This window comes from Candidatus Poriferisodalis sp. (genome assembly GCF_965215815.1).
Classification (GTDB): Bacteria; Actinomycetota; Acidimicrobiia; order Acidimicrobiales; family Poriferisodalaceae; genus Poriferisodalis.
The window spans coordinates 688,315-919,000 of sequence record NZ_CBDCEO010000013.1 but is presented as its reverse complement, the minus strand read 5'-3'; the positions used below and the strand labels follow the sequence as shown (position 1 = coordinate 919,000).

Below are 230,686 nucleotides of genomic sequence, written 5' to 3'. Positions count from 1 at the left end.
CGACACCGGCAAGCTCGTGCTTCGCGACTACATCAATGCGACGATTGGCTTCTCAGAACTCGGCGAACTGACACACAAGCAGCCCAAGAGCCTCATGCGCATGTTGAACCCGAGCGGCAACCCCCACGCCCGCAACTTGTTTGAGATCATCGGCTGCATCCAACGACACGAGGGCCTCCAGCTCGAAGTGAAGACAGTCCGATAAATCGGTCCTGCGCGTCCATGCTGGGACGGTTGTTGTCACGCTGATGCGGCTTGCCGATGAGGCCGTCGAGGCTTCTCTGGAACCGTGCAGCCACCGGTCCCAATGTGTGAGAAGTGCTTCGGAGACGCCGTGGGACGGAGCCGAAGCAGTGTCGTCGAGTAGGGCATGCTGGCTCTGCGGCGGGGTTGTGGGCAATCTGGACTCTTGTCTCAGTCGATCCCGAAGTGAGCGCCAGCGTCAGTCAACTCGTCGGCTTCGCCCCGCGCCAACTTGCCGAACAGCAGCACAATGCCGACACCGGTCACAAAGCGTGCCGGTCAACGTATTGCCACCCTCACCGCGGTGCGGGTTGCCGCAGGATCCCGAGCCGACCGGGAACCAGAGGAGAGCGCATCGCACATTGCGTCACCTCATCACACGAATTCATGCACGCTTCGAATGAGGCGCCTCTAGTCTGATCCCATGTCGACAGCACATCGCGATAACTGAGGATTATCGGCATGGTGGACACGCACGACGACCAAGGGCGCGCCCATCCAGACCAAGGGGCGCACACAGCGACGAGCGACGATCGTGGGTTCGAACTCGCGTTTGTGGGCCGAGCCAGGGAACTGGAATCTGCCGATCAGTGGTTGTCGACGCGTGCGTCGGAGGCCAGGCTGTTACTCGTCTCAGGCGACACCGGCTCGGGCAAGACGTCTTTCGTTCGCCAACTGCTGACCAGGCTTCACGCCAAAGCGCCGCATTCGCTCGTCCTTTACGTCGACATCGCAAATGACGACTACCAGAGTTCTCGAGTCCTGTCATCGCTCTTCAACCTGGCGTTTGTTCCTGGGCCGATGTTCGGGAAGTCTGTCGTTTCGGTTCCAGCGGAACTCTCGCTCGAAACGTTCCTGCACAAGCGCCGCAGGAGATCCCTCGTAGGACGGATACTCAAGTCGTTGGCAAAGGGACTCGCCGCAATCTTCCGCCTCGGTGCGGCGGCCGATTCGATGTTCGACAAGCAACGTGCTGATGACGCCACGTCTGTGGAGCACGAACTTGCCGCATACCTCGCGTGGGCGTCTCGCCGCGGGCGAGTATTCGTGGCCATTGACAACATCCAATTCCTGAATCTGGACGACCGCTTGATGGTCGAATCCGTAATCCAACGAGTTGGAGGTGACCTCTCGCCGATTCTCGTCGATCGGACCGTTGAAGGAGTGAGCGAGCTGAGCCAGCCTGTTCGCTGCTTTGCAAACGGGCAGCTGCCCATCGTGATTGAGAGGTTCACCGAGCAAGAGACGCGCGAGGTTGTCGAGACGGCCATGTCTTCTGAAGGCGAGGTCAGTCAACAACTCGTGACGGATGTGTACCTCAAGACAGGCGGACTTGCGCAGGACATCGAATACTGCCTCGCCAGTTACCGGCTTGAGGTCAGCAAGGGCTCGGAGTCCGAAGCAGTTCGGGGACTGCTTGTGACAATTCATCGACTGCCTCTGATCCACCGTCAGTTCCTCATTGTGGCGTCGCTCTTAGACGGTGGTGTGGACGCCGCTATCGCTCGAGGCACCGTGGAGCGTTTGACTGCCGCGGACGACTCGGCAGAACTCGAGAATGTCGTCTGCGAACTCCTCGCCAGCGCATATCTTCGGTTGAATGGTCCGGAGGGCGACATGTTGCGCCCCGGCCATGAGCGCATCGTTGTCGCGATTCGGGAATCGACCGATGAGGATCTCAAGGAAGAGGTACGGCAGTCGCTACTTGTCGAACTGGGCGCCGCGCTTGACGAGCGAAGCGACGCCGGTACCGAGACATACCTCCTTCACTGTCTGGTTGGCTTGCAGACAGCGCATGAACTCACCCACAACATCGGTCAGATCACCCGTCTGATCCAGAGCCAGCATCGACAGGACCAGTTCTCATATCTCGCGTCACTGGCGGATGATCTGCTCGATGTGCTTTCGTTGCTGCCGGCACACGTGCTGGAGCTCCTCTTTGATTCTTTCCAGAAGAGCTCCGGATTCGAGAAAGGCCTCCAAGTCCTGCATCGGCTCGAAATGTCAGGGGTGCCTTCGAACCGTGCGCGTGATGCCTATCGAGTTCGCTATCTGACACAGGCGTACCGATACCGGGAAGCTCTGGAGCTGTCACGCGAGTTCGAGGATGACGAATGGGTCAGGCTGAACACCATCAACACCCTGATGGCGCTCGGACTCGACGACGAGGCCTACCGGCGTACGGAGGAACTGCTGGCGCCGGACTGCTCAACTGAAGTCCAAGCGGTGCTTCGAAGGAACACGATCCATCTCTACGACTCCGAAACGGCATTGCGGCACCTCGACGAGTCGTACCGACACTTCGACCGCGGTGCGAGCGTATTTCGCCTGGCGACGATAGAGACCAATCGCAGTCTCGTGTATCTCAATATGGGTGCTCGGGGAGATGCGGCCCGATCTCTTGAGCGCGCACTCGTCGCGATGCGGGACATACGGTCGCGTGAGATATACCAAGCCCAGATCAATGAGGCAATCCGGATCGCACTGTCCGGTGACTGGGCGCGATCCCGTCCCCTGCTCGACGAGGCGGCGGTCCATGTGCCTCGGGCGCTGGTCTTCGACCAAGTCAAGATCGACGTGATTGCTGCAGTGATCGACCGGGTTTCTGGGCAACACTCGCAAGACCAGTGCTCCGAGGCACTCGAAGACTGCCTGGAGCGACTCCGCGGCATCGAGAGTCCCTACTTGGACGCAACCATCGAGCACAACTTGGCCGCCAATCGAGCCAGCTCTGCGATGGCGAGGAGAGACCCCGATGACCGGGTGCGCCTGGGTGTCGAACTCCCTGTGGGTGACCTGGTCTGGGACCTTCCTATGTCCGTTCACTGGCGCTACTGACGAGTGCACGGTGATGCCTGAGCAACAGGTCGTCTACCTCCGCTCGAGACCTGGGGTCGCCTTGGAGTCCGTGAACGATCGCAGTGCCTAGTTGGCGAACATCGTCATCGGAATAGCCGAGAATCACCGGCACTGTGCTGCTGAGCCGGATGCCTGACGCCTCCCAAGAAGACAACGGGTCTTCGGGAATCTGATTGCGGTTCACCAGAATCCGCGCGCGTTCGAGAAACTCTTCGGCTTCGCGTCCTGTCACTTGGCTTTCTGAGATGTCGAGCAGCAGCAGGTGGCTCTCGGTCTGGCCGAAGACGGGGCTGCCGACGGCGGGCTCAAGGCCGTTCGACAGCAGTCTGGCGGCGCCCACCAGTCGCCGGGCGTACTCAGCGAGTTCGTCGTTGGTCCACGAGAGCAGACACGCCGCTTTGGTCATTAGCCCGTGCTGGTTCGGCGAGCTCTGTTGAATTGGAAATATGGCGCGCCTCATCGCTCGCTCGACATTGCGCCGGAAGACGAGAATGCCACCTCCTGCGCCCCTCATGTTCTTGCTCAGGTCGATGGTTGCAGAGTCGACGTGCGGGAATGCCGGCGGATGCAGACCGCTTGCGACAAAGGGCGCCATATGGGCAAGGTCGGCATGTAGATGCGCTCCGACCTCAGCAGACATCTCGGCAAAGCGCCGGTAGTCGATGCCTCGCGTCAGCGAGGTCGATCCCAGGATGATGAGACTGGGCTGCGCCTTGACGATGGTTTCGCGCAGCTTCGAATAGTCGGGATCGGGTGCAAGCAGGTCGAGTGGGACGAACTCGTGCGGTCTGGGGATGCCGAAGTGATGAGAGATGTGGCCACCATCCGTCGACCGCAAAGCCGCGACGCGCTGGACCCGGTCCTCGCTGAGAACGCACCTGATCGCAGCGTGGTTGGCCTGCGTTGCGGAATGGGGTTGGCCGCTCACGCCGTAGGTGTCGTCGATGCCGAAGAGCCGTCTCGTCTCCTGCTCGATCAGCGCTTCGGTGAGGTCGAACGGTTCAGTTCCAGGGAAGTAGCGCTGCCCCAGGTGGCCCTCGACACGCACTGAAGTCAACGGAAGCGACCCGGCATCGCCAACGACGGGAAACGGCAGCGTCGCGCTGCCGATCAGATTGATGTAGCCGGTGAGATGTCCGCTGAGGCTGTCGACGATGGCCTCGAGCCGGTCGTAGCGGGCTCCGGCGAATCTCTTGAGGATGAACATGGCAGCTAGATCACCGATAATCCTCAGTTATCGCGGGCTCAGGATGCTCCCAATGACATCGGCGCGACATACCGCGCGGCGAAGGGATGTGTCAGTTACGTGGGTGTAGATCTCGGTGGTAGAGATGCTTGCGTGGCCGAGTAGCCGCTGGACAATCCGGATGTCGGCTCCTGCGTCGAGCAGGTGGGTCGCGCAGGTGTGCCGCAGCATGTGGGGCGTGACCCGGCGCTCGATTCCGGCTTGCCGCGCTGCTCGGCTGATTCGGTCCCGTAGCGCGGCAGTTGTGAGGCTGCGGCCGAAGCGGTTGACGACCAGTGGATCGCTCATCTTGGCTGAGCGTTGGGTCACGTAGCTGTCGAGACTTGACAAGAGCTGTCCAGGGGGCACGTACACCACGCGCTCACGCCGGCCCTTGCCCATTACGTGGATCGACCCGCCGTTGATGTCGACGTCACCGACGGTCAGTGCTGCCAATTCGCCGACGCGCATACCCGTAGCGACCATCAGGGCCGCGGCCAGGTAGGTCGACGTGGCCGGTGCGCGCCACCATCCTGCCGTCTGGCACGCGGCTTCGCTGCTGGACTTCAGGTGGATCAACAGCCGTGCGGCGTCTTGCGTCGATAGGGCCTTGGGCAAGGTGCGTTCCCGAGCCGGCTTGACCCTGCATCGGACAGCCGGGTTTGAGTCGAGCCAACCGTTCGACGAGAGCCAGGAACAGAGCTTGCGGACCCCAGCGATGCGTCGCCTCGCCGAGCTGCGCTTGAGGCCCGAAGCGAGCAAGTGCTCCGCGAAGCACTCGATGTCCGCAGGGCCGAGTTCGGCCACGGCGCTAGCGCTTCCTACGAATTGCTCAAGGGCCCGGGCGTCCGCGACGTAGGCACGGATGGTGTTGGATGACAGATCTTCCTCGTCTGCCATCGCTTCAACGAAGCTCGGGAGTACATCACGAATGCGCATTGGGACCTCCTGTGGATTGTTCGAAGACCGCACGGCCCCAGATGAGGTCGGACACGGCCGACGGGAATCCGAAAGGAAACCGGTACTGCACTGGGCTCGAGGTGAGGGGCTGAAGCCCGCGCCATTTGGTCAGACAGCAGTACGCCGACCGCTGCCACGCCAATGATCTTCGTCGCTAGTGCTGTGTCCGCAAACGTTCGTCGGGTTGGTGTGCGCGTGGCGGGGTGTGGTTTGTGGTTTGGTCGGGGGTATGAGTGAGCGTGTTCGGGTCCGTCGGTTGGCCCATGAGGAAGGCCAGGCGTTGCAGCGGATCGTGCGTCGCGGCGCCGGCAAGTCGCCGGGGTCTCATGTGCGATGGCGGCGGGCGGTGGTGGTCCATGCGTCGGCGGGCGGGAACTCGGTGCCGGTGATCGCGCAGCTGGCGGCGACGTCGCCTGATCGGGTGCGCGAGATGATCCACAGGTTCAACGAGTCGCCGATGGCGTCGTCGGGTCCCTCAGTGGGCGGGTGGCCGTCCCCGGCGGATCACGACTGACGATGATGCGTTCATCGTCGAGACGGCCCGCACCCGCCCGCGCAAGCTGGCCCAGCCGTTCACGCGGTGGAGCGTCCGCAAGCTCGCGGCGTATCTGGGCGACAACCCGACCCGGGTGGTGCTCGTCGGCCGGCAGCGGCTGGGCGAGATCCTCACCGAGTCAGGCATCACGTTCGGGCGCACCAGGACCTGGAAGGAGTCCAACGACCCGCAGCGGGACGCGAAGCTGGACCGCATCGAGCATGTGACCGACAAGGCCCCGGACCGGGTGTTCGCGTTCGAGGGGTTCGGGCCGCTGGCCATTCGCCCGACCGGCGGGGCGTGCTGGGCGCCGCGGTCGCGTCCCCAGCGGCTGCGCGCGAATTACAACAAGCTTCACGGGGTGCGCCAGTTCCACGGCTGCTACAGCGTCGGCGACGACGAGCTGTGGGGCGTCGTGCGGCGCCGCAAGTCCGCGGCCAACACCCTCGCAGCGCTCAAGACCATCCGCGCCCGGCGCCCTGACGGCGAGCGGGTCTATGTGATCTTGGACAACCTGTCCGCCCACAACCGCACCGACATCGCCAGATGGGCCAAGCGCAACAAAGTCGAGCTGTGCTTCACCCCGACCTACAGCTCATGGGCGAACCCCATCGAGGCGCACTTCGGGCTGCTGCGCGAGTTCGTGCTCAACAACTCCGACCACCCCAACCACACCGTGCTCACCCGCCGTCTTCACGCCTACCTGCGCTGGCGCAACGCCAACAAACGCTCACCCGAACTGCTCGCAGCCCAACGACGCGAACGAGCCAGAACCCGAGCCGAGAAACAACACCGCTGGGGCAGACCCACCAAAGCAGCCGCATGACCAAAGCACGCAAACGTTTGCGGACACAGCACTAGTGTCCTGTTTGGGGAATTCGTTGGATATATGAGGCGAGGTTGTCGAGTATCTCGTCGGCGGTCTTGCGCCATACGAAGGGTTTGGGGTCGTTGTTCCAGTTGTCGACCCAGGCGTTGATGGAGTCTTTGAGGTGTTTGACGCTGGTGTGGGTGCCGCGTCGGAGCCATTTGGTGGTGAGCTCGGAGAACCAGCGCTCGACGAGGTTCATCCAGGAGCTGTAGGTGGGTGTGAAGTGGAGCTTGAAGCGGGGGTGCGCGACGAGCCAGCGCTTGACCGCAGGGGTCTTGTGGGTGGAGACGTTGTCGAGCACGACGTGGATGTCGAGGTGCTCGGGGACCTCTTTGTCGATGAGGTTCAAGAACTTCCGGAACTCTTCTGAGCGGTGCCGTTGTGTCATCGACGTGATGACGTTGCCCGAGGCGGTGTCGAGCGCTGCGAACAGATTGGTGGTGCCGTGGCGGCGGTAGTCGTGGGTGCGCCGCTGGGGCGTGCCGGGCATCAGCGGCAGGATCGGCGCGGTGCGGTCCAGGGCCTGGATGCCGGTCTTTTCGTCCACGCAGAGCACCACCGCGGCCTCTGGGGGGTTCAGGTACAGCCCCACGACATCGCGGACCTTGTCGACGGACTGCGGGTCCGGCGACAGCTTGAACTCCTCGGCGAGGTGGGGCTTGAGCCCGAACGCCCCCCAGATGGCGTGCACCGACGACGGCGAGATGCCCACCGCTTTGGCCATCGAACGCGTCGACCAGTGCGTCGCGTCGACCGGCGCAGACTCCAAGGTGAGCACGATCACCTCCTCGACGGTGGCGTCGTCGATGGTGCGCGGCGGACCCGGCCGCGGATCGTCGCAGAGCCCGTCGAGACGCCGCACGGCGAAACGGCGGCGCCACTTCGACACCGTCGCAGGATGGCACCCCAGCTCCGCGGCGATCTCGTTGTTGCTGCGGCCCTGCGCAGCTGCGAGCACGATGCGGCACCGCAGCGCCAGCGCCTGAGACGACTTCGGGCGGCGCGCCCACCGCTCGAGCGTGGCGCGCTCCTCGCCGTCCAGCACGATCGCGACCGTCGGCCGTCCCCGCCGTGCACCCATATCCGCCTCCGTTCATCGCCTGCCACGGCCACGCTGCCGCCCCACCATGATAACGCGATGAACTAACCACACAGGACACTAGTCCGGGCCAACGATCAGCCACTCGTCGCCGAAGCGCACCGCCTTTGGGTCGGGGCGCCCTGATCCGCCGATGCTGCCGTCAGGGGCGACGAACCGGTGAGCGACAGCGACCCGTCGTCCGCGGTCGAAATACACGACGCGTTCGCTGCGGGTGCCAAGTGGCTGTCCCGAGTTCGGGTGAGCAGCGCTGCTGGCCCGGATCAATTGGGAGAACTCGCCGCTCTGGACTCGAGGCAGGACGTAGGTGTTGAAAACGGCCCGGACTTCTTCAGATGAGGTGTACGTGATTCTTGACATGCCGGGGAGTATGAGAAGGACTGCGACCTGCAGGTCAGAATTGTCGCCGGGTGCTCGCGAGCGCCCTCGAGACAGCCTGTCGGAGCCGTGACGGTTGGCGAAACGAATTTTCTGCGATCATCAATGCGCGGGAGCACTACCGTTGGGGAAATGGCCGACACTGCTCAGCAGCTGCAGCACGATGCGAATGTGCCCGAGGGACACGTTCGCGAGGTTGTCGAGGCGTGGCTACAGGCCGGCGGGACCGGACCCCGCGCGCTGCAGGCGGATTTGACGGCGATGTTCATTGACGGCGATGAGTCGCAATTGGGTTTCGAGGCGTGGCGACTGGTCGCTGAAGCCGTCGAGACTGGCTGGGCTGACGAGCGATTGGCCGACGCGCTGTCGAGTGCACTGTCGCAGGACGCCGAACGCCAGTTGGCGGGAGCACTGGATGCTAAGGCTGCTACTCCGACGGAATGAAATATAGGCACGCGCCGTCAGCAGTCCACGGCGAGGCGGAGCGCGGCGCAGACGGGCTTCAATCATGCGTTCTGCTGTCTCGAACAGATCGAAGACAGTGACGCTGCGGACTGGCTCGCCCTCCACAACTTCACGCCAACGGACCCCGTTGCGGCGGTAGCGCGACAAGACGTTCACGTCGGCCAGTGCCGAGCGCGCCCATCGACCCGTCGGCGATGCGACGTCTCGCCGATCTGCGCTCGTGGCCCGAAACCGGCGAGTGTTCAGCGAAGCGCTCGAACTCGGCCGGGCTGAACTCGGACAGCTGCGCCGAGAACCAGGAATGCGGCGCAGATTTCGCCGAACGCATGAACCCAGTTCTGGAGCAGCTTCAGTGCGCCGATGATCGCAAGCTCGACAAGCATTGATTGGAAGTTGGTGAGGGCAACCCTGCAAGGCGGGGATTCTCGTTGGAGGTCTCAGCGATGCCTGCCAGCGCCGACGGCTGTGACACGAACCCGAGATAAATAGTCCAGGGGATCGAGCCTGCGCGGGTCGTACGAAGAGGCTGGGCGGATCGACTCGTTCGCATAGGCGGACGATGCCATGGCTGACATCTACATCGGCAAGGCAGTCGAATACGACCAGAACACGGGAACACCGCCGCAGCGCGATGGCGAGCTGGCGCGGACCGGGTGCGGATTGCTGCTCCGATGGAATGAAATCAAGTCCTTAGAATTCATCCCAGAGCCCACCGACGAGTCCGAGACCGGAGCCAGCGATGAGCAAGAGCGCAAACGACGGTGGTCGTGGGCGCGCAAAGGAGCAATGGCGCCGTCAGCATGACCTCGGCTATCAGCCCGCGGGGCGGGTTGCCCCTGACCGCGCCAAGTCAGCATTCCAACCGCCCCCAGAGCCGAGGGAACCCGCCGGGTCAGCCGGTGAGGTAGACGACACATAGCGGGCCGTCACAGTTGACCGAGCATCGCTGTTAGCCCTGATTATTCATGAGAATTCTGTTGGTCGTATTTTCGGTGTGCTTTGCGCCCGGTTTGGTGGTGTGGGGCTGTTGGGGCGTCGGCGGGAGCGTCGCAGGGGAGCCGATGGCCCCGGTTGTGGCGCTCAGGCGGCGCTGGGCGGCGCTGGGGGCGTGGCGGGGCTGTCCCCCCGGGGGCAGGCGTCGCGCGGGACCGGTTGGCTGGGGGGTCAGCGGGGGTGGGCGATGGCGAGGAGCGCTTTGGCGCCGGGGTGCTGTTCGGGCAGGCGCAAAAGGACGCGTCTGGCGGTGCGGCACACGAGCGCGGGGAGGTGCCACAGCTCCCAGCGGAGCCGTTTGGGGGCCGCGCGGCGCAGCGCCCCGGTGAGGCAGGCGTTCTGGAACCAGCCGACGAGCGCGAGGCCGATCATGCACATGGCGGCCCAGGCGCTGTTCGCGTGCCAGTCGGTGAACGGCATGCGCGTCAGGCCGCTGTCTTTGAGCCGGCACACGGCGTTCTCGACGTCGGCGTGGCTGCGCATCAGCCGATCCAGTTGCACGGCGCTGCCGGGCTGGTCGGTGAGGAATCCCCAGTATCGGAAGTTCTCGCTGGGGAACAGGCTGCGCTGCGCTCCGGGGTGGCGCGGCTCGCGGCGCACGATCAGCCGGGTGCGGTCGGGCCAGCCCGACAGGTCCGCGAGGTCGGTGAGGTCGGTGACCTGAGCACCGCGCCGCTTGCGCTGGCCGGGCCGCTTTGGGGCGTTGTGCCAGCGGTCCGGGTCGCCCAGGCCGCCGCGGATCGCTGCTTGGACGCCCGGAGCCGACCGAGCTGACACCGCATAGCCGATGTTGCGGTCCCGCAGTGCCGCGGCGAGTCTGGGCGAGCAGCCCGCGGCGTCGATGCGCACCACCAGCGGGCGTTCCACGAGGCTGTCGTCGTCGCCTTCGCGGTGGCCCACGGCGTCGGGCTCGGGCAACGTCGCCACAGCGGCGTCGATCACCTCGAGGTGATCGGCGATGTCGTTCGCGGCGGCGTTGCCGGGCCGCTGGGTGATCCACAGAGGCTCCCCGTCCGCAGTGGAGCACACCATCGGATGGAACCCGAACCCGCCCTTGTAATGCGGCGCAGCTCCCGCCTTGTTCTCCGAGTGGACCTCCACCAGCGTCGAGTCGACATCGACCACCAGCGGCGCGCTGCGGTCACGGTCGGCCCACAACAGCTCGCGCACCGCTGCGGCCGCGCCCAAAAGCGCCGCGGCGCCGCCCTCGCCCAGGCCCGTGAGGGTGCGGTACAGCGTCGAGTCCGACGCCACGTCGCCGAACAGCTCCCGCTGAGCACGCAGATGCTCGATGTCGGTGCACGCCTCCCCGCCGCCGGCCAGCATCAACAACGCATGGACCAGCACCCCGCCCCGGTCATGAACCGGGGCCCGCTCGCCGCGTGGGGGCACCGCGGCCGACAGCGCCTCGGTCAGCCCGACCCGGTCCGCGAACCCGCCCAAAGCGAACAGCCCCGCACCCCACACCACACGATCCCCGCCGCCTGCCAGACGCGCGTTTGTGACACTGCTAAGTTTCACCTCGGAGATGCCCCCCTGAACTCGCGGATGCGTTCATTGCAGACACGCATCGTCGCAGGTCAGAGGGGCCTTTCCGCGGACCCAGACAAACCAGTCCGCCCGACTCGTGAATAATCAGGGTTAGTGCTGTCGAGAACCTGACGGACATCACCCTGGATTCATCCTGCCTGAAGGAGGCGCTCGGTGTTTCTTGTTCATCGACTCATCAAGCGAATGGTGTTGGACTGCGGGTCTCGGCGCCGATGGTCCTGGATCCTGACTCCGCTGTATGCGCTTGTCGCGGCCGCGGTCGTCACTGGGGTGGCCACGCTCACCGGCGTCAACGCGCTGTACGAATTGACCGCCGCCGTTGAGCGGGCTCAAGACGTGACGCTTGTTGTGAGCGCCGCAGCACTCGCAGCAGCCCTGGTCGGCATTTCCGTTGCTCTGCCGCAGGCGCTCAAGGTCAAAGCCCTCGACAGTGAACGAGCGGAGGAATTTGCGCTCGCAGTGCTCGGGCTGGTGTTCTTGGCGTGGGCATCGACCCTTGTCCTGTTGTTCCAGTGGTTGCTTGCAGCACTTTCGTCTAGCCCGGAAGCAATCAGGCTCGTTCCTGCACTGAGCGTCGTCATGGGGTTGATCCTCATGCTGGACGGTCTCGTCGGGCTGCCGTTCTCGATGATTGACGCACTTCAAGCGCTGAAGGCCAACAGCGAGGAGGCAGCGACTGACGAGCGGCCACCAACCTGACCTGGGCTGAGGAACAGGTCCGAAGATCCCCGCCGGGCGTTCCAGTTGTCCGCAGGCCCGGTCGACATATACAAGTTGCGGGCGGGAGGCGAAGAAACCGGCGCTTCGTCGAATTGCGCTTGAGGCCCGAAGCCAGCAAGTGCTCCGCGAAGCGCTCAATGTCGGCAGGGCCGAACTCGGCTACCGGGCTGGCCCCACCCAAGAATCGTTCAAGGGTTCGAGCGTCGGCGATGTAGGCACGGATCGTGTTGGGGGACAGGTCCTCCTCGTCCGCCATGGCCTCGATGACGTTCGGAAGTACGTCACAAATGCGCATCGGGATCTCCTGCGGATTGCTCGGGGACCGCCCTGCCCTAGATGATTAGTTCCAAGGTTTTAGTGGTCGTAGGCGGTGAGTGAGCGGCTGGGGCGTGTTCGGTGGTAGGTCTCGTTGTGCCAGATGGCGGCGGTGAGGGCGAGGAGCCGGGCGCCGATGCGCACGGCGACGCCGGCTTTGGTGCGGCCTTTGTGGCGTTCGAGGCTGAGTTGGCCTTTGAGGGTCTGGTTGATCGATTCGATGATCTGGCGCAGGGGCCGCAGGAACTTTGCGCCGGGACGTGGGGCCTCGGATCGGGTGGCGGGGCGCAGCAGGGTGATGCCGACGTCGTTGAGGTCGGCTTCGAACGCTGTGGAGCGGTAGCCCTTGTCGGCGATGAGGGTCTGGCCCGGCCGGGCGATCCGGGCCGCGGCGATCATGTCCGCGCAGACCTCGCGTTCGTCGGCTTTCGCGCCGGCGACCGCGAACGCGATCGGCAGCCCCGCCGGGGTGGCGACAAGGTGCAGCCGCAGACCCCAGAAGTACCGCGAATGCGACGCGCACCAGCCGTATTGGGCCCATCCCGCGAGGTCAGAGCGCTTTTGGGTCTCGCGGCTTCGGCCGCACTCGACCGGGGTGGAGTCCACCAGCCACACGTCGTCGTGCCAGGACTCGCACTCGCGTGCGAGGCACCCTATGACACCGGCGATCATCGCGGCGCTGCGCCGCAGCCGCTTGTTGTACCCGTCGCGGTTGGGCAGATACGGGAACCACGGCCGAAGATGCGCGTGGGCGTAGCGCATGAACTGCGACTCGTTGTCGAACCCCAACAGCGCCGAGATCACCGCCAAGGTGACCAGCTCCGCGTCCGACAGCTTCGGGGCGAACCCCACCGCAGGCCGCTCGGGAGCCAACTCAGGGTTCTGTGCCAACAGGTCATCGATCCTCACATACAGTGCGGTCGCGAGGGTGTCCAAGTCCGGGCCCATGCTGAGAACCTCCAAGATCGAAGCGTGAATACACACCCCGAGCTTGGACACCCTCACCCCACCACAGGTGGACCCCACCCCTTGGAACTAATCATCTAGACGATCTCCTCGGTGCCGAAGTCGATGTTGTGCCGCGGTCATGCCTGCGGGACCGCTATCGCACCATGCTCGCTGACGCAATCCCGCTGTGAGCCGCAGCGATGCCGAGCGTGGCGCAGGCATTCGCGCTTCATGCAGTCGGCTGGCCAAGATTGTCGAGCGACGACACCTGACCGGATCACCTGGATCCCTCCGCAGATCCAATGTTGAACGAGCAGCCCTGCCGTAACGCTGAGAGCGCCTGCGAGGCAGCAGAGAAACGTTCTGGGCTGAGACCGCCTAGTGTCTTGTTTGGCTAGTTCGGCGCGTTATCATGGTGGGGCGGCAGCGTGGCTGCGGCAGGCGATGACCGGAGGCGGACATGGGTGCACGGCGGGGACGGCCGACGGTCGCGATCGTGCTGGACGGCGAGGAACGCGAGACGCTCGAGCGGTGGGCGCGGCGGCCCAAGTCGTCCCAGGCGCTGGCGCTGCGGTGCCGCATCGTGCTGGGCGCGGCCGAGGGCCGCCCCAACAACGAGATCGCTGCGGGGCTGGGGTGCCATCCCGCGACGGTGTCCAAGTGGCGCCGCCGGTTCGCCGAGCGCCGCCTCGACGGGCTCTGCGACGACCCGCGGCCGGGCCCGCCGCGCACCATCGACGACGCCGCCGTCGAGAGGGTGATCGTGCTCACCCTGGAGAGCACGCCGACGGACGCGACGCACTGGTCGGTGCGGTCGATGGCCAAAGCGGCGGGCATCTCGCCGTCGTCGGTGCATGCCATCTGGCAGGCGTTCGGTCTCAAGCCCCACCTCGCCGAGGAGTTCAAGCTGTCCCCGGACCCGCAGTTCATCGACAAGGTCCGCGACGTGGCCGGGCTGTACCTGAACCCCCCCGAGGCAGCGGTGGTGCTGTGCGTGGACGAAAAGACCCAGATACAGGCACTGGACCGCACCGCCCCGATCCTGCCGCTGATGCCCGGCACACCCCAGAGGCGCACCCACGACTACCGCCGCCACGGCACCACCGACCTGTTCGCGGCCCTCGACACCGCCTCGGGCAAGGTCATCACCTCGATGACGCCGCGGCACCGCGCCGAGGAGTTCCGCAAGTTCTTGAACCTCATCGACAAAGAGATCCCGCAGCACCTCGACGTGCACATCGTGCTCGACAACGTCTCCACCCACAAAACGCCCTCCATCAAGCGCTGGCTGCTGCGCCACCCCCGCTTCAAGCTCCACTTCACCCCCACCTACAGCTCCTGGATGAACCTCGTCGAGCGCTGGTTCTCCGAGCTGACCACCAAATGGCTCCGCCGCGGCACCCACACCAGCGTCACAGACCTCAAAGACTCCATCAACGCCTGGGTCGACAACTGGAACAACGACCCCAAACCCTTCATATGGCGCAAGACCGCCGACGAGATACTCGACAGCCTCGCCACATATATCCAACGAATTCCCCAAACAGGACACTAGCCGATGATGGCCGCGAGGCGGGCGATGACCTCGTCGACGATATGGGTGGGTGCGCTTTCGAGGAATCTCCCATTGCGTGCTTGCAGGTCGAGCACGCGGGGCTGGTCGCAACGCACGATGCCGTGGGTGCGCGTGTCGGCATCGTCGAGGGAGACTGCGAATCCGCGTCTGCGCGCAAACTGCCCGGCCGTGGTGATCGGCACCACGATCGGCGTGTCGGTCAGATCGTTGAGCTCAGCGGGCGACACCACCATGACGGGTCGGGTGCCCCGCTGCTCGTGCCCGGCCGTGGGGTTGAGATCGACCAGCCAGATATCTCCCCGCTGGGTCACAGCTCTTCGCGGCCGACGGGTGCTCCGTCAATCCATGCCCGTTCGTCATCGGGCGCTGCGGGGTCGCTCTGGGCGATCAGCTCGTCGAGCGTGTACCTCGGGCGACGACGGGGCGCGACGATGAGACGCCCATCGTCAATGTCGAGGTCGACCGTGGAACCGGCGCGCACGCCGATCACGTCGAGAAGCGCCGGCGGCACTGCCAGCATGACCGAGCCGCCGACCTGTCGCATCGTCGTCGAGTACATGTTCACCTCTGAAAGTTATATGCGAGTATAACTTCTGCGGGCTCACAGCGTTTCAAGGTCAGATCTGAAGTCGCGGACAGCGATCAAGTAGAGGCCGTCTGGGTAACGCTGGGCTGCCGCTTGCCACCGTCCCGAGATACAAGGCAGCATTTGCGCGCCGGAACCGGCAGATCCCGAGTGCTGATCTTGAAGATCTCCTCGGTGTCGAAGTCGATGTGGTGCCGCGGTCATGCCTGCGGGACCGCTGTCGCACCATGCTCGCTGACGCGATCCCGCAGTGAGCCGCAGCGATGCCGAGCGTGTCGCAGACATTCTCGCTGCATGCAGCCGGCTGGCACCGAGTGTCGCCAGTTCGATAAGCACCGAGTGGAGCCCAGTGACGCCGACGCGGTGCGGATTCTCGTTGGAGGTCTCGACAAGGACTCCCAGGATCGACGGCAGCCACACGGACTCGAAGCGAATAAGGCCGGGATTCGAGGCTGCTTGGCAGTACAGAATCCGTGGGGACTCATCGGAGGTGTGACCGTGCTGCCCGAGTTTGAGACGATCGCACGAAGCGCTGCGGTGGCACCCTTGATGAGCCGCAGCACGGCTCAGCAGATCAGCCACAGGGCAAGCATCGGCAAGGAGTTCGAGCTGTCGCCCGACGTTTCGTCTCGGGCCGTCGAGCAGGTGCTCGCCTGCGAGTCCGACTATGACAGTCTCGACACCCGCGAGCAGGCGATCGTGCGGGCCGAGTGGGCTGAGCTGACCGAGCAGCGGCGGCGCTCGGTCGATCTTGTCGCGGAGTTCGAAGCTGCCGGGATGTCCTATGTCGAACAAGACGCCGAGGGCGCGATCATCCGGCACCAGCCATAGAGACGCCCGGGCGCTCATGAGACTGGTGCTTGGTGATGTCCACGCCGGTTCTGCATGTCATCGCTGGGCCGAACGGCGCGGGCAAGAGCACCTTCCAACGCAGCGTTTTGGCCCCATCGACGCTTGAGTTCGTCAACGCCGACCGCATTGCTGCTCGGCTGTGGCCCGGAACCGAACCAGCGCATGCATACGACGCAGCGAGGCTCGCCGAACAGCGACGCGACGAACTGCTCAGCGAGCGGACAGCGTTCGTGGCCGGGACGGTGTTCTCTCACGAGTCGAAAGTCGACTTTGTTCGCAGAGCTTCTCGGGCCGGTTACGTCGTAGTGCTTCACATCGTCGCCGTCTCAGTGGAACTGGCCGTTGAACGCGTCAGGCATCGTGTGGCCCACGGCGGGCATTCGGTTCCCGAGAACAAGGCCCGATCTCGCCACCGACGGCTCTGGAGCCATATCGCGCAGGCAGCCCGCATCGTCGACGAGACAATCGTCTACGACAACTCGTCGGCGCAGAGCCCGTACAGGATTGTCGCCACGTACCGTGCTGGCACCGTCGTGGGCCTGCCGACTTGGCCGGCTTGGGCGCCCGACGAGCTCGTGAACCTCTGAGTCGGGTGAGTCGGAAACGAAGCACTCGGCCTGCGAGCACGGGATCAGTGACGGTGCGGTGCTGGCTTCGTTCGGGCTGTTGCGATTGCTCGAGCAGACGTGCTGTGGCCGAACCTGTTCTCCCATCACATGGGCGTATCCGCCCAGAGCGTGCTAGACAGAACCAGCATGCATTCAGCTCATGGTCTTGCGGCATCGGCCGCCGATCGTCTCTGGAACCGGAGCTGAAATGGCGGCTGAGGCCCGCATTTGGTCACGAGACTCGCGTGTAGTTCATGTGCGCCAAGCACGTCTGGCTCGGTATCCTGCGGTCGACGCGGCGGTCTCGCAGGCCCCCGTCGCCACCGGCGTAGGTGAGTCAACGGGAACTTGATGAGGCTTTCAACTCTCAAGCGCGCGTGCAGCGCGACCAAACTGCACCCCAAGTGACGAAAGCACGGGGTGGGAATGTCGGATTCGGGAAATGCTGACACATCGGCAAACGGACAACGGTCGGACGGACTGATTCGCCGGCTCTTTCGTCACAAGGCGGTGACAGTTGCGACTGTCTATGGCGCTGTTGCAGTCGTTGTCTTGGTGGTGTGGGTTGTAGGTCGAGGGGGTTTCACAGACGGCTTTGCCAGGGATCTGTCGGACCTCATGCTCGCGCTCTTGGGTCCCGGAGCATTGGCCTTAGCGCTGTGGCGTAGTATTTCGGCGGACAATCAGGCGACTGCGACGACGGCTCAGGTTGAAGCCTTCAATCAGCAAGCAGATGCCGCGCAGGCGCAGGTGGCTGCTGCCGTCGCTCAGGCGGACGCCGCGCAGCAGCAGATCACTGTTTCAAAGAGACAGACCAAACTTGCTGAGGAGCAGCTTCGCTTGGCAGAGCGGACCTCTGACGAGCAGATTCAAGTTGCGCAGAAGCAGCTCGAGTCGTCTGAGCGAGTCGTCGAGGCTCGTCTATCGGCCGCGCACAAGGAGGCCGAGGCAGCCGAGGAGCAGGCGAAGTCGTTGGAGTTACAGGGCAGGACAGCGGAGCAAAGTCTTCTCGACGGCCGTTACTACCGCGGTGCCGAAGCACTCGGGCACGACAACATGTCGGTCCGGCTCGGCGGCGTTTACACGCTGTCGAAGCTCAAGTCAGAATTTCACACCAGGTACGCCAATCAGGTGATTCAGCTACTCTGCGCCTTCGTACGCAATCCTCCCTCTCTTCGCGATGAGTCGAACAAGGCCACAAGACTGCGGGAGGACGTTCAAGCGGCGGTGCAGTCGTTGGGCGACGTGCCAAATGACACGGCCGTAGTACCGGGATTGGTGGATCTTCGCGGTGCAGAACTGCGCTACCTCGTACTGCGCGGTGGGAACCTGAACAGGGCGACACTCGATGCCGCTGATTTGTCGGACGCAGTCCTGCACGGGGTGGAGTTGAACCGCGCGAGCCTTGTTGGGGCTCGGCTGACTGAGGCCAAGTTGGAGAAGGTCAATCTGAACGATGCCAAGCTCAGCAATGTGAACCTGACTGGCGCCAAGCTGAAGGATGTCAATTTCACTGATGCAGTGACGAACAACGCTCGCACTGGCGGTGTGACCCACACGGACTGCACCGGTGGGGAGTTCCTGGAAGCGTGATGTCGAAACACAGCGAAAGGCCAGCAGACTGCGACACTCGTGAGTTCTCCGCCCGGAGACTTGGCGGTTGGGGCCGCATCGGCTTCTTCGGACGTTGGAAATCCTCAATGTTCGCAGTGATGGTAGCCATGCTGGTAGCAGCTGGATCGTTGTCGCCGGTGGCTCCAGCAGGAGCACAGACCGACGGAGCGGCGGTGTTGCCGCCGGTGAGCTATACGGCTTCGGACTGTGCGGGCAAGGTGCCGATCGTGGTTGGGTCGGATGCGGCGGCGCAGTCGGATCTGTACAGCGCGGTGACGCTCGCTGGTGTGATCGAGACGGATTGCATCGTGCTCGCCGGTGCGCGCGACGAGTCCATGCCGGCAGACCAGCGAGCACGTCTCGATGCTGCGGCGGCAGGCGGCTTCATTGTCGGCGGAACGGTTGCGGTGCCTGATGCGAAGGTGGCCGGTCGAGACTTGTCCCGACTGGCTGGCACGGATCGCTGGCGCACAGCACGTCTGGTGGGCAACCAGGCGCGCAACCTCGCCGGTGATGACAGCAGCGCAGCCGACGCTTCGGCTGGGGCTGAGGACCCAACCACCGACTGCACCGGCGACGTGCCGATTGTCGCCGCTTCGGACGATGCGGCGCAGTCTGATCTGTACAGCGCCGTGACCCTTGCTGGTGTGATCGGCACAGACTGCATTGTGCTCGCAGGCGACCGCGACGAGCCGATGCCAGCCGCGCAGCGGTCGCGTCTGAGTTCAGCCGCAGCGGGCGGTTATGTCCTGGGCGGGCTCGCGGCCGTGCCCGACACGAAGATCACCGGTCGCGACATGACACGCCTCGCAGGTACCGACCGCTGGAGCACCGCCCAACTCGTCGGCAACCAAGCCCGGGCTTTCGTTTCTGGCGATGGCAATGACGGTGGCGTGACCAACGGTCTCGACGAGGGCTTCACCAGCGTGAGCGTCGGCTCGGGTTTCTCGTGTGGTTTGCGTACCGAGGGAACCATCGACTGCTGGGGCTCGGACTGGCATGGTCAGATCAGCAGTGTGCCCGAGGGCAAGTTCACACAATTGGACGCAGGCATAACGCACGCGTGTGCACTGCGTACAAATGGCACCATCGCCTGCTGGGGCTCTGACCTCGGCGGGAATTTCGGCCTCACTCCGAGGAACGGACAGGTCAGCGATGCTCCTGCGGGAGTATTCACCGCTATCTCGGCAGGCGGCCTGGGCGCTTGTGCGCTGCGCGTCGATGGCTCAATCGCATGTTGGGGCGACGACGAACTGCATGATGCTCGCACTCCCAAGTATCACTGTCGCCCCTCATCATGCAATGCAGTGAACGTCCACGGAATGGACGGTCCTAGCGGCCTTGGTGTCCCGAGTGGAACCTTCAGTGAGGTGTCGGTCGGCGTGAGCTATGCGTGTGCGATTCGCACGGCTGGCACCATCGAGTGCTGGGGTAAACGTTCGGCTATGCCGGGTGGGGGTATAGCCTTTCCTCCGCCCGCGGGCGAGTTCGTATCCGTCTCGGCGGGGTTTAGGTTTGCTTGTGGCCTTCGTTCTGGTCGCGCTGTCGTCTGCTGGCCCGGATTTGTTGAGCGAAACGATCAGTCTCAGGGCCCGATCGGAGAATTCGAAAATATCTCCACAATTTCTGATGATGTGGCGTGTGGCATACGCACAGATGGAACTCTTACGTGCTGGGCGCACCCGTGGGCATTCAGCAATGGGGTCTGGCACACGGTCGGAAGTGACAGTCGAGCAGTTGTCATCGACTCTTCGGTGCCGTCCGGTCGGTATTCTCAGGTTTCAGTGGCTAGTTCACCACATGTGTGTGCGCTGAATATTGACGGAGTGATCGAGTGCTGGGGTGCCAACGATGCATATCAGGCGAGTCCGGCAACTCGGATTGATCCGGCTAGCGGTTTCGTGTCCGTTGGAGGGAATTGCGGGCTTCGCGGTGATGGATCTAGTGCATGCTGGGCTGTTCCGAACCACCATAGGCAATTCGGCTGGCGTTACTTCGGGAGATCGGCCCCGGGGTCAGGATTCGTTGACTTGGCGTCCTGGTGTGGGCTAAGGAACGATGGTGTCATTCATTGCGGCTACGATACAGTCCTCGATGGCCGATATCAGGCGATCGATGGCGAATCTAGCTATCTTAACGATCTTTGCGCGATCGAGGAGAGCGGGGAGATTGTATGTTGGAACCACGATTGGGAAGATTTGGAGATAAGTGAACGTTGGTTGGGGAAGTTCATCACAATTGGAGGTGATTGCGGGTTGAGGAAGGACCGCACCATTGCGTGCAGTCCAACTGCTGAAGTTGATCATCCTGATCACGACCGTTATTGGTATTGGGACACATCCGACATTCCGTCCGGAAAATTCAACGACGTAGACGCCCATGTCAAGTTTGGATGCGGGATTCGCACCAGCGGCGTGCTTGCATGCTGGGGCTACTTCGAATCCAATCCCACTAACGTAAAGAACCGGCCTCCCACGGGAACTTTCATGCAAGTCGAGGTAGGCGACGGTCAAGTATGTGGTTTGCGGACGGACGGACGCCCAGTCTGTTGGGACAGAGAAGGAATCATCCAATCGCCTTCGGGAGATTTCACGGCTATCGATGAGGGCGGCGACTCGTGTGCCGTTCGGTCGGATACCACCGTCGTGTGCTGGGGGCATTCTGGCGCACTTCCACCTTATGAATTCTCACCCCGCTTGCGGGACATCGGCGAGAGTATCGATCGGTAGCGCCAGGCGAGAGTTCGCGGCTTGCGTATGCTCCAAACCGGTGGCACGCTTCAGTAGGCATCGTTGGCTCGCAACTTCCGCAGCGCCGCTACGAGATCACGGTCGCATTGAAGGCCTACATTCTGCTCCAAGTCCCTCGACCACAAGCTCACGGCGCTATCAACTACGCCAACTTTGAGTCCCGCGACAGCCTCGTGAGATCACCAACCCGCCGAGGCTCGCAGCCCAGATCCCACAAGAGCGCGAAGGCCCAACTTCTCTCTGAACTTGCAGGATGCAGGCCAGCACATGACCGGCGCCGTTGATGCTCGTCTTTGCGAGACAGGCAAGACGCGTGTGCAGAGGGCAGAAAACAGCTTTGCTCGTTGACGCGGTCCGTCTACGTTGCGCTGTCACTTCGATCGCTGCGGAGGGAGCCTCGTGTCTGAACAGGATCGTGTTCGGCTCTATCGTTGGCTGTGTGAGCAGGCCGACGAACAGATGGCTGAGTATCTGATGTCGTGCCTGTCTCCTATTGCCGCTGATGATGTGGTCACCAAGGAGTTCTTGCGTGCGGAGCTGTCTCGGTTCGCCACCAAGGACGAGCTCAACGCACGATTCGATGCAATGCGCACCGAGCACGCGGCTCAACGAGACGCCGACCGTTCTGAGCACGCTGCTCATCGTGCCGCCGATCGCTCCGAGTACGGAGCCCAGTTCAGCAGCGTCCGGGCTGAGTCGAAGAGCCAGTTCCGTTGGCTCGTCGGCATCATGGTGACGATGTTCGGCTTGCTGATGGCAGCCATGTTCGGCCTCGCCGCCGTTTCCTGACGTACACCGCCGCACTCGGCGGCTTGGCGTAGCGCACGCAGGTGAACACGCCCGTCCTTGGCGCCGCATCCCGCTGACATCTGAGGGTTGGGGAGATGGGGGACCCTCGGTAGGCTGCTTCATTCGCGGTGTGGGAGTTCCTGCGCCGAACCGACGTCCGGCCAGGCCGGGTGCCCAAAGCCAAATGGTGGCGGGCACACGGAACCGTTCGGCACAACCGGAGAATCGCTCCGCCGGCAGCGCCGTGCGGAGCGTTTACGTGCCGCCCGGCAGGGCGGACCGGCAAGCAGAGTGCCGCCCGGCAGGGCGGACCGGCACCCACGAAGGCACGAGAGAGACGCTGACATGGCGAACAAGGCGCTCGTCGCGACGAAAGTCGGTATGACGCAGCTTTGGGATGACGAGAACCGGGTCGTCCCGGTCACCGTGCTGCGCGTGGATACATGCCGGGTCACCCAAGTCCGCACCACCGAGCAGGACGGCTACACCGCGGTGCAGGTCACCTACGGCCACCGCGAAGCCCGCAAGCTCAACCGCCCCACGGTGGGTCACTACGAGCGTGCTGGGGTCGACCCCGGCGTAGGCCTCGTAGAGCTGCGGCTCGACGATGTGAGCGAAGTGACGGTCGGTGCCGAATTGGGCGCCGACCTTTTCAGTCCTGGGGAACTCGTCGATGTGACGGCTACGTCCAAGGGCAAGGGCTTTGCCGGCGTCATGAAGCGGCACAATTTCTCGGGCCAGCGAGCCAGCCACGGCGCCCACCGCGTGCATCGCGCTCCCGGAGCCATCGGTGCCTGCGCCACGCCCTCGCGTGTGTTCAAGGGGACCCGCATGGCGGGCCGCATGGGCAGCGACAAGGTCACCACGCTCAACCTCGCTGTCGTCGAGGCCGACGCGGAGCGCGGCCTGCTGTTGGTGCGCGGTTCGGTCCCCGGACCCAAGGGCGGCACGGTCATCGTCCGCAACGCTGTCAAAGCGCCACTGGGCGCGTCGGCAAACACAGCGCCGGCAGAGGTCTGAGGGGGCTGCGATGACGCTTACGCTCGACGTCCGCACCTCCGACGGCGGCACTGCCGGCACCGTCGAACTCGACGAGGCCATATTCGGCATCGAACCGAACATGGCGGCCCTGCACCAAGCCGTGACCGCACAGCTCGCAGCTCGCCGCAGCGGCACTCACAGCACCCGCACGCGCGCCGAGGTGCGCGGCGGCGGTGCCAAGCCCTGGCGGCAGAAGGGCACCGGTCGGGCTCGCGCGGGTTCGATCCGCGCGCCCCAGTTCACTGGCGGCGGTGTGGCGCACGGTCCCAAGCCGCGCGACTACCGCCAGAAAGTGAACCGCAAGATGGTGCGGCTCGCCCTCCGGTCCGCCCTGAGCGACCGGGCTCGCAGCGAGCGCGTCATGGTCATCGCCGAGTGGTGCTTCGCCCAGCCCCGCACGAAGGAAGCCATTGCCGTGCTGGAGAACCTGTCCCTCGACGGACAGGTTCTGCTCGTTCTGGACGACAGCTCCGCACACAAGACCGCCGACCGCAGCTTCCGCAATCTCCCCTCAGTGCGTTCTGTCCGCACGGCCGAGCTGAACGCCTACGACATCCTGCGCTCGGACTGGCTGGTCTTCACCCGCGACACCTTGCCGATCAGCAGTGCGCCGATCAGCAGTGGGCCGATCAGCAGTGGGCCAACCAGCAACGGCTCACAGAGCGGGGAAGCAGACCAGTGAAGGACCCCCGCGACGTTCTGATCGCCCCCGTCATCTCGGAGAAGTCCTACGACTTCCTCGAAGAGGGCGTGTACGTGTTCCGCGTCCATCCTTCGGCCAGCAAGCCGGAGATTCGCCAAGCGGTCGAGACGGTCTTCGACGTCAAGGTCGCCAAGGTCAACACGCTGAACCGCAAGGGCAAAGCCCGCCGCAACCGGCGCAACGGCTCAATCGGCAAGCGGCCCGACACCAAGCGGGCGATCGTCACCCTCGTCGAGGGCGACTCGATCCAGATCTTCAATTCCTGAGGCACAGCGTCATGGGCATTCGAGTACGCAAACCGACAAGTCCAGGCCGGAGGTTCCAGACCGTCTCGGACTTTGCTGACATCACCGCAACCAAGCCCGAACGCTCGCTCATCGCCAAGCAGCACTCCACCGGCGGTCGAAACAGCTACGGCCGCAAGACCTCCCGCCACCGTGGCGGCGGTCACAAGCAGCGATACCGGGTGATCGACTTCCGCCGCAACAAGGACGGTGTGCCCGCCACGGTCGCCACCATCGAGTACGACCCCAACCGCAACGCACGCATCGCGTTGCTGCACTACCACGACGGCGAAAAGCGCTACATCCTGGCGGCAGCGGGACTGGAAGTCGGCGACAAGCTGGCCAACGGACCACAAGCAGAAGTGCGCGTCGGCAACGCCATGCCGCTGCGGTACGTGCCGGTCGGCACCACCGTTCACAACGTGGAGCTCAAGCCCGGCGGGGGCGGTCGCATGGCGCGTTCGGCAGGTTCCAGCGTGCAGCTCGTGGCCAAGGAAGGCGTGTACGCCACCTTGCGCCTGCCGTCCACCGAAATGCGCCGTGTGCCGATCGACTGCCGTGCCACGATCGGCTCGGTCGGAAACTCCGAGGCCGACCTCATCAAGATCGGCAAGGCGGGCCGGAACCGCTACAAGGGCGTCCGCCCACAGACCCGCGGCGTGGCCATGAACCCCGTCGACCACCCCCTCGGCGGCGGCGAGGGCAAGTCCTCGGGCGGCCGCCACCCGGTGTCGCCGTGGGGCAAGCCCGAAGGCCGCACCCGCCCCAAGAACCGCAAGTCCAACGACCTCATCGTCCGCCGCCGCCGGACGCGCGGGTCCCGGAGGTAGAACGATGCCGCGCAGTCTCAAGAAGGGCCCGTTCGTCGACGATCACCTGCTTTCCAAGGTGGACGCACTCAACGAGAGCGGCGAGCGCAAGGTCATCAGGACGTGGAGCCGGCGTTCCACGATCATCCCCGAAATGATCGGCCACACCATCGCCGTGCACGACGGGCGAAAGCACCTGCCGGTGTACGTGACCGAGTCGATGGTGGGCCACAAGCTCGGCGAATTCGCGCCGACGCGGACATTCAAGTTCCACGCCGGCCAGGAGCGGGGCGGTCGTCGGCGATGAGCGGCTTGATCGATCTGAACGTCATCGCTGGGGCAAGGGCGACGCACAAGTACGCGCGGCTGTCGGCATCGAAGGCTCGCGTCGTGCTCAACCTGGTCCGCGACGAGGACCTGGGACTGGCCCGCGACCGCCTGCGGTTCTGCGAGCGCGGTGCCGCCGAGGTCGTGTCCAAGGTGGTCGAGAGCGCGGTGGCCAACGCCACCAACAACGAGCAGCTCGACGCCGACGAGCTGTACGTGGCCGAGTGCTGGGCCGACGAGGGTCCCGTGCTGAAGCGGTGGCGCCCGCGGGCGAGGGGCCGCGCCACGCGTATTCACAAGCAGACCTGTCACATCACGGTGATCGTGGCGCAGCTCAGCTCTGAGGAATTGGAGTTGCGCGAGGCCCGCCTCGCGGCCTCGGGTGCTCAGACGCCCACCGCTGCCCGCGCTGCTCGCGTTGCCGCCAGCCGTGTTGCAGAAGATACCGATGAGGGCCAAGACGCTGAGCTCGAGGGCGCTGAGCTCGAAGACATCGTCGACGCGGCCGAAGCAGTCGCCGAGACCGAGGACGCCGCCGCCGAGACCGACGAAGTCTCCGCTGTTGCGACGGGCGATGTCAGCCCAGCCGATGAGATCGACCCCTCGACACAGACTGAAGCCGCCACCGACGACGCCACCGACCGCAAAGAAGGCAGCTAGCCATGGGTCAGAAGGTCAACCCGTACGGCTTCCGCTTGGGAATCACCACCGACTGGAAGTCGCGCTGGTACGCCGACAAGGAGTATCAGGACTATCTCATCGAGGATTGGAAGATCCGCGACTTCCTGCGGACCGAGCTGCCGCATGCTGCGATCAGCCGCATTGAGGTGGAGCGAACCCGCGACCGCCTACGCGTCGACGTGCACACAGCCCGACCGGGCATCGTCATTGGTCGCCGGGGGAGCGAGGCCGATCGCCTGCGCACCCAGCTCGGGAAGATCTCTGGCAATCCCAAGGTCCAGCTGAACATTCAGGAGATCAAGCAGCCCGAGCTTGAGGCGGCGCTCATCGCCCAGGGCATTGCCGATCAGCTGGCCGGCCGGGTCGCATTCCGGCGAGCCATGAAGCGTGCCGTGCAGAACGCCCAGAAGGCGGGCGCACTCGGGATCAGGGTGCAGTGCTCAGGCCGTCTGGGCGGTTCGGAGATGGCCCGCACCGAGTGGTACCGCGAGGGTCGTGTGCCACTGCACACACTGCGCGCCGATATCGACTATGGCTTCCGCGAAGCGCGCACTACAGCGGGACGCATCGGTGTGAAGGTGTGGCTCTACAAGGGCGACATCCTCCCCTACAAGGTCTCCTCTGATGAGCGCATCCACCGTGAGGCGGCCATGGCAACAGGGCAGACCTCAGGCGACGGTGCTCCTCCCGGAGGGGCGGTGTCATCGGCCGGCCGCCGGGGAGACGCCGAAGACCATCCGGAGGAGCCCCCCGCACCGCTGCTGCGCGAAGCCGATCCGGAGTTTGAGCGCCTGCTGGAAGAGGAAGAGCAGATCGAGCGGGCAACGCGCGACCAGTCCCAGACGCCCAACTTCAGGCCGGGAGACGACTGATGCTGATGCCCCGCAAGGTGAAGTATCGCAAGGCGCATCGCGGTCGTATGAAGGGCCGCACCAAGGGCGGCACGGCCGTGCACTTCGGCGACTTCGGCATTCAGGCACTCGAACCCGGCTGGATCACTGCCCGCCAGATCGAAGCGGCCCGTATCGCCATGACTCGTCATGTCAAGCGCGGCGGCAAGGTCTGGATCAACATCTTCCCTGACAAACCCGTCACGGCGAAGCCCGCGGAGACCCGCATGGGCTCGGGCAAGGGCAACCCCGAGAAGTGGGTGGCCGTGGTGAAGCCCGGTCGGGTGATGTTCGAGCTGGGCGGAGTGAACGCCGAGCTGGCTCACGGCGCCATGGAGCGCGCCATTCAGAAGCTGCCGGTGCGTGCACGGGTGATCTCCCGAGAGGAGGCCATCTGATGGCAAAGGCCGCGACGCTTCGCACGCTCTCGGACGATCAGCTGCTCGACGAACTCGACAGCGCAAAGCAAGAACTGTTCAACCTGCGCTTTGCGTTCGCCACCGGGCAGCTCGACAACTCCGCGCAGATGGCCGCGACCAAGCGCGACATCGCTCGCATTCACACCGTGCTGCGCGAACGCGAGATCGCCGCCGCCGACGTGCTGGCTGGCGCTTCGCAGGGCTCAGCCGCTGTGCTGGCTGGCGCTTCGCAGGGCTCAGCGGCGCAAGACGCAGCTTCGACAGGAGACCCCTCATGAGTACCGATACCTCTGAATCTGTCGAGCGCAACCGGCGCAAGGTGCGTGAGGGGATTGTCACTTCGACCAAGATGGACAGTACGGCGGTCGTGTCGGTGACCGAGCGCGTGCGGCACCCCCGCTACTTCAAGACTGTCCAGCGCACCAAGAAGCTGTACGTCCACGACCCCGCTGGAGACACACGTCCGGGTGACCGGGTGCGCGTCATGGAAACCCGACCGATCTCGAAGACCAAGCGCTGGCGCTTGGTGGAGATCGTCGAACGGGCTCGCTGAGCCCGCGGCGCCACAAGCACAGGGAATGCCATGATCCAGCAAGAGTCCAGACTCAAGATCGCCGACAATTCCGGCGCACGCGAGGTGCTGTGCATTCGCGTGCTCGGCGGCACGGGTCGGCGCTACGCCTCGATCGGCGATGTGTTCATTGCCACCGTGAAGGACGCCATTCCCGGCGCAGCGGTTCGCAAGGGCGACGTGGTGCGCTGCGTCGTCGTGCGCACTCGCAAGGAGCGCAGGCGCCCCGACGGCAGCTACATCCGCTTCGACGAGAACGCCGCGGTGCTCGTCGACGACAACCGCCAGCCACGCGGCACTCGTATCTTCGGTCCCGTCGGCCGCGAGCTGCGCGACAAGCGCTTCATGCGCATCGTGTCGCTCGCCCCTGAAGTTCTGTGATTGGGGTGACGTGATGCCGAGACAGCGAAACCAGCTGCCCCGCCTGCACGTCCGCAAGGGCGACACGGTGCGCGTGATTTCCGGCCCCGACAAGAGCCGGGAAGGCGAAGTCGTGTCAGTGGATGTGCAGCGACGCCGCATCACGGTCGAAGGCGTGAACGTCGGGCGCAAGCACCAGCGACCCTCCCAGCAGAACCAGGACGGCCAGATCATCGACTACCTGCTTCCGATCGACGCGTCGAACGTGGCAGTGGTGTGCCCGCGCACGGGCCAGCCGGGCCGTGTCGGCTTCCGCTTCGAAGGCGGGCGCAAGGTGCGTTACCACCGGGTTTCCGGGGAGGAACTGCCATGAGCGTGACCGAGGTCCAATCCGATCCCCAGTCCCTCGAAGGTGGCCCCGTGCGGCCCGAGCCCCGCATGAAGGTGCTCTACCGCGACACCCTGCGCGTCCAGTTGCAGACCGAACTCAGGCTTCCCAACATCATGCAGGTTCCCAAGCTGACGAAGATCAGCGTGAACATGGGCGTGGGCGCAGCGCTGACGAACCGGGCGCTGCTTGAAGGCGCCATCGACGACCTCAGCCGCATCAGCGGTCAGCGGCCGGCGATCACTCGGGCGAGGCGTTCCATCGCCGGATTCAAGCTACGCGAGGGCAACGCGATCGGGGCCCGGGTCACGATGCGCCGGGATCGGATGTGGGAGTTCTATGACCGTCTCGTGTCGCTGGCGATCCCGCGCATCCGGGACTTCCGCGGCCTGTCGCCGCGCAGCTTCGACGGGCACGGCAACTACACGTTCGGCATCACCGAACAGCTGGTCTTTCCAGAAATCGATTACGACAGCGTCAACCAAGTCCGGGGCATGGACATCACCCTCGTTACGTCGGCCGTCGACGACGAGGGCGGACGTGCCCTGCTGGTTGCACTCGGCTTCCCATTCCGACAGGGGCAGAACTGATGGCCAAGAAGGCACTCGTCAACAAGCAGCAGCGCACTCCCAAGTTCAAGGTGCGCGCGTACACGCGCTGCCGCGTGTGCGGTCGACCGCGGTCGGTATACCGCAAGTTCGGGCTGTGTCGAGTGTGCCTACGACGGATGGTCCATGCCGGCGAGGTGCCCGGCGTGACGAAGGCCAGCTGGTGAGGGAGGAGCGCACATGTCGATGACCGACCCCATTGCGGACATGCTCACTCGCATCCGCAACGCCAACATGGTGTTCAAGGACGAGGTAGCCATGCCGTCCTCGAAGCAGAAGGAGCGCCTCGCGGCGATCCTCAAGAGCGAGGGCTACGTAAGCGATTTCACGGTGGAAGATGCCGCCGACAGCCGCGCCCGTAAGCTCACGATCAACCTGAAGTACACCGGTGACCGGGATCGCACGATCTCGGGACTGCAGCGGATCTCCAAGCCCGGGCTACGGGTGTACACCAAGTCCGACAAGGTTCCCCGCGTGCTCGGCGGTCTCGGCATTGCCGTGCTGTCGACGAGCCGGGGCCTGATGACCGACCGCGAAGCCCGCCGCAACCGCATGGGCGGCGAAATCCTCTGTTACGTCTGGTAGGAGGCGACAATGTCACGTGTGGGCAAAACGCCCATCTCGATTCCCGACGGGGTGACGATCACGGCTCAGTCGGCCGCGGATGTCGCCGGCTCGGCGCCAGGCGAAGTGGTGACCGTCAGCGGACCGGGGGGCGAGCTGAGCCGGGAGCTGGCTACGGGCATCACGGTGCGCCTCGACAACGGCGAAGCAACCGTCGAACGTGCCGACGACAGCCGCTCGCAGCGGTCGCTGCATGGGCTCTGCCGGGCGCTGGTCGCCAACATGGTGCTTGGTGTGTCGCAGGGCTTTTCCAAGGAACTGCAGATCGTCGGCGTGGGTTACCGGGCAGCTGCCAAGGGGCCATCGTCGCTCGAGCTGTTGCTGGGATTCAGTCACACGGTGCCGGTGACCGCACCCGACGGCATCAGCTTCGAGGTTCCGAACCAGACATCGATCATCGTGAAGGGCATCGACAAGCAGCTCGTCGGGCAGGTCGCGGCCAACATCCGCGCGCTGCGCAAGCCCGAGCCCTACAAGGGCAAGGGCATCCGCTATGTCAACGAGCGCGTGCTGCGCAAAGCAGGGAAGGCGGCCAAGTGAGCGTTCCCACGAGGGCGGCTCGGCGCGATCGGCGCCGCTACCGCGTCCGCAAGAAGGTGGTGGGCACTGCGGAGCGTCCGCGCCTCTCCGTGTTCAGATCCAATCGGCACATCAGCGCCCAACTCATCGACGACGAAGCGTCGAACACGCTGGCCGCCGCGTCTACCCGCGAGCCTGGGCTGGCGGCGGCTGGCGGCGGCAATATCGCAGCCGCCGGCGAAATCGGTCGGCTCATCGCCGAGCGGGCCCGGGCGGCCGGCACCACCACGGTCACCTTCGACCGGGGCGGCAACCGTTACCACGGCCGCGTCGCGGCCCTTGCAGATGCTGCCCGCGAGGGCGGCCTGGAGTTCTGAGGGAGGACTTGTGACAGACGCACCAACCTCAGCGACACGACCGGAGCGAGAGCGCAGCGGCCACCGTCGCCCGCGCGACCGTCAGTTCGAAAATCCGCGCAACAGCGGCGATGACGGCTTACGCGAGTCGCGGGTCATCGACATCAACCGTGTGGCCAAGGTGGTCAAGGGTGGCCGCCGCTTCTCGTTCTCTGCGCTCGTCGTGATCGGCGACGGCGCAGGCCGGGTCGGGCTGGGCTACGGCAAGGCCAAGGAAGTGCCGCTGGCCATCCAGAAGGGCACCGAGGAGGCCCGCAAGAGCCTCTTCCAGGTGCCGCTCGCCGGGTCGACCATCATTCATCCCGTGCTGGGCGTCATGGGCGCCGGCAAAGTGCTGTTGCAGCCGGCGGCACCCGGTACAGGGGTCATCGCCGGCGGCGCGGCCCGGGCAATCCTGGAGGAGGCGGGCATCAGCGATGTGCTGGCCAAGTCCCTTGGATCGTCCAATCACATCAACGTGGCCCGCGCCACCATCGCGGGCTTGGCGGCGCTGAAGCGGCCCGACGAGGTGGCAAAGCTGCGCGGGCTGTCGCCCGAGGAGTGCATCCCCGCCGGTCTGCTGGAGGCGTACCGGGAGACCGAGCGCACTCTCAAGCTGAGCCAGGCCTCCAGAGGAGCCCGATCATGAATCCGCCCCCCATGAGCGACAGCAGCACGAAACAGATCGTGGTGACCCAGGTACGGTCAGGCATCGGAGCCAAGCCCAAGGCGCGCGGCGCCCTGCGGGCACTGGGGCTGGGCAAGATTGGCCGTAGCCATACCCTTCCGGATCGGCCCGAGATTCGCGGCATGCTTCGCAAGGTCAACCACTTGATCACAGTGCAAGAAGTGGCAGGGCAAGAGTTGACAGGACAGGAAGTGGCAGGGGAGGTCAGCGATGCTGAGACTGCATGACCTGGCCCCGCCGCCAGGAGCGAAGCGCAAGCGCAAGCGGGTGGCGCGCGGCACCAGTGGCAAGGGCGGCAAGACCGCAGGCCGCGGCACCAAGGGAACCCGCGCTCGCGGGACCGTGCCCATCTGGTACGAGGGCGGCCAGCTGCCGCTGCAAGTCCGCATTCCCAAGCAGAAGGGTTTCAAGAACCCGTTCCGCGTCGAGTACCAGCCGATCAATCTCGACACGCTCGAAGATTGCGGCCTCGACGAGGTGACGCCATCAGAACTGCTGGCCCGCGGCTTGGTGTCCAAGGGCGCCATGGTCAAGGTGCTTGGCCGCGGCGAGATCACCCGGTCCGTCTCGGTGAAGGCCCACGCGGTGTCCGGCTCGGCCCGCGAGGCCATCGAGGGCGCGGGCGGCAGCATCGAAATCCTGCCGCCCAACTTCGGCGGCCCTCGGCCACCCGCCCAGGGCAATCAGCACACCAATCGCTAGGGATTCATCGTGCTCGGCCACATGCGCAACATCTTCCGGATCGCCGATCTGCGCGGGAAGATCATGTTCACGCTGTTCATCATTGCGGCGTACAGGCTGGGCTCCCAGGTGCCGGTGCCGGGTATCGACTTCGATGCCATTGTGTCGCTGCGCGAGCAAGCCAGCTCCACCGGCGGCGTGCTGGCGCTGCTGAATCTGTTCTCGGGCGGTGCGCTCACCAACTTCGCGATCTTCGCGTTGGGGATCATGCCGTATATCACGGCGTCGATCATCATCCAGATCCTCACCGTGGCCATCCCGCGTTTCGAGCAGCTCCAGCAGCAGGGGGCAGTGGGCCAGCGGAAGCTGACCCAGTACACGCGTTACCTGACGCTGGGCATCGCCTTCGTGCAGGCCACGGGCATCACGTTCATCTTCGGCCGGGGCCAGGGGACGGCGCTCGGCAACACGGCGGGCGTCATCGTCATCCCCGACTTCACGTTCAACCGGGTGGCGTTGGTGATCCTGTCGCTGACGGCAGGCACGGCGCTGCTCATGTGGATGGGCGAGCTGATCAGCCAGCGGGGCGTCGGCAACGGCATGTCGCTGCTGATTTTCGCCTCGGTCGTGTCCACCATCCCCTTCGACGGGGCCCGCTTGCTGGCAGTGCAAGGCACGGTGTACCTCGCTGCGGCGGTCATCGTTGCCACGGGAATGATGGTGGCAATCATCTTCATCGAGCAGGGCCAGCGGCGCATCCCGGTGCAGTTCTCCCGTCGGCAGGTGGGACGTCGGCTCTATGGCGGGCAGAACACCTACATCCCGCTGAAGGTCAACCAGTCGGGCGTGATCCCGGTCATCTTCGCCAGCTCGATCCTGTTCCTGCCAGTGCTGCTGTCGAACGTGGCGAATTGGGGCTGGCTGCAGGTCGCGGTCGACGACTACCTCACCCAGCCCGACAATATCGCCTACATCCTGTTCTTCGGCGGGCTGATCGTCGGCTTCGCCTACTTCTATACGGCTATCTCGTTCGATCCGGTGCGCCAGGCCGACAACATCCGCAAGCAGGGCGGCTTCATTCCCGGCATCCGGCCCGGGCCACAGACCGAGCGCTACCTGTCCAAGGTGCTGAACCGCATCACACTGCCGGGTGCGCTGTTCATCGCCTTGGTGGCGCTGCTGCCCAGCGTGCTGTTGTCGCTCACAAGCGACCTCGATGCGTTGGGCTCCGGCGGGGCCGGTGCAGCTATCGGCTTCGGCGGGGTGTCGATCCTGATCGCCTCGGGCGTGGCGCTCGAGACCATGAAGCAGGTCGACAGCCAGTTGCTGATGCGCAACTATGAAGGGTTCCTGGCCTGATGTCCGACACCATCACCAGGCGCCTCGTCATTCTGGGCAAGCAAGGCGCCGGCAAGGGCACCCAGTGCAAGCTGCTCGTCGAGCGCTACGGCGTGGCGCACATCTCAACGGGCGACATACTGCGAACTGCGGCGGCTGCTGGCACCGAGCTGGGACGCCAGGCGAAAGAACTCATGGATGCGGGTGAGCTCGTCGGCGACGAGTTGATCCTGGGCATCGTGGCCCAACGGCTCACCGAGCCTGACACCACTGCTGGCATCTTGCTCGACGGCTTTCCTCGCACCGAGGCCCAGGCCGACGGTCTGTTCGCGCTGCTCGCGCCGCACTCCGTCGAACGGGCCATCGATCTCGACGTGCCTGATGAAGTGGTGACCCAGCGCATGCTGGATCGGGGCCGAGCCGACGACACACCGGAGGCAATTGCCCGCCGGTTGGAGCTGTACGAGGCGGAAACGTCACCATTGCGAAAGCTGTTTGCCGACCGGGGCGTGCTCGTCACGGTTGACGGCCTCGGCACTCCCGCACAGGTCCATGGCCGCATCGTGGCCGCGATTGAGGGGGCACCGTGAGCTTGCGTGGCGGCTATACAAGCCGCATTATCCGCATCGTTGATGCCATCGAGGCCCCTATACTTGCTCGCTCGCCTAAAGCGCAGGTCACCCGATGAAAGTCCGTCCGAGCGTCAAAAAGATCTGCGACAAGTGCCGCATAATTCGCCGTCACGGGCGGATTCGGGTGATCTGCCCGAACCCGCGGCACAAACAGCGACAAGGCTGAGACAGGAGTCCCGTATCGATGGCCCGAATCGCTGGCGTCGACATACCGCGTGAGAAGCGTGTCGAGATCGCTCTCACCTACATCTATGGCGTTGGCCGCTCGGCCAGCCAGAAGATCTGCGAAGACTTGAACATCGCTGAGCGCACCCGCGTGCGCGACCTGACCGACGCCGAGGTGGCCCGCATCCGCAACCACATCGACGCCAACCTCACGGTCGAAGGCGACCTGCGGCGCGACGTGGCCCAGGACGTCAAGCGGAAGATCGAGATCGGCTGCTACCAGGGTGTCCGACACCGCCGCGGACTGCCGGTGCGGGGTCAGCGGACACACACGAACGCACGCACTCGCAAGGGTCCGCGCAAGACGGTGGCGGGCAAGAAGAAGGTGCGCAAGTGAATCAGCAGCCCCGGCGCGGACGGCGCAAGGAGCGCAAGAACGTCGGCGACGGCGTGGCGCACATCAAGAGCTCGTTCAACAACACGATCATCACCTTCACGGACCTGCAAGGAAACGTGGTGTCGTGGGCGTCGGCAGGCAATGCCGGCTTCAAGGGCTCTCGCAAGTCCACGCCGTTCGCTGCGCAGCAGGCCGCAGAGCAAGCCGCCGAGCGTGCCATGGAGCACGGGGTGCGGCGGGTGCACGTACACGTGAAGGGTCCCGGCTCGGGCCGCGAGACCGCTATCCGCTCCATCCAGAATTCCGGCATAGAGATCAAGGGCATCCGCGACATGACGCCGGTGCCTCACAACGGCTGCCGTCCTCCGAAGCGTCGGAGGGTCTGAGATGTCTCGCTATACGGGTCCCAAGGCGCGCGTCTCGCGGCGTCTCAACACCAATATCTGGGGTACCGCGGGCGAGACGAAGGCGCTTGACCGCCGGCCGTATCCGCCTGGCGAGCACGGTCGTGGCAGGCGCCGCAGCCAGAACTCAGAGTTCCTCATGCAGCTGCAGGAGAAGCAGAAATGCCGCTTCACCTATGGGATGACGGAGCGGCAGTTCCGTAACGCCTACGAAGAAGCAGCCCGCCAACGAGGGGTCACTGGCGAGAACCTGCTGCGCCTCCTCGAGCTGCGCCTCGACAACATCGTGTACCGAGCCGGCTGGGCAGCGACTCGCCCGCAGGCCCGTCAATTCGTCAGCCACGGCCATATCGATGTCAACGGACGCCGGGTGAATATTCCCAGCTTCCGGGCTCGCAAGGGCGACGTGATCGAGCTGCGGTCGAAGGCCCGTGAGATCGTCACCGTCCGCTGGAATCTCGACGTACTGGACCGCACTCCGCCCGTCTGGCTGGAGGCGAGCGACGGAGACCAGCGTGTCACCGTGCGCGAGCTGCCGATCCGGGAACAGATCGAGATCCCGGTGCGCGAGCAGCTCATCGTCGAGCTCTACAGCAAATAGCCACCAACCGCCCACGAAGGGGTCAACGTGTCCATTTCCGACACCTTGGTCATGCACCGACCGACCATCGACATTCTCGGCGAACCCGAGGGCAATCGCCAGCGTTTTGCCATCGGCCCGCTGGAGCCCGGCTTCGGGCACACGCTGGGCAACTCGTTGCGACGCACGCTGTTGTCGTCGATTCCCGGCGCAGCCGTCACGCAGGTCCGTTTCGATGAAGCGCTGCACGAGTTCACGACCATCGAGGGCGTCGTTGAAGACGTCACCGACATGATCCTGAATCTCAAGGACGTGGTTCTGCGCTGCCACAGCGACGAGCCTGTGGCAGTACGCCTCGACGAGCGTGGCGTGGGCCCTGTGCTGGCAGGACACGTCGACTGGGGCGTCGACGTCGAGTGCCTGACGCCGGACCTGCACATCGCGACGCTCGGCGAAGGTGCCCGCTTGGCGATGGACCTCACCGTCGAGCGCGGATGGGGCTACGCGGCGCCCGAGAGCGACCGTGCCGGTGCCACGATCGGCGTCATCCTCATGGACGCCCTGTTCAGCCCGGTGCGGCGCGTGGCGGTCGAAGTCGAACCGGTGCGCGTGGAGCAGTCCACCGATTTCGACCGGCTCGTGCTCGACATCGAGACCGATGGCGCGATGAGCCCTCGTGAGGCGCTTGCGTCGGCCGGCGACACCCTGTGCCGGTTGATGCTCATGATCGCGGAGCTGTCACCCGAGCGCTTGGGACTCGAAATCGCCGATGTGATCGTCGGCGACGGTCGGGCCAGCGATCTGGAACGACCCATTGAGGACTTGGGCCTGTCCGAGCGTGCCCGTAACTGCCTCAAGCGTGCGCAGTTCAACACGATCGGCGAGCTGCTCGATCAGTCCGTCGATGAGCTCATGACCGTCCCGAACTTCGGCCAGAAGTCCCTTGACGAGGTCATCGAGAAGCTCGACGAACGCGGCTTGGCGCTTCGGGGCATGCGCCCGTCAGCTGAGGTCACCCAAGAGCAGGCCGAGCCTGCGGCGGTCAGCTGACCGTGCCGGCACCCACGAAGGGTCGACGCCTCGGCGGCAGCGCCGGCCACCAGCGCGCCATGCTTGCGAATCTGGCGGCGTCGCTCTTCGCGGCAGAGGCCATCGAGACCACCCAAGCCAAGGCCAAAGCGCTGCGGCCGTTTGCCGAGAAGCTCATCACCAAGGCCCGCAGGGGCGGCTTAGCGCGGCATCGCCAGATCATCGCCAGCCTTAACGGCGACCAGGAGATGGCGCAGAAGCTGATCGACGAGATCGGTCCGCGCTATGAAGGGCGCCCGGGCGGCTACACGCGAATCCTCAAGCTGGGCCCGCGCCGCGGTGACAACGCCCCTATGGCGCTCATCGAGCTGGTCTAGCCCGGTTCACGAGGCACCCGGTCATGGCCGCCGACCCGCTGAGCCCCGACGTTCTCGATGCCTTGCGGGCGCTTGACACTCCCACGGTCTGCAACGCGCTCGAGATTGCTGCGCCGCACCGCCGTGCCTATGGCTACACGACCTCGCCATTGGTGTGCCCGAACCCAGATGCACCGCCCATGGTCGGCTATGCCCGGACGGGCACGATCCGCGCGAACGCACCGTCGGGCCGCTCCGGCGATGAGGATCTGGCGGTCCGAGTCGGCTACTACCGCCACATGGCCGAGGGCCCCCAGCCCACCATCACGGTCGTCTCCGACATCGACGCATCCCCGGGCTATGGCGCGTGGTGGGGCGAGGTGAACAGCAGCATCCACGCCGGTCTGGGCTCGCTCGGCGTCATCACCAACGGCTCCATCCGAGACCTGGGGGACTGGGCACCCGGCTTCGGCGCTCTCGCCGGCTCCATCGGTCCCTCCCATGCGTGGGTTCACGTTGTTGAGTTCGCGGTGCCCGTGACCATCCACGGCATGTCGGTGCGACCGGGTGATCTCATCCACGCCGACCGGCACGGCGCTGTCGTGGTGCCACCGGAAGCCGCTGCCGGTGTGCCCGAGGCCGCCGCTCGCATTGCCGCTGCCGAGCGTGTTCTTATCGATGCCGCCCGAAACGACGGCTTCACCATCGACCAACTCACGAGCCTGCTCGACCCCAAGGGCGATCACTAGCCCTCAACCCTGCCGGGGGGCCGCACGGTGAGTCCGTTCAGGGCCGCCCACCGACGCCGAGCGCCCGTTCGAGGTTCAACAAGTACTCAGCGAACGCATGGCGCCCCACCGCTGTCGCTTGGACCCACGTGCGCGGCTTGACGCCGTGGAACTCCTTGGTGATCGCCACGTACTCCACGTCTTGGAGTTTTCGCAAGTGGGTCGTGAGGTTGCCCGGCGTCAATTCCAGATGCTTCTGCACGAATCCATACGCGAGGGGGTCCGTCGCGTCCACTGAGACAAGCAACGACATGATGCGCAGCCGGGTCGGCTGGTGGATGGTCTCGTTGAGGACGAATGCACCGTTATCGGGCACTTCGCCGGTGTTTACCATTCGCCGGTCCTGCGAACCCAGACGAACGTGGCAGCAAGCAACGCAAGCATCGCGATTCCGGAGATCGCTGGAGCGATGTCATCGAAGATGTAGTGCGGAACGTAGAACGACACGGCGTAGCCCAAGCCGAACACCGCAATCACAGGCCTGTGCAAGATGCCGAACAGCACGTATCCGAGTGCGATGACACCCACCAGGACGTACGGGATGGTTTCGGCACGGGTCTCGTTCCACAGTCCTGCCGCTCCCGGCAAGAGTCCCGCCGCCGTCACGACGGCCATCCAGTAGAGAAACACCCGGATTCCAGCGTTCTGCATGGCGGCGCCCGTCGACAGGGCTCGGCCGGCGCGGTAGCCGATGGTCATGCTCCCGACCATGCCCACCGCCGAGAAGCCGATCCACAACGGTCCCGGAAACCACGGCCAACGATCCGCGAAGTCCTCCGCGAACGTCGAGATGGCGTACTGGGCGAGGTACGCAGCCGAGATGATTCCGGCCCACATCAGCAGTATCGCCGTGCTCCCCGCGGTGTACATGGCCCCGCGGGCGTCGTGGATGGTGGCCTGAATGGTCTGCCACCCCTCCTCGGTGCTCAGCACGGCCGTGTCGTCGTTGTCTGACATCATCGGGCTCTCCTCTGCTGCGATGCAAACTAGTTTGTAGCACAAACTAGTTGAGAGCACGACCACACACAAGTGCAATCTCTCGGCACCCCAGTCCAACGATCAAGCCGGCCGCACTCTTGTTGCGTCGGCACCCTGGCGGAACGCAGCGGCCGCCTAACGCCGAGCGACAGGTGCGTCGAGAGCTATTGCAGCAGTGCCGTGTCTCGGCCCAGCGATCTCCGTGCTTCGGCGTAGCGCTCGCCGAGGCGCTGTCCCACCCGGCCGATCCGATCGATCAGCTTCATGAGCCGGTCGCGGGCCGCCTCGGCAATGCCGGACAGCTCCGTCAACCCCGGCAGATTCCAGTCCCGCAACACGACGGGCTGAAGGATCTGGTCATGATGAATCGACAGGTCGTAGATCCCGGCCTCGGCGATGATGCGCGCGTGGTTGTCGAAGTCGGTGATTCCCATCCCGGGCATGGCAAAGCCCTTCACCTGGTTGGCGATGGCGACCACCGCGCTGGAGGGATCCATCTCGACGGCGGCGCTCATCACATCCCGATAGAAGAGGAAGTGCAGATTCTCATCGAAGGCGACCCGGCGCATGATGGCCTTGCCAGCGGGGTCGTCGATGTGGCGCCCTGTGTTGAAGTGCGCAATTCGGGTTGCCAATTCCTGCAGTGTCACGTAGGCAAGGCCCTCCAGGATGCCGGGGGGTTCGGGCACCTGCCCGCACTGCACCATTGCCATGCGGGCCCGCTCCAATGCCACTGGATCCAGGGCGCGGGTGACAGACAGATAGTCGTAGATCACCCGGCCATGCCGCCCCTCTTCCGCGGTCCAGCGGCGCACCCACTCGCCCCAAGCGCCGTCTCGGCCGAACAGCCGCTCGCTGTCACGGAAGTAGTAGGGCAGGTTCTCCTCGGTGAGCACGTTCACGAACAGGGCGCTGCGAGCCTCTTGGGTGAGATTTGCCTCTTCGGGTGACCATTCGTAGTCAGGCCCAAAATCTTTGCCGCGGCTCCACGGCACTAGCGCGTGGGGATGCCACTCCTTGGTCTGCCGAAGGTGGCGCTCAAGCAGTTGCTCTACGGTCGGTTCAAGGTCGGCAAGCGACCGGACATCGGCTTCTACAGACATCGGGCATCGCCAATCAGTATTCGAAGCTCAGCCTAACGACCTGCGGCGCCGCTGCAGGACACGAGCCAGAGGAAATCTCGGCGTCAGTTCAACCTCGACCACCGGCGCTCATCTCCTCCAATGGCGGAAGGGAGCGGTTGAGCTAGGCGCGGGTGCGCAGGGCTGCGGCGTAGTTGGCCGATGCGAACTCCCAGCTGACCAGGTGCTCGACAAAGGCGTCCACATAGGCGGCACGGGCGTTCTGGTAGTCGAGGTAGTAGGCGTGCTCCCACACGTCGATGACCAGCAGCGGTGTCAGCCCGTCCGTCAAAGGCGTCTGTGCATCGTCGGACTGGACGATGCGCAGGGCGCTCGGCCCCGCACTCGTACCGTCGAACACCAGCCAGCCCCAGCCCGAAGCGAAGTTCCCGACCGTCCCGGCGGCGAATTCGTCCCGGAAGGCGTCCACGCTTCCGAAGCTCGCTGCCAGCGCCGCCGCTAGGTCGCTATCAGGCTCACCGCCACCGCCCGGGGACATCGACTGCCAGTAGAAGTCGTGATTCCACGCCTGCGCGGCAGCGTTGAACAGGCTGCCCGCTGGCAGCGAACGCACCAGTTCGGGGAGCGGTCGGCCTTCGTCAGGCGTGCCCGCAACCCCATCATTCACCGCCCGCACATAGGCGGCGTGGTGCTTGCCGTAGTGGAAGCTGATGGTGCGCTCGCTGATGTGCGGAGCCAGCGCATCGGGCGCGTATGGAAGGTCTGGAAGCTGAATCGTCATGTGAGAGTCACGTGATCACCGGCCCGGGTGAGTATGCCAGCGGTCACGGCAACTTCCCCCGGGTTAGCGTCCAAAGCACTGCCTAACGCGCCGGTATGGTGCGGCGTGCGCTTGGTCGGCATCTATGACGCAGACGGATCTCTGGCCGGTGAGCTCCGCTACGCATTCGACAAGCTCACGGGCCGCAGCAGTTGCGCCTTGTGTGACATCACGCACGGCTGGAATCCGATGGGTTCACGTCGGTGGAAGCAGGCCTGCGCGGCCTCGCCGGTCGACCTCGAACTCGTCCACCGCGACGATGCCGCCGCCGAACAGCTTGCAGCAGCCTCGGCGCTGCCGAGCATCGTTGCCCACGATGGCGAGGGCTGGAGCGAAGCCCTCACTACCGCTGACATCGCTGGTTACAAGGACTCACCCGAGGCCTTGCTCGCTCGGCTTGAGCAGCTGTGAAGAACGGTCACTTGCACGCCAGTGCGCCCTATAGCCACGAGCGAGAAATGCCGATACCGTCCTGTGCCGCTCGTCTGCTGTGCTGCGGCTCCCTCGCCGCGCACGCAGCATTGCTCAACTCGTCCGAAAGGCGACTCAGCCAATGAACACCACCTCTTGGCGCAGGCTGTTCGTAGCCCTGCTTGTCTCCGTGTTGCTGGCGGCGGCCTGCGCACCCGACGCTCCCGACGCGGTCCCCGCTCCCGACGAGGCCGACGACGAAATGTCCGAAGTCCACGAGGAGGCTCCCGAGACCCCCGCTGAGCCCGAAGAGACCGACGAGCCCCCCCCGGCAGAGGAACCGGAGCCCGCCGACGAGCCGGAGCCCATCGGCGATCCGGTCGATCTGGGTGAGTTCAACAACTACGAACCCGCCGATCCGGATGCGGCGCTGTTGCCGGTCGACTCGAACGTTCTGATCGACGAGCTCCCGAACGGCCTCACCTACTACCTGCGGTCGAACGACTCGCCCGGCGAGGCCGTCGTCATGCACCTGGTCGTCGACGCAGGCGGGGTGCAGGATCCCGATGGGGCTGAGGGTGCCGCGCACTTCTTGGAGCACATGATGTTCAACGGGACGGAGCGGTTCTCCAAGAACGAGATCGATCAGGTGCTGCGCGACTTCGGTACCGACTTCGGCGCCGACCTGAACGCTTTCACCAGTCCGGACGAGACCGTCTACATCCTGGACTTCCAGCTTGACGATCCCGAGGCGCTCGACCTTGCGTTCACGGTGCTGTCGGAGTGGGCGTCGGCTGCCACGATTTACTCCGATGACGTCGAGGAAGAACGGGGCATCATCCTCGATGAGTACCGGCTGCGAGACGAGTCGGCATCGGGCCGGATCTCGAACTTCCTTGATGCGATCTACTACAAGGGCACCGTCTATGAGGGCATGCTGATCGGGGGCAGCGAGGAGTCCATCTCGTCGGTCACCGCCGCACAGCTCCGTGACTTCTACGAAATCTGGTACCGGCCCGACAACATGGCCGTGGTCGTAGTGGGCGACCTGCCGGTCACGCAAATGGAGCAGCTGGTTGTCGAGCACTTCGGAGACTGGGCCGCACGTACCGATGCTGCGCCGGCTCAGCCGGACCGAAACGCGTTCACCGTGGAATTCGTGACCGAGCCGGTTACCGGCGTCGTCACCCACCCTGACCATGGAGCCATCTATGTATCGCTGGATTGGCAGCTGCCGGCATGGCCTGCTGGCACCGTCGGCGGCGAGCGGCTGCGGCTCATGGAAACCCTCATCACACGGATGCTCGACATCCGCTTGGACGCCGCGCACCGAGCGGGTTTGATGTCCCAAGCGACCGAGCCACACATCGGTACGTTCGCGGCGGCCCGGGGACTGCGCCTGGTCGGCACCAACTACCAGGGCTCGGATCTGGTGCAGGCGACCACCGACTATCTCGCGGTCGTGGAAGGGGCGGCTCACTTCGGCTTTAGGCCCGATGAGCTTGACCAGGCCGTCAGCGCCATCCGCACGTCGCTTGGGTTCCAGCTTGAGAGCGAGGAGACCCGCCAGGACAACGAGTACGCGTTCGGCTACGTCGACCACTTCCTCTCGGGAGACGACATCTCGTCAACCGCGGACCGGGTCAAGCGCCTGGGGGCTCTCCTGGGCACCTACTCAGTCAACGAGCTGACTGCGCATCTGCGCTGGGTGCTGGACAAGGCGCCGCCGCTCGTCGTGTCGATCGGACCCGATCCATCCCAGGTGCCAACCGCGGAAGAGCTCCTCGCAGCGGTCGAAGCCGTGGTGCCGCTGGCGCCGCCGGCGGCTGAAGAGGCGGTTGACGTCCTGATGCAGGCGCCGGAACCGGTCGCTCCCTCGCGGCAAGCCGCGTTGGGCCTGTTCGAGGACGCGTACGAATGGGAGTTCCCCAACGGCGCCCGTGTCGTGTTCGCGCCATCGGACATCGCGGCTGGCGAGGTGAACGTCTTAGCGGAGGGCTTGGGCGGCTGGTCGACGTTGTCGCAGGGAGACTCGGCGCTAGTCCGACATGCGGTCGGAGCAGTTGCCTCCAGCGGCGTGGGGAATGCCTCCGCGACTCAGCTGGACGAGTACCTCGCCAACACGACGGCCAGGGTCAGCCCCTTCATCGGCGAGTTCTCCGAGGGATTCTCCGGCGCGACGGGATCTGATGACCTCGAGGCCCTGTTCACGCTGATGCACCTGTACATCACCGCGCCCCGCATCACCGACGTGGCGGTCAACGAGCAGGTCCAGGCCATGGCGACGCGGCTCGCGAATGCCGAGACGTTCCCGCAGTGGATCTCGGAGTTGGCGCTGCTCGACGCGCTCTATCAGGACAGCCCGTGGTACCAGTTCATTGCCACGCAAGCCCAGATCGACGCCACGACGACGACGTCTCTGCTCGGCCTGTATGAAGCGCGGTTGAGCGACGTGGACGATCTGGTTGTGGCAGTTGTCGGCGATATCGACCGTGCCACCGTGGCCGACTTGGCGGCGCGCTACATCGGAACCCTGCCGTCGGGCGACTCCGACACGTTCGAGAACCACCGTCCGGGCTTCCCATCCGGCGTCCGGCGCATCACGATCGCGGTCGACGCTGATGCCGGCGCGGCGGGCTTCGACCTCATGTTCGGCGCTGAAGCACCGATCACCACCGAGAGCTCGGTGATTGCCGACGTGACTGCTGCGGTCATCAACGACCTGCTCACCGTGCGGGTGCGCGAGGAGCTCGGCGACGCCTACGCCGTCGGGGCATCAGTGTCGCCGAACGACGCGGTGGGAACCTGGGAGGCACGCATCTACTCCACCGGTGCGTCGGAGGGCCTCGAGGCCGGTCGCGCTGAAGTCATCGAGCTCCTCACCGAGTTGATCGCCGACGGTCCCACAGAGCGCGATCTCGCCCAGGCGCTCGCAGTCGTCCGCGACAACTACGTGCTGGAATCCAATTTGCTGATCATCAACCCCCTCCTGCGGCGTCACCATCTCGACGACGCAGACGTGGGCACACCTGCTCAGCGACGCCAAGCGCTTAACGAGGTGACGGCGGACGACGTGCAGCAGTACGCCGCTGCGCTGTTCAACCTCGACAACCGCATCGAGGTGTTCCGTACCGCCGAGTGAGCCGGGGGACCAGCCTCGCCTAGAACTCCTCGTCGCGGTAACGCACCGCCACGAGGGTCAACCCGTGGGGCGGTGCGATCGGCGCGGCCGCGTCCCGGTGGCGCGCAGCCAGCACGGCGGGCACGTCGTCGGCTGAGCGATCGCCGCGGCCAACTGCGACGCACTGCCCCACGATGGCCCGCACCATCTGGTGACAGAAGGCGTTCGCTTCAATCTCGAACAGCAACTGTGCGCCTTCAGCCGACCAGAGCGCCTGCGTCACGGTCCGCACCAGCGACGCGTCGGGACGATCCTTCGGCCGGCGGCAGAACGATGTGAAGTCGTGCTCGCCGACAAGCTGGCGGGCCGCAGCGTTCATGCGGTCGACGTCGAGGCGCTGGGGCACATGCCATTCGAGGTCGGCGTAGCGCGGGTCGAGGCGGGCCGCATTGCAGATGCGGTACTCATAAGCCCGGGCCTCGGCTGAGTGACGCGCATCGAAGCTGTCTGGGGCCACCGCAGCAGCCGTCACGGCAATCTCAGGATTCAGCATCCGGTTCAGCGAAGCCGCGAGGCGATCCAGCCGATCTCCAGGCTGACTATCGCCGATTCGGCGCAGCCCCTCGCTCTCGATCTTGAACGACACCACCTGACCTGTCGCGTGAACTCCCGCGTCGGTGCGACCTGCAACGGCCACCGGGGGCGCCTCGCCGAGGACCCGCTCCAGCGCCGCGCTGAGATCGCCCGCAACCGTGCGCACGCCTTCATTGGCGGCGAAGCCACGAAACCCGGTGCCGCGGTAGGAGAGATCCAGCCGCACCGTGCATTCGAAGGTTTCGTCTGGACAACTCGTCGGCTCGATGCGATGCGTCGCCATCGGACGAACGGTAACTCCCGTCCGAGCGCAACCTTCTACCGGCCAAGAATTCGTCAACGACAGCACGCGGGATGGCCGTATGGTGGGCGACTGAAGGCCTTGAAACGGCGACGGCCAGTAGCAATGAGCGAGCCATGAGATCGATCACGCTTCGCAACTACCGCTGCTTCGGCGACGAGCCGCAGACGGCGCGACTGGCGCCTCTCACCCTCCTCGTCGGAGAGAACAGCAGCGGCAAGACCTCGCTCATGGCCATGGTCCGTGCCCTCTGGGATGTCGCCTACGACAACCGTGTGCCCGACTTCAAGCAAGAGCCGTACGACCTCGGAAGCTTCGATGAGATTGCGCACCACCGCGGCGCGCGCGGCGGTCGGGCACAGTCGTTCGAAGCGGGATTCGAGACGGATTTGACACGTGGTAAGCGGAACGGCGCCAGTGAGGGCCCGCTCCGCTTCCGAGCGACGTTTGAGGCGCAGTGGTCAGCGCCGACGGTGAGCAGCAGACTCTTGGAGCGCGGGGGCTACGCGCTACTTCACGACATCAGCGACGGCGAATCCGAATGCGTCGAAATCAGCACACCGCGCGGCAGGTGGCGATGTCGGACACAGACTTCGCGCCAGCCGGTACGAGCAGCCGCAGCATCGGAGGCACTGTCGCCTATTGAGAGTTTGCTCTTTCGATTTCAGTTCGCGTTGCACGAAGGAGTTCGCGACGACTGGAAGATCGAGCCGCTTGACGGCGCCCCTGAACTTTCTGACACCGACGTGACCGGACTCAATCAGGCTTTGTCTCTACCCGGTTCCCGTCATCGTGGAGTCCGACACGGCCGTGTCGAGCGTCCCTTCGCTAGCGCACCCGTTCGGTCGCAACCTAGGCGCACCTATGACCCTGTTCGTGTCTACTCAGATGCGTTCGGTGACAATGTTCCGACCTATCTGGCGCAACTCGCCTTACGAGAGCCCGCATCGTGGGCTGAATTGAAGGAGCGACTCGAAGCCTTCGGTCACGACGCAGAGCTCTTTGACGAAATCCGGGTTCGACGTCTAGGCCAGACCGATGTAGACCCATTCCAAGTCCAAGTGCGAAAGTTTGGCAAGGGTGTGAAGGGGCCGTACAGGAACCTGGTCGATGTTGGCTACGGCATCAGCCAGGTGCTTCCAGTGGTGACCGAGATGCTCAGAGTCGGCGGGTCGAACACCCTGCTGCTCCAGCAGCCCGAAGTGCATCTGCATCCGAGCGCCCAAGCTGCACTGGGAAGCCTGTTGTGTCAGATGGTTCTTGCAGGCAGGCAGCGCCAGACGAAGCAGCTGATCGTGGAGACCCACAGCGACTTCATCATCGACCGGGTGCGCATGGCGGTGGCCGACGAGCGGCACGACCTAAGTCCCGCCGATGTGTCGATCGTCTACTTCGAGCGACGCGGTCTAGATTCCCGCCTTCACTCCATTTCGGTGGATCACATCGGCAATATCGAGGGAGCGCCACCTGACTACCGACAGTTTTTCTTGAGAGAACTACAGCGTTCGTTGAGCTTCTGAGCGGTGTGCGCGATACTCGACGCAAACGTCGTCAGTGAGCTCTGGGAGGCAAGCGGCACGCCTGCTGGTCAAGGCTTCCGACTCGCTGTTGAAAGCGGTCGGGTTCGTCTCGTTGTGGCCGGCAGCCAGCTCAAGAGTGAACTCGATGCGGCCAGCAGGCGCATGGGTCCCTGGCTTCAGCAACTGCGTCTGAGCGGCAAGTTGTCCAAGCCCGATGATGCTCTCGACGGCCGAGTAGATAGCTGCACCGAAGAGGTGAGGGCACGACCACCGAATGGCGCCGACGCCTGCACGTCCGATGATCACCACATCATTGCGCTAGCGCAGCTGTCGGGGGCACGCCTGCTGTATACGAACGACCAGAAGCTCACGAGTGACTTCGGGAACAACCGACTCATCGATGCACCGCGAGGCAAGATCTATTCCACACGCGTCACGGCTGATTTCTCGCCCGCCCGTAAGCGGTTGCTTGCTCGTGCCGATCTCTGCCACTAGCCCTGATTATTCACGAGTCGGGCGGACTGGTTTGTCTGGGTCCGCGGAAAAGCCCCTCTGACCTGCGACGATACGTGTCTGCAATGAACGCATCCGCGAGTTCAGGGGGGCATCTCCGAGGTGAAACTTAGCAGTGTGACAAACGCGCGTCTGGCAGGCGGCGGGGACCGTGTCGTGTGGGGCGCGGGGTTGTTCGCTCTGGGCGGGTTCGCGGACCGTGTCGGGCTGACCGAGGCGCTGTCGGCCGCGGTTCCCCCACGCGGCGAGCGCGCCCCGGTTCATGACCGGGGCCGGGTGCTGGTCCATGCGTTGTTGATGCTGGCCGGCGGCGGTGAGGCGTGCACCGACATCGAGCATCTGCGTGCTCAGCGGGAGCTGTTCGGCGACGTCGCGTCGGACTCGACGCTGTACCGCACCCTCACGGGCCTGGGCGCGAGCGGCGCCGCGGCGCTTTTGGGCGCGGCCGCAGCGGTGCGCGAGCCGTTGTGGGCCTCCGCCGACCGCAGCAGGCCGCTGGTGGTCGACATCGACTCGACATTGGTGGAGGTCCACTCGGAGAACAAGGCCGGAGCTGCGCCGCATTACAAGGGCGGGTTCGGGTTCCATCCGATGATCTGCTCCACCGCGCAGGGGGAGCCGCTGTGGCTAAAGCAGCGGCCGGGCAACGCCGCCGCGAACCACATCGGCGATCATCTCGAAGTGCTCGACGCCGCGGTGGCGATGCTGCCCGCGCCTGACGCCGCAGGGCACCGCGAAGGCGACGACCCCGACCTCGTGGAGCGTCCGCTGGTGGTGCGCATCGACACCGGGGGATGCTCAGCGAAACTCGCCGAAGGGCTGCGGGACCGCAGCATCGGCTATGCGATCTCGGCGCGGTCCGCCCCAGCCATCCAAGCCGCGATCCGCGGCGCCTTGGGCGAGCCGGGCCGCTGGCACAACGCCCCAAAGCGCCCCGATCAGCGCAAACGGCGCGGCGCTCAGGTCGCGGAGCTCACCGATCTGGCGGACCTGTCGGGCTGGCCCGAGCGCACCCGGCTCGTGGTGCGCCGCGAGCCGCTGCACCCCGGAGCGCAGCGCAGCCTGTTCCCCAGCGAGAACTTCCGCTACTGGGGGTTCTACACCGACCAGACCGGCCACCCCGCACAGCTGGACAAGCTGATGCGCTCACACGCCGACATCGAGGACGCCGTGCGCCGGCTCAAAGACAGCGGCCTTGCGCGCATGCCGTTCACCGACTGGCACGCGAACAGCACCTGGGCCGTCATGTGCATGACCGGCCTCGCGCTCGTGGGATGGTTCCAAACAGCCTGCCTCACCGGCGCGCTCGCCAAAGCGGCCCCCAAACGGCTCCGCTGGCAGCTATGGCACCTTCCCGCCCTGGTGTGCCACAGCGCACGGCGCGTCCTATTGCGGCTGCCCGAACAGCACCCCGGCGCCCGAGCACTGCTCGCCATCGCCCACCCCCGCTGAACCCCCAGCCGACCAGTTCCGCGCCACGCCCGCCGCAGCGGGACAGCCCCGCCACGCCCGCACCCCCACCCGGTCCCGCCCGCGCACCAAAACCGAGCCCAACCGCTCCCCCCCGACGGCCCCGCCGACACCCAAACAGCCCCACACCGCCAAACAAGGCCCACAACACGCCAAAAAGACGACCAGCAGAATTCTCATGAATAATCAGGGCTAGTAGTTCATCGGCGATAGTCGAGGCGGCACGGTAACTTCGCCATCAGCTACGCGGGACCGGCTCATGGGGGCCATCCGCTAGGGGGACGGGGCAGATGCTCGATATCAGGATTGCGGGCGGCACTGTGGTGGACGGCACTGGCGCACCGCGCCAGCAGGCCGACATCGGCATTCGAGACGGCCGCATCGTGGCCATCGGCGACGAGGCGGTGCGCGCGGCGGGCACTGCTGAGCGAACCATCGACGCCGCCGGCATGGTCGTCGCACCCGGCTTCGTCGACATCCACACGCACTTCGATGCTCAGGTGTTCTGGGACACGACGCTGTCGCCCTCGCCGCTGCACGGCGTGACCACGGTCATCGGCGGCAACTGCGGCTTCACGATCGCTCCGCTCGAGCCACAGCACGGCGACTACCTCATGCGGATGCTCGCCCGAGTGGAGGGCATGCCGCTGGCGTCGTTGCAACAAGGCGTCCCCTGGGACTGGCGCACCTTCGGCGAGTACCTCGACGCCATCGACGGCACGCTGATGCCCAACGCCGGTTTCCTGGTGGGCCACAGTGCACTGAGGCGTGTGGTGATGGGGGAGCGCTCCGTGGGCCAGGCAGCCACGCCCGCCGACCTCGCTGCCATGAAGGCGATGCTGGCGCAGAGCATCGACGCCGGAGGCCTGGGCTTCAGTTCGTCATGGGCGAAGACCCATAACGACGCAGACGGGGAAGGCGTGCCGTCTCGTCACGCAAATCCCGCGGAGCTGATCGAGCTGTGCTCGGTGCTGCGCGACAGTCCCGCCGTAGCAATCGAGTTCATCCCGACTATCGAACGCTTCGACACCGACGTCTACCAGTTGCTCACCGACATGTCGGTGGCGGCGGACCGGCCGCTCAACTGGAACGTGATCTTCGCCAACGGCCGGCAACGAGACGCCATTGCGCAGAAGCTCGAAGCGGGCACCTTCGCGGCCCGCCAAGGCGGTCGTGTGGTGGCGCTCACCGCACCGATGCCCGCTGTCAGCCGTCTGTGCTTCGAGAGCGGATTCCTGCTGGACACTCTGCACGGCTGGACCGAGCCGATGGCGCTGTCGCCGTCGGAGAAGGCAGCATTGCTGGCTGATCCGCAGCGCCGCGCCGAGCTGAACGACCTGGCCCAGCAGCCGAGCGCCTTTCGGGGCCTGGCCCGCTGGGAACGTCTCACGGTCGGCGAGGTGTCCAAGCCCGAGCTTGCGCACTTTGAGGGTCGCACCATCGGCGACATCGCCGACGAGCAGGGCACGACGCCATGGGATGCGCTCTGCGAGCTGGTGGTGGCCGACGACCTCAAGACCGGCCTGTATCCCCGTGCCGCGGGTGACGACGACGACAGCTGGGCGCTGCGCCAAGAACTGTGGAACGACGACCGCTGCGTAATCGGTGCCTCCGACGCGGGAGCACACCTCGACTTTCTGGCGACGTTCAACTACTCGACGTTCCTGCTGGCCGCAGCTCGGGACCGCGAGATGCTCGAACTTGAGGACGCCATCCACAAGCTGACCGACATCCCGGCTCGCCTCTACGGCCTTGCGGGGCGGGGTCGAATCGAGAACGGCTGGCATGCCGATGTCGTTGTGTTCGATCCGGATTCGGTTGGTCCGAAGCCCATTGAGGTGCGCGAGGATCTGCCCGGCGGTGCGTGGCGCCTGTACGGCGAGGCTGACGGCATCAACACGGTCCTCATCAATGGCGAGGTGGCTGTCAGCGGCGGCGAGTTCACCGATGCCCGTCCCGGAACCTTGCTGCGGGCCGGCCGAGATACTGACCCGGTGACGGCAACTGGCTGAGCGCCGGTAGCCTCCTGAGGTCTCATCGGCGACCCCAAGCGGAGCTCCAGCGTGCGCACCTACGCCCCCAAAGCATCTGAGATCGAGCGCGCTTGGTTCGTCGTTGATGCCGAAGGCATGGTGCTCGGCCGGATGGCCACCGAGGTGGCCAGAATTCTGCGCGGCAAGCACAAGCCGACCTTCGCCCCGTACATCGACTGCGGCGACCACGTCGTGGTCGTGAACGCCGAAAAGGTCGTGCTGACCGGCGACAAGGCGACGCAGAAGCTCGTGCACCGCCATTCGGGTTACCCCGGCGGTCTGCACAGCGAGAAGTACGGTGACCTGCTGGCCCGCCGCCCAGCCGACGCCATCCGGCGCTCCATTCGCGGAATGCTGCCGCACAATCGTCTCGGCCGGGCCCAGCTGCGCAAGCTGAAGGTGTACGCCGGACCAGATCATCCCCACGCCGCCCAGCAGCCCGAACCGCTGCAATTGCCTGGCGCCTCCGCGCGCTGAGGCCCCAAACCAAACACGGAGAGTTCGTGCCCGTACCGCTGACGCAAACTACCGGCCGCCGCAAGCGCGCCGTCGCCCGGGTGAGGTTTCAATCCGGCGGCGGCAACATTCGCGTGAACGGTCGCCCGTTCGACGAGTACTTCACCTCGTCGGTGCACCGCATGAACATCACTGAGCCGCTGCGGCTCACCGAGACCAACGAGAGTTACGACGTCGACGCCACTGTCGACGGCGGCGGTGTGGCCGGCCAGGCGGGTGCGCTGCGGCTGGGTATTGCCCGCTCGTTGCTGGTGATGGATCCCGAGATGCGGCCGACCCTCAAGTCCGCCGGGATGCTCCAACGCGACGACCGCAAGAAGGAATCCAAGAAATACGGCCTCAAGAAGGCCCGCAAGGCGCCCCAATATTCCAAGCGATAGCAGCTAAGCCTGGCGTGATACCCACCTTCGGAACCGACGGCGTTCGAGGGCTGGCATTCGAAGAACTTGACGAAGTTGTCGCGCACGCCATCGGGCGTGCGGCCAGCCAGGCGCTCTCGGCGGGCGCGAGCGGCGTTCGTTGGGTCGTAGGCCGTGATACACGAGAGTCGGGGCCGGCACTGGTCGGCGCGCTGGCTGCCGGACTTCGTGCGACGCGTGCCGAGGTTGTCGATCTGGGCGTTGTGCCCACGCCGGTCGTGGCCTTCGCAGCCGGACAGCTGGGGACTGCCGGGGCGATGGTCTCCGCGTCGCACAATCCATGGACTGACAACGGCGTGAAGCTGTTCGCCCCGGGCGGCACAAAGCTCGGCGATGACGCTCAGTCAGCCGTGACGCACCACCTCGACCGCATGGGACTCACTCACGGCGACCGCCCATCAGCTTCCGATGTTGCCCGGCGGAGCAGTCTCGCCAGCGCAGAGGTCGGAGTTGCTCCGACCGGCGCGACGGGTCGGGTGCTTGCTGCGTACGAGATGTCGCTGCGCGAGGCCATCGAAGGGCGCACGCTCGACGGCCTCCGCCTTGTCGTGGACGGCGCCAACGGGGCCAGCGCCTCGCTCGCGCCTGCGGTCCTGCGACGGTTGGGGGCACAGGTCACGGCGCTGTTCTGTGAGCCCAGCGGTCGCAACATCAACGACGGCTGCGGCTCGGTGAATCCGGCTGCGCTCCAGGCGTCGGTGGCCGAGCAGGGAGCGGACCTCGGGTTGGCATTCGACGGCGACGGTGACCGGCTGATCGCCGTGGGCAGCGATGGACGCCTCATTGACGGCGATCGCCAGATGGTGCTGTTCGCGTTGGATATGGCCGAGCGCGGCCTGCTTGAGGGCAACACGCTCGTCGTCACCGTGATGTCCAACCTGGGGCTGCGCCGGGCCATGGCCTCCGCTGGCATCGAGGTGATCGAGACCGCAGTGGGGGACCGTGCTGTGCTTGAAGCGCTGGACTCCGGTGGCTACAGCCTTGGGGGCGAGCAGTCAGGCCACGTGGTCTTTCGTCACGAGGCCACGACCGGTGACGGGCTGCGCAGCGCAGTCCATCTGGCCGACCTCGTCATACGCCGCGGTATGGCCGGCTCACCTGTCCGTTCGAGCAGTGATCTTGGGGGCGCGGCGATGCAGAGCGCTCCGCAGGTGCTGCTCAATGTGCCAGCCAGCGCAGGGTCCTTGTCCGACGAGACCCTTCGCTCGATCGACGCGATTGCTGCGCAAGCGGGACCCGATGTACGGGTGCTGGTGCGCCCGAGCGGCACCGAGCCGGCTATTCGTGTCATGGTCGAAGCGCCGACCGAGACCGAGGCAGCCGAGCTTGCGGACCGCCTCGTCCAGTTGGTGCAAGCGACAAACTCTTGACAACGCCGTAGTTGCGGCGGCTGCTGCGCTGGATCAGGTGTAGACGTTCAGGAACGCCTCGTTGAGCCTGCGATCGACGTAGAACACGCCCTTGCCAAGCTGCGCGGCATCCCAGGTTCGCCTCGGGTTGTCGGGGAAGTAGATGTAGCCGCCCGAGAACACCTCGTTGCGGTTGCCCGACGGATCCCAGAAGTAGATCGTCTGGCCGCGGGTGATGCCGTGCCGGGTCGGGCCGATGTCAACGGGGACGTCGTACCGGCTCATGACATCGCCAGCGTGGGCGACGTCGTTCCAGCTCTCCAAATAGAACGACACGTGGTGGAAGATGCCCGGGTCGTCGTGGTGAACGAATGCCACGTCGTGGGCTTTGCTGGCGCACGTGAGGAACGGCGCTATGTAGGAGCCGTCAGGTGCGATCACCACTTCGGCAAGCTCGAAGCCGAGTACCTCGGTGAACAGTTCGACGGTCTCGGCGATGTTCGGCCCGTACAGCAGGCAGTGGTCCATGCGGGTGGCCCGCATGCCCCGGGGCTCGGAGTCCCACACGTCAGGGTTGTGCGTAGGCGGCGTCCGCTCCGCGATCGCCATCTCGGAATAGAGGTGGATGGTGTGCCCTGCCGGGATCGTGAAGCTGACGACGCGACCCAGTGCGGGTTGCGAGCCCGCCTCGAGGTGGTCGACCGCCACGCCGTGGCTGTAGAGCTTGTCGGTGAGCTCGGTCAGGTCGTCGTCGTTGCGCACCTTGAAGCCCATGAAGTCCAAGCCGGGCTCATCAGCGGGTCGCAGGATGACGCTGTGATGGTCGAACTCGTCGTATGCCTTCAGATAGACACGACCGTCCTCGCCGGTGTGCACCACGGACAAGCCGATTCGATCTCGGTAGTGAACGATGCTGGCATCCATGTCAGTGACGCGAACCTGCACGTACCCAGCTCGCATGACGCCCGTAATGGCCATGGCGAGACCCCCCTGTGAGTTGCTGCCGCCTATCTAATCACGCAACCCAAACCCCCGCCGCCGGCCGACCCGCACCGGGCGGGGCGGTGTCCGGGTGCTCGGTACCCTCGCTGGTGTGTGCGGGATTGTGGCCGTCATCGGGCGCCGTGACGACCGGGATGCGCTGGAAGCGTCAGCTGTCGTACCGCTGCTGGCTGACGCAGCGGCCCTGCTTGCTGCGGTAACAACTGACGACGCCTCGACCGCCGATTCTGACGGCCGCGACCTCGCCGAGCAGCTTGAAGCTGCCGCAGCCTTGCTGCGAGAGGCCGACGAGGCACTGCGATCGCTGCCGGGAGTCCGCCTGCTGATCGATGATGCCAAGTGTGTGCTCGACATCGAAGCCGCTCTGGCGACCGTGGATGCGTACATCGCCGAAATCGACGGGGCTGTCGATGCGGGAGCTGTACTGGCTGACGCTCAGGACGAGCAAGCGAGCGAGCTTGACGGCGCGGGCGCTCGCATCGAACGCATCAACGCCGCCTTGGGCGAACTGACCGACCACGCCTTCGCGTTACGACGCGATCGCCTGCGGATGGCCCGGGAGCTCTTCGGGCTGTGGGGTGGCACGCCGCCTTCGAACGCCGTCGGCGGGCTCTGGCCTGTCCAGGTGGCGCTGTCCGCCCTTGACCGGCTCGAGGTGCGAGGCCGGGATTCGGCCGGCTTGCAGGTGTTCGTGCGGGGGGCGAGCCTCGATGCGGATGCCGAGGGCGCCACTGCGGGCTCTCACGGAGTGCGACTGGAAGATCCGCTCTTCGGCGCCGACGCGGTGCGGAACACCCCCGATGGGCTCGCATTCGTCTACAAGACCGCCTCGGAAATCGGTGAGCTGGGTGACAACACCACGGCGCTGCGTTCGCAGATCCGCCAAGACAGCCTGCTGCGCTGGGCGTTGTGCGTCGACGGTGCCGAGGTGGTGGTGGTGAGCCACACCCGCTGGGCCAGCATCGGCATCGTCTCGGTCCCCAATACCCACCCGCTCGATGCCTGGACCGGATCGGGCGACCGCAGCCACGTGGCCGCTGTGCTCAACGGTGATGTCGACAACTACGCCGACCTGATCGCGCAGCGTCGCCTGTCGATTGCGCCTGAGATCACCACCGACGCCAAGGTCATTCCCGCGATGTTGCGCCAAGCGTTCGCGCCAAGAGGCGACTCCGCTGGGTCAGCGCAGCTTCGGCAAGCCTTCGCTGATGCCGCCAGCAGCTTCGAGGGTTCGGTCGCGATTGCGGCGCACACCTCAGAGGTGCCCGATGTTGTGGCGTTGGCATTGCGGGGCAGCGGGCAGGCGCTCTATGTCGGTGCGGCGGGGCAGTCGTACGTGGTTGCCAGCGAGCCGTACGGCCTGGTCGAGGAATGCCGCCAGTACATGCGCCTCGACGGCGAGACCCCATCCGATCCGGCAAACCCCGTCGGCAGCCGGGGCCAGATCATGCTGGTCGGCACGCCGCCTCCGACAGCGGCTGGCAAGCCCACAGCGGCTGAGTTCACTGCCCTACGACGTTTCTCCTATGACGGCACCGAATTGCCTGTCGAACCGGGCGACATCGTCACGGCCGAGGTGACCACCCGCGACATCGACCGGGGCGACAACCCGCACTTCCTGCTGAAGGAGATCCGCGAGGCGCCTAGGTCGCTTCGGGCCACATTGCGTGGCCGCATAGAGACAGCCACATTGCGTGGCCGCATAGAGACAGCCACATTGCGTGGCCGCATAGAGACAGCCAACGAGTTGCTGCATTCCCGTCTCGGTCCCGACGTGCTGCCGGCTGACGTGCGAGACCGTCTGCGTGACGGCTCTATCCGCCGGGTCGTTGCCATCGGCCAAGGAACTGCGGCCGTGGCCGCGGCGTCGCTGCCGCACTTTTGCGAGACGTTGCTCGAACCGTCGCGCCGCCAACCAAATCTCGAAACCGTGGCATCGCTCGCCACCGAGCTCAGCGGTTTCGGCCTGCGCTCGGACCTGTCGGACACGCTCGTCGTGGCAGTCAGCCAATCGGGCACCACCACCGATACGAATCGCACCGTCGACTTGGCGCGTTCGCGGGGAGCAACGGTTATTGCCATTGTGAACCGGCGCGGCAGCGACCTGACTGACCGATCCGACGGCGTGCTCTACACGTCGGACGGGCGCGACGTCGAGATGTCGGTGGCGTCCACCAAGACGTTCTACGCACAGGTTGCGGCCTGCGCGCTGCTCGCCGCCGCCATTGCCGCAGAGGTTCGCCCTGACGACGCCCAAACGGCGCGTGCCATCAGCGAACTGCTCGGTGCTCTGGGCGAGCTGCCGGCGGCGCTCGAGGTGGTGTTGGCGTCACACGACGAGATCGCTCGGATCGCCCGTCGCCACGTAGGCACCCACCGCCACTGGGCAGTGGTGGGTAACGGCCCCAACCGGATCGCATCGCGTGAGATCCGCATCAAGCTCTCCGAGGTCTGCTACCACGCCGTTGCCGAGGACAGCACCGAGGACAAGAAGCACATCGATCTCTCGTGTGAGCCGCTCATCTGGGTGTGCGCTACGGGGCTCAGCGGCTCGGTCGCCGCCGACGCTGCCAAGGAGGTGGCGATCTACCGAGCGCACCGGGCCACACCGATCGTCATCGCATCCGCTGGAACGGACCGCTTCGATGCGGCGGCAGAACTGCTGGAAGTTCCCGCGGTGCACCCCGCCTTGGATTTCGTCCTAGCGACGGCTGCAGGCCACCTGTACGGCTACGAGGCGGCGCTGACCATCGACGCTCTCGCTGATCCGCTGCACGAGATGCGCGCCGCGACCGAGTCGCTGCTTGCGGCCGGGGGCCGCGACGAATCGCTGCTCGCGGCCCGGGACGGCGACGAGACATTGCTCGCGGCCCCACGCACCGACGGGACTCTGCTGGGATCCCAAGGCCCCGACGACGATCTGCTCGGCTTGCTAACGGAGCGACTGCGTCCAGCGGCCAACCGCTTCCGCGACGGTGTGCGCGCCGGAAACTACGACGGCCACCTGCGGGCGGGCACTGCCGCTCGCCTCGGTGCGGTGTTGCGCTACGCAGCAGGGGTGGCACCGCTCGAGATGTACCAACTCGACATGGGCAAGGTAGGCAGACCCTCGGTCGTCATCGACGACCTCACCGATGCCCTGAACATCGCCATCGACGAGCTCACCCGGCCGATCGACACCATCAAGCACCAGGCCAAGACCGTTACGGTGGGCATCTCGCGAGCCGACGAGACACTGCTCGACTCGATGCTGGTGGCGGCGGCGCTTGAGGCTGGGGCCCCGCGGGATCGGCTGTCATACGCGACCCTGCGCACGCTGGCTGCCTTGGACCTCGCCGTTGCGGAGGTGACGGGTTGGTCGCGCTACCGCATCGAAGGCGACGTGGCTTCGGCCAGCAGTCCCGAGGTCACGATCTGGCTGACCGACCGCGGCGGCACCGCACTAGGCATCGAGTCGCGCACGGTGGCCAATCCGCAGCTGCGCGGCGGCAAGCACCGTGCCGCCTACGAGCGGGAAGTCACCGTGGCCCGCGGTAGCGATGGCCGCACGGTGCTCCACATTCCTGAGACCAAGGACGGCACAGCAACCGGGCTGACGCTGCTGCATTGCCGCTTCGTTCCGCGGCTGCGGGCGCCAGCGATGCGGGCAGTGCTGATGAGCTACCGGGGCCGCTACGGCGCGCTGGCCGACGCGGTCACCGAAACGCTGCCGTGGTTCCGTGACGACCTGCTCGGAACGCTCGACGTCTTCGATCTGCTGACCCGCCCGGTGTATGTGCTCGCGGAGCACTGGCTGGGCCAGCCGGCAACGTCCGCCGGAGGCGGAGCATCCGACACGTCCGCCGGAGGCGGAGCATCAAACACGTCCGCCGAAGGCGGAGCATCCGACACGTCTGCCGATGGCGAACCGGGTGACTAGGACCGTGATCGGGTGAGCACCGCAATCGGGCTCGACATGGTGGACGTACAGCGCTTCGCCGCTGTGCTCGAACGGCGCAGCGGCATGCGCACCCGTCTGTTCACCGAAGCGGAGCTCTCCTACGCCATGGGAACGGTGGATCCCGACACGCGCCTCGCCGCTCGGTTTGCTGCGAAGGAAGCAGTGATGAAGGTGCTGGGAATCGGCCTGGGCGCCTGCCGCTTCCGCGACATTGAAGTGGCACGCCACCCCGGAGGCCGCCCCGAACTGGTGCTGCGAGGACTTGCGGCCGAGCGGGCGGCAGCTGCAGGACTGTCTGACTGGCAGGTCACGCTCACTCACACCGACTCGGTGGCAGCGGCCATGGTGCTGGCGCAATGAGCGAGTGCTGGTGTGCGGGCGGCTGCGAGCCGGCAGGGAGCTGACGCCGTGATCCCGATCGTGACACCGGCCGAGATGGCCGAGATCGACGCGGCCGCGCCCGAGGGCACCGATGTGCTCGTCGCCCGCGCCGGCGCGGCCGTTGCCATCGAGGCCCGCCGGATGATGGGTGGCACCTACGGGCGCCGTGTGCTTGTGGCCGCCGGCAAGGGCAACAACGGGGCAGACGGTCGGGTGGCGGCAACGGCGCTGGAGCGATGGGGTGTTCGCTGTCGCATCGTGATGCCGACCGAGGCACTCGAACTTGTCGCAGCGGCCAATGCTGCCCCGGGAACCTCGGCGCCGTGGGACCTTGTGATCGATGCCGCGTACGGAACGGGCCTGCGCGGATCGTGGGGTGCGGATCGCCCGCCGCCTGTGCCCGTGCTGGCAGTCGACATCCCGTCGGGCATCGACGCGCTGACCGGTGAAGACCACGGCTGCTGGCCTGCGACGTCGACCATCACATTTGGAGCGTTCAAGCCAGGCTTGCTGCTGTATCCCGGTGCTGCAGCCGCCGGCGAGGTGCAGCTGGCTCCCATCGGCCTCGACACGAGCGGGGCAACGTCGTGGCTCGTCACTGATGCCGATGCCGACATGGCACTGCGGAGCCCGGAGCCGACAGCGCACAAGTGGCGCCGAGCCGTGCGGGTCATCGCGGGTTCGCCGCAAATGCGTGGCGCCGGCCATCTCGTGTGCGCAGCCGCCCAGCAGGCGGGAGCGGGCATGGTCGTCATCAGCTCGCCGGGCCTGCGCGCGGCCGACGTGGCACGGCCTGCCGAGGCGGTTGCTCGCGACCTTCGACCGGGCAACTGGACGGACGCCTCACTCGAGGGCATCGAACGCTTCGACGCAGCCGTCATCGGTCCTGGCATCGGCACCGACCCCACGGCGTCGGCCCAGATGGCTTGCTTCATCTCCGAGTGCCCGGTGCCGTTGGTTGTCGACGCCGACGCCCTGTCGGCTGTTGGGGACCGTCCCGAGTGCCTGAGTCCGCGAACAGCGCCCACTGTCCTCACACCGCACGACGGGGAATTCGCCCGGCTCGCTGGCGGTCCGCCCGCGGCTGACCGGTTCGATGTGGTGCGTCAAGCCGCTGCGGCGCTTGGCGTCATCGTGCTGCTGAAGGGGCCGACGACACTCGTGTCTGCGCCCCCGAGCGAATCCGGTTCGTCGACTGTGCTGGCTGTCGCGTCGGGCACCGAGCGTCTGGCGACCGCTGGCTCGGGCGACGTGCTCTCCGGCGTGATCGCCGCGGTGCTGGCGGGGGAGGCTCCGGGACGCGATCTCGACGATATTGCAACGAGCGTTGCCGCTGCGGCGCACTGGCACGGCCGAACAGCCAGCATCGCGACCGCGGGGGGAGTCACTGGCTCGACGCCGCTGCTTGCGAGCGCGCAGGCGGACCTGCTCGAAGCCGCCAGAGCCGAGTTGAGCGCCGCGCCGGCGGATCGCAGAGGCCCATGACCTTCGACGCGATGGCCGATGCCGCCGACTTGCAACTGCCTCCAACCGACTTGCGTCTGCCTCCAACCGACGCATCGGAGATGCGTCCGACCTGGTGCGACATCGATCTCGGCGCGCTCGAGCGAAACCTGGCCGCGATCCGTCGACATGTCGGCAGCTCGGAGGTGGTGCCCGTCGTCAAGGCCAACGCCTATGGCCATGGCATCGCGCCAATCGGGCTGGCGTTGCAGGGGGCCGGCGTGTCCTGTGTGGCCGTCGCATACGTCGAGGAAGCGCTGGCGCTGCGCGCCGCAGGCGTCACTATCGATATTCATGTCCTCGGCGGCGCCGTCAAGCGGCAGATCCCGCTGTTCGTCACCCATGACCTGATCCTCACGGCACCGTCGGTGGAGAAGCTGCGCCAGATCGACGAAGCAGCTGCTGCTGTGGGTGGCACCGCCCGGGCGCATCTCAAGATCGACACCGGCATGGAGCGCATCGGCATCCACCACTACAACGCCGACCGCCTGGTCGAGGCCTCGCTGCGCTGTGAGTCGGTGCGCATCGAAGGCGTGTTCAGCCACTTCGCCAACGCCGATGCCGCCGATCTCTCCGACGCCCGCACACAGCTGGATCGCTTCAGCGAAGCGGTGAGCTTCTACGAGCGCCGCTCGCTGCGGACCCCGATGCGCCACATGGCCGCCTCCGCAGCGATAGCTCGCTTGCCCGAAGCACATCTCGACCGCGTGCGCCCCGGCATCGCGCTGTACGGGGTCTCCCCGAAGCCCGAGATTGCGGCCGCCTTGCCGACCGAACCCGTGATGTCATGGCACAGCGAGGTCGTCTACTTCAAGGTTGTGCCAGCCGGAGCGTCTGTCGGCTACGGCAGCACCTGGACTGCGCCCCAACAGACCCGGGTGATCACCCTGCCGGTGGGATATGCCGACGGATACGCCCGCTCGCTCGGATCTGGATCGACAGGGGAGGGGGCAAGCGTGCTCGTCGACGGCGTCCCGCACCCCGTCGTCGGCCATGTCTGCATGGACCAGACGATGGTGAACATCGGCGATTCCAGCGCCTACAACGGCGACCGCGTCACCCTCGTGGGCACCCACGGCGACGAGCGCATCACCATCGCCGATCTTGCTCGATGGTCTGGCCGCAGCCCGTATGAAGTGCTCACGGGGATCTCATTGCGCGTCCCCCGCGTCTACCGCCGCACAGATGCCGCCCAATGCGGTCCCGTCACCGGCGAGGCGCGCTAGACAAGCTCCGTTATGCAGTTCCGGACGACGAGTGCCGAAGCGACACGGGAGGTCGCCGCAGCGCTTGAGCCGTTGCTGCGCCCTGGCGACGTGGTGCTGCTCTCAGGCGACCTCGGGGCTGGCAAGACCGTCTTCACCCAGGGGCTGGCGGCAGCCCTGGGAGTCATCGAGCAGGTCACCAGCCCCACCTTCACCTTGGCGCAGAGCTTCCAGGGACGGATCCGGCTGCATCACCTCGACGTCTACCGGCTTGACAGCCTTGGTGAGGTGCTCGACCTGGACCTGCCCGAGCTGCTCGACGACGACGCCGTGGTGTGCGTGGAATGGGGCGAGGTCATCATTCCTGAGTTGCCGCGAGATTTCCTGCGCGTACGGATCAGTCTCGCGAGTCCGGCAGAGCACCCCGACATCCGCATGTTCGACGTCGATACCGTCGGTCCCAGTTGGCAGGCACGCGCCGGCGCGCTCGCCGAGGCGTGGAACATGCACGGCCCTTCGGGAGACGAGACGTGTTAGTGCTCGGCATCGAGACTGCGACGCCCCAGGTCGGCGTGGCCATCGGCGGGCACGAGGGCATCATCGCCTCGTTCCACACCACCCGCGACCGGCGCCACGCAGAGACGCTCGTCCCGGCGATCCAGTTCCTGTGCGAACAGGCACAGATGAAGCTGTCCCAGCTGGGCCTCGTGGCGGTGGACATCGGCCCGGGCCTGTTCACCGGCCTGCGGGTGGGGCTGGCCACGGCGAAGGCCATAGCGCATGCCTGCCGGATCCCGATGATCGGCGTTTCCAGTCTCGACCTCACAGCGTTCCCGGCGCGGTTCAGCGATCGGCTGATCGTCTCGACGGTGGACGCCCGCCGGGGTGAGATCTTCTACGCCACCTACCGGCGCGCACCCGGCGGCATCCAGCTCCTGAGTCCCCCGGCGGTCGACCAGCCCGCCGACGTTGCAGGACAACTGATGGCACTCGGCCAGGAGACCCTGATCGTCGGCGATGGCGCCCAGCGCTACGCGGACGAGCTCGGGGCGGTGAGAGGCGCCGAGATCGGCCGGGAAGGACTGCGCCATCCCAATGCCGGCGCGCTGGTGGAGCTGGCGCACGCCCGGGCGCTGCGCGAGGAGTTCGTCAGCCCGTCGGAGATCGTGCCGCTGTACCTGCGTGCCCCTGACGCCCGCATCAACTGGCAGCAGCGGGAGCGGTCGTGAGCACCCCCTACGCGCCGAACGCTCCGGCGCCGGCCGCTGCGGGACCGGCCGCCACCCGACGAGTGCTCATCTGCCCGATGAGCCGCAAGCACTTGCGTGACATCAGGCGCATCGACCAGTTGGTGTACCCGCGACCGTGGTCGATGTCGCTCTATCTCGATGAGCTGCGCCACACCGGTGACCGGGTGTACCGCGTGGCCGCCGCGGTCGGACCGGGTGGTCGCTCTACCGGAGTCATCGGCTACGGCGGCTTCATGATCGTCGCCGGCGAGGGTCACATCACCTCGGTGGCCGTCCATCCCGAGTGCCAGGGCAGCGGCGTGGGTGCTCGGCTGCTGCTGGAACTGCATCAACAAGCCCGCCGCATCAACGGGCTGGAAGCGTTGACGCTGGAGGTGCGGGCGTCGAACGCTGCGGCGCAACGGCTGTACCGCTGGTTCGGCTATGCGCCCGTCGGAACGCGCTCGGACTACTACCGGGACGGACCCGACGGAAGGCGTGAGGATGCCCTAGTGATGTGGTGCCACGACATCGACAGCTCAGAGCACGGCAATCGCCTCGATGTCATCGCGGCCAGCTTGGGGGTTACGACGTCAGGGGTACAGCCGCAATGACGACCATCTTGGGCATCGAGACGTCCTGCGACGAGACGGCTGCAGCGGTCGTTGACAACGGTCATGAGGTGCGCTCAAGCATCGTCAGCAGTCAGGTGGACCTGCACGCCCGTTACGGCGGTGTCGTGCCCGAGATCGCGGGGCGCGCCCACGAGGCGCTCATCACCCCGGTGGTGGCCGAAGCGCTGGTGGAAGCCGGCGCGGCCGACAGCGACATCGACGCCGTGGCGGCCACCTGCGGCCCCGGCCTCATCGGCAGCCTGCTCGTGGGCGTAGCCGCCGCCAAGGCGCTGGCGCTCGTGTGGGATGTCCCCTATATCGGCATCAATCACCACGAGGCGCACCTGTACGCAGCATTGCTCGACGAACACGACGCCGAGGTTCAGTTCCCGCTCGTCACCTTGCTGGTCTCGGGCGGGCACACGATGCTGATCACGTTCGAAGGCCACGGGCGCTACCGCCTGCTGGGCGCCACCCGCGACGACGCTGCCGGGGAAGCCTTCGACAAAGTCGCCCGCTACCTCGGGCTGGGCTACCCGGGCGGTCCTGCCATCGACCGTTTGGCAAACGACGGAGACCCCACTGCGGTTCCGCTGACGAGAGCCATGCTGGACGACGGCTACGAGTTCTCGTTCTCGGGCATCAAGACCGCCGTCATCAACTGGGTGCGAGCGCACCCGGAGGTCGACACGGCCGACGTTGCGGCTTCGTTCCAGGCCTGCGTGGTCGACGTGCTCACCCACAAGGCTCGCCGGGCAGCTCGCGATGTCGGCGCAGCGGTCATCTGCCTGGCCGGCGGCGTGGCGGCCAACAGTGCGCTGCGTGAACGCACGCTCGACATCTGCATGGAAGACGGCATCAACGCCTACCTGCCCAGTCGTGCGATGTGCACCGACAACGCGGCGATGATCGCCGCGACCGCCTGGTATCGACTGGCCAGCCACGGCCCGTCAGCCCTTGACAGCGGCGCCGATCCCAACCTGCGCATCAACTTTCTCAACTGACTTCCGTGTCCTGAGCCGCCGCTCGGCAACCTGAGCCCCATCCCTCCCGGCGTCCCAGATCGGACTCGCAGCCGGCATCCCTGGAAAACTCATCGATCAGGCTCGCCCTTGCTGAGCCATCCCGGAGAGTGGCCGAGTTATGTAGGGATAGTGTCCTTCACCCCAATGCTTGGCAGCATTGCGCTATCGCGTCATAACTCTGCACAACTCCGCTCAGCGATACCTTCGTCGAGGGTCGGGAAGAGCGAGGCTATGAGGGGGTGTCGAGGCCGAACTCGGCCAAGACTCTGTCGATGGTGTTCTGATCAGTCAGCTTGCAGGCCGTGTTCCGGTAGGCACGCAGCCCCTGTTCCCAAAATGCGTCCCCGATGTCGCGGGGGGTGACGTTCCATTCGACCGGGACCACCATCTCGATCGTGTTTTCGTCGTCCGAGGCCGCGGCATCAACGAAGTACGAGGGGATGTCAGGCTGCTCGATCAGCTGCCCTTCTTCGCCGTTGACGGTCACGGTCGCGTCGCCGATCGGCCTCATTCGGCCGGTCACTTCCCCGACGCCGACATATCCGCATCCGGCCACATGGGCAAAGACGCGGTGACCAGGCTCAAGATGTTGTAGCGGCAGCCAATAGCGTTTGCCTCCGCCGCCGTTCAGAAAGCCGTAGCGGCGCGCCAACCACCAGCGTTTGCGGTCTTCGCGTCTCCCTAGCACGGCGTAGTAATCCCGACCGTTCCATTGACGGCTCTTGCTGCGTGCCTTCGACATGGCTGCCTCCCCGGCCGTGGCCCGGTCATCGTTGCCAGTGGCTAAGCCTAAGAGGCACTTCGGACTGGTGTGAGTGCTCGCCGGTAGTCGCGTTCTCATGCAGTTGGGCCGACGGACACCTCGGGCACCGACACCGCCGACATCGAGCCCGGCTCCCCCTGGGAGAACGGCTGGATCGAATCGTTCAACGGACGCCTGCGCGACGAATACCTCAACATCGAGGACTTCGCCAACCTGCTCGAAGCCCGAGTCGTCACCGAGGACTGGCGAAACGACTACAACCACCACCGGCCCCACCGATCACTCGGCGGGCTCACCCCCGCCGCCTACGCTGCTCTACACCAACCGACAACGACCACAAGCAAACACCCATAACAACCGGACCGACTAACGGGTCCCCGTCAAGGCCGCTAGACGGCTGAGACTGAACTGACCTTCGCAGGGGGATCAAGTGAAGCGAGCACTAGCTGTATTAGCGATCCTGTTGGCTGGATGCTCCGATGGCTACGAGCCGGGTTCCCCGGAGTGGGAGTGCGGTATGGCTGCTCAGGCATGGCTGGATGCCGGGTCTGCCAAGGGTTGGGCAGACAATCGCACCGGCGCGATCGTCGAGTTCCACCCCGCTTACGTCAACTACATCGAAGCGTGCAGAGATGTCACGGGCGTGGATTACACGGAGGTGGATTACACGGAGGCAGGCGGGCATCCACACTGCGACGGCTGGGCAAGCGTGTTGCAGTTGTCTCTCGTGGCAACTATGGCGTCTATTGACGAGGAAAGTCTCCCGCCACTCGCCCACGAGCTTGACGCCGACGCGCTCCAATGGACCAATGATCTCAATCGCATGGCGAACGACATGGTGATTGTTGCAATAGACCATCTAGAAGAGCTTGGATGCGAAGAGCCGAACGAGCCTGCGTCAAGCCCATAACTTGACATCCCCTTCCGGATTGAGCCAGCGTGGCGACAAAGCGTCGCTATAACTGGTCGCTGCCGGGCAGCACATAGTGCGAGCCACGCTTGGAGCCACGAAGTTCGAGCTGTCCGTGCGCCACCAAGTTTCGGAGCACAGCTACAGCCTCAGATCGTGAGAGACCCATGACTTCGCGTACGGCTGCGTTGGTGACGGGACCCGAGTTGGCCATGTCCAAGATTGCGGACTGCATGCCGACGCGGTCCAAGCCAACCCAAGCAGGGCGTCGAAGACCAGGCGCGATGTAGTACCGGGTGCCGCGACGCTCACCGTCTTGGACGAGGAAGCCGGCGTCACGTAGCCGCTGCAGGCTCTGGCGTGCCGTTGAACTATCGGCGTGGAGAAGCGACCGGACGCTGGCGTTAGAGAGTTCGACTCCTCGAGCCGCCTCGATCAGTACACGCCGGTCCTCCGGCTGCAAAACGGTCCGCTGTTCGAGTTCACGCGCCCACGCACGTTCTTCAGGTGAGACTGGGCTCTCCATCGGCAGCCGGACCGTGATGTGTCCGGCAGGATCTTCGGCGAACGTGGGCTCTACTCGAAGATCCTCAGCCATTTCCTCCAAGACCACCCGGATGCCGCGCCCTGCGTCTTCCGCGAGACCGAACGCACGCAGCGCCTGGATGATGCGCCGATTGCGTGCAGCATGTGCATGGCGCAGATTCTCGCTGGTCACCGGCGCGACGAATCCTCCAGGGGACTTCACTGTCACCTCGTGAGGTGTGACTCGAACTTCGACCGCAGATCCTGCTAGCTGGTAGTCGCGGTGAGCGACGGCATTGGCAATCACCTCCCTGAGCGCCCTGACCGGGAGGCGCCGAAGTTCGTGACGCTTGCGTCCGCGTACTACGAGATCGAAACCCAGCTCGTTGTCGATCCATGCAGTTGCCTCATCGACCTGCTGGGCAGGGGTGCCTGCAAACGACTTTCGAAGGTCGTGCTCTCCGTCAGGGTTCGGAAAGCGAAAGACCTCTATGAAGCATTTGCCGAACTCGTTCGAAGCCTCTGGCACCAAGAACAGCGCTCCGGCCTTGGTGAGCACCGGTTCGCCGGACCGACGCACGAGCATTCCTCGCTCTTCGAGCGCGTCAGCCAAACGGGAACCGTCGAGGCCTGAATCGACATCGAGAGCCTCGCAAAGCTGCCTGAGCAGGTCCGGGTCCGCCTTGGTGATCGACCATTCCGAAGGGCTGTTGTCGAAGCTGTCGTGTGTGCGCTCTGTCACCAACTCGACGAGAGCTGCACCTGTCAATGGAAGATTCTGCTTGCCTCGGCGAACCAGCGCAGCGCCATCCGATGTCTGCGCCAGACCTTGCATCCGCTGCCCGATCGAAAGGACGGTGATCAGCACGCTCCCGACGGTCAGTGAGCGGATCTTGATCGGGCCGGGCGATTCGATGTCGTTGATGGTCTCCCACAGCGTCTTCTCCAGACCTGCATCCAGCGGTTTGCCTGTCGGCTGGCCGCTGTCATCGACGCCGAGCAGCAGCACACCGCCGTCGGCGTTGGAGAATGCGACAATTGCCCGCTGGATCTCCTTGCGGCTGACACCTGCCTTCCATTCCACGTAGTTGTTCTCGTTCGGAAACTCTGTTCTGAACTGCTCGGCCGTCATCAACAGTTGCTGTGTTTGCCCGTTGGGGTGAAATGACGGATATGAACTGTTTGTCATTGAGATGAATTTATCCCATCAATCTTTCATAAGCAACATAATTTGCAGTTGTGTTTGCTGCGAGGTTGTCGCCGCCTACCGGTGCTCGTATCGTTAGCACTCGCCCGGTGAGAGTGCTAAGTGCCGCCGGGCAATCCCATGACACGGCCCCCAGACAGGGCACAGCGCCACAGGAGGCATATCCGACCATGAACCTGAAGCCACTCGAGGACCGAATCGTCGTGCGTCCCAGCGACGCAGAGGAAACCACCGCCAGCGGGCTTGTCATCCCCGACACCGCCAAGGAAAAGCCCCAGCAGGGCGAGGTACTTGCGGTCGGTCCCGGCAAGCGTTCCGACCATTCGGGCGAGATCATCCAGATGGACGTCGGCGTCGGCGACACCGTCGTCTACAGCAAGTACGGCGGCACCGAGATCACCGTGGCCGGCGAGGACCTGCTCATCCTGAGCGCTCGCGACGTCTTGGCCGTCGTCGCTTAACTCATTACGCGACGACAAGAAAGAGAACCGACACATGCCGAAGATTCTGAAGTTCAGCGAAGAGGCCCGCCGCGGCCTCGAAGCCGGCGTCAACAAGCTGGCTGACGCTGTCAAGGTGACGCTGGGTCCCAAGGGCCGCAACGTCGTGCTCGAGAAATCGTTCGGGGCGCCGACGATCACCAATGACGGCGTGAGCATCGCCCGTGAGATCGAGCTCAGCGACCCGTTCGAGAACATGGGTGCTCAGCTGGTGAAAGAGGTCGCCACCAAGACCAACGATGTCGCTGGCGACGGCACGACCACCGCGACGGTGCTGGCCCATGCAATGGTGCGCGAGGGCTTGCGCAACGTGGCAGCCGGCGCCAACCCGATGGAGCTCAAGCGGGGCATCGAGGCCGCTGTTGCAGCAGCCGTCGAGTCCATGGGCGCCATGGCCATCGACGTGTCCGATGACAAGGACAAGATCGCCAGCGTGGCTGGCATCTCGTCTGCGGACAGCACGATTGGCGAGACGCTCGCCGAGGCTTTCGACAGGGTCGGCAAGGACGGCGTCATCTCGGTCGAGGAATCCAACACGTTCGGCGTCGACCTCGAATTCACCGAGGGCATGCAGTTCGACAAGGGCTTCCTGTCGCCCTACTTCGTGACCGATCCCGACCGTCAGGAGGCCGTCTTCGACGATCCCTACCTGCTGTTCGTGAACGGCAAGATCGGCTCAGTGACCGAGCTGGTCCCCGTGCTCGAGAAGGTGATGCAATCAGGAAGGGGCCTTGTGATCATCGCCGAGGATGTCGAGGGCGAAGCGCTGGCAACTTTGGTGGTCAACAAGATCCGCGGCACGTTCTCATCGGCGGCGGTGAAGGCCCCCGGCTTCGGCGAGCGCCGCAAGGCGATGCTGGCCGACTTGGCCATCCTCACTGGCGGTCAGGTCATCTCTGAAGAGGTGGGCCTGAAGCTGGAGAACACCACCGTCGACCTGCTCGGCACCGCCCGCAAGGTGATCATCACCAAGGACGAGACCACCATCGTGGACGGCGGCGGCGAGTCCGGCGACGTCGAGGGTCGTGTGGTGCAGATCAAGCGCGAGATCGACGACACCGACTCCGACTGGGATCGCGAGAAGCTGCAGGAACGGCTGGCGAAACTGGCTGGCGGCGTGGCAGTGATCCAGGTCGGCGCGGCCACCGAGGTCGAGCTGAAGGAAAAGAAGCACCGCATCGAGGACGCCGTGTCGGCGACCCGTGCCGCCATTGAAGAGGGCATCGTGCCCGGTGGCGGCACAGCGCTGCTGCGGGCTCGTGCCGCTGTCGCAGCGCTGGACCTCGATGGCGACGAAGCCACCGGGGCCCGCCTGGTGCACCGGGCGCTCGAAGGCCCCAGCCGCCAGATTGCACACAATGCCGGCTATGAGGGCGCTGTGATCGTCCAGCAGATCGAGCAGGCCGAAGGCAACACGGGCTTCAATGCCGAAACCGGCAAGTTCGAGGACCTGGTTGCCGCTGGCGTGATCGATCCGGCGAAGGTGACCCGTGCGGCGCTGCAGAATGCAGCGTCAATCGCGGCCCTGCTGCTCACCACCGAGACACTGGTGACCGACAAGCCCGAAGAGGCTGACCCCGCAGCCGCTGCTGCTGCTGCTGCTGCCATGGGCGGCGGCATGGGCGGCATGGGTGGCATGGGCGGGATGATGTAGCTCCGGCTGCTTCTCTCTACAACTCACGCACAGGGTCGGCGAATTCGCCGGCCCTGTGTCATTCCTGGCCCACGGTGCCGTTGAGCGCGGATTTCCAAAGCGGGCTTGGGGGGCGGCGATAGCCTCGTTGTTTTCCCGAACTTGGCGCAGCTGCGGCGCCGGACCTATGCCCCCACACTCGCCGGCGGCCAGCTCGGCCGCCCACCCAACGGTCCTCGTGGTGGATTTCGGCGCGCAGTATGCGCAGCTGATTGCGCGGCGGGTGCGCGAGGCGCAGGTCTATTCCGAGATCGTCTCTCACACGTCAACCGCTGCTGAGCTGGCTGAGCGCTCGCCAGCGGCGATCATCTTCAGCGGCGGACCGGCTTCGGTGCACGTCGAAGGGGCACCTGGCATCGACCCTGACGTCTACGAGCTGGGCGTGCCGATCCTGGGCATCTGCTACGGATCGCAGCTGCTGGCTCGCGACCTCGGCGGGCGGGTGGACCGCAGCGGCCGGGGCGAGTACGGGCGCACGATGCTCGGCCGAACTGACGTGGCGTCGGAGCTGTTGGGTGGCTCGTCACGTGGAGCACCTTCGTCGGAATCAGTGTGGATGTCGCACTTTGATGCGGTGACGGAGCCGCCGGTGGGATTCGTGGTCACGGCATCGACGCCGGACAGTCCCGCCGCTGTGATCGAGGACTTCGAGCGTCGCTTCTACGGGGTGCAGTACCACCCGGAGGTTCACCACACGCCTGGCGGGCAGGCCCAGCTTGTGCGGTTCCTGCATGAGGTGTGCCAGATCAACTCCGAATGGACGATGTCGAATGTCATCGCCGACAGCGTCGAGGCCATCCGGGCTCAGGTCGGCTCGGCACGGGCCATTTGCGGTCTCTCGGGCGGGGTGGACAGCGCCGTGGCCGCTGCGCTGACCCAGCGGGCCATTGGCAGCCAGCTCACGTGCGTCTTCGTGGACACGGGGCTCATGCGAGCTGGCGAAGGCGACCAGGTCACCGAGACGTTCCGCCGTACGCAGGGCATCGAGCTGATCCACGAGCGCGCTGCCGACGAGTTCTTCGAGGCGCTGGCGGGAGTCACCGATCCCGAGGACAAGCGCAAGATCATCGGCGAGAAGTTCGTGCGCATCTTCGAGCGGGCTGCTGGAGGCATCACCGACGCTCGTTTCCTGGTGCAGGGGACGCTCTATCCCGATGTGATCGAGTCGGGCTCGTCTACTGCGGCGAAGATCAAGAGCCACCACAACGTCGGCGGGCTGCCCGAAGACATGACCTTCGAGCTGGTCGAGCCGCTGCGCAACCTCTTCAAGGACGAGGTGCGTGCCGTAGGCGCAGAGCTGGGTCTGCCGCCCGAGATCGTCCAGCGCCAACCGTTCCCGGGGCCGGGCCTCGGCGTGCGGATCGTGGGCGAGGTCACCCCCGAGGCTGTCGACACCGTGCGAGCCGCTGACGTCATCGTGCGCGAGGAAATTGCGAAAGCAGGTCTGGACGGCGAGGTGTGGCAGGCGTTCGCGGTGCTGGCCGACATCCGCAGCGTCGGCGTGATGGGCGACGAGCGCACCTATGCCAAGCCCATCATCGTGCGGGCGGTCACCAGCGAGGATGCGATGACCGCCGACTGGGCCCGCTTGCCTCACGATCTGCTCGAGACGATCTCGTCGCGCATTGTCAACGAGGTGGCTGGCGTGAACCGGGTCGTCTACGACATCACCTCAAAGCCGCCCGGCACGATTGAGTGGGAGTAGGCGAGTGGGACTAGGCGAGTGACGCAGACGGTTGCGAGCTTGACGGTCGAGACGCTCATTGCGAATGGCATCACCGACCTGTACTGCCTTCCCGGGGTGCAGAACGACCCGTTCTTCGATGCGCTCTACGACCGCAGCGACGCGCTGGCACCCGTCCATACCCGTCACGAGCAGGGTGCCGCCTACATGGCGCTGGGAGCCGCTCTCGCGACGGGCGAGCCGCAGGCGTTCTGCGTGGTGCCGGGACCGGGCTTGCTGAACACGGCAGCGGCGCTCTGCACGGCATACGCCACCAATGCGCCGGTGCTGGCACTGGTGAGCGAGATCCATTCGGCCGCAATCGGCAAGGGGCTTGGCGCTCTACACGAAATCCCGGATCAGTTGGGCGTGCTGGGGCGGCTCACCCGCCAGGCTGAGCGTGTCACCGATGGCGCGACCGCCCACGCTGTGCTGCAGAGCGCGTTCACGGCGCTGCGCTCGGGACGTCGAGGCCCGGTCGGCGTGGAAGTCCCGACCGACGTGTGGAACGCCACCGTCGAGTCGTCTCGCGGCGATCTTGTCGCTCCGGCCCGGCCAGGTCCTGCACCCGATCCGGCGGCCATTGCCGAGGCGGCAGAGCTCATCGCAGCGGCAGAGCGGCCGATGATCGTCGTCGGGGGCGGCGCCCAGCCATTCTCGTCTGAAATCTGCCAGTTGGCCGAGCAACTGTCGGCACCGGTCTTGGCCTTCCGCATGGGTCGAGGCGTGATGCCGTCGGACTGTCCCTTGAGCATCACCACGCCAACCGGGTACCAGCTCTGGCCGCACACCGACGTCGTCATCGGGTTGGGCACCCGGCTCGCCATGGCGCAGTCCACCTGGGGCGTCGACGACGACCTCACGATCATCCACATCGACATCGATGCCGACGAGATCGGCCGCGCCGGGCCGCCCGCAGTGGGCATTCATGCCGATCTCGCCGATGCGCTGCCCCTGCTCGCCGACGCACTGGGGGAGACATCGCTCGACCGCTCCGCATGGCGAAGCACTGTCGCCCAGACGCGAGCCGAAGCTGAAGCGGACTGCGCAGCCGCACTTGCGCCCCAGCACGGCTGGCTCGGTGCCATCAGAGCCGAGCTGCCGGCCGAGGGCATCTTCGTCGATGAGATGACGCAGTGCGGCTACGTGTCGTGGCTCGGGTTCGAGGTGTTCGGTCCGAGGACTTTCATCAGCGCCGGCTACCAGGGCACGCTGGGATACGGGTTCGCGACGGCGCTCGGTGCAGCACATGCGCGGCGCGACGTCCCGGTGGTGTCGATCGTCGGCGACGGGGGAGCACTGTTCACCATCAACGAGTTGGCGACCGCTGTACGCCACAACATTCCGCTCACGACGATCGTGTTCAACGACCACGCCTATGGCAACGTCCGCCGGATACAGCACGAGCGATATGGCGGCCGCGTCATCGCCAGCGACCTCACGAGTCCGGACTTCGTGAAGCTGGCAGATTCATTCGGTGTCCGAGCGCTGCGTGCCAGCACACCAGACGAGCTGCGCACTCGCCTGCGCGAAACGCTGGGCTCGGGCGAGCCGGCTGTGGTCGAGGTGCCGTTCGGCGAGGTTCCCTTCCCGTGGCCGCACATCGTCAAGCCACGAATCCGAGGCCTCCAGCCCAGCGAGTAAGACCCATGCCGTTCAACATCAACTTCTACCAAGACCAGATCCTTGCTGGTGGGGCCACTTCGACACCGCTGGGGCCGTTGCCGCGGCTGCTCTACGTGCGCGACGGCGAAGTGGCGGTCAACGGGCGCGACCTGCGAGCAGGGGAGTACGCGGCGGCCTCGGAGGGCTACGAGGTGGAAGGCACGGCCGAGTGGTCACAGGTCTGGCGCTGGGAGGTCGATCGACCCAACAGGCGCCACGCCCTGCTGGCGGGTGCCGACGTGCTCACGATCCACCGGATGAGTCGGCTCATCACGTCTCTGGACATGGCTCGGGGGAGCGAGTGGCTGTTCCGGCTCGACCAGATCACGTCGCGAGCGGGCCACATCTCGGATCCTCATCTCCATCCTGGACCGGGGATTCGCTGCCTGCTGCGGGGCACGTTCAACATCGAGCAGCACGGCGAGCGCTACCGCAGCGGCGTGCCCGGCGAGCCGTGGTGGGAATCGGGAGGCGACGAGGTCGTGTTCTGGGGTAGCGAGACCATGGGAGCCAGCTTCCTGCGGGGAATGGTGCTGCCGGTCGACCACGCCGGCTCGGCGACTGGGAATAGCCGGACGGCCGACCCGAACCGGCGGCGTGCCAACTGGACGCTGCATGTCGACGAGCTGTTCACGGTGCCCGACAGCGACCGCTGAACTTGCTCGCCGCTGCGGTTCGGTGAATTGCCGGAGGCTCCCGGCGCTGCCGCAACTACCTTGGCCCCACAGCCGCGGGCAGGCCGTGGAGAAGGTGCGACGAGGGTTCAACATGGTGTCTGGCGAGCTCGGGAATTCCGCCCCGGCGGGCGCGACGGTCGACTTGCCGGCTGGCTTTGCCTGCCACGTCGGCAACATGGGCATGAAAGACGACACCGACGATGTGATGGTCTTGGCGGCTGATGGGTTGGCCGCTGCGGCGGGTGTGTTCACCAAGAGCCTGTTTGCCGGTGCCAGCGTGCGCCTCAGCCAGGCCAACGTCGCCGACGGGCGGGTGCAGGCGGTCGTGGTGGTGTCGAAGAACTCCAACGTGGCAACCGGCGAGCAGGGCGAGCGAGATGCAGCGAATCTGGCGCGGCGCGTTGCCGAATTCGTGGGCTGCCAGCCCGACCAGGTGCTGGTGGGTTCCACCGGCCTCATCGGCGTGCACTACCCCGAAGGCAAGGTTGATGCCTACTTCGACCGTCTGGTTGCAGCGCGGGAGGGGGCACTGACGTCGCGGGACGCCACTGCGGCAGCCACGGCGATCATGACCACCGACACGCATCCCAAGACCGCCAGCGCATCGGCTGGTGGCGCCACCGTGGTCGGCATCGCCAAGGGCTCAGGCATGATCGAGCCCGACATGGCCACGATGATCTCGGTGATCACCACCGATGCCGAGATTGCTCCCGACCGGCTTGACGCCATGCTGCGCCGTGTGTGCGACGTGACGTTCAACGCGCTCAGCGTGGACACCGACACGTCCACCAGCGACATGGTGGTGATGCTGGCGAATGGTGCAGCCGGGCCGGTCGACGAGGCCGCACTGGAGTCGGCCCTCGGTGCTGTCAGCTTGGATCTGACCCGTCAGCTCGCCTTTGACGGCGAAGGCGCCGAGACACTCATCGTGGTGACCGTGAACGAAGCCCGTGACGACGCGCAGGCCAAGCGGGTCGCCAAGGCCATCGTGAACTCGCCGCTGGTGAAGACCGCTGTGCATGGCCGCGATCCCAACTGGGGCCGGGTCGCGATGGCGGTCGGCAAGTGCAGCGACGAGACCGACATCCACCAGGACAATGTGGTGATCCGCTTCGGCGATCAGGAGCTCTATCCCACGCCCGCGACACCCGAGGCGCTTGCTGAGCTCGAGGCCTACCTGGCGTCCGACGAAGTGCTGATCTCGGTGGACCTGGGCATCCAGACGTCGGAGGTGGGCGGGTCGTTCACGGTCTACGGCTGCGATCTCACCGACCAGTACGTCCGCATCAACGCCGACTACACAACGTGAAGCGGCAACGTGAAGCGTCCCGCATGACTCAACCTACGCCGGCCCCATTCCAAGGGCGCCACCCGAATCGCCGTTGCCAGCCATGAGCGCAGACGACGACCCGATCCTCGCGCCGCTGAATGCCGGTCAGCGAGCCGCCGTGCTGCACGGCGAGGGTCCGGCGCTGGTGGTGGCCGGGGCCGGGTCGGGAAAGACCCGGGTGCTCTCTCACCGCATCGCACACCTCATGCACCACCGCGGCACTCACCCGTTCGGACTTCTGGCGATCACGTTCACCAACAAGGCCGCGCAGGAGATGCGGAACCGCATCGGCAGTCTCATCGGCCCTGTTGCCGAGCGGATGTGGATCTCTACATTCCACAGCGCCTGCGCCCGCATCCTGCGCAGCCACGCCGACGTCCTGGGCTACCCCCGCACGTACAGCATCTACGACCAGGCCGATGCACGGCGCCTCACCCGCTATGTCGTGCGAGATCTCGATCTGGACCCCAAGCGCTTCGCCGACCGAGCTGTGCACGCGGCGATCTCGACCATGAAGAACCGCCTGATCTCGCCGGTGCAAGCTGCCGAGCTGGCCGAGACGCTCGACGGGGGCGGTCCCTACGCCAAAACGATCGGCCGCATCTACTCGGAGTATCAGAAACGGCTGCAACGAGCCGGCGCCATGGACTTCGACGACTTGCTGATGATTGGTGTCGAGCTGCTGCGGACGCATCCCGATGTGGCCGAGGAATACCAGCAGCGCTTCTCCCACATCCTCGTCGACGAGTACCAGGACACCAACCTGGCGCAGGTGCGCCTGGTCGGATTGCTCGCGGGTCCGCCGCGGAACGTATTCGTCGTCGGCGACTCGGACCAGTCCATCTACGCCTTCCGGGGCGCGGACATCACCAACATCCTTGAGTTCGGCAGCGAGTTCGCCAACGGCTCGACGTATGTGCTCGACCAGAACTACCGCTCCAGCCAGTCCATCCTCGATGCGGCCAACGCGGTAATCCGCAACAACATGGGCCGGCCGGCCAAGAACCTGTGGACCGATCGGGAGGGTGGGGCACGGCCCATTCGATACCGCGGCGCGGATGAGGTCGACGAAGCCCGATTCGTATGCGCAGAGATCCGGCGGATGCACGCCGACCGCAGCATCGGCTGGAGCGACGCTGCGGTCTTCTACCGGTCGAACGCGCAGTCGCGGGTGATTGAGGAAGAGCTGCTTGCCAACGATGTGCCGTACCAGATCATCGGCGGCACCCGCTTCTACGACCGGCGCGAGATCAAGGATGCGCTGGCGTTCTTGCGCGCGGCAGTGAACCCGGCCGACGAGGTGTCGCTCAAGCGTGTCGTGAACCTGCCGACTCGGGGCGTCGGCGACCGCAGCATCGCCAGGCTCGACGCGCTGGCTGCACGTGAGGGCGTGTCACTGGCCGAGGTGCTCGATCGCCTGGACGAAGCCGGCGTGCGAGGCGCGGCCCGCGGCGGACTGCTGCGCTTCCGTGAACTGCTGGATCGCGCCGCCGCATGTGTGCCCGACGGACCCGCAGCTGTGCTGGAGTCGGTGCTGGAAGGCTCGGGCTACCTACAGGAGTTGACGGACGAAGGGACCATCGAAGCCGAAGGCCGCCGGGAGAACCTCGAAGAGCTCCTCGGCAGCGCCGCCGATTTCGAATCGTGCGAAGAGTTCTTGGAGCAGGTGTCGCTGGTCAGCGACGTCGACGAGATGACCGACGCCTCCCAGGTAGCGCTCATGACCCTGCATGCCGCCAAAGGGCTCGAATTCGACGTGGTGTTCGTGACTGGCTTCGAGGACGGCGTGTTCCCGCACTCTCGATCGATGACCGAGCCGGACGATCTTGAAGAAGAGCGCCGGCTCGCCTACGTCGGGATCACCCGTGCCCGCAAGCGGCTCTACCTCACACACGCCTGGAGCAGGATGCTGCACGGTCAAACCAGCTACAACCCGCCCAGCCGGTTCCTCGGAGAGATCCCCGAGTCGTTGCTCGATGACCGCTCACCCGCCGTCGGGCGCCTCGGCAGCTCGTGGCGACCGGCGACGAGCGACTGGGGCGCCAATCGCCGTGCCAGCGAACCCGGCCAGTCCAGCGAACACAGCCAGCTCAGCGACGCCGAGATGTCCAGTCGAGGTGCGGCGCGGCATACAGCGACCCAGCCCGACAGCTCTGCTGCGAAAGGGCGCGAAGCTCGCCGCGAGCAGGCACGTCTCCGAGTGGCCGCTCGAATGTCGGAAACGGCGTCCGCGGACTCGCTTGGTTTCAGCATCGGCGACGACGTGGCGCATCCCACGTTCGGCGCCGGGGTTGTCCAGAGTCTGCGCCCCGACGCCGACGATTGGGAGGTCACCGTGCACTTCTCCAATCTCGGCACGAAGACCTTCGTCGCAAGCATCGCCAACCTCCGCCGCGTGAGAACCTGACCGGCAGCGTCGTAGCTGCGCCGCACATTTCGTCGATCAGGTGACAGCGCCGACAGTCAGCGGCACCCAGATCGTCAGCATGAAACCCGCCATGGTCAGCATGAGCGTGCGCGTCTGTTTGGCCAACGCCGTAGCGATGGTCGTGTCGACGTAGCTGCGAAGGCGTTCCTCGAGCGCGATGAGGTCGGCCTTGAGCGCGTAGATGTCGTCCTTGGTGGCGATTTGGTCTGCGCCGTCGGGGAGGATGCATTTCATGAGCGTGTTGGCGGGCTGTTCGCCCAGGGTGTTGATGAGCTGTTGCACCATGGCGGTGCGTTCGATCTCGTCGATCGCCATGCCGTTGTCCTTCACGATAGATGTTGCCCACAGGGCCCGATCGCAGGGAAGAACCGCCGCTCAGCAGTGACAGACGAGACTACGCGAGAGTGCCAAACCGCAAGCCTGAATTCCGCGGCAGCGCCAGGGCGGGCAGAAGGCCGGTTTCTCGTCGACTCCCCTCCTATGCTCCCCGCCGTGGATCTCTTCGAGTATCAGGGCAAGCAGTTCTTCAAGAGCTATGACATGCCGGTATCCGACGGCGAAGTTGCTTTCAGCGTCGACGAAGCAGTAGCCGCTGCGCAACGCCTGGGTACGCCGGTGATGGTCAAGGCGCAGGTGCACACCGGCGGTCGTGGCAAGGCGGGTGGCGTGAAGTTCGCCGCCACCGTCGACGACGCGCGCACGCACGCCGGCAACATCCTGGGGCTCGACATCAACGGCCACATCGTGCGGCGGCTGTGGATCGAAAAGGCGTCTGACATTGCCGAGGAGTACTACGCCAGCTTCACGCTGGATCGCTCGGCCAAGAAGCACCTCGGGATGCTGTCCGCCGAGGGCGGCGTGGAGATCGAAACCGTTGCGGCCGAGAACCCCGACGCCATCAGCAAGGTACTCGTGGACCCGGCCGAGGGACTCTCCGCGCAGGCCGCCCGGGCCTGGGTGGAGGGTGCCAACCTCAACCCCGTCGCCACCGATCAGGCCGTCGAGATCCTGCAAAAGCTCTATGTCGCCTACACCGAGGGTGACGCTGACCTCGTCGAGATCAACCCGCTCATCCTGACGCCCGACAACCAGGTCCACGTCCTCGACGCCAAGGTCACGCTGGATGCGAACGCGGTGTTCCGCCATCCCGACTATGCCCAGTACGACGAGACGCAGCCGCGTGACGAGCGCGAAGAGGCCGCACACGCCAAGGGCCTGCAGTACGTCGGCCTGGCGGGCAGCGTCGGCGTGATCGCCAACGGCGCCGGGCTGGCCATGAGCACCGTCGACGTCGTGAACCAGGTGGGCGGGCGCCCCGCCAACTTCTTGGACATCGGTGGTGGCGCCAATGCTCAGGTCATGGCCAACGCGCTCGAGGTGATCAACAACGACCCCGACGTGCGGGCCATCTTCATCAACATCTTCGGCGGCATCACCCGCGGTGAGGAAGTGGCCAACGGCATCATCGGGGCGCTCGAAGCCGTCGACATCGAGGCGCCGATCGTGCTTCGCCTCGACGGCACCAACGCCGCAGAGGGCCGCGAGATCCTCGCCCCCTATCTCAACGAGAAGCTGATGATGGAACCGACCATGCTCGACGCTGCCCGTCGAGCCGTCGCGCTGGCCGCGGCTGCGAGCTGAACGGGAGCTTGACGTGAGCATCTTCGTCGACAAAGACACCAAGGTCGTCTACCAAGGCCTTACCGGCTCCCAAGGGCGCTACTACGGCATGCTGAACCGCGACTACGGCACGAACGTCGTGGCCGGCACCAATCCTCGCAAAGCCGGCACCGACGTCGAAGGTGTGCCGGTGTTCGCCAACTGCACCGAAGCGGTCGCAGCGACCGGCGCTACTGCCTCGTGCATCTTCATTCCCGCGCCTCGCGTACTCGATGCCGTGCTCGATGCCGCCGAGGCAGGCATCACCTTCGTTGCCTGCATCACTGAGGGCGTTCCGGCACACGACGAGGCCCGCTTCTTCAACATGCTGCGGCGCGACTACCCCCACGTCCGGCTGCTGGGGCCGAACTGTCCCGGGATCATCACGCCCGGGGAGTGCAACATCGGCATCACCGCGGGGCATATCGCCAAGGCGGGAGGCCCAGTCGGGATCGTGAGCCGCTCGGGCACGCTGACCTACCAGGCGCTCTACGAGCTGCAGCAAAAGGACATCGGCGTCACCACCTGCGTGGGCATCGGCGGCGATCCCGTGCCGGGCACCTCGTTCATCGACTGCCTCGAAGCGTTCGAGGCCGATCCTGAAACCAAGGCCGTCATGATGATCGGCGAGATCGGCGGCTCGGCCGAGGAAGAAGCCGCCGAGTTCATCAAGCACAACATGACCAAGCCGGTGTCGAGCTACATCGCCGGTGTGGCTGCGCCTCCGGGCAAGAAGATGGGCCACGCTGGCGCCATCGTCTCTGGGGGCAAAGGGACTGCTGCGGCCAAGATGGATGCTTTGCGTGATGCTGGCGTTCGGGTTGGGCTCAATCCGACTGAGGCTGGCGAGCTCATGGCGGAGATTGTCGCCGCTTTGTAGGGCATCGATGGCGTTCACGTAAATCTGAGCCGACCTGAATGGCCAGCGTGTTACGGTGCCGGCATGGACCCGGCGGAGTACGTGCAGATCGCCTCGATCGTTCTCGGCGTGCTCGCAATCGTCTGGCATCAACAGCGCAGTCTTGACAAGGTGCGGACCGAGGTCGCGCAGCTTGGGCAGCGGCTGGCGCGCATAGAGGGCTTCCTCGGCGTCGGCGTTTCTGCCGAGGCATCTCAGCGGACTCCAGGGGCTGCCGCGCCGCAGGCCGACGCTTAACCCGCCGCTGCGGCAATCTCCTCGTAGATCCGCAGCAGGGTCGCTGCATGGGCTTGCGGGCCGAACGGCGCGAGCGCGGCCGTGCTGGCTGAAGCCGCGACGTCAAGGTTCGACTGCAGGGCGGTGCCGAGAGCATCAGCCAGGGCGTCGGCGTCGCCGGGCGGGACGAGGCGGCCGTTGTCACCGTCTGCGATGAGGTTGGGCGCGCCTCCGACTGCGGTTGCCACGACGGGGCGTCCTGCGGCGAGCGCTTCGGCGACCACCATGCCGAAGCCCTCGCGGCGGCTTGGCACGCACACCAGGCGGGCTCGCTGATACCACTGGCCGACCTCGCTGGGAGCCACCGCGCCGACGAACTGGACTGTCACACTGCGTCGCAGAGCCAACGCTTCAAGCAGAGTCCGGTCGGGGCCGTCACCGACAATGACCACTTCGGGTCGTTCCGCTGGAGGCATCAGCGCCGTGGCCTCGATGAGCACGTCGAAACCCTTCTCGGCCATCAGACGACCGATGGCGACTACGGGGCCGTCGGGGGGTGGCGGCGTGGGCGATCCGAGTCGCTCGGTCCTGACGGGCATGGATACGACGCGCAGCAGCGGCCCGGTCCTGCGGCCCCCTGATTCGGCACTGGGCGGTGGGTTTGGTCCGTAGGGCCGCTGCACTAGCGATTCTGCCCAGCTGCGCAGGCCTTCTGAGACGGTGACTACGGCGCTGGCCCGGCGCAGCACTCGGCGAGCCAGCCATCGGTGCACTGCGTTGGTGGTGACCGCGGCGTCGGAGCCGTGTACATGCACCACACTGACCGCCCGCCGACCAGCTGCGGTGGCAGCGACGGCAACGAGTCCGCAGGGGAACCACCAATGGCCGTGAATCACTGCGTCCCCGGCCTTCGAGCGACGGCGGGCTTGGCGCGCGGCGGCCAGGGTGAGGCTGGCGATCATCGGGATGACCCACAGCGCTGACAGGCCGGAGAACACGCGGTAGCTCTCGCCGAGCGCCACCCGGGCCTCGACTCGGCTGGGGGCGAAGCGGACCCGCTGCACCTCGATGCCGCCCACGTCGTGGCGATGTGGCGCATCGGGGTGAGCCGGGCACACCACCGTCACGTTGGCTCCCGCAGCGGCGAGTGCTCGTGCGTGATCCGCAAGAAACGGCTTGTGGTGATCATCAAGCGAGGTCGGAAACCCCGGCGCAACCAGCACCACACGCATGCGCCCAGTCTGGCAAGCGAACCGTTGCCGTCACGGATCAGCGGAGGGAGGCTGAGTTGTCCGAATTGCGGTACGCGCTTTTTTCGGCGGGTCGCCGACGCTCAACCACTCTCCCTCGAACAACACGAGTTTGGGGTCGGGAAGACCCGATGCGCCCGTCTCGCCGTCAGCCGAGACAAACTGGTGCGCGAAGGCGACCATCTCGCGTCCATTCATGTAGATGACCGTCTGACTCAATGTTCCGGACGGCTGACCCGATGAGGCTGCCGGTTCCGTTGGCGGCAACGGGAGCGCGAAGTACTCCCCGCTGTGCACTCGCGGCAAGACGTATGAGTTGAAGATGGCCCTCAGTTCGCGGGCCGATGTGGGGGTTGTGTACTGCATGCCACGGAGAAAGTGAATGTGCCCTCCGGCGTGACCTCAAAGATCGTTTGGTCATCATTCTGGGCTCCGACCACACCTGATACAAAGACATTAAAATATATTGAAACTGATTTACACAGCTTGCTATCTGGCTGCTAGATTGGTTGATCGGTGAGTGCAGACGGATCGATGGCACGTTCTCGACGGCCAATGTCGAAAGGTGATTCGCGCGCAATCTTGGAGTCGTGGCTGCCGACGGGACCCGCTGATGTGACAGGCCTCCTCGCTGACTTGACGATGTTGACGGTCAATGGTGACTGGTCGCCGCTGACACTCGAAGCGTCACGCCTCGTGAGCGAAGCCACGTCCGCAGGCTGGGCCGACGACAGGCTGGTCGAAGCCCTCGCTGATGTTCTGGCGGCCGACGCTCGGGGCGAACTTGACGAGCAACCGATTGAGATTCCCATCCCCCAAGAGAGTGTGATCGGTTCAAGCATTCGCTGAGACTCCTCGCTCGAGGACTCGTGAGCGCCTCAGTACGCTCGGCGGAATGCTGGCAGGGCGCCAGATGTGCCAGACACGCGAGATGCTCAGCATCACGGGCGTGCCGTCGTGACGGGATCGCACGGCAGCATCGGCGAACGGCAACGATCCGGTACGGCCGTGCGGTGGGCGCTCGGGTTAGCGACCGCGGCGATGATCGTCTGGCTCGCCTTCCGCTACTGGGACGATCTGCGCCAGATCGATCTCGGCGTCGAGGCTGGCTGGCTGATCGGGGCGATCGCAATGTCGTTCGCTGCGACGCTGCTGCTGGCTGCTGGCTGGCAGGAGCTCATCGGCGGCTACGGCACACCGATCGCGTGCCAGCCCGCGATGCGCATCTGGATGCTGTCCCAAGCCACCCGCTACCTGCCCACTGGCCTGGTGCCCATCGCAGCCCGTGCCTCCCTGGCCGCCCCGTTTGGTGTCAACCGGACTGCCGCGGGCGCCTCAGTTGTGGTCGAGACCGCCACACTCGTCGGCTGGGCCGCGGTGTTCGCAGCGCTCTGGGCTCCGGGCGACTGGCTGGGCACAGCCGGCGGCTGGCTTGTGCGCATCGTGATCGGTGCCGGCGCCGCGGTGGGCCTCATGACGCTGCCGTGGACGCTTGCCGGCGCCAGCAACTGGTGGCGGCGCGTCGACCGGTTCATGCGCCGTGTGGTGCTCCTGCGGTGGATCGCTGACCGCATCCCTCCCGATGCGCTCAGCGCGCAACGGTCAACGGTCTGGCGCGCGACATCGATCTACGGCTCCTCGGTCGCGCTGCGTCTCGTGGCAACCGTGCTGCTGGCCCTTGCCGTGGTCGGAGCTGGTACCGGCGATATCTGGCTGGTCGCCGGTGCAACGGCAGCCGGTGTGCTCGTTGGCATGGTCGGCATCACGCCGGCGGGTCTTGGCGTGCGGGAAGTCGTCGTGGCGGCCCTGCTGGCCGACCGTTTCGGCATTGGCGACGCGGCCGCGTTCGCCATCGCCGTGCGAGTGCTCGAATTCGCCCACGAACTCGTGCTGCTGCCTATCGCCGCCGCAGCAGGCCGAGCGAGTCCGACAGAAGCTCCTCGCTGAGCGATCCGGCGTGCGCACCGGCAGGCTGTAGCGGTGCCGCACCGGGACATGATCGTGATCGGGGCTGGTCCCGCCGGCGCGGCGGCGGCCATGCGTGCCGCGGGCGCCGGTATCAAGGTGACGGCGTTCGAGAAGGCGCCCCCGGGTCGCGACAAGGTCTGCGGCGACGGCTTGACGCCCCGTGCGGTCGCAGCGTTGGGCGAGCTCGGCGTTTCGCTCGACGAAGCGCATCGCATTGCGGGGCTTCGGATGATCGCCGGGCGACGCGTACGAGAACTCGACTGGCCCGCGAACGGGCAGTTCGGCCCCTACGGAGCGGTGTGGCCCCGGCGCCGTCTCGACAGCGCCCTGTGTGACGGAGCGGCTGCGGCGGGTGCCGAGCTGTGCTTCGGCACTGAGGCGCTGCCGATCGTCGAGGACGGCCGTGCGGTGGGGGTCACCGCAGGGGGAGAACGTTGGACCGCCGATCTCGTTGTGCTCGCCGCCGGTGCTCAAGGCCAGGCCGCCCGCATGCTCGGCGCGCTGCGTGACCCTGCAGAACCGTTCGGCCTCGCCATCCGCACCTACGCCGAAACACCCCGCCACGCCGATGAATACCTCGAAGCGTGCCTGACGCTGCGCGATGCCGATGGCACGGCGGTGCCTGGATACGGCTGGCTGTTCCCCGCCGGCGACGGCACAGTCAACATCGGCGTCGGTGCGCTCAACACCATGAAGGGCTTCGCGAAGCTCAACCTGAATCGGCTGTGTGACAGCTACCGCGACCTGGTGGCCGACAGCTGGGAGCTCGGCCCCTACCTGGAGCGCCCGCGTGCCTGGCGACTGCCGATGAGCGCCACGAAGCGCCACGGCCCCGGCTGGGTCGCCATCGGCGACGCGGCCGGGCTGATCAATCCGATGAACGGCGAGGGCATCGACTACGGCCTCGAGACCGGCATCCTCGCTGCCGACCTGTTCGCCTTCGACCCGGCAGCGGTGGCCGACACCTACGACCGCATCGTTGCCGAGAAGTTCGACGCCTTCCTGCGCACGGGCCGCCGGTTCTCGTTCCTCATCGGGCACCCGCGCATCCTGCGAACGGGCCTGCGCTTAGCGGTCGGCACCGATGCGATCGCCCGCCTCACCCTGGCTGTGATGGGCAACCTCATCGACAACGAGACCCCCGGCACCCCAGGCCGGGTACTGGCCGCCGCCGACCGGGCGCTCGCGGCAGCGTCGCCCGCGCTGCGTCGCCTCCACAAGCGCCGCACCGCCCGCACACGCACCACGACCAGCCAGAGCCCCAACGGACATCCAGAGCCGCGCTGAGCCACGTCCGGTCACAACTACTGTTCGGGCCGTGACAGCGGTGCTTCTGGACGGGCAGGCGCTGGCGGAGCAGATCAAGGACGACCTGCGCAGCCAGCTTGAGGGCAGCGGCTTGGAGCCGGGGCTCGGCACGATTCTCGTGGGCGATGATCCGGCGTCGCACAGCTACGTCGGGGCCAAGATCCGTGACTGCGCCGAGGTCGGCATTTCCTCGGTGCACGAGCAGTTGCCCGCCGACATCAGCCAAGCCGAACTGAACGCCGTGATCGACCGGTTCAACAACGACCCGGCGGTGCACGCCTACATCGTGCAGCTTCCGCTGCCGCGTCAGCTCAACGAGGAGTCGGCGCTGCTGGCCATCGACCCTGACAAGGACGCCGACGGCCTGCATCCGGTGAACCTGGGCCGGCTGGTGATGGGCGTCGACGGCCCACTGCCGTGCACGCCCCGTGGCATCCAGGTCATGCTCGAGCACTACGAGGTGCCGGTGGAAGGCCGTCACGTCGTGGTTGTGGGCCGCGGCCTCACCATCGGCCGCCCGATGGCGCTGCTGATGGCACTGAAGCGGCCTGTCGCCAATGCGGCCGTGACGGTGGTGCACACCGGTGTCGCCGACCTCGGCGCCTACACCCGCCAAGCCGACATCGTCATCGCCGCAGCCGGCGTCCCTGGTCTCATCACGCCCGACATGGTCAAGCCGGGAGCTGCAGTGGTCGGCGGCGGCATCAGCCGTGAAGGGCGCAAGATCCTCTCCGACGTCGACGAGTCCGTCGGCGAAGTTGCCGGCTGGGTCACTCCCCGCCTCGGCGGTGTGGGCCCGATGACCCGAGCGATGTTGCTCGCCAACACCGTCGACGCGGCCCGCGCTGCTGCTGGCTGAGCCGTTGGTTCGACACCGGGAGGACTCGGTATCGGGCCTCGACTCGCTCAGTCCTGCCTGGGGACTGCGTCGTGGTGCAGAACGCCATCCGCTCCGCTAGAAACGCTCGCGCCCAGGACGACGCAATCGTGCCCGCACGTGACCCATGGAGAACGCCGTGAACGGTCCAGCCAAGAAAGATCCAGTCCGAGTAGCCGTGACCGGAGCTGCGGGCCAGATCGGCTACAGCTTGCTGTTCCGGATCGCCTCGGGAGCCATGCTCGGCCCCGAGCAGCCGGTCGAGCTGGCGATGCTGGAGATCCCGCCCGCGATGGGCGCGCTCGACGGCGTGATGATGGAGCTTGACGACTGCGCCTTCCCGCTGCTGGCCGGGCGCAAGGGCACCTCAGACCCGAACGAGGCGTTCGAAGGCGCCGACTACGCGCTGCTGGTGGGTTCGATGCCTCGCAAGGCGGGCATGGAGCGCAGCGACCTGCTGGCGGCGAACGGCGGCATCTTCACCGTGCAGGGCAAGGCGCTCAGCGACTCGGCCAACTCCAGCGTGCGGGTACTGGTGGTCGGCAACCCGGCCAACACCAACTGCCTGATCGCCATGCGTAATGCGCCCAACATCGCCGATGGGCAGTTCACCGCCATGACCCGCCTCGACCACAACCGGGCCGTTGCGCAGCTGGCCGGCAAGGTCGGCATGTCGGTGAATTACGTGACCCGCATGACGATCTGGGGCAACCACTCGGCTACGCAGTATCCGGACATCTTCCATGCCGAGGTGGGCGGTCACAACGCTGCGGCGCTGGTGGACGACCAGGCATGGCTGGAGGACGACTTCATCCCGACCGTGCAGCAGCGCGGCGCGGCGATCATCAATGCCCGTGGGGCTTCGTCGGCAGCCTCGGCAGCGTCCGCTGCGGTGGATCACATGCGCGACTGGGCGTCGGACACGCCCGGCGGCGACTGGGTGTCGATGGCCATCCCGTCCACCGGCGACTACGGCGCTCCCGACGGGATCATCACGTCGTACCCGGTGACGGTGTCAGGCGGCCAGTACCACGTGGTGACCGGACTCGAGCTCGACACCTTCAGCCGTGCCCGCATCGAGGCCACTTGGGCCGAGCTGGTCGAAGAGCGCGACACCGTTGCCGGAATGGGCCTCCTCGGCTGACGTCTCAGCTCGAGCGCTGGTCAGACGCGTATGCGTGGGCGATCACCCACGCGTCGCCTGCTCATGTACCACCTCATGCCTACAGTTGCCGGGACGGGCAACTGAGGTTGCCCGGGAGGAGGTTCGATAGCTGTGTTGGCTGATGTGTTGACTGATCGCGCCCTCCTGACAGCGGTCTGTGAAGACCTCGTGCCATTCATGAATGGTGAGAAGATGTGCCGTCTCTCTCTCGTGCTTGACGAATTGGCGCTAGACCGAAGCGGCTCACTACTCGACGACGAGGACCGCACATGGTTCGAAGCGGCCGTCGAACGCGGACGGGAGCGCACCTCCTTCTGGGGTGAGGAACTTGAGCGACTCCGCAGGCAGGACATCCGGGTCATGGCCTGTACCGATTCGGACTATCCAGTCAATCTGACCCTCGTTCACGATGCTCCACCGGTCCTCTTCGTTCGCGGGGGCCTCAACGAGGATGACAGAAGGGCTGTCGCCGTAGTTGGGACTCGAAAGGCCTCGCCCGATGGGCTCAGCCGGGCATCCGCCATCTCGACAGATCTCGTTGCCCACCGATACACGGTCGTCTCAGGTCTTGCGAAGGGCATCGACACAGCGGCGCACTCGGCTGCCTTGAACGCAGGCGGCCGGACAGTCGCGGTCTTTGGAACTCCGGTTGAGACCATCTACCCCGCTGCGAATCGCGGATTGGCGAGACAAATCGTCCGTAACGGTGCATGCGTTTCGCAGTTCCTTCCTGGCGTGCGTACGGGCCGATGGTGTTTTCCCGCGCGGAATCTCACCGGGTCTGGTCTGTCGCTGGCGACAGTCGTTGTGGAGGCATCCGCGACGTCGGGTGCCCGACTCCAGGCAGAGGCCGCCTTAAGGCATGGCAAGCGTGTTTTTCTCGTCGAGTCGCTGGTGACCGCCCAGCCATGGGCCCAGCAAATGGATGCTGCTGCACACAATGCAACGGTTGTGAGAGATGCGGACCAAATCGTTACGGCGCTCGAAGCGGACTTAGCCGTCAGCAGCGATGCCGTATCCGCATGAGCGATCTAGACCCGCGCCCGAACCTTGATCTAGTTCGGCCGGGTCTAGTTCCCATCGCTCGTCCACAGGATGGCGTGTGTCGCACGTGTTGCAGTGGCGCGAACCTCGGCTGGGACGATTGCTACCAGTGCGCCCGCTTCGGTGTTGTCGAGGTGCTACCGATCTCGATGTCCGAGCGTGGTGGGCCCCTGCATCATCGTCTTCGCCTCTACAAGCGCGGCAATGAGCAGCAGCGCATCGATTACTCCCTGCAGCTTGGTGCACTCCTGGGGTGAATCACCGCGAGTGTCTTGCGTCTGGGCGGTTGGGGCTTTGCCCCCGGGGGTTCAGCGTGGGGGTGCTCGTGACGGGTCGTTGCTGCTGTTTGGCGGCTGGGTGGGTGGTTGGAGCCGGTAGCGGCTGCCTGCGGTGTCCCATTCGACGGTGAAGCCCTGTTGGTGGATCTTGTCGTTATGGCAGTTGGGGCAGACAGTGACGAGGTTGGTGTAGTCGGTGTGGCCGCCGTGCTGCCAGTGGTCGATGTGGTGGTGCTGGCAGCGCTCGGGGGAGATGCCGCACCCGACGCAGCCCTTGTCGCGCAATGCCAGGGCGGCGCGTTGGAGGTCGGTGGCGGTGCGGCGGGTGCGCCCCATGCGCAGGTCGCCGGTCGCGGCGTCGAAGATCGCCGGCAGCACTTCGGCGTCGACGGCGATCTTGGCGATCTCGCCGATCGGGATCGGTGTGCCATCCGCGAGGCGTCCGTTGGTGAGCTGGTGGTTCACCATGTCGTAATCGGCCACGACGATCAGCGACGCGCCTGCGGGGCGCTTGGTGTCGGGATCGCAAATGAGCTGGCTGATCGCGTCGGCCATCCGCTGCTGAGGTGTGCGCCGCGCAGCGGGATCCTCGTCTTTGAACAGACGCCGCTCGGCGGCGGCGATCACCGTGCCCAGCCGGGCGCCGGTGAGCGGGTCGACAACGAGGTTGAGCACCGTCATGCCGTCGCTGTTACGGGTCAGGATCTTGGCGCTGCGCGCCCGGCGCTGCCGCTCCAGCAGTGATGCGCCGTCGTCTCGGTTGACGTCGGCCACATGGCGGGCGACGGTACGACGGAACTCGTCATAGCCCTCGTGTCGTGCCCGCTCGGCCAGGAACTCGTCGTCGATCGGGGCGTCGCCGGCGGCACGGGCAATCAGCTGCGCGTGGCCCACCGGAACCGAACCCGCCGAAAGCCCCTCACGGGTCGCGTCCAGCCCGCCGAGCCTCACTGCGTCCCTGACCTCGCCGCGTGCCTTGCGGCCCGACACCGCCATAGCGTCCGTCGCAGCGTGCGCGGCGGCACCGTCGCCGTTGCGGCGGGCGATCTCGCCCAACGCGTCCGCCTTCATCGCCGCGAGCCGAGACTCGGCCCGAGCCAGCACACCCAGCCGAGCCCGCAAGCCCTCACCGCACAGCCCAGCAACATCCACCGCATCCACACGCACCCCACCCGATGCCAACGCGCCTGCCGCACTGCCCCCACAAGCCGAATCGCTGCCGTCCTTCATGAGAACAACCGTACGAAGGGGGTGTTACAGCCATGTCCAACCCAAAGGCACGAGAGACCTCGGATTCGGTACCGGGGCCTCCCCCGAGCACTACGACGGCGCGAACGCGCTCAAATGCTGCCGATCTCAGCATGTCGGGCACATCGCCAATGAACTGCATCTGTCGCTGTCGCAGTGATGGAGGCCCGACGTCTTCGTTCGAGCGCCGTCTGACCAAGAGGAAACGTCTCGGGTCATACGGGTCGAGTCGGGAAAAGTAGCTGTAACCGACTCTGGCGCCGAGTTCGCCAGCTGCAACGACTGAGGGAACTTGTTCGTCCGCAAGGCGGTATCCGAGAACCTCTGCGAAGCGGTCGAGTCGTTCGTTGCTTGCAGCGGTCGGATAGCTGCCGGAACCTGTCGATTCGGCGTCCCCAGGAGTGCGGGCGGAGCCGGACACAAAGAGCCGGGCCGGTCGCGTTCTGGCAACGAGCTTCTGCAGCATCGTCGTGATCTCGGAATAGTTGGCGATCTCGATGAGTGGATCGAAGTTCGTAGTCCAATTCTCTGCGATTCCGAGTTGCGCCAACAGAACGTGGTTCTCGAGCGGTTCCGGGACAACCGCACCGACTGACAGGCCAGCGCCGATCAGCACACTGGCTTGCCCAGCTTCGATAGCGCTGCCGTAGCCCTCGATGAACGTCTCAGGGTCCACGCGCCGCACTATCGCCGATTCGCGACTAGTTTAGCTGCGTATAAACTACTTGGCGATGGCGTCGGTCGCTGGAGGCCTCATATGAAGATCACCAACACGAGGAGTTCGGACGACTTTGAGGAGGTCGACGACGTCCTCGATGGATTCAACCTCACGCACGCCGAACGATCCCGGATCGAGGACAGAACTGCCGGCCTGCTCGCCTTGGACGCCTGTCTGAAAGGCCTCCGAGTCGCCGCAGGAGTCCGCCAGACAGATGTGGCACAAGCCATGGATGTCACCAAGTCTGCTGTTTCCCAGCTTGAAGCCCGCGGCATGCTCGATGCCAAGCTCAGCACGTTGACTCGGTACTTCGCCGGCCTCGGATATCAGATCGAAATCACCCTCACCCCCATCGACGCGTGACAGCAAAGCCATCTGAGGTTCGCAGCGCCGCCGGTGGACGACCAGGCATGGCTGGAAGATGACTTCATCCCCACCGTCCGGCAGCGCGGCGCAGCAATCATCAACGCACGCGGCGCGTCCTCGGCAGAGTCGCTCGACCACGCCGTCCATTTGCAGAACTCGAGCGCCTTCGGGCTGACCGGGGGCATCCAGACGCTCGACCCCTGCGAGCGTTGTGCCGGTACTGCCATGCAGATCGCGTGAGGATTCGATGTGCGCCTCTTTGAGCGTGTCGCCGAGCACCCCGCGATCAACCACAGCCTTGGAAGCACCAGCGTGAATGTCTCATAGTTTGATGTGAATGACACATAGAGTGGGCCGGCGACGAGGGGGGTATCTGCATGACGCTCGACAGACCGGTCCATCCAGCTGAGACGGGGGACGCAACGATGGTTCCGGTCATCGCTCCTGTGTCCGCGCTGCCCCCCCCCCGAATTTGGGGGTAGGTCATGACCGCCTTCCGGCGTCTTGTGACGCTCCCGCTGCTGGTCCTGGCGCTGGTCGCCGTGCTCCTCGTGCCCGTGCCGCCGCCGGCGGATGCGCAGACGGAGACCACCGTGCTGGTCAGCAACACGGGGCAGTCCAGCGGACTCTCTGTCACTCTGAGTAGTTCGACATCCAAGCGGGCCCAGCAGTTCACCACCGGCAGCAACGAAGCGGGCTACACGCTGGGCTCCATCGGCATCAATTTCACCAACATCGCCAACACCGTGTTCGTCGGCGGCCAGCTGACCGTCACGCTGAACGCGAACAGCAGTGGCAATCCCGGCGCCGCTCTCTGCACGCTGAGCAACCCGGGCACCTTCTCCGGCTCGGGCGTACAGACCTTCGTTGTGCCGGCGACGTGCCCCACCCTTGCGGCGAGTACGGCCTACTTCGTTGTCGCCGAACGGTCGGGCTTCGTTAACACCGTCGAATTGGGCGCAGCCAGCACGGGCAACGAAGACGCTGGCGGCGCGATGGGCTGGTCAATCGGGAATGCCCGCCATTCATATACCAACGGTTCGTGGGGAGGCTTTCCGCAGCCGCACCAGATCGAGATCAAGGGCTCCGCGTTCGTGCCGCCCCCGCCGAAGCGGGTGACCGGCTTTGACCTGGACAGCAACAACGGTTCCTCCTTCGGCATGTGGGGCAATGACGACACATTCTGGGTCGTCAACGACGGCGGTGCCATCAACAACAAGCTCTACGCCTACAACCGCTCCGACGGCTCCCGCGACAGCGCCAACGATTTCGACAACGTGCCCGGCGCCGGCAACCTCAGCCCCACCGGCATCTGCTCCGACGGCACGACCATGTTCGTCGCCGACCATGACGACGACAAGCTCTACGCCTACAAGATGTCCGACACCTCCAGAGACTCGACCAAGGACATCACCCTCGACTCGGCCAACACCGAGCCCAGGGGCATGTGGTGCGATGAGACGACCGTATACGTGGCCAACGACGGCGCCACCAGCGCCAACAAGGTCTTCGCCTACACCATTTCCAGCGGCGCCCACGACTCCTCCAAGGACTTCGAGCAGCTTTACGTCTCAACCAACACCGCCGCCCAGAACGCCGAGACACCGCGCGGCATCTGGTCGAACGGCACCACCATGTTCGTGGCGGACAGCGACGACGACAATGTCTTCGCCTACAAGCACTCGGACGAGTCCCAGGACTCGGCCAAGAACCTCGCCCTGACCAGCGCCAACGACAACCCCAAAGGAATGTGGTTCGACGGCCGGGTGCTCTGGGTGGTCGACGAAACCGACGACGCGATCTACCCCTACGACCTGCCCGACGCCCAGCCGGACAACACCCCCGCCGTCGGCGACCCGGCGATCACCAGCGCGTTCACTCAGGAGGTCTTCACGGCAACAGTGACGTCCGCTGCACTTTTCATTCCCAGCCCCGGCCTAGCCGGATACGCCGTTACGGGTGTTTTTACTGTCCCTGTCGGATCCATCTCCGAGTCACAGTTCACCGTGGAGGGAGTCACCTACACCGTTAGAGCCGTAGTCGACGGAGCCAGCAACTCCAACTCCGGTGATCTGATTGTTGAGCTGAACAAGGAACTGCCACGCAGTTTCACCTTCACCGCGGACGGCGTGACCTACTCGTCACACGACGCCACCGAGAGCGAACCGGGCACCGGCCGCTATCGGTACCAGTGGGCCGCCAACCTCTCCTGGGGCGGCAACCCAATCCCGGTGGTTCTGACCATCGCATCGCCGAAGGACGGCGTGGAGGTGAGCGCCAACGTCTCCGGCATCACGGACTCCACCGACGGCGTCGCGAGCGCCCACTTCGAGTACCAGTGGATCCGGGTGGACGGAGCGGACGAGGCCGACATCGACGGCGCGACCGGCTCCACATACACGCCGACCGCCGACGACGTGGACAAACACCTCAAGGTGCGGGTGGTCTTCGACGACGACGCGGGCTACCGGGAATACCCCCGCACCAGCCCCCAGTTCGGCCCGGTCGTCGGCCTGCCGCCGGAGATCACGTCGGTCGCCATCACCTCGGACCCGGGCGCCGACAAGACCTACGCCATCGGCGACGACATCGTCGTGACGTTCACCTTCGACAAGAACATCACGCTCACCGACGCCAGCCCACTTACACCGTACGCCTCCCTCTACTTGGGAATTGGCTTTGCAGATGAGAAGGAACCGGGATGCGTGCTCGGCACGGCGCCGACGAAGGTCTTGGCCTGCACCCACACCGTCGATGAAGACGACGAGGACACCGACGGCATCTTGGTGAGCGGCAACGACGTACAGCACTTCAATCGGATCGTCGGTCCTTTCGGGCAGATAGTGGACGCCAGTCATTCCGGGCTCGCCGCCGACTCGGACCACAAGGTCGACGGCGTGCGGCCGGAGCTCAACGGGGCCAGGCCCTCCGCCGACAAGTCGAAGATCACCCTCACCTTCAGCGAGGCCATCGGCAGCGTCGACCGCACGAAGATCACCTTCGACTCGGGCGGGACGACACTGACCACCACGGCGCACTCGACGAGCGGCTCCGAGGTCGAGATCACCCTCACCACGGCGCTCACCGCCACCGACACCAACGTGACCGTTGCGCTCGCCGCCGACGCGGTCGCCGACGCGGTCGGCAACGGCAACGCCGTCCTGGCGGCCACCCCCATCGTCGACGAGACCGCGCCCACGCTGTCGGAGACGTCCACCCCGTCCAACACGGAGGTGTTGCTGACCTACAACGAGCCTCTGGACCCGGACTCCATCCCGGAGACGTCGGCATTCACCGTGGGTACCAACGAGATATTGTCGGCGACACTCACGGTCCAGGACACAGGCTCCGGCTTTTTGGGTTGCAACGATAACCCCAGCCCACCCTTCGGAGACGAATGCAATATATCCAGCACCCTGACCGCCGTCGCATTCTCGTATGGCGGCACCGACTACGAGGTCGAAATCATAGAACTCAAGGCCGGGGAACTGGACTTCCAAGCAAACCGGTACTTGGAGCCAGTTACGGTACGCGACCTGACGCTCAAGGTCGGCGCCACCTCGTTCGCATTCGCGGACGCAACCCAGCAGGGGTCCGGACTCAGATGGACCAACACCGGCCTCACCTGGAGCCAGGGCGACACGATCGCCCTGAGCATCGGCGGCGGGACCGCCCATACCGTTTCCACCGCAGCGCTCAGCGGCACCTCGGGCATCGCGCTCACGCTCAGCCCGGCTTTCCGCCCCGGCGACGCGCTGACTGTCAGCTACACCGTGCCGGAGACCAATCCCATCCAGGACATCGCCGGCAACGACGCCGCGGCCCTGGCCGACCAGGCCGTCAGCAACACCCTCGATGCCACCGCTCCGGAGGCCGTGGCGTTTCTGTCCGCCGCGATTAACACCTCGACGACATTCGGCGAGGCGGACCTTCTGTGGGACGGCGACACCTGGGCCAACGGCAGCCCCATAACCAGGCACGAAGTGCGCTACGGGGACCAGACGCCCATATGGTCGGCAACGCTCACGGTCAAGCAGTTTGGCACCAACAACTTGCTGGGATGCGAAACCGTGAGAGCCAATTTCGGATGCGAGCCAGGCGAACTTCTGACCGACAATACGTTCTCCTATGACTCGGTGGACTACCGGATCGATGAGTTATACCTCACTACTGGCGGGCAGCTGTTCCTCGCAACCAACAAGAGCAGCATCACCGCGGCGGCGCTCGCCGACCTGACGCTCCACGTGGGCGGGCTCTCGTTCCCGTTCGCGGACGCAACCCCCAACTTGGGCAACCTCACCTGGACCGGCACCGGCCTCAGCTGGAGCGAGGACGATACGGTCGCACTGGCGATTCGCAGAGTCACCTCATGGACGGAGGTCCCTGACAGCGCCCCGGGTGAGGCCAACGAGACCAGCCACACGCTGGAGGGCCTGGACCCGGGCGGAGAATACACGTTCGAGGTCCGCGCCGTGAACGACGTCGGCGGCGGCGGTGAGGCCAGTGACACGCTGACGCTGCTCGCGCCGGTGTGGAGCTTCACGCTGCGCGACGGCGGCGGCGACGTGACCGGGCTGACCGAGGGCGGCACTTCGGCGGCGGCGAGGGTGACCATCACCAACGCCGGCCAGGCCACCTTCGGCGCCGACCAGACGATCACCCTGGAGTGGGGCGGCCGCACGCTGGTGGGCGGCCGGATCCAGGGCGCGGGCAACACCTCGACCATCACCATCCTGGCCGGAGCGTCGACCGGCCACCTCGACCTCAGCGCGCCCGACAACGATGCAAACCCAATCTATATCCCCGAGACTGGCGACCTCACCGCCACGTGGGAGGACGACGTCATCGGGACCATCATGGACCTCCGCCGCATCGAGGACGAGAGCGCGCCCGTGGCGCGGATCACCGACGCCCCGGAGTCAGTGAACGAGGGTGACACATTCGACATCGACATCGAGCTCTCCGTCCGCTACCCGAATCCCGGAGCGCTCAGGTTCACCATCACCGACGACGACAGCGCCCTCAGCGGGACGCTACCCGACCAGGCATCTCTGGTCGCGAACGAACTGACCGCCACCGTAACGCTGACCGCCGCCGAGAACACCACCCAGAACGACGGCGCACGCACGGTGACCTTCGCCCTCGAGACGAGCACGGATATCCCCTACACCCTGGGCACCCCCAAGACGGTGACGATCATCGTGCGGGACGACGACACGCCGCCGCTGGCGGTGGGGAACCTCCGCGCGCAGGCGGGCAACACCGAGGCGACCCTGAGATGGGATGCGCCGCCGGCGCCCACGCCGGACCACGGTCAGCCCATAACGCACTACGAGTACCGGGTGAAGGCAGGGACGGGCTCGTTCAGCTCGTGGGCGACCCTTCCGGGCAGCGACGGCACCACCACCAGCCACAAGTTCACGGGCCTGACCAACGAGACGGAGTACACCTACGAGCTGCGAGCCGAGAACGTCGCGGGCGACGGGGCCGAGGCCCAGGTGATGGTCACCCCCATCATCGGCGTTGCGGTCTCGTTCGGCTCGGCGTCGGCATCGATCACCGAAGGCGGCTCGGCCACCGTCACGCTGACGCTGGCCACGGCGCCGGCGGCGGGAACGACGGTGACGGTGCCGATCACCGCGACGCGGGGCACGGGTCTCGGCGCGACCGAGTATTCCGGGGTGCCCGCGAGCGTGACGTTCGCCGCGGGCGACACCTCGAAGAGCTTCACCGTGACGGCGGCAAACGACACGCTGGACGAACCGGACGAAGAGCTCACGCTGGAGCTGGGGACGCTGCCGGATGGCTACGTGGCGGGGACGAACTCCGAGGTCGCCATCACGGTGGTGGACGACGATGTGGCGCTGTTGGGGCTCACCCTTCGCGATTCGGGGCACAACGCCGTCACGCAGCTCGTCGAGGGCGGCGCCTCGGCGACGGCGACGGTGTGGATCACCAACAACGTGCGGTTCGAGACCGACCAGACGGTAACCCTCGAGTGGGGCGGCCAGGAGATCACCAGCGGGCTCATCCAGGGCGCGGGCGGGAGCGCGACCATCACCATCACCGCCGGGCAATCCAACGGCACGCTCGCCGTCAGCTCCCCGCAGCGCCCGGGCGACCTGTATCGCCCGCCGGAGACCGAGACACTGACCGCCACGCACGGCGGGGCCCAGATCGGCGGCGGCATCGAGCTCGCATACGTCGACGACGAGGACCCACCCGTGTTCACCATCAGCCTGAGGGACACCAGGGTCGTCGAGAACAGCTCAGTGTTCCTGGACGGAACGCTCTCGCGGGGATACGACATCTCGGGGCTTGCCCCGCTGTATGCCTTGGCCATGGGGGCAACGCCCAGGCTCCCCATACTCGCGCTGAACGCCCAAGACGGACAGCCGGCGGCACCCCTCAATTTCGAAGGAGGACAGACCACGAGCCTCTCGAGCACCATGACGCCCACCGGCAACTCGGCGGCGGGGGACCACGCCACGGTCACCTTCACCATCCCGTCGAACCCGGACTACTACACCATCGGCACTCCGTCGATGGCGACGCTGCTGATCCTCGACGACGACGCCGCGCCGGGCGCTCCCCGCAACATCACCGCAAGGCCGGGGGACACCGGGGCGACGCTGCGCTGGGACCACCCGGCGACCTACGACCAGATCTGGGTCAGCGACTACCAGTACCGCCAGCGCGCCGGGACCGGCCCCTGGACGAGCTGGGCCGCGATCGGGGGCAGCGACGGCGAGACCACCAGCCACCCGTTCACGGGCCTCACCAATGAGATCGAGTACACCTTCGAGATCCGGGCGCGCAACAGCAACCACAACGGCGCTGTGGCCCAGGTGCAGGTCACGCCGAGGGAAGGGGTGGCGGTGTCGTTCGGAGCGGGGTCGGCCTCGATCACCGAGGGCGGCTCGGTGACGGTGACGGTGACGCTGGACGAAGCGCCCGCGGCGGGCACGACGGTCACCGCGCCGATCACGGCCACGCGCGGCGCCGGGCTCAGCGCCACCGAGTACTCCGGCGTGCCGGCGAGCGTGGTGTTCAACGCGGGCCAGACCTCGAAGAGCTTCACGGTGACGACGGTGGACAACACCGACGACGAGCCGCACCGCACCTTGACGTTGGGCCTCGGGACGCTGCCGGAGGGCTACGTGGCGGGGACGCACCACGAGTTCGTGCTGACGCTGCTGGACGACGACGTGCCGGTGGTCTCGGCGACGTTCGACCCGGCGTCGGCGTCGGTGCCCGAGGGCGCCCAGGTGAGCGTCACGGTGCGGCTGAGCCAGGCACCCGAGCGCGAGGTGGCGCTGACGCTGTCGGCGGCGCGGGGCGCGAACCTGGACGCGGACGAGTTCTCGGGCGTGCCCCCCAGCGTGACCTTCGCGGCCGACGCCACCGAGGCGGCCTTCACGGTGACGTTCGGCGACGACACCGCGGTGGAGGGCAACGAGACCCTGACGCTCGGCTTTTCGACGCCGCTGCCGGGGCGGGTGACGACGGGCGCGAACCCGCAGCTCGTGCTGACGGTGACCGACGACGACGGCCCGGCACAGGCACCGGGGAGCTTGGCGGTGATCACCGGCCACGGCTACGCCGAGTTGTCGTGGGAGCTGGTTGTCAACGACAGCCCGGTGCTGCGCTACGAGGTGCGCTGGCGGGAGACCGACGGCGGGACGTTCAACGCCTGGCAGTCGGTGGGACCCGAGACGAGCTACCGGGTGGAGGGGCTGACCAACGGCGCGGCCCACACCTTCGAAGTGCAGGCGGTGAACGCCCACGGTTCGGCAAACGTGGCGTCGGTGGCGGGGACGCCGACGGAGCGGGTGACCGGGGTCCCGACAGCGCCGCAGGTGCTACAGGTCGAGGCGACCGACAGCGGCCGGGCGGAACTCAGCTGGGCCAGGCCCGCCAACGCGAGCAACTATGACTACAACACCCCAGCGCAGCAACATCTGGTGCTCCGGAACTCTGCCCTGCGGGGCTACAGCATCGAGGTGTGCCGGACAGCCTGCGACGACGAGGCGAACTGGTATGAGATGGCCTCGACGAGGGGAATCTTCAGCACAAGATATGTGCATCAGGTGCTGGCGCCGGGCGTGATCCGGGAGAACCGCTACCGGGTGCGGGCCATCAACATCAACGGCGTTCCGGGCCCGTGGTCGAACGTGGCAACGCTCGATGCGACCGAGGTGGAGGGTCTGCGGGCGGTGGCGCCGGACTCGGGGACGCTGCGGGTTTGGTTCCAATTGCGCAACCCGGACGGCAACCCGATCTACGTGCGCTACAGGCCGAACGACAATTCTGGGTCGACAACGTACGGCGATCCGCTGCGCCCGACGGCGAAGGGCGAGGTCCGCTTCGAGCTGACCGACAACGTGCAGGCGTCGACGTTCTACCGGGTGGACCTGGACTGGGTGAACACCTTCGACTCCGGCCGGGGGCAGTCGTACTGGCTGTGGACGCCGCGGGCGGGGGAGACGCCGCTCAAGAGCCCCTATGCCCGCGACCTTGTGGAGGCGCAGGTCTGGCAGAACGGTGCCTGGCGCGATGCCTCGACCACGGCGCTGACCATCCGGATGGGGGAGGTGGGCAAGTACCGGGTGGGGCTGAAGCCCTGCACCCGCATCTACAACGTGATCCCGCGGCGCATCGAGTCGCCGGCGGGACGGCTGCGGGCGAGCCCGGCACAGACCGCCCCGACGTTGTTCTCGAACCTGCGGTGCGAGAAGGAGGGCATCGGCTACAGGACCGACGAGAACGGCAACTACCTCACCATGAGCGATGTCTACGACATGACCAACTTCCCGGACCGGGCGAACGACCGCATCCCGATCTACGGGGGGAGCCCGAACGACTGGTACGAGGTGACGGTGACGGCGCGTGCGCTCGAGGACTACGCGGCGGACGTGCGGCCCGACGCGCTGCTGAGCGCGCCGTTTGCGGTGGTGTACAACCACGAGGTCTCGTACGGCTCGGACGATACGCGGTCGGGGCCGGTCTCGGATGGCTCGGGCCTGGTGCGGATCCTGGTGGACCGGCCCGCCGATGCGACGCTTCCGGTGCCGGGCGGCGTGACGGTCGGATCGGACCGCCACATAAGCTGGAACCCGGTGCCCGGCGCGTGGGGCTACCTGGTGGAGTGGCGCCACGGCCCGCGGTACGGCAACCGGGCGAACCAGAACCGGAGCCTGCAGGCGGCGACGAGCGTGACGCTGCCGCCGGGTGCGTCGGGCCGGGGCCCGGTCACGGCGCGGGTGCGGGCGTACAGCGGCAGCGGCGTGAGCGGGTGGTCGGCGGAGCAGACCTGGGACAGCCGCACGCCGACGCTCAACGTGTTCGACGCGGTGGTGAACGAGGCCGACGGCTCGGTCGGGTTCCTGGTGACGCTGGACCCGGCGGCGACCGGGACGGTGACGGTGCAATACACGACCGTGGACGCCACGGCGGTGGCGCCGGCGGACTACACGACCACAAGCGGGACGGTGACGTTTGCGCCGGGCGAGACGAGCAAGCAGACGGCGCTGGTACCGATCACCGACGACGGCGAAGAGGACAGCGGGGAGACGTTCCGGCTGGTGCTGAGCAACCCGACGGGGAGCGATGCGAACAACGGGGCGGCCGTGATCGGAGACGGCTCGGCGGTGGCGACGATCCTGAACAGCGAGCAGGAGGTGGCGTGGCTGACGGGGTTCACGCTGGTGGACGCGGGCACGAACGCGGACCTGATGGCGCTGGCGGACGGCTCGACGGTGCAGCTCGGCGAGCTGGCGGCGGCGAGCTACGGGATCCGGGCGGACATCAGCCCGGGCGCGCAGCCGGGGAGCGTGCGTTTCGCGCTCTCGGGCGCCAAGACGGTGACGAGCAGCGACGACGCGGCGCCGTACTCGCTCTACGGCGACGGGGCCGGCAGGGTGAACGGGCAGGCGCTGCCGGCGGGCTCCTACACGCTGCGGGCGACGGCGTATGCGGACTCCGCAGGCCAGGGCGATGAGCGGGGCTCGCTGGAGGTGTCGTTCACGGTGACCGCGGGCACCACGTCGGTTGCGACGCCCGACGCATCGGACACGGGCACCGGGGAGACGGCGAGTGGGTCGACCCCGGTCGGTGCGGACGACGGCGGCGGAGCTGCTGGCGGCGGTGCTGCCGGCGGCGGCTCTGGCGGCGGCGGTGGTGGTGATTTCGATGTCGGTGTTGCGACGTTTGTGGTGGCGAATGGGTGGAGTGCTGCCGATGTGGGCGTGGCGTCGGTGCTGGCTGCTCGTACCGACGGTGCAGTGGTGGTCTATACGGCGGGCGGTGAGCTGTCCTCGGAGACCAGGGCGCTGTTGAGAGAAGCACTGCCCGCTGAGGTGGTGATCGTGGGCGGCAATTCGGCGGTGTCGCGTGATGTGCGCAACCAGATCCGCGCTGCGTCGCCCGATTCGGGCATCTCGCGGGAGTCGGGGGTGGATCGCGCTGACACCGCGGCGGCGACGGCGCGACGCATTCTGGGCGCGCCCGCTGCGGCGGGTCGGGTCACACTGATTGTGGCCAACGGCTGGTCGCCGCCTGATATCGGCGCCGCGGCGGCGTTGGCTGCGCGCAGCGGCCGTGCCGCGGTGCTGTACACCGAGGCCGCCACGCTGTCTGAGGCGTCTGCTGCGCTGCTGCGCGACTACGAGGTGGCGCGGGTGATCCTGGTGGGGGGCACCGCCGCGATCGGCCCTGATGTGGCCGACGCGATCGCTGACGCGGCAGACGGAGCCAGCATTTCGCGGCTCACCGGCGATGACCGCATCGACACTGCCGCACAAGCAGCACGCCGCGTGCTGGGCAACCCCGCCGCGGCGTCTGACGGCGTCACCTTGGTGATCGCGAACGGCTGGTCCGCGCCCGACGTGGGCGTCGCCGCCGCGCTGGCCGCGGCGACCGACAACGCCGCGGTGGCCTACACCACGCAGGGCATGCTGCCCGAGGCGACAGCAGCGCTGATACGCGACTACCGGCCGACCCGGGTGATCATCGTGGGCGGGCGCACAGCAGTCGCCGAAGACGTGCGCACCACCGTCACCCAAACAGCACCCGACAGCGCCGACATCCGACGCATCACTGGCCAGACCCGCACCGACACCGCCGCACGAGCAGCCCGACGCATCCTCGCCAACCTCTGACTCCGACTCAGCAGCGAAGGCACCTGCTCAGATCTGCAGGCTGCGAATCGGTATTGCTTGGGTGCGAGCCGCGTCGATGAGCGGTTCGTTCTCGTTGGCCTGCGCGTAGCAGATCTCCGCATCCAGAAAGCGAGCAGCAGCCAGTGCTTCGAGCGAGAGCAGGTTGAGGCGGGCCCCGTCCCGCACGAGTTCGCCCATCGGCCAGCCGATCGCGCGAAGCGACACCAGCTCGATTGATGTCGGCAGCTCGAGGACAGCGGCAATGACCTCGGCTGCGACTTCGGGCGACACACCTCCGAGCCGGCGAGACATCGAGCCGACGACTGCTTGATCGGCGAGTGCACGGCAAAGACGGTGGTACCACAGCCCCGTCGTGGCGACGACGCCGTCTCGGGGCCGCAAGTCGCGCGGCTCTTCACCGAGCAGCATCCTCAACAGGATGTGGTCGTCCACGAGGACGACTTCGCTCATGGAAGATGCGGGCTCATGGGGCCTGCGGATTCATGCGAGATCAGGCTCGCTGGCAGCGACTCGGCGCGCGAGCGACCGATATCCGCCGGCATCCTCCAAGGCTTCGCTGAGCATCGACCGCAGTCCACCTCGGTTGGCCGGCACTACCACCACCGCAGCGCCAAGATCGGCAATCTCAACTGCTCCTCCAGCAGCGATTCCCCATCGGCGACGTGCTTCAGCCGGCAGTGCCATCTGACCCCGTTCCGAAACCCGATAGTGCGCAACAGCCACGACACCAGTGTACAAGGGAATCTTGCATATTTACAAGGTTGCATTGTGGAGCTGCTGGGTGCTGTCTGCCCGCTGCGTGTGCCGGTTCTGAGAACTTCATTTGGCGAGTGTGGCGCGTTCAACCGTCGCGATCGCGATGGTTTCCAGCGCGCGTGATTCGCTCTCCCGTGCCTGCCGGGTCGTGGTGAATGCTGCAGGGGCGTGGGCAGACGAGGTCGCCGAACTTGCCGGGGCAAAAGCCGTGGGCATGCAACCGCTACGCCGCACGATTTTCACTTTCTTGACCGGCTTCGACGCCGATGATTGGCCACTGGTGATCGGCGCCGACGAATCGTTCTATTTCAAGCCCGAAGGACCTGGACAGCTGCTGGGATCGCCCGCCGACGAGCACCTCGACAGCCCATGCGATGCCCGACCCCGTGAGATTGATGTCGCCATGGGTATCGAGGCCGTCAATGCGGCGACTCGGCTGGAAGTCCGATCTATTCGCTCGACCTGGGCCGGATTGCGGACGTTCGCGCCGGACCGCGTGCCGGTGGTCGGTTTCGATCCCTGGGCCGATGACTTCCTCTGGTGCGCGGGCCAAGGCGGCACCGGCATCCAAACCGTGCCGGCTGTGCCTGGCGCCACCGCCTGTCAGTGGCGGCACTGCCGCTCGCCGGGCTCAGCCAGCGGGGCCGTATGTGTAGCGGCCTATGGCATCGAGCGTGAGTTGGCGCAGCGTGTTGCAGCTTCCGGTTTGAATAATCAGCGGCTCGTTGGCGATCATGGCGAACGTGAGCACATCGCCGTTGTCGGCGGTGCTGACACCGGCAATGGCCGAGCTGTCGTTCAGCTGACCGCCCTTGGCGAAGATCGTGTTCGTGGAGCCCTGCCCGTTGGCGAGAGGCCGCGGGCCGCAGGTCTGCAGCGTCGGGGTTCGTCCTGCGATCGACATCGAGTCCACGAGGCGCGAATCGGCACCAGCCAACGCCAGCAACCGCACTGCCGCCTCGCAGCTCATGCGGTTGTGAACTGACAGGCCCGAGCCGTCCACCAGGACGATCTCGTCGGCTGCTGATCCCAAGATGTCGCTGAGCGCGGCGGTCGCTGCCGCCGCTGCGGCAACCCGTGACGAGTCACCGTGAAGCCGACCGATCTGCTTGAGCAGCATTTCCGCCGGGGTGTTCTCGGAGTATCGCAGTATCCGGATGAGCATTTCGGAGACCGATGGCGAGGTGATGCTGCCCAGATCGGTCGAGTCGTCCGCTGCCGGGGCGCTGCCCGAACGTGGTCGGTGACGAATCACCATGCCGCGTGCTTCGAGCAAGTCGTCGAAGTCCGACGCTGCGGCTTGGGCTGCGTCGGTGCTGCGGGTGTGGCTTCGCCGGTCAGTGGTGTACGGCGAGTAACCGTCGTTGATGATCAGGCCCGACAGCACACCCACAAGGTTCTGTGACAGGTACGACTGCTTCCAGATCGGCGGCGTGTCTGACGTCGCGTCAGGCGGATAATGCGAGGTATAGCTCTGCTCGCCATCGGCGAACCACGATCCGTCCCCGACAATCGCACCGTCGATGGTCTCGATGCCCAAGGCGCCGAGTGCCGTCATGACGGCGTCTGCCAGCTCGGTCACGTCGGTGTAGGGACGCGCTCCGGCAATGCGGTTGATGTACCCGGGCGTCGCCAACACTGGGTCGCCGCCGCCGATCAGATAGACGTCGCCTCGCAGTACGCCGTCGCTGACTGCAGCGAGCGCGCTGGCATCGGTAGCCACCCGAGTTGTGAATGTCGCCTCGGCGCCCAGTTCGCTCAGCGCCGCAGTGACGGTCGCCAGCTTGGTGAGTGATGCCGGCACCAACGGGGTGTTGGCCTTGTGCTCGAAAATCGGCACGCCGTTGCGATACAGCGACATGCACATGTCGTCAGTTGCTTCGCTGGACTGCAGTGCGGCCGAGAATTCGTCTGCCAGCCGTTGCTGCCAGACGGGCGTGCCGTCATCGGGCTGTGCATCCGTGTCGTTGGGCTCGTCGGGCTCGTCGGGGTCTTCGCCCGCTGCGAGCGCTGCTGCGACGGCACCCACCGCAGTGGCGGTCTCCCAGCGATCCGCGCCGTACACGCGGGTCATTTTGCGGCCCGACAGCTTGGCATTCGGCACCGCCGCGGGTCCGCCGACGACGTAGCCGCCAGCCGCCGCTGTGGCGAGTCGTTCGAGCTGGTCCTGCGGGAACGGGTCGTCGCGACCGCCGGCCAGCACGATGCAGGTGTTTGCCCCCAGCACGCCGACGAGCGTGACTGCGGAGTAGATGTCGGACTGCGCGGCGGCGTCGGACGCGACGATCACGGGCACAGCGTCGGAGCAGTCGCCGAGCAAGCTCGGCGGCGGGAGTACTGCCGCCGTTGTCGAGGAGGACGCCTGCGCGCCCGCTGAACGCGGAAGCGGCGCACCGAGTGTTGCCAACAACACGACTGCCGCTGCGACCGCTGTGGCGCGTCGCTTCATTCGTGGCGTCCTCACTTCCTGCTGCGCTCGCTGCTTGCCCTTGCTGCGAGTGCCGGCTGATTCTGGCGGTTTCGCACTTGACAGCGGCGCCGTGCCTGAATGCCGAATTCTCGACTCAATCGAAAGGACCTGCCATGAAGATCCACATTGTCGTTCCCATCACCTCGGACTCATTCAACGAGCTCATCGCCCAAGAGGCACGCAGCTTCCTGGGGCGCGACATCGAGATCGAGGTCTCGTGTCTGACAAGCGGCCCGGCCTCGATCGAATCGTTCTACGACGAGGTCCTGGCCGGCCCCGCCATCGTCGCTGAGACGAAGCGGGCAGCTGCGGCGGGAGCAGACGCCGTGTTCATCACGTGCTTCGGCGATCCTGCCGTTCCAGCGGCGAGAGAGATTGTGGACATCCCGGTCGTCGGCGGGTTCGAGCCTGCCGTTGCGACGGCGCTCAACCTGGGGGAGCGGTTCTCAGTCGTCACCGTTCTGGAGAACGTGGTGCCGATGATCTCGGGGCTAGCGACCCGCATGGGCATCCGGGATCGCATGGCGTCCGTTGAAGTCATCGACACACCGGTGCTGGAACTGCATGACGGCGATGCGCTGCTCGACAGCCTCATGGCGGCCTCGCATCGTGCTCTGGATTGCGGCGCCGATGTGCTGGTGCTTGGCTGCACCGGGATGCTGGGCGTGGCAGCGGCGCTGCAGTCTCGCCTGGAGGCGGAACGAGTGAGGGTGCCCGTCGTCGATCCGACTGGTGCCTCGCTTGGGCTCCTGCTCACGCTGCAGTCCATGGGGCTGAAGCCGAGTCGGCGCACCTACATGCCACCCCCCGACAAGGAACGCACCACCGCCGCGGGCGTATAGCCGGCAGGCAAGCTGCGCGAGACCTCGGATCATCGGTCCGTCAGCCGAGAGCGACGAGGGGATCGGTGTAAGGGACACCAATGGCGGCGGCCACGCGCGGCTCGGCGATTCGACTCCGTGCACCTTTTCCAGCGCCCATGCGCCTGCCTGCACAGCGCAAGAAGATTCGGGAGCACCGGTCGGGAGTCCGTTCAGGTCACCCGGTTGTGCGCGCCCGTCGAGCCCAGGCGTCAAGACCGACTGCCACGAGGATGACGACGCCTTGTATGACCCGCTGCCAGATCGGGTCGACCTGGTGGATGTTGAAGCCATTGACCATGAAAGCGATGAACAACGCCCCGAGCACCGTTCGCCACACGGCGCCCTCACCGCCTGCGATCGATGTTCCGCCTACGACGATGGCGGCAATGACGGCGAAGACGAAGCTGAAGTCGTCGGACGGCAACGCACTGCCTGACCGGGCTGCATTGAGCGTGCCCGCGAGCCCTGCTGCGGCACCCGACATGACGAATGTCGCCGAAGTGATGAGACGCGTATTGACGCCGGAAAGCAACGCTGCTTCGGCATTCCCGCCTGTCGCGTAGACGTAGCGACCGAACTTGGTCCGGCTGAGCACGAGCCACGCCAATCCGACTACGGCGATGCTGAACCACGTGGCAGCGGTGAGTCCGAAGATGCGCTCGCGTGCCAAGTCCGACCACGCTCGAGTCTCGGGACGCAATATGGAGCGGTCGCTGATCAGGAACCCGGCGCCGAACCAGATGAACGATGTGGCGAGCGTCGCGATGAACGAGCCGATTCGGGCGTAGGCCACCACCACGGCGTTGAACACGCCGGCCCCTACCCCGAAACCCACCCCTGCCAAGACGCCGATCAAGATGGAGTGGGACGCGTTCAGCGCTTGGATAGCGACGATGGCGGAAGTGACGAAGACTGCCGCCTGGGAGATATCGAAGCCGCCGCCGATGATGGTCAGGGTGGCGAAGGAGGCCGCTATCAGGATCAGTGACTGCTGGTCGAGGACGTTGCGGAGGTTCGCGCCCCGCAGGAATCCGTCCGTCGTCACTGCCAGGATCCCGAACAGAGCGATGGTCACCCACAGGATTCCGTAGCGAGTGAGCAGCACGCGCACCCGCCGGGTCCCGGCATCGAACATCGATACGGCCGCCAGTCGGGATGCAGAGACGTCTGTCATCGGGTCTCTCCGGCCGTAGTCGCGAAGGCGGCTCCGAGAATGCGGGTCTCGTCGAGTTCATCGCCTGCAAGTTCCAGCACGATCTGCTGATCTCGCACGACGAGGACACGGTGCGCAAGCCCCATCACCTCGTCGAGCTCGGACGAGACGAACAGCACCGCCAAGCCCGCCGAAGCGGCGTCGGTGATCAGGTTGTAGATGGCCCGCTTCGCGCCGACGTCGATACCCCGGGTCGGTTCGTCTGCGATGAGCACTGACCTCGAGTTGAGGAACCAGCGAGCGAACAGGCTCTTTTGCTGATTGCCCCCCGACAGTTCCATCACGGCCTGTTCGATCGACGACGACCGGATGTCCACCACCTCGGTCGCTTTGGTGACGGCTTGGTTCTCGGGCTGTCGTCGCATCCAGCCCAGTCGGCTCAGGATGTCGAGATGGGGCAGCGCCACGTTGTCTCGGATCGACCGTCCCAGAAGCAAACCCTGATCTTTGCGCGACTCGGGAATCAATCCCATGCCGGCGCGTATGGAGCTACGTGTTGATCGGCGCTTGACGGGTCTTCCGCACGCGGTGACCTCGCCTTCGGCGCGGCGATCCGCGCCGTAGATGGCCCGGGCGATCTCTGATCTTCCTGAACCCACCAGACCGGCAAGACCGACAATCTCCCCCGCTCGCACCGTCAAGTCGATCTCCGGCCCTGTTCCGCCGCATCGGAGCCCACGAACATCAAGCACGATCGGTGCATCGGGTGGCGGAATCGACTTGGGCGGAAAGCTGGTGTCGAGCGTCCTGCCGATCATCGCTTCGACAAGCGTCCGCTCTGTCTCGTCCCTCGCAGGCCTGCTGCTGACAAGTGCGCCGTCGCGCAGCACCGACACCACGTCAGCTGCCTCAAGAACTTGGTCGAGGAAGTGCGATACGAGTATCACCGTCGTGCCCTCTCGCGAAAGGCGGGCGACTATCGAGAGCAACGTCTGGGCCTCGTCAGTGGACAGCCGAGCAGTTGGCTCGTCCATGATGATCAGGTTCGCATTGCGCCCCAGAGCACGAAGGATCTCGACTTTCTGCTGCTCTGCCACTGCGAGATCCATGACGAGTGCGTCAAGCGGGACGCTGAATCCGACGCGCTCGATGATCGAATCGAAGCGTCGCCGTTGCTCACGCGTTCGCACAATGCCGGCTCGGGACGGCTCGTCGCCGAGGAAGACATTGTCCCGGACGCTGCGTGCGGGTACCAGCGACAACTCCTGGGCCACCATCGTGATGCCCTGTGCCAAGGCGTCGCGGGGAGAGCGGAATATCACACGCTGCCCGTCGACGAGGATGTTTCCTTCGTCGGGGCGGTGAACGCCGGCGATGATCTTGCCGACGGTGGACTTGCCCGCGCCGTTCTCGCCCACCAGAGCATGGACTGACCCGCGGTCGATCGAGAGCGACACGGCGTCGACCGCTGTCGTCGCCCCGAACAGCTTCGACACGGCGCGCAGCTCCACGTGCGCCTCCGACATCTTGCCGTGACTTGATGGAGGACGGACCGTCGAGTGCGACCCGCGCGGGCGGGATCGGGCAGGATGCGCGCGCTCCGGTGTCTCAAATGACCGCATCCCACCCGATCCGTTCAAGAGATCAACCGTCCCACTGTCCTGTGAACTGGTCCACATTCTCAGCGGTGACCAGACCGTTGTCGGTCACGTTCGCCAGGGGATTGATTCCTCCCGAGAACGTGCCTTCGGTCAGAGCCAAGATCATGGCGTTCATGGCATTGGCGCCTTCGGATCCCGGCGCTCCGAAGACCACGCCGAACCAGCGCCCTTCGGCCACGGCCTGCAGACCGGTGATCGACCCTCCGAGTCCGATGAGCTTCACGTCGTCCATGTCTTCGTCTCCGAGCACGATCTCGACGCCTTGGATCGACTGGTCGGCTCCCATGACCACGTCGAATGCGGGTTGTGCGATCAGAATGTCCTGGATCGCGTTGATGCCGCCTTCAGGTCCGAGGTACTGACCTTCGCCCTCCGCCACGATGTTCACGCTCGGGTTGCGAGCCAGGACGTTGTCGAAGCCCTCTTTCAGCGCCACATCGAGGGGGAATCCCTTGATGCCATAGAGGTACACGACCCGGCACGGGTCGATCCCCTCGCAGGCCTGCACGGTCAGCTCGCCCATGCGCTCGCCGTTCTCTACAGGCGGCGCGAGCGAAGACGCTGCTATCCCTTCGACTTGCGGGGCGCCCTCTGTGAGGTCATCACCCACGACTGTGTTCAGCACGACGACTTGAATGCCTTGGGCCAGAGCGTCCTCGATGTCGGGTATGAGGCCGGGGCCGTTGACGGCCGCCACGATCACCCCGTCGTACTCGCCTGAAGCGATCACGTCCTGGAGCTGAGCAGTCTGAGCCGCTGGGTCGAACGCGGCATCGAATTCGACCATCTCGATGCCGTTCTCATCTGCGATTCGCTGCATCTGTTCACGCGAGCTCGCATACCAGGTGTTCGCCGAGCTGCCTGACAAGTAGGCGATACGGAGGCCTTCGGTCGAGGTGACCTGCTCGCTCTCTTCGGCTGCCGGCTCGGGAGTGGGCTCATCGGGTCCCTCTTCGACTGCGGTCGTCTCAGCCGTGCTCTGGGCCTGTTGCGCAGTGGCGTCAGTGGATTCGACTTCGTCCTCGGCCGACGGCGTGTCGTCTCCGCCGCATGCAGCAACTGTCAACACGAACACACAAAGGAGTGCGCCTATTCGCGGCGACAGCCGCCTCGTTGTCCATCTCATTGCTGATTCCCCTTCCTCACACCTCTGGTGTGTTTGTCTCTTTATGGAGCGCCTCTCACACGGTCCGACGGCGAGACGGACCGACTCACTGCAGCGGTCCCGCAGCTTTGACTCGCAATCTCAAGACGTCGTCCTTCAGATAAGCCATCGTCAGTTCTTCCAGTGCCACGACTTCGGTCCGTTCGGGCTCGGCCCCCAAGGCGATGGCGGATCCGATGGCTGCGTCTCTGGCGCGCTTGATGACCTCGTCGCGACCGCCGGGGCCGAGGACCAACAGCTGGTCCACCTCGGCGCTGATGGGAGCGATCGCGGCGCCGATCGCATTCGCGACTTCGTAGTTTTCGGGCCGATGAACTTCGCTCACGCCGGCGAGCGAGTCCGGCAGCAACACACTGCCGCCGCCGACGGCGATGACCGGTTGCTCGGAACGAGTGAGCTTCATCCGGTCGATCGAGTCTTCGAACATTTGGTCGATGCGTCCGATGGCCTCGACGGCCCGCAGCCCACTGACCTCGTCGACCGGATGGTGTCCCATGGTCGCTCGGCCGGCCCGGACCGCCATGTCGCTGAGGGTGAGTACCGGGCCACCGAAGCACAACGCCTCAGATGTCAGCTGATACCCCACGCTGTCCGGGCCGATCACGAGATCGCCGCCGTCTGTACGCACTCGCGTCCCGCCACCGAGTGCGATCGACAGCAGGTCAGGCATGCGAGAGTTCGTCCGCACACCGCCGATCTCCACCGGGATTGCCGACTCCCGCGGGAACCCGTTCGCCAGCACGCCGACATCGGTCGACGTGCCGCCGACATCCACGACAATCGCCTCGCGCAGGCCCGTCAGGTACGCAGCCCCGCGCATGGAGTTGGCTGGGCCGCTGCCCACCGTCAACACCGGAAACTCCAGCACCCGCTCGAGCGCCATCAACGTCCCGTCGTTCTGGGCGAAGTACGGCGTGGCCTCGATGGCTTGGTCGCGGAGCGCTGCGCTGAGACCGTCGACGATCTGCCGTGCGACGCGTCGCAGGGCTGCATTCAGCACGCACGCGTTTTCTCGTTCCAGGATGCCGATGGATCCGATGTCGCAGCTCAACGAGATCGGCGTGTCCTCGCCGAGCACATCGGCCGCGACGGCGGCCGCGATGTGCTCATGTTCGGCGGAGACGGGCGAGAAGATGCTGGTGATCGCGCAGGCTTCCGGACGCTCGGGAAGTTCCTCGAGGAATCGCCTCAGCCCAGGTTCGTCGAAGGGGACGTGCTCGCGGCCGTCGAACTCGAAGCCGCCGTCCACGATGACCTCGCCGGCGGAGACGACGGTGCGGAGATCGGCCGGCCAGGTGGACAGCGGCGGCACCGACCGGGTAGCGGGACCGCCGATCCGGATGACCGTCACCGAAGCCAGGTCGCGACGCTGGAGAACGGCGTTCGTTGCGTGCGTAGTCCCGAGCATCACTCGGGAGATCGACGCCGGGATCACGCTGTTGGCCGACAGCACCATCTGGATCGCAGTGGCCAATCCCTCGTCAACGTCTTCGGTCGTCGGCGTCTTGACCTTGGCCACCAACTGCAACTCGTCGTCGAGCAGAACAGCGTCGGTATTGGTGCCGCCCACGTCGACCCCGATGCGATATTCACCGCGCATTGAGCTTCTCCAGTGGGCGGTAGTCGAACGCGTAGTCGAAGGCCCGAGGTCCGGCGACAGCGAGGGCTTCCGGCGTCCGCCAGAGCTCATTGATCGGCAAACCGACGACAGTGACCAGCTGGCCGTACCGCAGCAGCTCGGTGACGATGGGGCGAGCTGTGTGCAGGTCGACTGCGGTGATGATGTCGGGAACGCTGGCCAGCACCTTGCCGTCCTCGATGAGCACGGTGTTCTCGTTCTGGAACTCGAGCCGGGCCATTCGGCCGGTGCACGCTCCGACGCCCTCAATGGTTGCCGATCCGCGAGCGAATCCTTCGGTGGTACGACGGTCTACGTCGACGACTTTTCCCTCGATGAGCGCTAGGCCGCCGAGGTGTTCGCACAAGGCCCTGACCGGATCGTCGGATGCTTCCAGCATCACTCGGCCAGCCGAGATGGCCAGGGTGATCGAGTTCCTCACCGTGGCTTTCTTTGCCGTGCCGACGGTCATCGGGTAGAGGCAGATCGTCGCCTCGGCTCCCATCGCGGTGCACACCGAGCGCGCGAGGTCCTCGGCCCACTTCGCAGTCGTGGTCGACAACGTCACCACGTTGCCCCGTTCATCGGTCATCGCGGCCGGACTCACCGACACTCCCGCGAGCGCCGCCGTCGTCATCTGAAGCTCCGGGAAGGCTCGACCCATCAGATCGGCGTCGACAACTGGGAGCCCGGCCCAAGCAGCCCACGCGAAGGGGACAACGCCGTTGAGGCCTCCAAGCTCCAGGCAGCAGATGGCAGCGGCCTCGGTGCCGGTTCTTGTCTCGATGGCTTCCTGGAGTCTGAGCGCTTCGGATCCCGATCCAAACTTCTCGACCATCACCGTCGTCGCGCCCATCATGCAGATCGGCAGGATCAGCTGCTCTTCGGAGAGTTCGTCGAGGTCGAGCAGCTGAACTGGCCCTGTCCGGGCAATGGCCTGGGACGCCATGTGGAAGCCCAGCAGGGGATCCCCGCCGCCCCCGCTGCCGAACACGGCAGCACCCAGAGACAACCATTCGAGCTCGCGGGGACCAATTTCCAGCATCACCCCGACCGTAACTTCGATGCCTTGACGGTTTGCCCAATTCTTGGTGCATTAATGAAGAAATTTGCTATTACTTGTGCTAAGAGCACAGAACACATAGGTTCACGGACATGCGCCTCGGAGAGCTGGTGAACCACAATCCGTCGATCAGCGTCCTGCAGGCATCGGCGGCAGCGCTGGACCGAGACGTGGGATCTCTTCAGATGATCGACAGCTATGACGCCATAGGGGCGGCGAACGAGGGCGCGCTGTTGGTGCTGGCACCAGCGCTTTCCGCTGAGGCTTCCTCGTACCGGTTCGACCTGGGCTTGGGACAGGCCCCTGAGGGCGTCGCCGGCATTGCGCTATCGGGTCAGGCTGATGCGCCGTCGGCCACGGCGATGCGGGCTGCCGAACGACGGAATCTTGGGCTCGTCGCGCTTGCTCCGGATGCCGACGTGGCGGCGATCGCCGTGCACGTGCGAGACGTCAATGTCGGTGGGCACCGCGAAGCGGTCACTCGCTTGGAGAATCTCTGCCGAATCGTCGACTCCCACGATCCTGGCACCGAGGATCTCTCCCAGCTGCTTGGCCACTTGTCGGCGGCATTGGACTGCGACGTAACCCTCGAATTCGAGCGTCTCAACGTCACAGCCGTGCCCCTCGACACCGGCTCGGGGCGGCCCATCTTCCTCACGCTCCATACGAGAACAACAGACGTCATCGCCCGCGCCGCGTTGACCTATGCCGGCCGTGCCATCGAGGAGACCCTGCGACGGGACTTCGAACAAGCCAACTTTCCCGTGCGGTCCCGCGGGGAGCTCCTCAACGAATTCCTTCTGAGCGACGCCAGCACGAGCGCGGAAGCCCTTACGAGGCTTCGCCGGAGCGGCTTTGCGGTGGAGGGGCACCACCTCGGAGCCCATGTTGATCTCCACAATCTTGCTGTCGGCGGTCACGATGCAGCCGACAATTACCGGCGCCAGCTGCGTGCCGCCCGGGTGCTTATCGACAAGGTCATTGCCGGCGACGACTCGTGGACGTCCGCGGGGACGAATGCGTCAGTCCTGCTGATCCTGAGTGAGGACCGCCACAATCCCCGGCACGCTGAGATCTTCGATGACCGGCTGCGCTCGGGGCTCGCACAACTGGAAGAGGTCGAACCAAGTCTGGAATGGTCCGCCGGGGTCGGATCCGTGCAGGGCGGCGCCGCCGGGCTTCGCAACACAGCCGACGAGGCGTTCTCGGCGCTCCGGGCCGCGAAAGCGGGAGGCATCACCAACAAGCTCCATCACTTCGACCGGCTCGGTTTCGCCCGAGCACTTATCCGGTGGTACGAGGTCGACGACGTGCGGGCGACGATCGATGAGCTGCTTGCACCGCTGGCCGAACTAGGCGAAAACAAGATCGGCGAGGCGGTTCGCACGTTGCGGACGTACTTGGACTCGGGTCAGAACGTCAAGCTGACCGCTCATCGCCTGCAGGTGCATCGAAACACCGTCCGGTACCGCATCAATCGAATACTGGATGCCCTCGAGGTTGACCTCACCGATCCTGAGCAGAGGCTCCTCGTAGAACTCGGCACCCGCGCCATGCGGGTGAGCTAGGGCTCACACCGACTCATAGCGCAGCGACGCCGATGCGCTAGTGCCGACTGTGTCTGATGGTTCCGGCATCAATGCCGGAACTGCCTTTCCCCGGTGAAGAGCATGGCGAGGCCGAGCTCGTTGGCTCGGGTGATGACGTCGTCGTCTCGCAGGGCGCCGCCGGGTTGCACCACCACGCTCACGCCGGCTTCGGCGGCGGCCTCGACGCCGTCACCGAACGGGTAGAAGGCGTCGCTGGCACAGGCGCCGCCTGCGGCACGCCCGTCGGCCTTCGCTGCGGCGAGCCGGCCTGACTCCACCCGGTTCTGTTGGCCGGCGCCGATGCCCCACGCTGTGCGGTCACGCGCCAGCACGATGGCGTTCGAGGTGACATGCCCGCACACCCGCCAAGCGAATCGGGCATCGGCCATTTCCTGCTCGGTGGGCTGGCGTTGGGTCACCACCTGCCACTCCTCGGGCGCTGAGGCGAAGGTATGTGGCGACTGCGCCAGCCAGCCACCATTGATCTGCCGCAGCGAGATTCCAGCGGCGTCGGGCCGTGGTGCCTCCAGCACGCGGGTGTTGCGTCGCTTCGCCGCGATGCGTTCGATCACACCGTCCTCGTACCCGGGCGCGATCACCAAGTCGGCCTGTGCTGCGGCTTCCAGGCGTTCGACCGTGTCCAGGTCGACCACCCGGTTGAACGCCACGATGCCGCCGAATGCCGAACGGGCATCACAGTCGTACGCCCGCTGGTAGGTGTCGGCCAGGTCGTCGCCGGCGGCCGCGCCGCACGGGTTGGCGTGCTTCACAATGACCACAGTCGAGCAGTCCTCGGCGTCGCCCAGGTCGTGCACAATCCGCCAGGCCGCATCGGCGTCGAAGAAGTTCATGTAGCTCAGCGCCAGCCCGCGGTGCTGGAACGCGTGGTCCCACCAGGTCAGCTCGCCGACCGGGCGATACCGGGCCCCGAGGTGGTGCGGGTTCTCGCCGTAACGGCACCCCTCGACCCGCTCCAGCGCCAGATGCACGGTGGGCGGCAGGGGAGCGGCCCCCGTATCGGCAGTCCCGGATCCCGCGTCGTCGACCGGCTCGTCGAGCCAGCTGACAATCGCCGCGTCGTACGCGGCCGTGTGTGCAAAGGCGGCCCTCGCCAGCCGCCGCCGGGTCGCCGTACTCAAAGAACCCTGCTCCGCGAGCTCGGCCAGCACCGGCTCGTAATCGTCCGGGTCAACCACCACACCGACACCGCCGTCGTCGTCGCCGTGGTTCTTGGCGGCGGCCCGCACCATCGCGGGCCCGCCGATGTCGATCAGCTCCGGGCCCGGATCGGAACGGAACGGGTACAGGTTGCACACCACCAGGTCGATGGCCGCAATGCCGTGCTCATGCAAGGACGCCAGATGCGCCGGCTTCGACCGGTCCGCCAGGATCCCGCCGTGGATACGCGGGTGCAGCGTTTTCACCCGGCCGCCGAGCATCTCGGGGCTGCCGGTCACGTCCTCTACTGCCAGCACCGGTACGCCCGTATCGGCCAGCGCCGCAGCGGTCCCGCCGCTCGACACAATCTCCCAGCCAAGCCCCGACAGCCGGGTGGCGAAGTCCACCACGCCGGTCTTGTCCCACACCGAGATCAACGCCCTCATCGGGTCAGTCCCTCCTGAATCCTGTCCTGGCTGCTGGCCTGCCCGCCAGTCGAACCGCCCACCAGTGCAGCGACTTCATCGGTTTCGCAACGTTCCAAGAACGCCGCAATCGTTGCCGGGTAAAGCTCCCGCTCCACGGTTTTGATGCGCTCGTGCAGTGTGGCCTCATCGTCGCCCGACAGCACCGGCACTGCACGCTGGGCCAGGATCGGGCCCGCATCCACCTCGGGAATCGCCACATGCACGGTGCAGCCCGACTCGGTGACTCCCGCAGCGAGGGCGTCGCGTACCGCGTGCCAGCCCGGAAACGCCGGCAGCAGTGACGGGTGCGTGTTCAGCACCCGCCCCCGGTAGCGGTCGCCGCCCCACTCGAAGAACGATCCATCCAGCACAGTGCCGAAGCCGGCCATCGCCACTACGTCCACGTCTCGCCCAGCCAGTGCAGCCGCTAGCTCGCAGCTGTAGCCGTTGCGGTCGAACCGGCGCTTGCCGGTCCCGGCGGCCGCGCCGGCCCCGCCAACCATCCAATCCGCACGCTTCACCAGCACCGTTTCGATCCCGGCATCGGCTGCAATTGCCAGCCCACGGCACGCCCGATCGGCCGCCACCAGGCCCACCGGCAGCTTGCAACCCAGCATCGCTTCGAGGATCGAGCCGGTTCCCGAAACCAATACCGCCAGGTGCACTCCGCCGAACCTACGCGCCGCGCCCGTCGGCGGCGGGGTCCGCTGGCTGCGGGACCGACCCGCCCTTGTAGCCTCCCTGCCGTATGCGTCCCCCAGAGGACATGCCGCCTCCCGCGTCCGAGCAGCCCCAGCAGCCTCGGCGGGTGCCGCGCCGTCGCAACATCAACCGTTTCCGCCTGATCATCGGCGTCGTCGTCGGCGCCGGGCTGATCCTGCTGCTGTCCATTCGCGGCCTGGCCGGCTTCTACACCGACTACCTGTGGTTCGACAGCTTGGGCTTCGCCTCGGTGTGGTGGAAGGTGCTGTGGGCCAAGATCGGCCTCGGCCTGCTGTTCACAGCGATCTTCTTCGTCCTGCTGTGGGTGAACCTGTTCATCGCCGAGCGCATGGCCGCCAAATCGGCGCCCGCAGGCCCGCCCGAGGACATCGCCGCCCGCTGGCGCCAGATGAGCCGCCGCCGCCGCGGCCTCATCCGTCTCGCCGTCGCGCTGGTCTTGGCGTTCATGGTCGGCTCGGGTGTCTCGGGCCAGTGGGAAGCGTGGCTGTTCTTTATCAACAGCACCGAATTCGGCCTCGCTGACCCGCAGTTCGGCCGCGATGTCGGCTTCTACATCTTCCGCCTGCCGTTCTTCAATTTCCTGATCGGCTGGGCCTTCGCTGCCGTTCTGGTGACGTTCATCTTCACCACGATCTGGCACTACCTGAACGGGGCAATCCGGGTCCAGGCCCCCGCAGGCAGCCGGGTCATACCGCAGGTGAAGGCGCACCTGTCGTTGCTGCTGGGTCTGCTGGCGCTCATCAAGGCCGTCGGGTACTACTTCGACCAGTTCGAGCTGACGCTGTCGACGCGGGGTTTCGTGGACGGCGCCACTTACACCGACGTGAACGCGCAGCTGCCGGTCCTGCGGCTGCTCATGATCATCAGCATCTTCAGCTTCTTGCTGCTGGTCGTGAACATCTGGCGGCGCGGCTTCACCTACCCGGTGATCGCTGTGGCGCTGTGGGCGGTCGTTGCCGGCTTGGCGGGAGCGGCGTATCCGGCCATCGTTCAGCGCTTCCAGGTGGAGCCCTCGGAGTCCACCCGGGAGGCCCCCTATATCGAGCGCAACATCGAGATGACCCGCATTGCGCTCGGGCTCGACAACGTGACCTCAAATGAGTTCGAATTCACACCCGAGTTGACCGCCGACGACATCGCGAACAACTTCGACACGATCCGCAACGTGCGCCTGCTTGACCCCAACGTCATGCGGGACACCTTCCAGCAGACCCAGGGCATCAAGAGCTTCTACGACTTCCGCGACATCGACGTGGACCGGTACGAGATCGACGGCAAGGTCACTCAGATCGTGCTGGCGGCCCGTGAGCTGCGGCCCACCGAGCTGCCGACCGACACGTGGGAGACCGAGCACGTCGCCTATACCCACGGCTACGGCGTGGCGGCGGCGCCGGCCAATGCGGTGGACACCAACGGTCGGCCCGCGTACGCGCTGGGCGACATCCCGAACGTGATTTCTGAGGGTGCTGAGGCCCTGGAGCTGGACGAGCCCGGGCTGTATGTGGGCGAGGACCTTCCCGGTTACGCCATCGTGGGCGCCCAGCGGGCCGAGGTCGACTTCCAGGACGACGACGACCGCACCGAGACGACCCGGTATGACGGCGAAGACGGGGTGGGCATCGGCGGCTTCCTGCGGCGGCTGGCGTTCGCAGTGCGTTTCGCGGAGCCGAACCTGCTGGTCTCGGGCGAGATCACCGGTGACAGCCGGATTCTCTACAACCGTGACATCACCGACCGGGTGCAGCTGCTGGCGCCGTTCCTGTCCTACGACAACGACCCCTATCCGGTCGTCCTCGATGGGAAGGTGAAGTGGGTGCTCGACGCCTTCACGACCACGTCGCAGTTCCCGTATTCGCAGCGGACCAATTCCCGGGCGGCGACGCCGGGGAGCGACCTGCGTGAGCCGCTGAACTACGTGCGCAACTCGGTGAAGGCCGTGATCGACGCCCACGACGGGACGGTCACGTTCTATGTGGTGGACGACGACGATCCGATCGTGCAGTCCTACATCAAGCAGTTCCCTGCGCTGTTTGCCGATGGCCCGCCGCCGGCCGAGCTGCGTGATCACTTCCGGTACCCCGAAGACCTGTTCCGGGTGCAGACCGATGCGTGGGGCCGTTACCGCCTGAACAACCCGTCGGAGTTCTACGACGCGGCTGGGGCATGGGCGGTTGCCCAGGACCCGGGCGATTCGATCGGGCAGACCACGGTCGAGACGGTGCGTGACGAGACGACCGGGCAGGTGATCGCAACGGTCGAGGCTCGGATTTCGCCGCAGTACTTGCTGTTCCGATTGCCGGGGGACGACTCTGCCTCGTTTGTGATCTTCCGGCCGTTCGTGCCGTTCTCCGAGGACGACTCTCGTAAGAACCTTGAAGGCTTCATGGTGGTCCACAACGATCCGGACCGTTATGGCCAGATCGAGGTGTACGAGATCCGGTCTGATCAGCCGATCGACGGCCCGGCGCTGTTCAACTCGAACATCCAGACCGAAGAGGAGATCTCCGAGCGTCTGACGCTGCTGAACCAGAACGGCTCGGTGGTGCGGCCAGGCAACCTGCTGCTGATCCCGGTGGAGAACTCGCTGCTGTATGTGCGGCCGCTGTTCATTGCGGCGACCGGGCCGACGGCGGTGCCCGAGCTGCAGCTGGTGATTGCCGGCATCGGCTCCGATGTGGTGATCTCAGAAACCTTCGAGGGCGCACTCGAGAAGGCCCTCGGCGGTGTCGACATCGACATCATCAATGAGACGGTGCGGCCGTTGGGCGGGGCACCGGCCGTGACGCCTGATGATGCCCCCGACGAACCGGCTGCTGCCGCGCCTGCCGACGACGAGCCTGAGCCGGCCCTGGACACCGACACGGTGAGCAACCTGCTCGAGCGGGCCGCGAGGGCCTTCGACCGGGCCGACGCTGCGCTGCGTGAGGGCGACCTGGCGGCGTACCAGGAGGCCGTCGACGAGGCCGAGAGCCTGATCGCCAGGGCCGCCCGAATGCTCGAACAAGCCGCCACCGGCTAAACGGACGGCGGCCCGGCTCCAACTCATGAGTGCGTGTGTGGGCTGATGCCATCTGATCAAGCACGGTCAAGACTCCGTGAGTTGATACTTGACGGCGCCGCAGGGCCAGTCGCAGGGCGAGCCGACGAGCACTACTTCGCTGCAGTCCGGGATCGGGTCCGGTCAAAGGCCGAAGCGACGCAACCGGCGGTCGGCAAGCCTCCAAACGCCGAAACGCTCTAGCCGCTCGGCAGTCTTCGATCCTGAGCTAAGCGAGTGGCTCGCGTCCGGCTTTGCCGGTCTCGCTGGGCCGCTGGTAGCGTTGTCGCTCTCGCCGCGGGGTGGAGCAGTCTGGAAGCTCGTCGGGCTCATAACCCGAAGGTCGCAGGTTCAAATCCTGCCCCCGCCACCAACAGGATGTTGGCCAATATCCGGTGTGGATGTTGGCCAGAATCCAGGAAATCGGGCCGATCTGGCCCGATTTTGTGCGTTCAGGCGTGGGTTTGGGGCTTCGTTCGGCGCCACTGCGTCAATTCGTGGGGCACCCGTCGGGATTCGCTTGAGTGCGGGCATGACGAGGCAGACGGCTCGGCGGCCGTCTGCCTCATTTGTGACGTAAGGAGCGATTCTTAGGGAGGTGCGCGGGGTGCGCTGGCGTCGGACTCGCCGGTGTCGGTTTCGGGTGAAGTCGCGGGGTCGGGATCGTCGGGCTGTCGGGGTTCGTACGTCTTGGGTTGGGTCGCGTTGTGGGTGCGTCTGGATTTCTTGGCTGCTTGCTCGGCCTCTTGTGCTTCTTGCCGTTGCTTGCGGGTGAGGTTGAGGTTGGTGCGAACGATCCTCGCGATGACTGAGATCGCTCGGGCGCCGTCGTTGGCGGCGCGGCAGGTCTTGTTGGTGAGTCCGTTGTTCTCTTTGAGGATTGCGAACCCGTTCTCGCTCGGTAGGCGCCGCCCGTAGCTCTGATTCTGCGGCGGGGTGCCGAAGTGGGGCTGTTGGTAGTCGTCGAGCTCTTCCGCGGTCACCATGATGTAGGGCTTGAGGTGTGTCTGAGTCTTCCGCGGAGATCGGCTGAGAAATGAACCAAGTCATGCTGTGTTCTCGGGGTTGTTGGTGGTGGTCCGGCGGTTGTGGTCGAGCCGTCGTGTGCGGGCTCGTTGGAGGCCTTGCCGGCGGGCCTCGCGGATCGGTTCTCCTCGTTGGTGGTGTTCGTCGTCGGGGGTGACGTAGCCGATCGCTTCGTGCAGCCGGACTTCGTTGTAGTCGATCCGGATGCGTGCCAGCTCTGTGTCGAGCAACGCCGGGTCGGTGATCTCGTCGAGGTGGGGCCATTCGTGCTTGATGTGCCCGAAGAAGCTCTCGATCCAGGCTTGGTCGGTGGGGGTGCGGGGTCGGCCGTGGTGTTGGGCGATGGCCATCATCGCCATGTAGGCGCGGGTGTGGGGGCTGGTCATGGCCGGGCCGTTGTCGGACACGGCGAGCAGGATCGGCCGGTCGGGGTCGTCGATGTCGAGATCGAGGCGGTCGTCGGTGAGCAGCTCGTCGAGATCTTGGGCTAGCAGCGCCTGGTCGAAGATGACACGCACTTGGGTGGAGGTCTCCTCGGTCGAGACCAGGCTGGTGATCCAGTAGCGCGAGACCATGTCGACGATGGCGAACACGCAGCGCCGGGCCTGCCCGAAGTGGGTGACGTCCCAGATCCAGATCCTGTTCGGTTCGGTAGACCAGCCAGTGCGGCCACGGCGTGCGGGGCCGCCGTGGTGTCGGCGGCTGTTCGGGCAGCACAAGCCCGTGGGCAGCCAGAACGCGCCGGAACGTCGAGGGGGCCACCCACACCCGGCCCACATAGGAACCGCGGTGGGCGAGCTTGCGGTGCGACCGGTCGACCGGTCCCCACTCTTCAGCGACAGCGAGGACCTCCGCGACTTCGTCGGCCAGCAAGGCATGCACCGGCGCGCCGCCCGGGGCGAGGTCGCTGAGCGTGCCCAGCTCGCGTCGGCGGGCCCGCCAGCGGTGCACCCGGTCGTCGGAGACCTGCCACACACCGGTGGCCCATGTGTGCCAGAACCCGGCGGCAACGGCGTCGTCGACGGTGTTGAGGACCAGCTCTTTGGCCTCGGCGGGGACTCTCGCCGGGACCGGTCCGTTCAGTCCCAGCCGGATTTTCCCCGGACGATGGCCAACTCGATCGCTTGGACCTTGATCGCCTCGGTGAGCTGACCGATCTCTGCCCGGGCCGCTTCGAGCTCCCAGTTCCGTTCGGTGGCCGGGCGACCCGGCTTGCGGGCCAGCGCAGCCAGCGCCGCGTCCTTCACCGTCCGGCGGATGGAGATGATCGTCGACACATCGACCCCCCACTTCCGGGCCGCGTCGGCCTGGGTGATCTCTCCGCCCGTGACCTGCAAGTAGATCTCCCACTTCGTCTCCGCGGACAGCTTCTTCGGTCGACGCCGACCCTCGCTGACAGTCATCTGATGCTCCTTCACGCGTCAGCGAGAACACGATCAGACTTGGTTCATTCCACGGTGGACCCTCCGCGGCAAACTCAGACGCACAACAGGCTGGTGGAGGAGTTCTTTGGGGATGCCGGGGAACAGCGTGTCGAAGTCGTCGGGTTTGGGGTAGAGGGCTCGGCCGGTCGAGGCGGGGTTCTCGGCAGGGCCGATGGTGAAGTCGCCTCTGTGGATGGGCGACTCGAACTGCTTGTCACCGTTGGGGAAATGCCGGTTGACGGTGAGCGCGAATCTCTCTCGGTAGACGTAGAAGTTCTCCAGCTTTGCTTCGGTGAGGCCTTCGGGTGGGACTCTCCACTTCTTGGGTGTGCATGCGTGCAGGATGGTGCCGGCGTGGACGATTGCGGGGTATCCGCTGGGGCCGAGCTTGACCGGCCTCGCGGTCTTGAGCCAGTCCGACCTGTGGTCCATGGTGACGTGGGCGCCCATCTTGTGCAGTTCGCGGTTGAAGGTGTCCCGCAGCTGGGAGAAGCCGCGGTCGACAACAGCGTCGTCGGTGTGGGTGCAGAGCTTGCGTGCTCTGTTGAAGGTGCGGATGCCGGCGTCGGCTGGGTTGACGCCGGCGGGGCTGCTGTCGACCGCGACGATGTAGGGAGGCATTCTGGGCCCGAACTTGGCCTTCTTTTGGCTTCCGGTCACCTTCCTGTACTTGACCGCGACCGCGATTGTGACGTGGTTCCCGAAGAAGATGTCTTCGGCGTGGCCGCTGGCAGCGTTTCGATGACCCCAGCTAGCGCCCGGCGTCCGGCTGAGGATGATCCCTCCGTCGGAGCGGCGCTGGCCGATGAGGCCGTTCGTCCGCTTGAACCTGCGTCGTTTTGCGCCCCGGCGGAGCCGAATGGTCTTGTTGAGCTCGGCGATGTCACCTTCGGCGACGGCGGCCTCTACCACGCGCCGCGCATGGGGCGGCTGGGACCACGACGGGAAGTCGGTCGTGTCGATGGCGACCGACGCCGTCCGCCATGTGACCTCGTCGGGGACCGACGCTGCGATGAGCGAGTCGAATAACCATTGCAGGTCGCACACGGTGCCGTCGGTCTCGTCCACCCACCCCTCGCACAGGGCCTTTTCGATGAGGTCCGCTCGCTTGCGAACCGTGTTGTACGTGATGGGCTCCCGCAGACCGTCGAGAGGCTGGATGCCCCAATCGACGGCGTCTTGGGGCTTCAGGCCCGCGAAGAACCCGGTGAGTTCGGTCCGCAAGTAGCTGTTCCATTCACCGGCCACATACAGCGCTCCCATCAGCAGAGACTCGTCCGGCAGCTTCGAGGTGCTGCCGCCCTTGGGCTTGAAGCGGCGCCTGATGTACGGCAGGACTCCTGAGCGGATCAGCACCTCTTCGAGTTCGGCAATGTGCCCCGAGTCCGCCGCGTGCAGCTTGACGTTGTGGCGGCGCACATCGTGAGGCAGTTCGCTAGCGTCGAGCCTCCTGCCAACCTCTTCCGGGGCGAGCTGGTCAGGAGCCGGCGCCGACGAGTGTCTGAGCGCTGGTTGGCGGCGGCTCACGGCCCGAGTCCCCTGTTGGCAGCCTGGACGGGGTCGACCGGACCGGTGCAACGTGCGAGCATCTGATGGAGGTACGCACCGGTGATCGGGCCGGCGATCTCGTGCAGGACGTCGAGTGGTGTGCCTGCGTTGATGTGAGCGCATACGAACGTGGCCCGGGCGCGTTGGATCTGCAGCCGTCCGAGACCCTGGACGGTGAGCCGCGTTGCCAGGCTTGACGGCGCGGCGGGATTGTCGCCCTCAAAAAACCGATCTGAGCCGCACAGGTCGCGGGCCTCGACGACGAGAGCGGTGTATCTCTCGCGGATCGGGACGATCCGCTGCCGGTCGCGCTGCACCTTTATGCCCAGTCGACCTGCGTCGAGTTCCACCACGTCGCGGGGGCCGAGCCGGAATGCCTCGATGCCGCGAAGGCCCGCCCCCAGGGTCGCTGAGGTCAGCCACAGACGTTCGCATCGGAGCTTGCGGCCCGCCATCAAGGCTGCTTCGCGGAACAGGAAGTCGTCGACCGGCGAGTACGGCACCACAGCGTCGATGGCCCCGATCGGTCGGGGCCCCTCGGGCCACAGCTGGGGGCAGACCGCCCGGCCAACACGACGCAGCACGGTTCGCGCCTGGGCACGTCGCCCGTCGGACCATCCGCGCGCAGGGTCCATGGTGAACTCTTCGACGTTGCGGGGGTGCAGCACAAAGTCGGGGTCGGTGGTACCGAGCTCGCCGTCGGACCACAGCAGCGCATCGGTCACGATCCGCAGCCACGCGGTCGCCGCGGATCCCGACGGCGGACCGGTGTGGGTCACCCAGTCGCGCGCAATCCCCAACAAGGGAGCCGCAGCCCGCGACTGCTCGTCTCTGGGGCACCAAAGCTCGATGGTGAGCTCGATGTGCCCCGGGTCGTCGTCTCCGACACCCGCAGGGCGCCTGCGCTTACGCGACGTGTCCGCGAGTCCCGCCATCGCATTGTCGGACGGCAACTGCCCCGCGGCGATTGCGGCCCGCACGACACGACGTGCAGCCCAGCGGCGCTGCTTCTTCAACAGCAGAGACCGGCCCGGCCTCCGACCAGTCTCGGGGTCTGCCCAGTTCCCGTCGCACCAGGCATCGGTCATCTGCTGGGTCACGTTGACCCAGCGGTCCCCGGCAACGCGAACCAAGTACTCCAGCAGGCTCTTCGCGAGCCACAGCAGATTGCTCTTCGTCGCGGGACTAAGCCCCTCGATCTCGCGCAGCCTGGCGAGAATCAGTGGGATCGAGCCACGGATGCTCCCAGTGGCACCCGGGCGGTTGCGGACCGCCTCGGCCGACACAGCAGCCCTGTCCGTCCGGTCCGCGGCCCCTTGGCCTCGGTCGGCTGCGTTGCCCGTCACAGCAGGACCTCAGGGCCGCGCGCGGCCTCGTCATGGCACCTGGCGGTCTGCGGGACCGCATCGACGACGGGTCGGTAAGTTCTCATTTGCACGGGTTCAGCAGCCGCGGTGTCGCTTGCCGAAATGGCGACCGGCACTGCGGCTGCTACCTATGAGCCGTAGTCACGTGCCACGACATGGAACGACGCGATTGCAAGGTGCGAACCCGATTTCCCAGTCCCTATGCGGCTAAGCGGATGTTTCAGAAAAATAAACTCATGTGCAGGTCGCGCGCGCACTTCGGATCGGAGAACGAGGCTGCCGGCCGCACAGGGCAGAGAAGCTTGCGGTACCGCGAGCGCACCGAACACGTCGCCGTGAGACGCAACCGCAGTGTCGACTCGCCGAGTTCTCGGAAGGCGATTGGCCGAGCTGCGCCTCTGATCCGCGCGACGATGCGAGCCGAGGAATCAGACCCGTGGCCCGCATCGTCTCTCGAAGGCTCGTCGAAACGTGGACAGTCCAGGCGCTGTTCGCAGCGCTCGGTCCCACGACGTGGATCTGCTCGCACGAAGACGCCCAGAGCGTGACCCGCTGGCCCGGGACGCTCGACAAGTGGTTCATCATCAAGCCCACCACGCCCGAGCGGGTCGCCTCCGCCGGATCCCAATGGCGCGAGACCGGATCCATCGACTCCTACATCAGGATCGACCTAGGCACTGCCGCTGCGCATGACGCCGGCTTCCGTGATCTCAATCACCCCGACGTCATCTACGTGATGCCGGACCTGTCCCAGTGGTTGTCTGAGAGTTGGAGCACCCGATCACAAACCGGTGTCATCCCTCCCGCGGTCGAGCACTTCGTGAAGCACTCCGTCGCCATGGGCGCGAGCAGGCTGATGTCTCAGCTTCAGAACGGCAAGGGCAGCGACAGCGCCAGAGTCCAATTCCATCGAGGCCAGCTCATGTACCGGCCGCACGCCACCCAGGACGCCGTCGCGCTGGAAACCATGCCGCTCTGGCAACTGCTGAGCCAGCTGCTCGAATGCCAAGAACCCGCCGGGCTCGCCCTACGACGAACCACACGAGGACAGCCACGCCGCAACACCGACGAGACCGACACGGTCCACACCCGCGACATGACCATCGGCGCCAACAACATCGACCGAGCCATCAAAACGGTCAAGCACAGCCCCCCGGAGCTGATGCTGTACGTAGGACAAACGCTCACCAAGCCGCGCCCAGGAGCTGACGCGCGACCGTGAAGGCGTCGGCCACCGAATCGCCGTTGAGCACATGAAGAATTCCACCCGTCCGCGACGCAGGTCCGTCGGCACGCGCTGCTGGCTTGCTGCTCCTTGGTGCTGCGCGCCTCGGCAGGGCCCATGTCACGGCCAGCGCTTGGACCATCGATGGGAAATAGGCGCTGACGGGGACCCGCTAGCCCTGATTATTCATGAGAATTCTGCTGGTCGTCTTTTTGGCGTGTTGTGGGCCTTGTTTGGCGGTGTGGGGCTGTTTGGGTGTCGGCGGGGCCGTCGGGGGGGAGCGGTTGGGCTCGGTTTTGGTGCGCGGGCGGGACCGGGTGGGGGTGCGGGCGTGGCGGGGCTGTCCCGCTGCGGCGGGCGTGGCGCGGAACTGGTCGGCTGGGGGTTCAGCGGGGGTGGGCGATGGCGAGCAGTGCTCGGGCGCCGGGGTGCTGTTCGGGCAGCCGCAATAGGACGCGCCGTGCGCTGTGGCACACCAGGGCGGGAAGGTGCCATAGCTGCCAGCGGAGCCGTTTGGGGGCCGCTTTGGCGAGCGCGCCGGTGAGGCAGGCTGTTTGGAACCATCCCACGAGCGCGAGGCCGGTCATGCACATGGCGGCCCAGGTGCTGTTCGCGTGCCAGTCGGTGAAGGGCATGCGCGCAAGGCCGCTGTCTTTGAGCCGGCGCACGGCGTCCTCGATGTCGGCGTGTGAGCGCATCAGCTTGTCCAGCTGTGCGGGGTGGCCGGTCTGGTCGGTGTAGAACCCCCAGTAGCGGAAGTTCTCGCTGGGGAACAGGCTGCGCTGCGCTCCGGGGTGCAGCGGCTCGCGGCGCACCACGAGCCGGGTGCGCTCGGGCCAGCCCGACAGGTCCGCCAGATCGGTGAGCTCCGCGACCTGAGCGCCGCGCCGTTTGCGCTGATCGGGGCGCTTTGGGGCGTTGTGCCAGCGGCCCGGCTCGCCCAAGGCGCCGCGGATCGCGGCTTGGATGGCTGGGGCGGACCGCGCCGAGATCGCATAGCCGATGCTGCGGTCCCGCAGCCCTTCGGCGAGTTTCGCTGAGCATCCCCCGGTGTCGATGCGCACCACCAGCGGACGCTCCACGAGGTCGGGGTCGTCGCCTTCGCGGTGCCCTGCGGCGTCAGGCGCGGGCAGCATCGCCACCGCGGCGTCGAGCACTTCGAGATGATCGCCGATGTGGTTCGCGGCGGCGTTGCCCGGCCGCTGCTTTAGCCACAGCGGCTCCCCCTGCGCGGTGGAGCAGATCATCGGATGGAACCCGAACCCGCCCTTGTAATGCGGCGCAGCTCCGGCCTTGTTCTCCGAGTGGACCTCCACCAATGTCGAGTCGATGTCGACCACCAGCGGCCTGCTGCGGTCGGCGGAGGCCCACAACGGCTCGCGCACCGCTGCGGCCGCGCCCAAAAGCGCCGCGGCGCCGCTCGCGCCCAGGCCCGTGAGGGTGCGGTACAGCGTCGAGTCCGACGCGACGTCGCCGAACAGCTCCCGCTGAGCACGCAGATGCTCGATGTCGGTGCACGCCTCACCGCCGCCGGCCAGCATCAACAACGCATGGACCAGCACCCGGCCCCGGTCATGAACCGGGGCGCGCTCGCCGCGTGGGGGAACCGCGGCCGACAGCGCCTCGGTCAGCCCGACACGGTCCGCGAACCCGCCCAGAGCGAACAACCCCGCGCCCCACACGACACGGTCCCCGCCGCCTGCCAGACGCGCGTTTGTCACACTGCTAAGTTTCACCTCGGAGATGCCCCCCTGAACTCGCGGATGCGTTCATTGCAGACACGTATCGTCGCAGGTCAGAGGGGCTTTTCCGCGGACCCAGACAAACCAGTCCGCCCGACTCGTGAATAATCAGGGCTAGTTGGTCCAGTCGTTATGGGTGTTGGCTCGTTGTGGTCGTTGGTTGTGTGGGTCGGTGGCCTGCAGCGTAGGTTCCGTCGCAGCCATGGGGCGCGTCTCGGCGGGGCTAGGTGTTGCGTCAGTTCAGTTGGGTGCGGAGATGACTTCATCCTCGTTCGCCACAGGCAACCTCCACAGCGCGTTCGGTGGGTGAAGTGGAGATACTCATTCTCCTGGTACCGCGGTACTTCGCCCCGAGTGTCGTGGCCGGGGCGCGGTCGCACCCGTCCGGTGGGAGAGGGGGTCATCGCATTCAACCTGTTGCTCGGCTGGATTGCCTCGCTAGTCTGGTCGCTGTCCCGCACCGACTGACCCCGCTCAGCTGACTGCTCGCGCCGCTTGACAATATGCGCGAAACGAAGTACTCCATCCACCACGCGCACGCGCGCCCGTGGTACGTAATCTCACAACGCGAACTACGCACATGTGTTTTTGGTCCAAGGAGGAACTGCTATGGCATCGCACGACTTGACCCGTACACGTTGCGACCAGCAGGTCGCATGACCGCGACGGACTTCCCAACATTCGATAGCCCCCCCGTTGTAGAAGTCGGACTCATCGCACAGTTCGTGGAACCGCTGCCTTGGAAGCACGTAGACGCGTTCGCGGCAGCATGGCCCGATTACGAACGCCACTCGCGGCGAGTGCTCGCCAGAATGGACCTGGTTCCTGAAAGCGGGTCAGCAGCGGATGAGAAGGCAGCCGGAGAGCGGCTGTGGTTGGAGAACGCAGCCGGAAGCAGGGTTGTGCAAATTCAGCCGGACCGTCTCATGGTCAACTGGTCCGACGACGACCCCACCGAGGAATACCCACGCTACGAGAATATTCGAGAGTTCTTCAAGGAAGCATGGCGACACGTCGAGAGCGTCGCCGAGACAGCGTTGGAACCCGACATCTGCGAAGTGTTCTACCTGAACTACATCACCGCACGAAACGGCTGGACGGGTCCCGAAGACACCGCCTCGATCATTGCTCCGTGGAGCGGCGAAATGAGCAACGACTTTCTGTCGGAGCCCTACAGAGCGGCGACGTACCTACACTTTCACGTCCCCGAACCGTGCCAATGGCTCGACATAGAGATTGGCCCCCTCAGTGTCGAAGAAGAACGCTTGCTCGCAATCCATCTCGCCTCGCGCGGCTTCGCCCCGTCGCTCGGTCTCGACGGTGCGCTAGCGGTCCTGAACGCAGCCCATGAACAGATCGTCAAGGGTTTTGTGTCCCTTACAACTGAGCATGCCCACGCCATATGGGGGTTGGAGCGATGAGTAGCCAGTCCGGGTTCCGTATCAAGACACCTGGAATCGTGACAGCAAGGAGCAGCCCAGGCCGCATCGCACGATCATCAGGGCAGACGATCAGACTGTTGAGGACACGGGCACACGTACACGTCTCACCGTCCAGCGCAAGACGCGACACCAAACCGCGTCGAGAGCCCAGCCAACGAAATGACACATCGGCTGCTGTGCCACAGCCGTCCTCTCGGGTCGGCGCATCGCCGTTCGGGGGCAGCACACTTGCCGAAGCCCGCAAACGTGAAGAGGCATACCACCAAGATTGGGTGCAGCGAGGCTCACAACGCGAGAATGAAATGTCACTTGACGAACTCGCGGAAGCTCTGTCGCGCCGTCGAAGCGAACGGTGAGATCGCCTGACCGATGGAACTGGGTTGATCCCGAAGGCGGCATAGAACGTCTTGCTGAGATGTTGAGTGGTTACGACGAGGGCGAGCACGATGCCGCGCTCGAAGCGATGGACTTCGTGAAACATCAGTCCACCGCTGAGATGCCCGGCCAACAGGTTCCCGGCCAGCCAAACATCACAAGGCGCTACCAAGTTCATGCTGGCTGGTACGTCGAGTTCCGTGTTCGGCGTGAACACCATCAACTAGTGCCGATCTGGTTAGAACCAGCCTCTAGCTAGTTGCTGAGAATTCGTGTGTCAAGACTACCTGTCACGGGTAAACACGTACCTAAATCCCCTCTCGATCGTCCATCAGGACTTCCTCTGACGAGAAACCCCGACTGTCAACAACCTCCGTCAGTTTCAGACCCTGTCGCTGCGCTTCCCAAGGCGGTAGATCAAGCTATTGAGCAACATCTCGGCGGGCCTGACGAGAAGCGCCTGAAGAAGCTCCGCCGGGTCGCGCGCAAGATCACCCCAGAGGTCGCGCGGATCATTGTCCAGGGCGCAGCGCTCGCCGCCAACTGAGACGACATTCCTCAGACCCGAACCGTCTGACCGTATTCTCCACTACCCGCCGGTGACATTGAGGATGCTCGAGAAGCGAGCCGCCGGGTCGTGCCCGCCGAGTCGATTGATAGCCGCTGGACGGATGGCCGCCATCGCTTTGGGTACGTGTCAGTTGCCGGCTTCGCTCAGGTCCACTGCAGGTTGCCGCCGCTAGCTCCGGTCGGATGTGCGGCCAGCTGTTGTGCGTGGCAGTTCGGTGATGTCGAGGCACAGGTCAGGGTCGGATTCGGTCGCTTCCCGGCTGGTCTCGACGTAGATGTCGGCGATCTGCCGGAACGCCTCAGTCACGGCCGGGTTGTGGCCCGGCCGGTGTTGGTCGCCGATTGACGGCATGTGCACAGCGTAACTGGAGCTTCCAGACAGGCCTGTCGGGGCGATTGGGGGTGGGTCAGTCGCCCAAGTGTCGGCGGCCATGAGATCCTGCCCAGTGGCGGCCATGTAGGTGCCCGCTGGGGGCCAACGGTTCTGCCCAGCGGCGGCCAACAGGACTGCCCGCGTTGAAGTCCATTTTCCGTCGGGGTCCACCGCGGCGGGGTGCTCCTCCTACTCGAATGGCCGGTCACGACAACGGTGACCGTCGAGTTGGAGGAGCGAGTGAAGTCTCGCGAGGAAATCATGAACATGTTGGAAGCGTTCGACCTGGCTGGGTCGTTGCGTGGCGCCGGTGAGCTGGCCGGGGTGTCTCATCACACTGTGGCCCGTTATGTCGCTGAGCGCGATGCCGGCGAGTTGGCCGGCGACGGGCCGCGGCGCAGGGGGCGGATCATCGATCCGTTCTTGGCGAAGATCGAGGAGTGGGTCGAGCGGTCGCACGCCAAGATCCGCGCCGATCGTTGCCACGACAAGCTGAAGGCGTTGGGGTTCGAGGGTTCGGCCCGGACGGTGCGTCGGGCGGTGGCGGAGGTGAAGGCCAACCATCGCCGTGGTCGGCGGCGGGTGTATCGGCCGTGGATCGGCGAGCCTGGGATGTGGGCGCAGTGGGACTGGGGCACCGGTGCGGTCATCGCGGGCCGAAGGACGAATCTGTTTTGTGCGTGGTTGGCGTGGTCGAGGTTCCGGGTGGTGGTGCCGTGTTGGGATCGCAGGTTGGCGACGGTGATCGGCTGTGTCGACCGGGCGATGAGGGCCTTGGGTGGTGCACCGACGTATTGGTTGACCGACAACGAGCGCACCGTCACGATCGACCACGTCGCGGGGGTGCCGGTCAGGCATCCGGAGATGGTCGCGATCGGCGGCCGCTACGGGATCACGATCGCGACGTGTGTGCCGGCGGACCCCGAGTCCAAGGGCGGGTCAGAGGCGACGGTGCGGGTCGCCAAGGCCGACTTGGTGCCCACCGACGCGAACCTGCGCGGCGACTGCGCCAGCTGGGCCGAGCTGGTCGATGCGTGCGAGGCGTGGATGGCCGAGGTCAACGGCCGTGAGCATCGGGTGACCCGGCGGGCACCGGTCGAGATGGTCCTCGAGGAGCAGCAGCGGCTGCATCGCCTGCCCGAGGCCCCATACACGGCGGTGCTCGGGGAGACCCGGAAAGTCTCTTGGAGCTCCACGATCAGCTTCGGCGGCGTGACCTACTCGGTCCCGCACACGTTGGCCGATGAGACGGTGTGGGTGCGTGTGGACGGTGACCACCTCGTCGTCACCCACTGCGCACCGTCAGGCCCAATCGAGGTTGCCCGCCACCAGCGTTCGACGCCTGGGCATCCGATGATCGACGACGCCCACTACCCGGCGCGCCCGGCTGGGCCGCTCGGGCGGCGTCCGAAACCGACGAGCGCGGCCGAGGCCGAGTTCGGCGCCATCGGAGACGGCGCCCGCACCTGGCTCGTTGAAGCAGCTGCTGCGGGCACGACCCGCATGAAGGTCAAGATGGCCCAAGCCGTCACCCTTGCCCGACTGCACGGCGCCGAGCGGCTTGACGGGGCGCTCGGCGCCGCCGCGATGTTCGGCCGCTTCGCAGACGGCGACCTGGCCTCGATCCTGGCCGCTGACCCGCCCCGACAACGCCGACGCGCCGATGACGTGCACTCGCTGCAGCCCGGCACCGCCGCCTGGGGTCGCCTCGGAGGCGACCGATGAACCCAGCACCGATCGACGAGGTCGTCGACCTGTTGCGCACCCTGCGCCTGCCCCACATGCGCGCCGCAGCACCGGAGTTGTTGACCACCGCCAAAGCACAACGCTGGGAACCGGCCGAAGCGATGCGCGCACTGCTCACCGAGGAGCTCGCCGGCCGTCAAGCATCCTCAATCCGGGCCCGGCGCAAAGCGGCCGGGTTCCCCACCGGCAAGACCTTCGACGCCTGGGACGAAACCGTCAGCTCGATCCCGGCGCCGACCCAGCGGGCGCTGCGCACCCTCGAATGGATCCACCGCCACGAGAACCTCGTCGTGTGCGGACCATCAGGCACCGCCAAGACCCACTTCCTTGAAGCGCTCGGCCAGGCCGCCGTCGATGCCGGCCACAAAGTGTCCTGGTTCAGTCTCGAGCACCTCGGCGCGCTCGTGCGCCGCCACAGCGCCGACGACACCGCCGCCAAAGCGATCCGGCGGATCATGCGCGCCGACGTCATCGTGATCGACGACATCGGCCTGCTCCCCGTCGCCACCGAGACCGCCGAAGCGCTCTACCGCGTCGTCGACGCTGCCTATGAGAAACACTCCATCGCCTTGTCGAGCAACCTTCACCCCGCCGGGTTCGACGAACTCATGCCCAAGACCATCGCAAACGCCACCGTCGACCGGCTCCTCCACCACGCCCACATCGTCCTCACCGCCGGCGACAGCATCCGCCTCACCCAAGCCACCGCCGGCAAGGGGGTGACGCCACCGGCCAACTGACCCACGGGCACAACACCTGGCCACCACCGGGCAGTTCTGTTGGCCACCAACGGGCAGTTCTACTGTCCGCCACTGGGCAGATCCCACTGGCCATTGACATTAGCCTCGCCGGACGGTCGGGTGGAGTACTGCGCGACGGGCTCCGGGACGCCCCTGATGCTGGTCGTAAGTGAACAGGGTCGCAGACGATCCGTAGAGACAAGGCACGTGTCGACCGGTCGACGGGTCCGCAAGGGGTGTTGCGAGACCACTGCGTCCCAACTGCCACAGACTCTTCGCCGCTTGTTTGATCGCGATCTCGGTTAGGTGAGTTCCTATGTCAAGTGGGTGGTCTTGAGGTGGGTCCAGATGCGGTCTGAGATTCTTCGTTTGAGGGCTCGGATGGCTTCTCGTTTGGTCTTGCCGCGGGCGAGGCAGCGTTCGCAGCAGTTACGACCCTCGGTGCCTGGTCGAGAGGTCTGGGTGAGGGCGGGAGTGTGGATGGCTTCGTTTTGCCGGCTGTCGCAGCCTCGGTTGAGTCGGTGACGTCGGACTCGCCCCGAGCCTGCCTCGATGCGTGCGGTGCCGTTGGCCAATGCGAACGCAGCTTTGGTACTGAATCGTGCTGAGTGTTCGATCTCGGTGAGGATGTCGGCAGCTGAGAGTTGGCCGATGCCGTCAATGCGGCACAGAATGGTGTCGGATGCGTCGACGGCGGTGCGAATCTCGTCAGTGAGAGCATCGATGGTGCGTGCCATGGCGCGCAGAGCTTTGATTCGGCTGCGGGCGATCTGCGAGCGGCTGGTTTGGTCTCCTCGCAACCATCTGATGGCGCGATCGAATGTTGCTGGGCTGCCCAGGCGCCCCATGCGCTGGTGGCTCCGGCTATGGCTCTCGCGTCTTCGCTAGAACTCCCCGATTGCGAAGGGATCGGTACTCAATCTCGCCTGTCTGCTGAGCTTCGGGTGAACCGACGTGTTGCTGTCGCTAGAGGCAGCGCTTCGTGGGGAGGGTGGCTGCGTCGAGCCAGTTCGATGTGAATCGACAATTCGCCGATGTGGTTGGTTATGTCCGCGATTGCTGAGGCTGTCAGCAGTAGGGCGTGACCGTTGGTTGCGGCGTCCCTTGCATGCGTGTAGAGACGCGCCGACCAGCCGTCGGTCCACCAGATGCTCGTTGCTGCGGGTTCGCCGTTGGCGGTGTGCCACTGCCCCGCTCTCGTCGGATCGGCATTCGAAGCCGTGATGAAATCTCGCGGTTCCGACCGGGAACAAACCGTCGAAACCTTCGTGGACCAGTGGGCCGGGGTATGCGACGGCGAACTTCCCGAGCCATCGGGCGAAGCGATGCCGTGGGAATGCGTGCACGGCTCGAGACACGTCTCGCTGTTTGGCCCCATGGGATGACCAACAGGCATCAGAACGAACGCAATTGTCTCGTTTGGGCGGATCACGCATCCAGTGCCGCGTAGAGCCTGCTGCGCCACTTCGCCGCAGTCGACACGGCGAGAGAACTCATGACCCCGGTCGTTGCGAGTGCGCTCAGATCCCCCAAGAGCGGCGAATTCACGCCGAGAACGGACTTCTCAGAGTCCGCCGCCTGTGGAATCTGCCGGTGAACGTCTAGCGCTTAGGCGGGCTCTCGGGAAAGTCGCGCGAGCGGTTGACCGTCTCGTTCGACGGTGGGGGTGGCGGCGGAGGCGGCGGAGGCGGCGGAGGCGGCGGTGAGTCCTCAGAAGATGGCATCCGCCCAGACTAGAGCGGCGGCAGCGAGAACTGCGTACACGGCTCCGAGCAGCATCTTGTAGGCGGTGTTACGAGCAGCCGCTGAGCGCTTCAGATCGCGCTCGTAGGCACCAAACAGGTCGCGCACCAGTGCCTTGTACGCCCACACTCGGGATCTTGTTTCATGCTGGGGCTCTACAAGATTCTCGATGATCAGTGTCGGCCTGAGCGCTGCGTCGGTAGTGACGGGCCACGCAACGATGCCCGCGCACACCGCTACAGATGTCGTCCCGAGAGCGAACAAGACCCAACCGATAATCCCGACGCCGCCGATCGAGTTATCGGCGTAGCCAGCTGGGGCCACGGAGGCGGCAACGCCCGCGATCAAGATCGTCATCGACAGCAGCGCGACAGCCCGCGTGCGTTGAGCCTCCAATGTCCGAAGGGCATCGTCAACAAGTTGGCGGCTCCATTCGTACGCCGCTTGGCACGCCACCTCGTCAGACCGCAAGGCCTCGGCTCGTATATCGACCTCGTTCGCAGGCTGTTCAACGTTCGCGGCGTTCATGTGGCTTCCTCCCCGTCAAATCCCAGCAGAGCAGTGACGGCTTCACCCGTCCCATGAGATGCGGTTGTCCGTTGCTGTTGAGGACCAGATCCGCTAAGCCACTTGCACCGCCGAAGATCGGGCAGTCTGACCGCGCGCAACTCAGGTCACACCAACGCCTCCGCCAAGCCCAGAGTTCCTCGGAGCCTGTGCAATGGTCGGCGCGGTTCACTTGCGCACGGCGCAGCATGGCCATGCGATGCCGAATTCTGCGTTGCGACCCTCGATCGTCCGTCGAGTCTTCCTCTTGCGAGTAGTCCTAACAGTCGGCAACCATCCTCAGCTTCGGAACTCGATGTCGCTTCGCGTGAGGTTGTGTGCGCGTGATGCGGGTGTGCCGCCGACGGCGGTGTGGTGTCGGTGGCAGTTGTAGTCGTGGACCCAGCGGGTCAGGCGGACATTGCGGTCGGCGGACCGAGCCATGTCGGGTAGTTGCCAGACAGTCGTGGGGAGGCGGGATCAGAGTGTGCACATGGTCGGCTGAGTAGCGGAGGCTGTCTCTTCAGCATGGCGGGTCGTGCGGGACCTCTGCAGCGGCCGCAACGCAGCCGATCTGGGACCTCCTGTGTCCGTCCACAGAGCTCTTGACCATCCGCTGAGCCTCAGCAACGCCAGGTGGCGGTTGAGCAGCACGCTGCCGGCTTCGCGGTGGCCTCGCAGGTCTCGTCCAGCACGGCTTCGATGTCATCGAGCACCACTGAGTCACCACCGCGTGATTTCGCCTGGATCAAGGCGGTCTCAAATCGTCCGTGCACGACGATCAGATCGTCGTAGATGTCCTCGGCCTCGCCGGGATCCTCGAGCGGTCGGCTGGCGATCGAATCGGCTTCGGCACCGAGGGCGAAGATGTTGGTCACCGCCGCCTCGCAGGTTCGTTCACTGCTCGGATCCAACCCCGAGCCGGCACGGCCGGCGATCAGCAACGCGACGAGGGGCGTCCGCACCATCAGCGCTTCTAATCCGATCGGCAGGCCCCCACGGTGGGGCTCGTCAGCGGCGCTGGCCGGGGCACTACTCTGCACCACCACCTAACGCTCAGGACTGCCGGGCCCAGGTAGTTTGCGGTGCGTGACCAGCGGAGATGGCCGCCGTGGGCCAGACTTGCGGACCCACTGTCGACGATCGGCCGCACTAAGGCTTGCAGGCCATCACCGAGCGGCCGAACGAGGTCAGAGGGGTCGGCACTCAGGGCAAGGGGCGATCAGGGTTTGGCCAGCGTGAATATCCTCTCGTACAACCCCGGCCACGACGGAGCGGTAGCTCACGTTAGAGATGGCCACCTCGTCTCATCGGTGGAAGCAGAGAAGGACTCCAACTACCGCTACACCCCGATCTCGAGCCCGGATCTCCTCGACGCCTTGGGTCGTCTCGAAGAAGTGCCCGACGTGGTGTGCACTGGAGGCTGGTGGCCGCGCGAGGCGCAAACGATCGGTTCGCACCACCATGTTGGGTATCGCGGTGTCTCGAGAGACGGGATCGTGACTAGAGACGGCCACTTGACTGGAAAGCCAGTGTCGTTCTTCTCGTCCTCTCACGAGAGATCGCACCTCCTCTGCGGTTTTGGCATGTCCCCCTACCCGCAAGGCACATCCTGCTACGCGCTGGTTTGGGAAGGGTCGATCGGCGCGTTCTACGAAATCGATCCCGACGTGAACATCACGTGGATCGCGGATGTGATGAATGAACCCGGGAACAGGTACGCAGCGATCTACGGACTGGCAGATCCGACCTTTCCAAAGGATGCGCCGTTCTCGCGCTTCACAGACGCCGGAAAGCTGATGGCACTCGCTTCCTACTCGCAGAGGAGTACACCGACCGCCGAGGAAGAGGAGTTGATGACGTTCCTCCTGACGTCTCGACATGTTCGGCTCGATCTCTACGATCGGCTTGAGTCGTCCGTCTACTTCAACGTGGGCACAGACGACCAAGAGTTTCGGAACTTCGCTGGCATCTACAGCGATCGGATCTTCGACGCCTTCTACCTGTTCGCTCAGAAGAACTTGCGCAAGGGGCTGCCACTGGTTGTGACCGGGGGCTGCGGTCTGAACTGCGACTGGAACACGAAATGGAGAGAGACGGGCATCTTCTCTGACGTCTTCGTGCCGCCAGTTCCCAACGACTCCGGATCAGCGATCGGGACAGCTATCGACGCTCAGCTCCAATTGACCGGCGATGCCAAGATCAAGTGGAACGTCTATTCCGGATTGTCCTTCCGGACGGATGCCCCCGTGAATCGTGACCGGTATGACATCTTCGACGTTTCCTGCGAGGACATCGCTCGCATGCTGAGTAGCGGTCTGATCCTCGGCTGGGTCAGCGGCCGGTACGAGATCGGTCCTCGCGCTTTGGGCAACAGGTCGATTCTTGCGGCTCCGTTCGACCTAGGGACGAAGGTGCGCCTGAACGAGATCAAGCAGCGCGAGCAATTCCGACCAATTGCCCCCGTGTGTCTGGAAGCTGACGCTGAGCGATGGTTCGGCTGCGGCCACGAGAGTCCGTACATGCTGTTCACTTACACGGCCAACACGGATGCTCTTGCTGCCGTGACGCATGTGAACGGTACCGCCAGGCTCCAAACGATTGGACCAGACACGAACGCATGCCTGTATGAGCTACTCGCTGCTTTCAAGGCGCACACGGGCTACGGGGTGCTATGCAATACGTCGCTCAACTTCAAAGGGAAGGGGTTTATCAACAACCTGACGGACCTCGACAAGTACACCGTGGATCACGGTCTGGACGGGTTCGTGGTTGAGGGCCGCGCATATCTTTTCCGGGAGTCGCCGCACTACAAGGCGTATCGGAGGGATGGCACTCGGTGAGATTGCCAAGACACGATCAGGCGAATTCACAGGCTGAGCCGGCGGCAGCGAACAACAGCCATCGACTCCCGCCCTCGGCGGCCGACGCTTACCTGCCCGGCTTTGAGGAGAATGACAGCCTGCGGTCCGACTTCATTCGACAGTTGACGCTGCGTCAGCTGCTCGGCAGTCGAACTACCTCGATATGGGATGAGGCTCATCCGACAGAGCCAATCCCCAGAACGCTGGTGCAGTTCTGGCACGACCCTCATGACGTGCCGCCGGACGTGCGCAGCTGCCTCGATAGTTGGGGCTCTTTGCGGACCGAGGGCTTTGCCTTCCGGATGTTCGACGACGAGTCCGCTGGCGCCTACATCGCGGAGCGGTACAGTTCGCGGCATCTCTCCGCGTTTGGGCGATGTAGGCATCCCGCAATGCGGAGCGACTATTTGCGCCTGTGCTTCGTGCACGCGGAAGGTGGCTTGTACGTCGACGCCGACGATGTGCTGATGAGCGATGGGTGGAAGTACATCTTCCGCGACCATACCCTTAAGGTGCAGGCGCTCGCCTATGACATCTCAGCCGGTGGCATGGTGCCGCCGTCTGAATTGCGCCGCACCGAACTTCCCATTCGCGACCGCATCTTCTATGTCAACAACAATCCGATAGCTGCACCGGCCGGTCACCCTGTGTTGCGCCGAGCTCTGGCTCGGGCGACAGACAGGCTCCTCGGAGGCGAGCCAGCACCGGACATTCAATCGACAACCGGCCCCGGAAATCTCACTGCCGCGCTCGCCGGCCATGCGCGCGAATTGCAGATGGAGGACGCTCATTCGGACTTCGAGTTGCTCCTCGACTGGGAGCGGACCGCAGAGCCGCAGTGGGATCTTGGCTATCGGAACGACGCCCGCAACTGGCGCAATATGGATCTCTGACGGATCAGCGCGGACTAGCCCTCTATGCACTTCAACAGGGTGGTCGGCCCAATGCGAACGCTCGCTTTCCGAACGTGGCGTGCGCTTGCCGTGTCGTTGCCGGGCGCGAGGATTCATGCCTTCGGCTCAGGCACAGACCAGATTGGCGCGGTCTTGGTTGTGAACTTGGATAGGCAGCCGAGGCGATGGCGGCGCGTAACGAAGGAGTTGGGCCGATTCCGAACGTCCGAAGGCAAGCCGTTGTCGTCGATCACGCGGCGACTCGCAGCAGTCGATGCTCGAGACGGTCGGGCCGTCGCTGCGACCGCGGACGTGGATCCGACGTATCGAATCGGCGATCAGTTGTATGTGCAGCCCGACGCCCGCTTAGCGGAGTGCTTCGCCGAGAATGAGCCAGTGCGGATGACACGACAGGAAGTTGCAGTGGCGCGGTCACACGTGGAGGCATGGAAGGCTGTTGCAAATGGGACCGACGAACACGTTCTCGTACTGGAGGACGACGTCTGGTTTTCACAAGGTGCACCAGCTGCGATCGATGCCGGGTGGAGGACCGCACTAGACCGCTGCGCAGCCGCAGGTGGCCCGAAGTTGCTCTATCTCTCGTACAGCGACGCGGATGGAACTGCGATGCGCGATGACGTTTGCGACAGCCTCTTCCGACCTGTGCGCGGTCTCTGGTTCCTGTCCGGTTACGTGCTGTCGCGCAAAGGCGCCGCGATGCTCCTTCGCGCCATGCCGGTCACTGGGCCCGTTGACCTTTGGATGAACTATCGACTCGCCGAACTCGACGCATTGGCACTCACGTCGCCCGCAATCGAGCAACGGCATGACGAAGCATCTGACAATTCCTATTCGATCCTGCCTTACCTGGCTCGGGCTGGGATCGTCGACGCAGCAGACAGATTCAAGCCTCCAACTACAACGCACGCAGGCCCAGTTCTGGCATGGACTGCGGGTCAGGAGCGGGAAAGCCTCGCTATGGCGCTGTCGATGCTCGGGTTGCGCGTACGCGTCTTCGACGGCGATGAAGAACCGCTACGCGAGACAGAACTGCGAGATGTGTTGAAGACATTCGACGCCCTCGTCGACGCCCCAGTTGTGCGCACTGTGCTCTCCGCTGCTGCGGCGGACGAGCGTTATGTAATCCTCGTCGAAGCCGACGCGCCCATACCCCTCGGTCTCGAGCGCGAACAGCTGCCGTCAACGCGGTCGGCAATCTTGACGCTCAACGGCTCCGCGTATCCGTCTTGGGAAGCCCTCTGCCGCCTTTTGCGTCTTTCGACTCCTGCCGAAGCCTTTCCGGCTGGAGCCCCGAGAACCTTTGGGCTGTTTCGAGATGCCCGCCCGCCGGCCCGACCCGAGCCTGCTGAGCGAATCCGAGGGAACTCTGGCGCGATGGACGATTCACCGTGGGTCCTACCGCCATCGAGCAGTTGGCAACCGGCACCGAACGGAAGCCGCCCCCATGACGCGACTGGCGCAATTGTCGCCGAAGCCAGCATGAAGGAGGCCTCGACCTTGTTCCCGGGAATCACCGAGACGTTCCCAGGAAACCTGGCGTCGTTCGTGCCGGAGGGCCTCCGGCACCGCGCAGAGGGCGCGCGACTCGAAATCGACGCCATTGAAGGCGGAGTGCGACCGTACAGATCCGGCGCCTTTGCGTCCATCCGGCCGTTTGGGCATGGGCGCTTCGAAGCCGAGATTAGGGCAGCGCCAGGCTCAGGATTGATTACTGGATTCTTCCTGCATCGAGCCGCACCCCGACAGGAGATCGACATCGAGTTCGCCGGAGACGACCCCTGGCGAATGCTCGTCAACGTCTACTTCAATCCCGGAGACGACGGCACCGACATGAGCTTCGGGTATCGCGGCTCCCCCTGTCGCATCGATCTCGGCTTCGACGCCACGGCCGACTTCCATCGCTACGCAATCGACTGGCGTCCGGGCCAATTGACGTGGCTGGTTGACGGGAATGTTGCCCACCAGCGTGTTGAGTGGGATCCCACGCCCATCCCACACCTGAACATGCGCCTCCATGCCAACTTGTGGGCACCCCGCTCTGCCGAACTTGCCGGACCAATCGACGAGTGCGCTCTGCCAGCGGCAGCCGTCGTCAGGGACGTGTCGGTCAGGGCGTGAACGCTCGATCGCGCCAAGATGCGATGAAGTGCCCTACGCAGATCCATCGAGCCGCTGAACCGACGCCACGGCGGTTTGCGATGTGCTCGAACGCCATTCTCAGAGGTCCTTCGCTGCGGCCCCTTCGCTGCATGTCTCCCGGGGACAAGACTGAAACACAATTCGAGGTCCCGCGTGGACCTCCAGTTGAATCGGCGACTTGGGCAGATCGATTCGGTTGTCGCCCAACGTGGACCGGGAATGGGAGCCGTGATGTTCAAGCTCTGCAACGCGGTCCACCGCAGCTTCTATGTATGTGTTGGGAATTGCTAGCAAGCTTCCGATCTCGGGATGTGGCGCGCATGTCAGTGCAGTGATACTCGCCGCCGACCCGAGGTGTCGGATGGCGTGAGGTTGTGTGCGCATGATGCGGGTGAGCACTACGGATGGAACCGCAACGTGCAGTGAACTCATATCCCTCTTCGCCGCGAGAGCGTTCAGAACCCCCGAAAACGGCTATTTCGCGCCGAAAACGGTCTTCTGAAAGCGCATTTGTGCACTTCCCACTTGTCCTCGGTGCGCGTCGCAACGCTTTGACCAGGGGTTTTAGCCCTTCGGGGCCAATGTGGAGATTCGCCGAATTTCGTGTGGAGATTCGCGAACCGGCCAGAATTCGCCTACCGTGACCTGGGCAAACGCGACTGGCCAACATCCCACTAGCGGGTGTTGGCCAGTGCACCCTGTTTGTGTTGGCCAGTTGCACCTGATTCGGGCCGTTTTGGCCCGTTTTCCGCGTTTCGGCATGCGTTCGGGGCTTGTTGAGGGGCTGTCTTGTCAGTTCGCGTGAGTTAGGTCGCGGGCTGCGTGTGGACACGCGCGACGAGGCAGACGGCTCAGGGGCTGCTCGTGCTACCGCAGTCCTGTCGCGTGCTGTTTCCCCTGCCTGCTAGGCGACCGTTAGACGCAGCTCCGAGTCTCGTGAAATGACCCCTGACCTGCGGTTTTGCCGCCATTGCCCTATCGGAACATAGTTGTGTGTACGAGTTCCGGCCGAATTTTGGGGCGTTCGCAAGAATGGCGTCCTATACGCTGACAGAGAGCCTGATTCTCGTCGATGAAGTGTTTAGGGAGGTGAGATCGGCATGGCAAAGGCGCTCCACGCAGCAGCTTTCCTCGTGAGTCGCTCGGGCACGATCAGTACCTTCCATATGCAGAAGCTGTTGTACTACGCACAGAGCTGCCATTTGGCGTTGCATCGCAAGCCTCTCTTCGACGAGCCAATTGAGGCTTGGTCAAACGGCCCAGTCGTGAGAGACGTCTTTGTCAGACACCAGGGAAGGTTCAATCTCAAGAGCCCTTGGCCTGATGCGGCGACGCTCAGGTATGCGGAGGCGGAACTCCCTTCAGATGCGGTTCATGTTCTCAATGTGGTTGCTGACTCGCTGGGCTGTTGGGCCACCGATGCACTCATTGAATCGACTCATTGCGAGAATCCTTGGGTTCAAGCTCGACATGGTCTGGCACCGGATGCGTACTCCGACGAGGTAATGAATCACGACGCAATGCTCGAATACTTCAAGGCGGTGTGCCTACCTGGGGAACACGAGCCAATCCGTAGCGAACTCACACCGGCTGCGTTCGAGTTGTATCTGCGGTTCGCCCAAATGCGCGCATTCACACCTCCGATCATCAAGGCAGAAGATGCTGATTCGTGGTACGAGATGCTTGATGCTCCTCCTCGCGAGATGCCTGGCTTGCGTGAGTTCTTGTTGTCTGCAGGGGCTCGTTCCAGGGCGTGATAGATGATTATCCGGATCTAGCCCCGCTCAACCGGAGGCATGAAGTAGGCGGTTTCCGCTGTTCTTCTGAAGCGCAGACCAATTGGTTGCGGCGACAAGGTCCGAATAATCGCAAAGTCGGCACAGCAGCGAAGGTTTACGTCATCACTGAGTCCGCGGACTCACACGACGTTGTCGCATACTTTTCATGGTGCATGTCAGGAGTGGCGTCCGAGACGCTTCCATCCCGATTCAAGTAGGGCGCGGGTGGCTACCCGATGCAGCCATTTATTCTTCTGGCGAGGCTCGGAGTTCACAGCGCTCACGAAGGGCAAGGGCTGGGTAGTCGGATGCTCGGGCATGTCATAGTAGAGACCTACAACTACAGCACGGCAATCGGCTGCAGAGGCCTCCTGATACATGCAGAGAACGATGACGCTGTTGCGTACTACAAGAGCCGAGTAACCGATTTCTCAAATGTGCACGGCAACGAACAACACCTGCTGCTCCTCGCTAAAGACATAGGGAAGAATCTTGCTGACTGAGAAGGCGCTCGACAGAATGCTGTGATCGATGCGCCTGAACCTCTCTCGAGGCATTCGCGCTCGACCAGTTAACGGCCACGACGCCGCAAATGGAGCCTGCTGCGACGCGTGGTCGGACCGTAGCGCGCGGGGACTCATAACCATGATCTCCGCAGGAGCCATCAGATCCCCCGAAAACGGCCATTTCGCCCCGAATTTGCCCCGTCTGACCTGGGTAAACGCGACTGGCCAACACCCCACCAACCAGCAAGCCCCAGGAGCCCAGCTCCGGGGCTTGTTTCGCGCGGCCTAGCCCTGATTATTCACGAGTCGGGCGGACTGGTTTGTCTGGGTCCGCGGAAAAGCCCCTCTGACCTGCGACGATACGTGTCTGCAATGAACGCATCCGCGAGTTCAGGGGGGCATCTCCGAGGTGAAACTTAGCAGTGTCACAAACGCGCGTCTGGCAGGCGGCGGGGACCGTGTCGTGTGGGGCGCGGGGTTGTTCGCTCTGGGCGGGTTCGCGGACCGTGTCGGGCTGACCGAGGCGCTGTCGGCCGCGGTTCCCCCACGCGGCGAGCGCGCCCCGGTTCATGACCGGGGCCGGGTGCTGGTCCATGCGTTGTTGATGCTGGCCGGCGGCGGTGAGGCGTGCACCGACATCGAGCATCTGCGTGCTCAGCGGGAGCTGTTCGGCGACGTCGCGTCGGACTCGACGCTGTACCGCACCCTCACGGGCCTGGGCGCGAGCGGCGCCGCGGCGCTTTTGGGCGCGGCCGCAGCGGTGCGCGAGCCGTTGTGGGCCTCCGCCGACCGCAGCAGGCCGCTGGTGGTCGACATCGACTCGACATTGGTGGAGGTCCACTCGGAGAACAAGGCCGGAGCTGCGCCGCATTACAAGGGCGGGTTCGGGTTCCATCCGATGATCTGCTCCACCGCGCAGGGGGAGCCGCTGTGGCTAAAGCAGCGGCCGGGCAACGCCGCCGCGAACCACATCGGCGATCATCTCGAAGTGCTCGACGCCGCGGTGGCGATGCTGCCCGCGCCTGACGCCGCAGGGCACCGCGAAGGCGACGACCCCGACCTCGTGGAGCGTCCGCTGGTGGTGCGCATCGACACCGGGGGATGCTCAGCGAAACTCGCCGAAGGGCTGCGGGACCGCAGCATCGGCTATGCGATCTCGGCGCGGTCCGCCCCAGCCATCCAAGCCGCGATCCGCGGCGCCTTGGGCGAGCCGGGCCGCTGGCACAACGCCCCAAAGCGCCCCGATCAGCGCAAACGGCGCGGCGCTCAGGTCGCGGAGCTCACCGATCTGGCGGACCTGTCGGGCTGGCCCGAGCGCACCCGGCTCGTGGTGCGCCGCGAGCCGCTGCACCCCGGAGCGCAGCGCAGCCTGTTCCCCAGCGAGAACTTCCGCTACTGGGGGTTCTACACCGACCAGACCGGCCACCCCGCACAGCTGGACAAGCTGATGCGCTCACACGCCGACATCGAGGACGCCGTGCGCCGGCTCAAAGACAGCGGCCTTGCGCGCATGCCGTTCACCGACTGGCACGCGAACAGCACCTGGGCCGCCATGTGCATGACCGGCCTCGCGCTCGTGGGATGGTTCCAAACAGCCTGCCTCACCGGCGCGCTCGCCAAAGCGGCCCCCAAACGGCTCCGCTGGCAGCTATGGCACCTTCCCGCCCTGGTGTGCCACAGCGCACGGCGCGTCCTATTGCGGCTGCCCGAACAGCACCCCGGCGCCCGAGCACTGCTCGCCATCGCCCACCCCCGCTGAACCCCCAGCCGACCAGTTCCGCGCCACGCCCGCCGCAGCGGGACAGCCCCACCACGCCCGCACCCCCACCCGGTCCCGCCCGCGCACCAAAACCGAGCCCAACCGCTCCCCTCCCACAACCCCGCCGACACCCAAACAGCCCCACACCGCCAAACAAGGCCCACAACACGCCAAAAAGACGACCAGCAGAATTCTCATGAATAATCAGGGCTAGTGCTCGCGTCGCACGCCCTTGAACGGCCCGCCAGATCTCTTCATCGCCATGAATCGGCCTGAGGACGCGTCGCGCTTGGTCCAGTTGCCGTTCTTCGGATTCTGGAACTGACTGCGGCCCTTCAAGCCTCCGCTGCCATCGAACCGCCAGCGTCCTCAGAGACCTCGGGTGTGATGCGTGCGACCGCGATCGTGATGTTGTCCTGGAGTCCCGCGAACCGGGCGGTGTCCATCAGCGTGTCCGCCGCGTCCGCCGCGGTGCCGCGTCGATCAGTCGGCAGCGCGAAGCCGAGGCTGTTGTCGTCGGGATCGTCGCTGAACCACTCCCGGCCATGAGCACCCAGGATCGGGCCGAACAATCCGTCGGTCGCCAGAACCAGCAGCAAGCCGCCGCCTTCGATCCACCCATTCACGCGTTCGCCGCGCACATCGTCACCGAAATGATCCACGTCACCGGGCGGCAGGTCGAAGCTGTCCCGGTCGGCGCGGGACATGCCAATGCAGCGGCTGATGAACCCGAAAGGGTCGTTGTGCGGTGCGCAGTGCCAGCCCGGTCCGCCTCCGAGGGGAACCACGAATCCCATCGAGTCCCCGATCCACGACAGCAGCAACCCTCCTTCGGGTGTCCATGCCGCGACAACCAGCGTCGTGAGCGCAATCGCCGACGACACGCCCTCGTTGTGGGAGCGCATCTCGGGGCGCAGCGCCCACGCCGCAGCATTCGCCGCATCGAACGCAGCCGTCATTTCGGCGGCATCGGCGATGCGCTCGGGCAGCGCGTCGATTGCCGCCTGTGCAGCCTCGTCCCCATACGGATGCCCGCCCAATCCGTCTGCGACAGCGATCACCCAGGATCCGTCGGGGTTCTCCACAGCGCGGACGCGGTCCTCTTGGCGGTCGCGGGGACCGATCTCGGTGCGGGTCTCGATGTCGGTGGTCAGCTTGGGGGTCATGTCCGGCGCCCATTTCGAGTGCTGTGGTGACCGTACCGAGGAGATGTGACAGCACACGGACGCATTTGCCGAACCGCCTCGCGACCGACCAGTTCATCCTCGACCAGCTTGAGGGGATGACCGGCACTCAGGTCAGCGAGCTGTCCCATCAAGAGCCGGGCCGCTCGCTGGCCCGGGGCGTAGGTCGGTGGGTTGAGGCAGTGCCGAGATCTGTGGGTGGTCTATTGGTGTGGGCCGCTGACGGTGAACTCCAAGCGGTTGGACAGTTTCCTGTCGTCGTCGGTGCAGATGGCGCCTGTGTCGTCGCAGTCGTTGGGGATCGGCAGTACCACGGTGACGTCGCCGGTGGAGTCGGGCTTGACGGTGATGCGCCAGGAGATGTTGGCGGGCCTGTTGGTCCTTTGGGCTTTCTTTATGGATCCGCCTGTCACGTTGAAGGCGTGGAGTTTGAGGGTCTTGTAGCTCAGGCGGAGGTTTTCGCTGAAGTCGAGTTCGAAGGTGAACTCCGACGAACCGTCGTGAGTGGTCGGGGCGGCGACGGTCACGCTGACGGTGAACGGGACCGGTTCCGGTTCGGTCTCAGTCTCGGTTTCGGTCTCAGTCTCGGTTTCGGTCTCAGCCTCGGTCTCGGTCTCGGTGGTCTGTTCTGAGATTGTTCCGGTCAGTTTGATTTTGAAGCTGGCTGTCTCGTCGTAGGCGGTCCAGGTGCGGGTGTCGGAGCTGGCGGTGAGGTAGTAGGCCCGGTCGGCGATCGACCAGCCTTGGGCACCGCCGGGGTCCTCTTCGGTGGCAGCTGAATTCTCGGTGGGGTAGGTCTGGGGGATGACTGCATATGAGTCTGTTCCGCTCGGGTTGGGCCACTCGATGACGACGAAGTAGGTGGTCTGGGCCGCCAGCTGCTGGCAGGAGCCTTCACCTGTCGGCGCCTCGAAGGCGATCACTCCCGGTGCGGTGAAGGTGGACGGATTGGTCAGGGTGCAGTGCGCGTCGCCTGGTTCGTCTTCGCTGGTGGCCTCGTTGATCGTGACCCGGAGCTGGTCTGCCGCGTTCGACGCATCGTAGAAGCGTGACACCGCGATGTCGACGGCGCCGAGTGTGTACCCGTTGGTGTTCGGGCCTGTCGCGAATGCCTGGGCGAACCCTGATCGGGCCGTGTCAAGGGTGCGCTGAATCCCGCCGGCGCCTTCGGTGCCCACGCCCAGGTTGCTGACCAGGAACTGCGGCTCGGGTTCGCTGCTGTCTTTGTCCGCCGTCGCGATTCTGCTCAGCGCCTCGTTGATGGTGTGGACATCTGGGACCGGCGTGTCGGCCTGAAAAGCGTCGATTCCGGCCGTCAGCACGATGCGCACATGAATGAGTTGTCCGTGTTCCCAGTCGGCGTCCACGTCGTGCCATTTGAAGCTGCTGGCGCCGGAGGTGTCCGCGGGGAACTCCAGGGAGAGGTCGCCGACTTGCAGGGTGTAGTCCGCAGCGTTGGGAACGCCTTCCTGGAATGCCAGGCGCAGGTCGCGGTGCGGTGTGTAGGACCAGAGCGACTTGATCTGCAGGTCGCCGCTGCCGCCCACATTGGAGAACAGGTCGGCGGTGGCTGCCCCGATGGAGACGTTGGTGTACTTCACCACTGTCATGTCGGCGGTCCAGACCGGCTCTGCGGGCTCCTGCGTGTCCGCCGACGCCGGCGTCGCCCAGACCGCCATGGCTGCCAGCACCGTCGCCAGCAAGGCCGCCGCGATGCCCCGCGGGGTCAGGGCCCGGGTCGGTTGCGCGGCAATGCCGACGACCGGGGTCATCTCTCGGGGACGATCGTGAAGACGGGCGAGATCGCGTAGAGCGACAGCAGCGTCTGGCGAGGGCGCGCCACGTACCCCGAACTCACGTCGACGGCGCCGATGGGGGCGTAGTTGTCGTTGGGATCGTTCGGTGTGCCCACCGCGACCATCTCCGTGGGCGAGTTCGTGCCCATCGGGACTTCGGGATGCGAGGCGCCTTGGGCGTCGCACCCGGTCCAGATCATGTGGCTCGGGTTGAAGTGGGCGGTGTTCCCGGCGGCGTAGGCGCCATGGTCGCTGTTGACCCACGCGCCGCTGTAGAACTGGTCGTAGGAGTCGGCGATCAGCGTGGGGCGATCCTCCCAGCCGCCGTCCAGCCAGCGGATCGTCGCGCCAAAGGCGTCGGTCATCGCGGTGTTGGTCCGCGCGTCGACCGCAGCGGTGCAGACCACCGCTTTGAACTCCGAAGCGACGCTGCGTATCACCCGATCGGTGAATGGCGCCGATGTCTCGTCCCGTCTGCTGCGGCCGGAGGCTTCGAACTGGACAAGTTCGTTGTATTCCTCTATGTCCCCGGACACGGCGCCCGTTGGGTGGTGTGTGACGAAGACCACCCTGAACTGGTCCCCGACACGGGCGTCGTGCGGTGCGTGGAGCCAGTCCGGGGTCACCTGGTAACCGCTGCTCACGGACCTGGCGCTGCCCACGAAGCTGCCCTCGACGGCCTCGCCGTAGACGGCGATCTCGAGTGCGTGGCTTCCTGTGGACACCGTCACGCTGTTCAGGTCGGCGCCGCGGTAGAACGCGTCGGCCAGGGCGAAGCCGTTGAGTGTCTCGGGTTGGTCCTCGTCGTTGCTTGAGGTTCGGCGCAGTCTGTGCTCCTCGCCGTTGTGGTAGGTCCAGACCATGACGTAGGAGGTGTCGGGCGCCAGCCTGGTTCCCGTGGGTGCCTCGAAGAAGCTGAGCTTGCCTGCTGCGTAGTCGTCGGGGCTGACGAGGTCGAACAGCTTGTCGCCGGGCTTGCCGCCCGTGTCGGCGTGCACGGCCACCTTCACCGACGACGGTCCGTCGGGTATCTGGGGGTCGTTGTTCGTGTCGTCGGAGCCTTCGACGTTGACGCCGATGCCCTGCAATCGGTACCCGTACGCGCTGGGTCCGGTCGCGAAGCCCTGCGATATCACGTCATTGGCGGATGTGGCGGTGGCGTAGCTGTCGTTGTCCTGTCTCAGGTTCGACGCCATCGCGTGGAGCGGCTCCCCGTCGACGGCCATCATCGGCGTGGGGCAGGCGATATTCCCATGCTCTGAGAGGGTCACGCCCGGCGCCGACGGAGCGTCCGTGTAGTTGACTATTTCGGAGCAGAATATGCGGCCGTTGATGATGCCTCCCCGCGTTGTCCCCGCGGTGTCCCCGGCAATGCTCACGATGTTCATGTGGAAGACGTATGAACTGCTGCCGGCCACGGTTGCGCCTTGGGGAGCCGTCCAGTCAGACATGCCTGCCGGGGAAGCCAGGTGTAGTGGGGCAGCCACCAGGCTTCCTTGGGCAGACGCATGGGGCAGGGTGAACAGCGTGGCGCCCGAGCTGTCTTGCAGGTCGAACGGGAGACCGAAGAAGCCGCTTCTGCTTGTTGAGTCGTCCGCCGCCACAGAAACACCGCGGATGAGGTAGCGGTCCGCTGACCCGACGTGCATCTCGAAGCAGCAGTCGTCGCCGGTCGAGACGATTTCTTGGAAATCCGTGACTCCCGTGAAGTTCGCAGCCAGGACGCCGCGGTCCCGCCTCGAGCCCTCGAGGGCCAGGCGCAGCGCGCCGCCGCGCGTCGCGGGACCATCCCAGCGTCCGGTCGAACCCAGCGCTCGGACCCTCGCCGAGTCGAACAGGACGGCCTGCGGCTCGCCGCCGGGATCCTCATCGTCGGATGCCGTCTCCATGATCGACAGCGACGAGCCGAAACCCGACAGCACGATGAAGTAGTTGACATTCGGGTACGCGAAAGACCCTTCAGGAGCCGTGAACTCGTTCAGGCCGACCCCGAACGAGGCCGGGCCGTCGAACTCGAACAGCTCGCGTTGCACACTCGAAGCGCCGTTAACGGCCGTCCCAGCAGGGCCGCCGATCCACAGCGACACGCTCAGATCAGACGGCACCGCGGCCAACTCGATCGACACGCCCGAGATCTCATAGCCCTGGCCGTGACTGCCCAGCCTGAACCCCATGGCGTACTGCTGAGCGACATCGACCCGCACCGACGACGACTGGCCAACATTGCTCACCAGCCGCGTGGTTGGTGCGGACAGCAGCACCAGCACCGTGGCGGTGTTGGACGAGCGACTCCTCACCCCATCCCTGATCGCCTGTACCCGGTAGCTGTAGCGCTCACCGGGCACCGTGGCCGTGGCGTCGAAATACGTGGTATCGGTCGTGGCGGTGTCGGACACCAGCGTCGTGAGCGTCTGTTCGCCCCGGTCGGGACGGCGGCGCAGGATCTCGTAGCCGTCCACGGATTCGTCATTCTCGGCGAGCGGGGCGTCCCACGTGAGCTCCACCCCGCCTTGCACCAAGCGGGCCAAAAGGTTCGAGGGAGGCGTGCGCTCGTCGGGGGCCTGGGCCCGGGCCGTTGCTCCCGGGCCGATCAGAGCCACGAGGACCGCCGTCCCGATGAGCAGCATGGAGAGCGGCGCCAAGCGCCGCGAACCGGTCACGACTTACACCCGGCCTGCCGACACCCTCCATAACTCCGGGGGGGGGGGGGGGTACTGAAGACGCCCGCGCGATCTGGGCCGAGGCGTTCAACATTGCGTGAAAAATGATCATGAACATCTGAATTTAGCGCACAATGCTCATGACGGGGCCCCGCTAGATGATTAGTTCCAAGGGGTGGGGTCCACTGGTTGTGGGGTGAGGGTGTCCAAGCTCGGGGTGTGTATTCACGCTTCGATCTTGGAGGTTCTCAGCATGGGCCCGGACTTGGACACCCTCGCGACCGCACTGTATGTGAGGATCGATGACCTGTTGGCACAGAACCCTGGGTGGGCGCCGCGGCGGCCTGCGGTGGGGTTCGCCCCGAAGCTGTCGGACGCGGAGCTGGTCACCCTGGCGGTGATCTCGGCGCTGCTGGGCTATGACAACGAGTCGCAGTTCATGCGGTTCGCGAGAGCGCATCTGGGGCCGTGGTTTCCGTATCTGGCGAACCGCGACGGCTACAACAAGCGGCTGCGGCGCAGCGGCGAGATGATCGCCGGTGTCATGGGATGGCTCGCACGCGAGTGCGAGTCGTGGCATGACGACGTGTGGCTGGTGGACTCCACGCCGGTCGAGTGCGGCACCAGCCGCGAGACCCAAAAACGCTCTGACCTCGCGGGATGGGCCCAATACGGCTGGTGCGCGTCGCATTCGCGGTACTTCTGGGGCCTGCGGCTGCACCTTGTCGCCACGCCGGCGGGGCTGCCGATCGCGTTCGCTCTCGCCGGCGCGAAAGCCGACGAACGCGACGTCTGCGCCGACATGATCGACGCGGCCGGGATCGCCAGAGCGGGCCAGACCCTCATCGCCGACAAGGGTTACCGCTCAGCAGCGTTCGAAGCCCACCTCAACAACATCGGCATCACCGTGCTGCGCCCCGCCACCCGATCCGAGACCCCACGACCCGGCGCAAGGTTCCTGCGGCCCCTGCGCCAGATCATCGAATCGATCAACCAGACCCTCAAAGGCCAGCTCACCCTCGAACGCCACAAAGGCCGCACCAAAACCGGCGTCGCAGCGCGCATCGGCACCCGACTTCTCGCCCTCACCGCCGCCTTCTGGCACAACGAGACCTACCGACACACCCGACCAGCACGCTCACTCACCGCATACGACCACTAAAACCTTGGAACTAATCATCTAGGTGGCCGGTCCCGATACGGTGAAGCTCAGCGTGTTGGACAGTTTCCTGCCGCTGCCGTCTCTGGCGCAGATCGCCTCGGTTGCTGTGCAGTCGGTGGTGGCCGGGAGCTCGATCGTGATGTCGGCGTTCGATTCGGGCGTCACCTTTATGGTCCATGCGGCGTTGCTGCCCCGGGTCACCCGCCGGGCTCTGTCCACCTTGCCGTCGGTGACCGTCTCGCCGTCCAAGATCGTGAACACGTGGTCCCGCAGGGTCAAGTAACTCAGCTCGACCTCTTCGCTGAAGCGCAACACGAAGCTGAACGCGGTCTGGCCGTCGTGGGTCGTCGGCACGCTCTCGAAGCTTGCCGTGAGCCTCACCGGCGCCGCGGCCACTTCCTCGGTGGCTTCGCTGGTGAGGGTCTCGGTGTTGTCGGCGTCGTCGCTGAAGGTCACCCGGACCCCGATGGTCGTGCCCTGCTCGCTCGAGGTGAGCAGGTAGCTGGAGCCGGTGGCCCCGTCGATGTCGCTGCCGCCGGCCGTCCACTGGTATTGGTAAGAAACGTTGGTCAGCCCGTCGGCGTCCTCGATGGACGACGTGTCAGCCGTGAGGGTCTGTTCCACCTCGGGTGTTCCGGCGATGGTGGGCGCTCCTGTGGGCGAGTTGTTCTCAGTTTCGGTTTCAGCCTCGGTCTCAGACTCGGTCTCGGTGGTCTGTTGTGAGACTGTTCCGGTCACTTTGATTTTGAAGCTGGCCGTCTCCTCGTAGGCGGTCCAAGTGCGGTCATCGGAGCTGACGGACAGGTAGTAGGAGTGGTCGGCGATCGACCAGCCGTCCGCGCCGCCGGGGTCCTCTGCGGTAGCTGCCGACTCATCGGTGGGATAGGTCTGGGGGATGAGTGCGAATGCGTCGGTTCCGCTCGGGCTGTCCCACTCGATGACAACGAAGTAGGTCGTCTCGGCCGCCAGCTGCAAGCAGGCGCCCTCGCCGGTCGGCGCGTCGAAGGCGATCACCCCCGGCGCGGAGAAGCTCGACGGGTTGACCAGGGTGCAGAGCACGTCGCCCGGCCCGCTGTCGCCGGCGGCGCCGTTGATCGTCACCCCGAGGTCGTCTGCCGCGGTCGAGGCGTCGAAGAAGTGCGTGAACTGGATGCTGACCGAGCCGAGTGGATAGCCGACGGTCCTCGGACCCGTCGTGAATGCCTGGGCGAACCCCGATCGGGCGACGTTGAGGGTGCGCTGTACGCCGCTGGCGCCAGTGACGCCCGCTTCCAGGTTGCTGACCAAGAACTGCGGCCTCTCGCGCACCTCCTGCGTCGCGGCGCTGGTCAGCGTCTCGCTGTTGCCGTTGTCGTCGATGAACGACACCTTCAACTTGATCGCCTCGCCCTCGTCGTCGCCGAGCGTGTAAGCAGACTCTGTCGCACCGGCGATATTGGCATCAGCGCGCATCCACTGGTAGCGGTAGGAGACACTGTCCAGCCCGTCTTCGTCCTCGATAGCCGAAATGACCGCGGTCAGCGTCTCACCCACCTGCTCCGTGCCGCTGATAGCGGGCTCGCCCGTAGCCGCAGAGTTGACCACCACAGAGACGGCCTCCCCAACAGCAACATCGGCCGTCAACACGACCCGCACCCGGATCAGCTGCCCATCCTCCCAATCGATGTCCACGCCCGACCACTTGAAGCTGCTGGCACCAGAACTGCCGGCAGGAAACTCCAAGAAGAGGTCGCCGACCTGCAACGTGTAGTCCGCAGCGTCAGAAACACCGTCTGCGAACGCCAAACGAAGATCGCGGTCCGGCTTGTAAGACCACAACGACTTGATCTGAAGATCCCCGCTGCCACCGACATTGGAGAACAGGTCCGCGGTGGCCGCGCCGACCGAAACGCTGGTGTACTCCACCACCGTCATGTCCGCCGACCACAACGGCTCCGCGGACTCCTGGCTGCCCGCCGCCACAGCCCACAAAGCCACACCCACCAACACCAACGCCGCCGACAGCGCCGCCCCGGCCACGCCGACAAACAAACCCCGACCAGACAGACCAAACAAAGCCCCCCCTCGGGAGACAGAACCATTCATCTCAGTGCGTCTCATCGATACCAGCTCCAATCAATCCGAAAGCTCGATGAGCCTGATCTCAACGGTCTCGCCATCGGCCCAGCTCAGGCCGGGGCCGCCCCAGGAGTAGAAGTTCGTACTCCGAACTGCATCTGCCAGGGCGAACCGTTTGCCATCGAGTTCGAGCACGAGCTTCGAGTCGGAGTCAGCCGGCGGCAGCGATGCCATTTGCAGGTGCAAATTGTCTGCTGTGAGGCTGCCTGACAAGGTTTGCCTCTCGGTTTGGAGATGACTCACGGTGTAGGCTGTTCCCTCGTAGGTGAACTGAGTTGACCCGATGATCTCCCCGAACGTGGAGCCAGATCCGGCGAACACACTGACGGTTGATCCCGCAGTGTCAGTGAGTGTTCCCACCGTCATGCTGGCTGACCAGATGGTGCGGGGGGAGCCGTCGCCGTAGACGGTGAAGACGGGCGAGATCGCGTAGAGCGGCAAGGCTTGTTGTTTTGCGATGCCCAGGAATTCGTTGGCGTCGTCGGCGTCGAGGCTGCCGAGGGGGGCGCGGTCGGGGTCTCTCGGCGAGCCTGCGGCTACCACCGCGGTGGCCGAGCCCATGGGGCCCATCGGATCCGGGGCCCCAGAAGCGTCGCACCCCGTCCAGACCATCGCATGCTCCTCGAAGTGGGCGGAGTTCCCGGTGACGTAGGCGCCCCAGTCGCGGTTGGCCCAGTCGGCGCTGAAGAACTCGGAGTACGTGTTGGCGACCAGCGTGGGGCGATGCTGGTAGCCGCCGTCCAGCCAGTGGACCGCCACGCCGGTGCCTGGCATGTCGGCGTTTCTTCGGGCGCCTCTGCCGTTGGTGCAGACCACCGCTTTGAACTGCTCAGCCGCCCTCTGAATGAACTGATTGGTGTATCGCCCGGCTGCTCCTGGATACCGTTTGGACCGGCCAGAGGCTTCGAACTGGGCGAGGGCGTGGTAGTCGCCTGCGTCGGAGGACGTGGCCTGCGTGGCGTGGTGGGTGACGTACAGCAGCCTGAACTGGTCCCCCGCGTCGGCGCCGTCGGGTATGTGTGTCCAGCTCAGGGGCACGAGGATGCCGCCGGCCACGGGCGGCCCCTTGGTGAGGACATCGGTGTACACGGCGATCTCCAACGCCTTGTTCGACTCGCTCGCGGAGCCCCGCCGGAACTCGTCCGCGATGCTGGCGCCCGTCAGCGCGCCCGAGTCCTCGCTTGCGGCGTCGGTCAGCTGCAGCCGGTGCGGGGTGCCGCCGGTGTGGCGCCAGACCAGATGGTAGGAGGTGTCCGGATCCAGGTACGCCCGCGGCGGCGCCTCGAAGAACCTGTCGTCCGCCCCCAGTTCGATGGGGCTGATCAGGTCGAACAGCTTCGCGCCCGGCTTCCCGCCCGAGTCGGCGTGCACCGACACCGCCACCGACGCCGGGCCGTCGGGCACCTGGGGAACGCCGTTCGAGTTGTCGGAGCCGTTGATGTTCACGGCGATGCCCTTCAGCCGGTACCCGAACTCGCCGGAGCCGGCCGTGAAGCCCTGCGATGCCGTCGTGGCGCTGCTCCCGCCGACGGCGCGCCAGACCCCGTCGGTCTGGCCGAGGTTCTGCACCATCGCGTTGAGCGGCTCGCCGAAGATGGCCATAAAAGCGCGGACGGGGTTCGGAGTTTTATCATTGAGGGCGAAATCCCCTAGGACGCCGCCGATGCTCACCCCGGCCGCCTTCGGCGCGTCCTCATCGGTGGAATCCGTGGCGCCGTAGCGGGTCAGGATGACGCCTCCCTGCCGGATGGGAAGTTCGCCGTCCTTGTAGATGTTGTATTCCTCGCAGGTCTCCACACCCATCGACGTGGTGCAGCCTCCCTCCACGGTCATGCCCTGGGGAGCGGTGAACTCGTTGATGCCGTTTATCTGACGTGTGCTTATCAGCTTGAACAGCTCGTCAGTCCCGTCGCGCAGCGACCACGGACTGCTGAAACCCCCGGCGACCGAGGTGTCGTCTACGGAGAAGGTCACACCCCGGATGAGGTAGCGGTCCGCCTCCCCCACGGTGAAATTGAGGCCGATATCGTCGCCGCTCGATACGATTTCCTGATTGCCTTCTGTATCTTCCTGCCCGTAGGTCGAGACCAGGATGCCGTGGTCCCGCCTGTGGCCCTTCACCGCCAGGCGCAGCACGGCGCTGTCCCCCTGGTCCTCGATCGTCGCTCCCGGCTCGCCGCCGCCGTCCTCGTCGTCGGAGGCGGTCCGTTTGATCGACAGCGAGTCGCCGAAGCCCGACAGCACGATGAAGTATTCGAGGTTTTGGTAGACGAACGCCGCTGGGGGGGCCTTGAACTCGTTCAGGCCGACCCTGAACGACTCCGGGTTCTCGAACTCGAACAGCTTGGTGTACGCACCGCCGAACGCCGACAAGTGAGCACTGCCCGCCCACAGCGACACCTGCAGCCTGTCCGGCACCGCGGCCAGGTCGATCGACACGCCCGAGATGTCATAGCCCTGGCCGTGGACGCCCAGCTTGAACCCCAAGCTGTAGCGCGCGCTGGTGATCGTCGCCGTGGCCGACGGCGATTGGCGCGTGTTGCTGACCAGCGTCGCCGCCGGCAGCAGCCGCGGCGGCTCGCGAACCGGGCGGAACGGCAGGCTGGACACAATCTCGGTGCTGCCTACTTCGTCGACGAACGACGCCTCCACCCTGAGCAGCTTGCCGAAGTCCTCCTCGACAAGCCGGTAGCGGCCCGACTCGACGCGAACGCCGAGATCGTTGACAGCAGCGCCGACCTGCCGGTAGTCGACCTGGTCGACGCCGACCACGGTCTCGGTGGCGCCGTCGACCCGGATCCACCGGTAACTGAAGTTGCGCAGGGGGCCCGTCGATTCCAGGCTGCCCACATTGGGGATCCCCTGGGGGTCGGAAATGCCCGAGGTGTCCACAGCCAGCACGCCGTGGCCCTCCGCGGTGGGCAGGATCACCGGCCGGCCGGTGGCGTTGGGAGGTGTCTGCCCCGAGTACACCGAGATCTCCAGCGCATTGCCGCCGCTGTCCTGGGTCAGGTCGGTCACATCGGGGCCCAGGCGGAACGCGTCCGCGATGCTGGCTCCTGTTTCCCCCCCCGAGTCCTCGCTGTTGCCCGTGGTCCTCACCAACCGGTGGTTGGCGCCGCTGTTGTGGCGCCAGACCAGGACGTAGGAGGTGCTGGCGTCCAGGCGCTTCCCCCTTGGCGCCTCGAAGAAGCTGAGGCCCGCCGCGTATTCGGTGGGGCTGAGGAGGTCGAACAGCTTCGCGCCCGGCTGCCCGCTCGCATCCGCGTGCACCGACACCGACACGGCCGACGCATCGGCGGGAACCTGGTCGGTGCCCGACACTGCGGAGCCCTCGATGTTGACGCCGATGCCCTGCAACGAGTAGCCGCCTGTTCTGGAGCCGGTCGTGAAGCCCTGCGACACCACGTCGTTGGTGCCGCCGACGGAGACATAGCCGTTGTCGGTCTGCCCCAGGTTCTTCACCACCGTGTACAGCGGCACGCCGTACACGGCCATGCGCGGCGTGGGGCCTGCTGCATCGTTGTCGGACAGGTCGCCGCCTTTGCCGAGGGTCGTGCCCGCCCCCGTCGGCACATCCGACCTGCCGTCGGCATCCGTGTCGACTTGTTGTATCCGCGATAAGACGGCTCCGACCCTCTCTATCGTGTCGCCGTCATTTGTGAATTCGAACTCTGTGCCGAGTCCCTTTTGGAGGAGGTAGGTGCTTTCTCCTGACACGGTGGCACCCTGCGGGGCCGTAAATGTCGGCAGGCCGTTGACCTTGCGCGTCTGGCCCAGGCGGAAATGTATGGTGCCGTCAAAGTCGTCGGAGCGGAAGAACCACGGGTTGTCAAAGCCCCCGTCGAGATGTGTGGTGTCGTCCATGGCGATCGACATACCGCGGACCAAGAAGCGGTCCGCAGCTCCGAGTGCGATCGTAAAGCCAATCTTGTCGCCGAGAGAGATGACCTCCTGATTGCCCTCGTCGCCGGATTGCGCGAAGTTCGCTGCGAGGATGCCTTGGGTACGCCTCGAGCCGTTGATGGCCAGGCGGACCACGCTGGTGTCCCCGCCCACCTCGTTGGCGAGCACCGCTCCCGTCTCGCTGCCTGCGTCCTCGCCGTCCGAGGTCGTCTTTTTGATCGACAGCGAGCTGCCGAAGTTCGACAGCACGATCCAGTGATCCACGACCTGGAGCGCGTGCACGCCCAAGGGAGCCGTGAACTCGTTCAGGCCGACGGCGAAGGGGTCCGGGTTCACGAACTCGAACAGCTTCGCTCGACGCGAACCCCCCTCGCCGCTCCCGGGAGGCCCCCCGGTCCACAGGGAGACGCTCAGGCTCGACGGGACCGCGGCCAAATCGATGGAGACGCTCGATATCTCGTAGCCCTGGCCGTGACTCCCCAGGTTGAAATTCATGGCGTACGTACTGGTGATCATCGCCGTGGCCGACGGCGACTGGCCCGTGTTGGAGACCAGGCTCGACGCCGACAGCAGCGTCGGTCTGGCGATGGGGCCGAAGGGCACGCTGGTCACAGCCTCGGCGTTGTCGGCCCGGTCCGTGAACGAGACTCGCACCTTGAACTTCTTGCCGAAATCGGCTTCGACGAGCTGGTACCTCTGCGAGTCGGTGCCCACGTTCGTATCGTTAGAGCCGTCGACCCGGATCCACTGGTAGGAGAAGTCGAAAATGAATTTGCCGTCGTCCGGATCCCCGATCGATGTTGCGCCGGGAGCGGCGCCATAGGGCAGCCCGTCGGCATCCCTGATGTCCCAGATGTCGGCCGCCAGAATGCCGGGGCTCTCCGCGGAGACCACGACCCTCGGCAGGCCGGTCGCGGTGTTGTTGGCCTGGGCCTGGGCCGTTGTTCCCGGGCCGATCAGGGCGACGAGGACCGCCGTCCCGATGAGCAGCATGGAGAGCGGCGCCAGGCGCCGCGAGCCGGTCACGACTTACACCCGGCCTGCCGACACCCTCCATAACTCCGGGGGGGGGGGGGGTACTGAAGACGCCCGCGCGATCTGGGCCGAGGCGTTCAACATTGCGTGAAAAATAATCATGAACATCTGAATCTAGCGCACAATGCTCATGACGGGGCCCCGCTAGTGCTGTGATCGCAGCGGCGAAGTGCACCTCACGCTGTGGGCTTCATACGAGCCCCTCAAGGGACCGCCCTAGCGCATCACACTGCTCGCCGAGTAGCGCGGGAGGTCGGTGCCGGCCGGAGTTTTCGAGCCCAGATTCGAGACGACGACGAGGGCGCCCGCCGTTGTACTCGACTTCGAGGACGGTTCCGACGGCCTGCCCGAGGCGATCGTCGCGGCCGCCGAGGCAGCTCAGGGGCCCAGAGCGGTGAGGGGGGCCACACTCACGCCGTCGGGACGGGTGTAGGAGTAGCCGGTCGGCGTGATGACCAATAGCGCGGCGAGCGGTCCGGCTCTGGAGGTGTCCACGGCGGCGGCGACGCGACGCAGTGACCGGGCCGCGGCGTCGACGGCGTCAGGAGTGTGGGACAGCTTCACCTCCACCGCCATCCACTCGCCGGTGTAGCGGCGCCGGATGATGGCGTCGGCCTCGAGACCGTTGTCGAGGCGGTGGTGGTAGAGGTCGCACTCGTGGGCGTCTGCGTAGACGCGCAGGTCGCGCACGGCCAGCGACTCGAACAGCAAGCCGCAGGCCTCCAGATCGGCGGTGAGCGCGTCGGGGCCTGCCCGCAGGGCCGCAGCAGCCAGCGACGGGTCGACGAAGTGCCTCTTGGGAGACTTCGTTAACCGGGCGCGCGAACGCAGATGGGTGGGCCAGGCGGGCAGATCCTCGGCAATGAACAGCCGGGTCAGAGCATCGAGGTAGGCGCGCACGGTCTGGTGGTTCAGCGGCCTGTCGTTGTCGGCGTCGTAGGCCAGGCGGGAGTTGGGAGCCGTTGTAGCGGTGTTGCGTGCCAGCGAGATGAGCAGCTTCTCGACCAGCACCGGATCGCGTCGGCGCCCCGAACCGATGTCGAGGTCCAAGCGTCGCACCTCGTCGAGGTACTCGCGAAGTCTTCGCTGGGCCACCTCCGGAGACTGGTCGAGGAGCCACGGCCATCCGCCCACACAGAGGGCTTCGAGCACATCGCGAAACTCGGCCTCGCTGGTCCCTGCAGGGGCCGGCTCACCGCCCAGCAGGCCGCCTAGGGACACCAGTCCGCTCGACATGCCAGACTCCAGCAGGGACATCGGACGCAGCCTCGCCCTCGCCACGCGGCCTGCGCCGGAGTGGCGCACGATGTCGTCGACCGGAGCCGCCGATCCCGTCAACAGGAACCTGCCTGGCTCGCCCGACCGGTCGCATGCGTGGCGGACGTGGTTCCAGATCTCGGGAGCGAGCTGCCACTCGTCGAGCAGCCTCGGAGCCTCACCTCGAAGGACGGCCTCCGGGCTCACAGTGGCGAGCCGCCGTGCCGCCGCGTCGCCGTCGAAGCGGACAGAGCTGCGGGCGTGGCGCAGAGCGGTCCACGTCTTGCCGCATCCCTTCGGCCCCTCTATCAGCACTGCGGCCATCGAGTCCAGGCACTCGGTGACTCGGGCATCGGCCACGCGTGGCCGATAGCCGCTCGGTATGAGCGTCCGGTTGCGGGGTGCGTGAGGGGCGCTCACTGTGTCTCTCCGGCAGTCGACATATGGATGTAGCGATTCCAGTCCAGCGGGCGTAGCGATCGCGTTGATGTGAGTGTAGCAATCGCGTTGATGTGAGCGTAGTGATTCCCCACGGTCTGACGAACGAAAACCCCACCGAGCTACTGCTCAGCAGGGCTTTCAACCCGGCACCAGGTGGGCTGGCATATGGTCAACGCCCTGGTGGGCGCATGGGCCGAGCAGGCGCGCGACGAGCTGCGCACCGACTTCCTGTGCAGCGGAACGGGCTGCACGTCGTACAGGGTCGAGTGGTCGGTGCAGGATCCGCCCGAGGCGGGGGATCTGCGGTCGGCGGCAACTGGCGCCGGCTGGGACCGCATCGACATCGACAGGCCGTGCACGCCGCCGCCGCTCGACACCGAGCCGGGCCCAGTTGGCTCACGTCGAGCGGTGGCACCCCGCGCTCACAGACGTGCCTTGACCCAGTTGTCGAACGCTGTGAGGAGCATCTGGCGCTTGCCGTCGTTCGTCAGGAATGGCGCTCTGGACATCTCGAGCTGCATCCATGGCATCTCGGTGCCGTGTGAGCGCGTGATGTAGCCGCCTCGAAAGGGATCGTTGACATTCACCGGCCCGTCGAGGAGTTCGGCGAAGCACGCCCGCAGGCCATCGATCCAGGTCGGCGGACAGGTTCCGTCGCCGTTGCTCAGACAGATCCACGGCCGCTCCTTGCCGTGGTCGGGTCCGACGGGAGGCCCGCTCGCGGCCATCGTGTGGCAATCGATACCCAGGGGCCACCGGCCGCTGCGCCCCAGTTCGCTGAGCTGGTCGTGGTAGGGGGCGTGGTAGTTGCCCAAGAGATGCTCGACTTCGGAGTCGCGCAACGGTCGGCGGTAGACGGGCACGTTCCAGCAGGTGTGGGTCTTGACGACGCCGTCGGGTCGGCGGTCATCGGGTGCCCGGTTCATGTCGACGATGGCGCGGGCCACGTCGGTGGTGACGAACGCTTCGACTTCGGATTGGATCGAGTAGATCTCCGCAGCGCCGCCGTCGCCGTCGTCGGCGATTTCCTGGGCCGACAGCGAGCACACGTCGGTGACTTCGGCAGGAACCCGCAAGCCGGCGTGCGGCACCGAGATGACCAGCGGCAGCTTGCTCATGCCGGTGCAGGCGAAAGTTTGCTCATGCCGGTGCGTGGCCAGACCCGGGCCCAGCCTCGGGCGCACGCGCGGGCACCGACGCAGGACCAGCCGCGGCACCGTCGCGCCGCGGATCGGCCACGCCGATGAGCCGTCCGCCGTCTCTCATCACCAGCTGCGCGCAGCCGAGATAGAACGAGTAGGGCTCCCGGCGAGTCAGCGCATAACCCGCATCCTCCAACGCCGCGAGCACATCGGTGGCGATGCGCGACGACTCCACCGAGACCTCCCCTTTCAGCGAGCAGTGGATGCGGGGCGCGTCCACCGCTGCCATCGGAGTCGAGTTCCGCAGACGAAGCAGCACTTGCAGGATCGTGGGCGGTATGCGTTCGCTGCCGGGTGAGCCGATCGCCAGCCACGGCTGCTTGGACCGGAACACGATCGTCGGGGCCACGCTGGCCCACGGCACGGCGTTGGGGCGCAGGTAGTACGGGTGGGTGACGTCCTCGGTCTGGAAGGCACTCATGTAGTTGTTGTAGAGAAAGCCGAGCTCGGGTGACGCGGCGCAGGAGCCGTACACGTTCTCGATCGACTGGGTGAGCGCCACCACGTTGCCGTGCGCGTCCATGACCGACAGGTGAGTGGTCTCGCCGTGTCCGAAGCGCTGGGCGACCCCGCCGGCGAGAGCCCGGGCGTACTCGCGGTTGAGCATCTGTTTGTCCGAGGCCGGGGAGTACAGATTCGGGTCGAAGGGGCGGTCCTTGCGATCGACGAGTGCCAACCGGATGGTCTCGGCCAGGCAGACAGCGCCTTGGGGCGTGTCGATGTCCTGGAGCTCCCGCGGGAGGCTCTGGTGAATGTTGAGCATCTCCACCAGCGTGCGTCCGGCGCCCGGCAGCGGCATCGTGAGCACCCGGTCGCGCCCGAAGCGCACCGACAGCGGCCGCCGTTCGATGGGATGGGGAATCTGGGCGAGATCGTCGGCGAACACGACCCCGCCGTTGGCCTCCATGTCCTGGTGAATCAGCCGAGCTGTCTCACCGAGGTAGAAGTCCTCGAAGCCCTGCTCGCGCAGACGACGCAGCGTGCGAGCCAAGACCGGCTGGGTGATGATCGTGCCGGCGCGGTACGCCCGCCGCCCGTCCTGGAGGAAGAACTGACTGCCTGAATGAGCCGCCAGGCGCCTGCGTTCGCGCCGGGTGAGGCGGTGCTGCAGCAGACTGACCTCGTAGCCCTCTTCGGCCAGCACGATCGCCGGTTCGCAAACCGTTGACCAGTCGAGCTTGCCGTAGTTCGCCAGCGCATGGGCATACACGGCGGGCGAACTCGGCACCGTGGTGGCGAGATGGCCCCGTCTGCGGTCTTCGGTGAGGTTTGCGAAACGCTCCACGAGTGCTCGATTCGGCGCCCTCGACGAGCCGTCCAGAGCGATCGTGCGGCCACTGGCACTGTCGTGAATGACCATCATGGTCTGGCCGCCGAGCCCCGAGGCTGCCGGTTCGCACACCCCGAGGGCAAGCGCTGCCGCCACGGCCGCGTCGATGGCGTTGCCGCCGCGTTCGAGCATCTGAACGCCAGCTGCCGTCGCCGAGTAGTGAGCCGTGCTCACCATCCCGTGCTCGGATGCGGCGATGCGCTGCGGCTCGCGTTCGATCATGCGGTCATCGTTCGAGCCGGCCGATGAGGTACTCCGCCAGCAGCAGCGTGCGCTGGACGAGGCTGATGCGCTGTACGGCCTCGTCGGGAGTACCCCGGTCTTTGACGATCGGGCCGATTCCGCAGACTACGGCCGTCGGGTCGGGCACGAGTCCGGCCACCGAGGACCAACCCGACGATTCGTGCTCGATGGGGATGTCCCATTTGGCTGCTGCGGCTTCGAGCGCCGCGACGGCATCGTGGTTGGCGGGTCGGTCGATCATCGGCGGCCGGTCGGTGAGCCGGGTGAGATTCCACCTGGGCCCGCGGCGACCGAGAATGGACCGCATCGATGTTTCGGCTTCGTCGGCTTGGGCCGCGTCGATGTACGACATCATCAGTGACGCCTCGACTCGATGGGGCACGAACATCGCGTGCCGCTCGGTGTGGACATTGAGCGCAGCGATCGACAGGCGCTTGTTGGGGGCGTTGAGCCTGCTGAACGCCACGAGCTTCTCGGCTGTCCAGGTGATTACTGTGCGCCGCCGCCCGACCTGGCCGGGGCTGAGGCTCTGGCCTTCCACGGTCAATTCGTAGCGGCGGCTTCCGCGTCGCTCGGTGATGATGCCGTTGCCGACCGTGCCCGGCCTGCACACCAGCACTTGGTCGGCTCGCGCCGCCGCCCGCCTGATGAGTTCTTGGCTCTGGGCGGCGTCTTGGCCCTCGTCGGTGTACAGCAGCACGCCCAGCGGCACTCGCCTCAGCGTCCGCACGTTGCGCAGCGCCCGCAAGGCGTACTCGAGCATCACCAGCGATCCGCGGGACCGTCCCACACCCTCGCCGTACAGCCATTCGGGATCTCGGCGGTATCCCTGTCGCAGCGTGCTGCCCGTCGTGGGCACGTCGAGGTGGGCCAGCAACAGGACACCGCCGCCGAATCCCCGTGCCGTCTCCCACATGTACGACTCGGGCTCATCGGTGAATTCCGGTACCGCCCGCATGCCGAGGTCAGTGAAGATCCGCCCGGCTCGCCCAGCGGCACGTGCGATCCCGAGCGGGTCGTCGGTGCGGCTGGGCAGCTCCACCCATTGCTGCAGCGAGCGCTCCATCTGGTCCCGGCGTTGGGTGATGAACGCGAACGCACGCTCAGACGGATTGGCTGCCTTGGCGTCGACCGGCGGCGGCTGGGGCGTCCCGAAGTACCGAGCGCTGGCAACCTCGACCAGTCGGTTGACGAAGGCGGCGAAGTCCATGCCGACATGGGCGGCGCCCACCAGGTACGACCCGTGCTCGCCGAGGCTCGGCAGGCTGTTGACCTCAAGCACATAGATGTTGTCGTCGTCGTCCACTCTCATGTCGACGCGGGCGCAGTCGTAGAGCCCGAGCACTGAGAACGAGCGGAGGGCGATGTCCTGGGCCTGTCGGGAGAGCTCATCGGAGATCGGAGCCGGGCACAGGGGCTCGATGGTGCGCCCGCTGCGGCCGGTCTTGTCCTCGTAGGTGTAGATCTGGGGCCCGTCGGTGCCGAAGCTCAGCATGACGGGCGGGAAGGCCTCCGGCGGGGCATTGCCCAGCACGCCCACGTTCACTTCCCGGCCCTCGATGTACTGCTCGGCAAGGACGGGCTGGCGGAACCGGTCGAAGATGACCTGCGCGGCGTCCCGCAGCTCCGCTTCGTCGTCGACCACCGCCAGCCCGAACGACACCGCCTCGTTCTTGGGCTTGACGATCATCGGATACGCCAGGTCTTCGGGTACGGGGCTCCCGGGCGTGTCGAGCACCACGAAGTCCGGAGTGGGGATGTCGTTCTGGCGCAGCATCATCTTCGTGACGACTTTGTCCAGCGCCAGCGAATGCCCCAGCGGGCCCGAAGCCACATAGGGGATGCCGATCATCTCGAGGATGCTCGGGACGTGCGTGTAGCGGGCCTGGCCCTGCAGCCCGTAGGAGACGTTGAAGACCATGCCGGGCCGCTCGCCCTTCACGACCCTGGGCATGAACGACTCCAGATTGGAGATCAGCTCCTTGTCCGCCTCAAGTGCGGTGACCTGATGACCGCCCGCACGCAGTGCGTCGCTGAGCCGCTTGATGGTCTGGAGGCCGATCTTCTCCTGGTTCGGCATGCCGAACAGATTGATGACGTTGCGACTGTCGCGGTTGTAGACGATCGCGATCCGCATGGTTCGAAGCTATTGGCTGGCTGGGTGACGCCACGCCGCTGTCCGGCCCTCCGCCTGAGTGCGGATCAGCCAATTCGGAGTGTTGGCGTGCCAGCATCGTGGCCATGTTGATTCGGGCGCTTCGGTTCGGCGAGAGTGAGTGCGCCGAGGCCATGGAGCCGCCGACGACGCTGCCCGCGTCCGGTTGGGTATGGATCGATATCACGGCGGCGCCCGACGAGGAGGAAGAAGTCAGCGCCTTCACCGACGTGCTGGGGCTGGATGCACTTGCCGTCCGCGACGCAGTCCAGGACACCGATCTCCCCAAGGTCGACGACTTCGGCGGGACGGTGTTCGTTGTTCTGCATGCGCTGAGCGGCGAGCGAATCGATTGCTACCAACTCAGTTGTTTCCTCTCGCAGCGGTGTCTCGTCACCATTCACCGAGTGGAGTCGCCGTCGGTGGACGTGCTCTGGGATGGCGTCATGTGCCAGCCCGAAGTCGCCAGCGGCGGCCCCGATGAAGCACTCGCCCGGCTGGCTGATGTCGCCACTCGACGGCTCGTCACCGTGCTGGATGTCTTCGACGACCGCAACGAGGAATTGACCGGGCTGGCATTGCGGGCTGACGCCGGCTTCCTCCACGAGATCACCGCAGTGCGTGCCGATTTGGCGGCGCTGCGGCGGTCCGTGCATCCCCAGCGCGAAGCACTCGACATCCTTCGGCGCTCCACCTCGCATGTGATCACCGACGCGGGCCGGCGCCGTTTCTCGGACGTCTTCGACACGGCGTCGCGTGCCGCTCAGGGTGTCGACGGGGCGCGAACCGCGCTCGCGGAGAGCCTTGACGCCTACCGGGGCGCCGAAGCCCGCCAGGCAACCGAGGTGACCAAGGTTCTGACCGTGTACGCGGCGATCATGCTGCCGTTGACGCTCGTCGTCGGCTTCTTCGGCATGAACTTCGCCGACCTCCCCCTCCTCGGTCGGTCGGGCGGTTGGATTTGGGTCACCGCGTTCATGGTGCTGGTCGCGGCGCTGTCGTTGGGGGTCTTCGTCTCGGTGGGATGGATTCGTCGCCCGTCGGGCCGAACCGCCGGAGACGTGCTCGGTCGAGGCCTCATCGAGGCCGCCCGCGCACCGGCGCAGCTCGTCGGAGCGGTCTTCGAGATCTCCACCACGCCGCTGAGGACAATCGCGGACACAGTGGCTCGCCGTCACCGGCCCAACGAACCGAGCCACGACTGATCGTGCCACGACAGCCGCGTCCGAGCGCACGATCGGTCGATGCCTCGCCCGCGCCGCCCGCTGACGCCGAAGGATCGCGGACTGCAGATGCGCTGGCGTATGGGGGAGGTGCGCTGGTGCTGTTCGGGCTGCTCGCGCTGGCGTTGTGCTGGGCGACGCGCCGGCTTCGTCCGCCGGCGGTGTCCGATGTTCTGGCGGGGATTGCGGCGATATCGCTGACCCTGTGCGTCGACACTGTGTTCGACGCCTCTGGCGTTGTGGTCGGTCCTGTCATGCGCTGAATCTTGGTGTGCGTGCCGGCGATGCTGGTTGGCGGAGCGATCAGCTGGTGGTTCCGTTCGCGAGCCGCCGGGGCCTGGGCGGTGGTCGGATTTGTCACGTTGCCGCTGGCGTTCGCGACCGGCAGCGAAGAGAGACTGGGCTTCACGCTTCCCCTCAGCGTCACGGTGTCCGAGGTCTCGGTCTGGGTCGCCTTGGCGCTGATGGTGGTGGCCGTGACGCTGGTCGAACAGGCCACTCGGGTGGCGGCGCGGCGCGGGAACGTTACTGATGCGACCGTCACGTGGATTGTGTTCGTCGCCTCTTCAGCGCTCGGCATGGCGCTGGTGATTTCCGCCCGCGTGCAGGGTGAGTCCTGGTTCTATTTCTTCCTGGTCGCCGCTGCCCAACCACTTCTCGGTACGAGCCTGGCTGCGGATGATCTGGTTCACGGGGTTCTGCGCATCCTGCGCGTTTGCGTTTGCGCCGGGCGTTTGGCCGGCCGCGGGCGGGCTGTGGGCGGCCGGGGTGATCGTGCTGGCGGCGATCCAGCGGCGCGTGCCGGCGATGGTGCTGGCCGCGTTGGCGTTGTTCGTCGTGTTCATCGTGACGGTGATCGAGATGTTCGGCGCCATCACCGGAACAGGGTTCGGGACGATCTTCTTCGGGATCACGCTGCTCGGCGTCGTGGTCGCCTGGCGGCAGTGGGTCGGCGCCGAGCGGACCATTTCAAGCAGTTGAACTCGGCCGACTCGCACGTTGAGCGCGGGGCAGTGGCCGCTGTACACCCACATCTAGCCGCGACACCGTGCCTGCTGCGCTCACGAGAGCACACGTCACGACCACGTGGGCCGAACTCGTCCGATGCTCGCGAGTCGTGCGGCCGAGCGGATGGCGTCGATGTCGATGTAGCAGCCCTGCAGATCTGTGTCCGCGCTGCGGCAATCAGGCCCCGGTAGGTCTCGAGCGGAGCTTTGGCCCCGCCGTCGACCTTGAGACCGTCCACCTTGCCGACGTCGTCGTAAGCACGCAGCCGAATTGCCTCGGCGGCGAAAGCGCCGGCTGCGAACGCCTCGGTGTCGTCTGGACCCAGCGGGCCTCCCTGCTCGGCCAACGACATCTGCGAGGCCTTGCTGAGGCGCTCGCGGTAGGCCGACACCGTCCGCAGCGGCCCCGGCGGCGGTCTGCAGTGCGTGGTCGAGCATCGTCACCTGCTCGCCGTAGGACTCGTGGGCGGTAGCGGCCAGCAGGTCCATCAGGACGTCGGCGAGCGGGAGCTCCCGGCCAAGCAGCGTCGACCCTTCCCAGCGGGGGTCGGGCGCGAATCCGCACAGGTCGGCGACGGTTGGGGCGACATCGAGGGGCGAAGCGGTCGGCCAGCCCGAGGCGGCCGGGACGCGGCCCAGCGCCGTGTCTGATTGCGTGGCCGCGGCGATGTAGGAGGCGCTGTCCCAGCCATGGGCGTGACCGTCGAGGTCGGGCCGCACTCAGGAACGAGGAGGCGTCGGTGCGCAGTGGCGCCAGCGTGTTGTCGGTCAACCCGTGGGCGGCGGGATCAACGCCCCGGAAGATCGAGGCGTGGACCGGGAGTGTCCATGGCGGCGTCACAGTGCGTGCGTTGAAGCACGACGCCCCTTCGAGCGCCAGGGTGGTCAGCGCGGGCATGGTGGCACGCGTGATGTGGCGGGGAGCCAATCCGTCGATTGACACCACCAGCACGGGGGAGCGCAGAGCGGTCGTGCCCGCAGAATACGACTGCCGATCTGGGATTCGTGTGATGGCTGACCGTGGTGAGGCGACCCCCGTGATGGCCGACGGGTTGACGGAACGGACAGGTTGGGGCTGTGGTTGTGTTGGGGCTGGGAACTTAGCCGGCCGCGGGCTGTCTGTTTCGTGGTTGGATGGGATTGCGGATCAGTGGGTAGTCCAGAGTTCGGTTTCGATGCGAAGGACTGCCGCTGCGATCATCACGACGTCATCGAGTGCGAGGCAATTCGTGTGTCCTAGCCGGCCAGTCGGTCGAGAATCCGTTGAAGGGGTTCCATCGACGCTGCGACGCGCTTGCGGAGACCGTCGTCGGCTCGACGGTTCTCGACGTGGCTCCGTATGGCGCCGGCCTCGCTGGGCGGACGGCCGGCAGTCGAGTCCCGATCGTTCCCCGCGTCCGCCACCACGTCGAGCCCGATGCGAGCGCCGAGTTCTACGTCCAGTTCTACGAACCGAGCTAGCCGTGCTTCCAGAAGTCGAAGATCCGAGCAGCGCCGTGCAAACCGCCCGATGCAGCTCCTTTGCCAATCGGTCTGTCCGATCTGTAGCGTCTTTTGCGTCCGTTTAGACGGATATGTCGCGTCCAATCAGTAGTTTTCGGGAAGGTCCGCTGGTAGTGTCGGCCTCGTGGAGGGCTATATCCCGAGGATCTTGGACACTGAGCTGGACGAGTTGCTCACCGGACTGCCCGCTATCTCGATCGAGGGGCCGCGGGCGGTGGGCAAGACCGAGACCGCAACGCGCCGCGCCAAGACCGTGCACCGCCTCGACGATGCCCGCACCACGGAGATCATCAGGGCCGAACCCGAACGCCTGACGCTCGGTGAACCACCCATCCTCATCGACGAATGGCAGCGGATGCCCACGTCGTGGGATTTAGTGCGCCGCGCGGTCGACCGCGACCGGACCCCAGCACGCTTTCTTCTGACCGGCTCGGCAGCCCCCACTGCCGCACCGACGCACTCGGGTGCCGGCAGGATCGTCACCGTCAGGATGCGACCTATGTCGCTGGCCGAGCGCGGCATCTCAGAGCCCACAGTCAACATCTCTGGGCTGCTCAGCGGCCAGCGCCCTCGGCTCGAAGGGGCATCGCAAGTGCGCCTCGGAGACTACGCAGCGGAGATTGTGAATTCGGGCTTTCCCGCTCTGCGAGGCAATCCTGAGAGGCTCTCTCGTGCTGAGCTCGACGGCTACATCGACCGCATCATCGACCATGACTTCGACGACCTCGGGCTGCGAATCCGTGACCGCGGTTCGCTACGCCGCTGGATGACCGCTTATGCCGCAGCAACCTCGACTTCGGCATCGTTTGCGACCATTCGCGATGCCGCCACACCCGGCGAGCCCGACAAACCGGCGCGGTCGACAACCATCTCCTACCGTGCCGCCCTCGAACAGCTCTGGATGATCGAGGAAATTCCGGCCTGGCTGCCCACCCGCAACCGGCTCCGACGCTTGGCTGCCTCACCGGTGCACCAACTCGCGGATCCAGCCCTCGCGGCGCGGCTACTCGGCGTCGGCGCCGAAGCACTTCTCGAGGGTGCGGAAGGCGGGCGGGGCATCCTCCGCGACGGCACCCTTTTGGGGGCACTGTTCGAATCGCTGCTGACGCTGTCGGTGCGTGTCTATGCCCAAGCCAACGAGGCCCGCGTGGCGCACTTGCGAACCAGAGGCGGCGAACGCGAGATCGATCTCATCCTTGAACGGGCGGACGGACGTGTCGTGGCCTTGGAAGTCAAGCTCTCAGCCACCGTCGACGACAAAGACGTACGTCACCTCCGCTGGCTGGCCGATCGTCTCGGACCCGACTTGCTCGACGCCGCGGTTATTACCACCGGTGCGGAGGCCTACCGCCGAAATGACGGCATCGGGGTCATTCCTGCCGCTCTGCTCACCGCCTGATGCGGGCTCCACGGCTGACGCTGGCACCAATAGCCTCCAAGACACATGCTGTTGGCTGCGTCAGCACCACCGTTGTTGGCCGAGCTTGCGATTCTGCTGGTAGCGGGAACGCTGATCGCTTTCCTGTCTTCGCGGTTCGGTGTCCTGCCAATTGTCGGCTTCCTGATCGCCGGTGCGGTGATCGGACCCGGCGGCGTCGGCCTCATCGGCGACATCGATCTCGTCGACCAGTCAGCAGACATCGGCGTGATGCTGTTGCTGTTCACCCTCGGGATCGAATTCAGCCTCGATCGCGTGCGCCGGTTGGCGTCGCTGTTTCTGGGCGGCGGAGCCATTCAGGTGGGCCTGACCACCGGAGTCGTGACAGCGATCGTCGCCGCCTTCGGCGTTGATTGGCGAACGTCGATCTTCACCGGGTTGCTCGTTTCGCTCAGCAGCACGGCAATCGTGCTCAAGGTGCTCGCGGAGCGGCGTGCCACGACATCGCCGACGGGCAACATGTCGGTCGCCCTGCTGATCTTTCAAGACTTGGCCATCGTCGCCATGGTGCTGTTCGTGCCGCTGCTGAGCCGCCAGACGACGGGTCCCGTCGACGTGCTCGTCGCGTTGGCCAAAGCGGTCGCGATCATCGTCGCCGTCGTGTTCGTCGCCCGCACGCTGGTCCCCGCAATCCTGAGGCAGTTGGCGCGGCACCAGTCGACAGAGGTGTTCCTGCTGACCATCTTGGCGATCTGTTTCGGGACCGCGTACGTGACCAGCCTGCTTGATGTCTCGATCTCATTGGGCGCGTTCCTTGCGGGGCTGATGGTGAGCGAGAGTCGCGTCGCGGCGAGGGCCCTCGGCGAGGTGATGCCGCTGCAGATCCTCTTTTCCGCGACGTTCTTCGTGTCGATCGGCATGCTGGTCGACGCCAGATTTCTGGCGAGGAACCTGCCGCTGGTGATCGGCTTGGCGCTTGCGGTGGTCGCCGTCAAGCTGTTCGCCACTGCCGTCGCCGGAGTGCTGCTGCGGCAGTCCCGGGCCGTCGTCGTGTCGTCGGCAATGGTGCTCGCTCAGATCGGCGAATTCTCCTTCGTGCTCGAACGAGCCGGCGAGGAAGTCGGGCTGATGCCTGCGGGTCTGCAAAACGGCACCGATGCCTTCATATCGGTAGCTGTTCTGCTGATGGCATTCAGCCCGTACAGCGTGCGCTTGGGCGAATCTCTTGCGGCGCGGCTCGCGACGGGCGACAGCGACGACTGGAGAGATCATCCGCTGGATCGCTCTGCCCGCGAACCAGATCCCGGCGAGCACGAGCCGCTGCGCGACCACGCTGTCGTGAACGGCTTCGGGCCCCGGGCCCGCCGGATCGTGGCTGCCCTGGAGTTGGCGAACGTGCCCCACACCGTCGTCTCGATGGACCCAGCAGCACAGCAATGGGCAGCCGCGACAGGCCGCACGGTGGTGGCAGGCGACGTGTCACGCCAATTCATCGCGGACCGGGCGGGCTTGCGAGACGCGCGGGTCGCTCTTGCCGTGGACAGCCCGCCGTTTGCCGTCGAGCAATTCGCTCGCATCGCACGTGAGCACAACCCTGAGATTGCGGTGCTCGCTTGGGCGGCCGACTCCGCCGACGCTGCCGATCTGGAGCGTGACGGGCTCGTCGACCATGTCGTCGCTGAACGGCAGGCTGCCCTCGATGCGCTCATTGCCCATGTTCTCGGCCACTTCGAAGTGCCCGAGCCGGACAGCGAAGCTGTCACGCACGCGGTCTTGCATGCCGACGACGCCGAAGACGATCGCCCGAGTCCCTGACCCCCGGCGTTCGCCTGGGGCTCGTCGGGCTCGTACGTCTCTTCAACGCTGCTTGTCTGGGTCGGAGCGCCAGAGATCGCGTCAGCCGCTTGACCTCGCGAGGTTGCAGGTCAGTCTGGGAGCTGACGGGATCGTGCCGCTTCGATCCTTTGTTGTGCGCCCGAGCGCTGTTGTTCGAACCGTTCCGGGTCCATCCGGCGGCCGAGTTCGGCGATCCGCAGGCCGTGGGTCTCGATGGGGGAGATGCCGGCGTCTGACAGCCCTTGGTAGCGAGCGGCCAGGGCTTCCTTCTTGCGTACTTGGTGCGGTTGGAGGTTGTCGAATTGGCGGGGCGTGATGGGGTCGCCGAGGACGAGGTCGCTGGATGCGACCGCCGAGCCCACCAAGTCCTCGCCGACGGCGGTGCGGACGATGATGCCGTTGAACCCCTCGTCCTCGCCGGTCGGTGCACCCCCCGGCCAGACATCGGCTGAGGCGACATCGGAGGCTTCGCCGAGGGCGTCGGGGCACAGCTTGCAGCGGGTCTCGACCTCCCAGCCGGACTCGTCTTCCCACATGTCCAGGTAGGTCTTGGCGTAGCGATCGCCAGCGGCGGTCTCGATGACCGTGGGTCCCGGGTTGCCGTGTCCGCGGTAGCGGAACAGCGTGACCTCGCTTTCGTCGATGCCGAGTTCGTGGAGGACCGCCTGCGACTTCGACAGGCGTGACTGGCCGCCGCAGACGAGCGCCAGGCGGATCACGCATAGCTCGTCGACCCGGGGGTCGGACTTGGAAAGGGTATGCACGGCCCCGAGGTCGCAGGGCTTGGCGATGATGGCGAAGGGGCGGCGGCGTTCCAGCGCTGCGGCGAGGCCTGCGAGCGGCGCGGTCGGTCCGTAGCGCGAGCTGGTGTTGGCCCGGACCGAGTCGGCGTCTTCCGACAGGACCCAGCGGCTGCGCATGGGCCGTTCGGGGTCGGCTCCGACATGGAGCACGAATTCTGCCCGACCGGTGTTCAGCGCGTGGGCGCCGAGTGCGGTCAGCGCGCCGCCGGTCGCGGCGCGGAAGCGAGTGTCGGGCTGGTCGGCCCATGCGTAGGACATCCACCGGTGGGCTCCCCAGACGGGATCGGTCGTGGTGCCGTCCTCGGTGCGGGCCTCGGCGACAGCGCCCGGGCACGCGGCCATGAGCTGGGCCTCCTCGCGGTTCGTGAAGGCGTCGGTGGACGAGGGCCGCAGCGAGCCCGCAGGGGTCATCACCATCGTGACCCTGCCGCCGGTGAGCGCCTCGCACAGCCCGCAGCCGATGCACAGATCGTTGGCGACGATCTCCGCAATGGAGTTCGTTGTGATGGGTTGCGCCGTGTCGTTGGTCATTGTGTGGCTCAGCGTGACACACGGGCGTGGGGGCGCGAACGAGCTGTCTGAGGCGGATCGGCGCCTCACTATGGTGGGCCGCGTCGAGGTGAAGGTCTATGAGTGTCGGCGCCGAGTCCAACCCTTCCCCTCGAGAGCCACCGGTGAGGTCGTCGTCGCCGTCTTCGTGGCGTCGGCCCCGCTGGGCTGATGGGCGGTTGATCAGTCCGCGCGATGACGGGATCGCCGCGTGGATCAAGATCGGCTCCTGGTGTCTGGCCGCAGCCGGATTCTGGTTGTTCGGGTTGGCGGGCATTCCGACCAGTGCAACGGTGCCTGGGGCCGGGTTGGTGGTTGTGCTGTTGGTGGCTGTGTCGGTTGGTGCTCTGCTGGTGGTGAACGTTCGGGCTCTTTCGGTGGCTGAGTGTGGATCGTGGGCCGTTGCCCCAGTCGAGTACGTGTTGCTCGACACTGCTGGTTCGACGACTCGGTGGCGGGCGGCACGTTGGCCCGATGGCCGTTATGTGGCCGCCGGTGGCGTCATCGCCTACATCGCCGGGTTCGCCGCGGTGTTGTTGTTGTCCTTGGCACTGTGGGTGCTTGGGCGGATGAGCGCGCCGGATCTCGGCGTTTCGTCATGGTGGGGATCGTTGGGCTCCGCGCTGCTCATGCCGATGATGCCTGTGGGCCTCGTCTCGAGCCGGCGGCTCACGGCCTTGGTCTTGAAGGACGCGGTAGGTGGCCGGGCCAGCACTGAACACTGGGCGTGATTGAACGCCCGCGACAATGAGGCTGATATGTCTGCAACTGCGAGGTTCGAACGGTTCACGCTGGCAGGGATCGCAGCGCTGCATCTCGGCGTCGGGTTGACGCATACCTACGGCCATGTGGCCGCAGACGTGCCCATTCCGGCCGTCCAGCAGGCATACATCGTGATCGTCGTGACGCTCATGCCGCTCGCCGCGGTGTGGCTGGCGTTTCGTCGCAGCGTTCGGCTGGGTGCTGCGTTGTTCGCCGCGTCGATGTATGCCGCGTTCGTGTTCGGCTACCTGCTCCACTTCGTCATCGACAGCCCAGACCTGCACTCGAATGTCGTCGGTGACGGCGCCGGCGTGTTCTTCCACACGGCGCTGAGCCTGGCGCTCATCGAGTTCGTCGGTTTCGCGATCGGGCTGGTTGCTGCAGTCCGGCGGATTCGCTGAGAGCAGTGCGGGCGGTGTCTCGGGCCGCGTGGGCTCCGGGTCAGTCGGGGATCCAGTCTTCGGTTTGGAGGCCGAGCCCGTCGGCGATGCGGTTGGCGTACGCGTAGTAGCCGACGACTTCTGTGATGTCGAGGATGTCGCGGTCGCTGAAGCCGGCTTTCCGCAGGGCGTCGACGTCGGCGTCGCTGGTCGCGGCTGGGGTCTCGGTGAGCTTGACGGCGTAGCGGAGCATGGCGGTGCGTTTGGGTGACAGCGGAGCGGTGGTCCAGTCGTGCTCGACGGCGGCGACCAGTTCGTCGTCTCGGAGGAGGCGGCGCAGACCGCGCCGGTGGTGGACCACTCAGTAGTGGCAGTCGTTGGTGAGGCTGACGACCAGGGCGATGAGCTCGCGTTCGGCTTTGCGCAGCGTGGCGGTGCCGGCCATGGCCGATTCGTAGAGGCCTTGGTGTGCAGCCATGGAGCGGGGGTTGAGCGAGTGGCGCGCCGCGATTCACGTGGAACTAGAGCGCTTCGGCTAGGTGCCGTCACGATGGCCCGGTGCGTTCAAGCGGCCTCAGTCTCGGGTTCGTGTCCGCCCCCGCTCCATGTTCCTCCCGATGCAAGCCAGAGCTCGTAGTGCAACAACCACTCAGATGCCCAAGGGATGATCGTTGTCGTGATTAGGTCCTCTGGCCCCCATTCTTCGTGGAGGTGAAGACAGAGTTCATCGTCCTCGAACGTGTGAGGCAATTCCCGTCCCGGGATGCACTCGAGGGACGGTGACTGCACCTTGACTACCGGGCGGGAGTAGCCGTTGTATTCGATCCTCACGGTGTAGGACTTACTCAGTGGTGTGGGCTTGAGGTCAAGGACGCAGACAAGGCCGGGCGGGCTGAATTGGACATGGGCGTCACTGAAGCGGCCGCGTAGGCCGAATGCTTGCTGGGCCAACGTGAGCCGCCGACGCATCTCAAGCCCGTCCATAGAAGTTGTGGGGCCGGACAGCGACAGCGGGCCGAGCAGAGCCCATCACCAAACCACCGGTAGCAGCGGCGGAAGCGAGCTTGCCGCCCTCCCGACTGGATCTGTAGGCCTGCCCCAGGTCTTGAGCCGACTTGCGAACTTCTGATCCAAAGGACCTGTTCAGTCGCTCGACGACATTGTCGAGGCCACGGCAACCGGCGGCTTCGTTGAGATCTCGCTGCAACTGGGCGACCCACTCAAAGAATGCCCGTGCCCTCTCCGGGTGCGCCTTCCACCGGTCGGCAAAGTTCTCCAGAGGCAAAACGGGATTGGCGACCCATCTCACACCGTTGCGGTTCTCGACGAACTGCGTCATGTGTGACGCGATGTGGAGGACTGCCTCAAAGAGGTTGTCTTCCTGTCCATATGCGCGGCCAGCGATGGTCGTCACGAGGATGGACGCCGGCTTCAGCGACTGTCGATCAACGAAGTAGATGTCACGATGCCGCTTGAGCACTTGGACCGCCTGTTGCAGCGTCGTCTTGACCTCCCAGGCCGGTACGTCGTCGATCTGAGCGGCCCGCTCATCAGCCAGCAGAGCGCGTCGGCGAATGAACTGGTCACGCATCTGGTCGTGGAACCAGGCCGCGAACCCGATGGGGTCGCTGCACTGCCAGAGGTAGAGATCCCGATCGGTCAACCAGATGCCGGTGGGAGGGTTCTCGGGGCTTGGCAGCGCGGGCAGCACGTCCACGTGGAAACTCGGCCACTGCAGGGTCCAGCATCGGCTGCCCTCCGTGAGATCGACGCCCGTGCCTGAGTGCACCGCGTACTCCCCAAGTCGCTGCCCGGCGAATTCCTTGAGGCCCGCCTGCGTGGTCTGCTCCTTCGTGGCGGACACTCTGAGGACCAGGTCGATGTCGTAGTCCGAATTCGGCGTCGGCCGGATCACAGTCCCCAAGCGGAACGATCCCTGCGGATAGATCAGCAGGTCCCTGTCCTCCTTTTCGTCCTCGACACCGAGATAGCGGGCAACGCTCTGGTACTTGTCGACTGCCTGCCGGTACATGTGGGGAGGGATGTCGAGCTGCGCAATCGCCCCCGTGAGCAGGGCTGCGAGTTGTTCTTCAGCGGAATCAAGCATGAGAAGCCTCCTTGGGCATGGTTGGTGCTTGGTAAGGAACGGAAATGTGGTCGCAGAAGCGCTCTTGCACTCGCGGCGCTGCGTAGCGGGATGCGCTGGAAGCCCAGGCGATTGCGTCGTCGATGCGCAGGCGGTCCAGACGTAGGAGTCGGCGTGGCACCGATGGGTTAACCCGCTCCACATGGTCTGCGCCCAGCAGGTGCTGTGCAGCAGTGAACGCCCCCGTTGCTTGGCTTGTCATGAGGACGTCGATCAATGCCGAGCCGCGGAGCCATTGGAATAAGCCGCCCCGCGCCAGTGAGCGAGGCAGGTCACGGAATTCGTTCGTCGTCCCGATGTTGAGCAGCCGAATGTTTGCAAGTGGGGCATTAAGCAGGCTGACCGCTTCCACGGTGCCCACCAAGGATGGGTTGTTGGCCCAGACTCCGCCGTCCACGAGCACGGTTCGATCCTCGCTGAGAACATGAGCTGGCAGATACGTCGGTGCCGCGGCCGTGGAGCGCGCCACCTCCCACATCGGAACGCGCCAATCGCGCCGCAGGCGCGGATGGTGGGGAGTCTTGAGCAGGTAGACGTCATTCCGAGTCATGTCGAACGTGGGAATGACCAGGCGAACGGCGCTCTCACCGAGCAGTTTGTCGCCGAAGAGGCGCTGCAAGGCCGAATCGAGCGCCCGGCCGTTGTACTTGGGGCGCACGAATTGACGGGCCACCCGCTTCCGCGGTGCCCGAAACACCTGAGAGCCTTCTTCGACGAAGAACTCAAGTATCGATCGAGCAGGTACGCCCGCACCGAGCGCCAAGGCGATAAGGCCGCCGGTCGATGTTCCCGTGACCAGGTCGAAGTGATCGAGAACCGGAGAATCCAAGTCCTCTTCGAGAGCGGTGAGCACCGCTGCCGAGAAGATCCCGCGCAGGCCACCTCCATCCAGGGACAAGACCTGGCAGCGGCCCTCCCATGGCTGGGGGTGGTCAGTTGTTCCGTTGATTATCGCCACGTCGGCCAGCTCCGTTCGCTGCGGAGATCTGATCGGTCGCGTACTATCCGGGTCGTCCAAACACGGACCTTGGCGACCGGTAGGTCTCCAGGTTCTGAGGGGGTCGGCCGAATGGCCGGCCCCCTCTTTGTTGAATAGCAAATCTAGCGCATCACATCCTTGGAATTACGCAGATGTAAGACACATGATCGCGCGTGCCAGGGGCCCACGTCAACCTTGCCGCAAGTTTCCTGCAATAATGCGCCTGTGACTGGCGAAATCGTAGCATCTCAGCCTTCTGTTCTGTTAACCTTTCGCGCGGAGAACGCGCGATCGTTCAGGGACGAGATCGAATTCTCGATGCTCTCCACCCGGTTGTCCGAGAGCCGATTCGTTCGAGATGTCGAGTGGCGCGAGAGCGGCGCTCCGATCCAGGTGCTCCCAGCCGCTGGCGTGTTCGGCGCCAACGGCTCCGGCAAGAGCAACCTGCTCAAGACGATGGACGACATGCGCGGGTACGTCCTGCACTCGTTTCGGCGCGGTGATCCCGAGGGCCGCATTCCTCGTCGACCATTCGTCTTGGATTGGGTGCGGCGCACTGAGCCGACCGAGTTTGAGGTAGACCTCGTGCTCAACGGGGTGCGGCACCAGTACGGATTCTCCATCGACGACGATCGCGTGATCGAAGAGTGGGCGTACTGGTATCCGAAGGGCCGACCGGCGCTCATCTTCAGTCGCAAGAACGAGCATGTTGACGCTGGCAGCGTGGAGCGGCAAAAGACGCGAGCAGTCCAAGAACTCATCCGGCCGAACGCACTCTTCTTGTCGGCAGCAGCCTCGGCCAATCACGCAGCGCTGCTTCCGCTGTACCAGTGGTTCGGCCGCAATCTCGTTTTCGCCGAGGCCGATTCACGCCCGCTCCGACAAGCCCTGACGACCGAGATGTTGGGCAACGAAACGCATCGGGATCGTGTACTGGCGCTTCTGCAGGCGGCGGATCTTGGAGTGACCGGCGCACGCAAGCAAGAGCCCGACCCTGTCATGTACGAACGCCTGCGGAGGGCGATCCGAATCTTGGAAGGCACTGACGGTGACTCCGACAGCGCCGAGGGACCAGCGTTCGAGGAGCTCGGCGTGCGTCTCATCCACCGCGGCTCGGATGGAGAGGAGGTTGAGCTCGATGCCGAAGACGAGTCACTGGGCACCCGCGTGTGGTTCGGTCTCATCGGCCCGGTAGTGCAAGCCCTCGCATCGGGGTCGGTCTTCCTCGCAGATGAACTGGACGCGAGCCTCCATCCGGCACTTGCGACAGAGCTTGTGCGTCTCTTTCAGGACCCGGGCACCAATCCGCGGAGGGCGCAGCTGATCTTCAACTCACACGACGCCACCCTGCTCGGCGATGCCATCGAAGACCGGCTGCTCGGGAGGGATCAGATCTGGTTCACCGAGAAGCGCGGTGACGGCAGTTCTCACCTGTACCCGCTTCTGGATCTTGCGCCGCGCAAGCAAGAGGCAATTGGCAAGCGGTACTTGGAGGGCCGCTACGGAGCGACGCCGATCCTCTCGCATGGCGAATTCGCATCAGCCGTGGCACATGAGTCCGCAGGCGTTCGTTGAGGAAGGTCAGCCCCGGGCGGCCGCGCCGCGTAGCGGGCGATCCCGCGACCCGGCGGGAGATCCTTGTCTTCACCGAGGGGGAGAAGACCGAGGACGGGTATCTGCTCCCGTGGCGCCGTGCCTACAGGGACACGGTTCTGCTTGAGATCGACCCATTTCACGGAGTGCTGCAGTCGCTGGTCGAACAGGCCGTAGCGACCAAGAAGGCTGAGGCACGCGATGAGCGACGAGGGCGTGGTCGAGCGCACGACGAGATCTGGTGCGTCTTCGATATCGATGCTCACCCCAATGTTCCCGAAGCCATCCAGCTGGCTGAGGCCCACGGCATTGGCTTGGCGATATCCAATCCGTGCATCGAGCTGTGGTTCATCCTCCACTTTCGGGACCAGACGGCGTACCTCAGCCGCCACGACGCACAATCGGCGGCAGCGGCGCTGTTGGGCTGCGGCAAGGTTCTGACGCGGGCGGCGATGGATCTCCTGCGCGACGGCTACGAGGATGCGCGAGATCGGGCACGGCGTCTCGACGCAAAGCACGACGGGGACGGCTCACCGCCTAGGTCGAATCCGAGTTCGAGTGTGTGGACGCTCATCGAAGCGATACGGCCGCAGGGAGTGTGACGGGCCTCGACCGCCGAGCCTCGGGGCCGCGTGGGCTGCGGGTCAGTGAGGGATCCAGTCTTCGGTTTGGAGGCCGAGGCCGTCGGCGACGGCAGAAGATCTCGACGATGCCCTAGCTGCGGGCGAATCTGACCAGGTCGTCGATGTCCCCGGCGTCGGCGGAGCGCAACGCTGCGATGTAGCGCTGGCGCAGCTCCTCGGTGGAAGTGTCCAGATTGCTGCCCCAGCTGAATGTGTCGCGGCCCAAGTTCACGACGAGCAGATCGGCGCTGATGCGGCTGTGGCGACCGTTGCCATTGACGAAGGGATGAATGAAGACGAGGCGATGGTGGAAGCGGACGGCGAGTTCGTCCGGTTCGTACGTCTCGTGCTCTACCCATGCGGCGGCGTCATCGGTGACATCCCGGACAGCCGCCGAGATGTGCATCGATTCGATGCCGATGTTGGTATCGGAGGTTCGATACCGGCCAGCCCAGCCCCAGACGTCGCCGAACATGGCCTTGTGGAGGCCGCGCAGGTACTTGTCGTCGAGCAGCGTCGGCAGCCTGGGCTTCGGGCGCAGCAGGGCCTTCGCGATGTTGCGCTGTTCGGCGTCGAACAGTTCTTGCCAGGTCGCGATGTCCCGCTGGAGCAGGCCGGCTCGATCTTCATCAGTCAGCAGCGTGTGCCCGTCCCCGATTGGGGCGGCGAGGTTGCTCACAGTGAATTGCCCTACTCAGTGCGCCAGAGGTCACGCCGCTGTCGGAATTCAGCGGCGAGGTCGTCGATCTGGGCTTCGAGATCGTCAGGTGTGACCTCTTGGTCCTCGAGCCGCGAGTGAGCCATGACGTTTCGCAAGTGCCTAATCGCGCTGAGTCGGGCTTGAACGTCGACCATGCCGTCGAGGCTTGTGCGGGGCACGAGTGCGTAGACGAGGTCGCAATTGAGAGCGTCAGCGACTCTGGTGAGGGTGTTGAGCTTGAGTGTGAGTTCCCGCTCGCCGCGCTCGATGGCGGGGATGCGCGACGGATGCACACCGATGCGGCGAGCCAGGTCTCCGCTGGTCATCCTCAGTGAGTCGCGCAGCGCGCGGATCCAGCCCTGAGGAGGAGGGGCAAGATCGGCGAGGTCGCCGTGCCGACCGAAGCGTTGGTCGAGCCGGCGCCGTGATTGGGCTCGTTTGTCTCGCAGCATGAGTCACCTGCTGAGGTCTGACTTATATAGGTATCGCTAGACAGATACGAAGAGTATATATCTATATTCGAATGTTAGTAAGTCCGATATGTAAAGCGTATCGACCATGAATAGCATGACCCGACTGCAGAGTGGATGGCCGGGCTGCCGCGGATCAGTCGGGGATCCAGTCTTCGGTTTGGAGGCCGAGCCCGTCGGCGATGCGGTTGGCGTACGCGTAGTAGCCGACGACTTCTGTGATGTCGAGGATGTCGCGGTCGCTGAAGCCGGCTTTCCGCAGGGCGTCGACGTCGGCGTCGCTGGTCGCGGCTGGGGTCTCGGTGAGCTTGACGGCGTAGCGGAGCATGGCGGTGCGTTTGGGTGACAGCGGAGCGGTGGTCCAGTCGTGCTCGACGGCGGCGACCAGTTCGTCGTCTCGGAGGAGGCGGCGCAGACCGCGCCGGTGGTGGACCACTCAGTAGTGGCAGTCGTTGGTGAGGCTGACGACCAGGGCGATGAGCTCGCGTTCGGCCTTGCGCAGCGTGGCGGTGCCGGCCATGGCCGATTCGTAGAGGCCTTGGTGTGCGGCCATGCTGCGGGGGTTCAGCGAGTGGATGGCCAAGATGTTGTCCACCCGGCCCCAGGTGCGGTCCACGACCCGGGGGTACAGCTCGCCGAGGGGGCCGTCCCAGGCGTCGTCAGGAATGACCGTGATGCGTGCCATGAGCCAGCGTTTCACACCGGCGGGGGAGTGCGAACCTGCCGGCAAGGCTCGTTGCGCTGCACTATTCCGCTAGCAGGATGCGGTTTGCCTCGGCGCGTGCTGCTCGGAGCGGGACCAACAGCTCTTCGCTACACCCTGCAGGTGCCGGTCCCTCCTCTTCGTTGCGCGATTCGAGTTCCCTCAGGTGCTGACGAAGTCTCGTCTTAGTACGGGAAAGGTCGGGCAGCGAGTTCACGATGGCTCGGCAGTGCTGCTGGAGCCTGAGTCGTATTCGGGTGTCGCGAGGAATCCTTCATCGGTTGCCCACCGAACAAATTGACCGGACTCGAACGGCAATCGGTAGTCGGTCATGATCAAGCCGTCCGCGATGTCGCTGACCTCGTCGAGGCTGAGCAGTTCCCTGTGTATCGCGTCACACAACAAGGGGAGCGTTCTCGTGCATTCGACACCTTCTCTCTTGCCGACCTCATAAGCCGTGGCTGTCATCGATGACTGCTTGCGCGGGCAACGTGGCAGCGAGCGCCAATACTTCGGCCTCACCGACGTTCTTCCGGCCAGACACCAGCAGCTCGCTGAACAAGGCAAATGTTGAGACTTCTTCGTACGAGCGGAGTTCGTAGCGAGTGATCCAGTCCGCGTCGGCTGCATCAGCGACGTCGGGAAACCGGTGACTCGCCGATTCCAATTCAGCGAGGACGGCCATAGGGATGATCGCACGGCGCTCACCGACGGTTTCCTCGAGAACGCCGAGCCATCCAGCCTGGGCGAAGTGCCTCAATGGTCCTGTATCAAATACGAGCGCGTCCATCGGCGCTGCGTTAGGAGACGACCGACCAAATGGCTTCCGCAGGACGCGGCTGAAGCTCGGGCAGCTCGTCTTCGTCGACGGTGTCGAGAAGCAGTTCGACGCAGCGTGCTGTTGAAATCTGCTCACGCCTGACCAGTTCCAAGACTGCATCGTTGTACTTGGACGGCAGCTCCGGAGGCTGCAGTTCGTCAGCGACGATCAACCCAAGATCTTCGATGTCAGCGCGCTGCGTGCGGGTCGCCCGCACGAGTGAAGCCTCGCCTTCATCAGCCAGATCTATCTCGATGAGGCGCCGAGCCAACGTCGACATGTCGACCCGGTACTCGCTCGCGATTCGCACTGCATCAGTCCTGATCGTCGAGCCGCTCCATTCTTGGCGAAGCGCCGAGGCGGGAAGCAGCAGAGCTCGTGCAAAACGGTCAATGACCGTCTCCCGCGACGCCCTGCTTGAGTCGGCAGAGTCAACGGAGTACTCATCGGCGAACACGTAGTGCCCGATTTCGTGGGCGAGGGTGAGGCGACGTCGGCCGGAAGGATGGCTTCCGTTCACTACAGCCATCCCGCCACGGGACAGCATGACCGAAGCGCCATCGGTGAGCCGGTCGTCGAGCGCAACGGAAAACGTCAGCAGGCCAATGCGCCAAGTCCGAGCGCTCAATTCCTGAGCGGGCTCGGCTCCGCGGTAGCCCAGCAACTGACGAGTACGGGCCGCGGCACGCTCAATTGTTTCGTTGGACTGCGGGAACGAGATCCTCGGCGAATCGGCCAACTCAAGGTCGCCGACCCGCTGCACGAACTCAATCTCACGAGCGAGACGTTCCGTGAGCCAGTCAATTTCTGAGAACGTGCCGCTCCCCGACCGGTCCCGCCGTCGAGAGATGACTGCCTGCGGAGCGTCCTTGAAGAACCACTCCACCCGTACCGAGAGGGATTCGGCGAGGCTCACAAGCTCGATTGTGCTGACTGCCCTTTTGCCTCGCTCGATGGCGTCTATGTCAGCCTCGTTGATCCCGGCTTGCTTGGCGCAGGCTGCGCTACTGACCCCCGACTCAAGTCGAGCAGTTCTGATCCTCGCGCCGACCTCAGCCCACTTGGCGATATCAGTTTGCACGACCATGGGCCTAGCGCACCTGCGGTGCTCGGTTGCTCTGCGGCCGTGAACAGTGTGTCGCCACGCGTCCATCCTAAGCGGCGGTGGACCCGCCTCGTCCAGCTCGTACCTAATTCAGCAGATGTACTCGAATCCGAGCTTGTCGCAGAGGTAGGCGTGGTTGTCGCGCAGGTGTCGGGCGGGAGCGCCGGTCTGGCGGTACCGGCTCAGCGCCTCCAATAGCTGGATTTCGAACGCGGCCCAGTTGAGGTCGCTGTCGACGTCGCGTCTGTAGCCGATGACGGCGCGTGCCCGAGTGTTCTGCCGGAACTCCTGCAGCCGTGTCTCGGCGACCCGCATGACCGAGCACGAGCCGAAGTGGATGATGCGGCCTTCCGCCCGGCCGTCGATCAGGGCTTCGAGGTCTTCGAGCGAGACGTAGCGCTTGCCGCCAAGCGAGAGGCTGCCGGGCCCGCCGTGAAAGCCGAAGTAGCCGACCTGGTAGGCGGCGTAGCGCTTCTGGAGCCATTTGTCGATGTAGTGCTTCAGTTCGGGCACGGTGGCGACGTTGCGGCGAATGCAATTGATCTCGCCGATGTCTCGCAGGGCGTGGAGCATCGTTTTGATACTCCACGGTTCACGCAGGTCGGTGTCCCAGTCGCCTTCAAAGGCGAACACGCCGGTAGCGATCGGATCCTCGAACGCTGTGCGCGTCGTTACGGAAGTAGCGGTTTCTGTCTTCTTGGCCATGGTGTTCTCCAGCTCCCGTTTCAGCGAGACCGCGGCGAGGTTACGAATCGATCGAGCTTGTGGGTTCAGCAACCGCACGGCCCGAGAACAGCCGAACACCTCGCCTGACGTCGCCGAGAGTCAGCTGTCGTTACCGTTTGGGACCGGTCTGCATTGGGGGCGAGTCTGATGGTTGAAGTTGCGTCACTCGACGAGGTTCCGCTGCGCGATGTTTGGCCCGACGAAGCCCGGGACTTCACGCCATGGCTGGCTCAGCACCCGGGCCATCTCGGCAAGGCGCTCCAGATGGACCTGGAACTTGAGGGCGACGAGGTCGCGGTCGGGCCGTTCTCGGCTGATGTCGTGTTTCGGGATGCGAACACCGGTCACCGTCTCGTCGTCGAGAATCTCCTTGAGGCGACTGATCACGATCACCTTGGGAAGCTGATCACCTACGCCGCAGGACTGGAAGCGCACTGGGCTGTGCTGGTGGCGAAGGCGTTCCGCCCCGAGCACCGATCTGCGCTCAACTGGCTCAATTCGCTCTCGGGCGAGGGGAGCGGCTTCTTCGGAATCGAGGTTCACGCCGTCCGCATAGGCGACTCGCCTGCTGCGGTCCAGCTGGAGGTCGTTGTCGAGCCGGACGATTTCTCGCGGCGCGCACGCGCCGCAGCGAAGACGATGTCCGCGTCGACTGCTCGCTACATCGAATGGTGGGCAGAGTTCCTTCCTGCGTTTCACGAAGCGCATCCCGATTGGAGCAACGCAAGGGCTCCATCGTCCACCAACTGGATGAATTTTCCGAGCGGGAAGAGCGGTGTTCGTTACGACCTCAGCTTTGCCTACCCAACCGGCGCTTCGAACTACAGCCTCCGAGCTGGGTTGTACATCGACGATGGAGACTCGGTGTACCCGGCGCTGGAGACTCAACGCGTGGCGGTCGAAGCGGCACTCGGTTTCACGCTGCAGTGGGAGCCCATCGAGAATGCGCGGGCTTCACGAGTCTGTGCCTACCTCGATCCTGTTGATCCTGCTGACCGGGCGAGTTGGCCGGCGTATCGCAACTGGGCCATCGAGACCCTCGGCGAGCTACGCCGAGTCTTCGCTGATCCGATCAGAAACCTGCCGTAACACACGAAGCGCGACCGTTACCTCGAAGCGCGGGTCGGCTGCCGCCGCATGGCACCACTGTCGCGGGGTTGAAGACCGTCAATGGCGGCTTCGGCGCCAGTGAACGCAACGCAGCCCTGCGCATCGAGCGGAAACTCCGCGTTTGCCTGCGAGCGCTCGAGCGAGGCTGACCGGGTCGGGTCACCGCATGTTCCCAGGCGGCGCGGTTGTGTATCACGCTTGGTTACACTTTTGGTTATCGCCGAGCAACTGTCATGCGTCACGCCGCCGTTCCGGAATCCGCCGCTCGTCCTGACCGTGTTGGAGATTCGCTATCCCGATATTGCCGGGGGCCTCACCGTCGACGCCGTCGCAGCGATCAAGGAAGCGGTGCATGACAGCCTGCCGATCATGGTGTCGCTGGTCGAGCATCAGATCGGCGTGGCCATCGACGCACCAGCTCCGCCGCAAGTGACACTGCGCCCGTCGTCAAGGTTCTGTGCTCGCGACCAAGCCACCGCGCTGGTTGTGAGGAACGACGCGCTGGTCCTGGAGACGACGGACTATGCGGGCTGGGCCGAGCACTTCGGGCCACTGACGCGACTGGTCACCGAGGCGTTGGAGCGCATCTGCGCGCCCGACGGCGTGTTGCGGATCGGTTTGCGGTACATCGACGAGATTCGAGTGCCTGGCGTCGGCGGCGAGCCGGAACACTGGGACGGCTACATCAATCCCCGGTTGCTGGCCGCGGCTGCTGCTGACCTGAGGCCGGCCGGGATGAATCCGACGGCTTGGCAAGGCAACATCCAGTACCAGACCGACGCTTCGTGCGCTTTGACCGTGCGCTATGGGCCTCAGACGGGCTACGCCGTGGACCCCGAGGGGCCGACCCGGCGCAAGTCGGTGTTCCCATCTGGGCCGTATTTCTTGCTTGACTCCGATGCGTTCTGGACCAGCGACAATGAGATTCCCAAGTTCGCGGCAGATGGCATCCTCGAACAATGCGATCGGGTGCATCAGGCGGCGAGCGACTTCTTCAAGATTGCCGTCACCGACAAGCTGCGCACAGAAGTGTTCGATCGGCACACGGAGGACCCAACATGAGCACTGTCAGCCGCATCGAAGACGAGCCCACCGGCGCATCGGTCGGCCATGCCCCGCCTCGCTTGGAACGGACCAGGACGATTCAGGATGTCGTGGACGACATCGGGTTCCTGCGCAACCACAGCGAGTTGCTGGTCAACGATTCTCGGAACCTTCACGAGTCGATCGGGCGCATGCACTTCGACAGCCTCGAGGAGGAACTGCGCTCGACAACCGTGCGTCACGCCCGGGAGCGCTTGCCGGCGCTGTTGGACCGGCTCAGCACGCTGGGGTTCTCGTGGCGGGACATTGCCTGGATCTGTGGAGTCTCAGTGCCCGCCGTCCGCAAATGGCGACAGGGCGAGTCAGCGACGGGCGAGAACCGACAGCGCGTCGCACGTGTCGTTGCGCTGTGCGAGATTGCGGCAGAGCGCTACCACATAGCGGATGTTGCAGGTTGGCTCGAAACGCCAGTCCACCCTGAGGCACCGATCAGCGGGCTCGACTTGATGGCGTCTGAACGCTTCGATCTCGTTCTTGCGCTGGCTTGCGAGCAGCCCGGCGACCCCGAAGAGGTCTTGGACGAGTTCGAACCTGACTGGCGCGTTCGGTATCGCTCGGACGTAGAGGTGTTCACAGCGGCCGATGGTCTGCCGGGCCTGCGACTCACCAGCCCTGACAACTAGCCCTGATTATTCATGGGAATTCTGTTGGTCGTATTTTCGGTGTGGGTTGCGCCCGGTTTGGTGGTGTGGGGCTGTTGGGGCGCGGGCGGGAGCGTCGCAGGGGAGCCGATGGCCCCGGTTGTGGTGCTCAGGCGGCGTCGGGTGGGTGTGGGTGCGTGGCGGGGCTGTCGCGCCGGGGGCGGGCGTCGAGCAGAGCAGGTCGGCCGCGGGGTCAGCGGGGGTGGGCGATGGCGAGCAGCGCTTTGGCGCCGGGGTGCCGTTCGGGCAGCCGCAAGAGGACGCGCCGTGCGCTGTGGCACACCAGGGCGGGCAGGTGCCACAGCTGCCAGCGGAGCCTTTTGGGGGCTGCGCGGCGCAGCGCTGCGGTGAGGCAGGCGTTCTGGAGCCAGCCCACGAGCGCGAGGCCGATCATGCACATGGCGGCCCAGGCGCTGTTCGCGTGCCAGTCGGTGAACGGCATGCGCGCCAGGCCGCTGTGGTTGAGCCGGCACACGGCGTCCTCGACGTCGGCATGTGAGCGCATCAGCTTGTCCAGTTGCACAGCGCTGCCTTGCTGGTCGGTGAAGAATCCCCAGTAGCGGAAGTTCTCGCTCCCGAACAGGCTGCGCTGCGCCCCGGGATGGAGCGGCTCGCGGCGCACCACCAGCCGGGTGCGGTCGGGCCAGCCAGACAGGTCCGCGAGGTCGGTGAGGTCCGCGACCTGAGCACCGCGCCGCTTGCGCCGGCGGGGCTGCTTGGGGACGTTGTGCCAGCGGTCCGGGTCGCCCAGGCCGCCGCGGATCGCTGCTTGGACGCCCGGCGCCGACCGCGCCGACACCGCGTAGCCGATGTTGGGGTCCCGCAGCTTTGCGGCGAGTCTGGGCGAGCAGCCCGCGGCGTCGGGCTCGGGCAGCGTCGCCACCGCGGCGTCGATCACTTCGAGATGATCGGCGATGTCGTTCGCGGCGGCGTTGCCGGGCCGCTGCTTTATCCACAGCGGCTCCCCGTCGGCAGTGGAGCACACCATCGGACCGAACCCGAACCCGCCCTTGTAATGCGGCGCAGCCCCCTGCTTGTTCTCCGAGTGGACCTCCACCAGCGTCGAGTCGATGTCGACCACCAGCGGCCCGCTGCGGTCCGCGGAGGCCCACAACGGCTCGCGCACCGCAGCAGCCGCGCCCAACAGCGCCGCGGCGCCGCCTTCGCCCAGGCCCGTGAGGGTGCGGTACAGCGTCGAGTCCGATGCCACGTCGCCGAACAGCTCCCGCTGAGCGCGCAGATGCTCGATGTCGGTGCACGCCTCACCGCCGCCGGCCAGCATCAACAACGCATGGACCAGCACCCGGCCCCGGTCATGAACCGGGGCACGCTCGCCGCGCGGGGGCACCGCGGCCGACAGCGCCTCGGTCAGCCCGACCCGGTCCGCGAACCCGCCCAGAGCGAACAGCCCCGCGCCCCACACGACACGGTCCCCGCCGCCTGCCAGACGCGCGTTTGTGACACTGCTAAGTTTCACCTCGGAGATGCCCCCCTGAAACTGCGGATGCGTTCATCACAGACATGCATCGTCGCAGGTCAGAGGGGCTTTTCCGCGGACCCCGACAACCCAGCCCGCCCGACTCGTGAATAATCAGGGCTAGAGGCAATACCGCCATGGGCGGCCCACTCGCATCACGCGCACACAACCTCACGCGCACCGACAACTAGACCATTGCCTCGATCTGTTCAGCGACCTCGCTGGCTGAGCAAAATCTGTGCGCCTGAATGTTCTCAAGCCATTGGGTTTGAATTCGTTCGGCTGTCTCGTGGTCTCCGAGGCCGACAGCTGCGTAGCGAACAGCGAAGTCCTCTCGGGCAATGGTCGGCACGGACCCGGGGTGGCCCAACTCGAGGAGCGATCGCTGCAAGTAGATCCTGGCGTCGCCGAACTCAAGATCCTGTATCCACATCATTGATAATGACTCACTCAGCTTGCCAACAGCAGCAACTCCATCCTGAATCCCAGCGACGAACTCCTCGTAGAACGCTTGGTCGATGGAGCGAAGCATCAGCATTGCAAGCGCTGCAAGCTGCCACGCTTCATGCCGCTCGCCGGCTGGGTCGGCAACGGTTGCTACGAAGTGCGCCATCTGCTGTGCATCGCGCAGACTTGCAAAGGACTCTGCCACCAAGTGCGCCAGTGATTCCGCGACAACGCTGCTGAGCGATTGCCGCCTCAATTCAGTGTGGTTGATCGCCGTGTTCGTGAACAGACTCAGTTGGCCCGCGCTAGGTACACCGAGGTGGATCGGCAAGTCGATGTAACGGCGCAGAAAGACAGCAGCATCCGTCTGGGGTCCGAATACCTCCTTCACCCGATACTCCAGTTCCGCACGATTGACGCCCAGCACGATGACCACACCGGGTGCGGCGAAGAGGTGACGTACCTCGGCCAGCATGTCGATCGCGTAGTCGGGGTGGCAGCGGTCGAGTTCGTCGATGATCACGACGAACTTGCCGCCGGATGCCTGCACAAGCTTGCCGAGCGCCTCTTTGAAGTTCGTGACCTGCGCCTCGACATCAGCCCACACCTGGAACACGGATGTGCTGTCAGTGTCGTTAGTTCCGACGCCCTCGGGGTCGACCACACCGGCTGTGGCGGTCTTGACACCTTGCACAAGGAGTCCGCGCAAGATCCTCTTGCCGAGCCCGAATGCTGCTTGGATGAGATCCGTTGTGACGTTGGTGCTGTGCGCTGCCAGCGCCGAAACGACATCGATGACGGGGTTGTCGGTGTGGGACTGCTGCCAAGCATTGAACTCCTGGACACCCACGCCCTCGTGCAGCGCCAGGTTGGCGGCGAGCATCCGCAAGAATGCGGACTTGCCGGATCCGAAACCTCCGTTAACTGAAATGACGGCTGGGCCCTCTTCGGCCACAATCGCCCGCGTCAATGCCTCAACGCGAGGCTTGCGACCAAGCAGATCGTTCTTGAATGGATCGTCGTCGTCGACCTCCAGTTCAGGTGGACGGAGTGGCATGGCGTGCCTCCGTGGCCGGTGGCGGATTGATGGGCGACGCTCCGCAGCGGAGCCGATATGAGATGCGGGCGAAGCTAGTTTCGCGCCAGCTGACGGGAGTGCGCCTCCGAGTTGGCGAGAGGCAGTAGCACTGCGGACACGCACGTTCTAGCGCCCGTCAATTGATCGCCGGTCTGTTCGAAGCGCCAGCGGGCGGATGCGGCCTGGCCTCGTGCTGCCGGCAGCACGGCCTGCCTGCTGATCAGGGGATCTTGCGCGGATCCGAGGGCGGCAGCGTGTCGTGGGTACTGTGAGCCGCAGTGTCAATCGCCACCCGTGAGCATGAGCAAGGTCAACTTCCGTTCGAGGAGAACTCCGTGATCCGACTCGGCGGGCGGCGAGTGCAGGTGACCGAGGTCTTCTGGTCATACTGGCGGCTGGCGGCGGAGCGGCAGGCGATCTTCTATCGCCGCGCCGCAGGCGAGCTTGGTCCGTGGACGAGCGATCCCATCCTCGCTAGGCACAGGTTCACGAACGCGTACCGTGCGTCGGACCGCGTCAGTCAGTACCTGCTTCATCACGTGATCTACGACGAAGAGCGCGACGCGCTGGACACGTTCCTGCGAGTCCTGCTCTTCAAGATCTTCAACCGGATCGACACATGGGAACATTTGGTTGACCGCGTCGGGCAACCGACAGTGGCCGGCTTCAGCGCCGACGGCTACGCAAAGGCGTTGGACGAACTGCTCGATCAGGGCCGATGCGTGTATTCGGCGGCGTACATCATGCCGAGTCCACGGCTAGGGGCAGACCGCAAGCACCGTGACCACCTCTCCCTTCTCGAGGGGCTGCTGCGGACGGGCGTGTTGGCCGACCTCGAGCGAGCTTCTTCGTTGCGATCCCTGTATGAGCAGCTCTGCGAGGTGCCGTCGTTCGGTCCGTTCTTGGCGTTTCAGTACGCCATCGACCTGAACTACACGCCGCACTTCGACTACGACGAAATGGAATTTGTTGTCGCCGGTCCAGGAGCTGTTCGCGGCATCCGCAAGTGCTTCGCAGACACCGGCGGCCTCGACGCAGCCGGTGTAATCGCGGCAATGGCGGACTCAGCCACCGAGTTCTTTGAGATGACACCGGTGCCGACGCCGTTTCGGGACCTGTGGGGCCGTCCTCTTCAACTCATTGACTGTCAGAACCTGTTCTGCGAGGTCGACAAGTACGCGCGGGTCGCCCATCCCGAACACTCATTGGGTGGGCCGGGCCGAATCAAGCAGGTGTACCGGGTTGACGGTCGGCCCTTGAAGTTGGGCTACCCGCCCAAGTGGGGCTTGCCGTTGTCGGCGCAAGCTCCGTCCTGCCTCAGCGCTGCGGGTTAGGTCCGGGTCGCCGCAGGGCACTCGACGCGCTTGACGGCTGATGTCAGATAATCTAACATCAATGTCATGTCAGATGACATCGACACGGGCAGCATCTCCCCACCACAGCGCCAAGCTGAAAGCGCGGTCGACGTTCGCGGCCTAAATGAGAGCGAGCTTGAGGCCCACGTAACAGCGCTGCTCGCGAGTGTTGGCGAAGTCTCGAGTGGGCCCAGCGCGAGCGTGGCCAGCCTTGTGGCGGTGTGGGTGATCAGTCAAGTCGAGGAGGCCTGCGGAGTAGGACGCCTCGTCGACCCTGATGACCTGACCAAGGACGATTTCGCCAGCCCAATGGTGCTGAGCCAGAAGCTGCACCGACAGATCCACAAGCAAGACGCACCACTGGTCGGGTCATGAGCGAGCTACTCGCTGCGAGCAAGACCCTGAGCGAGGCGTGGCTCCAAGCCCTGACGCACACGGCCAGCCAGCGGGATGGCCGCTGCGTCAATTTGGTGATGACGGTCGAGAACCCTGGCTCAGAGAACGAAGCCATCCGCGACGCGCTCGACCGAGGGCTCGATGCTGCGGGAGACCAAAGCGTGGAGACAGTCGCGGGCACCATCTTCCCAAGGGCGCTCTACCGGAGTCCCGGATTCGCCTGGTCACCCGATCTCGATGAGCAGGCCGTCCGAGAGCTCGATGCTGCGGCGCACAACCTCTACGAGTGCTACGAGCAGATGCTCCCCCTGCTGCTGAAGTTCCGAGGAAACAACCGGGGCACTTACTTCTCACGGATGATCACCTGGCCGGGCAAGAAGCCCGGCGGGACGAATCAGCTGGACTTGAGGATCTCCCGTATTCGCGGCGAATTCGCTAGGGGACGCCGAACCAACAACACCCTCGACATCGATGTCGGTGCCGATGCCCTTGTGTCAGAACCCCTCGCTGGGGTGCAGGTCTATGCGCCTAGTGACCAACGGATGCGGGGCTTTCCCTGCTTGGTCCACATCGATCTCTCCTTGCTTGATGGAACGCTGCACTGCACAGCCGTGTACCGCCACCAGTACCTGATCACGAAGGCATACGGAAACTTGGTCGGCCTCAGCCGCCTCGTGTGCTTTTTTTGCGAGCAGACGGGTGCTGAGTGCGGCGAACTGGTGGTCCACGCAACATTGGCCGACGCGGAGCCGAGTCATCGACCGAAGCCACGAGCTCTCGTGGAGTCGATGGGAGTACTGCTGTGAGAAGCGTCGACGCAGCAGCAACACCGCCGTCTGCGGCGCTCGCGTCAGCGCTCGAGACCTCGGCGCTGAACCAAGACTGCCGCGACATCGTGTGTGTTGGGGTTGATGTCGTAGCAGTTCCGAGATTGAGCCGACTCGTTTCCGAAGGTGGGCCGGCGTTTCTTGATCGTGGCTGGACATCAGACGAATGTGCCGAAGCCAACGGCGACCCGGAGCGGCTCGCGACACGGTGGGCGACGAAGGAAGCGGTGATGAAGTGCCTCGGCCTGGGGATAAGCGACCTCGATCTGCGAGACATCGAAATCGTGTCGTCAGAATCGGGCGCTCCGAGTGCCGTGTTACGAGGCTCGGCCGCCGAGCGGGCCCGATGGCTCGGCATCTCGAAGTTCCATGTATCTGCCTCGCACGAGAGCGGCTGGGCTGCGGCGATCGCAGTGGCCTGCGCGGGGACGGAATTAGAAGATCTTGAAGTGTCAGTTCAACGAGAGGACGGATCATGAGCACAGATGCGCCCGATTCGGACGCAAGCGAAGAAATGGCCCTCGCGCGACGACTGCGAGGTGCACGCGAATACATCGGTCTGCTGCAAGAAGATGTCGCAACTGCGCTAGACATCCCCAGAGCGAGCGTGTCGGCGATCGAGTCTGGAAAGCGCCGCGTCTCATCGCTCGAGCTCCGACGCCTCGGCCGCTTGTATCGCCGACCCGTGGCCTGGCTTCTTGGAGAAGAAGGTGCTGAGGTCGACATGAATGTGCCCTTGTACCGGGCGACCGAGGCGCTGTCGGATCAGGATAAAGAGCAGGTCTTGCGCTTCGCCGAGTTCCTCGCTGGGGCGGGACGACCCGGAGCTACCCGGACCGAACAAGCGGAATAGCCCATGGCTTCCGGGCACACCCGACGCCTCGCGGCTGCAAGCTCGGCGAGCCGCCTCCTGAGCGAGGCCGGCGTAGATCAGTCGCGCAAGGTGGATGTGTTCGGCCTAGCGGAACGCCTCGGGTTGTGGCTCGCCTTCTTCCCGCTCGATGGGCTCTTGGGCGCATACCTGCCAGAGGGCACGGGTGGCATTCTCATCACCACTGAACGATCGACGCCGATTCAGCGATACACCGCGGCGCACGAACTCGGCCACTGGCGACTCGACGGCGGCCACGATGCTGCACTCGATACCGAATCGGATGTGCTGGGACGCACCGACATCGAGCGAGAGACGCTTGCGCAGGTGTTCGCCGGAGCGCTGCTGATGCCGCCCCCGCTCATCCACAGCATCCTGTCGCGCCGCAACTCAACATCGCTTAGCCCGCTGGACGTCTACACCGTCGCCCGCGAAGCAGGCGTCAGTTACGAAGCAGCTGCGCGGCAGCTGCACCACCTCGACCGGATCACGCAGCACGAACTGCGAGAGCTGCTCAAGGTGCAGCCACTAACCCTGATTATTCACGAGTCGGGCGGACTGGTTTGTCTGGGTCCGCGGAAAAGCCCCTCTGACCTGCGACGATACGTGTCTGCAATGAACGCATCCGCGAGTTCAGGGGGGCATCTCCGAGGTGAAACTTAGCAGTGTGACAAACGCGCGTCTGGCAGGCGGCGGGGACCGTGTCGTGTGGGGCGCGGGGTTGTTCGCTCTGGGCGGGTTCGCGGACCGTGTCGGGCTGACCGAGGCGCTGTCGGCCGCGGTTCCCCCACGCGGCGAGCGCGCCCCGGTTCATGACCGGGGCCGGGTGCTGGTCCATGCGTTGTTGATGCTGGCCGGCGGCGGTGAGGCGTGCACCGACATCGAGCATCTGCGTGCTCAGCGGGAGATGTTCGGCGACGTCGCGTCGGACTCGACGCTGTACCGCACCCTCACGGGCCTGGGCGCGAGCGGCGCCGCGGCGCTTTTGGGCGCGGCCGCAGCGGTGCGCGAGCCGTTGTGGGCCTCCGCCGACCGCAGCAGGCCGCTGGTGGTCGACATCGACTCGACATTGGTGGAGGTCCACTCGGAGAACAAGGCCGGAGCTGCGCCGCATTACAAGGGCGGGTTCGGGTTCCATCCGATGATCTGCTCCACCGCGCAGGGGGAGCCGCTGTGGCTAAAGCAGCGGCCGGGCAACGCCGCCGCGAACCACATCGGCGATCATCTCGAAGTGCTCGACGCCGCGGTGGCGATGCTGCCCGCGCCTGACGCCGCAGGGCACCGCGAAGGCGACGACCCCGACCTCGTGGAGCGTCCGCTGGTGGTGCGCATCGACACCGGGGGATGCTCAGCGAAACTCGCCGAAGGGCTGCGGGACCGCAGCATCGGCTATGCGATCTCGGCGCGGTCCGCCCCAGCCATCCAAGCCGCGATCCGCGGCGCCTTGGGCGAGCCGGGCCGCTGGCACAACGCCCCAAAGCGCCCCGATCAGCGCAAACGGCGCGGCGCTCAGGTCGCGGAGCTCACCGATCTGGCGGACCTGTCGGGCTGGCCCGAGCGCACCCGGCTCGTGGTGCGCCGCGAGCCGCTGCACCCCGGAGCGCAGCGCAGCCTGTTCCCCAGCGAGAACTTCCGCTACTGGGGGTTCTACACCGACCAGACCGGCCACCCCGCACAGCTGGACAAGCTGATGCGCTCACACGCCGACATCGAGGACGCCGTGCGCCGGCTCAAAGACAGCGGCCTTGCGCGCATGCCGTTCACCGACTGGCACGCGAACAGCACCTGGGCCGCCATGTGCATGACCGGCCTCGCGCTCGTGGGATGGTTCCAAACAGCCTGCCTCACCGGCGCGCTCGCCAAAGCGGCCCCCAAACGGCTCCGCTGGCAGCTATGGCACCTTCCCGCCCTGGTGTGCCACAGCGCACGGCGCGTCCTATTGCGGCTGCCCGAACAGCACCCCGGCGCCCGAGCACTGCTCGCCATCGCCCACCCCCGCTGAACCCCCCAGCCGACCAGTTCCGCGCCACGCCCGCCGCAGCGGGACAGCCCCGCCACGCCCGCACCCCCACCCGGTCCCGCCCGCGCACCAAAACCGAGCCCAACCGCTCCCCCCCGACGGCCCCGCCGACACCCAAACAGCCCCACACCGCCAAACAAGGCCCACAACACGCCAAAAAGACGACCAGCAGAATTCTCATGAATAATCAGGGCTAGCCCTGATTATTCACGAGTCGGGCGGACTGGGTTGTCTGGGTCCGCGGAAAGGCCCCTCTGACCTGCGACGATGCGTGTCTGCAATGAACGCATCCGCGAGTTCAGGGGGGCATCTCCGAGGTGAAACTTAGCAGTGTCACAAACGCGCGTCTGGCAGGCGGCGGGGATCGTGTGGTGTGGGGTGTGGGGCTGTTCGCTTTGGGCGGTTTCGCGGACCGTGTCGGGCTGACCGAGGCGCTGTCGGCCGCGGTGCCCCCACGCGGCGAGCGGGCCCCGGTTCATGACCGGGGCGCGGTGCTGGTCCATGCGTTGTTGATGCTGGCCGGCGGCGGGGAGGCGTGCACCGACATCGAGCATCTGCGTGCTCAGCGGGAGCTGTTCGGCGACGTGGCGTCGGACTCGACGCTGTACCGCACGGTCACGGGCCTGGGCGAGGGCGGCGCCGCGGCGCTGTTGGGCGCGGCCGCAGCGGTGCGCGAGCTGTTGTGGGCCGACCGTGACCGCAGCGCGCCGCTGGTGGTCGATGTCGACTCGACGCTGGTGGAGGTCCACTCGGAGAACAAGGCGGGAGCTGCGCCGCATTACAAGGGCGGGTTCGGGTTCCATCCGATGGTGTGCTCCACTGCGGACGGGGAGCCTCTGTGGATCACCCAGCGGCCCGGCAACGCCGCCGCGAACGACATCGCCGATCATCTCGAGGTGATCGACGCCGCGGTGGCGACGTTGCCCGAGCCCGACGCCGTGGGCCACCGCGAAGGCGACGGCGACAGCCTCGTGGAACGCCCGCTGGTGGTGCGCATCGACGCCGCGGGCTGCTCGCCCAGACTCGCCGCGGCACTGCGGGACCGCAACATCGGCTATGCGGTGTCAGCTCGGTCGGCTCCGGGCGTCCAAGCAGCGATCCGCGGCGGCCTGGGCGACCCGGACCGCTGGCACAACGCCCCAAAGCGGCCCGGCCAGCGCAAGCGGCGCGGTGCTCAGGTCACCGACCTCACCGACCTCGCGGACCTGTCGGGCTGGCCCGGCCGCACCCGGCTGATCGTGCGCCGCGAGCCGCGCCACCCCGGAGCGCAGCGCAGCCTGTTCCCCAGCGAGAACTTCCGATACTGGGGATTCCTGACCGACCAGCAAGGCAGCGCCGTGCAACTGGATCGGCTGATGCGCAGCCACGCCGACGTCGAGAACGCCGTGTGCCGGCTCAAAGACAGCGGCCTGACGCGCATGCCGTTCACCGACTGGCACGCGAACAGCGCCTGGGCCGCCATGTGCATGATCGGCCTCGCGCTCGTCGGCTGGTTCCAGAACGCCTGCCTCACCGGGGCGCTGCGCCGCGCGGCCCCCAAACGGCTCCGCTGGGAGCTGTGGCACCTCCCCGCGCTCGTGTGCCGCACCGCCAGACGCGTCCTTTTGCGCCTGCCCGAACGGCACCCCGGCGCCAAAGCGCTCCTCGCCATCGCCCACCCCCGCTGACCCCCCAGCCAACCGGTCCCGCGCGACGCCTGCCCCCGGGGGGACAGCCCCGCCACGCCCCCAGCGCCGCCCAGCGCCGCCTGAGCGCCACAACCGGGGCCATCGGCTCCCCTGCGACGCTCCCGCCGACGCCCCAACAGCCCCACACCACCAAACCGGGCGCAAAGCACACCGAAAATACGACCAACAGAATTCTCATGAATAATCAGGGCTAAAGGTCAAGCAGTCGATTGGCGCCGGACGCCGACCCGTCGTCGGCGTTGCGGACGTTTGGCCGGTCGACATGGCTTGGCACGGCCAACAGCTCAACGTCCAGACTGATGACGAGATCATTATTTCGTTGCCCGAAGACCGCAGTACCGGCTACAGGTGGTCGATCGCAAGTCCCGACCCGAGCTCACGACGCGCCGCGACACCCCCGCCTCCCCCCTTCGCCGACGACCGCCTCCCGGGATCGGCAGCACTGCCGCTGGCAGAACCGAAGGTGACACCACGCCGCAAGCCCCCGAGTCAAGCCGTTGACCGGGCGCGTCAACCGGCGTCGGCGGAGAAACCGGAGCCGCTTTCGATCGCTGGTGGTCGGGCGGCCGTGGTCGGTGACGTCTACATCGCGGATGGCACCCCTCAGGCAATGACTGACGCGGCCATCCGAAGCCGCCGTCTGGCGAGACTTGGAGCCTCCGAGGCACTGGAGGCTGTGCGGCACGTCCGCGACGAGAAGATCGTCGTCGGCACAGTGGGTCGGCGAGTGCTCGGGATTCGGCTGACGGAGCCAGGCACAACGCAGCTCCGGCTGGTGCTGCGCAACGAGTACGGCGACACTGATCCGGTCGACGAGTACCGAATCACGGCGGCCGTCGAAGCGCGGCGAGAGGCGTTCACCATCGATCAGATCAGTGATGACGACGACTGGACGGAGGCAGCGTTGGAGCGGCGACGTTCGGCTGCCCCGGCATCGGCAGATGATCCTCGCTAGGCGATGGCCAGTTACGACACAAGGCGACAGCACAGCCTCGCTCGGCCGCCAGTCGACTTGAGGCCGTTGCTCGCGCCCGCGATCAATCAAGGAATCCGACCGCTCTGCATCCCCATCGTCGTGACCGCAGCACATGAAGCGTGTCGTACGCAGCCTCCCGAACCGCTCGCACCCGATGCCTTGTGGTCTCGCTGCGTTGCGAACGGAACAGCGTCTCGTCACGGCACAACGCTTGAAGCGGTCAGCGACGCTCTGCGGAAAGATGGCCAGCCCCGTTTGGTGGACTGGCCGTTCAATTCCGCGATCAGACACGAAGCCGATCAGGTCCCCCCGGCGGCCCAGGCCTCCGTCTGGCACCAAGCCGACGTGTCCGTCGCACCAGTGGCTAACGACGGCATCGAGGACGACATCGAAGACCTGCTGGCGGCCGGCCTCGTTGTGGCGTTGATCGTCGAAATCACGACTGAGTTCGAGCAAGCCGCACCCGATGGCGTCATCGAGGTGCCCCCCTTGACGGCGCCGCAGGGTGCCTACCACTCCGTGTTGGTGGTCGGAGCTCGAACGTACGAAGCAAGCCGAGTCCTGCTTGTCCGAAATAGCTGGGGATCCGGATGGGGAGCAGACGGTTATGGCTGGCTGCCCACGGACTACCTCATTGCGTTCGGTGCACTCGCAGGCGCGATTGACCCATCGAGCTTCACAAGCAGCGCACAACCGATCACAAGGAGGAATGGCCCCTGATGACGCACGACTCACTCACTATTGCCGAGTTCCAACGCCGCTCCCAACGAACGGACCACTTTCCAGAGCCCAACGATGAAGGCGGCGACCCCCTGCTGGGTCCGCTACTTGGTCTCGCAGGTGAAGTCGGAACTCTGCTCGCCGCCTACAAGAAGCGCCTGCGAGACGGGGCCGCATACGAGCTCTTCAAGGACAACGTTGCAGAAGAACTCGGGGACATCTTGTGGTACTTGGCCAACGCCGCCGAGAAAGCTGGCCTGTCGCTCGATGAGGTTGCCCGGAGCAACTTGGCCAAGACGTCCGATCGCTGGCCAGCGCGTGGGGACAAATCACCGAGGCAACGGAAGCCGTCAGAACACTTCGACTTCGGACAACCTCGACAACACCAGCTCCCTCGCACCTTCGAGGTGACGATTCATCCCGTGCCCAGCGACGGACCCGAGCCGCAGGTCGAAGTGATCTGGAGGAATAGGCGCGTCGCTGACAGGCTTGGTGACAACACGTACGACGACAGTGGCTACCGGTATCACGATGCGTTCCACCTGGCGAACGCGGCCATCCTGGGATGGTCGCCCGTGGCCCGAAAGATTTTCGACCGTAAGCGTCCAAAGGGAACCAAGACTGATGTCGTCGAGGACGGTGGTCGGGCCATCGTGGTCGAAGAGGCATTCGCCGCATTCATGTTTGAGTACGCCTGCCAGCACAACTACCTCGAGAACGTGCGGCACCTTGACTACAACGCACTCAGAACTTTCCGGATATTCACGGCCGACCTCGAAGTCTCACAGCGCCATCTTTGGGAGGTCGAGGAAGCGGTATTCCAAGGATTCGCCGCATGGCGCCAGCTGCGTGCGAACGACGGAGGTGTTCTGCGGGGTGACCTCGCCGCCAGAAGACTCACCTACTCGCAGTTGCCGTAGCTGTGATTGCTCAAGAAGCCGGCCTCGGCCGAACCTGCGTGTAGGCCAGGGAGGGTGTTCAAGTTTGGCCAAGAGAAAGGCTTCAGGGTGACCGTTGCACGCAATAATCAGGACGTGGCTTCTGAGGAACTTGAGTACTGGCTCTCCGTGGTGACGGGTGAGGTACCGCAGCCGTCCGATGACTTCATCGTGATCGCGTTCCCCACAAACGCTGTCCGCGACGAGTATCTCGTCGACATTTCAAGGCGCGCCGAATCAGAGGTGCGAAGAGTCCTCGCAAGCATGTTGGGAGACTCACGTTCGCTACCCGAGTGGGATGCTCTTCAGCTCGTCGTCCTAGATGCAGCACGCTCCGCCGGCATGCTCCCGTCCGGAGCGGTTGACGACTCACTCGGTTCTCGGCCGCAATTCAGCGATTACCACAGACGTGCCATCTTGGCTGCCGCTGGTGAGTCCAGCGGGCCAACGTGGCCCGGGCTCACATGGGTCCTAGACCTTCTTCCCGGGTCTCCCGACCGTGCCCTGGCAGTCGTGTCTGCCTATCTCCTTGCCCATGCTCAAGTCCTGCCGGACTTGCGCATTACAGGACTCAGCGATGCGGCAGCGATAATTCGATCCCGCTACATCCTCGGCGAGACTGACGCCCACCATCGCGTCCTGAGCACCATCCACTGGCGGGATTTTGAGTTCCTCGTCGCCGCCCTCTACGAGGCGAAGGGCTATGAGGTCGAAGTGACTCGAGCGCAAAAGGACGGGGGTAGGGACGTCATAGCCAGACGCACCGGTGCCGACGCTGAGACTCTCCACATCGCTTGTAGTCGAGGTACCAGCAAGAAAAGCGCCGCCGAGGTGGCCGCCCTCAACGGTCGCCTCGATACCGGCGAGAGGGCGAGTCGCGGAATCTTTGTCAATATTGCCGGTTTCACGGAGCAGGGGCCCGGTACGGCAGCCAAGGTCGCAATGGAGATGCCGCGGATCAACTTGCTTGGGGGAGATGAGCTCCAATGGCAGATGAACGAGCATCTTGGAGCAGACTGGCCATTCAGAGTCGAGAGGATCATCGCTGCAGCTCGTCACGGTCAGCATGCAGCAGAAACGGCCACCTCTGACTGTTCCAGTTAGGGACGTTGTTGACGTCCATTTCATGGTGAGCCTCCCGGGCGGGTGTTGAGCTGTCGGGCCTCACATTTGGCGCAGGAGGCTTTTGATGCACGGTGATGCTCTTACGGTTGTTGAGAGCCGGCTTCGTCGGGACCGAGCTACGTGTGGTGGTTGCGTGCCTTGTAGTACGTGGGACGGCCGATCTTGCGGTAACGGAATGTCGCCGCGGCGTTGTCTGACACCTCCTTGGCGCGGCGAAGCACCGCTAGGCGATGCCGGAGCTTGCTCTGCCCTTTTTGATCTTCCATCAGGATTTCCTCTGCCGGGACGCCCAGAGTGTCGTCAGCCTCGGTCAATTTCCAAACAACGGAACAGCGATGCGGTGGTCCAAACGTGCCTGATCGCAACGAGAACGCCGCCGTCATTGATGAGACGGCGCGGACCAGAATGCGAGCGGCCACGCCGCAGACGCTCGGGCGAGCTGATGGCAGGGGTGTGATCGAATCGGCTGCAGGTCTAATCCACGACGCGGGGCGAAGCTCGTTGAACCGGCCGTTTCGGCTGGCATCACGGAATGACGGCGATGCGTGCCTTGGGCCACCGTTTCACACTTGCATCGGAGCAGCCGAGCCCACCTGGGGTGGGCTCGGCCGCCTCACAGGAGTCACGGCGCGCCCGAGACTCCAGAACGACGCACTGTGGAATGAAGGGGCATTCCGAGCGGACCGTCAAGACATTCTCAGAGCATTCGCAAGGAATCTCCAAAGAATCCTCGAAGAATCGCCAAGACAACACGAAGGAATTGGTGACATGTCACAAAGATATGTGGCATGATGTCACGATATCCGGCCTGTATAGTGGGGCTATGCAGAACAACCAAAACCGCACACTTCACCTAATCGACATCGAGAACCTTGTCGGTTCGCCGGATCCCTCGGCTCGCCAGGTTCGCCAAGTCCGAGATCACTACGAGCCGATGTACGTCCGTTACGGCGACCAGGTTGTGGTCGCGTGCAGTCATCACGCATTCGGCTCGGTCGCGTGGGAGTGGCCTCGGGCACGTCACGTTCCCCGATCTGGCAAGGACGGGGCCGACCTGGCCTTGCTCGGCGTGATCACCGGTGAACGCGTCGCCGAGCGGTTCCAACATGTCATGGTCGCCTCTGGCGACGCGATCTTCGCCGACGCTGTTGCCTGCCTTGGAATGCAGGGTGTCAACGTGACAGTCATCGCGCGACATGAGAGCTTTTCGCGCACCTTGCAACTCGCTTCCCGGCAGCACTTGTTGCTGCCGTGCCTCGATGCCTCGAACGCCGAGCTACCGGAGTCGGCATGAGCGAAGTACGAGGTCGGGTCACCGTTAGCACCCAGCAGATCGCGGAAATCGCGGGAGTCGGACGATCGGCCGTCGGTAATTGGCGAAAGCGTCACTCCAATTTTCCCGTACCGGATTCGAGGGGCGGCTTCGATCTGCGACAGATTGAACGCTGGCTGTTCGAGAACGGGAAGATCGACCGCCCAGTACCTGCAGGTCTCAGGGCATGGTCACTGGCCGACGGCCTGCGGAACTTTCTTGATCCTGACGAGATCACTCAGATGCTCGTCGCGGTACTCATCTATCTCGAAGTCTGCGATGCCACACCTCGATGTCAAGAAGCTCCCACGGCTACCGCCGGTGTGGGGCCGTCGGACTCCTGGGACCAGCTGCGTCAGTTGCCCTCGGCGGAACTTGGCGCAAGATTGCGTTCAGCCGCAGCCAGAATCGAGAGCGAGAATCCCTGCCTTGACGACCTGCTCATCCCAGGCTTTGCGTACGCGTCAACAGCGAATGCTGAACTGCTCAGATCTCTGATCGACAGCCTCGAAGCTGCTACTGACGAGACGACCTCACGCTCTGATCTCTTCGAAGAGGTCTTCAGTCGTGCCCACGGCATCGATCGCTTCCGCGGTGAACACTCCACACCTAGTGATGTCGCGCGCCTGATGGTCCAGTTGGCCGGTGATCGCGGCGGAACTGTGTGTGACCTGGCATGTGGTGAAGGAGGGCTGTTGATGTCGGCGGCGCTCCACAGGGACGGGGATGTGTCGCAAGATGCCCGCCTCATCGGATTCGAGATCAGCGACACTGCATTGAGAATTGCTCGCGCCAGGTTCCTGCTCTCGGGTCTCAGGGCGGAACTGCGGCTTGCCGATGCGTTCCGAGTCCCGCCAGATGAGCTCCCTAGGGCCGATCTCGTCCTTGTCGACCCACCGTTGGCTCAGAAGCACTGGGCAGATGCGGACGTCTACATGGACGATCGGTGGACCTTTGGCGCGCCGTCGCCGAGAAGCGCCGATCTGGCGTGGGTCCAGCTAGCGACTCAGTGCCTTGCCGAGAACGGCCGAGGTGTAGTGCTCACCACCACCGGAGCGGCTGCAGGAAGCGGCAGCGACGCGCGCGTGCGACAAGCCATGCTCGAGGCAGGGGTTGTCCAAGCGGTTGTCGGGCTGCCGAGTCGCTTGCGTGCCAACACCTCGATTCCCCTAGCGCTTTGGGTACTTCGGCCCCCGTCGCCCAACGTCACGTCCGTCCTGCTTGTCGACGCCTCGACGTTGGGCACCACCGGCCGATCACAACATTCCTTCGACCAAAGCGACATCGATCGGGTGGCGGCTGCGTTGCAAGCACACGAGCGCGCCCAGCCAGTCGATTCGGAGATCGCCTGGCCAGTTGACGTCACGGAAGTCATCGAGAACGGAGCGATCTTCGACCCGAAGCGATATCGACCCGCTGTCGAGGTGAATGTGGGCGAGCTTCGCGAACGCGCTGAGGAGATACGAACGTGCCTACCAACCTCGGCTGATGCGGCAGCAGACGCGGTCAGTCGATCTCGTGACTGGGTCCCTCAGGGGGGAGGATTGTGGCAAGCGGAGCCGAACCGTGTCCTCGAGAGCGTGGCGGAGATTCTGCGCGGTACTGCATCACCGAGGCCCCGTGACTCCGAGAATGGTGTGCCTCTATTCGGAACGGCCGAAGTCTCGGCGGGCGACCCCCTTCAGGCGAGGCTCGTTGATCCTGACGATCTCGGAGTGCATCCAGTGCACTTGCAAGCTGGGGACGTCGTTGTGGCGCTAGCGGGCGTTGCAGGGCAGTCAAAGCTCGTGACCGCATACCATGCGGGAGCCGTGCTCGGACGAGAGTGCGCCGTAGTGAGACCCACGAGTCCCGAGCTCACCTCCGTATGGACGTACATCTGGACGCAGTCCACCCCCTTTAGAGAGCAAGTGCTTCGGCACACTGCCGGGACCACGTTGCCGAGGCTGGGCTTCGGGGCACTGCAGTCCTTCAAGATTCCTGTCCCGCCGATGGAAGATCAGCGCAAGGCCGAAGAGCTGTTGCGGGAACTGGACGACGCCATCGTCAGGGTTGACGAGGTGCACTCTCAGCTCAATGAGCTGAGAGAACTCCGACTAGACCTGTTCGTTGCCGACGTCCGGGGCGGCTCGTGAATACCGCGCAAATGCGTACGCATCGGCTGCAGTTCCGCTATCACACCGATTCCACTGGATCGGCCGAAAGGAGAAACCATGGTCACGGGTGAGCTGAAGCGGCAGATCGATGCGGTGTGGAACGACTTCTGGTCGGGGGGCATCTCGAACCCGCTGGAGGTGATGGAGCAGCTCACATACCTGCTGTTCATCAAGGCCCTCGACGAGCAGCAGACGCTGGCAGAGAACAAGGCGAACCACATGGGAGAGCCGATCCCGTCCGAGGACGACATCTTCCCCGAGGGGCAGGAGTTCCGGCCTGAGGGGCGCGTTGAGGGTCGGCCGTACGGCGACCTGCGCTGGTCGAGATTCAAGAACCGCCCTGCCGCTGAGATGTTCGACATCGTCGAGAATTACGTGTTCCCGTTCCTGCAGCAGCGGGCGGGCAAGAGCAGCCACGCCAAGCACATGAGCGGAGCCAAGCTCACGATTCCGACACCGGCCCTGCTGCAGAAGGCGGTGGATGGGCTCGACGCCGTCGAGATGGCCGACCGCGACACCAAAGGCGATGTTTACGAGTACATGCTCTCGAAGATCGCAACGGCAGGCCAGAACGGCCAGTTCCGCACGCCGAGGCACATCATCCAGCTGATGGTCGAGATGATGGCGCCCCAGCCCGACGACGTGATCTGCGACCCCGCGAGCGGCACGTGTGGATTCCTGGTCGGAGCCGGGGAGTACATCCGCCGCGAGCACCCGAGCGCTCTTACGCGTCCCGCCGCAGCGAAGCACTTCCACAATGGGATGTTCTCCGGCTACGACTTCGACAGCACGATGCTCCGCATTGGGTCGATGAACATGCAGCTCCACGGGGTGCAGAACCCGAACGTCAGCTACCGCGACTCGCTCGCCGAGGACCACGCCGCCGACGCCGAGGCCTACAGCCTGATCCTCGCCAACCCGCCTTTCGCTGGGTCGCTGGACTACGAGGGCACTGCCAAGGGACTCCTTCAGGTCGTCAGGACCAAGAAGACCGAGCTGCTGTTTGTGTCGTTGTTCCTGCGGTTGCTGAGGCCTGGCGGCCGTGCTGCGGTCATCGTTCCCGACGGTGTGCTATTCGGTTCGACCAAAGCGCACAAGGAGCTTCGCCGGATCTTGGTCGAGGACCAGAAGTTGGATGGCATCGTGTCGCTGCCCGCAGGTGTGTTCAAGCCGTACTCGGCAGTATCCACGGCGATTTTGCTGTTCACCAAAACGAACTCCGGCGGCACCGACCTCGTCTGGTTCTACGACCTGCATGCCGATGGCTACAGTCTTGACGACAAGCGTGATCGGCTGCTCGATGAGACCGAGTTCGGCGCTCTCGTCGAGGGCCTGACAGAGGACGAGCACGAGAAGAACAATTTGCCCGATGCGCTCGCCCGCTGGCGTGAGCGCAGCGGCTCGGAGTTGGAGCGGGCGGTGTCTGAGCAGTCTTTCTGCATCCCGAGGGCCCAAATAGCATCCAACGACTACGACCTCAACCTCAATCGGTACCAGGAGATCGTTTACGACGCGATCGAATACTCGTCTCCGGTTGGGATGCTCGACGAGTTGTCCGAGCTTGAGAACGACATCTTGGCGGGCGTTGAAGACCTGAAAGCGCTGCTGGCATGACAGGGCGCGTTCCGGTACATGAACTCGCCGCCCAGATCCGAGGCGTGACATACAAGGCGGCTGAGGCTTCGACGACACCTCAGAGCGGCACAGTTGGGGTAGTTCGTGCTGGGAACATTGTCGACGGCGAGTTGAAGATCGATGATCTCGTGTTCGTGCCTGCTCTCAGAGTGAGCAAGGACCAATGGCTCAAGAAAGGCGATGTTCTGATCGCGACATCGAGCGGAAGTCTCGATGTCGTTGGGAAGGCTGCGCGCATTCGCCGCGACGAGGGAGTCGCTTTTGGGGCATTTTGTAAGGTCTTGAGGCCTGGCCCACAAATCGACTCCGGCTACTTCGCTCATTTCTTCCAGACGAAACCCTACCGACAGTACGTGTCGCGGGTCGCGGCAGGCTCCAACATCAACAACCTCAAGAAGGGCGACCTCGACAACATCGAGATCCCGTTGCCGCCGATCGAGGAGCAGCGACGCATTGCGGCAATATTGGACGGGGCCGAGGCACTCCGAGAGTTGCATTTCGAGGCAATCAGGATTATTGACATCCTCTACGGTGGACTTTCACAGAGGGCGTTTCGGGGTGAGCTGTGAGCGAGTCACAGTTCTCGTTCCTCGAAGCTGAGTTCAGGCCGGAGTTCGAGTCGGCGTCGCGGGCCGAGGGGTACTCACTGTCGGATCCGGGCGCCTCGGTCATCTATGCGCGCAAGTGCCTCGAATCCGCCGTCCGGTGGGTGTACCAGCATGACCGGGCGCTCCCGGTGCCGTACGACGACAAGCTCAACGCGCGGCTGAATGAGCCGGCATTCAAGACGTTGGAGGGCGGCAGGGTCTTCAACGTGGCGTGCAAGATCCAGCGGGCCGGGAATCGTGCCGTCCACGAGTCGAAGGCGCCGTCGAGGCTGGAGGCGGTCGAGATCGTCTCGGCGCTGTTCCAGTTCTGCTCTTGGCTGGCGTTCACCTACGGCCGTTCGGCGAAGCCAGATCCGGCAGTGCGCTTCAACCCGCACAAGCTGCTCGATGCTGGCAAGGCCGAGCAGGCGTCGCTGCGGGAGCGCCAGGAGCTTGAGCAACGGCTGGAGTGGGAAACCGCAGAGCATGCCGCCGCTCAGGTGCGGCTGGAAGAATCCACACGCACCGCCGAGGAGCTGAACGCCGAACTGGCGAAGCTGCGGGCAGAGGTCGCCGCGGCGAAGAAGAAGGCGGCCGAGACGGTCCCGCCGGAGGCGTTCGACTGGTCTGAGGCCGAGACCCGCAAGTTCAAGATCGACGCCCTGCTGGCGGAAGCCGGCTGGACCGGTCTCGTCGAAGGCCGAGACACCGAGTACGAGGTGCACGGGATGCCCTCGGAATCGGGCGTCGGCTATGCGGACTATGTGCTGTGGGGTGCCGACGGGCTGCCGTTGGCCGTGGTGGAGGCCAAGAAGGCGCTGGCCGATCCGAAGATCGGCATGGAGCAGGCGAAGCTCTACGCCAAGTGCCTGGAGGACGAGACGGGTCAGCGGCCGCTCATCTATTGCAGCAACGGCTACGAGCACTGGCTGTGGGACGACACCCAGTACCCGGCCCGGCGAGTGCAAGGGTTCTGCACCCGCGACGAGCTGGCAGTGCTCATCCAGCGGCGCACAGTCCGCACGTCGCTGGCATCACTCGACGCCGGCGAGCAGATCGTCGACCGCCACTACCAGCGGCGAGCGATCAGCGCCATCGCCGAGCATTTCGAGATCGGCAAGCAGCGCAAGGCATTGCTGGTGATGGCCACCGGTGCGGGCAAGACCCGCACGGTGATCGCTCTGGTGGATCTGCTGATGCGCGCCGGCTGGGTGAAGCGAGTGCTGTTCCTGGCTGATCGCACGGCGCTCGTGAATCAGGCGGTGAACGCCTTCAAGACCCACCTGCCTGACTCGGCGCCGGTGAACCTGGTGACCGAGGGCAACGTGGACGGCCGGGTGTACGTGTCGACCTACCAGACGATGGTCGGCAAGATCGACGAGTACCGGGCCGACGGGACCCGCCGGTTCGGTGTGGGGCACTTCGACCTGGTGGTGATCGACGAGGCGCACCGCTCGGTGTATCGCAAGTACCGGGGCATCTTCGAGTACTTCGACTCGCTGTTGATGGGCCTGACCGCCACCCCCAAGGACGAGGTCGACAAGAACACCTACGACCTGTTCGACCTGGAGACAGGCGTGCCCACCGACGCCTACTCGCTGGACGACGCCATCAAGGACGGGTTCTTGGTGCCGCCCCAGAGCGTGTCAGTGCAGCTCAAGTTCGTGCGCGAAGGCATCCGGTACGACGACCTGAGCGAAGACGAGAAGGACGACTGGGACGAGCTGGACTGGGGCACCGACGATGAAGGCAGCCCCCTGGCGCCGCCCGAGGCGGTCGACCCCGCCGAGCTCAACAAGTGGCTCTTCAACAAGGACACCGTCGATCGGGTGCTCGAGTATCTGATGACCGAGGGCGTCAAGGTGGCCGGCGGCGACCGGCTGGGCAAGACGATCATCTTCGCGAAGAACCAGAAGCACGCCGAGTTCATCAAGGAGCGCTTCGACGCCAACTACCCGTCGCTGGATGCCGGGAACTTCGCCCGGGTCATCACCCACAAGGTGAAGTACGGCCAGAGCCTGATCGACGACTTCTCTAACAAGGCGAAGGCGCCGCACATCGCGATCAGCGTGGACATGCTGGACACCGGCATCGACGTGCCCGAGGTCGTCAACTTGGTGTTCTTCAAGCTGGTGCGGTCGAAGACCAAGTTCTGGCAGATGCTCGGCCGGGGGACCCGGCTGTGTGAGGACCTGTTCGGGCCCGACGAGCACAAGACGCACTTCAACGTGTTCGACTTCTGCGGGAACCTTGAGTACTTCAGCCAGCCGCTGGTGCCGGCGGAGAAGTCGAGCGGCAAGTCGCTCAGCGAGATCCTGTTCAGCGCACGGCTGGAGTTGCTGCAGAAGCTCGATTCGGTGGCGGCGCTCGGCGACGAGCGGGCTGAGATCGCAGCCACGCTGCACCGGACCGTGGAGTCGATGAACCCCGACAACTTCTTGGTGCGCCCCCACTTGGAGCTGGTGGAGCGGTTCAGCTCGCTTGAAGCGTGGGAGACGGCCTCGCTGGCGGACTTGGCTCAGCTCAATGAGCGGGTGGCCAAGCTGCCCGACCAGCTCGATGCCGACAGCGAGGACGCCAAGCGCTTCGACGTGGTGATGCTGAATGCGCAATTGGGCCTGCTGCGGCGTGAGCCGTTCGAGCGGCAGCGCAGGCGGATCATTCGTGTGGCGTCCGCGCTGGCGGACCTCGGAACGGCGATTCCCGTGGTGGCTCAGCAGAAGGGGCTGATTGACGACATCCAGACCGACGAGTGGTGGGCCGACGTCACCTACCCGATGCTCGAGGACGCCCGCAAGCGGCTCCGCAACCTGGTGCAGCTCATCGCGCACACCAACAAGAACGTGCTCTACAGCGATTTTGCCGATGAGCTCGGCGGGGCCAGCGTGATCAAGCTGCCTGGTACCGGCGGGCCCGGTGGTGACGGTGATGCTGGTGGCGGCGACGATGCCGGCAGCGGTGGTGGCGGTGGCGAGTTCGCCCAGTTCCGCAAGAAGGCACAGCACTTCCTGAAGGAGAACCTGGCCGAGGATGTTGTGGCCAAGGTCCGCAGCGGCGAGCCGTTGACGCTGGTCGATATGGGCGCTTTGCAGCGTGTGCTGGTGGCCGCCGGCATCGGCGACGACGACACCTTCGCCGAGGCGTCAAAGCGTGCCGGCAGCTTCGGGCTGTTCATCCGCTCGCTGGTAGGGCTCGATCGGGCCGCCGCGAAGCGTGCCTTCGCCAAGTTCCTCGACGACAAGCGCTACAGCGTCAACCAGATCCGCTTCGTCGAGTTGGTGATCGACTACCTCACCGAGCACGGCACCGTCGAGGAACGCCGCGTCTACGAGTCGCCCTTCATCAGCGTGGCCCCCGAGGGACCCGACGCCATCTTCGCATCCGACGATGTCGATGAGTTCTTCGAGATCGTCAAGCACCTCCGCAACACCGCCGTCGTCTGACCGACCGGCGCCGAGGCTGGGGCTGTCGGAAGATCGTCTATCGGGCCGTGATCGTCTTGTCGGATGTGGTCGGCGACCTGCTCGGTGGTTGACAAGTTGAGACTGACGCCTGAGAAGGTGCGGCTGCGAGTATGCCGTGTCGAGATCGACGGTGGTGATCGTCCTGGGGCGACGTCTGCCGAGCTTGCTTGGACTAAGAATCTTGAACGTAAGAGGCGGGAGCTACGGCGGGGGAGCGAGATTCTGTTAGCGGCGCCGGCTTTCTTTGGGGCGGAGTTCTACCGCTAGTCCCAGTCGTAGCGGCGTTTATCGACGCTCACCGGCTCCGGTTCGTGTCGAGCCGATTTGCGCTGCGCTGCGTAAGCACGGCACCGAGAGCGCCTCCGCCATAGCGGCATCGCCTTGACGATGACCGTCTACCAGCACGTCGTTTCCAACATGCAGACCAAGGCAGCCGTGACGTTCGGCGCGGTGGTGTTCGGAAGGTAACTACCGGCGCTATCACCACTCATCCCTAGACTTGCGGTGACACCGGAGAGCGAGGCTGGAATTGACTGAGCTACGTGAGCAACTGAACTCCGAGCGCCTGAAGGTTGACGTCGACTACTCCGACATCACTGTCCGCGAGCTCCGGCGCATGCTTGAGGCTGACGAGCTGAACGCCGCACCTGCGTACCAGCGGAAGTTCCGCTGGAGTGAGGAGGCTGAATCCCGACTCATCGAGTCATTCTTGCTGGGCCTCCCGGTGCCTTCCATATTTGTGGCAACGAACGAGGACTTCACTTGGGAAGTTGTCGATGGTTTGCAGCGTCTCTCCACCCTCGTGCACTTCATCGGAGACTCGGAGAAGCTTCTTGAGCAAGTGGGTAAGGAGAAGCCTCTTCGCTTGAAGGGTTTGGAAAAGCTCACGGAGCTGAACGGCGTCGACTTCGAGGGTCTCGATGACGATGTCAAGCTCTATTTCATGCGCCGGACGCTCCGCGTGACAGCGCTTTCCGACAAGAGCGACCTCCAAGTTCGATTCGATCTCTTTGAGCGGCTGAACAGGGGTGCAGTCTCACTGACGCCCCAAGAAGTCCGTGCCTGCATCTATCGCGGCGAATTCAACGATCTGCTTAACGAGCTGGCCGAGAATATGAAGTTTCGAGAGGTCGTCAAGCTCAAGTCAAATAGTGAGAACGACGGCACGCGGGAAGAACTTGTGCTGAAGTTCTTCGCATACCTGAACCACCGCTCCGAGTTCAAGCAGTGGGTGACACGGTTCCTGAACGACTACATGGCGCAGGCAACGAGAAGCTTCGACCTTGACGAAGCCCGCGCGATCTTCGGGGCAACCGCCGACCATCTCCATGAGGTCCTTGGCGGTGAACCCTTCCTCCGGAAGAACACCTACGTGACGCCGCTCAACCAACTCGAAGCCGTGTTTGTGGGAATCGCCGAGGTGATCCAATCTGGCGATAGCCCCGGTAGCCCACCTGATGGGTGGCAGGACGACTACGAACTCGTGCGCACCAGCACGAAGGGCACGAATACCGTGGCGAACGTGCGGGGTCGTATCGAGCGCGCACGTCAGCTCTTCTCGTAGCGCCGGCACCCCATGAGCATTGTTGATGCACTGGACCGTGTGTGTCGTCGCCTCGACGAGATACGTGCATGTGTCCGCTGGGCCGAGGCCATTGTTCGCGAAGGTGGCTCGGATGCAGAGCGGCGGGCGTCCAACGAGATTCGCGCCGCGAGCTTCATCGCAGCATGTGGGGCGATGGAGCAGTTCTTTCGAGCGTTTGTCGAGTGGCTGTGCGGCGAGATCGGACAGTCGGGGTTGCGGTACGTAGAAATCAGGCTCAGTCTGCACTCGATCGCTTCCTCGGGCGATTTCCGATCTCTTCAGTCGCTGCGTGAGCGCGACCCCATGTTCGGCCGACGAATGGACCTGCTGAATCGAACAGTGAGTACGAAGAGCTGTTCCCTGAAAGTACCGCGCGATGAGCTCGGATTGGGCGGCGAAACCATCCGGCCTGGCCAGGTCAGCAACGTATGGGCGGTCTTTGGGCTGCCGGGTTCAGGATTCGAAGACCTGGGGCAGGAAGTCGCGATGCGAGTGTTAGCGGACAGCCGCAACGACTACGCACACGGCAGAGTCGACATCAGTACTTTCCTCGCCCACCCGGAATGCGAGCCGAGCCGATTCTTGGACCGAATCTCGGCCCTCGAAGAATGGTGCTTTCACTGCTGGAGCGCCGGCCTTGAGTACCTCGACAGTCAGGGTTACCGTCGCTAATCCACAGCACCGCGTGGCGCAGAAAAACGTCCCGTGCCGAATCGTCCGTTAGTAGTGGGGGTCCCTGCGTTACGCGCAGGCGTGATGTTGGATTCATGCTGCCGGTTTGCGTCGGTGTTGAGTCTCGAACTCTTTGCTGCCTCGACCGGACCGAGCGCATCGTGATTGACTAGCGGACGGTCAAATTGGGCTCTTGCGCACGTTGGCGCCCCGCCACGTTGCGTTGCTTGGTGGATGAGGTGAACATGACGTCGACGCTGTATCGGGATACGGGCTACTCGCTCACGCATCTGGTCGAGGACATCAAGCACGGCAACATCGCGCTGCCAGACATCCAGCGCCCGTTCGTCTGGTCTGCAACGAAGGCGCGGGACCTGTTCGACTCGCTCTACCGGGGGTACCCGGTCGGCACGCTGATGTTCTGGGAGACCGGTGCCGATGTCGGCACACGGCAGGTGGGCGGTGGCGAGAACGAGAAGGTGGCCAAGCTTCTGATCGTTGACGGCCAGCAACGGCTCACGTCGTTGTTCGCAGTGCTGACCGGACAGTCCGTGTTGACGAAGACCTTTGAGGAGCGGCGGATCCGAATCGCCTTCCGCCCCGAGGACGAGACGTTCGAAGTGACTGATGCGGCCATCGAGCGCGACCCCGAGTTCATCCCCGACATCACAGCGCTGTGGGATGACGGCTATCGCCCGACGGTGCGCAAGTTCCTCGCACGGCTCGTCGAGGGGCGTGGCACCACTCTCAGCGAAGAGGAGGAGGATGCCCTCGAGGACTGCATTGACAGGGTTTACGATCTGCGCAACTTTCGCTTCCAGGTCATCGAACTCAATTCGGGGGCGGATGAGGAGCAGGTCGCTGAGATCTTCGTCCGCACCAACTCCGAGGGCGTCAAGCTCAACCAAGCCGACTTCATCCTCACCCTTATGTCCGTCCACTGGGAGAAGGGACGTCAACAGCTTGAGCAGTTCTGCCGGGACGCCGTCGATGTGGCAGTGAGGGGGCCGTCGCCTCGGAACTCGTTCATCGACCCGGGCCCCGACCAGCTGCTGCGTGCTGGAGTCGGCTTGGCCTTCCGTCGAGGCAGGTTGCAGCACGTCTACAGCATCCTGCGCGGCAAAGACCTCGAAACCGGCGACGTCTCGACTGAGCGCCGTGCCGCACAGTTCGATGAGCTTCGGCGCGCACAGGACGACGTTCTCGACCTGACGAATTGGCACGAGTTCTTGAAGTGCCTCACCCACGCGGGCTTCAGAAGCCGGCGCATGGTGACCTCAGAGAACGCGCTCATCTACACCTACGTGCTCTGGCTCATCGGCAAGCGCGACTTTGGTCTCGAATTGAAGACGCTGCGCGGTGTGATCGCCCGTTGGTTCTTCATGGCTCACACGACCGGCCGCTACACGTCCTCACCGGAGAGCCAGATCGAAGCCGACCTCGGCCGCGTGGCGGCGTTGCGTCCCGGCCACGGCGAAGCCTTCTGTGCCGAGCTGGATCGCCTGGTGCGCGCCAACTTCACGCGTGACTACTGGGAGATTTCGTTGCCGAACCGGCTCGACACCTCGTCGGCGCGGTCGCCAGTGCTGTTCGCCTACTGGGCAGCGCTCAATCTGCTCGATGCGGAGCTGCTGTTCAGCGACCTGAGGATCCGGGAGCTGCTTGACTCGAACGTCTCAGCGCCACGGTCGATCGAGCGACACCATCTCTTCCCGAGGGCGTACTTGAGCGCTCGGGAGATCACGAATACTCGGCAGGTCAACGCGATCGCAAACATGGCGTTCCTCGACTGGCCCGAGAACGCGACCATCAGTGCCGAGGACCCATTGGACTACTGGTCAGCGATGACCAGCTCGATGGATGCGGGCCGCTTGCAACGGCATCGGTACTGGCATGCATTGCCCATCGGGTGGGAACAGCTGGAGTACCCAACGTTCCTTGAACGGCGGCGCGACCTGATCGCGCAAGTGGTGCATGACGGTTTCAATCGCTTGTGGGACGAGGATCCGGGGGATGAGGCGTCGTCGGGGCTTGCCGACCTGCTCGCCGTCGGTGAGTCGCAGACGGTTGAATACAAGTCGACGGCGCGGTGGAACCTCCGCACGGAACAGGCTGACAAGAAACTCGAGCACGTCATCACCAAGACTGTGTGCGGATTCCTGAACGCCGAGGGCGGGACACTGTTGATCGGTGTCGATGACGCCGGCCAGGTGCTCGGCCTTCGGGACGACATGGCCACGCTCGGTGACAGAGCGTCACGCGACGGATACGAGCTGTTGCTACGTCAGCGGCTGGACAACGACTTGTCGATCCCGACTGCGGGCGTTGTCAAGATCCGATTCGAACGGATTCATGGCGCTGACGTTTGCCTAGTTTCTGTGGCCGCGAGCGGCAAACCGGTCTTTGCTCGCCCGAGGGATGGCGGATCGGCTCAGACCGAGTTCTGGGTACGGGTTGGCAACGCAACGAAGCAGCTGCATGGCGAGGACATGCTGGAGTACCAGTCGGGCCACTGGGGTTGAGCGTGACATCAGCGATGCTCGCCGTGCGTGGTGTAACGGTTTGCACTGCGGAGACAGCGCCGCTAGCACAGAGCGTCCGACGACGTCGCTAGAGCCAAAGGAACGTTGATGGTCAGACCGCCGTTCTCGATTCGAAGGAGCTCGGACGCAGGCGCTCGAGAGAGGTACGAGGCGCTGCGTGACGGCGTTCCCAGTGGTCTGCTGCCCACGTTGTTGAATTTCGTCGACGAGCGGATGGGGGAGGCGACCAATGTCCTGGGCTACTTCGTAGTCAATGATCAGCACCGAGAGAAACTGTCCAGAATCGTCGACGTCCCTCTTCCCTCGGGGTTGCGCGATCTGCTGGGACTGCTCGAGGCGAATCCCGACTTACTACTGGATACCGTCGACTACATCGTCTATTACTGCTCGGTGCCGCCACCCATCGTGGCGGGGCTTAGCCTGGCGTTCGAAGAAGCGCGAAGCGCTTTCACGATCGGTTTCGATGGTGAGGGTCATTGCGGGCTGCAAGAGCGGCAACCGGCTGAGTTGACCCAATTGATGAATGAAATCTTGAGCGGTCGCGACGAAGCAGCGCGGCAGCTTGCGGCGGCCTGGTCCAGTGCCTTCGGACGTACACCGGACCTGAAGGCAGCGTGTGACGCGGCCGTGGTGGCAGTTGAGGAGGCTGCCAAACCGGTCGTGATCCCGAATGACCAACGAGCCACGCTTGGGCTCATCATCAAGGCGCTTGAAGCCAAGCCGGAGAAGTGGACCACGGTCACGGGTGCAGATCGGGACATCGAGATCGTGATTGGGATGTTGCGGCTGGTCTGGACCGGGTTCACTCGGCATGGCGGCGATCCGACCCCGATCCCGCTTTCCGCAGAGCTGGCGCAAATGATTGTTCACACAGCGGTGCTGCTGGTGCACTGGTTCCATTCGGGGAGCATCCGCAGAGTGACTTGACAGCGAGAGGCTCAGTGCTCCAGCGAATCCAACTGCTTGGCCGTCACACCGCGGCTCTACCGTGGGGACGTGGCTGACAAGTCGGCGATCGAGTGGACCGAGGCAACGTGGAACCCGACCACGGGTTGCGACCGGACGTCCCCGGGGTGCGACCGTTGCTACGCGCTCACGCTGTCGAAGCGGCTCAAGGCGATGGGTTCGCCGAAGTACCAGCTCGATGGTGACCCGAGGACGAGCGGGCCGGGCTTCAAGCTCACCCTCCATCCTTCATCGCTCGACGTGCCTCGTCGCTGGGACGCGCCGCGGCTCGTGTTTGTGAACTCGATGAGCGACCTCTTCCACGTTGACGTTCCACTCGAATTCATCGAGCAGGTCTTCGAGGTCATCCGCGAGACGCCTCAGCACACGTATCAGCTACTCACCAAGCGAGCGCAGCGGCTGAGCCGCGCAGCAGGCGAGCTCGACTGGCCGTCGAACCTGTGGATGGGCGTGAGCGTGGAGTCTCGCCGGTACGCCTTCCGCATCGATCACCTTCGCAAGGTTCCAGCAGCAGTGAGATTCGTGAGCGCCGAGCCGTTGCTGGGCCCGCTCGGTGAATTGGATCTTGCGGGCATCGGGTGGGTGATCGCCGGCGGCGAGTCCGGTGTGAACGCCCGGCCCATGGAATTGGACTGGGCCACTGAGCTCCGTGATACCTGCACCGCCGCAGGTGTTGCGTTCTTCTTCAAGCAATGGGGAGGCAGAACGCCGAAGGCGGGAGGCCGAGAACTCGAGGGCGAATTGTGGGATCAGCTACCGCTCGAGGCGGCCAGCTAGCCCAGTGGCCGTTCCAACCGACATTCTCTGGGAGCGTGATCTGCACACGGCTGCGAAACACACGCTGCTGCGCCGCTACCAGTCAGCGTGGTTCCCCATCATGGCCAGGCGGTTCCGAGAAGACGGGATCACATTCTTCGACGGTTTCGCGGGACCAGGTAAGTACACGAACGCTCAAGAAAGCTCGCCCTTGATCGCGATGGAACAAGCGTTGCGGTCCGATGTCGCCGGGCTGCGCACTCCAATTCGTCTCGTGTTCATCGAGGCTGATCGTCGGCGCGCTGAGCACCTCGACAATCTTCTCAACGCCCGGCACCAGCAATCAATCAGACCGCCCGACCTGGTAGTTGGCGTCCACCACGGCAAGTGCGGCGACCTCTACGAGCAGGCCATAGCGGAGGTGGGCGGATGGTCCGGGCCAGTCTTCGCCAACCTCGACGGCTGGGGCGTCGACACCGACTACAAAATCGTGCAACGGGTCGCTCAACAGCAGTCGTCCGAGGTGCTCGTCACGTTCCAGGACCAGTTCTTCATCCGATTCGCCGACGGCGATCAAGAAGCAGGTGAACGTGTCTTCGGGCACAGCGAATGGCGGCAAGTCGATCAACTGGCGACAGCCGCAAAGACGCCGTTCCTTCTCGACCTGTACCGCCAGGGTCTTCACACGGCCGGCTTTCCGCACGTACTGACGTTCGAAATGATCGACGAAGGAGGACACTCTCTTCATCTCTTCTTCGGGACCACGAGTGACGTCGCCGTACGGAAGTTCAAGGACGGGTTGTGGGAGGTTGACGGTGTCTCCGGCCAGCGCTTCCGAGACCCTCGTGACCCCGACCAGATGTCATTCGACATTCTTCGCCCGGACTTCACCCCACTCGCGAACGGCATCGTGGAACTGCTCGGTGGGCGCGACTACAGCATGGCGCAGCTCTGCAAGCACGCCCTCCTCGAGACGATCTACAAGGAGACTCACGTCAAACCGGTTGTGGACTCGCTCCTCGAGCAGCGCAGAGTGGAGCTGGCGCACACTGGCAGGTCCTATGAGGATCGAGTGCTTCGCCTGGCGGAGCAGTCGCTGTTCTGATCTTTTCTCGGCCGACTGCAGTTCCCAAGCAACCAGGTTAAGCCCTCGTCACTCGACGGGACAGCTCTCTCTCGGCTGTTCGACTCGGAACGCCCGCAGGGTCACGGCGGTGCGCAGGATCGCGAACCCGAGCAGTATCCCGACGGCGCGTCTCGAGTCCTGCTCGCCAGTGAGAACACCGCAGTAGGCGTCGGCTGTCCAGTGAACGGGGCTCGGCGGAAATCAAACGTCAGCGACCTCTGTCGGATTCGGATCTAGCCTCGGCGTTGCGACGCGGACTCGGAGGAGCGCATGGCTGGGCGTGATCTCAAGGAGCTCTTCCGCGCGTTCCGCAACGCTGACGAACTTGCGTTTCGTCGGGCGGCGAACACGATCATCGAAGAAGAAGAGGCGCGACATCACGTGGCGCTCGCCCGTGATCTTCGGAAGATCCTCGCCAGCGGCGAGTCCATCGACATCGGCCAGGGCGATGTACGGCTCGTGCCTCCGCCGACCGACCCCGATCAGGGCTGGGACCTTGCGACAGTGCGACGCCCGGAGCGCTACCTCGCCAACCTCGTCCTCAGGCCTGCGGTTGTGACGGCGCTGACCGATCTCGCCAAGGAAGTCCCCGATTGGAACCGGCTCGAGGCGCTCGGTGTGCCTCGGCGTAACCGGGTCATCTTCTATGGCCCGCCTGGGTGTGGGAAGACGTCCGCGGCTGAGGCTCTCGCGGCCGAGCTGGGCGTGCCGCTTGTCGTCGTTCGCCTTGACGCGATCGTGTCGTCGTACCTCGGCCAGACCGCAGGCAACCTCAGACGGATCTTCGACTACACAAGCTCTGCGCAGTGGGTTGTGCTCTTTGACGAGTTCGACGCGCTCGGTCGTGAACGAAATGACCCAAGCGAACACGGCGAGATCAAGCGAGTGGTCAATTCGTTCCTCCAGCTGCTCGACGGCTACACGGGTCCCGCCATGCTGATCGCCGCAACAAACCACGAAGAGATCCTCGACCGAGCGCTCTGGCGGCGCTTCGACGAGGTCGTCGAGTTCCCCCTTCCGACCGTGAGGGAAATCCGGATGCTCCTGGGACGCGGGCTGAAGCACGTGAAGTCGGGACCGCTGCCCATCGACGAGATGGGGACGCAGCTCCGTGGCCTGCCCCATGCGGCCGTCGAAGCGACAGCGTGGACAGCGATTCGAATCGCAATGAGAGACAACCGAACTGCAGTGTCAGTCGAAGACCTCACCGCGGCGGTCGCAGCGGCCAAACGACGCCGCTGGTAGTTCGTGGAGCGGGAACCCGGTTGCGGTTGGTCGGCGGTCAGGTCGTCCTATAGTGGCTGTGTACCTTTACATCGGCGCATAGGCCCTAGGCCGAACGCCACGTCCTACGGTCGCCTTCGGGCGACCGTAGTTGCGTTCTGAGCCATGTACGTCTGTTACGTCGACGAGTCCGGCGGGTTCGAAGCTCCGAACTCCGGTCCCCGAGCGACGCCGCTCATGGTCTTCGCCGGGCTGATTGTGGAGGCCGCGGCGATCAGGCCTCTCACGGCGGATTTCCTTGCTCTCAAGCGAAGGTTCTACCCAGGCGAGGTGTCGCGGCATCTCGACTACGTACTTGCGGAGGTCAAGGGAGCGGAATTGCGGAAGGCTGTACGTGTCGGGAGCCAACGGGAGCGTCGGCACGCGTTCGGGGTGCTCGATGGCGTTATGCGCCTCATCGAACATCACGACATCTGGCTCGTCGGGCGCATATGGGTCAAGGAGCCTGCGAAGGCGCTTGAGCCTGACTCCACCTACACGTATGCCGTTCAGGACATCGCCCGGAATCTTGACCACTTCCTCGGACAGCAGAACACCAGTGGCCTCGTCATATGCGATGGACGAGACCATCGACAGGATGTGAGGGTCGCCCATTCGGTGTTCACGCAGAAGCACAAGTCCGGGGGAGATGCTCTGCCCCGACTCATCGAGACACCATTGTTCGGCAAGAGTGACAACCATGTCGGGCTGCAGATTGCGGACTTGGTGGCGTCTGCGCTGTTGTTCCCGATGGCGGCCCGCGTCTACTGCGAGGGAGGAGCGAAGAGCTTTCATGCACACCCTCAGTTCGATGCGCTTCGAACTCGCTACGCGAGGCGATTGCGCGCGCGTCGGCACGTCTACGTTGATTCGAGTGGGCGAACGCGCGGCGGGATAGTGGTCAGCGACAGACTCGGTCGGCGACCGCCGCAAGCCTTGTTCGAGATCCCAGGGGGAACGCGGCAGCAGGGCAATTCCCCGACTTGAACTATCAGGCGTCGCTCCGGCGCGTGCAGACTTCGGGCCAACGAGCCGGCGAGCACGCTGCGGTAGGCCTCGATCGTCCAGTACACGGTGTCGGCGACGGGTGCAGGCATCGGACTATGGAAGCGCCGCGAGTACCTCATCGACACACCCGTTGAGATCGGTGCCGAGTCGCCGTCCGCTGAAGCGCATGACCTTCCAGCCCTGCGCCTCGATTACCCGATCGCGGGCGGCGTCCCGGTCGCGATCTATGTGAAAGGCAGCCCCGTCGCATTCGATGTCGAGCCGGTGGTCACCTTGAACGACTGCAAGATCGAGGCGGTGGCCGGCGACGATCACGCCGGTCTCCGCAGAGAGGCCGTGTTCCAGCAGGGCTTCGTGGAGCGCCAATTCCAGCGGGCTGTCGAATGCCCCGGCTTCGAGACGGCTGACATAGCTGGCAAGGTCGCTCAGCACGTTGCGGTGACGCAGGCACGCATCCATGTTTCCGACTATCACAAGTCTGCGGCGAGCCCTCGTAAGGGCAACGTTGACCAGATTCGGATCAGCCGCGAAAGCCGCCTGCCTGTCGGTCATCGAAGGTCCGATCACTGGCGAGAAGTAGATGACGTCGCGCTCATCGCCTTGGTACCTGTGGGCGGTGGCAACAGTGACCGTCCGGGCTAACTCACTGCCGAGGGCTCCATGAATGTGTTGTCGGATGAGCTCGGCTTGCGCTGCGTACGGGGTGACAACGCCGAGCGAGAGTCCGAGCCCGGACAGGGCAGGGGCGTCTCGGACCAGTGTGTTCGCGAGCGCCTGTGCTTCTTGGGGATTGATTCGGCTGCGGTTCTGGGGACCCTTTCTGCTGTCACCTGCGACGCGAGACCACTCAATGGCAGGCAAGTCGGAAGGGGGGCGGTTTTCAGAACAGAACTCAAGCTGTCCGTCGTAGAAGCGTTCGTTCGAGAATCCGATGATCGCAGGGTGGGACCGGAAGTGCAGATCGAGGAAGAGCGGGGACTCGTCCAATCGATGGGAGGCCAAACCGAAACAGCTCCGGCTCCGGTAGCTGAACTCTCCGATGCGGTCCTCAGTCAACGCCCAACGGCGACCGACAGTTCGCTCGCGCGCGCCGCTCAGTGATGTGATGTGGATGAGCTGGCGTCGGTCGCCGATGATCAAGGCCCTGCGTGCTCGCGCCAGCAACGGCAGGGCCGACGCGACATCGCATTGTGAAGCTTCGTCTATCACGACTAGATCGAATAGGCCGGACGTGAGCGGAAGGTTCGTGCGGGCCGACAGATTCGTAACTCCCCAGACGGGAATCGCAGGCAGCGCCGAGGAAATGAGCCCCCGAGCGCGCCGGACGCCCGAGCCCGAATTCGCGGCCTTCACCAGATGCTCGGCGAGATCGCCGGCAGCGGTCCGAGCTCGTGGGTCGTCGCGACGGACTTGCTCCCAGCGAGCGTCCAGCAAGGCTCTGCCGGCTGCGGTCCTTTCCGGACTCAGTGCGTAGAGCTGGTCGTCGAGTTCCTGCTTCGGGGGCAACGCTCCGAGTTGACCTTGCGTCTGAGAGATCGTCGCTCGGGTGTCGTTCACCCACCGAATGCCGTCGGCGAATCCTTCGATCGCCATGAAGTCGTGCCGCGGTTGGAGCGAACGCTGCGGCCTAGCGACGACTGATTCGAGCGGCATCTCGACGGCGATTGGGTCGAGCCCGATGAGAGCACCGAGTGCTGACAACGCCTGCCTCGCCCGATCAAGGCGTTCTTGATGCTTCCTCCAACGACCGAAGAGGCCGAGCCGCCCGCTGAGTGCGTCAAGGGATGTACGTGCCTTGACGACGGCCTCAGCGAGATGGGCAGGGTCGACGTCCACGTCCACCCACTCGGGGTGCCCATCCAAGCGGCCCTCGAGGACAGTTTCGAGCCGGTGAATCTCTTGTTCGAGAAGGGCACGCTGTTCAAGAACTTCGTGGATGGAGCGGATTCTCTTCTCGACGCTGACCCAAGCCCGTCGGGCCCCGACCGGGTCGACTGTCCGGCGTGGCGTGCCGAGGATCGACGTGATGCTCGAAGCGACCTCTCTTCTCAGACTCGAAGCACCGGCCCGCACGATGCACGGGTCGGGGCTCGTCAGCTTGAGGCGCTCGAACACGACATCGACCGCCTGGTTGTTCTTGGATGCGAACAAGACAGTCTCTTTGCGGGCAACCGCGGCGGCAATGGTGTTCACCAACACCTGCGACTTGCCGGTGCCCGGCGGCCCCGTGACCACGGTCAGGACGTTCTCCATAGCGGAAGCGACCGCTTGGTCCTGTACCAGGGACGAGGGAACAACCGTGGGGTGCGGTTTCGGCAGTGAGCTGGCCGGTGCTGGTACGCGCCCCAGCAGCACCGCCGCAGGCCCGCTTGAGAGCAGCTTGGGGTTGTTCAGCATCTGTTCGAGATCCTCAAGGAGCATCCGAGTGATCTGCGTCGATCCGGAAGCGACGATGAGCATTCCGGTGCTATGGACTCCGGTCAAGCTGTTGTGTGGCGCAAGTTCGACGGGAGCGAGATGGGCGAGGCCCTCAACACCGCCATCGGCAAGAACCGAGAGAATCGCAGCTGTGCGGTCCTCGGGGAGCCGGGCTTCTTCGACAGCCGGGTTCTCCTCAACGAGTCGCGCCAGAGCGTCACGCTCGTTGCGGTTGACGCCGAGCAGGTCGAGCGCGTATGGGTTGAGGTCGATGCCGCCGCCGTCGGGCTCGACGACCCACGCGCCGGCCACCCGCGTGAGTCGGACATCGGACGTCAGCAGCGGCGACGCGACGAGTCCGGCTCCGCCCCCGTCGGAATCCTCTCCGATCACCATCGGCCACCCGGCGATGATCGATTCTCCCAGCGCCATCTCTCGCTGCTGGCACCATCGATCGACCCGGCTGTCGGCAGGAAGCTGACTCCGGCCGTGGATGGGGCTTGAGCCAACCGTCAGCTCGACGTGGCCTGTGCTGCCCGGTCGCACGCGCACTGAGCCCGCAGCCTCTGCCTCCACACAACCGATGTAGAAGCCGACGACCTGGGCGACCGGATCCTCCGGAGGCCCTGTGCGCTCGACGACCCAATTGGAGGCGTGCAGCTCTGAGGCACCGTTGTACTCGCGCACCCGGCCCTCCACCTTGACCCGGGCACCATTGGCTGGGGCGCGCCCTTCGTCCCACCAGACGACGGGCACATCGCCACCGTCTTCGGGTGTCACCGTCGCCTTGACGAAGGGTTGCCCGCCTGATCTGGGACGAACGACGTCCCTGTTCTTCACGATCCCGACGATGCTCATCTCCGAGCCGGACACGAGATTCATCTGCCGATCCCTCCAGCGTTTGTGTGGCTAAGTCTGAGTCCATTGCAGGCTGGTCGGCTCTTGTGGCGCGAGAGTCCCGCTATCGACATCACGCCCACGGCTGGGCCAACTTGTGCCCGGAGATGTCTCAACCCGACGTAAGTCCGATTCGTGCCGGGTTCCAGACAATCTCAGCGAGTTCGCGGTACAGGTCTTGGCGTGTGTCGACGTCGTCCTTGGCGAAGGTCATCGGGTACGGCTCGAAAGAGAGGTCGTGGGTCTTGCGGAGGCGGTCGAAGCTGGGGCTGTGGTCGTAGGCCAGCGGGTGCAGCGATTTGGCCAACGGGTTCTGACCGAAGTAGTGCTCGTACTTCTCTTCGTAAGGCATAGCGCCGTAGCTGGCGTTGAAATCCTTTGGGAGCAGCAGCAGGTCGCCGATCTTGTTGCGGTGCTCCTCGAATTCGTAGGTGGTCGGGAACTCATCGGCGTGCCGTTCGTACTTGTTGGCCCAGATGTGCTCGACCTCGTAGGGGTGCGTGCGAGACCGGTCGAGATAGTCGGCCAAGGTCGTTCCGCCTCCCAGTTCGGAATCGAGCCAAGCGGTGATGCGAGCGAGGAGGTAGTGGATGTGACTGCGATTTCGCTGGGTAAGGCCGAACCGCTGGATTCCGTCGAGGCGCTCCTGCTCGGTCTCGAGCCATCGGGTCAGGACGCTCCGGACGATCTCAATGGGCTGGTCGCGCACGTCCTTGATGAGATTGAACATTGTGTAGACGACCGTTGAGTAACCGAAGTTGCGGTAGTTCACCATCCTTCGGACGATGAAGATTTCGAGCGCTCCGGCGATGAGTGCGGCCTTCGCTGTGAACACCTCGTCGTCGTTTTCCGGCGTGACCGCAGCGATGATCACCGGCAGTTGCAGCGTGAAGCCGGTCCTAGCGTTGCAGTAGACCGCTTCGAGGCCTGGGCGCAACTCGCGAGAAGCATCAAGCAGGCTCAGGTAGCGGTTGCTGAGCCCCAAGAACTCGCGTTCGACAAATTCGCGATAGTCCCCCGTTCGGTCGAGACCGATTGCAGTCTGGCTGTCGCGTACCCACTTGTGGAAAGCGGTACCGATGATGTCGAAGTCACGCGGCGCTGCGTTGGCTTTGCGTTCACGCTGCGTCTTTGCGTGCTTGCCGCGGAGCCAGGCCTTGACGAATTCCGCATCGGCGTTCTTTTCGCTGTCCACCAGCTCGGTGACGCGCTGGCGCCAGCGGTTGTTCAGATCGCGGATCACATGCTCGTCACCGACCCGAGCGAGCAGAAAGCTCTTGAGCATGTCGGTGCTGCTCAGCCGTAGGCCTCGGTCGTTCATGGTCTCGAAAATCTCGAGCGCCATGTCCTGATCGGGTGCCCCGATATCGACGAGGATCACACGGTGCTGGAGCCAGTCGACGAAGTACGGCAGCGTGTCGCCCTGGAGGTCGCTCGGGAACCGCTCGATGATCGTTTGGTACCTGTCCCAGAGGTTCCGGACTGACTCGGGTTCGGCGCTGGCGTCGTATTCCTCGCCGTCCAACATGGCTTGCAAGCACTTCTCGCGCTCGTCGACGTCGAGGTTGAACGTCGTCTTGCCGAACGCAGCGGAGAAGATGAGCGAGTTGAGAGCCTGCGCATCCCCGTGATGTGCATCGGCGAGTCCGTGACGGACGCAGATCAACAGGAGACTGAGGGTCGTGATTCGCTGTTGGCCGTCGACCAGATAGCGCACACCACCACGCTGCGCTGTCACGATCGGACCCAAGAAGTACGGACGGTACGAGGCGACATCGTGGCGTTCGTGAGCGGGGTCGAACTCGTCGAAGAATCGACCCGTTAGGTCATCGATGAGTTCCCCGACCTGGGCCTCCTCCCAGCTGTACTCGCGCTGGTAGAAGTCGAGGCCGTACCGACTCTCCGACAGGAGTTGGCGAACAGACCGGGAAGTCCCAGTGATTTGCTGAACATCGACGGCCATCAGACGGTCCTTCCCTTGGCTTCGCTGAGATCACTCATCGAGCTGCTCTCACTCCTGGGTCAAAGAGACTTCAAGAAATCATGAACCACTTGAGGCGCATTCAACCTAGCGCTGTTACGATCCGCCGCTCGTGGAGCACACGTCGAATGGATCGTCGCCAAGCCTTGATGAACCCTCGCCTGACTGTCCGCGCTGCGGCGCAGGAATGGTCCTCCGAACCGCTCGAATTGGAGCGAACCAGGGAAACCAGTTCTGGGGATGCTCGACTTTCCCGAAGTGCCGCGGCGTGGTCCCCCTCGACAGTTCTCTCGAAGATTCCGGGGCGGCCACGAACAGCGGCCGGGATCAGTCCGGTCCTGCCTCTGCGGGACCCAGCGATGTCCGCGAGGTTGCCGAGCCGGCTGTCGACGCTGAACCAGGGGTGCTGGACACGCCCGTCAGCGGCAACGAACGACGTCGTTGGCGCGACAAGCTCGCCACGGCTGCCATCGGCACGGGCAAGACGATCGAAAAGGTTCGGCGATCCAGGTTGGAGGCCGTGGAACCGGACGCATCGGGCCGCTGGAGCAAGGAGCATCGCAGCAAGTTGCTTCGTTACGTCTACGAGCGAGACGATCGGCGCTGCGGCGTGTGCGGCGCCGAGACACGCATCGAAGCCGCCCAGGTCGAGCACATCGTCCCGAAGATCTTCGCCTTCTTCGACATCAGCAAGGCCGGCAAGGCGGTGCGGGGCACCCGGTACAAGAGCCTGCTGCACAAGCTGGACAACCTCCAGGCGTCTCACACCTACTGCAACAAGAACAAGGGCAACGCGGCGGATGTGACCCGCTGGCGGCACCCGACGATGCCTCCGCTGACGGTGGCTCTGGCCGAAGACGGTGCCGAGTTCCGGGTGCCGCCCGAACCAGTCAAGGGCCACTAGCCGACTTCGCGCAGAGGGGATCCTCTCGGCTCGGCCGACTCCAACTTCTTGGCTGTGACACCCCGCCTCTACCGTGGGGGGCGTGGCTGACAAGTCGGCGATCGAGTGGACCGAGGCAACGTGGAACCCGACCACGGGTTGCGACCGGACGTCCCCGGGGTGCGACCGTTGCTACGCGCTCACGCTGTCGAAGCGGCTCAAGGCGATGGGTTCGCCGAAGTACCAGCTCGATGGTGACCCGAGGACGAGCGGGCCGGGCTTCAAGCTCACCCTCCATCCCTCATCGCTCGACGTGCCTCGACGCTGGGGCGCACCGCGGCTCGTGTTCGTGAACTCGATGAGCGACCTCTTCCACGAGGACGTGCCGCTCGAGTTCATCGAGCAGGTCTTCGACGTCATCCGAGAAACGCCTCAGCACACCTACCAGGTGCTCACCAAGCGAGCGCAGCGGCTGAGCCGCGTTGCAAGCGAGCTCGACTGGCCGCGGAACCTGTGGATGGGCGTCAGCGTGGAGTCTCGCCGGTACGCCTTCCGCATCAATCACCTGCGCAAGGTTCCGGCAGCAGTGAGATTCGTAAGCGCTGAACCTCTTCTCGGCCCGCTCGGCGCGCTTGGTCTTGAGGGCATCCAGTGGGTCATCGCCGGGGGTGAGTCCGGTGCCAACGCACGGCCCATGGAGCACGACTGGGCCGCCGAGCTGCGTGACACCTGCACGTCAGCGGGCGTCGCGTTCTTCTTCAAGCAATGGGGAGGCAGGACGCCGAAGGCAGGTGGCCGAGAACTCGAGGGCGAATTGTGGGATCAGCTACCGCACGAGGCGGCCGGCTAGCCCAGTGGCCGTTCCAACCGGGGTTCTCTGGAAGCGCGATCTGCACACGGCAGCGAAGCACACGCTGCTGCGCCGCTATGTGTCGGCGTGGTTTCCGATCATGGCAAGCCAGTTTCGCGACGTCGGGATCACGTTCTTCGACGGCTTCGCCGGGCCAGGGGCGTACACGAACTCCTCAGAAAGCTCGCCCTTGATCGCCATGGAGCATGCGTTGAGGGGCGAGGTGACGCGCTGGGGCACCCAGACACGTCTCGTCTTCGTAGAGGACCATCGCGGGCGCGCTGAGCACCTCACGAATCTTCTCAACGCTCGGTTCCCGCCCACGATCAGGCCACCCGGCTTGGAGGTTCGCGTCCGTCGCGGCAAGTGTGGCGATCTCTACGGGCAGGCGATCGCCGAACTGGGCGGGTGGGAAGGACCAGTCTTCGCCAATCTCGATGGCTGGGGTGCCGATACCAACTACGAGATCGTGCAACGGATCGGTCAGCAGCACTCATCCGAGGTGCTCGTCACGTTTGAAGATCAGTTCTTCATCCGGTTCGCCAATGGCGAACAAGAAGCAGGCGAACGTGTTTTCGGGCACAGCAATTGGCGGCGCGTTGATCGGTTGAACACTGCTGAGAAGAAGCCGTTCCTTCTGGGGCTGTACCACCAGGGTCTACACACGGCCGGCTTTCCGCACGTGCTGACGTTCGAAATGATCGACGAAGGAGGACACTCTCTTCATCTCTTCTTCGGGACTACGAGTGACGCCGCCGTACGGAAGTTCAAGGATGGGTTGAGGTCGATGGTGTCTCCGGCCAGCGCTTCCGAGACCCTCGTGATCCCGACCAGATGTCATTCGACATTCTTCGCCCGGACTTCACCCCACTCGCGAACGGCATCGTGGAGCTGCTCGGTGGGCGCGAACACAGCATGGCTGAGCTCTGCAAGCACGCCCTCCTCGAGACGATCTACAAAGAGACCCACGTCAAACCGGTCGTGGACTCGCTCCTCGAGCAGCGCCGAGTGGAACAGGCGCGCACCGGCAGGTCCTATGAGGATCGAGTGCTTCGCCTGGCGGAGCAGTCGCTGTTCTGATTTCTTCCTCGGTTGACAACAGTTCCCCAATAGCCAGGACGAGTCCTCGTCACTCACCGGCGAGGACGCTGCGGTAGGCGTCGATGCTCCACTACACGGGTATGGCTGGGGTGATGGCCCGCATCCAGCCCGGCAGCTTCCTCAGCAGTGCGAAGGTACGGCAGCAACGTCAGTGCAATCGCAATGGTGACGTACATCATCGAGCTGGCGGCGGTGAGCGGCATGAGTCGGGCTGCGCCGCATCGACATCACTCAGGGGTGACCGGCCTCAGGTCATTCCCTTCGTCGACCCGCCGCTCGCCGACTACCTGAGCGAGGTGACACGCAGCTCTCGCCGGTCCGGTGTCTGCCGCATTCCGTGGAACGTGTCAGAGCAGCTGGCCGTGATCGCGGACTCGTTGACAGCACTGTTCGAGCGTCGCGGTGTGTGCAGTCGGCCAAACCAGTCGTTCAGTGACGTCGTCGTATGCCTGGACGAGCCAGTCCGGGCACTCTCCCCAAGCTGAACTCGCTGCGAAACCGCCGCTCGGTCGGTCGGAACTTGACAGCTGGACAGCCTGTGAGTGCTGGGAAACCTCTCGGGCAAGCACGTCGACTCGTACCTGCTCAAGTTCGGCCAAGATCCGCGGCTCTCGCAGCAGTGCATCGACGTCGTAGTAGTGGCGCGCTGTCTTGCGTCGCCGCTCGTTATCTCCGACTTCGGCAGCATTGTGAAGGATCATGAGCTTTTCGACGAGGGTCCGAACGGGATCAAGAACCAGGAGCGGCACCGGTCGATTCTCGGCATAGTCAGGGTCAAGTCCTGCGCTGGCGGTGTACTCCGAGATGAGTGACGAGACCTTGATGAGCGTGCTTGGTATTGCTCCCCCGCGGGAACCGATTTCCATCACCACATCGCTCTTCAGCGAAACAGACGAGAATCTCGCCGGGTAGTGCAAGTTGACAGTGCGCTTGACTCCCGTTGTGGTCGTGGAGGCGTCCGTCGTGCCTTGCAGACCTGTTTCGCTTTCAGCAGCGGCCGCGAATTCCTTCAGGATCGAGTCTCGCGATTTCTTGCCTCCGCTGGGGAGAACCACGAGCAGGTCGACGTCCTCGGAGAACCTCTTGATGAGCCGGTGAGCTTTCGACAAGCTCGTGCCGCCCTTGAAGATGACCGAGCAGCCAGTGGCTTGCGACGCATCGGCGATGCCTCGCAGCGCCTCCGTGACCCAGAAGTCCTTTTCGACGTGGGGCACGGGAATGCCTGAGGCGCGTGCAACGGCGCTCACATATCCCTCGAGTTCGTCCAACTCGTCGCGCAGGCTGAGCGTCATGATCGGATTCGTTCGGCGAGGAGTCGCCAGCGTCCGCGCGCGGCCACATGATGCTCGCTGAGGATCTGCTCGCCGATCTGTTGGGGGCGGATGGCGCCGGACTCGGCGAGCTGTGCAACAACAGCGGTCGCCCGTTCCCAGTCGACCTCGATGAAGCGAGTGCCGTCCCGCAGCAACTCGAGCACTGCCACCTCCAGCGGCCGCAGACCTCGGAACCTGCGATCAACGGCACGCGACACGAACGCCACTCCCTTGGGAGGTCGTGGCGCCCGCCCAGCCACAGCGACAACGTCGACCGAAGGAACCTGGGTAGTGAGGCCGAGGCTCGCGGCAGTCGAGAATCCCGCGGGCCCAGAGCCATTGCCGGCGACGCGCAGACCGACGTCCATGGGCGCCGGTGCGGGCATGCCAGCGCGAGTTTGGGCCCCTTTCCAATAGAGCCCCTTGTAGACGCGCACTAGCTCGTTCCTGCTCGCCATCCGTGCCAGCTCGCAGTCGATCGCGTGGCAGGCCTCAGGCAGGTCAGCGCGGGACACGAATGAACGCGTGGGGATGCGCTCGACATGGTCACGAACGACTCGGGCAGTGCTCATGAGAAAATATCGTAGCAATATGTTCTCATTCCCGCGGTCAGGCACGCGGACGGAACAGATTCAGGATTCTGGCCGCCGATGAGCATGAGTGCCCGAATAACAAGAAACACCCGCCTGGTGGCCGGACCGAAGTCGCAGTCCAGCGGGCGGGGAGCAGATATCGAAAGCGTATTGCGTTGATGGGTTGACTCGGCTCGCCTCAGCCGGCGCGGCGGGATCGAAT

The 230,686-nt window shown here is 65.2% G+C and carries 208 protein-coding genes, 1 tRNA gene and 8 pseudogenes (1 of these 217 cut by a window edge); 142 read left to right on the top strand and 75 right to left on the bottom strand.

The genetic code is table 11. The features are described from left to right. Both ACOOHB_RS14075 and ACOOHB_RS14070 read left to right on the top strand, forming a co-directional pair. Positions 1-205: the 3' portion of a DNA-binding protein gene (locus ACOOHB_RS14075; protein ID WP_420445462.1), read on the top strand. The gene continues 113 nt to the left of window position 1, outside the view; the window shows 205 of its 318 coding nt (coding positions 114-318); the start codon falls outside the window, past its left edge; it ends in the stop codon at positions 203-205. A gap of 500 nt (positions 206-705) precedes the next feature. After that, positions 706-3,081, top strand: coding sequence for an AAA family ATPase (locus ACOOHB_RS14070; RefSeq protein ID WP_420445461.1), 2,376 nt, complete (start codon positions 706-708; stop codon positions 3,079-3,081). On the opposite strand, the gene ACOOHB_RS14065 is transcribed toward ACOOHB_RS14070, so the two are convergent. Further along, positions 3,056-4,309: a hypothetical protein gene (locus ACOOHB_RS14065; RefSeq protein ID WP_420445460.1), complete on the bottom strand. Its 1,254-nt coding sequence runs from the start codon at positions 4,307-4,309 to the stop codon at positions 3,056-3,058. The genes ACOOHB_RS14070 and ACOOHB_RS14065 overlap by 26 nt on opposite strands. 27 nt (positions 4,310-4,336) lie before the next feature. Beyond that, a complete protein-coding gene (locus tag ACOOHB_RS14060; RefSeq protein WP_420445459.1) occupies positions 4,337-5,266 on the bottom strand; it encodes a tyrosine-type recombinase/integrase in 930 nt (309 codons plus the stop codon). A gap of 250 nt (positions 5,267-5,516) precedes the next feature. Between ACOOHB_RS14060 and ACOOHB_RS14055 the strand changes: the two are divergent. Further along, positions 5,517-6,648: pseudogene (locus ACOOHB_RS14055) on the top strand (IS630 family transposase). A gap of 31 nt (positions 6,649-6,679) precedes the next feature. Here the strand turns inward: ACOOHB_RS14055 and ACOOHB_RS14050 are convergent. Both ACOOHB_RS14050 and ACOOHB_RS14045 read right to left on the bottom strand, forming a co-directional pair. Further along, positions 6,680-7,774: an IS630 family transposase gene (locus ACOOHB_RS14050; protein WP_420445458.1), complete on the bottom strand. Its 1,095-nt coding sequence runs from the start codon at positions 7,772-7,774 to the stop codon at positions 6,680-6,682. 78 nt (positions 7,775-7,852) lie between these two features. After that, positions 7,853-8,152, bottom strand: a complete 300-nt coding sequence (locus tag ACOOHB_RS14045; protein WP_420445457.1) for a hypothetical protein — start codon at positions 8,150-8,152, stop codon at positions 7,853-7,855. A gap of 150 nt (positions 8,153-8,302) precedes the next feature. Between ACOOHB_RS14045 and ACOOHB_RS14040 the strand changes: the two genes are divergently transcribed. From ACOOHB_RS14040 to ACOOHB_RS14030, 3 genes are all read left to right on the top strand, one after another. Continuing rightward, positions 8,303-8,614 (top strand): hypothetical protein, encoded by a 312-nt coding sequence (locus tag ACOOHB_RS14040; protein ID WP_420445456.1) that lies wholly within the window; start codon positions 8,303-8,305, stop codon positions 8,612-8,614. Between the two features lie 185 nt (positions 8,615-8,799). Continuing rightward, positions 8,800-9,021, top strand: coding sequence for a hypothetical protein (locus ACOOHB_RS14035; protein WP_420445455.1), 222 nt, complete (start codon positions 8,800-8,802; stop codon positions 9,019-9,021). 178 nt (positions 9,022-9,199) lie between these two features. Further along, complete coding sequence (locus ACOOHB_RS14030) at positions 9,200-9,439, top strand: hypothetical protein (RefSeq protein ID WP_420445454.1); 240 nt, start codon at positions 9,200-9,202, stop codon at positions 9,437-9,439. Positions 9,440-9,799: 360 nt separating this feature from the next. Here ACOOHB_RS14030 and ACOOHB_RS14025 read toward each other — a convergent pair whose 3' ends face one another. Further along, positions 9,800-11,149, bottom strand: a complete 1,350-nt coding sequence (locus tag ACOOHB_RS14025) for an IS1380 family transposase (protein WP_420445453.1) — start codon at positions 11,147-11,149, stop codon at positions 9,800-9,802. Positions 11,150-11,332: 183 nt separating this feature from the next. On the opposite strand from ACOOHB_RS14025, the gene ACOOHB_RS14020 reads away from it, so the two are divergent. Continuing rightward, complete coding sequence (locus tag ACOOHB_RS14020) at positions 11,333-11,878, top strand: hypothetical protein (RefSeq protein ID WP_420445452.1); 546 nt, start codon at positions 11,333-11,335, stop codon at positions 11,876-11,878. Here ACOOHB_RS14020 and ACOOHB_RS14015 read toward each other — a convergent pair. Continuing rightward, on the bottom strand, positions 11,772-12,155 hold the full coding sequence (locus ACOOHB_RS14015) for a site-specific integrase (protein WP_420446912.1): 384 nt from the start codon (positions 12,153-12,155) through the stop codon (positions 11,772-11,774). The two genes, ACOOHB_RS14020 and ACOOHB_RS14015, sit on opposite strands and share 107 nt — an antisense overlap. Before the next feature lie 98 nt (positions 12,156-12,253). Further along, on the bottom strand, positions 12,254-13,162 hold the full coding sequence (locus tag ACOOHB_RS14010; RefSeq protein ID WP_420445451.1) for an IS982 family transposase: 909 nt from the start codon (positions 13,160-13,162) through the stop codon (positions 12,254-12,256). A gap of 460 nt (positions 13,163-13,622) precedes the next feature. On the opposite strand from ACOOHB_RS14010, the gene ACOOHB_RS14005 reads away from it, so the two are divergent. Further along, a complete protein-coding gene (locus tag ACOOHB_RS14005) occupies positions 13,623-14,717 on the top strand; it encodes an IS630 family transposase (protein WP_420445450.1) in 1,095 nt (364 codons plus the stop codon). Here ACOOHB_RS14005 and ACOOHB_RS14000 read toward each other — a convergent pair. Both ACOOHB_RS14000 and ACOOHB_RS13995 read right to left on the bottom strand, forming a co-directional pair. Next, the gene (locus ACOOHB_RS14000) at positions 14,714-15,049 is read right to left on the bottom strand and encodes a type II toxin-antitoxin system PemK/MazF family toxin (RefSeq protein ID WP_420445449.1); all 336 of its coding nucleotides are present in this window, start codon (positions 15,047-15,049) and stop codon (positions 14,714-14,716) included. The two genes, ACOOHB_RS14005 and ACOOHB_RS14000, sit on opposite strands and share 4 nt — an antisense overlap. Further along, a complete protein-coding gene (locus tag ACOOHB_RS13995) occupies positions 15,046-15,297 on the bottom strand; it encodes an AbrB/MazE/SpoVT family DNA-binding domain-containing protein (protein ID WP_420446911.1) in 252 nt (83 codons plus the stop codon). The genes ACOOHB_RS14000 and ACOOHB_RS13995 overlap by 4 nt, the downstream gene beginning before the upstream one ends. Positions 15,298-15,663: 366 nt before the next feature. Here ACOOHB_RS13995 and ACOOHB_RS13990 point away from each other — a divergent pair, with 366 nt between their 5' ends. From ACOOHB_RS13990 to ACOOHB_RS13825, 34 genes and pseudogenes are all read left to right on the top strand, one after another. Then, positions 15,664-16,155, top strand: coding sequence for a TA system antitoxin ParD family protein (locus tag ACOOHB_RS13990; protein ID WP_420445448.1), 492 nt, complete (start codon positions 15,664-15,666; stop codon positions 16,153-16,155). A 35-nt stretch (positions 16,156-16,190) separates the two neighbouring features. After that, positions 16,191-16,763: an AAA family ATPase gene (locus ACOOHB_RS13985; protein ID WP_420445447.1), complete on the top strand. Its 573-nt coding sequence runs from the start codon at positions 16,191-16,193 to the stop codon at positions 16,761-16,763. Between the two features lie 639 nt (positions 16,764-17,402). Continuing rightward, positions 17,403-18,377 (top strand): pentapeptide repeat-containing protein, encoded by a 975-nt coding sequence (locus tag ACOOHB_RS13980; RefSeq protein WP_420445446.1) that lies wholly within the window; start codon positions 17,403-17,405, stop codon positions 18,375-18,377. Between the two features lie 119 nt (positions 18,378-18,496). After that, on the top strand, positions 18,497-21,127 hold the full coding sequence (locus tag ACOOHB_RS13975) for a hypothetical protein (protein ID WP_420445445.1): 2,631 nt from the start codon (positions 18,497-18,499) through the stop codon (positions 21,125-21,127). A 420-nt stretch (positions 21,128-21,547) separates the two neighbouring features. Then, positions 21,548-21,937 carry a hypothetical protein gene (locus ACOOHB_RS13970; RefSeq protein ID WP_420445444.1) on the top strand — a complete coding sequence of 130 codons (390 nt, stop codon included), beginning with the start codon at positions 21,548-21,550 and terminating at the stop codon, positions 21,935-21,937. A 345-nt stretch (positions 21,938-22,282) separates the two neighbouring features. After that, on the top strand, positions 22,283-22,957 hold the full coding sequence (gene rplC / locus ACOOHB_RS13965; RefSeq protein ID WP_420445443.1) for a 50S ribosomal protein L3: 675 nt from the start codon (positions 22,283-22,285) through the stop codon (positions 22,955-22,957). Positions 22,958-22,967: 10 nt separating this feature from the next. After that, positions 22,968-23,660 carry a 50S ribosomal protein L4 gene (rplD, locus tag ACOOHB_RS13960; protein ID WP_420445442.1) on the top strand — a complete coding sequence of 231 codons (693 nt, stop codon included), beginning with the start codon at positions 22,968-22,970 and terminating at the stop codon, positions 23,658-23,660. Further along, complete coding sequence (rplW, locus tag ACOOHB_RS13955; protein WP_420445441.1) at positions 23,657-23,947, top strand: 50S ribosomal protein L23; 291 nt, start codon at positions 23,657-23,659, stop codon at positions 23,945-23,947. The genes rplD and rplW overlap by 4 nt, the downstream gene beginning before the upstream one ends. A gap of 11 nt (positions 23,948-23,958) precedes the next feature. Further along, positions 23,959-24,795, top strand: a complete 837-nt coding sequence (rplB, locus tag ACOOHB_RS13950) for a 50S ribosomal protein L2 (RefSeq protein WP_420445440.1) — start codon at positions 23,959-23,961, stop codon at positions 24,793-24,795. A gap of 4 nt (positions 24,796-24,799) precedes the next feature. Continuing rightward, a complete protein-coding gene (rpsS, locus tag ACOOHB_RS13945) occupies positions 24,800-25,081 on the top strand; it encodes a 30S ribosomal protein S19 (protein WP_420445439.1) in 282 nt (93 codons plus the stop codon). Beyond that, positions 25,078-25,761 carry a 50S ribosomal protein L22 gene (gene rplV / locus ACOOHB_RS13940; protein ID WP_420445438.1) on the top strand — a complete coding sequence of 228 codons (684 nt, stop codon included), beginning with the start codon at positions 25,078-25,080 and terminating at the stop codon, positions 25,759-25,761. The genes rpsS and rplV overlap by 4 nt, the downstream gene beginning before the upstream one ends. Positions 25,762-25,763: 2 nt before the next feature. Continuing rightward, complete coding sequence (gene rpsC, locus ACOOHB_RS13935) at positions 25,764-26,654, top strand: 30S ribosomal protein S3 (RefSeq protein WP_420445437.1); 891 nt, start codon at positions 25,764-25,766, stop codon at positions 26,652-26,654. Beyond that, positions 26,654-27,070 carry a 50S ribosomal protein L16 gene (gene rplP / locus ACOOHB_RS13930; protein ID WP_420445436.1) on the top strand — a complete coding sequence of 139 codons (417 nt, stop codon included), beginning with the start codon at positions 26,654-26,656 and terminating at the stop codon, positions 27,068-27,070. Before rpsC ends, rplP begins: the two co-directional genes overlap by 1 nt. Next, positions 27,070-27,300 (top strand): annotated as a pseudogene (gene rpmC, locus ACOOHB_RS13925) (50S ribosomal protein L29); the annotation flags it as partial. The gene rplP and the pseudogene rpmC, both read left to right, overlap by 1 nt. A gap of 65 nt (positions 27,301-27,365) precedes the next feature. Continuing rightward, on the top strand, positions 27,366-27,644 hold the full coding sequence (gene rpsQ / locus ACOOHB_RS13920; protein ID WP_420445435.1) for a 30S ribosomal protein S17: 279 nt from the start codon (positions 27,366-27,368) through the stop codon (positions 27,642-27,644). Between the two features lie 30 nt (positions 27,645-27,674). Beyond that, positions 27,675-28,043: a 50S ribosomal protein L14 gene (gene rplN / locus ACOOHB_RS13915; RefSeq protein ID WP_420445434.1), complete on the top strand. Its 369-nt coding sequence runs from the start codon at positions 27,675-27,677 to the stop codon at positions 28,041-28,043. 13 nt (positions 28,044-28,056) lie between these two features. Then, a complete protein-coding gene (rplX, locus tag ACOOHB_RS13910; RefSeq protein ID WP_420445433.1) occupies positions 28,057-28,395 on the top strand; it encodes a 50S ribosomal protein L24 in 339 nt (112 codons plus the stop codon). A gap of 65 nt (positions 28,396-28,460) precedes the next feature. Next, positions 28,461-29,000, top strand: a complete 540-nt coding sequence (gene rplE / locus ACOOHB_RS13905) for a 50S ribosomal protein L5 (RefSeq protein ID WP_420446910.1) — start codon at positions 28,461-28,463, stop codon at positions 28,998-29,000. Then, positions 29,000-29,185, top strand: coding sequence for a type Z 30S ribosomal protein S14 (locus ACOOHB_RS13900; RefSeq protein WP_420445432.1), 186 nt, complete (start codon positions 29,000-29,002; stop codon positions 29,183-29,185). Before rplE ends, ACOOHB_RS13900 begins: the two co-directional genes overlap by 1 nt. Positions 29,186-29,198: 13 nt before the next feature. Further along, complete coding sequence (rpsH, locus tag ACOOHB_RS13895) at positions 29,199-29,603, top strand: 30S ribosomal protein S8 (RefSeq protein ID WP_420445431.1); 405 nt, start codon at positions 29,199-29,201, stop codon at positions 29,601-29,603. A gap of 9 nt (positions 29,604-29,612) precedes the next feature. Continuing rightward, a complete protein-coding gene (gene rplF, locus ACOOHB_RS13890; RefSeq protein ID WP_420445430.1) occupies positions 29,613-30,182 on the top strand; it encodes a 50S ribosomal protein L6 in 570 nt (189 codons plus the stop codon). Continuing rightward, positions 30,179-30,538: a 50S ribosomal protein L18 gene (gene rplR / locus ACOOHB_RS13885; protein WP_420445429.1), complete on the top strand. Its 360-nt coding sequence runs from the start codon at positions 30,179-30,181 to the stop codon at positions 30,536-30,538. The genes rplF and rplR overlap by 4 nt, the downstream gene beginning before the upstream one ends. Then, positions 30,507-31,205 (top strand): 30S ribosomal protein S5, encoded by a 699-nt coding sequence (rpsE, locus tag ACOOHB_RS13880; RefSeq protein ID WP_420445428.1) that lies wholly within the window; start codon positions 30,507-30,509, stop codon positions 31,203-31,205. The genes rplR and rpsE overlap by 32 nt, the downstream gene beginning before the upstream one ends. Continuing rightward, positions 31,202-31,471 (top strand): 50S ribosomal protein L30, encoded by a 270-nt coding sequence (rpmD, locus tag ACOOHB_RS13875; protein ID WP_420445427.1) that lies wholly within the window; start codon positions 31,202-31,204, stop codon positions 31,469-31,471. The genes rpsE and rpmD overlap by 4 nt, the downstream gene beginning before the upstream one ends. Further along, entirely contained in the window at positions 31,455-31,946 is a 492-nt protein-coding gene (gene rplO, locus ACOOHB_RS13870; protein ID WP_420445426.1) for a 50S ribosomal protein L15, read from the top strand. Before rpmD ends, rplO begins: the two co-directional genes overlap by 17 nt. A gap of 9 nt (positions 31,947-31,955) precedes the next feature. Continuing rightward, complete coding sequence (gene secY, locus ACOOHB_RS13865; protein ID WP_420445425.1) at positions 31,956-33,284, top strand: preprotein translocase subunit SecY; 1,329 nt, start codon at positions 31,956-31,958, stop codon at positions 33,282-33,284. Then, positions 33,284-33,853 carry an adenylate kinase gene (locus tag ACOOHB_RS13860; protein ID WP_420445424.1) on the top strand — a complete coding sequence of 190 codons (570 nt, stop codon included), beginning with the start codon at positions 33,284-33,286 and terminating at the stop codon, positions 33,851-33,853. Before secY ends, ACOOHB_RS13860 begins: the two co-directional genes overlap by 1 nt. Positions 33,854-33,947: 94 nt before the next feature. Next, complete coding sequence (rpmJ, locus tag ACOOHB_RS13855; RefSeq protein ID WP_419554728.1) at positions 33,948-34,061, top strand: 50S ribosomal protein L36; 114 nt, start codon at positions 33,948-33,950, stop codon at positions 34,059-34,061. A gap of 18 nt (positions 34,062-34,079) precedes the next feature. After that, the gene (gene rpsM / locus ACOOHB_RS13850) at positions 34,080-34,457 is read left to right on the top strand and encodes a 30S ribosomal protein S13 (protein WP_420445423.1); all 378 of its coding nucleotides are present in this window, start codon (positions 34,080-34,082) and stop codon (positions 34,455-34,457) included. Continuing rightward, entirely contained in the window at positions 34,454-34,843 is a 390-nt protein-coding gene (gene rpsK / locus ACOOHB_RS13845; RefSeq protein WP_420445422.1) for a 30S ribosomal protein S11, read from the top strand. Before rpsM ends, rpsK begins: the two co-directional genes overlap by 4 nt. Before the next feature lies 1 nt (position 34,844). After that, the gene (rpsD, locus tag ACOOHB_RS13840; RefSeq protein WP_420445421.1) at positions 34,845-35,462 is read left to right on the top strand and encodes a 30S ribosomal protein S4; all 618 of its coding nucleotides are present in this window, start codon (positions 34,845-34,847) and stop codon (positions 35,460-35,462) included. A 27-nt stretch (positions 35,463-35,489) separates the two neighbouring features. After that, positions 35,490-36,491, top strand: coding sequence for a DNA-directed RNA polymerase subunit alpha (locus ACOOHB_RS13835; protein ID WP_420445420.1), 1,002 nt, complete (start codon positions 35,490-35,492; stop codon positions 36,489-36,491). 2 nt (positions 36,492-36,493) lie between these two features. Then, a pseudogene (rplQ, locus tag ACOOHB_RS13830) lies at positions 36,494-36,844 on the top strand (50S ribosomal protein L17); the annotation flags it as partial. A gap of 26 nt (positions 36,845-36,870) precedes the next feature. Then, the gene (locus ACOOHB_RS13825) at positions 36,871-37,575 is read left to right on the top strand and encodes an RraA family protein (RefSeq protein ID WP_420445419.1); all 705 of its coding nucleotides are present in this window, start codon (positions 36,871-36,873) and stop codon (positions 37,573-37,575) included. A 37-nt stretch (positions 37,576-37,612) separates the two neighbouring features. Here ACOOHB_RS13825 and ACOOHB_RS13820 read toward each other — a convergent pair whose 3' ends face one another. From ACOOHB_RS13820 to ACOOHB_RS13805, 4 genes are all read right to left on the bottom strand, one after another. After that, complete coding sequence (locus ACOOHB_RS13820) at positions 37,613-37,948, bottom strand: transcriptional regulator (protein ID WP_420445418.1); 336 nt, start codon at positions 37,946-37,948, stop codon at positions 37,613-37,615. Next, complete coding sequence (locus ACOOHB_RS13815) at positions 37,942-38,574, bottom strand: hypothetical protein (protein WP_420445417.1); 633 nt, start codon at positions 38,572-38,574, stop codon at positions 37,942-37,944. The genes ACOOHB_RS13820 and ACOOHB_RS13815 overlap by 7 nt, the downstream gene beginning before the upstream one ends. A gap of 182 nt (positions 38,575-38,756) precedes the next feature. Continuing rightward, positions 38,757-39,695 (bottom strand): acyl-ACP desaturase, encoded by a 939-nt coding sequence (locus ACOOHB_RS13810; protein WP_420445416.1) that lies wholly within the window; start codon positions 39,693-39,695, stop codon positions 38,757-38,759. A gap of 142 nt (positions 39,696-39,837) precedes the next feature. Then, the gene (locus ACOOHB_RS13805; RefSeq protein WP_420445415.1) at positions 39,838-40,455 is read right to left on the bottom strand and encodes a superoxide dismutase; all 618 of its coding nucleotides are present in this window, start codon (positions 40,453-40,455) and stop codon (positions 39,838-39,840) included. A gap of 105 nt (positions 40,456-40,560) precedes the next feature. Here ACOOHB_RS13805 and ACOOHB_RS13800 point away from each other — a divergent pair, with 105 nt between their 5' ends. Next, a complete protein-coding gene (locus ACOOHB_RS13800; protein ID WP_420445414.1) occupies positions 40,561-40,905 on the top strand; it encodes a hypothetical protein in 345 nt (114 codons plus the stop codon). Between the two features lie 142 nt (positions 40,906-41,047). Beyond that, on the top strand, positions 41,048-44,047 hold the full coding sequence (locus ACOOHB_RS13795) for a M16 family metallopeptidase (RefSeq protein ID WP_420445413.1): 3,000 nt from the start codon (positions 41,048-41,050) through the stop codon (positions 44,045-44,047). A gap of 19 nt (positions 44,048-44,066) precedes the next feature. On the opposite strand, the gene truA is transcribed toward ACOOHB_RS13795, so the two are convergent. Further along, entirely contained in the window at positions 44,067-44,903 is an 837-nt protein-coding gene (gene truA / locus ACOOHB_RS13790; RefSeq protein ID WP_420445412.1) for a tRNA pseudouridine(38-40) synthase TruA, read from the bottom strand. Between the two features lie 134 nt (positions 44,904-45,037). Here truA and ACOOHB_RS13785 point away from each other — a divergent pair, with 134 nt between their 5' ends. From ACOOHB_RS13785 to ACOOHB_RS13755, 7 genes are all read left to right on the top strand, one after another. Then, complete coding sequence (locus tag ACOOHB_RS13785) at positions 45,038-46,441, top strand: AAA family ATPase (protein WP_420445411.1); 1,404 nt, start codon at positions 45,038-45,040, stop codon at positions 46,439-46,441. A 3-nt stretch (positions 46,442-46,444) separates the two neighbouring features. Further along, entirely contained in the window at positions 46,445-46,936 is a 492-nt protein-coding gene (locus tag ACOOHB_RS13780) for a hypothetical protein (RefSeq protein ID WP_420445410.1), read from the top strand. A gap of 135 nt (positions 46,937-47,071) precedes the next feature. Further along, positions 47,072-48,406: an IS1380 family transposase gene (locus tag ACOOHB_RS13775; RefSeq protein WP_420445409.1), complete on the top strand. Its 1,335-nt coding sequence runs from the start codon at positions 47,072-47,074 to the stop codon at positions 48,404-48,406. Positions 48,407-48,714: 308 nt separating this feature from the next. After that, positions 48,715-50,436: an N-acyl-D-amino-acid deacylase family protein gene (locus ACOOHB_RS13770; protein ID WP_420445408.1), complete on the top strand. Its 1,722-nt coding sequence runs from the start codon at positions 48,715-48,717 to the stop codon at positions 50,434-50,436. Between the two features lie 51 nt (positions 50,437-50,487). After that, positions 50,488-50,934 (top strand): 50S ribosomal protein L13, encoded by a 447-nt coding sequence (rplM, locus tag ACOOHB_RS13765; protein WP_420445407.1) that lies wholly within the window; start codon positions 50,488-50,490, stop codon positions 50,932-50,934. A gap of 26 nt (positions 50,935-50,960) precedes the next feature. Beyond that, entirely contained in the window at positions 50,961-51,353 is a 393-nt protein-coding gene (gene rpsI / locus ACOOHB_RS13760) for a 30S ribosomal protein S9 (protein ID WP_420445406.1), read from the top strand. Positions 51,354-51,367: 14 nt separating this feature from the next. Further along, complete coding sequence (locus tag ACOOHB_RS13755) at positions 51,368-52,762, top strand: phosphoglucosamine mutase (protein WP_420445405.1); 1,395 nt, start codon at positions 51,368-51,370, stop codon at positions 52,760-52,762. 33 nt (positions 52,763-52,795) lie between these two features. Here the strand turns inward: ACOOHB_RS13755 and ACOOHB_RS13750 are convergent, their stop codons facing one another. Beyond that, positions 52,796-53,719, bottom strand: coding sequence for a catechol 2,3-dioxygenase (locus ACOOHB_RS13750; RefSeq protein WP_420445404.1), 924 nt, complete (start codon positions 53,717-53,719; stop codon positions 52,796-52,798). Positions 53,720-53,813: 94 nt separating this feature from the next. Here ACOOHB_RS13750 and ACOOHB_RS13745 point away from each other — a divergent pair, with 94 nt between their 5' ends. From ACOOHB_RS13745 to tsaD, 8 genes are read left to right on the top strand one after another with little or no spacing between them, the layout of a single operon-like run. Next, positions 53,814-57,662 (top strand): SIS domain-containing protein, encoded by a 3,849-nt coding sequence (locus ACOOHB_RS13745; protein ID WP_420445403.1) that lies wholly within the window; start codon positions 53,814-53,816, stop codon positions 57,660-57,662. A gap of 12 nt (positions 57,663-57,674) precedes the next feature. Then, on the top strand, positions 57,675-58,043 hold the full coding sequence (locus ACOOHB_RS13740) for a holo-ACP synthase (protein ID WP_420445402.1): 369 nt from the start codon (positions 57,675-57,677) through the stop codon (positions 58,041-58,043). Between the two features lie 48 nt (positions 58,044-58,091). Further along, entirely contained in the window at positions 58,092-59,549 is a 1,458-nt protein-coding gene (locus tag ACOOHB_RS13735; protein ID WP_420445401.1) for an NAD(P)H-hydrate dehydratase, read from the top strand. Then, the gene (alr, locus tag ACOOHB_RS13730) at positions 59,546-60,793 is read left to right on the top strand and encodes an alanine racemase (RefSeq protein WP_420445400.1); all 1,248 of its coding nucleotides are present in this window, start codon (positions 59,546-59,548) and stop codon (positions 60,791-60,793) included. Before ACOOHB_RS13735 ends, alr begins: the two co-directional genes overlap by 4 nt. A 12-nt stretch (positions 60,794-60,805) precedes the next feature. Then, positions 60,806-61,309, top strand: coding sequence for a tRNA (adenosine(37)-N6)-threonylcarbamoyltransferase complex ATPase subunit type 1 TsaE (gene tsaE / locus ACOOHB_RS13725; RefSeq protein WP_420445399.1), 504 nt, complete (start codon positions 60,806-60,808; stop codon positions 61,307-61,309). Beyond that, on the top strand, positions 61,303-62,001 hold the full coding sequence (tsaB, locus tag ACOOHB_RS13720) for a tRNA (adenosine(37)-N6)-threonylcarbamoyltransferase complex dimerization subunit type 1 TsaB (protein WP_420445398.1): 699 nt from the start codon (positions 61,303-61,305) through the stop codon (positions 61,999-62,001). The genes tsaE and tsaB overlap by 7 nt, the downstream gene beginning before the upstream one ends. After that, positions 61,998-62,615: a ribosomal protein S18-alanine N-acetyltransferase gene (gene rimI / locus ACOOHB_RS13715; RefSeq protein ID WP_420445397.1), complete on the top strand. Its 618-nt coding sequence runs from the start codon at positions 61,998-62,000 to the stop codon at positions 62,613-62,615. Before tsaB ends, rimI begins: the two co-directional genes overlap by 4 nt. Further along, the gene (gene tsaD / locus ACOOHB_RS13710) at positions 62,612-63,619 is read left to right on the top strand and encodes a tRNA (adenosine(37)-N6)-threonylcarbamoyltransferase complex transferase subunit TsaD (RefSeq protein ID WP_420445396.1); all 1,008 of its coding nucleotides are present in this window, start codon (positions 62,612-62,614) and stop codon (positions 63,617-63,619) included. Before rimI ends, tsaD begins: the two co-directional genes overlap by 4 nt. A 250-nt stretch (positions 63,620-63,869) precedes the next feature. Here the strand turns inward: tsaD and ACOOHB_RS13705 are convergent, their stop codons facing one another. After that, positions 63,870-64,382: a hypothetical protein gene (locus tag ACOOHB_RS13705; RefSeq protein ID WP_420445395.1), complete on the bottom strand. Its 513-nt coding sequence runs from the start codon at positions 64,380-64,382 to the stop codon at positions 63,870-63,872. A gap of 123 nt (positions 64,383-64,505) precedes the next feature. On the opposite strand from ACOOHB_RS13705, the pseudogene ACOOHB_RS13700 reads away from it, so the two are divergent. Next, positions 64,506-64,757 (top strand): annotated as a pseudogene (locus ACOOHB_RS13700) (integrase core domain-containing protein); the annotation flags it as partial. 163 nt (positions 64,758-64,920) lie between these two features. After that, a complete protein-coding gene (locus tag ACOOHB_RS13695; RefSeq protein WP_420445394.1) occupies positions 64,921-65,313 on the top strand; it encodes a hypothetical protein in 393 nt (130 codons plus the stop codon). A 46-nt stretch (positions 65,314-65,359) separates the two neighbouring features. Here ACOOHB_RS13695 and ACOOHB_RS13690 read toward each other — a convergent pair whose 3' ends face one another. Beyond that, the gene (locus ACOOHB_RS13690; protein WP_420445393.1) at positions 65,360-67,027 is read right to left on the bottom strand and encodes an ATP-binding protein; all 1,668 of its coding nucleotides are present in this window, start codon (positions 67,025-67,027) and stop codon (positions 65,360-65,362) included. A 188-nt stretch (positions 67,028-67,215) separates the two neighbouring features. Between ACOOHB_RS13690 and groES the strand changes: the two genes are divergently transcribed. From groES to ACOOHB_RS13655, 7 genes are all read left to right on the top strand, one after another. Further along, the gene (groES, locus tag ACOOHB_RS13685; protein WP_419554702.1) at positions 67,216-67,506 is read left to right on the top strand and encodes a co-chaperone GroES; all 291 of its coding nucleotides are present in this window, start codon (positions 67,216-67,218) and stop codon (positions 67,504-67,506) included. Between the two features lie 34 nt (positions 67,507-67,540). Continuing rightward, entirely contained in the window at positions 67,541-69,199 is a 1,659-nt protein-coding gene (gene groL / locus ACOOHB_RS13680) for a chaperonin GroEL (protein ID WP_420445392.1), read from the top strand. A gap of 166 nt (positions 69,200-69,365) precedes the next feature. Continuing rightward, on the top strand, positions 69,366-70,943 hold the full coding sequence (guaA, locus tag ACOOHB_RS13675) for a glutamine-hydrolyzing GMP synthase (RefSeq protein WP_420445391.1): 1,578 nt from the start codon (positions 69,366-69,368) through the stop codon (positions 70,941-70,943). A gap of 18 nt (positions 70,944-70,961) precedes the next feature. Further along, a complete protein-coding gene (locus tag ACOOHB_RS13670; protein WP_420445390.1) occupies positions 70,962-72,605 on the top strand; it encodes a thiamine pyrophosphate-dependent enzyme in 1,644 nt (547 codons plus the stop codon). A gap of 5 nt (positions 72,606-72,610) precedes the next feature. Then, the gene (locus tag ACOOHB_RS13665) at positions 72,611-73,282 is read left to right on the top strand and encodes a hypothetical protein (RefSeq protein WP_420445389.1); all 672 of its coding nucleotides are present in this window, start codon (positions 72,611-72,613) and stop codon (positions 73,280-73,282) included. A gap of 112 nt (positions 73,283-73,394) precedes the next feature. Then, complete coding sequence (argJ, locus tag ACOOHB_RS13660) at positions 73,395-74,612, top strand: bifunctional glutamate N-acetyltransferase/amino-acid acetyltransferase ArgJ (RefSeq protein ID WP_420445388.1); 1,218 nt, start codon at positions 73,395-73,397, stop codon at positions 74,610-74,612. 82 nt (positions 74,613-74,694) lie between these two features. Beyond that, a complete protein-coding gene (locus ACOOHB_RS13655) occupies positions 74,695-77,040 on the top strand; it encodes an ATP-dependent helicase (protein ID WP_420445387.1) in 2,346 nt (781 codons plus the stop codon). Between the two features lie 36 nt (positions 77,041-77,076). Here ACOOHB_RS13655 and ACOOHB_RS13650 read toward each other — a convergent pair whose 3' ends face one another. Then, complete coding sequence (locus tag ACOOHB_RS13650) at positions 77,077-77,376, bottom strand: hypothetical protein (protein ID WP_420445386.1); 300 nt, start codon at positions 77,374-77,376, stop codon at positions 77,077-77,079. A gap of 177 nt (positions 77,377-77,553) precedes the next feature. Between ACOOHB_RS13650 and sucC the strand changes: the two genes are divergently transcribed. From sucC to ACOOHB_RS13635, 3 genes are all read left to right on the top strand, one after another. After that, positions 77,554-78,702: an ADP-forming succinate--CoA ligase subunit beta gene (gene sucC, locus ACOOHB_RS13645; protein WP_420445385.1), complete on the top strand. Its 1,149-nt coding sequence runs from the start codon at positions 77,554-77,556 to the stop codon at positions 78,700-78,702. Positions 78,703-78,715: 13 nt separating this feature from the next. Then, complete coding sequence (gene sucD / locus ACOOHB_RS13640; protein ID WP_420445384.1) at positions 78,716-79,600, top strand: succinate--CoA ligase subunit alpha; 885 nt, start codon at positions 78,716-78,718, stop codon at positions 79,598-79,600. Positions 79,601-79,663: 63 nt separating this feature from the next. Further along, positions 79,664-79,876: a hypothetical protein gene (locus tag ACOOHB_RS13635; protein ID WP_420445383.1), complete on the top strand. Its 213-nt coding sequence runs from the start codon at positions 79,664-79,666 to the stop codon at positions 79,874-79,876. On the opposite strand, the gene ACOOHB_RS13630 is transcribed toward ACOOHB_RS13635, so the two are convergent. Further along, positions 79,873-81,087, bottom strand: coding sequence for a glycosyltransferase (locus tag ACOOHB_RS13630; protein WP_420445382.1), 1,215 nt, complete (start codon positions 81,085-81,087; stop codon positions 79,873-79,875). The genes ACOOHB_RS13635 and ACOOHB_RS13630 overlap by 4 nt on opposite strands. Before the next feature lie 30 nt (positions 81,088-81,117). Next, positions 81,118-81,471, bottom strand: coding sequence for a hypothetical protein (locus ACOOHB_RS13625; protein ID WP_420445381.1), 354 nt, complete (start codon positions 81,469-81,471; stop codon positions 81,118-81,120). Positions 81,472-81,687: 216 nt separating this feature from the next. On the opposite strand from ACOOHB_RS13625, the gene ACOOHB_RS13620 reads away from it, so the two are divergent. The 6 genes from ACOOHB_RS13620 to ACOOHB_RS13595 all read left to right on the top strand — a co-directional run bounded on the left by ACOOHB_RS13620 (position 81,688) and on the right by ACOOHB_RS13595 (position 87,449). After that, on the top strand, positions 81,688-81,954 hold the full coding sequence (locus ACOOHB_RS13620; RefSeq protein ID WP_420445380.1) for a hypothetical protein: 267 nt from the start codon (positions 81,688-81,690) through the stop codon (positions 81,952-81,954). Positions 81,955-82,020: 66 nt separating this feature from the next. After that, complete coding sequence (locus ACOOHB_RS13615) at positions 82,021-83,052, top strand: lysylphosphatidylglycerol synthase transmembrane domain-containing protein (protein ID WP_420445379.1); 1,032 nt, start codon at positions 82,021-82,023, stop codon at positions 83,050-83,052. 33 nt (positions 83,053-83,085) lie between these two features. After that, positions 83,086-84,360 (top strand): NAD(P)/FAD-dependent oxidoreductase, encoded by a 1,275-nt coding sequence (locus tag ACOOHB_RS13610; RefSeq protein WP_420445378.1) that lies wholly within the window; start codon positions 83,086-83,088, stop codon positions 84,358-84,360. 31 nt (positions 84,361-84,391) lie between these two features. Further along, entirely contained in the window at positions 84,392-85,240 is an 849-nt protein-coding gene (locus ACOOHB_RS13605; protein ID WP_420445377.1) for a bifunctional 5,10-methylenetetrahydrofolate dehydrogenase/5,10-methenyltetrahydrofolate cyclohydrolase, read from the top strand. Between the two features lie 157 nt (positions 85,241-85,397). Then, positions 85,398-86,402: a malate dehydrogenase gene (locus ACOOHB_RS13600; RefSeq protein WP_420445376.1), complete on the top strand. Its 1,005-nt coding sequence runs from the start codon at positions 85,398-85,400 to the stop codon at positions 86,400-86,402. 213 nt (positions 86,403-86,615) lie between these two features. Next, on the top strand, positions 86,616-87,449 hold the full coding sequence (locus tag ACOOHB_RS13595) for a DNA-processing protein DprA (protein WP_420445375.1): 834 nt from the start codon (positions 86,616-86,618) through the stop codon (positions 87,447-87,449). A 326-nt stretch (positions 87,450-87,775) separates the two neighbouring features. Here the strand turns inward: ACOOHB_RS13595 and ACOOHB_RS13590 are convergent, their stop codons facing one another. Both ACOOHB_RS13590 and ACOOHB_RS13585 read right to left on the bottom strand, forming a co-directional pair. Continuing rightward, a complete protein-coding gene (locus tag ACOOHB_RS13590) occupies positions 87,776-88,975 on the bottom strand; it encodes an HNH endonuclease (protein ID WP_420445374.1) in 1,200 nt (399 codons plus the stop codon). Then, a complete protein-coding gene (locus ACOOHB_RS13585) occupies positions 88,872-89,669 on the bottom strand; it encodes a hypothetical protein (RefSeq protein ID WP_420445373.1) in 798 nt (265 codons plus the stop codon). The genes ACOOHB_RS13590 and ACOOHB_RS13585 overlap by 104 nt, the downstream gene beginning before the upstream one ends. 81 nt (positions 89,670-89,750) lie before the next feature. Between ACOOHB_RS13585 and ACOOHB_RS13580 the strand changes: the two genes are divergently transcribed. From ACOOHB_RS13580 to ACOOHB_RS13570, 3 genes and pseudogenes are all read left to right on the top strand, one after another. After that, a complete protein-coding gene (locus ACOOHB_RS13580) occupies positions 89,751-90,074 on the top strand; it encodes a helix-turn-helix domain-containing protein (RefSeq protein WP_420445372.1) in 324 nt (107 codons plus the stop codon). Positions 90,075-90,095: 21 nt separating this feature from the next. After that, positions 90,096-90,218 (top strand): annotated as a pseudogene (locus ACOOHB_RS13575) (malate dehydrogenase); the annotation flags it as partial. Between the two features lie 344 nt (positions 90,219-90,562). Next, positions 90,563-101,236 carry a Calx-beta domain-containing protein gene (locus tag ACOOHB_RS13570; protein ID WP_420445371.1) on the top strand — a complete coding sequence of 3,558 codons (10,674 nt, stop codon included), beginning with the start codon at positions 90,563-90,565 and terminating at the stop codon, positions 101,234-101,236. 27 nt (positions 101,237-101,263) lie between these two features. On the opposite strand, the gene ACOOHB_RS13565 is transcribed toward ACOOHB_RS13570, so the two are convergent. Next, on the bottom strand, positions 101,264-101,707 hold the full coding sequence (locus tag ACOOHB_RS13565; protein ID WP_420445370.1) for a hypothetical protein: 444 nt from the start codon (positions 101,705-101,707) through the stop codon (positions 101,264-101,266). A 30-nt stretch (positions 101,708-101,737) separates the two neighbouring features. Then, positions 101,738-101,980 carry an AbrB/MazE/SpoVT family DNA-binding domain-containing protein gene (locus ACOOHB_RS13560; RefSeq protein ID WP_420445369.1) on the bottom strand — a complete coding sequence of 81 codons (243 nt, stop codon included), beginning with the start codon at positions 101,978-101,980 and terminating at the stop codon, positions 101,738-101,740. A gap of 136 nt (positions 101,981-102,116) precedes the next feature. On the opposite strand from ACOOHB_RS13560, the pseudogene ACOOHB_RS13555 reads away from it, so the two are divergent. Beyond that, positions 102,117-102,587 (top strand): annotated as a pseudogene (locus ACOOHB_RS13555) (NAD(P)/FAD-dependent oxidoreductase); the annotation flags it as partial. Positions 102,588-102,644: 57 nt separating this feature from the next. On the opposite strand, the gene ACOOHB_RS13550 reads toward ACOOHB_RS13555, so the two are convergent. Next, positions 102,645-104,462, bottom strand: a complete 1,818-nt coding sequence (locus ACOOHB_RS13550) for a D-alanyl-D-alanine carboxypeptidase (RefSeq protein WP_420445368.1) — start codon at positions 104,460-104,462, stop codon at positions 102,645-102,647. Positions 104,463-104,596: 134 nt separating this feature from the next. Here ACOOHB_RS13550 and ACOOHB_RS13545 point away from each other — a divergent pair, with 134 nt between their 5' ends. Continuing rightward, on the top strand, positions 104,597-105,325 hold the full coding sequence (locus ACOOHB_RS13545; RefSeq protein ID WP_420445367.1) for an aspartate/glutamate racemase family protein: 729 nt from the start codon (positions 104,597-104,599) through the stop codon (positions 105,323-105,325). A 196-nt stretch (positions 105,326-105,521) separates the two neighbouring features. Here the strand turns inward: ACOOHB_RS13545 and ACOOHB_RS13540 are convergent, their stop codons facing one another. The 5 genes from ACOOHB_RS13540 to ACOOHB_RS13520 form a co-directional block, all read right to left on the bottom strand. Continuing rightward, positions 105,522-106,520 carry an ABC transporter permease gene (locus ACOOHB_RS13540; protein WP_420445366.1) on the bottom strand — a complete coding sequence of 333 codons (999 nt, stop codon included), beginning with the start codon at positions 106,518-106,520 and terminating at the stop codon, positions 105,522-105,524. Further along, on the bottom strand, positions 106,517-108,010 hold the full coding sequence (locus tag ACOOHB_RS13535; RefSeq protein ID WP_420445365.1) for a sugar ABC transporter ATP-binding protein: 1,494 nt from the start codon (positions 108,008-108,010) through the stop codon (positions 106,517-106,519). Before ACOOHB_RS13535 ends, ACOOHB_RS13540 begins: the two co-directional genes overlap by 4 nt. Before the next feature lie 133 nt (positions 108,011-108,143). Next, a complete protein-coding gene (locus ACOOHB_RS13530; protein ID WP_420445364.1) occupies positions 108,144-109,229 on the bottom strand; it encodes a sugar ABC transporter substrate-binding protein in 1,086 nt (361 codons plus the stop codon). Positions 109,230-109,371: 142 nt separating this feature from the next. Further along, a complete protein-coding gene (locus tag ACOOHB_RS13525) occupies positions 109,372-110,925 on the bottom strand; it encodes a hydantoinase/oxoprolinase N-terminal domain-containing protein (protein ID WP_420445363.1) in 1,554 nt (517 codons plus the stop codon). Further along, the gene (locus ACOOHB_RS13520; protein WP_420445362.1) at positions 110,915-111,988 is read right to left on the bottom strand and encodes a DUF917 domain-containing protein; all 1,074 of its coding nucleotides are present in this window, start codon (positions 111,986-111,988) and stop codon (positions 110,915-110,917) included. Before ACOOHB_RS13520 ends, ACOOHB_RS13525 begins: the two co-directional genes overlap by 11 nt. Positions 111,989-112,098: 110 nt before the next feature. Here ACOOHB_RS13520 and ACOOHB_RS13515 point away from each other — a divergent pair, with 110 nt between their 5' ends. Next, entirely contained in the window at positions 112,099-113,574 is a 1,476-nt protein-coding gene (locus tag ACOOHB_RS13515) for a PucR family transcriptional regulator (RefSeq protein WP_420445361.1), read from the top strand. Positions 113,575-113,642: 68 nt separating this feature from the next. Here the strand turns inward: ACOOHB_RS13515 and purH are convergent, their stop codons facing one another. Next, positions 113,643-115,199, bottom strand: coding sequence for a bifunctional phosphoribosylaminoimidazolecarboxamide formyltransferase/IMP cyclohydrolase (gene purH, locus ACOOHB_RS13510; RefSeq protein WP_420445360.1), 1,557 nt, complete (start codon positions 115,197-115,199; stop codon positions 113,643-113,645). Beyond that, a complete protein-coding gene (gene purN / locus ACOOHB_RS13505; RefSeq protein ID WP_420445359.1) occupies positions 115,196-115,885 on the bottom strand; it encodes a phosphoribosylglycinamide formyltransferase in 690 nt (229 codons plus the stop codon). The genes purH and purN overlap by 4 nt, the downstream gene beginning before the upstream one ends. A gap of 83 nt (positions 115,886-115,968) precedes the next feature. Between purN and ACOOHB_RS13500 the strand changes: the two genes are divergently transcribed. Together ACOOHB_RS13500 and ACOOHB_RS13495 are read left to right on the top strand one after the other, a co-directional pair. Next, positions 115,969-118,962 carry a UPF0182 family protein gene (locus ACOOHB_RS13500; protein ID WP_420445358.1) on the top strand — a complete coding sequence of 998 codons (2,994 nt, stop codon included), beginning with the start codon at positions 115,969-115,971 and terminating at the stop codon, positions 118,960-118,962. 314 nt (positions 118,963-119,276) lie between these two features. Next, positions 119,277-119,353 (top strand) — tRNA-Met (locus ACOOHB_RS13495). Between the two features lie 217 nt (positions 119,354-119,570). Here ACOOHB_RS13495 and ACOOHB_RS13490 read toward each other — a convergent pair. Beyond that, positions 119,571-119,966 (bottom strand): hypothetical protein, encoded by a 396-nt coding sequence (locus ACOOHB_RS13490; protein ID WP_420445357.1) that lies wholly within the window; start codon positions 119,964-119,966, stop codon positions 119,571-119,573. Positions 119,967-120,026: 60 nt separating this feature from the next. After that, complete coding sequence (locus tag ACOOHB_RS13485; protein WP_420445356.1) at positions 120,027-120,599, bottom strand: integrase core domain-containing protein; 573 nt, start codon at positions 120,597-120,599, stop codon at positions 120,027-120,029. On the opposite strand from ACOOHB_RS13485, the gene ACOOHB_RS13480 reads away from it, so the two are divergent. Continuing rightward, the gene (locus ACOOHB_RS13480) at positions 120,589-121,158 is read left to right on the top strand and encodes a hypothetical protein (protein ID WP_420443610.1); all 570 of its coding nucleotides are present in this window, start codon (positions 120,589-120,591) and stop codon (positions 121,156-121,158) included. The genes ACOOHB_RS13485 and ACOOHB_RS13480 overlap by 11 nt on opposite strands. Here the strand turns inward: ACOOHB_RS13480 and ACOOHB_RS13475 are convergent. Genes ACOOHB_RS13475 through ACOOHB_RS13465 form a run of 3 tightly spaced genes read right to left on the bottom strand, consistent with a single transcriptional unit; the run spans position 121,086 to position 124,324 of the window. Beyond that, complete coding sequence (locus ACOOHB_RS13475) at positions 121,086-121,409, bottom strand: hypothetical protein (protein ID WP_420443611.1); 324 nt, start codon at positions 121,407-121,409, stop codon at positions 121,086-121,088. The two genes, ACOOHB_RS13480 and ACOOHB_RS13475, sit on opposite strands and share 73 nt — an antisense overlap. 33 nt (positions 121,410-121,442) lie before the next feature. Then, positions 121,443-122,957 carry a hypothetical protein gene (locus ACOOHB_RS13470; protein WP_420445355.1) on the bottom strand — a complete coding sequence of 505 codons (1,515 nt, stop codon included), beginning with the start codon at positions 122,955-122,957 and terminating at the stop codon, positions 121,443-121,445. Continuing rightward, entirely contained in the window at positions 122,954-124,324 is a 1,371-nt protein-coding gene (locus tag ACOOHB_RS13465; protein WP_420445354.1) for a hypothetical protein, read from the bottom strand. The genes ACOOHB_RS13470 and ACOOHB_RS13465 overlap by 4 nt, the downstream gene beginning before the upstream one ends. 457 nt (positions 124,325-124,781) lie before the next feature. Between ACOOHB_RS13465 and ACOOHB_RS13460 the strand changes: the two genes are divergently transcribed. Beyond that, complete coding sequence (locus ACOOHB_RS13460) at positions 124,782-125,567, top strand: hypothetical protein (RefSeq protein WP_420445353.1); 786 nt, start codon at positions 124,782-124,784, stop codon at positions 125,565-125,567. A gap of 389 nt (positions 125,568-125,956) precedes the next feature. On the opposite strand, the gene ACOOHB_RS13455 is transcribed toward ACOOHB_RS13460, so the two are convergent. Continuing rightward, positions 125,957-127,291: an IS1380 family transposase gene (locus ACOOHB_RS13455; RefSeq protein WP_420445352.1), complete on the bottom strand. Its 1,335-nt coding sequence runs from the start codon at positions 127,289-127,291 to the stop codon at positions 125,957-125,959. 677 nt (positions 127,292-127,968) lie between these two features. Between ACOOHB_RS13455 and ACOOHB_RS13450 the strand changes: the two genes are divergently transcribed. Beyond that, positions 127,969-128,733, top strand: a complete 765-nt coding sequence (locus tag ACOOHB_RS13450; RefSeq protein ID WP_420443127.1) for a TIGR04255 family protein — start codon at positions 127,969-127,971, stop codon at positions 128,731-128,733. 1,135 nt (positions 128,734-129,868) lie between these two features. Here the strand turns inward: ACOOHB_RS13450 and ACOOHB_RS13445 are convergent. Continuing rightward, positions 129,869-130,051 carry a hypothetical protein gene (locus tag ACOOHB_RS13445; RefSeq protein ID WP_420445351.1) on the bottom strand — a complete coding sequence of 61 codons (183 nt, stop codon included), beginning with the start codon at positions 130,049-130,051 and terminating at the stop codon, positions 129,869-129,871. Positions 130,052-130,312: 261 nt separating this feature from the next. Between ACOOHB_RS13445 and istA the strand changes: the two genes are divergently transcribed. Further along, a complete protein-coding gene (istA, locus tag ACOOHB_RS13440; RefSeq protein ID WP_420446909.1) occupies positions 130,313-131,797 on the top strand; it encodes an IS21 family transposase in 1,485 nt (494 codons plus the stop codon). Beyond that, positions 131,794-132,558: an IS21-like element helper ATPase IstB gene (istB, locus tag ACOOHB_RS13435; protein ID WP_420445350.1), complete on the top strand. Its 765-nt coding sequence runs from the start codon at positions 131,794-131,796 to the stop codon at positions 132,556-132,558. The genes istA and istB overlap by 4 nt, the downstream gene beginning before the upstream one ends. Before the next feature lie 314 nt (positions 132,559-132,872). Here istB and ACOOHB_RS13430 read toward each other — a convergent pair whose 3' ends face one another. After that, entirely contained in the window at positions 132,873-133,295 is a 423-nt protein-coding gene (locus tag ACOOHB_RS13430) for a transposase (protein WP_420445349.1), read from the bottom strand. Positions 133,296-133,706: 411 nt separating this feature from the next. Between ACOOHB_RS13430 and ACOOHB_RS13425 the strand changes: the two genes are divergently transcribed. Then, positions 133,707-133,943, top strand: a complete 237-nt coding sequence (locus tag ACOOHB_RS13425) for a hypothetical protein (RefSeq protein WP_420445348.1) — start codon at positions 133,707-133,709, stop codon at positions 133,941-133,943. Positions 133,944-134,268: 325 nt separating this feature from the next. On the opposite strand, the gene ACOOHB_RS13420 is transcribed toward ACOOHB_RS13425, so the two are convergent. The 3 genes from ACOOHB_RS13420 to ACOOHB_RS13410 all read right to left on the bottom strand — a co-directional run bounded on the left by ACOOHB_RS13420 (position 134,269) and on the right by ACOOHB_RS13410 (position 135,893). Further along, positions 134,269-134,829, bottom strand: coding sequence for a hypothetical protein (locus ACOOHB_RS13420; protein WP_420445347.1), 561 nt, complete (start codon positions 134,827-134,829; stop codon positions 134,269-134,271). 318 nt (positions 134,830-135,147) lie between these two features. Continuing rightward, positions 135,148-135,291: a hypothetical protein gene (locus tag ACOOHB_RS13415; RefSeq protein ID WP_420445346.1), complete on the bottom strand. Its 144-nt coding sequence runs from the start codon at positions 135,289-135,291 to the stop codon at positions 135,148-135,150. Positions 135,292-135,470: 179 nt separating this feature from the next. Beyond that, entirely contained in the window at positions 135,471-135,893 is a 423-nt protein-coding gene (locus ACOOHB_RS13410) for a hypothetical protein (RefSeq protein ID WP_420445345.1), read from the bottom strand. A 39-nt stretch (positions 135,894-135,932) separates the two neighbouring features. Between ACOOHB_RS13410 and ACOOHB_RS13405 the strand changes: the two genes are divergently transcribed. The 6 genes from ACOOHB_RS13405 to ACOOHB_RS13380 all read left to right on the top strand — a co-directional run bounded on the left by ACOOHB_RS13405 (position 135,933) and on the right by ACOOHB_RS13380 (position 144,807). Next, on the top strand, positions 135,933-137,690 hold the full coding sequence (locus tag ACOOHB_RS13405; RefSeq protein WP_420445344.1) for a carbamoyltransferase C-terminal domain-containing protein: 1,758 nt from the start codon (positions 135,933-135,935) through the stop codon (positions 137,688-137,690). After that, positions 137,687-138,604, top strand: coding sequence for a glycosyltransferase family 32 protein (locus ACOOHB_RS13400; RefSeq protein ID WP_420445343.1), 918 nt, complete (start codon positions 137,687-137,689; stop codon positions 138,602-138,604). Before ACOOHB_RS13405 ends, ACOOHB_RS13400 begins: the two co-directional genes overlap by 4 nt. A gap of 24 nt (positions 138,605-138,628) precedes the next feature. Continuing rightward, the gene (locus ACOOHB_RS13395; protein ID WP_420445342.1) at positions 138,629-140,743 is read left to right on the top strand and encodes a family 16 glycosylhydrolase; all 2,115 of its coding nucleotides are present in this window, start codon (positions 138,629-138,631) and stop codon (positions 140,741-140,743) included. A gap of 1,121 nt (positions 140,744-141,864) precedes the next feature. Next, a complete protein-coding gene (locus ACOOHB_RS13390) occupies positions 141,865-142,521 on the top strand; it encodes a Panacea domain-containing protein (protein WP_420445341.1) in 657 nt (218 codons plus the stop codon). Between the two features lie 257 nt (positions 142,522-142,778). Then, on the top strand, positions 142,779-143,045 hold the full coding sequence (locus ACOOHB_RS13385) for a GNAT family N-acetyltransferase (RefSeq protein WP_420445340.1): 267 nt from the start codon (positions 142,779-142,781) through the stop codon (positions 143,043-143,045). Between the two features lie 412 nt (positions 143,046-143,457). Further along, positions 143,458-144,807 (top strand): IS1380 family transposase, encoded by a 1,350-nt coding sequence (locus tag ACOOHB_RS13380; protein ID WP_420445339.1) that lies wholly within the window; start codon positions 143,458-143,460, stop codon positions 144,805-144,807. A gap of 335 nt (positions 144,808-145,142) precedes the next feature. Here the strand turns inward: ACOOHB_RS13380 and ACOOHB_RS13375 are convergent, their stop codons facing one another. The 3 genes from ACOOHB_RS13375 to ACOOHB_RS13365 all read right to left on the bottom strand — a co-directional run bounded on the left by ACOOHB_RS13375 (position 145,143) and on the right by ACOOHB_RS13365 (position 150,447). Then, a complete protein-coding gene (locus ACOOHB_RS13375) occupies positions 145,143-145,973 on the bottom strand; it encodes a PP2C family protein-serine/threonine phosphatase (protein ID WP_420445338.1) in 831 nt (276 codons plus the stop codon). 221 nt (positions 145,974-146,194) lie between these two features. Further along, on the bottom strand, positions 146,195-147,763 hold the full coding sequence (locus tag ACOOHB_RS13370; protein ID WP_420445337.1) for a choice-of-anchor R domain-containing protein: 1,569 nt from the start codon (positions 147,761-147,763) through the stop codon (positions 146,195-146,197). Continuing rightward, entirely contained in the window at positions 147,760-150,447 is a 2,688-nt protein-coding gene (locus ACOOHB_RS13365) for a choice-of-anchor R domain-containing protein (protein WP_420445336.1), read from the bottom strand. Before ACOOHB_RS13365 ends, ACOOHB_RS13370 begins: the two co-directional genes overlap by 4 nt. Before the next feature lie 253 nt (positions 150,448-150,700). Here ACOOHB_RS13365 and ACOOHB_RS13360 point away from each other — a divergent pair, with 253 nt between their 5' ends. Next, a complete protein-coding gene (locus ACOOHB_RS13360; RefSeq protein ID WP_420445335.1) occupies positions 150,701-151,609 on the top strand; it encodes an IS982 family transposase in 909 nt (302 codons plus the stop codon). Between the two features lie 18 nt (positions 151,610-151,627). On the opposite strand, the gene ACOOHB_RS13355 is transcribed toward ACOOHB_RS13360, so the two are convergent. From ACOOHB_RS13355 to ACOOHB_RS13330, 6 genes are all read right to left on the bottom strand, one after another. Continuing rightward, positions 151,628-153,628 (bottom strand): hypothetical protein, encoded by a 2,001-nt coding sequence (locus tag ACOOHB_RS13355; RefSeq protein ID WP_420445334.1) that lies wholly within the window; start codon positions 153,626-153,628, stop codon positions 151,628-151,630. 96 nt (positions 153,629-153,724) lie between these two features. After that, a complete protein-coding gene (locus ACOOHB_RS13350; RefSeq protein ID WP_420445333.1) occupies positions 153,725-158,659 on the bottom strand; it encodes a choice-of-anchor R domain-containing protein in 4,935 nt (1,644 codons plus the stop codon). Between the two features lie 387 nt (positions 158,660-159,046). Further along, positions 159,047-160,345, bottom strand: a complete 1,299-nt coding sequence (locus tag ACOOHB_RS13345) for an ATP-binding protein (RefSeq protein ID WP_420445332.1) — start codon at positions 160,343-160,345, stop codon at positions 159,047-159,049. Between the two features lie 443 nt (positions 160,346-160,788). After that, positions 160,789-161,484, bottom strand: coding sequence for an N-formylglutamate amidohydrolase (locus ACOOHB_RS13340; RefSeq protein WP_420445331.1), 696 nt, complete (start codon positions 161,482-161,484; stop codon positions 160,789-160,791). Positions 161,485-161,506: 22 nt separating this feature from the next. Continuing rightward, positions 161,507-163,120: a gamma-glutamyltransferase family protein gene (locus ACOOHB_RS13335; RefSeq protein ID WP_420445330.1), complete on the bottom strand. Its 1,614-nt coding sequence runs from the start codon at positions 163,118-163,120 to the stop codon at positions 161,507-161,509. 4 nt (positions 163,121-163,124) lie between these two features. Next, positions 163,125-165,278: an ATP-grasp domain-containing protein gene (locus tag ACOOHB_RS13330; RefSeq protein ID WP_420445329.1), complete on the bottom strand. Its 2,154-nt coding sequence runs from the start codon at positions 165,276-165,278 to the stop codon at positions 163,125-163,127. A 104-nt stretch (positions 165,279-165,382) separates the two neighbouring features. On the opposite strand from ACOOHB_RS13330, the gene ACOOHB_RS13325 reads away from it, so the two are divergent. Both ACOOHB_RS13325 and ACOOHB_RS13320 read left to right on the top strand, forming a co-directional pair. Further along, complete coding sequence (locus ACOOHB_RS13325) at positions 165,383-166,501, top strand: magnesium transporter CorA family protein (protein ID WP_420445328.1); 1,119 nt, start codon at positions 165,383-165,385, stop codon at positions 166,499-166,501. A 2-nt stretch (positions 166,502-166,503) separates the two neighbouring features. Continuing rightward, positions 166,504-166,782, top strand: a complete 279-nt coding sequence (locus tag ACOOHB_RS13320; RefSeq protein ID WP_420445327.1) for a hypothetical protein — start codon at positions 166,504-166,506, stop codon at positions 166,780-166,782. Positions 166,783-167,085: 303 nt separating this feature from the next. Here ACOOHB_RS13320 and ACOOHB_RS13315 read toward each other — a convergent pair whose 3' ends face one another. Next, a complete protein-coding gene (locus ACOOHB_RS13315) occupies positions 167,086-167,211 on the bottom strand; it encodes a hypothetical protein (protein ID WP_420445326.1) in 126 nt (41 codons plus the stop codon). Here ACOOHB_RS13315 and ACOOHB_RS13310 point away from each other — a divergent pair. After that, entirely contained in the window at positions 167,198-167,500 is a 303-nt protein-coding gene (locus tag ACOOHB_RS13310; RefSeq protein ID WP_420445325.1) for a hypothetical protein, read from the top strand. The genes ACOOHB_RS13315 and ACOOHB_RS13310 overlap by 14 nt on opposite strands. A 204-nt stretch (positions 167,501-167,704) precedes the next feature. Here the strand turns inward: ACOOHB_RS13310 and ACOOHB_RS13305 are convergent, their stop codons facing one another. Further along, complete coding sequence (locus tag ACOOHB_RS13305; RefSeq protein WP_420446908.1) at positions 167,705-168,424, bottom strand: alkaline phosphatase family protein; 720 nt, start codon at positions 168,422-168,424, stop codon at positions 167,705-167,707. 365 nt (positions 168,425-168,789) lie between these two features. Between ACOOHB_RS13305 and ACOOHB_RS13300 the strand changes: the two genes are divergently transcribed. The 3 genes from ACOOHB_RS13300 (at position 168,790) to ACOOHB_RS13290 (ending at position 172,222) form a co-directional block, all read left to right on the top strand. Beyond that, entirely contained in the window at positions 168,790-168,987 is a 198-nt protein-coding gene (locus ACOOHB_RS13300) for a hypothetical protein (RefSeq protein WP_420445324.1), read from the top strand. Between the two features lie 166 nt (positions 168,988-169,153). Then, entirely contained in the window at positions 169,154-170,428 is a 1,275-nt protein-coding gene (locus ACOOHB_RS13295; protein WP_420445323.1) for an ATP-binding protein, read from the top strand. Positions 170,429-170,473: 45 nt separating this feature from the next. Beyond that, positions 170,474-172,222, top strand: coding sequence for a cation:proton antiporter (locus ACOOHB_RS13290; RefSeq protein WP_420445322.1), 1,749 nt, complete (start codon positions 170,474-170,476; stop codon positions 172,220-172,222). 110 nt (positions 172,223-172,332) lie between these two features. Here ACOOHB_RS13290 and ACOOHB_RS13285 read toward each other — a convergent pair whose 3' ends face one another. Next, entirely contained in the window at positions 172,333-173,577 is a 1,245-nt protein-coding gene (locus tag ACOOHB_RS13285; RefSeq protein ID WP_420445321.1) for a Coenzyme F420 hydrogenase/dehydrogenase, beta subunit C-terminal domain, read from the bottom strand. Between ACOOHB_RS13285 and ACOOHB_RS13280 the strand changes: the two genes are divergently transcribed. From ACOOHB_RS13280 to ACOOHB_RS13270, 3 genes are read left to right on the top strand one after another with little or no spacing between them, the layout of a single operon-like run. Continuing rightward, on the top strand, positions 173,564-173,767 hold the full coding sequence (locus tag ACOOHB_RS13280) for a hypothetical protein (RefSeq protein WP_420445320.1): 204 nt from the start codon (positions 173,564-173,566) through the stop codon (positions 173,765-173,767). The genes ACOOHB_RS13285 and ACOOHB_RS13280 overlap by 14 nt on opposite strands. A gap of 7 nt (positions 173,768-173,774) precedes the next feature. Then, complete coding sequence (locus ACOOHB_RS13275; protein ID WP_420445319.1) at positions 173,775-174,326, top strand: hypothetical protein; 552 nt, start codon at positions 173,775-173,777, stop codon at positions 174,324-174,326. A gap of 27 nt (positions 174,327-174,353) precedes the next feature. Next, a complete protein-coding gene (locus ACOOHB_RS13270; protein WP_420445318.1) occupies positions 174,354-174,758 on the top strand; it encodes a hypothetical protein in 405 nt (134 codons plus the stop codon). Positions 174,759-174,798: 40 nt separating this feature from the next. Here the strand turns inward: ACOOHB_RS13270 and ACOOHB_RS13265 are convergent, their stop codons facing one another. The 5 genes from ACOOHB_RS13265 to ACOOHB_RS13245 all read right to left on the bottom strand — a co-directional run bounded on the left by ACOOHB_RS13265 (position 174,799) and on the right by ACOOHB_RS13245 (position 177,841). After that, positions 174,799-175,098: a carboxymuconolactone decarboxylase family protein gene (locus ACOOHB_RS13265; RefSeq protein ID WP_420445317.1), complete on the bottom strand. Its 300-nt coding sequence runs from the start codon at positions 175,096-175,098 to the stop codon at positions 174,799-174,801. Next, positions 175,099-175,215 (bottom strand): carboxymuconolactone decarboxylase family protein, encoded by a 117-nt coding sequence (locus ACOOHB_RS13260; RefSeq protein ID WP_420445316.1) that lies wholly within the window; start codon positions 175,213-175,215, stop codon positions 175,099-175,101. An 86-nt stretch (positions 175,216-175,301) separates the two neighbouring features. Then, positions 175,302-175,706 carry a hypothetical protein gene (locus ACOOHB_RS13255; protein ID WP_420445315.1) on the bottom strand — a complete coding sequence of 135 codons (405 nt, stop codon included), beginning with the start codon at positions 175,704-175,706 and terminating at the stop codon, positions 175,302-175,304. A gap of 1 nt (position 175,707) precedes the next feature. Next, a complete protein-coding gene (locus ACOOHB_RS13250) occupies positions 175,708-176,844 on the bottom strand; it encodes a nucleotidyltransferase (protein ID WP_420445314.1) in 1,137 nt (378 codons plus the stop codon). Then, positions 176,837-177,841: a CBASS cGAMP-activated phospholipase gene (locus ACOOHB_RS13245; RefSeq protein ID WP_420445313.1), complete on the bottom strand. Its 1,005-nt coding sequence runs from the start codon at positions 177,839-177,841 to the stop codon at positions 176,837-176,839. Before ACOOHB_RS13245 ends, ACOOHB_RS13250 begins: the two co-directional genes overlap by 8 nt. A gap of 339 nt (positions 177,842-178,180) precedes the next feature. Here ACOOHB_RS13245 and ACOOHB_RS13240 point away from each other — a divergent pair, with 339 nt between their 5' ends. Both ACOOHB_RS13240 and ACOOHB_RS13235 read left to right on the top strand, forming a co-directional pair. Next, positions 178,181-179,437, top strand: coding sequence for an AAA family ATPase (locus tag ACOOHB_RS13240; RefSeq protein ID WP_420445312.1), 1,257 nt, complete (start codon positions 178,181-178,183; stop codon positions 179,435-179,437). Next, positions 179,434-180,057: an RloB family protein gene (locus ACOOHB_RS13235; protein ID WP_420445311.1), complete on the top strand. Its 624-nt coding sequence runs from the start codon at positions 179,434-179,436 to the stop codon at positions 180,055-180,057. The genes ACOOHB_RS13240 and ACOOHB_RS13235 overlap by 4 nt, the downstream gene beginning before the upstream one ends. Before the next feature lie 112 nt (positions 180,058-180,169). On the opposite strand, the gene ACOOHB_RS13230 is transcribed toward ACOOHB_RS13235, so the two are convergent. The 7 genes from ACOOHB_RS13230 to ACOOHB_RS13200 form a co-directional block, all read right to left on the bottom strand. Beyond that, complete coding sequence (locus ACOOHB_RS13230; protein WP_420445310.1) at positions 180,170-180,757, bottom strand: mobile mystery protein B; 588 nt, start codon at positions 180,755-180,757, stop codon at positions 180,170-180,172. 11 nt (positions 180,758-180,768) lie between these two features. Continuing rightward, a complete protein-coding gene (locus ACOOHB_RS13225; RefSeq protein WP_420445309.1) occupies positions 180,769-181,230 on the bottom strand; it encodes a mobile mystery protein A in 462 nt (153 codons plus the stop codon). 154 nt (positions 181,231-181,384) lie between these two features. Beyond that, positions 181,385-181,933: a carboxymuconolactone decarboxylase family protein gene (locus ACOOHB_RS13220; protein WP_420446907.1), complete on the bottom strand. Its 549-nt coding sequence runs from the start codon at positions 181,931-181,933 to the stop codon at positions 181,385-181,387. Between the two features lie 231 nt (positions 181,934-182,164). Beyond that, the gene (locus tag ACOOHB_RS13215; RefSeq protein ID WP_420445308.1) at positions 182,165-182,419 is read right to left on the bottom strand and encodes a hypothetical protein; all 255 of its coding nucleotides are present in this window, start codon (positions 182,417-182,419) and stop codon (positions 182,165-182,167) included. Next, the gene (locus ACOOHB_RS13210) at positions 182,400-182,741 is read right to left on the bottom strand and encodes a hypothetical protein (RefSeq protein WP_420445307.1); all 342 of its coding nucleotides are present in this window, start codon (positions 182,739-182,741) and stop codon (positions 182,400-182,402) included. The genes ACOOHB_RS13215 and ACOOHB_RS13210 overlap by 20 nt, the downstream gene beginning before the upstream one ends. Before the next feature lie 10 nt (positions 182,742-182,751). Then, a complete protein-coding gene (locus ACOOHB_RS13205; RefSeq protein ID WP_420445306.1) occupies positions 182,752-183,687 on the bottom strand; it encodes an ImmA/IrrE family metallo-endopeptidase in 936 nt (311 codons plus the stop codon). Between the two features lie 279 nt (positions 183,688-183,966). After that, a complete protein-coding gene (locus ACOOHB_RS13200; protein WP_420445305.1) occupies positions 183,967-184,581 on the bottom strand; it encodes a DUF6642 family protein in 615 nt (204 codons plus the stop codon). A 168-nt stretch (positions 184,582-184,749) separates the two neighbouring features. Between ACOOHB_RS13200 and ACOOHB_RS13195 the strand changes: the two genes are divergently transcribed. The 3 genes from ACOOHB_RS13195 (at position 184,750) to ACOOHB_RS13185 (ending at position 187,439) form a co-directional block, all read left to right on the top strand. After that, positions 184,750-185,691 (top strand): DUF4268 domain-containing protein, encoded by a 942-nt coding sequence (locus ACOOHB_RS13195; RefSeq protein ID WP_420445304.1) that lies wholly within the window; start codon positions 184,750-184,752, stop codon positions 185,689-185,691. Between the two features lie 219 nt (positions 185,692-185,910). Further along, positions 185,911-186,774 carry a TIGR04255 family protein gene (locus ACOOHB_RS13190; RefSeq protein WP_420445303.1) on the top strand — a complete coding sequence of 288 codons (864 nt, stop codon included), beginning with the start codon at positions 185,911-185,913 and terminating at the stop codon, positions 186,772-186,774. Continuing rightward, the gene (locus tag ACOOHB_RS13185) at positions 186,771-187,439 is read left to right on the top strand and encodes a hypothetical protein (RefSeq protein WP_420445302.1); all 669 of its coding nucleotides are present in this window, start codon (positions 186,771-186,773) and stop codon (positions 187,437-187,439) included. The genes ACOOHB_RS13190 and ACOOHB_RS13185 overlap by 4 nt, the downstream gene beginning before the upstream one ends. Positions 187,440-187,650: 211 nt before the next feature. On the opposite strand, the gene ACOOHB_RS13180 is transcribed toward ACOOHB_RS13185, so the two are convergent. Together ACOOHB_RS13180 and ACOOHB_RS13175 are read right to left on the bottom strand one after the other, a co-directional pair. Next, positions 187,651-188,934 carry an IS1380 family transposase gene (locus ACOOHB_RS13180; protein ID WP_420445301.1) on the bottom strand — a complete coding sequence of 428 codons (1,284 nt, stop codon included), beginning with the start codon at positions 188,932-188,934 and terminating at the stop codon, positions 187,651-187,653. 187 nt (positions 188,935-189,121) lie between these two features. After that, positions 189,122-190,438: a KAP family P-loop NTPase fold protein gene (locus ACOOHB_RS13175; protein ID WP_420445300.1), complete on the bottom strand. Its 1,317-nt coding sequence runs from the start codon at positions 190,436-190,438 to the stop codon at positions 189,122-189,124. Positions 190,439-190,794: 356 nt separating this feature from the next. Between ACOOHB_RS13175 and ACOOHB_RS13170 the strand changes: the two genes are divergently transcribed. From ACOOHB_RS13170 to ACOOHB_RS13115, 12 genes are all read left to right on the top strand, one after another. Further along, positions 190,795-191,793: a nucleotide kinase domain-containing protein gene (locus ACOOHB_RS13170; protein WP_420445299.1), complete on the top strand. Its 999-nt coding sequence runs from the start codon at positions 190,795-190,797 to the stop codon at positions 191,791-191,793. A gap of 66 nt (positions 191,794-191,859) precedes the next feature. Beyond that, positions 191,860-192,189, top strand: coding sequence for a hypothetical protein (locus ACOOHB_RS13165; RefSeq protein ID WP_420445298.1), 330 nt, complete (start codon positions 191,860-191,862; stop codon positions 192,187-192,189). Further along, positions 192,186-193,016: a hypothetical protein gene (locus ACOOHB_RS13160; protein WP_420445297.1), complete on the top strand. Its 831-nt coding sequence runs from the start codon at positions 192,186-192,188 to the stop codon at positions 193,014-193,016. The genes ACOOHB_RS13165 and ACOOHB_RS13160 overlap by 4 nt, the downstream gene beginning before the upstream one ends. Next, on the top strand, positions 193,013-193,516 hold the full coding sequence (locus ACOOHB_RS13155; RefSeq protein WP_420445296.1) for a holo-ACP synthase: 504 nt from the start codon (positions 193,013-193,015) through the stop codon (positions 193,514-193,516). Before ACOOHB_RS13160 ends, ACOOHB_RS13155 begins: the two co-directional genes overlap by 4 nt. After that, positions 193,513-193,890 carry a helix-turn-helix domain-containing protein gene (locus ACOOHB_RS13150; protein ID WP_420445295.1) on the top strand — a complete coding sequence of 126 codons (378 nt, stop codon included), beginning with the start codon at positions 193,513-193,515 and terminating at the stop codon, positions 193,888-193,890. The genes ACOOHB_RS13155 and ACOOHB_RS13150 overlap by 4 nt, the downstream gene beginning before the upstream one ends. Before the next feature lie 3 nt (positions 193,891-193,893). Next, positions 193,894-194,571 (top strand): ImmA/IrrE family metallo-endopeptidase, encoded by a 678-nt coding sequence (locus tag ACOOHB_RS13145; RefSeq protein WP_420445294.1) that lies wholly within the window; start codon positions 193,894-193,896, stop codon positions 194,569-194,571. A 4-nt stretch (positions 194,572-194,575) separates the two neighbouring features. Further along, positions 194,576-195,910: an IS1380 family transposase gene (locus ACOOHB_RS13140; protein ID WP_420445293.1), complete on the top strand. Its 1,335-nt coding sequence runs from the start codon at positions 194,576-194,578 to the stop codon at positions 195,908-195,910. 335 nt (positions 195,911-196,245) lie between these two features. Beyond that, positions 196,246-197,595, top strand: a complete 1,350-nt coding sequence (locus tag ACOOHB_RS13135) for an IS1380 family transposase (RefSeq protein WP_420445292.1) — start codon at positions 196,246-196,248, stop codon at positions 197,593-197,595. A gap of 283 nt (positions 197,596-197,878) precedes the next feature. After that, positions 197,879-198,571, top strand: a complete 693-nt coding sequence (locus tag ACOOHB_RS13130) for a hypothetical protein (protein WP_420445291.1) — start codon at positions 197,879-197,881, stop codon at positions 198,569-198,571. A gap of 120 nt (positions 198,572-198,691) precedes the next feature. After that, positions 198,692-199,312, top strand: a complete 621-nt coding sequence (locus ACOOHB_RS13125; RefSeq protein WP_420445290.1) for a C1 family peptidase — start codon at positions 198,692-198,694, stop codon at positions 199,310-199,312. Next, entirely contained in the window at positions 199,312-200,232 is a 921-nt protein-coding gene (locus ACOOHB_RS13120; RefSeq protein ID WP_420445289.1) for a MazG nucleotide pyrophosphohydrolase domain-containing protein, read from the top strand. The genes ACOOHB_RS13125 and ACOOHB_RS13120 overlap by 1 nt, the downstream gene beginning before the upstream one ends. Before the next feature lie 6 nt (positions 200,233-200,238). Beyond that, entirely contained in the window at positions 200,239-201,354 is a 1,116-nt protein-coding gene (locus ACOOHB_RS13115) for a restriction endonuclease (protein ID WP_420445288.1), read from the top strand. 137 nt (positions 201,355-201,491) lie between these two features. Here ACOOHB_RS13115 and ACOOHB_RS13110 read toward each other — a convergent pair whose 3' ends face one another. Next, positions 201,492-201,794 carry a hypothetical protein gene (locus ACOOHB_RS13110; RefSeq protein WP_420445287.1) on the bottom strand — a complete coding sequence of 101 codons (303 nt, stop codon included), beginning with the start codon at positions 201,792-201,794 and terminating at the stop codon, positions 201,492-201,494. A gap of 404 nt (positions 201,795-202,198) precedes the next feature. Between ACOOHB_RS13110 and ACOOHB_RS13105 the strand changes: the two genes are divergently transcribed. From ACOOHB_RS13105 to ACOOHB_RS13045, 13 genes are all read left to right on the top strand, one after another. Continuing rightward, a complete protein-coding gene (locus ACOOHB_RS13105; protein WP_420445286.1) occupies positions 202,199-202,669 on the top strand; it encodes an NYN domain-containing protein in 471 nt (156 codons plus the stop codon). Then, a complete protein-coding gene (locus tag ACOOHB_RS13100) occupies positions 202,666-204,822 on the top strand; it encodes an N-6 DNA methylase (protein WP_420445285.1) in 2,157 nt (718 codons plus the stop codon). The genes ACOOHB_RS13105 and ACOOHB_RS13100 overlap by 4 nt, the downstream gene beginning before the upstream one ends. Positions 204,823-204,900: 78 nt before the next feature. Next, complete coding sequence (locus tag ACOOHB_RS13095; protein WP_420445284.1) at positions 204,901-206,457, top strand: type I restriction-modification system subunit M; 1,557 nt, start codon at positions 204,901-204,903, stop codon at positions 206,455-206,457. Beyond that, on the top strand, positions 206,454-207,047 hold the full coding sequence (locus ACOOHB_RS13090; RefSeq protein WP_420445283.1) for a restriction endonuclease subunit S: 594 nt from the start codon (positions 206,454-206,456) through the stop codon (positions 207,045-207,047). The genes ACOOHB_RS13095 and ACOOHB_RS13090 overlap by 4 nt, the downstream gene beginning before the upstream one ends. Next, positions 207,044-210,508 carry a DEAD/DEAH box helicase family protein gene (locus ACOOHB_RS13085; protein WP_420445282.1) on the top strand — a complete coding sequence of 1,155 codons (3,465 nt, stop codon included), beginning with the start codon at positions 207,044-207,046 and terminating at the stop codon, positions 210,506-210,508. Before ACOOHB_RS13090 ends, ACOOHB_RS13085 begins: the two co-directional genes overlap by 4 nt. 550 nt (positions 210,509-211,058) lie before the next feature. Then, complete coding sequence (locus tag ACOOHB_RS13080; RefSeq protein WP_420445281.1) at positions 211,059-212,093, top strand: DUF262 domain-containing protein; 1,035 nt, start codon at positions 211,059-211,061, stop codon at positions 212,091-212,093. Positions 212,094-212,105: 12 nt separating this feature from the next. Beyond that, positions 212,106-212,786: a hypothetical protein gene (locus ACOOHB_RS13075; RefSeq protein ID WP_420445280.1), complete on the top strand. Its 681-nt coding sequence runs from the start codon at positions 212,106-212,108 to the stop codon at positions 212,784-212,786. Between the two features lie 245 nt (positions 212,787-213,031). Beyond that, entirely contained in the window at positions 213,032-215,308 is a 2,277-nt protein-coding gene (locus ACOOHB_RS13070) for a GmrSD restriction endonuclease domain-containing protein (protein WP_420445279.1), read from the top strand. A gap of 213 nt (positions 215,309-215,521) precedes the next feature. Beyond that, positions 215,522-216,256 (top strand): hypothetical protein, encoded by a 735-nt coding sequence (locus tag ACOOHB_RS13065; RefSeq protein WP_420445278.1) that lies wholly within the window; start codon positions 215,522-215,524, stop codon positions 216,254-216,256. A gap of 69 nt (positions 216,257-216,325) precedes the next feature. Continuing rightward, entirely contained in the window at positions 216,326-217,072 is a 747-nt protein-coding gene (locus ACOOHB_RS13060; RefSeq protein WP_420445277.1) for a DUF5131 family protein, read from the top strand. Positions 217,073-217,076: 4 nt separating this feature from the next. After that, positions 217,077-218,156 carry a three-Cys-motif partner protein TcmP gene (tcmP, locus tag ACOOHB_RS13055; RefSeq protein WP_420445276.1) on the top strand — a complete coding sequence of 360 codons (1,080 nt, stop codon included), beginning with the start codon at positions 217,077-217,079 and terminating at the stop codon, positions 218,154-218,156. 291 nt (positions 218,157-218,447) lie between these two features. After that, positions 218,448-219,422, top strand: coding sequence for an AAA family ATPase (locus ACOOHB_RS13050; RefSeq protein ID WP_420445275.1), 975 nt, complete (start codon positions 218,448-218,450; stop codon positions 219,420-219,422). 144 nt (positions 219,423-219,566) lie between these two features. Continuing rightward, complete coding sequence (locus tag ACOOHB_RS13045; RefSeq protein WP_420445274.1) at positions 219,567-220,427, top strand: DUF3800 domain-containing protein; 861 nt, start codon at positions 219,567-219,569, stop codon at positions 220,425-220,427. 114 nt (positions 220,428-220,541) lie between these two features. On the opposite strand, the gene ACOOHB_RS13040 is transcribed toward ACOOHB_RS13045, so the two are convergent. Further along, positions 220,542-223,748 carry an AAA domain-containing protein gene (locus ACOOHB_RS13040; RefSeq protein WP_420445273.1) on the bottom strand — a complete coding sequence of 1,069 codons (3,207 nt, stop codon included), beginning with the start codon at positions 223,746-223,748 and terminating at the stop codon, positions 220,542-220,544. Between the two features lie 127 nt (positions 223,749-223,875). Further along, positions 223,876-225,726, bottom strand: a complete 1,851-nt coding sequence (locus ACOOHB_RS13035) for a DUF262 domain-containing protein (RefSeq protein WP_420445272.1) — start codon at positions 225,724-225,726, stop codon at positions 223,876-223,878. A gap of 175 nt (positions 225,727-225,901) precedes the next feature. On the opposite strand from ACOOHB_RS13035, the pseudogene ACOOHB_RS13030 reads away from it, so the two are divergent. From ACOOHB_RS13030 to ACOOHB_RS13010, 5 genes and pseudogenes are all read left to right on the top strand, one after another. Next, a pseudogene (locus tag ACOOHB_RS13030) lies at positions 225,902-226,018 on the top strand (topoisomerase DNA-binding C4 zinc finger domain-containing protein); the annotation flags it as partial. Further along, the gene (locus ACOOHB_RS13025) at positions 226,013-226,648 is read left to right on the top strand and encodes an HNH endonuclease (RefSeq protein WP_420446959.1); all 636 of its coding nucleotides are present in this window, start codon (positions 226,013-226,015) and stop codon (positions 226,646-226,648) included. The pseudogene ACOOHB_RS13030 and the gene ACOOHB_RS13025, both read left to right, overlap by 6 nt. Before the next feature lie 82 nt (positions 226,649-226,730). Beyond that, positions 226,731-227,477: a DUF5131 family protein gene (locus ACOOHB_RS13020; RefSeq protein WP_420445271.1), complete on the top strand. Its 747-nt coding sequence runs from the start codon at positions 226,731-226,733 to the stop codon at positions 227,475-227,477. Between the two features lie 100 nt (positions 227,478-227,577). Continuing rightward, positions 227,578-228,192, top strand: a pseudogene (gene tcmP / locus ACOOHB_RS13015) (three-Cys-motif partner protein TcmP); the annotation flags it as partial. 119 nt (positions 228,193-228,311) lie between these two features. Continuing rightward, positions 228,312-228,557: a hypothetical protein gene (locus ACOOHB_RS13010; protein WP_420446958.1), complete on the top strand. Its 246-nt coding sequence runs from the start codon at positions 228,312-228,314 to the stop codon at positions 228,555-228,557. A gap of 53 nt (positions 228,558-228,610) precedes the next feature. On the opposite strand, the gene ACOOHB_RS13005 is transcribed toward ACOOHB_RS13010, so the two are convergent. From ACOOHB_RS13005 to ACOOHB_RS12995, 3 genes are all read right to left on the bottom strand, one after another. After that, positions 228,611-228,781, bottom strand: a complete 171-nt coding sequence (locus ACOOHB_RS13005) for a hypothetical protein (RefSeq protein ID WP_420445270.1) — start codon at positions 228,779-228,781, stop codon at positions 228,611-228,613. Between the two features lie 144 nt (positions 228,782-228,925). After that, positions 228,926-229,870, bottom strand: coding sequence for a nucleotidyl transferase AbiEii/AbiGii toxin family protein (locus tag ACOOHB_RS13000; protein ID WP_420445269.1), 945 nt, complete (start codon positions 229,868-229,870; stop codon positions 228,926-228,928). After that, positions 229,867-230,463, bottom strand: a complete 597-nt coding sequence (locus ACOOHB_RS12995; RefSeq protein ID WP_420445268.1) for a hypothetical protein — start codon at positions 230,461-230,463, stop codon at positions 229,867-229,869. Before ACOOHB_RS12995 ends, ACOOHB_RS13000 begins: the two co-directional genes overlap by 4 nt. Between the last annotated feature and the right edge of the window lie 223 nt (positions 230,464-230,686).

What these genes read in the sequence shown, in the direction of transcription:
- truA (WP_420445412.1), bottom strand. Translation starts at nt 44,903, where the DNA reads ATGGCGACGCATCGCATCGAGCCGACGAGTTGTCCAGACGAAACCTTC.
- ACOOHB_RS14030 (WP_420445454.1), top strand. Translation starts at nt 9,200, where the DNA reads ATGGCTGACATCTACATCGGCAAGGCAGTCGAATACGACCAGAACACG.
- rpmJ (WP_419554728.1), top strand. Translation starts at nt 33,948, where the DNA reads ATGAAAGTCCGTCCGAGCGTCAAAAAGATCTGCGACAAGTGCCGCATA.
- ACOOHB_RS13515 (WP_420445361.1), top strand. Translation starts at nt 112,099, where the DNA reads ATGCGCCTCGGAGAGCTGGTGAACCACAATCCGTCGATCAGCGTCCTG.
- groES (WP_419554702.1), top strand. Translation starts at nt 67,216, where the DNA reads ATGAACCTGAAGCCACTCGAGGACCGAATCGTCGTGCGTCCCAGCGAC.
- ACOOHB_RS12995 (WP_420445268.1), bottom strand. Translation starts at nt 230,463, where the DNA reads ATGAGCACTGCCCGAGTCGTTCGTGACCATGTCGAGCGCATCCCCACG.
- ACOOHB_RS13035 (WP_420445272.1), bottom strand. Translation starts at nt 225,726, where the DNA reads ATGGCCGTCGATGTTCAGCAAATCACTGGGACTTCCCGGTCTGTTCGC.
- ACOOHB_RS13900 (WP_420445432.1), top strand. Translation starts at nt 29,000, where the DNA reads ATGGCCAAGAAGGCACTCGTCAACAAGCAGCAGCGCACTCCCAAGTTC.
- ACOOHB_RS13565 (WP_420445370.1), bottom strand. Translation starts at nt 101,707, where the DNA reads ATGAGCGAAGTCGTCCTCGTGGACGACCACATCCTGTTGAGGATGCTG.
- ACOOHB_RS13995 (WP_420446911.1), bottom strand. Translation starts at nt 15,297, where the DNA reads ATGTACTCGACGACGATGCGACAGGTCGGCGGCTCGGTCATGCTGGCA.
- ACOOHB_RS13695 (WP_420445394.1), top strand. Translation starts at nt 64,921, where the DNA reads ATGGCTGCTCAGGCATGGCTGGATGCCGGGTCTGCCAAGGGTTGGGCA.
- ACOOHB_RS13075 (WP_420445280.1), top strand. Translation starts at nt 212,106, where the DNA reads ATGAGCATTGTTGATGCACTGGACCGTGTGTGTCGTCGCCTCGACGAG.
- rpsM (WP_420445423.1), top strand. Translation starts at nt 34,080, where the DNA reads ATGGCCCGAATCGCTGGCGTCGACATACCGCGTGAGAAGCGTGTCGAG.
- rplE (WP_420446910.1), top strand. Translation starts at nt 28,461, where the DNA reads ATGAAGGTGCTCTACCGCGACACCCTGCGCGTCCAGTTGCAGACCGAA.
- ACOOHB_RS13240 (WP_420445312.1), top strand. Translation starts at nt 178,181, where the DNA reads ATGCTCTCCACCCGGTTGTCCGAGAGCCGATTCGTTCGAGATGTCGAG.
- ACOOHB_RS13010 (WP_420446958.1), top strand. Translation starts at nt 228,312, where the DNA reads ATGTCATTCGACATTCTTCGCCCGGACTTCACCCCACTCGCGAACGGC.
- ACOOHB_RS13175 (WP_420445300.1), bottom strand. Translation starts at nt 190,438, where the DNA reads ATGCCACTCCGTCCACCTGAACTGGAGGTCGACGACGACGATCCATTC.
- ACOOHB_RS13285 (WP_420445321.1), bottom strand. Translation starts at nt 173,577, where the DNA reads ATGACCAACGACACGGCGCAACCCATCACAACGAACTCCATTGCGGAG.
- ACOOHB_RS13120 (WP_420445289.1), top strand. Translation starts at nt 199,312, where the DNA reads ATGACGCACGACTCACTCACTATTGCCGAGTTCCAACGCCGCTCCCAA.
- ACOOHB_RS13785 (WP_420445411.1), top strand. Translation starts at nt 45,038, where the DNA reads ATGAGATCGATCACGCTTCGCAACTACCGCTGCTTCGGCGACGAGCCG.
- rpsS (WP_420445439.1), top strand. Translation starts at nt 24,800, where the DNA reads ATGCCGCGCAGTCTCAAGAAGGGCCCGTTCGTCGACGATCACCTGCTT.
- ACOOHB_RS13145 (WP_420445294.1), top strand. Translation starts at nt 193,894, where the DNA reads ATGGCTTCCGGGCACACCCGACGCCTCGCGGCTGCAAGCTCGGCGAGC.
- ACOOHB_RS13475 (WP_420443611.1), bottom strand. Translation starts at nt 121,409, where the DNA reads ATGACTGTCAGCGAGGGTCGGCGTCGACCGAAGAAGCTGTCCGCGGAG.
- ACOOHB_RS13825 (WP_420445419.1), top strand. Translation starts at nt 36,871, where the DNA reads ATGGCCGCCGACCCGCTGAGCCCCGACGTTCTCGATGCCTTGCGGGCG.
- purH (WP_420445360.1), bottom strand. Translation starts at nt 115,199, where the DNA reads ATGAGGGCGTTGATCTCGGTGTGGGACAAGACCGGCGTGGTGGACTTC.
- ACOOHB_RS14060 (WP_420445459.1), bottom strand. Translation starts at nt 5,266, where the DNA reads ATGCGCATTCGTGATGTACTCCCGAGCTTCGTTGAAGCGATGGCAGAC.
- ACOOHB_RS13390 (WP_420445341.1), top strand. Translation starts at nt 141,865, where the DNA reads ATGGCAAAGGCGCTCCACGCAGCAGCTTTCCTCGTGAGTCGCTCGGGC.
- ACOOHB_RS13270 (WP_420445318.1), top strand. Translation starts at nt 174,354, where the DNA reads ATGTCTGCAACTGCGAGGTTCGAACGGTTCACGCTGGCAGGGATCGCA.
- ACOOHB_RS14070 (WP_420445461.1), top strand. Translation starts at nt 706, where the DNA reads ATGGTGGACACGCACGACGACCAAGGGCGCGCCCATCCAGACCAAGGG.
- ACOOHB_RS13445 (WP_420445351.1), bottom strand. Translation starts at nt 130,051, where the DNA reads ATGCCGTCAATCGGCGACCAACACCGGCCGGGCCACAACCCGGCCGTG.
- ACOOHB_RS13250 (WP_420445314.1), bottom strand. Translation starts at nt 176,844, where the DNA reads ATGCTTGATTCCGCTGAAGAACAACTCGCAGCCCTGCTCACGGGGGCG.
- ACOOHB_RS13520 (WP_420445362.1), bottom strand. Translation starts at nt 111,988, where the DNA reads ATGCTGGAAATTGGTCCCCGCGAGCTCGAATGGTTGTCTCTGGGTGCT.
- rplD (WP_420445442.1), top strand. Translation starts at nt 22,968, where the DNA reads ATGACGCTTACGCTCGACGTCCGCACCTCCGACGGCGGCACTGCCGGC.
- ACOOHB_RS13480 (WP_420443610.1), top strand. Translation starts at nt 120,589, where the DNA reads ATGGCGAACACGCAGCGCCGGGCCTGCCCGAAGTGGGTGACGTCCCAG.
- groL (WP_420445392.1), top strand. Translation starts at nt 67,541, where the DNA reads ATGCCGAAGATTCTGAAGTTCAGCGAAGAGGCCCGCCGCGGCCTCGAA.
- ACOOHB_RS14045 (WP_420445457.1), bottom strand. Translation starts at nt 8,152, where the DNA reads ATGTCAAGAATCACGTACACCTCATCTGAAGAAGTCCGGGCCGTTTTC.
- ACOOHB_RS13570 (WP_420445371.1), top strand. Translation starts at nt 90,563, where the DNA reads ATGACCGCCTTCCGGCGTCTTGTGACGCTCCCGCTGCTGGTCCTGGCG.
- ACOOHB_RS13815 (WP_420445417.1), bottom strand. Translation starts at nt 38,574, where the DNA reads ATGATGTCAGACAACGACGACACGGCCGTGCTGAGCACCGAGGAGGGG.
- ACOOHB_RS13375 (WP_420445338.1), bottom strand. Translation starts at nt 145,973, where the DNA reads ATGACCCCCAAGCTGACCACCGACATCGAGACCCGCACCGAGATCGGT.
- ACOOHB_RS13005 (WP_420445270.1), bottom strand. Translation starts at nt 228,781, where the DNA reads ATGCCGCTCACCGCCGCCAGCTCGATGATGTACGTCACCATTGCGATT.
- ACOOHB_RS14005 (WP_420445450.1), top strand. Translation starts at nt 13,623, where the DNA reads ATGGGTGCACGGCGGGGACGGCCGACGGTCGCGATCGTGCTGGACGGC.
- ACOOHB_RS13425 (WP_420445348.1), top strand. Translation starts at nt 133,707, where the DNA reads ATGCTCGTTGCTGCGGGTTCGCCGTTGGCGGTGTGCCACTGCCCCGCT.
- ACOOHB_RS13810 (WP_420445416.1), bottom strand. Translation starts at nt 39,695, where the DNA reads ATGTCTGTAGAAGCCGATGTCCGGTCGCTTGCCGACCTTGAACCGACC.
- rpsE (WP_420445428.1), top strand. Translation starts at nt 30,507, where the DNA reads ATGCTGCCCGCGAGGGCGGCCTGGAGTTCTGAGGGAGGACTTGTGACA.
- tsaD (WP_420445396.1), top strand. Translation starts at nt 62,612, where the DNA reads ATGACGACCATCTTGGGCATCGAGACGTCCTGCGACGAGACGGCTGCA.
- ACOOHB_RS13975 (WP_420445445.1), top strand. Translation starts at nt 18,497, where the DNA reads ATGGTAGCCATGCTGGTAGCAGCTGGATCGTTGTCGCCGGTGGCTCCA.
- ACOOHB_RS13795 (WP_420445413.1), top strand. Translation starts at nt 41,048, where the DNA reads ATGAACACCACCTCTTGGCGCAGGCTGTTCGTAGCCCTGCTTGTCTCC.
- ACOOHB_RS14015 (WP_420446912.1), bottom strand. Translation starts at nt 12,155, where the DNA reads ATGGCGGACGAGGAGGACCTGTCCCCCAACACGATCCGTGCCTACATC.
- ACOOHB_RS13210 (WP_420445307.1), bottom strand. Translation starts at nt 182,741, where the DNA reads ATGGACGCGCTCGTATTTGATACAGGACCATTGAGGCACTTCGCCCAG.
- ACOOHB_RS13050 (WP_420445275.1), top strand. Translation starts at nt 218,448, where the DNA reads ATGGCTGGGCGTGATCTCAAGGAGCTCTTCCGCGCGTTCCGCAACGCT.
- rpsH (WP_420445431.1), top strand. Translation starts at nt 29,199, where the DNA reads ATGTCGATGACCGACCCCATTGCGGACATGCTCACTCGCATCCGCAAC.
- ACOOHB_RS13590 (WP_420445374.1), bottom strand. Translation starts at nt 88,975, where the DNA reads ATGAAGGACGGCAGCGATTCGGCTTGTGGGGGCAGTGCGGCAGGCGCG.
- ACOOHB_RS13385 (WP_420445340.1), top strand. Translation starts at nt 142,779, where the DNA reads ATGCAGCCATTTATTCTTCTGGCGAGGCTCGGAGTTCACAGCGCTCAC.
- ACOOHB_RS13215 (WP_420445308.1), bottom strand. Translation starts at nt 182,419, where the DNA reads ATGACAGCCACGGCTTATGAGGTCGGCAAGAGAGAAGGTGTCGAATGC.
- rpsQ (WP_420445435.1), top strand. Translation starts at nt 27,366, where the DNA reads ATGAGTACCGATACCTCTGAATCTGTCGAGCGCAACCGGCGCAAGGTG.
- ACOOHB_RS13360 (WP_420445335.1), top strand. Translation starts at nt 150,701, where the DNA reads ATGGGCCCGGACTTGGACACCCTCGCGACCGCACTGTATGTGAGGATC.
- alr (WP_420445400.1), top strand. Translation starts at nt 59,546, where the DNA reads ATGACCTTCGACGCGATGGCCGATGCCGCCGACTTGCAACTGCCTCCA.
- ACOOHB_RS13100 (WP_420445285.1), top strand. Translation starts at nt 202,666, where the DNA reads ATGAGCGAAGTACGAGGTCGGGTCACCGTTAGCACCCAGCAGATCGCG.
- ACOOHB_RS13045 (WP_420445274.1), top strand. Translation starts at nt 219,567, where the DNA reads ATGTACGTCTGTTACGTCGACGAGTCCGGCGGGTTCGAAGCTCCGAAC.
- ACOOHB_RS13420 (WP_420445347.1), bottom strand. Translation starts at nt 134,829, where the DNA reads ATGAACGCCGCGAACGTTGAACAGCCTGCGAACGAGGTCGATATACGA.
- ACOOHB_RS13160 (WP_420445297.1), top strand. Translation starts at nt 192,186, where the DNA reads ATGAGCGAGCTACTCGCTGCGAGCAAGACCCTGAGCGAGGCGTGGCTC.
- ACOOHB_RS14010 (WP_420445451.1), bottom strand. Translation starts at nt 13,162, where the DNA reads ATGGGCCCGGACTTGGACACCCTCGCGACCGCACTGTATGTGAGGATC.
- ACOOHB_RS13310 (WP_420445325.1), top strand. Translation starts at nt 167,198, where the DNA reads ATGATCTGGTTCACGGGGTTCTGCGCATCCTGCGCGTTTGCGTTTGCG.
- tsaE (WP_420445399.1), top strand. Translation starts at nt 60,806, where the DNA reads ATGCAGTTCCGGACGACGAGTGCCGAAGCGACACGGGAGGTCGCCGCA.
- ACOOHB_RS13595 (WP_420445375.1), top strand. Translation starts at nt 86,616, where the DNA reads ATGTGCCGTCTCTCTCTCGTGCTTGACGAATTGGCGCTAGACCGAAGC.
- ACOOHB_RS13545 (WP_420445367.1), top strand. Translation starts at nt 104,597, where the DNA reads ATGAAGATCCACATTGTCGTTCCCATCACCTCGGACTCATTCAACGAG.
- rplO (WP_420445426.1), top strand. Translation starts at nt 31,455, where the DNA reads ATGCTGAGACTGCATGACCTGGCCCCGCCGCCAGGAGCGAAGCGCAAG.
- ACOOHB_RS13705 (WP_420445395.1), bottom strand. Translation starts at nt 64,382, where the DNA reads ATGTCGAAGGCACGCAGCAAGAGCCGTCAATGGAACGGTCGGGATTAC.
- ACOOHB_RS13070 (WP_420445279.1), top strand. Translation starts at nt 213,032, where the DNA reads ATGACGTCGACGCTGTATCGGGATACGGGCTACTCGCTCACGCATCTG.
- ACOOHB_RS13750 (WP_420445404.1), bottom strand. Translation starts at nt 53,719, where the DNA reads ATGGCCATTACGGGCGTCATGCGAGCTGGGTACGTGCAGGTTCGCGTC.
- ACOOHB_RS13105 (WP_420445286.1), top strand. Translation starts at nt 202,199, where the DNA reads ATGCAGAACAACCAAAACCGCACACTTCACCTAATCGACATCGAGAAC.
- ACOOHB_RS13430 (WP_420445349.1), bottom strand. Translation starts at nt 133,295, where the DNA reads ATGGCACGCACCATCGATGCTCTCACTGACGAGATTCGCACCGCCGTC.
- rplB (WP_420445440.1), top strand. Translation starts at nt 23,959, where the DNA reads ATGGGCATTCGAGTACGCAAACCGACAAGTCCAGGCCGGAGGTTCCAG.
- ACOOHB_RS13330 (WP_420445329.1), bottom strand. Translation starts at nt 165,278, where the DNA reads ATGCGGATCGCGATCGTCTACAACCGCGACAGTCGCAACGTCATCAAT.
- ACOOHB_RS13130 (WP_420445291.1), top strand. Translation starts at nt 197,879, where the DNA reads ATGGCTTGGCACGGCCAACAGCTCAACGTCCAGACTGATGACGAGATC.
- ACOOHB_RS13325 (WP_420445328.1), top strand. Translation starts at nt 165,383, where the DNA reads ATGTTGATTCGGGCGCTTCGGTTCGGCGAGAGTGAGTGCGCCGAGGCC.
- ACOOHB_RS13195 (WP_420445304.1), top strand. Translation starts at nt 184,750, where the DNA reads ATGGTTGAAGTTGCGTCACTCGACGAGGTTCCGCTGCGCGATGTTTGG.
- ACOOHB_RS13290 (WP_420445322.1), top strand. Translation starts at nt 170,474, where the DNA reads ATGCTGTTGGCTGCGTCAGCACCACCGTTGTTGGCCGAGCTTGCGATT.
- rpsC (WP_420445437.1), top strand. Translation starts at nt 25,764, where the DNA reads ATGGGTCAGAAGGTCAACCCGTACGGCTTCCGCTTGGGAATCACCACC.
- istB (WP_420445350.1), top strand. Translation starts at nt 131,794, where the DNA reads ATGAACCCAGCACCGATCGACGAGGTCGTCGACCTGTTGCGCACCCTG.
- ACOOHB_RS13625 (WP_420445381.1), bottom strand. Translation starts at nt 81,471, where the DNA reads ATGCAGTACACAACCCCCACATCGGCCCGCGAACTGAGGGCCATCTTC.
- ACOOHB_RS13805 (WP_420445415.1), bottom strand. Translation starts at nt 40,455, where the DNA reads ATGACGATTCAGCTTCCAGACCTTCCATACGCGCCCGATGCGCTGGCT.
- ACOOHB_RS13185 (WP_420445302.1), top strand. Translation starts at nt 186,771, where the DNA reads ATGAGCACTGTCAGCCGCATCGAAGACGAGCCCACCGGCGCATCGGTC.
- ACOOHB_RS13630 (WP_420445382.1), bottom strand. Translation starts at nt 81,087, where the DNA reads ATGCGTGTGGTGCTGGTTGCGCCGGGGTTTCCGACCTCGCTTGATGAT.
- ACOOHB_RS14040 (WP_420445456.1), top strand. Translation starts at nt 8,303, where the DNA reads ATGGCCGACACTGCTCAGCAGCTGCAGCACGATGCGAATGTGCCCGAG.
- ACOOHB_RS13655 (WP_420445387.1), top strand. Translation starts at nt 74,695, where the DNA reads ATGAGCGCAGACGACGACCCGATCCTCGCGCCGCTGAATGCCGGTCAG.
- ACOOHB_RS13150 (WP_420445295.1), top strand. Translation starts at nt 193,513, where the DNA reads ATGAGCACAGATGCGCCCGATTCGGACGCAAGCGAAGAAATGGCCCTC.
- ACOOHB_RS13665 (WP_420445389.1), top strand. Translation starts at nt 72,611, where the DNA reads ATGCCGTTCAACATCAACTTCTACCAAGACCAGATCCTTGCTGGTGGG.
- ACOOHB_RS13450 (WP_420443127.1), top strand. Translation starts at nt 127,969, where the DNA reads ATGACCGCGACGGACTTCCCAACATTCGATAGCCCCCCCGTTGTAGAA.
- rplP (WP_420445436.1), top strand. Translation starts at nt 26,654, where the DNA reads ATGCTGATGCCCCGCAAGGTGAAGTATCGCAAGGCGCATCGCGGTCGT.
- ACOOHB_RS13225 (WP_420445309.1), bottom strand. Translation starts at nt 181,230, where the DNA reads ATGCTGCGAGACAAACGAGCCCAATCACGGCGCCGGCTCGACCAACGC.
- ACOOHB_RS13525 (WP_420445363.1), bottom strand. Translation starts at nt 110,925, where the DNA reads ATGCGCGGTGAATATCGCATCGGGGTCGACGTGGGCGGCACCAATACC.
- rpsD (WP_420445421.1), top strand. Translation starts at nt 34,845, where the DNA reads ATGTCTCGCTATACGGGTCCCAAGGCGCGCGTCTCGCGGCGTCTCAAC.
- ACOOHB_RS14050 (WP_420445458.1), bottom strand. Translation starts at nt 7,774, where the DNA reads ATGGGTGCACGGCGGGGACGGCCGACGGTCGCGATCGTGCTGGACGGC.
- ACOOHB_RS13500 (WP_420445358.1), top strand. Translation starts at nt 115,969, where the DNA reads ATGCGTCCCCCAGAGGACATGCCGCCTCCCGCGTCCGAGCAGCCCCAG.
- ACOOHB_RS13165 (WP_420445298.1), top strand. Translation starts at nt 191,860, where the DNA reads ATGTCAGATGACATCGACACGGGCAGCATCTCCCCACCACAGCGCCAA.
- rplF (WP_420445430.1), top strand. Translation starts at nt 29,613, where the DNA reads ATGTCACGTGTGGGCAAAACGCCCATCTCGATTCCCGACGGGGTGACG.
- ACOOHB_RS13305 (WP_420446908.1), bottom strand. Translation starts at nt 168,424, where the DNA reads ATGCCCGCGCTGACCACCCTGGCGCTCGAAGGGGCGTCGTGCTTCAAC.
- rplX (WP_420445433.1), top strand. Translation starts at nt 28,057, where the DNA reads ATGCCGAGACAGCGAAACCAGCTGCCCCGCCTGCACGTCCGCAAGGGC.
- argJ (WP_420445388.1), top strand. Translation starts at nt 73,395, where the DNA reads ATGGTGTCTGGCGAGCTCGGGAATTCCGCCCCGGCGGGCGCGACGGTC.
- ACOOHB_RS13090 (WP_420445283.1), top strand. Translation starts at nt 206,454, where the DNA reads ATGACAGGGCGCGTTCCGGTACATGAACTCGCCGCCCAGATCCGAGGC.
- ACOOHB_RS13820 (WP_420445418.1), bottom strand. Translation starts at nt 37,948, where the DNA reads ATGGTAAACACCGGCGAAGTGCCCGATAACGGTGCATTCGTCCTCAAC.
- ACOOHB_RS14065 (WP_420445460.1), bottom strand. Translation starts at nt 4,309, where the DNA reads ATGTTCATCCTCAAGAGATTCGCCGGAGCCCGCTACGACCGGCTCGAG.
- ACOOHB_RS13200 (WP_420445305.1), bottom strand. Translation starts at nt 184,581, where the DNA reads ATGGCCAAGAAGACAGAAACCGCTACTTCCGTAACGACGCGCACAGCG.
- rpmD (WP_420445427.1), top strand. Translation starts at nt 31,202, where the DNA reads ATGAATCCGCCCCCCATGAGCGACAGCAGCACGAAACAGATCGTGGTG.
- ACOOHB_RS13040 (WP_420445273.1), bottom strand. Translation starts at nt 223,748, where the DNA reads ATGAATCTCGTGTCCGGCTCGGAGATGAGCATCGTCGGGATCGTGAAG.
- guaA (WP_420445391.1), top strand. Translation starts at nt 69,366, where the DNA reads ATGCCCCCACACTCGCCGGCGGCCAGCTCGGCCGCCCACCCAACGGTC.
- ACOOHB_RS13340 (WP_420445331.1), bottom strand. Translation starts at nt 161,484, where the DNA reads ATGAGCAAGCTGCCGCTGGTCATCTCGGTGCCGCACGCCGGCTTGCGG.
- ACOOHB_RS13690 (WP_420445393.1), bottom strand. Translation starts at nt 67,027, where the DNA reads ATGACAAACAGTTCATATCCGTCATTTCACCCCAACGGGCAAACACAG.
- ACOOHB_RS13540 (WP_420445366.1), bottom strand. Translation starts at nt 106,520, where the DNA reads ATGACAGACGTCTCTGCATCCCGACTGGCGGCCGTATCGATGTTCGAT.
- ACOOHB_RS13985 (WP_420445447.1), top strand. Translation starts at nt 16,191, where the DNA reads ATGTCCACGCCGGTTCTGCATGTCATCGCTGGGCCGAACGGCGCGGGC.
- ACOOHB_RS13580 (WP_420445372.1), top strand. Translation starts at nt 89,751, where the DNA reads ATGAAGATCACCAACACGAGGAGTTCGGACGACTTTGAGGAGGTCGAC.
- ACOOHB_RS13095 (WP_420445284.1), top strand. Translation starts at nt 204,901, where the DNA reads ATGGTCACGGGTGAGCTGAAGCGGCAGATCGATGCGGTGTGGAACGAC.
- ACOOHB_RS13860 (WP_420445424.1), top strand. Translation starts at nt 33,284, where the DNA reads ATGTCCGACACCATCACCAGGCGCCTCGTCATTCTGGGCAAGCAAGGC.
- ACOOHB_RS13635 (WP_420445383.1), top strand. Translation starts at nt 79,664, where the DNA reads ATGGACCCGGCGGAGTACGTGCAGATCGCCTCGATCGTTCTCGGCGTG.
- ACOOHB_RS13490 (WP_420445357.1), bottom strand. Translation starts at nt 119,966, where the DNA reads ATGGTGACCGCGGAAGAGCTCGACGACTACCAACAGCCCCACTTCGGC.
- ACOOHB_RS13980 (WP_420445446.1), top strand. Translation starts at nt 17,403, where the DNA reads ATGCTCGCGCTCTTGGGTCCCGGAGCATTGGCCTTAGCGCTGTGGCGT.
- ACOOHB_RS13370 (WP_420445337.1), bottom strand. Translation starts at nt 147,763, where the DNA reads ATGACCCCGGTCGTCGGCATTGCCGCGCAACCGACCCGGGCCCTGACC.
- rplC (WP_420445443.1), top strand. Translation starts at nt 22,283, where the DNA reads ATGGCGAACAAGGCGCTCGTCGCGACGAAAGTCGGTATGACGCAGCTT.
- ACOOHB_RS13260 (WP_420445316.1), bottom strand. Translation starts at nt 175,215, where the DNA reads ATGGCTGCACACCAAGGCCTCTACGAATCGGCCATGGCCGGCACCGCC.
- ACOOHB_RS13770 (WP_420445408.1), top strand. Translation starts at nt 48,715, where the DNA reads ATGCTCGATATCAGGATTGCGGGCGGCACTGTGGTGGACGGCACTGGC.
- rplV (WP_420445438.1), top strand. Translation starts at nt 25,078, where the DNA reads ATGAGCGGCTTGATCGATCTGAACGTCATCGCTGGGGCAAGGGCGACG.
- ACOOHB_RS13415 (WP_420445346.1), bottom strand. Translation starts at nt 135,291, where the DNA reads ATGGCTCGGTCCGCCGACCGCAATGTCCGCCTGACCCGCTGGGTCCAC.
- ACOOHB_RS13650 (WP_420445386.1), bottom strand. Translation starts at nt 77,376, where the DNA reads ATGGCGATCGACGAGATCGAACGCACCGCCATGGTGCAACAGCTCATC.
- ACOOHB_RS13000 (WP_420445269.1), bottom strand. Translation starts at nt 229,870, where the DNA reads ATGACGCTCAGCCTGCGCGACGAGTTGGACGAACTCGAGGGATATGTG.
- ACOOHB_RS13255 (WP_420445315.1), bottom strand. Translation starts at nt 175,706, where the DNA reads ATGCGTCGGCGGCTCACGTTGGCCCAGCAAGCATTCGGCCTACGCGGC.
- ACOOHB_RS13550 (WP_420445368.1), bottom strand. Translation starts at nt 104,462, where the DNA reads ATGAAGCGACGCGCCACAGCGGTCGCAGCGGCAGTCGTGTTGTTGGCA.
- ACOOHB_RS13335 (WP_420445330.1), bottom strand. Translation starts at nt 163,120, where the DNA reads ATGATCGAACGCGAGCCGCAGCGCATCGCCGCATCCGAGCACGGGATG.
- ACOOHB_RS13395 (WP_420445342.1), top strand. Translation starts at nt 138,629, where the DNA reads ATGCACTTCAACAGGGTGGTCGGCCCAATGCGAACGCTCGCTTTCCGA.
- rplN (WP_420445434.1), top strand. Translation starts at nt 27,675, where the DNA reads ATGATCCAGCAAGAGTCCAGACTCAAGATCGCCGACAATTCCGGCGCA.